This is a genomic window from Mesorhizobium montanum, from assembly GCF_033977145.1.
GTDB lineage: Bacteria > Pseudomonadota > Alphaproteobacteria > Rhizobiales > Rhizobiaceae > Mesorhizobium > Mesorhizobium montanum.
In genome coordinates this window covers 1-191,888 of sequence record NZ_JAVIJF010000015.1, presented here as the reverse complement: position 1 = coordinate 191,888, position 191,888 = coordinate 1, and the positions used below count along the sequence as shown (strand labels likewise).

Annotated in this window: 200 protein-coding genes, 2 tRNA genes, 5 pseudogenes and 1 riboswitch; of the genes and pseudogenes, 95 read left to right on the top strand and 112 right to left on the bottom strand. The window is 61.6% G+C overall.

Annotation, left to right across the window (positions count from 1 at the left end):
- Positions 1-80: 80 nt before the first annotated feature.
- The 9 genes and pseudogenes from RFM68_RS21285 to RFM68_RS21240 form a co-directional block, all read right to left on the bottom strand.
- Positions 81-922 (bottom strand): annotated as a pseudogene (locus tag RFM68_RS21285) (integrase core domain-containing protein).
- Positions 923-967: 45 nt separating this feature from the next.
- Positions 968-2,550, bottom strand: a pseudogene (gene tnpC / locus RFM68_RS21275) (IS66 family transposase).
- 67 nt (positions 2,551-2,617) lie between these two features.
- Entirely contained in the window at positions 2,618-2,971 is a 354-nt protein-coding gene (gene tnpB / locus RFM68_RS21270; protein WP_320234962.1) for an IS66 family insertion sequence element accessory protein TnpB, read from the bottom strand.
- The gene (gene tnpA / locus RFM68_RS21265; RefSeq protein WP_320234961.1) at positions 2,968-3,393 is read right to left on the bottom strand and encodes an IS66-like element accessory protein TnpA; all 426 of its coding nucleotides are present in this window, start codon (positions 3,391-3,393) and stop codon (positions 2,968-2,970) included. Before tnpA ends, tnpB begins: the two co-directional genes overlap by 4 nt.
- Before the next feature lie 512 nt (positions 3,394-3,905).
- Positions 3,906-5,111, bottom strand: a complete 1,206-nt coding sequence (locus tag RFM68_RS21260) for a pilus assembly protein TadG-related protein (protein WP_320234960.1) — start codon at positions 5,109-5,111, stop codon at positions 3,906-3,908.
- Between the two features lie 55 nt (positions 5,112-5,166).
- A complete protein-coding gene (locus tag RFM68_RS21255; RefSeq protein WP_320234959.1) occupies positions 5,167-6,048 on the bottom strand; it encodes an alpha/beta hydrolase family protein in 882 nt (293 codons plus the stop codon).
- A gap of 203 nt (positions 6,049-6,251) precedes the next feature.
- Complete coding sequence (locus RFM68_RS21250; RefSeq protein WP_320234958.1) at positions 6,252-7,313, bottom strand: hypothetical protein; 1,062 nt, start codon at positions 7,311-7,313, stop codon at positions 6,252-6,254.
- A 553-nt stretch (positions 7,314-7,866) separates the two neighbouring features.
- Entirely contained in the window at positions 7,867-8,331 is a 465-nt protein-coding gene (locus RFM68_RS21245; protein ID WP_320234957.1) for a hypothetical protein, read from the bottom strand.
- A gap of 32 nt (positions 8,332-8,363) precedes the next feature.
- The gene (locus RFM68_RS21240; protein ID WP_320234956.1) at positions 8,364-10,547 is read right to left on the bottom strand and encodes an acetate--CoA ligase family protein; all 2,184 of its coding nucleotides are present in this window, start codon (positions 10,545-10,547) and stop codon (positions 8,364-8,366) included.
- 382 nt (positions 10,548-10,929) lie between these two features.
- On the opposite strand from RFM68_RS21240, the gene RFM68_RS21235 reads away from it, so the two are divergent.
- The 5 genes and pseudogenes from RFM68_RS21235 to RFM68_RS21215 all read left to right on the top strand — a co-directional run.
- Positions 10,930-12,552, top strand: coding sequence for a hypothetical protein (locus RFM68_RS21235; RefSeq protein WP_320234955.1), 1,623 nt, complete (start codon positions 10,930-10,932; stop codon positions 12,550-12,552).
- Between the two features lie 91 nt (positions 12,553-12,643).
- Positions 12,644-14,251 carry an ATP-binding cassette domain-containing protein gene (locus RFM68_RS21230; protein ID WP_320234954.1) on the top strand — a complete coding sequence of 536 codons (1,608 nt, stop codon included), beginning with the start codon at positions 12,644-12,646 and terminating at the stop codon, positions 14,249-14,251.
- On the top strand, positions 14,248-15,579 hold the full coding sequence (locus RFM68_RS21225) for an HlyD family type I secretion periplasmic adaptor subunit (protein WP_320234953.1): 1,332 nt from the start codon (positions 14,248-14,250) through the stop codon (positions 15,577-15,579). Before RFM68_RS21230 ends, RFM68_RS21225 begins: the two co-directional genes overlap by 4 nt.
- A gap of 302 nt (positions 15,580-15,881) precedes the next feature.
- Complete coding sequence (locus RFM68_RS21220; RefSeq protein ID WP_320234952.1) at positions 15,882-16,130, top strand: DUF6894 family protein; 249 nt, start codon at positions 15,882-15,884, stop codon at positions 16,128-16,130.
- A gap of 184 nt (positions 16,131-16,314) precedes the next feature.
- Positions 16,315-16,509: pseudogene (locus tag RFM68_RS21215) on the top strand (diguanylate cyclase domain-containing protein); the annotation flags it as partial.
- A 195-nt stretch (positions 16,510-16,704) separates the two neighbouring features.
- Here RFM68_RS21215 and RFM68_RS33655 read toward each other — a convergent pair.
- Positions 16,705-16,803: pseudogene (locus RFM68_RS33655) on the bottom strand (IS481 family transposase); the annotation flags it as partial.
- A gap of 331 nt (positions 16,804-17,134) precedes the next feature.
- Between RFM68_RS33655 and RFM68_RS21205 the strand changes: the two are divergent.
- The 5 genes from RFM68_RS21205 to RFM68_RS21185 all read left to right on the top strand — a co-directional run bounded on the left by RFM68_RS21205 (position 17,135) and on the right by RFM68_RS21185 (position 20,901).
- Entirely contained in the window at positions 17,135-17,557 is a 423-nt protein-coding gene (locus RFM68_RS21205; RefSeq protein WP_320234951.1) for a hypothetical protein, read from the top strand.
- A 2-nt stretch (positions 17,558-17,559) separates the two neighbouring features.
- Complete coding sequence (locus RFM68_RS21200) at positions 17,560-18,066, top strand: hypothetical protein (RefSeq protein WP_320234950.1); 507 nt, start codon at positions 17,560-17,562, stop codon at positions 18,064-18,066.
- 398 nt (positions 18,067-18,464) lie between these two features.
- Positions 18,465-18,677 carry a hypothetical protein gene (locus tag RFM68_RS21195; protein WP_320234949.1) on the top strand — a complete coding sequence of 71 codons (213 nt, stop codon included), beginning with the start codon at positions 18,465-18,467 and terminating at the stop codon, positions 18,675-18,677.
- A complete protein-coding gene (locus tag RFM68_RS21190) occupies positions 18,677-20,560 on the top strand; it encodes an ATP-binding protein (RefSeq protein ID WP_320234948.1) in 1,884 nt (627 codons plus the stop codon). The genes RFM68_RS21195 and RFM68_RS21190 overlap by 1 nt, the downstream gene beginning before the upstream one ends.
- Positions 20,560-20,901, top strand: a complete 342-nt coding sequence (locus RFM68_RS21185) for a DUF6634 family protein (protein ID WP_320234947.1) — start codon at positions 20,560-20,562, stop codon at positions 20,899-20,901. Before RFM68_RS21190 ends, RFM68_RS21185 begins: the two co-directional genes overlap by 1 nt.
- Positions 20,902-21,037: 136 nt before the next feature.
- Here the strand turns inward: RFM68_RS21185 and RFM68_RS21180 are convergent, their stop codons facing one another.
- The gene (locus RFM68_RS21180) at positions 21,038-21,259 is read right to left on the bottom strand and encodes a hypothetical protein (protein ID WP_320234946.1); all 222 of its coding nucleotides are present in this window, start codon (positions 21,257-21,259) and stop codon (positions 21,038-21,040) included.
- Between RFM68_RS21180 and RFM68_RS21175 the strand changes: the two genes are divergently transcribed.
- A complete protein-coding gene (locus RFM68_RS21175; RefSeq protein WP_320234945.1) occupies positions 21,236-21,784 on the top strand; it encodes an FtsH/Yme1/Tma family ATP-dependent metallopeptidase in 549 nt (182 codons plus the stop codon). The two genes, RFM68_RS21180 and RFM68_RS21175, sit on opposite strands and share 24 nt — an antisense overlap.
- A 2,004-nt stretch (positions 21,785-23,788) precedes the next feature.
- On the top strand, positions 23,789-24,853 hold the full coding sequence (locus RFM68_RS21170; protein WP_320234944.1) for a tyrosine-type recombinase/integrase: 1,065 nt from the start codon (positions 23,789-23,791) through the stop codon (positions 24,851-24,853).
- An 81-nt stretch (positions 24,854-24,934) separates the two neighbouring features.
- Here the strand turns inward: RFM68_RS21170 and RFM68_RS21165 are convergent.
- Positions 24,935-25,011, bottom strand: a tRNA-Arg gene (locus tag RFM68_RS21165).
- Positions 25,012-25,065: 54 nt separating this feature from the next.
- Positions 25,066-25,371: an ETC complex I subunit gene (locus tag RFM68_RS21160; RefSeq protein WP_320234943.1), complete on the bottom strand. Its 306-nt coding sequence runs from the start codon at positions 25,369-25,371 to the stop codon at positions 25,066-25,068.
- Between the two features lie 242 nt (positions 25,372-25,613).
- On the opposite strand from RFM68_RS21160, the gene RFM68_RS21155 reads away from it, so the two are divergent.
- Entirely contained in the window at positions 25,614-26,582 is a 969-nt protein-coding gene (locus RFM68_RS21155) for an NAD(P)H-dependent oxidoreductase (protein ID WP_320234942.1), read from the top strand.
- A 134-nt stretch (positions 26,583-26,716) separates the two neighbouring features.
- Positions 26,717-27,892, top strand: a complete 1,176-nt coding sequence (locus RFM68_RS21150) for a flavin-containing monooxygenase (protein ID WP_320234973.1) — start codon at positions 26,717-26,719, stop codon at positions 27,890-27,892.
- Between the two features lie 259 nt (positions 27,893-28,151).
- Here RFM68_RS21150 and RFM68_RS21145 read toward each other — a convergent pair whose 3' ends face one another.
- Positions 28,152-29,264 (bottom strand): tyrosine-type recombinase/integrase, encoded by a 1,113-nt coding sequence (locus RFM68_RS21145; protein WP_320234941.1) that lies wholly within the window; start codon positions 29,262-29,264, stop codon positions 28,152-28,154.
- On the bottom strand, positions 29,147-29,533 hold the full coding sequence (locus RFM68_RS33650) for a helix-turn-helix domain-containing protein (RefSeq protein ID WP_430694899.1): 387 nt from the start codon (positions 29,531-29,533) through the stop codon (positions 29,147-29,149). Before RFM68_RS33650 ends, RFM68_RS21145 begins: the two co-directional genes overlap by 118 nt.
- A gap of 761 nt (positions 29,534-30,294) precedes the next feature.
- Here RFM68_RS33650 and RFM68_RS21140 point away from each other — a divergent pair.
- Positions 30,295-33,225, top strand: coding sequence for a PAS domain-containing protein (locus tag RFM68_RS21140; RefSeq protein ID WP_320234940.1), 2,931 nt, complete (start codon positions 30,295-30,297; stop codon positions 33,223-33,225).
- Complete coding sequence (locus tag RFM68_RS21135) at positions 33,222-34,982, top strand: CHAT domain-containing protein (protein ID WP_320234939.1); 1,761 nt, start codon at positions 33,222-33,224, stop codon at positions 34,980-34,982. The genes RFM68_RS21140 and RFM68_RS21135 overlap by 4 nt, the downstream gene beginning before the upstream one ends.
- Positions 34,983-35,070: 88 nt before the next feature.
- On the opposite strand, the gene RFM68_RS21130 is transcribed toward RFM68_RS21135, so the two are convergent.
- Both RFM68_RS21130 and RFM68_RS21125 read right to left on the bottom strand, forming a co-directional pair.
- The gene (locus RFM68_RS21130; protein ID WP_320234938.1) at positions 35,071-36,177 is read right to left on the bottom strand and encodes an MBL fold metallo-hydrolase; all 1,107 of its coding nucleotides are present in this window, start codon (positions 36,175-36,177) and stop codon (positions 35,071-35,073) included.
- A 7-nt stretch (positions 36,178-36,184) separates the two neighbouring features.
- Complete coding sequence (locus RFM68_RS21125; RefSeq protein WP_320234937.1) at positions 36,185-38,548, bottom strand: S8 family serine peptidase; 2,364 nt, start codon at positions 38,546-38,548, stop codon at positions 36,185-36,187.
- Between the two features lie 672 nt (positions 38,549-39,220).
- On the opposite strand from RFM68_RS21125, the gene RFM68_RS21120 reads away from it, so the two are divergent.
- From RFM68_RS21120 to RFM68_RS21085, 8 genes are all read left to right on the top strand, one after another.
- Positions 39,221-41,197 carry a UvrD-helicase domain-containing protein gene (locus RFM68_RS21120; RefSeq protein WP_320234936.1) on the top strand — a complete coding sequence of 659 codons (1,977 nt, stop codon included), beginning with the start codon at positions 39,221-39,223 and terminating at the stop codon, positions 41,195-41,197.
- A 43-nt stretch (positions 41,198-41,240) separates the two neighbouring features.
- Positions 41,241-44,441, top strand: a complete 3,201-nt coding sequence (locus RFM68_RS21115) for a helicase-related protein (protein WP_320234935.1) — start codon at positions 41,241-41,243, stop codon at positions 44,439-44,441.
- On the top strand, positions 44,442-46,337 hold the full coding sequence (gene drmB / locus RFM68_RS21110) for a DrmB family protein (protein ID WP_320234934.1): 1,896 nt from the start codon (positions 44,442-44,444) through the stop codon (positions 46,335-46,337).
- A complete protein-coding gene (locus RFM68_RS21105) occupies positions 46,325-48,064 on the top strand; it encodes a nuclease-related domain-containing DEAD/DEAH box helicase (RefSeq protein WP_320234933.1) in 1,740 nt (579 codons plus the stop codon). Before drmB ends, RFM68_RS21105 begins: the two co-directional genes overlap by 13 nt.
- A gap of 306 nt (positions 48,065-48,370) precedes the next feature.
- Entirely contained in the window at positions 48,371-49,873 is a 1,503-nt protein-coding gene (locus RFM68_RS21100) for a DNA cytosine methyltransferase (protein ID WP_320234932.1), read from the top strand.
- A gap of 14 nt (positions 49,874-49,887) precedes the next feature.
- Entirely contained in the window at positions 49,888-50,451 is a 564-nt protein-coding gene (locus RFM68_RS21095) for a hypothetical protein (protein WP_320234931.1), read from the top strand.
- A complete protein-coding gene (locus tag RFM68_RS21090) occupies positions 50,411-50,923 on the top strand; it encodes a very short patch repair endonuclease (protein WP_320234930.1) in 513 nt (170 codons plus the stop codon). Before RFM68_RS21095 ends, RFM68_RS21090 begins: the two co-directional genes overlap by 41 nt.
- The gene (locus tag RFM68_RS21085; RefSeq protein ID WP_320234929.1) at positions 50,924-51,418 is read left to right on the top strand and encodes a hypothetical protein; all 495 of its coding nucleotides are present in this window, start codon (positions 50,924-50,926) and stop codon (positions 51,416-51,418) included.
- A gap of 128 nt (positions 51,419-51,546) precedes the next feature.
- Here RFM68_RS21085 and RFM68_RS21080 read toward each other — a convergent pair whose 3' ends face one another.
- The 4 genes from RFM68_RS21080 to RFM68_RS21065 all read right to left on the bottom strand — a co-directional run bounded on the left by RFM68_RS21080 (position 51,547) and on the right by RFM68_RS21065 (position 54,916).
- On the bottom strand, positions 51,547-52,275 hold the full coding sequence (locus RFM68_RS21080) for a hypothetical protein (protein ID WP_320234928.1): 729 nt from the start codon (positions 52,273-52,275) through the stop codon (positions 51,547-51,549).
- Positions 52,276-52,796: 521 nt separating this feature from the next.
- Positions 52,797-54,017 carry a hypothetical protein gene (locus RFM68_RS21075; RefSeq protein WP_320234927.1) on the bottom strand — a complete coding sequence of 407 codons (1,221 nt, stop codon included), beginning with the start codon at positions 54,015-54,017 and terminating at the stop codon, positions 52,797-52,799.
- Between the two features lie 136 nt (positions 54,018-54,153).
- Positions 54,154-54,501, bottom strand: coding sequence for a DUF2293 domain-containing protein (locus RFM68_RS21070; protein ID WP_320234926.1), 348 nt, complete (start codon positions 54,499-54,501; stop codon positions 54,154-54,156).
- A gap of 4 nt (positions 54,502-54,505) precedes the next feature.
- Positions 54,506-54,916 carry a hypothetical protein gene (locus RFM68_RS21065; protein ID WP_320234925.1) on the bottom strand — a complete coding sequence of 137 codons (411 nt, stop codon included), beginning with the start codon at positions 54,914-54,916 and terminating at the stop codon, positions 54,506-54,508.
- A 917-nt stretch (positions 54,917-55,833) separates the two neighbouring features.
- Between RFM68_RS21065 and RFM68_RS21060 the strand changes: the two genes are divergently transcribed.
- Positions 55,834-59,223 carry an adenylate/guanylate cyclase domain-containing protein gene (locus RFM68_RS21060; protein WP_320234924.1) on the top strand — a complete coding sequence of 1,130 codons (3,390 nt, stop codon included), beginning with the start codon at positions 55,834-55,836 and terminating at the stop codon, positions 59,221-59,223.
- A gap of 538 nt (positions 59,224-59,761) precedes the next feature.
- Here RFM68_RS21060 and RFM68_RS21055 read toward each other — a convergent pair.
- On the bottom strand, positions 59,762-60,139 hold the full coding sequence (locus RFM68_RS21055) for an XRE family transcriptional regulator (protein WP_320234923.1): 378 nt from the start codon (positions 60,137-60,139) through the stop codon (positions 59,762-59,764).
- 568 nt (positions 60,140-60,707) lie between these two features.
- On the opposite strand from RFM68_RS21055, the gene RFM68_RS21050 reads away from it, so the two are divergent.
- Positions 60,708-61,136, top strand: coding sequence for a Ros/MucR family transcriptional regulator (locus RFM68_RS21050; protein WP_320234972.1), 429 nt, complete (start codon positions 60,708-60,710; stop codon positions 61,134-61,136).
- Positions 61,137-61,394: 258 nt separating this feature from the next.
- Positions 61,395-61,688 (top strand): hypothetical protein, encoded by a 294-nt coding sequence (locus tag RFM68_RS21045; RefSeq protein ID WP_320234922.1) that lies wholly within the window; start codon positions 61,395-61,397, stop codon positions 61,686-61,688.
- A gap of 157 nt (positions 61,689-61,845) precedes the next feature.
- On the opposite strand, the gene RFM68_RS21040 is transcribed toward RFM68_RS21045, so the two are convergent.
- Positions 61,846-62,115, bottom strand: coding sequence for a hypothetical protein (locus RFM68_RS21040; protein ID WP_320234921.1), 270 nt, complete (start codon positions 62,113-62,115; stop codon positions 61,846-61,848).
- A gap of 141 nt (positions 62,116-62,256) precedes the next feature.
- Between RFM68_RS21040 and RFM68_RS21035 the strand changes: the two genes are divergently transcribed.
- Genes RFM68_RS21035 through RFM68_RS21010 form a run of 6 tightly spaced genes read left to right on the top strand, consistent with a single transcriptional unit; the run spans position 62,257 to position 64,271 of the window.
- On the top strand, positions 62,257-62,535 hold the full coding sequence (locus RFM68_RS21035) for a hypothetical protein (protein WP_320234920.1): 279 nt from the start codon (positions 62,257-62,259) through the stop codon (positions 62,533-62,535).
- A gap of 50 nt (positions 62,536-62,585) precedes the next feature.
- A complete protein-coding gene (locus RFM68_RS21030; protein WP_320234919.1) occupies positions 62,586-62,915 on the top strand; it encodes a hypothetical protein in 330 nt (109 codons plus the stop codon).
- 3 nt (positions 62,916-62,918) lie between these two features.
- Positions 62,919-63,623 (top strand): SOS response-associated peptidase, encoded by a 705-nt coding sequence (locus tag RFM68_RS21025; protein ID WP_320234918.1) that lies wholly within the window; start codon positions 62,919-62,921, stop codon positions 63,621-63,623.
- 11 nt (positions 63,624-63,634) lie between these two features.
- A complete protein-coding gene (locus RFM68_RS21020) occupies positions 63,635-63,820 on the top strand; it encodes a hypothetical protein (protein WP_320234917.1) in 186 nt (61 codons plus the stop codon).
- A complete protein-coding gene (locus tag RFM68_RS21015; protein ID WP_320234916.1) occupies positions 63,817-63,996 on the top strand; it encodes a hypothetical protein in 180 nt (59 codons plus the stop codon). The genes RFM68_RS21020 and RFM68_RS21015 overlap by 4 nt, the downstream gene beginning before the upstream one ends.
- Complete coding sequence (locus tag RFM68_RS21010; protein WP_320234915.1) at positions 63,993-64,271, top strand: hypothetical protein; 279 nt, start codon at positions 63,993-63,995, stop codon at positions 64,269-64,271. The genes RFM68_RS21015 and RFM68_RS21010 overlap by 4 nt, the downstream gene beginning before the upstream one ends.
- A gap of 17 nt (positions 64,272-64,288) precedes the next feature.
- Here RFM68_RS21010 and RFM68_RS21005 read toward each other — a convergent pair whose 3' ends face one another.
- The 3 genes from RFM68_RS21005 to RFM68_RS20995 all read right to left on the bottom strand — a co-directional run bounded on the left by RFM68_RS21005 (position 64,289) and on the right by RFM68_RS20995 (position 66,863).
- The gene (locus tag RFM68_RS21005; RefSeq protein ID WP_320234914.1) at positions 64,289-64,480 is read right to left on the bottom strand and encodes a hypothetical protein; all 192 of its coding nucleotides are present in this window, start codon (positions 64,478-64,480) and stop codon (positions 64,289-64,291) included.
- A 613-nt stretch (positions 64,481-65,093) separates the two neighbouring features.
- Positions 65,094-65,912: a non-homologous end joining protein Ku gene (gene ku / locus RFM68_RS21000; RefSeq protein WP_320234913.1), complete on the bottom strand. Its 819-nt coding sequence runs from the start codon at positions 65,910-65,912 to the stop codon at positions 65,094-65,096.
- Between the two features lie 72 nt (positions 65,913-65,984).
- Positions 65,985-66,863, bottom strand: coding sequence for an ATP-dependent DNA ligase (locus RFM68_RS20995; RefSeq protein WP_320234912.1), 879 nt, complete (start codon positions 66,861-66,863; stop codon positions 65,985-65,987).
- 131 nt (positions 66,864-66,994) lie between these two features.
- Between RFM68_RS20995 and RFM68_RS20990 the strand changes: the two genes are divergently transcribed.
- The 3 genes and pseudogenes from RFM68_RS20990 to RFM68_RS20985 form a co-directional block, all read left to right on the top strand.
- Complete coding sequence (locus RFM68_RS20990) at positions 66,995-67,180, top strand: DUF3606 domain-containing protein (RefSeq protein ID WP_320234911.1); 186 nt, start codon at positions 66,995-66,997, stop codon at positions 67,178-67,180.
- A 441-nt stretch (positions 67,181-67,621) separates the two neighbouring features.
- Entirely contained in the window at positions 67,622-67,915 is a 294-nt protein-coding gene (locus RFM68_RS33645) for a hypothetical protein (protein ID WP_430694898.1), read from the top strand.
- Positions 67,916-68,070: 155 nt separating this feature from the next.
- Positions 68,071-68,399: pseudogene (locus tag RFM68_RS20985) on the top strand (phytanoyl-CoA dioxygenase family protein); the annotation flags it as partial.
- Positions 68,400-68,483: 84 nt separating this feature from the next.
- Here RFM68_RS20985 and RFM68_RS20980 read toward each other — a convergent pair.
- Positions 68,484-68,867 carry a hypothetical protein gene (locus RFM68_RS20980; protein WP_320234910.1) on the bottom strand — a complete coding sequence of 128 codons (384 nt, stop codon included), beginning with the start codon at positions 68,865-68,867 and terminating at the stop codon, positions 68,484-68,486.
- A gap of 434 nt (positions 68,868-69,301) precedes the next feature.
- Between RFM68_RS20980 and RFM68_RS20975 the strand changes: the two genes are divergently transcribed.
- Positions 69,302-69,378, top strand: a tRNA-Pro gene (locus RFM68_RS20975).
- Between the two features lie 272 nt (positions 69,379-69,650).
- On the opposite strand, the gene RFM68_RS20970 is transcribed toward RFM68_RS20975, so the two are convergent.
- From RFM68_RS20970 to RFM68_RS20950, 5 genes are all read right to left on the bottom strand, one after another.
- Complete coding sequence (locus RFM68_RS20970; RefSeq protein WP_320234909.1) at positions 69,651-70,073, bottom strand: type II toxin-antitoxin system VapC family toxin; 423 nt, start codon at positions 70,071-70,073, stop codon at positions 69,651-69,653.
- Positions 70,070-70,324 carry a FitA-like ribbon-helix-helix domain-containing protein gene (locus tag RFM68_RS20965; protein WP_320234908.1) on the bottom strand — a complete coding sequence of 85 codons (255 nt, stop codon included), beginning with the start codon at positions 70,322-70,324 and terminating at the stop codon, positions 70,070-70,072. The genes RFM68_RS20970 and RFM68_RS20965 overlap by 4 nt, the downstream gene beginning before the upstream one ends.
- Before the next feature lie 457 nt (positions 70,325-70,781).
- Complete coding sequence (gene hdaA / locus RFM68_RS20960) at positions 70,782-71,486, bottom strand: DnaA regulatory inactivator HdaA (protein WP_320234907.1); 705 nt, start codon at positions 71,484-71,486, stop codon at positions 70,782-70,784.
- Position 71,487: 1 nt separating this feature from the next.
- On the bottom strand, positions 71,488-72,750 hold the full coding sequence (locus tag RFM68_RS20955; protein WP_430694896.1) for an AI-2E family transporter: 1,263 nt from the start codon (positions 72,748-72,750) through the stop codon (positions 71,488-71,490).
- Entirely contained in the window at positions 72,647-73,279 is a 633-nt protein-coding gene (locus tag RFM68_RS20950; protein ID WP_320234905.1) for a CDP-alcohol phosphatidyltransferase family protein, read from the bottom strand. The genes RFM68_RS20955 and RFM68_RS20950 overlap by 104 nt, the downstream gene beginning before the upstream one ends.
- Positions 73,280-73,645: 366 nt before the next feature.
- Here RFM68_RS20950 and purM point away from each other — a divergent pair, with 366 nt between their 5' ends.
- From purM to RFM68_RS20930, 4 genes are read left to right on the top strand one after another with little or no spacing between them, the layout of a single operon-like run.
- Positions 73,646-74,725, top strand: coding sequence for a phosphoribosylformylglycinamidine cyclo-ligase (gene purM, locus RFM68_RS20945; protein ID WP_320234904.1), 1,080 nt, complete (start codon positions 73,646-73,648; stop codon positions 74,723-74,725).
- A complete protein-coding gene (gene purN, locus RFM68_RS20940) occupies positions 74,722-75,429 on the top strand; it encodes a phosphoribosylglycinamide formyltransferase (protein WP_320234903.1) in 708 nt (235 codons plus the stop codon). Before purM ends, purN begins: the two co-directional genes overlap by 4 nt.
- Positions 75,430-75,456: 27 nt before the next feature.
- Positions 75,457-75,789 (top strand): hypothetical protein, encoded by a 333-nt coding sequence (locus tag RFM68_RS20935; RefSeq protein WP_320234902.1) that lies wholly within the window; start codon positions 75,457-75,459, stop codon positions 75,787-75,789.
- Positions 75,790-75,798: 9 nt separating this feature from the next.
- Positions 75,799-76,308, top strand: a complete 510-nt coding sequence (locus tag RFM68_RS20930) for a SixA phosphatase family protein (RefSeq protein ID WP_320234901.1) — start codon at positions 75,799-75,801, stop codon at positions 76,306-76,308.
- Positions 76,309-76,380: 72 nt separating this feature from the next.
- Here the strand turns inward: RFM68_RS20930 and RFM68_RS20925 are convergent, their stop codons facing one another.
- The 4 genes from RFM68_RS20925 to RFM68_RS20910 all read right to left on the bottom strand — a co-directional run bounded on the left by RFM68_RS20925 (position 76,381) and on the right by RFM68_RS20910 (position 77,657).
- Complete coding sequence (locus tag RFM68_RS20925) at positions 76,381-76,623, bottom strand: DUF680 domain-containing protein (RefSeq protein ID WP_320234900.1); 243 nt, start codon at positions 76,621-76,623, stop codon at positions 76,381-76,383.
- A gap of 283 nt (positions 76,624-76,906) precedes the next feature.
- A complete protein-coding gene (locus tag RFM68_RS20920; protein ID WP_320234899.1) occupies positions 76,907-77,113 on the bottom strand; it encodes a DUF680 domain-containing protein in 207 nt (68 codons plus the stop codon).
- Between the two features lie 52 nt (positions 77,114-77,165).
- On the bottom strand, positions 77,166-77,372 hold the full coding sequence (locus RFM68_RS20915; protein WP_320234898.1) for a DUF680 domain-containing protein: 207 nt from the start codon (positions 77,370-77,372) through the stop codon (positions 77,166-77,168).
- A gap of 51 nt (positions 77,373-77,423) precedes the next feature.
- Positions 77,424-77,657 (bottom strand): DUF680 domain-containing protein, encoded by a 234-nt coding sequence (locus RFM68_RS20910; RefSeq protein WP_320234897.1) that lies wholly within the window; start codon positions 77,655-77,657, stop codon positions 77,424-77,426.
- A gap of 483 nt (positions 77,658-78,140) precedes the next feature.
- Between RFM68_RS20910 and RFM68_RS20905 the strand changes: the two genes are divergently transcribed.
- Together RFM68_RS20905 and RFM68_RS20900 are read left to right on the top strand one after the other, a co-directional pair.
- A complete protein-coding gene (locus RFM68_RS20905) occupies positions 78,141-78,818 on the top strand; it encodes a response regulator (protein WP_320234896.1) in 678 nt (225 codons plus the stop codon).
- Positions 78,815-80,188, top strand: coding sequence for a sensor histidine kinase (locus tag RFM68_RS20900; RefSeq protein ID WP_320234895.1), 1,374 nt, complete (start codon positions 78,815-78,817; stop codon positions 80,186-80,188). The genes RFM68_RS20905 and RFM68_RS20900 overlap by 4 nt, the downstream gene beginning before the upstream one ends.
- Positions 80,189-80,215: 27 nt before the next feature.
- Here the strand turns inward: RFM68_RS20900 and RFM68_RS20895 are convergent, their stop codons facing one another.
- From RFM68_RS20895 to RFM68_RS20850, 10 genes are all read right to left on the bottom strand, one after another.
- Entirely contained in the window at positions 80,216-81,094 is an 879-nt protein-coding gene (locus tag RFM68_RS20895) for an ABC transporter permease (RefSeq protein ID WP_320234894.1), read from the bottom strand.
- Positions 81,095-81,104: 10 nt separating this feature from the next.
- Positions 81,105-81,914: an ABC transporter ATP-binding protein gene (locus tag RFM68_RS20890; protein WP_320234893.1), complete on the bottom strand. Its 810-nt coding sequence runs from the start codon at positions 81,912-81,914 to the stop codon at positions 81,105-81,107.
- A 104-nt stretch (positions 81,915-82,018) separates the two neighbouring features.
- Positions 82,019-82,978 (bottom strand): ABC transporter substrate-binding protein, encoded by a 960-nt coding sequence (locus tag RFM68_RS20885; protein WP_320234971.1) that lies wholly within the window; start codon positions 82,976-82,978, stop codon positions 82,019-82,021.
- Positions 82,979-83,211: 233 nt separating this feature from the next.
- The gene (gene dapB / locus RFM68_RS20880) at positions 83,212-83,973 is read right to left on the bottom strand and encodes a 4-hydroxy-tetrahydrodipicolinate reductase (protein WP_320234892.1); all 762 of its coding nucleotides are present in this window, start codon (positions 83,971-83,973) and stop codon (positions 83,212-83,214) included.
- A gap of 2 nt (positions 83,974-83,975) precedes the next feature.
- Positions 83,976-84,305, bottom strand: a complete 330-nt coding sequence (locus RFM68_RS20875) for a hypothetical protein (RefSeq protein ID WP_320234891.1) — start codon at positions 84,303-84,305, stop codon at positions 83,976-83,978.
- A gap of 2 nt (positions 84,306-84,307) precedes the next feature.
- A complete protein-coding gene (locus RFM68_RS20870; protein ID WP_320234890.1) occupies positions 84,308-84,661 on the bottom strand; it encodes an arginase family protein in 354 nt (117 codons plus the stop codon).
- An 11-nt stretch (positions 84,662-84,672) separates the two neighbouring features.
- Entirely contained in the window at positions 84,673-85,107 is a 435-nt protein-coding gene (locus tag RFM68_RS20865) for an arginase family protein (RefSeq protein WP_320234889.1), read from the bottom strand.
- Positions 85,108-85,250: 143 nt separating this feature from the next.
- Entirely contained in the window at positions 85,251-87,356 is a 2,106-nt protein-coding gene (locus RFM68_RS20860) for a molybdopterin-containing oxidoreductase family protein (protein ID WP_320234888.1), read from the bottom strand.
- Entirely contained in the window at positions 87,307-87,927 is a 621-nt protein-coding gene (locus RFM68_RS20855) for a DoxX family protein (protein WP_320234887.1), read from the bottom strand. The genes RFM68_RS20860 and RFM68_RS20855 overlap by 50 nt, the downstream gene beginning before the upstream one ends.
- Positions 87,928-88,072: 145 nt before the next feature.
- Complete coding sequence (locus RFM68_RS20850; RefSeq protein ID WP_320234886.1) at positions 88,073-89,950, bottom strand: ABC-F family ATP-binding cassette domain-containing protein; 1,878 nt, start codon at positions 89,948-89,950, stop codon at positions 88,073-88,075.
- Between the two features lie 124 nt (positions 89,951-90,074).
- Between RFM68_RS20850 and RFM68_RS20845 the strand changes: the two genes are divergently transcribed.
- The 3 genes from RFM68_RS20845 (at position 90,075) to RFM68_RS20835 (ending at position 91,181) form a co-directional block, all read left to right on the top strand.
- Positions 90,075-90,332, top strand: a complete 258-nt coding sequence (locus RFM68_RS20845; RefSeq protein ID WP_320234885.1) for a hypothetical protein — start codon at positions 90,075-90,077, stop codon at positions 90,330-90,332.
- Between the two features lie 372 nt (positions 90,333-90,704).
- Positions 90,705-90,905, top strand: coding sequence for a hypothetical protein (locus RFM68_RS20840; protein ID WP_320234884.1), 201 nt, complete (start codon positions 90,705-90,707; stop codon positions 90,903-90,905).
- Positions 90,906-90,926: 21 nt separating this feature from the next.
- Positions 90,927-91,181 (top strand): hypothetical protein, encoded by a 255-nt coding sequence (locus RFM68_RS20835; RefSeq protein WP_320234883.1) that lies wholly within the window; start codon positions 90,927-90,929, stop codon positions 91,179-91,181.
- A 56-nt stretch (positions 91,182-91,237) separates the two neighbouring features.
- On the opposite strand, the gene RFM68_RS20830 is transcribed toward RFM68_RS20835, so the two are convergent.
- The 4 genes from RFM68_RS20830 to RFM68_RS20815 all read right to left on the bottom strand — a co-directional run bounded on the left by RFM68_RS20830 (position 91,238) and on the right by RFM68_RS20815 (position 94,199).
- Complete coding sequence (locus RFM68_RS20830) at positions 91,238-91,681, bottom strand: Ros/MucR family transcriptional regulator (RefSeq protein WP_320234970.1); 444 nt, start codon at positions 91,679-91,681, stop codon at positions 91,238-91,240.
- Between the two features lie 355 nt (positions 91,682-92,036).
- On the bottom strand, positions 92,037-92,261 hold the full coding sequence (locus RFM68_RS20825) for a hypothetical protein (RefSeq protein ID WP_320234882.1): 225 nt from the start codon (positions 92,259-92,261) through the stop codon (positions 92,037-92,039).
- Positions 92,239-93,366 carry a DMT family transporter gene (locus RFM68_RS20820; protein ID WP_320234881.1) on the bottom strand — a complete coding sequence of 376 codons (1,128 nt, stop codon included), beginning with the start codon at positions 93,364-93,366 and terminating at the stop codon, positions 92,239-92,241. Before RFM68_RS20820 ends, RFM68_RS20825 begins: the two co-directional genes overlap by 23 nt.
- Positions 93,366-94,199: a hypothetical protein gene (locus tag RFM68_RS20815; protein ID WP_320234880.1), complete on the bottom strand. Its 834-nt coding sequence runs from the start codon at positions 94,197-94,199 to the stop codon at positions 93,366-93,368. Before RFM68_RS20815 ends, RFM68_RS20820 begins: the two co-directional genes overlap by 1 nt.
- A 113-nt stretch (positions 94,200-94,312) precedes the next feature.
- Here RFM68_RS20815 and RFM68_RS20810 point away from each other — a divergent pair, with 113 nt between their 5' ends.
- Positions 94,313-95,284, top strand: coding sequence for a LysR substrate-binding domain-containing protein (locus RFM68_RS20810; protein WP_320234879.1), 972 nt, complete (start codon positions 94,313-94,315; stop codon positions 95,282-95,284).
- A gap of 3 nt (positions 95,285-95,287) precedes the next feature.
- Here RFM68_RS20810 and RFM68_RS20805 read toward each other — a convergent pair whose 3' ends face one another.
- The 5 genes from RFM68_RS20805 to RFM68_RS20785 form a co-directional block, all read right to left on the bottom strand.
- Positions 95,288-95,440, bottom strand: a complete 153-nt coding sequence (locus RFM68_RS20805; RefSeq protein ID WP_320234878.1) for a hypothetical protein — start codon at positions 95,438-95,440, stop codon at positions 95,288-95,290.
- Between the two features lie 171 nt (positions 95,441-95,611).
- A complete protein-coding gene (locus RFM68_RS20800) occupies positions 95,612-95,791 on the bottom strand; it encodes a hypothetical protein (protein WP_320234877.1) in 180 nt (59 codons plus the stop codon).
- Positions 95,788-96,054: a hypothetical protein gene (locus RFM68_RS20795; RefSeq protein WP_320234876.1), complete on the bottom strand. Its 267-nt coding sequence runs from the start codon at positions 96,052-96,054 to the stop codon at positions 95,788-95,790. Before RFM68_RS20795 ends, RFM68_RS20800 begins: the two co-directional genes overlap by 4 nt.
- 24 nt (positions 96,055-96,078) lie before the next feature.
- Positions 96,079-96,540, bottom strand: coding sequence for a hypothetical protein (locus RFM68_RS20790; protein WP_320234875.1), 462 nt, complete (start codon positions 96,538-96,540; stop codon positions 96,079-96,081).
- 772 nt (positions 96,541-97,312) lie between these two features.
- Positions 97,313-97,486 carry a hypothetical protein gene (locus RFM68_RS20785; RefSeq protein ID WP_320234874.1) on the bottom strand — a complete coding sequence of 58 codons (174 nt, stop codon included), beginning with the start codon at positions 97,484-97,486 and terminating at the stop codon, positions 97,313-97,315.
- A gap of 143 nt (positions 97,487-97,629) precedes the next feature.
- Between RFM68_RS20785 and RFM68_RS20780 the strand changes: the two genes are divergently transcribed.
- The 5 genes from RFM68_RS20780 (at position 97,630) to RFM68_RS20760 (ending at position 101,173) form a co-directional block, all read left to right on the top strand.
- Positions 97,630-97,797: a hypothetical protein gene (locus RFM68_RS20780; RefSeq protein ID WP_320234873.1), complete on the top strand. Its 168-nt coding sequence runs from the start codon at positions 97,630-97,632 to the stop codon at positions 97,795-97,797.
- Positions 97,798-97,974: 177 nt separating this feature from the next.
- On the top strand, positions 97,975-100,056 hold the full coding sequence (locus RFM68_RS20775) for an ATP-dependent helicase (RefSeq protein WP_320234872.1): 2,082 nt from the start codon (positions 97,975-97,977) through the stop codon (positions 100,054-100,056).
- A 98-nt stretch (positions 100,057-100,154) separates the two neighbouring features.
- Positions 100,155-100,466: a hypothetical protein gene (locus tag RFM68_RS20770; protein WP_320234871.1), complete on the top strand. Its 312-nt coding sequence runs from the start codon at positions 100,155-100,157 to the stop codon at positions 100,464-100,466.
- Between the two features lie 60 nt (positions 100,467-100,526).
- A complete protein-coding gene (locus tag RFM68_RS20765; protein ID WP_320234870.1) occupies positions 100,527-100,715 on the top strand; it encodes a hypothetical protein in 189 nt (62 codons plus the stop codon).
- A gap of 155 nt (positions 100,716-100,870) precedes the next feature.
- On the top strand, positions 100,871-101,173 hold the full coding sequence (locus RFM68_RS20760; RefSeq protein ID WP_320234869.1) for a DUF982 domain-containing protein: 303 nt from the start codon (positions 100,871-100,873) through the stop codon (positions 101,171-101,173).
- Between the two features lie 80 nt (positions 101,174-101,253).
- Here RFM68_RS20760 and RFM68_RS20755 read toward each other — a convergent pair whose 3' ends face one another.
- Positions 101,254-102,060 (bottom strand): sterol desaturase family protein, encoded by an 807-nt coding sequence (locus tag RFM68_RS20755; RefSeq protein ID WP_320234868.1) that lies wholly within the window; start codon positions 102,058-102,060, stop codon positions 101,254-101,256.
- 186 nt (positions 102,061-102,246) lie between these two features.
- Here RFM68_RS20755 and RFM68_RS20750 point away from each other — a divergent pair, with 186 nt between their 5' ends.
- Positions 102,247-102,666: a hypothetical protein gene (locus tag RFM68_RS20750; RefSeq protein ID WP_320234867.1), complete on the top strand. Its 420-nt coding sequence runs from the start codon at positions 102,247-102,249 to the stop codon at positions 102,664-102,666.
- Between the two features lie 43 nt (positions 102,667-102,709).
- Here the strand turns inward: RFM68_RS20750 and RFM68_RS20745 are convergent, their stop codons facing one another.
- The 3 genes from RFM68_RS20745 to RFM68_RS20735 all read right to left on the bottom strand — a co-directional run bounded on the left by RFM68_RS20745 (position 102,710) and on the right by RFM68_RS20735 (position 105,296).
- Positions 102,710-103,495, bottom strand: a complete 786-nt coding sequence (locus RFM68_RS20745; protein ID WP_320234866.1) for a GGDEF domain-containing protein — start codon at positions 103,493-103,495, stop codon at positions 102,710-102,712.
- 303 nt (positions 103,496-103,798) lie between these two features.
- A complete protein-coding gene (locus tag RFM68_RS20740) occupies positions 103,799-104,560 on the bottom strand; it encodes a hypothetical protein (protein WP_320234865.1) in 762 nt (253 codons plus the stop codon).
- A 223-nt stretch (positions 104,561-104,783) separates the two neighbouring features.
- On the bottom strand, positions 104,784-105,296 hold the full coding sequence (locus RFM68_RS20735; protein WP_320234864.1) for a DinB family protein: 513 nt from the start codon (positions 105,294-105,296) through the stop codon (positions 104,784-104,786).
- A gap of 60 nt (positions 105,297-105,356) precedes the next feature.
- On the opposite strand from RFM68_RS20735, the gene RFM68_RS20730 reads away from it, so the two are divergent.
- Both RFM68_RS20730 and RFM68_RS20725 read left to right on the top strand, forming a co-directional pair.
- Entirely contained in the window at positions 105,357-106,049 is a 693-nt protein-coding gene (locus RFM68_RS20730) for a glutathione S-transferase family protein (RefSeq protein ID WP_320234863.1), read from the top strand.
- Positions 106,050-106,066: 17 nt separating this feature from the next.
- Positions 106,067-106,363, top strand: coding sequence for a DUF1905 domain-containing protein (locus tag RFM68_RS20725; RefSeq protein ID WP_320234862.1), 297 nt, complete (start codon positions 106,067-106,069; stop codon positions 106,361-106,363).
- Between the two features lie 3 nt (positions 106,364-106,366).
- On the opposite strand, the gene RFM68_RS20720 is transcribed toward RFM68_RS20725, so the two are convergent.
- Entirely contained in the window at positions 106,367-106,600 is a 234-nt protein-coding gene (locus RFM68_RS20720; protein ID WP_320234861.1) for a hypothetical protein, read from the bottom strand.
- Positions 106,601-106,769: 169 nt separating this feature from the next.
- Here RFM68_RS20720 and ndk point away from each other — a divergent pair, with 169 nt between their 5' ends.
- Together ndk and RFM68_RS20710 are read left to right on the top strand one after the other, a co-directional pair.
- Positions 106,770-107,192, top strand: coding sequence for a nucleoside-diphosphate kinase (ndk, locus tag RFM68_RS20715; RefSeq protein WP_320234860.1), 423 nt, complete (start codon positions 106,770-106,772; stop codon positions 107,190-107,192).
- Positions 107,193-107,352: 160 nt separating this feature from the next.
- Entirely contained in the window at positions 107,353-107,559 is a 207-nt protein-coding gene (locus tag RFM68_RS20710; protein ID WP_320234859.1) for a hypothetical protein, read from the top strand.
- Positions 107,560-107,578: 19 nt separating this feature from the next.
- Here the strand turns inward: RFM68_RS20710 and RFM68_RS20705 are convergent, their stop codons facing one another.
- From RFM68_RS20705 to RFM68_RS20685, 5 genes are all read right to left on the bottom strand, one after another.
- The gene (locus tag RFM68_RS20705) at positions 107,579-107,923 is read right to left on the bottom strand and encodes a DUF190 domain-containing protein (RefSeq protein ID WP_320234858.1); all 345 of its coding nucleotides are present in this window, start codon (positions 107,921-107,923) and stop codon (positions 107,579-107,581) included.
- 13 nt (positions 107,924-107,936) lie between these two features.
- Positions 107,937-108,371, bottom strand: coding sequence for a fluoride efflux transporter CrcB (gene crcB, locus RFM68_RS20700; RefSeq protein ID WP_320234857.1), 435 nt, complete (start codon positions 108,369-108,371; stop codon positions 107,937-107,939).
- Positions 108,372-108,394: 23 nt separating this feature from the next.
- Positions 108,395-108,829 carry a fluoride efflux transporter CrcB gene (gene crcB / locus RFM68_RS20695; protein ID WP_320234856.1) on the bottom strand — a complete coding sequence of 145 codons (435 nt, stop codon included), beginning with the start codon at positions 108,827-108,829 and terminating at the stop codon, positions 108,395-108,397.
- Positions 108,830-108,926: 97 nt separating this feature from the next.
- Positions 108,927-108,989, bottom strand: a riboswitch (Fluoride riboswitch).
- Between the two features lie 122 nt (positions 108,990-109,111).
- A complete protein-coding gene (locus RFM68_RS20690; protein WP_320234855.1) occupies positions 109,112-109,381 on the bottom strand; it encodes a hypothetical protein in 270 nt (89 codons plus the stop codon).
- Between the two features lie 166 nt (positions 109,382-109,547).
- Positions 109,548-109,964: a MarR family winged helix-turn-helix transcriptional regulator gene (locus tag RFM68_RS20685; RefSeq protein WP_320234854.1), complete on the bottom strand. Its 417-nt coding sequence runs from the start codon at positions 109,962-109,964 to the stop codon at positions 109,548-109,550.
- Positions 109,965-110,067: 103 nt separating this feature from the next.
- Here RFM68_RS20685 and RFM68_RS20680 point away from each other — a divergent pair, with 103 nt between their 5' ends.
- Positions 110,068-110,544, top strand: a complete 477-nt coding sequence (locus RFM68_RS20680) for a cupin domain-containing protein (RefSeq protein ID WP_320234853.1) — start codon at positions 110,068-110,070, stop codon at positions 110,542-110,544.
- A gap of 37 nt (positions 110,545-110,581) precedes the next feature.
- Here RFM68_RS20680 and RFM68_RS20675 read toward each other — a convergent pair whose 3' ends face one another.
- The 6 genes from RFM68_RS20675 to RFM68_RS20650 all read right to left on the bottom strand — a co-directional run bounded on the left by RFM68_RS20675 (position 110,582) and on the right by RFM68_RS20650 (position 115,768).
- Positions 110,582-110,998, bottom strand: a complete 417-nt coding sequence (locus RFM68_RS20675; protein ID WP_320234852.1) for a YbaY family lipoprotein — start codon at positions 110,996-110,998, stop codon at positions 110,582-110,584.
- Positions 110,999-111,077: 79 nt separating this feature from the next.
- The gene (locus RFM68_RS20670; RefSeq protein WP_320234851.1) at positions 111,078-111,557 is read right to left on the bottom strand and encodes a molybdenum cofactor biosynthesis protein MoaE; all 480 of its coding nucleotides are present in this window, start codon (positions 111,555-111,557) and stop codon (positions 111,078-111,080) included.
- A 1-nt stretch (position 111,558) separates the two neighbouring features.
- Complete coding sequence (gene moaD, locus RFM68_RS20665; RefSeq protein WP_320234850.1) at positions 111,559-111,810, bottom strand: molybdopterin converting factor subunit 1; 252 nt, start codon at positions 111,808-111,810, stop codon at positions 111,559-111,561.
- Between the two features lies 1 nt (position 111,811).
- The gene (gene pgsA / locus RFM68_RS20660; RefSeq protein ID WP_112101115.1) at positions 111,812-112,408 is read right to left on the bottom strand and encodes a CDP-diacylglycerol--glycerol-3-phosphate 3-phosphatidyltransferase; all 597 of its coding nucleotides are present in this window, start codon (positions 112,406-112,408) and stop codon (positions 111,812-111,814) included.
- A 493-nt stretch (positions 112,409-112,901) separates the two neighbouring features.
- Positions 112,902-115,007 (bottom strand): excinuclease ABC subunit UvrC, encoded by a 2,106-nt coding sequence (uvrC, locus tag RFM68_RS20655; RefSeq protein WP_320234849.1) that lies wholly within the window; start codon positions 115,005-115,007, stop codon positions 112,902-112,904.
- Positions 115,004-115,768, bottom strand: a complete 765-nt coding sequence (locus tag RFM68_RS20650; RefSeq protein WP_320234848.1) for an SDR family oxidoreductase — start codon at positions 115,766-115,768, stop codon at positions 115,004-115,006. Before RFM68_RS20650 ends, uvrC begins: the two co-directional genes overlap by 4 nt.
- 413 nt (positions 115,769-116,181) lie before the next feature.
- Between RFM68_RS20650 and RFM68_RS20645 the strand changes: the two genes are divergently transcribed.
- On the top strand, positions 116,182-116,826 hold the full coding sequence (locus tag RFM68_RS20645; RefSeq protein ID WP_320234847.1) for an outer membrane protein: 645 nt from the start codon (positions 116,182-116,184) through the stop codon (positions 116,824-116,826).
- Between the two features lie 147 nt (positions 116,827-116,973).
- Here the strand turns inward: RFM68_RS20645 and RFM68_RS20640 are convergent, their stop codons facing one another.
- The 4 genes from RFM68_RS20640 to RFM68_RS20625 form a co-directional block, all read right to left on the bottom strand.
- Complete coding sequence (locus RFM68_RS20640) at positions 116,974-117,354, bottom strand: TfoX/Sxy family protein (protein ID WP_320234846.1); 381 nt, start codon at positions 117,352-117,354, stop codon at positions 116,974-116,976.
- A gap of 106 nt (positions 117,355-117,460) precedes the next feature.
- Positions 117,461-118,057: a glutathione S-transferase family protein gene (locus RFM68_RS20635; RefSeq protein WP_320234845.1), complete on the bottom strand. Its 597-nt coding sequence runs from the start codon at positions 118,055-118,057 to the stop codon at positions 117,461-117,463.
- 268 nt (positions 118,058-118,325) lie between these two features.
- Positions 118,326-118,715, bottom strand: a complete 390-nt coding sequence (locus tag RFM68_RS20630) for a hypothetical protein (RefSeq protein WP_320234844.1) — start codon at positions 118,713-118,715, stop codon at positions 118,326-118,328.
- Between the two features lie 411 nt (positions 118,716-119,126).
- Positions 119,127-119,657 (bottom strand): DinB family protein, encoded by a 531-nt coding sequence (locus RFM68_RS20625; RefSeq protein WP_320234843.1) that lies wholly within the window; start codon positions 119,655-119,657, stop codon positions 119,127-119,129.
- A gap of 103 nt (positions 119,658-119,760) precedes the next feature.
- On the opposite strand from RFM68_RS20625, the gene RFM68_RS20620 reads away from it, so the two are divergent.
- Together RFM68_RS20620 and RFM68_RS20615 are read left to right on the top strand one after the other, a co-directional pair.
- Positions 119,761-120,351 carry a TetR/AcrR family transcriptional regulator gene (locus RFM68_RS20620; RefSeq protein WP_320234969.1) on the top strand — a complete coding sequence of 197 codons (591 nt, stop codon included), beginning with the start codon at positions 119,761-119,763 and terminating at the stop codon, positions 120,349-120,351.
- Between the two features lie 154 nt (positions 120,352-120,505).
- Positions 120,506-120,910, top strand: a complete 405-nt coding sequence (locus RFM68_RS20615; RefSeq protein ID WP_320234842.1) for a YciI family protein — start codon at positions 120,506-120,508, stop codon at positions 120,908-120,910.
- Positions 120,911-121,007: 97 nt separating this feature from the next.
- On the opposite strand, the gene RFM68_RS20610 is transcribed toward RFM68_RS20615, so the two are convergent.
- The 3 genes from RFM68_RS20610 to RFM68_RS20600 form a co-directional block, all read right to left on the bottom strand.
- Positions 121,008-121,460 carry a hypothetical protein gene (locus tag RFM68_RS20610; protein ID WP_320234841.1) on the bottom strand — a complete coding sequence of 151 codons (453 nt, stop codon included), beginning with the start codon at positions 121,458-121,460 and terminating at the stop codon, positions 121,008-121,010.
- A 291-nt stretch (positions 121,461-121,751) separates the two neighbouring features.
- Positions 121,752-122,102 (bottom strand): DoxX family protein, encoded by a 351-nt coding sequence (locus RFM68_RS20605; protein ID WP_320234840.1) that lies wholly within the window; start codon positions 122,100-122,102, stop codon positions 121,752-121,754.
- Positions 122,103-122,135: 33 nt separating this feature from the next.
- The gene (locus RFM68_RS20600) at positions 122,136-122,558 is read right to left on the bottom strand and encodes a VOC family protein (RefSeq protein WP_320234839.1); all 423 of its coding nucleotides are present in this window, start codon (positions 122,556-122,558) and stop codon (positions 122,136-122,138) included.
- A gap of 164 nt (positions 122,559-122,722) precedes the next feature.
- Here RFM68_RS20600 and RFM68_RS20595 point away from each other — a divergent pair, with 164 nt between their 5' ends.
- Positions 122,723-123,478: a helix-turn-helix domain-containing protein gene (locus tag RFM68_RS20595; RefSeq protein ID WP_320234838.1), complete on the top strand. Its 756-nt coding sequence runs from the start codon at positions 122,723-122,725 to the stop codon at positions 123,476-123,478.
- 15 nt (positions 123,479-123,493) lie between these two features.
- On the opposite strand, the gene RFM68_RS20590 is transcribed toward RFM68_RS20595, so the two are convergent.
- From RFM68_RS20590 to RFM68_RS20580, 3 genes are read right to left on the bottom strand one after another with little or no spacing between them, the layout of a single operon-like run.
- A complete protein-coding gene (locus RFM68_RS20590) occupies positions 123,494-124,342 on the bottom strand; it encodes a 23S rRNA (adenine(2030)-N(6))-methyltransferase RlmJ (RefSeq protein ID WP_320234837.1) in 849 nt (282 codons plus the stop codon).
- Positions 124,343-124,400: 58 nt separating this feature from the next.
- Entirely contained in the window at positions 124,401-125,030 is a 630-nt protein-coding gene (locus RFM68_RS20585) for a hypothetical protein (protein ID WP_320234836.1), read from the bottom strand.
- Between the two features lie 32 nt (positions 125,031-125,062).
- Positions 125,063-125,671, bottom strand: coding sequence for a TetR/AcrR family transcriptional regulator (locus tag RFM68_RS20580; RefSeq protein ID WP_320234835.1), 609 nt, complete (start codon positions 125,669-125,671; stop codon positions 125,063-125,065).
- Positions 125,672-125,806: 135 nt separating this feature from the next.
- On the opposite strand from RFM68_RS20580, the gene RFM68_RS20575 reads away from it, so the two are divergent.
- The 4 genes from RFM68_RS20575 (at position 125,807) to RFM68_RS20560 (ending at position 129,800) form a co-directional block, all read left to right on the top strand.
- A complete protein-coding gene (locus tag RFM68_RS20575; protein ID WP_320234834.1) occupies positions 125,807-126,280 on the top strand; it encodes a carboxymuconolactone decarboxylase family protein in 474 nt (157 codons plus the stop codon).
- A 240-nt stretch (positions 126,281-126,520) separates the two neighbouring features.
- Positions 126,521-127,438, top strand: a complete 918-nt coding sequence (locus RFM68_RS20570) for a lysylphosphatidylglycerol synthase domain-containing protein (protein WP_320234833.1) — start codon at positions 126,521-126,523, stop codon at positions 127,436-127,438.
- Positions 127,439-127,443: 5 nt separating this feature from the next.
- Positions 127,444-128,550, top strand: a complete 1,107-nt coding sequence (locus tag RFM68_RS20565) for a glycosyltransferase family 2 protein (protein ID WP_320234832.1) — start codon at positions 127,444-127,446, stop codon at positions 128,548-128,550.
- A 92-nt stretch (positions 128,551-128,642) separates the two neighbouring features.
- A complete protein-coding gene (locus tag RFM68_RS20560) occupies positions 128,643-129,800 on the top strand; it encodes an ATP-grasp domain-containing protein (protein WP_320234831.1) in 1,158 nt (385 codons plus the stop codon).
- Between the two features lie 251 nt (positions 129,801-130,051).
- On the opposite strand, the gene RFM68_RS20555 is transcribed toward RFM68_RS20560, so the two are convergent.
- The 9 genes from RFM68_RS20555 to RFM68_RS20515 form a co-directional block, all read right to left on the bottom strand.
- The gene (locus RFM68_RS20555; RefSeq protein ID WP_320234830.1) at positions 130,052-130,342 is read right to left on the bottom strand and encodes an addiction module antidote protein; all 291 of its coding nucleotides are present in this window, start codon (positions 130,340-130,342) and stop codon (positions 130,052-130,054) included.
- A 30-nt stretch (positions 130,343-130,372) separates the two neighbouring features.
- Entirely contained in the window at positions 130,373-131,368 is a 996-nt protein-coding gene (locus RFM68_RS20550; RefSeq protein ID WP_320234829.1) for a Rieske 2Fe-2S domain-containing protein, read from the bottom strand.
- Positions 131,365-132,513: a GNAT family N-acetyltransferase gene (locus RFM68_RS20545; RefSeq protein WP_320234828.1), complete on the bottom strand. Its 1,149-nt coding sequence runs from the start codon at positions 132,511-132,513 to the stop codon at positions 131,365-131,367. Before RFM68_RS20545 ends, RFM68_RS20550 begins: the two co-directional genes overlap by 4 nt.
- Positions 132,510-133,766 (bottom strand): F390 synthetase-related protein, encoded by a 1,257-nt coding sequence (locus RFM68_RS20540; protein ID WP_320234827.1) that lies wholly within the window; start codon positions 133,764-133,766, stop codon positions 132,510-132,512. Before RFM68_RS20540 ends, RFM68_RS20545 begins: the two co-directional genes overlap by 4 nt.
- Entirely contained in the window at positions 133,763-134,587 is an 825-nt protein-coding gene (locus tag RFM68_RS20535; RefSeq protein ID WP_320234826.1) for an MBL fold metallo-hydrolase, read from the bottom strand. Before RFM68_RS20535 ends, RFM68_RS20540 begins: the two co-directional genes overlap by 4 nt.
- Positions 134,584-135,567: an NAD-dependent epimerase/dehydratase family protein gene (locus tag RFM68_RS20530; protein WP_320234825.1), complete on the bottom strand. Its 984-nt coding sequence runs from the start codon at positions 135,565-135,567 to the stop codon at positions 134,584-134,586. Before RFM68_RS20530 ends, RFM68_RS20535 begins: the two co-directional genes overlap by 4 nt.
- A 3-nt stretch (positions 135,568-135,570) precedes the next feature.
- Positions 135,571-136,560: a 3-oxoacyl-ACP synthase III family protein gene (locus RFM68_RS20525; protein ID WP_320234824.1), complete on the bottom strand. Its 990-nt coding sequence runs from the start codon at positions 136,558-136,560 to the stop codon at positions 135,571-135,573.
- Between the two features lie 384 nt (positions 136,561-136,944).
- On the bottom strand, positions 136,945-137,394 hold the full coding sequence (locus tag RFM68_RS20520) for a DNA polymerase III subunit chi (protein WP_320234823.1): 450 nt from the start codon (positions 137,392-137,394) through the stop codon (positions 136,945-136,947).
- Positions 137,395-137,397: 3 nt separating this feature from the next.
- Positions 137,398-138,900 (bottom strand): leucyl aminopeptidase, encoded by a 1,503-nt coding sequence (locus RFM68_RS20515; RefSeq protein WP_320234822.1) that lies wholly within the window; start codon positions 138,898-138,900, stop codon positions 137,398-137,400.
- 378 nt (positions 138,901-139,278) lie between these two features.
- On the opposite strand from RFM68_RS20515, the gene lptF reads away from it, so the two are divergent.
- From lptF to RFM68_RS20475, 8 genes are all read left to right on the top strand, one after another.
- Positions 139,279-140,475 (top strand): LPS export ABC transporter permease LptF, encoded by a 1,197-nt coding sequence (gene lptF / locus RFM68_RS20510; protein ID WP_320234821.1) that lies wholly within the window; start codon positions 139,279-139,281, stop codon positions 140,473-140,475.
- 2 nt (positions 140,476-140,477) lie between these two features.
- Positions 140,478-141,560 carry an LPS export ABC transporter permease LptG gene (gene lptG / locus RFM68_RS20505; protein WP_320234820.1) on the top strand — a complete coding sequence of 361 codons (1,083 nt, stop codon included), beginning with the start codon at positions 140,478-140,480 and terminating at the stop codon, positions 141,558-141,560.
- A complete protein-coding gene (locus RFM68_RS20500; protein WP_320234819.1) occupies positions 141,560-143,971 on the top strand; it encodes an LPS-assembly protein LptD in 2,412 nt (803 codons plus the stop codon). Before lptG ends, RFM68_RS20500 begins: the two co-directional genes overlap by 1 nt.
- 213 nt (positions 143,972-144,184) lie before the next feature.
- Complete coding sequence (locus RFM68_RS20495; protein WP_320234818.1) at positions 144,185-145,108, top strand: peptidylprolyl isomerase; 924 nt, start codon at positions 144,185-144,187, stop codon at positions 145,106-145,108.
- Between the two features lie 126 nt (positions 145,109-145,234).
- Positions 145,235-146,266, top strand: a complete 1,032-nt coding sequence (pdxA, locus tag RFM68_RS20490; RefSeq protein ID WP_320234817.1) for a 4-hydroxythreonine-4-phosphate dehydrogenase PdxA — start codon at positions 145,235-145,237, stop codon at positions 146,264-146,266.
- Between the two features lie 7 nt (positions 146,267-146,273).
- Positions 146,274-147,119: a 16S rRNA (adenine(1518)-N(6)/adenine(1519)-N(6))-dimethyltransferase RsmA gene (gene rsmA, locus RFM68_RS20485; RefSeq protein ID WP_320234816.1), complete on the top strand. Its 846-nt coding sequence runs from the start codon at positions 146,274-146,276 to the stop codon at positions 147,117-147,119.
- Positions 147,120-147,237: 118 nt separating this feature from the next.
- Positions 147,238-147,543 (top strand): type II toxin-antitoxin system RelB/DinJ family antitoxin, encoded by a 306-nt coding sequence (locus tag RFM68_RS20480; RefSeq protein WP_320234815.1) that lies wholly within the window; start codon positions 147,238-147,240, stop codon positions 147,541-147,543.
- Positions 147,540-147,833 carry a type II toxin-antitoxin system RelE/ParE family toxin gene (locus RFM68_RS20475; protein ID WP_320234814.1) on the top strand — a complete coding sequence of 98 codons (294 nt, stop codon included), beginning with the start codon at positions 147,540-147,542 and terminating at the stop codon, positions 147,831-147,833. The genes RFM68_RS20480 and RFM68_RS20475 overlap by 4 nt, the downstream gene beginning before the upstream one ends.
- 39 nt (positions 147,834-147,872) lie before the next feature.
- On the opposite strand, the gene gmk is transcribed toward RFM68_RS20475, so the two are convergent.
- From gmk to fabD, 9 genes are all read right to left on the bottom strand, one after another.
- Positions 147,873-148,547, bottom strand: a complete 675-nt coding sequence (gene gmk, locus RFM68_RS20470) for a guanylate kinase (protein ID WP_027165544.1) — start codon at positions 148,545-148,547, stop codon at positions 147,873-147,875.
- Between the two features lie 5 nt (positions 148,548-148,552).
- Positions 148,553-149,443, bottom strand: coding sequence for a YicC/YloC family endoribonuclease (locus RFM68_RS20465; protein WP_320234813.1), 891 nt, complete (start codon positions 149,441-149,443; stop codon positions 148,553-148,555).
- A 357-nt stretch (positions 149,444-149,800) separates the two neighbouring features.
- Positions 149,801-151,000: an endolytic transglycosylase MltG gene (gene mltG, locus RFM68_RS20460; RefSeq protein WP_320234812.1), complete on the bottom strand. Its 1,200-nt coding sequence runs from the start codon at positions 150,998-151,000 to the stop codon at positions 149,801-149,803.
- A 250-nt stretch (positions 151,001-151,250) separates the two neighbouring features.
- Positions 151,251-152,513, bottom strand: a complete 1,263-nt coding sequence (gene fabF / locus RFM68_RS20455; protein ID WP_320234811.1) for a beta-ketoacyl-ACP synthase II — start codon at positions 152,511-152,513, stop codon at positions 151,251-151,253.
- A 34-nt stretch (positions 152,514-152,547) separates the two neighbouring features.
- Complete coding sequence (locus RFM68_RS20450; RefSeq protein WP_006203723.1) at positions 152,548-152,784, bottom strand: acyl carrier protein; 237 nt, start codon at positions 152,782-152,784, stop codon at positions 152,548-152,550.
- Positions 152,785-152,987: 203 nt separating this feature from the next.
- On the bottom strand, positions 152,988-153,725 hold the full coding sequence (fabG, locus tag RFM68_RS20445) for a 3-oxoacyl-[acyl-carrier-protein] reductase (protein WP_320234810.1): 738 nt from the start codon (positions 153,723-153,725) through the stop codon (positions 152,988-152,990).
- A gap of 37 nt (positions 153,726-153,762) precedes the next feature.
- Positions 153,763-154,029, bottom strand: coding sequence for a type II toxin-antitoxin system RelE family toxin (locus tag RFM68_RS20440; RefSeq protein WP_320234809.1), 267 nt, complete (start codon positions 154,027-154,029; stop codon positions 153,763-153,765).
- On the bottom strand, positions 154,013-154,234 hold the full coding sequence (relB, locus tag RFM68_RS20435; RefSeq protein ID WP_320234808.1) for a type II toxin-antitoxin system RelB family antitoxin: 222 nt from the start codon (positions 154,232-154,234) through the stop codon (positions 154,013-154,015). The genes RFM68_RS20440 and relB overlap by 17 nt, the downstream gene beginning before the upstream one ends.
- A 51-nt stretch (positions 154,235-154,285) precedes the next feature.
- Positions 154,286-155,230 carry an ACP S-malonyltransferase gene (fabD, locus tag RFM68_RS20430; protein WP_320234807.1) on the bottom strand — a complete coding sequence of 315 codons (945 nt, stop codon included), beginning with the start codon at positions 155,228-155,230 and terminating at the stop codon, positions 154,286-154,288.
- A gap of 274 nt (positions 155,231-155,504) precedes the next feature.
- On the opposite strand from fabD, the gene RFM68_RS20425 reads away from it, so the two are divergent.
- Complete coding sequence (locus tag RFM68_RS20425) at positions 155,505-157,430, top strand: LTA synthase family protein (protein WP_320234806.1); 1,926 nt, start codon at positions 155,505-155,507, stop codon at positions 157,428-157,430.
- A gap of 230 nt (positions 157,431-157,660) precedes the next feature.
- Here the strand turns inward: RFM68_RS20425 and RFM68_RS20420 are convergent, their stop codons facing one another.
- Positions 157,661-159,427, bottom strand: a complete 1,767-nt coding sequence (locus RFM68_RS20420; RefSeq protein WP_320234805.1) for an adenylate/guanylate cyclase domain-containing protein — start codon at positions 159,425-159,427, stop codon at positions 157,661-157,663.
- A gap of 284 nt (positions 159,428-159,711) precedes the next feature.
- Here RFM68_RS20420 and RFM68_RS20415 point away from each other — a divergent pair, with 284 nt between their 5' ends.
- Positions 159,712-161,457 carry an adenylate/guanylate cyclase domain-containing protein gene (locus RFM68_RS20415; protein ID WP_320234804.1) on the top strand — a complete coding sequence of 582 codons (1,746 nt, stop codon included), beginning with the start codon at positions 159,712-159,714 and terminating at the stop codon, positions 161,455-161,457.
- A gap of 495 nt (positions 161,458-161,952) precedes the next feature.
- On the opposite strand, the gene RFM68_RS20410 is transcribed toward RFM68_RS20415, so the two are convergent.
- Both RFM68_RS20410 and RFM68_RS20405 read right to left on the bottom strand, forming a co-directional pair.
- Entirely contained in the window at positions 161,953-162,297 is a 345-nt protein-coding gene (locus tag RFM68_RS20410; RefSeq protein WP_320234803.1) for a hypothetical protein, read from the bottom strand.
- Entirely contained in the window at positions 162,194-163,534 is a 1,341-nt protein-coding gene (locus RFM68_RS20405; RefSeq protein WP_320234968.1) for a pilus assembly protein TadG-related protein, read from the bottom strand. Before RFM68_RS20405 ends, RFM68_RS20410 begins: the two co-directional genes overlap by 104 nt.
- 516 nt (positions 163,535-164,050) lie before the next feature.
- Between RFM68_RS20405 and rpsF the strand changes: the two genes are divergently transcribed.
- From rpsF to RFM68_RS20345, 12 genes are all read left to right on the top strand, one after another.
- On the top strand, positions 164,051-164,551 hold the full coding sequence (gene rpsF, locus RFM68_RS20400) for a 30S ribosomal protein S6 (RefSeq protein WP_320234802.1): 501 nt from the start codon (positions 164,051-164,053) through the stop codon (positions 164,549-164,551).
- A complete protein-coding gene (gene rpsR / locus RFM68_RS20395; RefSeq protein WP_127403739.1) occupies positions 164,551-164,799 on the top strand; it encodes a 30S ribosomal protein S18 in 249 nt (82 codons plus the stop codon). The genes rpsF and rpsR overlap by 1 nt, the downstream gene beginning before the upstream one ends.
- Positions 164,800-165,071: 272 nt before the next feature.
- Positions 165,072-165,656 carry a 50S ribosomal protein L9 gene (rplI, locus tag RFM68_RS20390; protein ID WP_320234801.1) on the top strand — a complete coding sequence of 195 codons (585 nt, stop codon included), beginning with the start codon at positions 165,072-165,074 and terminating at the stop codon, positions 165,654-165,656.
- A 231-nt stretch (positions 165,657-165,887) separates the two neighbouring features.
- Positions 165,888-167,174, top strand: a complete 1,287-nt coding sequence (locus tag RFM68_RS20385; RefSeq protein ID WP_320234800.1) for a cyclopropane fatty acid synthase — start codon at positions 165,888-165,890, stop codon at positions 167,172-167,174.
- A 71-nt stretch (positions 167,175-167,245) separates the two neighbouring features.
- Positions 167,246-167,566 carry a YnfA family protein gene (locus RFM68_RS20380; RefSeq protein WP_320234799.1) on the top strand — a complete coding sequence of 107 codons (321 nt, stop codon included), beginning with the start codon at positions 167,246-167,248 and terminating at the stop codon, positions 167,564-167,566.
- A gap of 71 nt (positions 167,567-167,637) precedes the next feature.
- Positions 167,638-168,603: a small ribosomal subunit Rsm22 family protein gene (locus RFM68_RS20375; RefSeq protein WP_320234798.1), complete on the top strand. Its 966-nt coding sequence runs from the start codon at positions 167,638-167,640 to the stop codon at positions 168,601-168,603.
- A 599-nt stretch (positions 168,604-169,202) separates the two neighbouring features.
- The gene (locus RFM68_RS20370; RefSeq protein WP_320234797.1) at positions 169,203-170,693 is read left to right on the top strand and encodes a replicative DNA helicase; all 1,491 of its coding nucleotides are present in this window, start codon (positions 169,203-169,205) and stop codon (positions 170,691-170,693) included.
- A gap of 231 nt (positions 170,694-170,924) precedes the next feature.
- Positions 170,925-172,328, top strand: coding sequence for a DNA repair protein RadA (gene radA, locus RFM68_RS20365; RefSeq protein ID WP_320234796.1), 1,404 nt, complete (start codon positions 170,925-170,927; stop codon positions 172,326-172,328).
- Positions 172,329-172,370: 42 nt separating this feature from the next.
- Positions 172,371-173,048 carry a CvpA family protein gene (locus RFM68_RS20360; RefSeq protein ID WP_320234795.1) on the top strand — a complete coding sequence of 226 codons (678 nt, stop codon included), beginning with the start codon at positions 172,371-172,373 and terminating at the stop codon, positions 173,046-173,048.
- Positions 173,049-173,149: 101 nt separating this feature from the next.
- Positions 173,150-174,631 (top strand): amidophosphoribosyltransferase, encoded by a 1,482-nt coding sequence (purF, locus tag RFM68_RS20355; RefSeq protein WP_320234794.1) that lies wholly within the window; start codon positions 173,150-173,152, stop codon positions 174,629-174,631.
- A gap of 23 nt (positions 174,632-174,654) precedes the next feature.
- Positions 174,655-175,398, top strand: a complete 744-nt coding sequence (locus RFM68_RS20350) for an SDR family NAD(P)-dependent oxidoreductase (RefSeq protein ID WP_320234793.1) — start codon at positions 174,655-174,657, stop codon at positions 175,396-175,398.
- A gap of 119 nt (positions 175,399-175,517) precedes the next feature.
- Positions 175,518-175,742: a hypothetical protein gene (locus tag RFM68_RS20345; protein ID WP_027165524.1), complete on the top strand. Its 225-nt coding sequence runs from the start codon at positions 175,518-175,520 to the stop codon at positions 175,740-175,742.
- Between the two features lie 143 nt (positions 175,743-175,885).
- Here RFM68_RS20345 and RFM68_RS20340 read toward each other — a convergent pair whose 3' ends face one another.
- On the bottom strand, positions 175,886-176,392 hold the full coding sequence (locus RFM68_RS20340) for an OsmC family protein (RefSeq protein WP_320234792.1): 507 nt from the start codon (positions 176,390-176,392) through the stop codon (positions 175,886-175,888).
- A gap of 203 nt (positions 176,393-176,595) precedes the next feature.
- Between RFM68_RS20340 and RFM68_RS20335 the strand changes: the two genes are divergently transcribed.
- The gene (locus tag RFM68_RS20335) at positions 176,596-178,098 is read left to right on the top strand and encodes a S10 family peptidase (protein ID WP_320234791.1); all 1,503 of its coding nucleotides are present in this window, start codon (positions 176,596-176,598) and stop codon (positions 178,096-178,098) included.
- 28 nt (positions 178,099-178,126) lie between these two features.
- Here RFM68_RS20335 and RFM68_RS20330 read toward each other — a convergent pair whose 3' ends face one another.
- Positions 178,127-179,107: a hypothetical protein gene (locus tag RFM68_RS20330; protein WP_320234790.1), complete on the bottom strand. Its 981-nt coding sequence runs from the start codon at positions 179,105-179,107 to the stop codon at positions 178,127-178,129.
- A gap of 171 nt (positions 179,108-179,278) precedes the next feature.
- On the opposite strand from RFM68_RS20330, the gene RFM68_RS20325 reads away from it, so the two are divergent.
- Both RFM68_RS20325 and RFM68_RS20320 read left to right on the top strand, forming a co-directional pair.
- Positions 179,279-180,175 (top strand): DMT family transporter, encoded by an 897-nt coding sequence (locus tag RFM68_RS20325; RefSeq protein WP_320234789.1) that lies wholly within the window; start codon positions 179,279-179,281, stop codon positions 180,173-180,175.
- 55 nt (positions 180,176-180,230) lie between these two features.
- On the top strand, positions 180,231-181,133 hold the full coding sequence (locus RFM68_RS20320; protein ID WP_320234967.1) for a DMT family transporter: 903 nt from the start codon (positions 180,231-180,233) through the stop codon (positions 181,131-181,133).
- Positions 181,134-181,312: 179 nt separating this feature from the next.
- Here RFM68_RS20320 and RFM68_RS20315 read toward each other — a convergent pair whose 3' ends face one another.
- Entirely contained in the window at positions 181,313-182,167 is an 855-nt protein-coding gene (locus RFM68_RS20315; protein WP_320234788.1) for a LysR substrate-binding domain-containing protein, read from the bottom strand.
- Positions 182,168-182,278: 111 nt separating this feature from the next.
- Between RFM68_RS20315 and RFM68_RS20310 the strand changes: the two genes are divergently transcribed.
- Entirely contained in the window at positions 182,279-182,686 is a 408-nt protein-coding gene (locus RFM68_RS20310; protein ID WP_320234787.1) for a tautomerase family protein, read from the top strand.
- Positions 182,687-182,724: 38 nt separating this feature from the next.
- Here the strand turns inward: RFM68_RS20310 and RFM68_RS20305 are convergent, their stop codons facing one another.
- Entirely contained in the window at positions 182,725-183,228 is a 504-nt protein-coding gene (locus tag RFM68_RS20305; RefSeq protein ID WP_320234786.1) for an RES family NAD+ phosphorylase, read from the bottom strand.
- Positions 183,225-183,713, bottom strand: coding sequence for an Xre family toxin-antitoxin system antitoxin (locus RFM68_RS20300; protein ID WP_320234785.1), 489 nt, complete (start codon positions 183,711-183,713; stop codon positions 183,225-183,227). The genes RFM68_RS20305 and RFM68_RS20300 overlap by 4 nt, the downstream gene beginning before the upstream one ends.
- 215 nt (positions 183,714-183,928) lie before the next feature.
- Between RFM68_RS20300 and RFM68_RS20295 the strand changes: the two genes are divergently transcribed.
- The 3 genes from RFM68_RS20295 to RFM68_RS20285 all read left to right on the top strand — a co-directional run bounded on the left by RFM68_RS20295 (position 183,929) and on the right by RFM68_RS20285 (position 187,801).
- Positions 183,929-186,151 (top strand): AMP-binding protein, encoded by a 2,223-nt coding sequence (locus RFM68_RS20295; protein ID WP_320234784.1) that lies wholly within the window; start codon positions 183,929-183,931, stop codon positions 186,149-186,151.
- A 138-nt stretch (positions 186,152-186,289) separates the two neighbouring features.
- Entirely contained in the window at positions 186,290-187,102 is an 813-nt protein-coding gene (locus RFM68_RS20290; protein ID WP_320234783.1) for an SDR family oxidoreductase, read from the top strand.
- A 105-nt stretch (positions 187,103-187,207) separates the two neighbouring features.
- Positions 187,208-187,801: a TetR/AcrR family transcriptional regulator gene (locus RFM68_RS20285; RefSeq protein ID WP_320234782.1), complete on the top strand. Its 594-nt coding sequence runs from the start codon at positions 187,208-187,210 to the stop codon at positions 187,799-187,801.
- Here the strand turns inward: RFM68_RS20285 and RFM68_RS20280 are convergent.
- The 5 genes from RFM68_RS20280 to RFM68_RS20260 all read right to left on the bottom strand — a co-directional run bounded on the left by RFM68_RS20280 (position 187,798) and on the right by RFM68_RS20260 (position 191,518).
- Positions 187,798-188,613, bottom strand: coding sequence for a CDP-alcohol phosphatidyltransferase family protein (locus RFM68_RS20280; protein WP_430694895.1), 816 nt, complete (start codon positions 188,611-188,613; stop codon positions 187,798-187,800). The genes RFM68_RS20285 and RFM68_RS20280 overlap by 4 nt on opposite strands.
- Positions 188,614-188,616: 3 nt before the next feature.
- Positions 188,617-189,324, bottom strand: coding sequence for a phosphatidylserine decarboxylase (locus tag RFM68_RS20275; RefSeq protein WP_320234965.1), 708 nt, complete (start codon positions 189,322-189,324; stop codon positions 188,617-188,619).
- Positions 189,325-189,539: 215 nt separating this feature from the next.
- A complete protein-coding gene (locus tag RFM68_RS20270) occupies positions 189,540-189,977 on the bottom strand; it encodes a hypothetical protein (protein ID WP_320234781.1) in 438 nt (145 codons plus the stop codon).
- Complete coding sequence (locus tag RFM68_RS20265; protein WP_320234780.1) at positions 189,946-190,659, bottom strand: DMP19 family protein; 714 nt, start codon at positions 190,657-190,659, stop codon at positions 189,946-189,948. The genes RFM68_RS20270 and RFM68_RS20265 overlap by 32 nt, the downstream gene beginning before the upstream one ends.
- Before the next feature lie 517 nt (positions 190,660-191,176).
- The gene (locus RFM68_RS20260; RefSeq protein ID WP_320234779.1) at positions 191,177-191,518 is read right to left on the bottom strand and encodes an antibiotic biosynthesis monooxygenase family protein; all 342 of its coding nucleotides are present in this window, start codon (positions 191,516-191,518) and stop codon (positions 191,177-191,179) included.
- Positions 191,519-191,888: the final 370 nt, after the last annotated feature.

Here is a 191,888-nt window from a genome sequence, read left to right as displayed (position 1 = left end):
AGCGCGCTGGATGGATCCGCAGGCAGCCCGGCGTCGCGCGCAGCATTGAACTGCTCCTCGACCCCGACAGCCTGCCCAGGCTACAACCCATCGAAACCGTCAAATCCCCTGTGCACAGGTACTAGGTGTGGAGCCAGGTTGTGCTTGGTTAGCCCGAGGCGGCTGATAGGTGGTCTTGATTTAAGCTGCCGTGTGGCCTTTGCCAATTGTAGCGATGAAGCCATCGTGGCAGTTCTGCGGTGCGTTCATGAGAAGTGTTGTAGGCTCGAGCATAAGCCCATTCGCGCAGGCTCGTCTGGATGAAGCGCTCCGCCTTGCCGTTGGTCTTGGGCGTGTATGGTCTGGTGAAGATCTGACGCAGGCCGAGGTGTTTGCAGGCTGCCCGGAACGCTCTTGACCGGTAGCACGAGCCGTTGTCAGTCATCACGCGCTGCACCTTGACGATTGACCGCGCCAGGATGTCGCCCGGTGATGCGGTGCCCCACAGAACCGATCCGGCCGAGCTTCTTGATGTCGAGATGGATGAGCTCGCCGGGGTGCTCGCGCTCATATCGGCGCACCGGTTCGGCCGGCTCCAAGTCTTTCAATCGCGCCAGGCCGACGCGTGCCAGCACCCGGCTCACCGTCGCTTCGGACACGCACTGGCAATGTGCTTGCCGGTCAGGCGCTGCCGGCGCAGCGCCACGATCGCATCCGCCACCGCGACTTCGTTTCGCCTCGGGCTTGTCTTGGGCCGCGAGGAATGGTCGAGCATGCCGGCGCTTCCCTCGATCCGGAAGCGCTCCACCCAGCGCGCCACCACCTTCGCCGTTACCCCATATGCCCGCGCCGCATCGGCTTTGGAAAGACGGCCTTCAACAACGTCGCGGGCCATCTCCTCTCGACGCAGCGGCGTCAGACGGGCATTCTTTTGGATGTTCATTCGTTCCTCCGAGCATCACTGAAGCGTAAGCGCCTCGCCGATCGCCTATGGATTTGGGCTTGACGTTTTCCGGAATCGCCAGGGCATGAGTTCCTCGATCTGGCTCTGTGGATGGCCGTTGATGATGGCGTCAAGAGTTTCGGCGAGGTAGGCAACGGGATTGACGTCGTTGAGCCTGCAGGTGGCCACGACGGATGAGAGCAGCGCCCAGTTTTCGGCCCCGACCTCATGGCCAGCAAACAGAGCATTTTTTCTGGTCAAGCATATTGGCCGGATGGCGTTTTCGACTGGGTTAGTGTCGAGCTCGAACCGGCCGTCGCCGAGGAAGCGAGTGAGCCCTTCCCAATGGGCAAGACCATAGCGGATGTCTTCGGCCAGCTTTGAGCCCGAGGAGATCATCGACAATTGCTTTTCAAACCACGGCTTCAAGGCGGCGATGATCGCGGTGGAGTACTGCTGTCGCGCGGCGAGCCGAGCTTGTGGCGTCATGCCGCGCACCGTCGCCTCGACGGCGTAGAGCGTGGCGATCTGGCGCACGGCGGCTTCGGCGATCGGGGACTTGGTATTGCGCGCCAGCTTCACAAAACGTCGGCGCAGATGGCTCCAGCAATGGACGAGCACGGTCCTTGCGGCCGTTCCAGGCGTGTCAGCCGGTCATAGCCCTCATAGGCGTCGACCTGCAGGAACTGTCCGCCGAAGCCTTGAAGGAAGCGTTCGGCATGCTCGCCGCCGCGCCCCGGCGCATAGTGGAACAGCACAATGGGCGGGCCTTGGCCCCCATGGCCGCGGTCATCGGAAGCGATCGCCCAGAAGAAGCCCTTCTTGACCTTGCCGCGTCCGGGATCGAGCACCGGCGCGGTGGTCTCGTCCATGAACAGGCGATCCGCGCCAGCCAGATGCCTGCGCATGTGCTCGGCTATTGGCTTGAGATGGAAGCAGGCCCGGCCTGCCCAACTGCCTAGTGTGGCGCGATCCAGTTGGATGCCCTGGCGAGCGTAGATCTCGGCCTGCCGGTAGAACGGCAAGTGATCGCCGAACTTGGCGACGATAACCTGGGCGATCAATGCCTCGGTCGGCAGGCCGCCAGGCACTACATGCTCGGGGGCATGGGCCTGCACGACCGCGCCCGAGCAGCGGCGGCAAGCGTATTTCGGGCGGCGCGTGACCAGAACGCGCAACTGCGCCGGGATCGCGTCGAGCCGCTCGCTGACATCCTCGCCGATCCTGGCCATCTCGCCGCAGCCGCAGGGGCACAGCGTGCTCTTGGGCTCGATGATCCGTTCCACTCGCGGCAGATGGGCAGGCAAATGACCGCGGTTGCGCAGGCGTGAACCGGAGGCGCCGTCCGAACGACCCTGGATGACCCGCTGGGCCCTTTCCTGCGCGGCATCGAGCACGCCCTGCGCGATCTCCACGTCTTCGAGCGGCAGGTGGTATTGATCCGGATGCAGTTTCTCGGACTTGGCGCCGAACTTCTCGTGATTGAGTTGCCCGACGATGGTCTCCAGGCGACGCCGCGCCTCTTCGGATGCAGCCAAGGCAGCCTGGTGCTCGGCCAGGGTCGCTTGCGTCTGGGCCAGGAGCGCCTTCAAACGCTCGTTCTCTTCCTGGAGAACCGTCAGATTCATGCGCTAAATCAAGCACATGAACACCGATTACACCACCGGAGACAACGCCTGAGTCACTGTGCCACACTCATCCGGCCAACTGCGGACGCCGTGCCCGCTCGGGGCGAACCAGTCTCCAGTCTAGCCCTTCGAACAAGGCAGCGAACATCACCGGCGACATGCGCATCACCCCGTCGCGAACCTGCGGCCAGACGAACTTCGAGCCCTCGAGCCGCTTGTGAACGAGCACAAGGCCGGTGCGATCCCAGACCAAAATCTTGATCCTGTCAGCCCTTTTGGCCCGGAAGACGAAGGCTGCCCCACAGTATGGGTCGAGGCCGAGCATCTCCTGCACAGCCAATGCCAATCCGTCCATACCGCGCCGGAAGTCAACCGGCCGGGTCGCCACGTAGATTTTCAGATCGGCCCCCGGTGCAATCATCGCGAGGCCCGCACCGCTCGGATCACCTGCGACAGCTGATCGAGGTCAACCGCCGTTCGGATCACCATGTCGTCGATCACGATTTCCACCTTCGCCGGCGTCGATTTCGATGCCCTCCGCTGAGGCGCCGATGAGCCGTCCACCATGAGCGGCGCGAACATCGGCGCCATGCTTTCTGGCAGTGCCAGTTGTCCCTGACGAAGGCGACGCCGCCAATCGTAGATCTGCCAGCGGGTCGCGCCATGCTTGCGGGCGACCGCCGCAACCTGCACCCCTGGCATCAGGCTCTCGGCCGCAATCCGGGCTCTGTCGGCCTCCGAGCGAACCCGCCGTCCCGTTGGACCTTCCAGAACCTCCAGCCGGCCTGCGTAGCCAGCTGTTGGGACGTCCAAATGGACGTCCATTTTGCCGTCTGCTCCCATGTAGCCCCTCCGTCTTTCGCGATCGGGGGATTCTTGCCACATTCACCTCATGCGCCGCACGAGGGGAGCGGCGTGGCGCTTACACTGAAGCTTCGACAACCTCAGCTTTCTCGGTCGGGGCCGAATGGACAACCTCCTGAAGGCTCACACCTAGCACCTAGCTAGGACGAGAGCGCCCTGTTTATCATCTGGTGCCATTTCTTATGGAGAAAGAATGCGACGGGTGTCTCACCCGTACGGCGCGCATCTGTTCTTCCCGTGGGATATCGATCCAGTCGCCGCTGAGATTCCAGGAGTCCTTGTATTCCGGATAGTGGTTCCTGATCACCCACGGGAACAACTCGATTCCGCACACGATCAGGACATCTGGCTTGTGCGTACGGATGACCTGTATCCGGGATTTCGGACCGTTTTGAGCTGGAATTCCCACTGAGATCGCACTTTCGTGAGGCGCAATACAATCGCATTGGCGGGAGCGGAGAGCGATCGCGGTTCACCGTTGACGGGCTCTCCTATCGAAGCAACACCACCTCCGGATTTTGGAGCCCTTTTGCCGAGAACGCTCCGTCAGCACCTATGCTCACAGTGGAGTCGCCGCTATAGAGTATTTGCCACGCGACAACCCAACCAGATTTAACGATCGCCTTAAGGTCATGGGTTCCTTTCATCCGAAGGCGGTGGTGCGGAAGGTAAATAGCGCCATTCACCAAATAGTTCTTATTACCTATGAATGAAAGAGTAGCGACTGCGTCCGACGCCCTCCGAGATCCGAATATCGCAATCCCGGAGTAAATCCCATCCGTGGGAGCGGAAAGGCGGACTGAGCCATTTCCTGGCGATTGAATGATACTGGATCCGCGGTCCAGAAAAATCGTAACTCCATCTCCGCTCAAACCCGCGTTGCTGCCGATGCTCACCACCGCGTTGTGCAAGTAGTGAATTCCTGGAGAAAGGGTCACGTCTCCGTCAAAGCTGATACTCCCACAGAAGGTGCGGCCGGCCGGAATTTGAATGTCGGCAAGCACCTCATTGTTGTAGGCACAACCGCTCGGAAGAACAGGTTCAGGTGTGTCGGCAAGCGGGTCCACTAGCTGGGGCTGGTTCGTTTTCGGCGTCACGCTGAAGCCCCCGCCTTGGTAGGCGCCCACCACCGAGATTTTGCTCGCGGTAATTCGCCCGTTTCCAACGTGTTTGAGCGCGCGCTCGCTGGAAGAGTTCACCTGAATTCCACAATCAGGGGCCGAAACGCCACCCGATCCGGTGACAGTCAGCGCTCCACTGGAGTTTGGGTCAAGAGCATACAAGCAGTAATCCGGCGCCGTTTTCCGCGCTGTCGCTTTGGCATGCAGGTCTATCGTCTGAATTCCAGCGAGACTCACGAAGAAGGTCGGCATTCGGGCGGAGATCTTGACGACAGCCTCCCTTTGACCATTGTCAGGCTTGGTGATGTCGGCATCGACCACAATGTCGGTCCAGGAGCCACTATTGGCTATCGCCCAGTCTTTCGCCGCCTGGACGGCCTCCTCGTTTCCGGCCTCGCTTTCGACGCCAACAAGCGCCGCCGCATCGGCGATCTCTTGCAACCTAGACCTCGAGAAAAAGGTGTTGGTAAGGTCGATGCTCAGTCCCAGAGCGAGACCCAGCGGTACGGCCATCAGGGCAGCCGCCACGGCAAAATTTCCGCATTTGTTACGCAGCAGTTCTTCAAGCCTGCGCATCGAGATCGCTTTCTCGGACAACAATTTAGGACGATATATAGCCTAGATATTAGGGCTACCTTAGACCGAATGCTTGGTCGACCTGGTCCGACTGCATCATATCGATTGAGGAATGTCCGATACCAGGCAGGATCAGCAATCGCCAGTTCAACGGCCAGCCATTGGCAGTCGCGACAGCTTGCGCAAGCTCGAACGTGAACTCCCCCCGCTCAAAACGCGTGGCGCCCTGACGCAACGCGGCCGCGCTTACACCTAGGTCGGTTTCGCCTGTGTCTTCTTCTCCGAGATAAATTGTAAGGGGGAGCGCCAGATAGGCTTTCAGTTCCTGTGTGGCCTGATCCGTACTGTATACGCAGCCAGAGCGAACGCATCCCAGGCCATATGCGACGGCCTCCGACAGCGAAGGCAAAACATAAGTGGATGGATTCGCGACGACTATTCTCTTGGCGTCCGCCAAGGCGAATGCCGCAACACGCGACATAAATTGAGCACCAGCCGAGTGTCCGAACAGATAGTATTGCGCAGTCGGCAACCCTTCACGCTTCCGCGCCCAGTCTACCAAACCTCTCACATACCAAACGGTCCATCGATCCCGAGACTGAATTATACCGTCGTGAACAATGCCTCCCAGCTGATAGCTCCACGTGGGAAACCTTGCCTCATCAAATAACGGCGCCATCACGATCATGCAATTTCGGTCAGCCAATGGCTTGGCGTAGTCTCGATATGATGAGGCTGTCCTATTAACACCATGAAAAACAAACAGTAAGGATGGATTGCTGCAGTATTTTGGATGATACGTATATATCGTTAACTTTGCTCCACCAACAGTTGCCGATGTCGTACCATCGCCGACCTTCCAGGCAAATACCGATTGTGAATATACCAAGCTACAAGCCAACATGACTGCAGCTATCAGGCGGACTGGAAAACGCACGGGCCGCTCCCCTTTAAGCTATCCGAAAACGGTATAAAACATTAGCACGCGCTAAACAAATTAAATCCGGTAGGGAGGTAAAGAGTTCGTTTCGGCAGATCTGTTCTACGGCACTCCGATTTGCGCCTAGGGATCGGCGTCGAACCATCCATGCACATTAGGCACCGGTCCCCGATCCGAACGTCGAGCAGTTCGACATTCGGTCAGACCACGGCGCCTGTTCCGTTCGATCGTTGATGGGCCTTGCCAATGGGGCCCGCATCGAAACCCATCCGCCTGGCGCAACTCTCGGCGATAAGCTTGCATACATTCACGGATCGACCATACATCGGGAAGAGATGCAGCCCGAGATCAGGGAGGGTATTGGCCTCGATCACAATGTAGTTTTCTGGATCTGCTTTGCTCGTGTGATCTCTAGCAAGTATATCAACGCCTCCAACGTGAAGGCCAGGGATAGCTCGGGCAACTCGCTCCGCGATACGTTTCATGCTGGGGTGGACGAGGTCGGTGATGCCCCTCGTTTCGCCTCCGGTAGACGCATTACTCTTCCAGTCAACTACAACGGCCTGGCCTTTTGGTGGGATAGAATCTAGGTTAAACCCTTGGGAAGCAAGTATTAACTTCCTGTAGTCATCCACAAAAATGGGCCGCTTCCCCAGGTGCGGGTTATTCGTTCGAAGCTCATTCTTGGCCTCGATAAGCTGACCGACGGTGCTCTTTCCATCGCCGAGCAGAGTGGGAGGAACACGCATTGCGACAGCAACGCACTCCGAATCGATAACTAAATATCGCGCTTCGTCTCCTCCTGAAAAATATCTCTCTACAAGGATACGCCGTCCAGTTCGGCGCAAGGCCGCGCCCCATGCCGCTTCAAAGGTTGCTGGAGTTACGTTAACAGAAACACCGTTCCCCTTTCTGCCGTCGAACGGCTTTAAAACTGCATTTCCGAATTCTGCGACCTTTTCGCGTGCGGCCTCTTTATTGGCTATTCGAAAGGTTTTGCCTTCGGCGAAACTCACTCCCGCGTGCTTGAATGCCGCTCGCGACAATCTCTTGTCCTTTAGCATGTGATAAGCCGTAACAGCGGTGAAGCTGGTATCCCCCTCACGAAGGAGGCATTTCGCACCATTCGCGGATGCGATGAGCAGCGGGCCGAGCGTCTTTGTGCGAAATCCAAGCTTCAGAAATTCCGAAGACATTAGCCGCTTCGCATCAGCTTCGTCGGCATTTTCGTATTTATTGAGGACTTCTGCAGTATCGGCCATCGGATCATCCTCCTACAGAATGATTTCGTTCGTTGTCTCGCCTGCTGCGTTACCACCGGTCGTAACGATCTCAGTCCTCGTAACTATTCGCCGGAGTTGCTTCCATCTCGCGCCGACGCGCAGCCATCGTTGGTGGCAGCTCCGTCTCATCGAACCAACCGCATCTTTTAGCTAAGTATAAAATCGCCATGGCAGGCGGAGTGACGTGCCCAATCGCGCCCACGTAGCGTCCTCGAAGCGCTCCGGACCTTCCAGCGTCGCGTGGAAGCGGCGGCAGTTCAACCCTGCTCAAATGTACCCTGTCGCCGGGGAAGTCTGAATCGCAGGGCTCCCACTCGTAAACCGACCCAATCGCCATGTCTCCCCCGGATATTTCTGCTTATTCTAATCTGGGTCTGTGTTCGCGCAGCTCATTTTGGGGGCCACCCAGCAGCGCCCCCAAAATTTGAACCTACAGCCAACGTTTCGAGCTTCCAGCCAAGAGCCGTCTGTGTCCGATACGGCCGACTGCTACTGAGCGCGAATAAAGGGCCGAGGTACCCTTAGCATTATCCTATTTGCCGCTCGCCGATGCAGCTGCTTTCTCTCGTCTTCGGGGCGCTGCCCCATTGGAGTTGTTGGGCGAAGCCACAATATCGCGTGAACCTTTGAGTTCTTGTCGAGCACTTTCAAGCGCCTCCGCTGAAAATCCTTCCTCAACCCGCTTAAGTTCTTCTGCAATCCTATCCGATTTTGCAAGACGCCAGTCGGACAACGAGGCAGCACTGACGAAGCCATAGGCGGATGGCATGCGGACCATGAGCCATCCTAGCTTCATCAATTCGTCGGTAAATCCTGTAACAAAGCTCGCGCCGCCGATGCGTCGACCTGTTAGACGTCTAAATGTCTTGTAGGTCATTCTTATGCGAGCTCGGGGCTGTCCCGCCTTATTCGTGACGCGTTTCAGGGCCAAAGCAACAATTGTAGCCGCATCGCCTGCTGTCAGTTTTGTTGTACCAGTGGTCGAAATCGTAGCCATAGTCTTACTCCCCTTTACACTTACCGAATTCCTCAAAAGCATCTTACAGCTGTCGAGGGGTCTCTCATCTCGCTCAGACCGGCAGCCTTAACTGGCGGCAATACCAAGTCATTGAACCAGCCATCTTTCTTGGCCAAATACCCAACCGCCATTGCATCCATCTCAGCCCTGATCAGTGGCGGGCGCGACAGGGACGCAGACGGAATGGATTCCGCCGCCAGTTCCTCCGATGCCGACGCAAGAATCATCTTTGCTCCTGATCCATCGGAGCTCCATCTCATGAATAGCGCCAGTCCACCGCTCTGAAGATGTCTGCGCAGATCAGGATCGAGGTCGGTCCTGGCGCTGACCAATATCAGCTTTGGAGGCGGCAGGGCCGACAGGGCTCGACGAGATACAATGTCTTCCCTATCAACAATGAAATATCCCCGGCTGACGCGTTGCAGTACCTTGCCAAAGAGATCGTCAAGAATTTCGCTGTTCTCGTCGCTCGACGGCATTACGGAGACCACATGGCAAGCGCCCAGCCCAAGACCTTTCGTCCAAATCCGTTCTGGGGAGGCGGCGTAGATCAGAGCGTCCAAGAACGGATCCCTGGTCAGCATCGGCGGTGTGGGCCGCTGACCGAGTTCTTGGGGAACACTGTCGATGTATGCGCCTCGCTTCGAGAGGAGACCTGTTCTTCGCCCTTCAGCTTGCAGCCGTCGGTCGATTGCTTTCGCCATCATGCTTGTGTGACGATCGCCGAGAACGAGCAGCGTTGCGACTGCCGATAATTCCGGAGCCTCATACAAGTTTGCAAGGATCAGCTCGCTAACGTCTCTCGAGGCGCCTCCTCGTGGAGAAAGATGAAATTCGATGCCCGGGCGTGCATTTACCTCGAGCACGGAGCATCCAACTTGCTTATGCGAAATCGCAATGTCCGGCATGATTAGGTCGATCCCTGCGATGCTCAGGCCAAACGCCTTGGCAATGCGCTCACACAGCTGCTGGTTTTCCGGGTGAACCTGGCCTGTAACATCCATCGGCACGCCTCCACGAGCCAGGTGACCGGTGGGACGCAGGATGACATGCTTTCCGGCAACGGGGACGGACTCCAATGAAAGCCGGTGCTGTCGGATATGCCGCAGCAGCTCATCGTCTATCTCCACGCGAGACAGTTGTCGGCCGTCACGGTCGGGTTCCCTGTTCAACTCTTCTATGAGGTCGCGTAAGGTTTTTTCGCCGTCGCCAATTACTTCCGGCGAGCTGCATAAGACCGCCGCGACAAGGCGGTAATCGACGACGGTCGCACGATACTCGGACCCCGCCACGTATTGCTCTACCAGCACACCGCTGTTTTCGGAGTGCTTTCTATTTCGCAGCGCGTATGCCCTCTCAAACGCCTCTTCGACCGCATGATGTCCCCGCAGCTTGACCGACACGCCTCGCCCTTGATTTGCCTGGATCGGCTTCACCACCACGCTCTTGCCCAGTTGCTTGGCCGCGGAAACGGCTTCGGCCTTTGTGCGCACGGTGATCTGACGGGGAACTGTCATCCCGGCCTGCGCCAGCAGTCTGTTGCCCAGCCTCTTGTCCAAAGCCGTCTTCGCGGAAGCGAACGACGTCGAACCGGAGATCGTCGAGAACAATTGCTTCTGGTGCTTGCCTTGCCCAAGACGAAGATGATTGGGGGCGACAAACTCAAACGGAATGTGCTTCCTCTTGGCTGTGGCCACCAAAACGGCGGTCGAATTCGAAAGCCGCCGTTTCTTTGCCTTCTCCACGTTCACATCGCGAGCTCGGGTATACTTTTCAGTAGGATCCCCTCGCCGTGCAGCCTCGTCGACCGCCTCGACGACAGCCAGGGCAGCCGCGCGCGACATTTGGGAGTCATCTGACTCCCAAACGACCGAAAATTTGTCCTGGACTCCATCACCCACAAACGCGACCGTTGGCGACGAATGGAAATTCATCTCCCGGCATAATTCGCGGTCGGCAAATTGGATCGCATCGGCAATGTACTGCGAAACCGAAACGTTCAGCGCGCATTCCGGAAACAGCCGGGAGAGTGCTGAACGAGCTCGGGGAGTAAAATCGGAAACACTCGCCTTCACCGACGGCGCGATCTCCAGAACCAGCTTAATTACTGTGTTTACACTGTAGATGTTTGTCCCAGACAACGTCCTGAGCTCGACAATCGCGATCGAGCCCGATTTTTCAAGCTGAGATACCATGACGCTTTGCCCCAACACCAATTGCCCCAACGCTAACCTGCCCTATTGCGGCTGATCTCCCCCATTGCCCGCCCATCGGCAATGCAAATCCAGCTGCCAGAAAGGCAGAGAAGACTTCCATCACGGCTATTTCTTACTTCGGTTTATAGGCTCAGTCCTTGAGCTAGGTTAAGAAGACACCGACCGAACCAGCAAATGTGGGACTAAAGTCCGTATCTAAAGTACCCAACTAGGCCCCATTGCACGCAACAGCCGGTTATATTATGGTTATCTAATGGTAAAAGCACAAAATGCGAGGGATGTCAAAGGGGACCGAAAATCTAAATTAAAATAAAAGCCCAGTAAAAACGGAGTAACCTCGAGTTTGGTTGGGGGAATTGTCATGTCTGTTTCAAGAATACAGCGCGGGCGCATGAAAAAAGCAAAACGCGCATTCGCCACGCGCAGGGTCGCTGCTTCGCACATGCGAACGCTGATCACCGGACCGATACAGCCAGTGGCAGGCGATCTCGTGCTGGCGCGTGTAGATGAGCTCGGTAATCACAGCAGATTGGAGCTCATCGGCGGAAGAAAGGCCATCATGTTTCCCGGCGACGAGATCATTGTCTGCTATGGCAACAGATATGCCCCCGACCAGTTCGAAGCAGTTATTGGTCCGGATTTGGGTCCGTGCGACCTGGTAGCCGGAGGGGGAATCGCCGCGCAAGAGCTTTCGAGGCATGATCGAATGGCGGCGCCGACAAAGATTACGCCGCTGGGGTTGGTCGGGGATAAATTTGGCCGCCGGCTGAATGTCTGGGATTACAAGGTCAGCTCAGACGATCTTCGTCCTTCGCTGCCGATTGTTCTGTCGCTTGGCACATCGATGAACGCCGGCAAAACTCTTACGGCGACGTCGTTGGTCAGAGGATTCAAGAAAGCGGGACTGAAGGTTGCGGCGTTGAAGATTACCGGAACGGGATCGGGCGGCGACATGTGGATCGTCCGTGACGCCGGGGCGGACATGGTTCTGGATTTCACCGATGCGGGTTTTGCAACGACCTACCTGGCGTCAGTGGAGTTGATCGAGAAAGGCGCCTTCCGCCTGTTGAACCACGCTGCCGAAAACGGATGTGATGTTGCAGTCATCGAGATCGCCGACGGATTGCAGCAAAAGGAGACGTCGGAGCTCATCTGGGCCGAGTCGCTGCGGAGCATGGCCCTTGGCACAATCTTCGCCTCGTATGATGCCATGGGAGCAAAATATGGCGTCGACAGCCTTCACGCCGCGGGTCACAACGTGCTTGCTATAAGCGGACGAATTGGTCGATCCCCGCTCGCCGTGAGAGAAGCGGAGGAAGCCACCGGGTTGCACGTCTACTCTCCGTGGGAGTTGCAGGAAGGAGCACTGAACCCTGTCATGAGGGCTCGCGCTTCTGCGAAACTCGCCAATGGCCAGAGCAGCAATCCCTATTTCCGGCGCATCGCAGAATCTGCGGAGGGAATGGCTGGTGACGGTCACAGTGCGCAGGAGTCGCAATTGCGCGTTGAGTTTTTGGGAACAGTTGCACAGAGCCTCGTTGTGGCGGAGTTTGGGAAACCCGTCCAGATACCTCCCGGCGGCGCTACGTTGGCGTCATGGCCAACTCCTTATGGAAACATCACCGTAACGTTACCTAAGCTATCGTCGCGAGTTGGAATTCCCGCCTTCCTATCTGCTTGCGCGCCTGCCGAGATGATAGAATCCGCAGTGCTGGCTAAGACACGGAATGCGTTGAAATCCTCCTTGTTCAACCTTGTCCAAGCCCTCGGATCCCCTTCCCTGGCCGACGAACAAATGCTGGAACTTGTGAACGATATTTGGTCGATGCTGGAGACGGATCGAAGACGCGAAGCCGGAAATCAGTCGAACGTTTTGAGGCAACCGACATTGGTGATGGCTCATGATGACCCGGACGCCACAATCATGAACTTCTCAGGAGCTTTCAGCGATACTGAACACCGCAACCTAATCGGGCGAGCATGACCAGCGGTGATCAATGAGCATGCGAGGTAAGAGATTCAGTCCTCCTCTGAGCGAAATGTGGCGACGGTCAAGGCCCGGCCTGGCCGCTGTCGTGATTTTCGGAATCTTTATCAATCTCCTCCGCTTCTCAGGTCCCCTGTATCTCATACAGATCTTCGATCGGGTCATCTCGAGCCGCAGCATCGAAACCCTTGTTGCCCTCACTGCCGCGGCTTTGATCGCGCTTGTCGCGAGTGCTGCGCTTGAAACCGTTCGCCGACGAATGCTTTCGCGATGGAGTGTATGGATCGAGCATCAGCTTACCACAGAGTCCGTGAGAGCCGGATTGACCGCAGGTGTCGCCAACCCACCGGTTCTGGCCAACATCGAGAAAGTGTCCGGTTTTGTGGAGCGCGGACTTGCGCCATGGATGGATGTGGTCTGGGCTCCGATTTTCCTGCTGTGTGTATACTTCATCCATCCGGTTCTCTGCATGATCGCTTCGGCCGGCATTGCCTTGCTCATAGGTCTGAGCGTGCTCAAGGACAAGCTCACGCGAGAGCCCCGCCAGGCGGAACGCGACGCTGCCAAACAGGCCAAAGAAGTGCTGGTCTCAGCAGACAGGCACAAGGACGTGGTGGGCGCCTTTGCGATGGCGGACGCAATCGCCGGTCGCTGGGGCAAAAGCAAGATAGACGGCTTTCTGCAGCGGGATCGGCTCAACGCCAGGGGGGTGAGCATCGACTCGGCTATCCGGGCCTTGGGCCGCGGCTTTTACATCGTCCTCCTGGCATCCGGCATCTGGTTGTTTCTAAACAACCATGCCACGCTCGGGGGGTTATTCGCAGGCCGCCTTATTGCCAACTTCGCCTACAAGATGGTCGACAAGGCGGTTCGGGAGTTCAGAAGCCTTCGAGAGGCGCGCGAGGGCTACTCGAAAATCAAGGCGGAGCTTGCCAGACCGGCGAGCGAAGAACCGAACTTATTGCCTGGGACACCGAATGGCGCTTTGAATCTCGACGAAGTCTCGTTCAAACACGGCGGAGCGCGCGGAGACTTGTTCCGGAAACTGTCACTCTCCCTGGTGCCAGGAGAGTTGCTGTTGGTGATGGGGCGAGCCGCAACCGGGAAGACGACGCTTTCCCGTCTTTTGATTGGGCTGCTCAAGCCGCGGACTGGACAAATCCGGTTGGGCGACATGAACGTCACACGACTTCCGGATTACATCAGGGCCGAGGTCATCGGCTATCTGCCGCAGCATATCGAGCTTTTCGAAGGAACCGTCGCGCAGAACATTGCCCGCTTTCAGCAGAGCGGTATGGATGACGTGGTTTCAGCGGCGAAGATAGCGGGAATTCACGACTCCATTATCCGGTTAAGCCAGGGTTATGACACCCTTCTTGATGACTCCGTCGGCCTGTCCGGCAGCGAGCGGAAGCGAATAGCCTTAGCAAGAGCTCTCTTTCGTTCGCCGAGATTGATCGTCCTTGATGAGCCTTTCGCAAATTTAGACAGTTCATCGAGGAGGACACTCGAAGCGGCCGTCAAACTCATGAAGGACTCTGGATGCTCGGTAGTCGTCACCATGTCCGGGCGTTCCAAGCGATTTCTCGGAATGGTCGACAAATCACTGATCCTGGGCGGCCAGAAACCGGAGTTTACGGATCACATCGAAGTTCCCGTGCAACCCAGCAGGCCTGAACTGCGGAGCGTCAAGTGATAGCCTCGCTGGCCCTCCGCAACAAAAGTCCGGGCGCTCCCCAAGCGGAAAAACCCGCGCCGTTCGGCAAAAGCTTGGTGATCTCGGGTTTCGCGATAATCGCAGCCTTCTCCGCTGTTGCAGGCACATGGCTGGTTGCCGCGCCAATCCAAGGGGCAGTCTTGGCACCCGGTGTGGTGGATGTCGCGTCGAACGTGAAGACTATTCAGCATCTTGAGGGCGGGATCATTTCCGAAATCCTGGTTAAGGAGGGAGACCGCGTGTCGGTCGGCCAGGCTTTGATAAGATTGCAAGGCACCGCTTCGACGGCAGCAGCAAACGAAATCAGCGCACAGTGGTGTGAGGCAAAAGCAACAGAAGCGCGCTTGGTCGCGGAAAGAGATGGAAAAGACACCATCGAAATTCCGCCAGAACTAACGCAAGCCGGCAAACAGGCAATGGATGCCATTGCCGGGCAGGAGAGTATTTTTCGCTCGCGACAGGCCCTTTTGCGCGAGAGTCTCTCCGTGCTGCAGCAGATGATCGCGAGTCTGCATAAGGAAATCGAGGGTTATGAAGGGCAAGTGGCTGCGGCGACCCGAAAGCTCAAAGTCATCGAGGACCAGCTTAGCGATGTTCGCGCATTGTATGAAAAGAAGCTGGTCATACGGACGCGCCTTACAGATTTGGAAACAGAAGAGGCGGATACAAGCGGAGACCTGAGCGGTTATGTTGCGTCGATCGGCGTCGCCAAGCAGAAGATGGAGGAGACAAAATTTAAGATCGCTGAACTTAAAGCGTCTACAGCAACCGACATCGTTGAACAACTCGGGCTGACCCGAGCCAAGATATATGAATCGGCTCAAAAAATGGCCGCTGCTAATGACGTGCTGGCCCGGATCGAAATCCGAGCACCTATTGGTGGGACGGTGGTGGGACTGAAGGTGCATACCATCGGTGGGGTGATAGCGGCAGGAGATCCACTGATGGATATCGTACCCTTGGATGACAGCTTTGTTGTGCTGGCAAACGTGGATCCCCTGGACGTCGACCAGGTGAGAGCGGGTTTGCACGCGACGATTTGGCTTAGCGCAATAAGCAAGCGCTATCAGCAGCCGTTGAGCGGCGATATCCAAACCCTCTCAGCCGACCGGCTGATAGATTCCCGGACGGGGCAAGCTTACTATTCGGCTCGAATTGTACTGACACCAGAGTCCTTAAAGGCAATGCCGGTGGCGTTGCAAGCCGGGATGAACACACAGGTAATGATCGAGACCGGCACAAGATCAGCCTGGGAGTACCTTAGTGCTCCCGTCTACGCTGCGATGGGTCGTGCTCTTCGTGAATGACGAAAAACACGGAGCGAGTAGAAAAGCGAGTTGAGCTTAGACAGAAAGAGTCACCATATCCTCATTTAGTGCTCAGCGATGTCAGCGCGATCACGGCGACGTATCAGCATGGCAGCCTTGGACCGTTTGCTTTTCGACCCTAGCGTGAACACCCACGTGTCCGAGTAAGCCTAATAAATATGAAGCGAACCATTGAATGAATTCCAGCTTCCAACTGTAGGCGGCAGGTCCCTTATGAAGAGCGAGCCAAATTTATAAATTCAATTAGGTGAAGCTTTACACCTTTGCGGTTATAAAGCGCCATGCCTAGATTCTTCTTCGACCTTTCCGATACTGGAGATGTCTATCACGATGCGCGCGGAGCCCTCCTGCCGGGCATTGAGTCGGCCAAGGAACGGGCACTCGAAATGGTTCGCAAACTAGTGGCCGGGCCACCCGCCACTAAATACCGCGATCTGGTGTGCACAGTCCGCGACTTTAACGGCGGTCAGATCATGCAGATCAGAATTGAATTCGGAACGCCGGTTGGTATTTACGAAATTTCAAATTGACCCACTACCTGGATGCGCTAACGCTTGGCCCTCTACATGGTCCTGTTTCCGAGGGCAATCGTGGTATCGAAGCTCCGGCCTGGAGCGGCATCCCGCCCGTCGTAATCGCGGTCGTTCTCACGTGGTGAAAGCCGCACCCTCTCTGGCTGCATCCCATGACGCTTCTCGCTCACAAGATTCTCTTGTTCGAAGACTTGCCGAGTTGGCGGCAGCGAACGATCAACTGAAGCTTCGGGCCAGAACCGAACTTCTGACTGCCTTGGCCAACCGCCACTGGATGACGGAAACGCTCGATTTGTTATGGAACGATGGCAGCAAAGCCCGTGCTGCTATGCTCATGTGTGACATCGATGACTTGAAGAGGCTGAACGATCGCCTGACGCTGCCTTCCCAGAACAGCCGGAATTGACTTGAAGATCCTTTCCCATCAATGGCTCCGCGGCGCTGTTGATGCTCAGAACTTCGCCATGCTGATCCAGCATCACAGCCGCAGTTGCGCGCGCGCTGAACGCATCCAGGGCCCCTTCAGCCCGCGCAAAGCCGAGCGCCCGAGCGATGGCGGCCACTGGACCCAGGTGTTTAGTCCCGGCATTTCATGGACCGGATCGAGTCGGAACCGTTCGGGCTCTTTTTTCCAGATTTTGCAGATGAACTCATAAGGCGTGAGGCCTTTTGCACCGAACGGAGGCCTGACCCGCAACCTGCATTGAGGTCCTGGGCTATGTCGATCGATAGCGTTTTCGTTCCCTGTGGGGAAGTTTTTTACGGTCATTCCTTGATGCGGCCACCGAACGGGCGCCATCGCTCTGCGGTGCCGAATGCGCTGCGGCCTTCCCGGGCCGTCACCCAGCACCTCGCCGATCTCGCCGGCTAAAACACTGACAGGCTGTGCTCGAAGCCGTGGGTTTGTTTCCTCGGCGGTCGATGTTGCCCACGCAAGCCTCATCGGCATCCCGCAATAACACCTGTCGCGTTGCTCATATCCTGAAGAAGGACCTCCTTTTATGAAACCTTCCCGCCAACGGCCGGCCGAGAGGCGCCTGCATCCCAACCAAGCGTCCATCGCCGAGCTGGGACCACAATTCGAATCCATGATCGACAGGGCGATCCGGGCGATCGTGTCGTGCGATCCGAAGCCGGACGCAATCTTCGGCGGCTACTCCGAGTTCGTCTCGGTGGCACGGTCGGTCGCCTTCCACGAGGGCAAGCTGCTCGAATGGGGCATCGCGGCCATCGCCAGATGCAATCCCGATCTTCTCGTGCTGCCTGCGGACAGGCCGATGCCCGTCGTGCCGGCGGCACTCGAACTTCTGAAGCGCAATGAATGGACCGATATCCAGGGGATCCGGCTGCCCTCGGAAGTGCATACGACAAAGACCTATACCCAGACCTGTTCATTGCCGATCGACAACGTCATGCGGGATTGATCGTGGACGTGAAGCGGGCGGTCTCCTCCTATGGCGAGAACAGGCTAGAGGCGCTGCGCTTGCGAATGATGGCGGTCGCCGCGATCGCGTCGAGCTGGCTCGGCGAGCGCCAAGGCCCGGTGCTGGTTGAAGTGGGCACCGCCATCATCGACGGCGCCGACGAAATCAGTGCCCCCGACAAGGGCGTGTTCGCTCTTTCCGAGATCGGCGACCTGCTCGAGGTGGAAGGCGCGGACGAGGCCATGAAGCATCTGCGGGCAATGTTTGCCCGGCGCGTGCAGGCGGAACTCGAATCCCAGTGCCGGAAGGCTCTTCGTGCGGGTCCCGGGTCTCAGCATGAAGCACTCCAGGACTCTGATCAGAGCGACATGGATGTCGATGAGCGCCAGGACAATGGCGAGGAGTCCTTCAGGCCTCACGTGGGCCCGGAGCGCGGGCGCGTGCTGCGAATACCCTCCCTGCAGACCAATGTCCGGGTGGGATTCGCCCGCTCCCGCGCCAGCCCCTGATCCGGTCGGCTGCGGTCTTTATTCCATCCCCTTTGCAGAAGTCACCGCCGCGGCCTGGCCGCGGAACGGAGGAGCCTTGTCTCATGAAGAAGCCGCACCCGTGGGCCGAGCCCATTCAGTTCACCGTCGAGCCGCCGAACGTTCGGGCAAGACGCGCAGCGAATCCTTCCGGCACCGATGTAGCCCCGGCTGCCGCGAGCAGCCGCCCGCGAGCGCCAGCCGCAAAGCACGAGCCCGTAGCGCCGTCCTCTCAGCCCGCCCGGTCGTCGGCACCCAACGTGCCGCGGAGGTCGATAAATGCTTCGCAAGGCCTGCTGGAACTGATTGGTCACAGCCCGGATTGCGCGCGGCTCAGTCGGGCAGGACTCATCGCGTCATGCGACTGCACGGTGAAGCCCATGGAAGACCCGGCTGTGGCGGTCGGGCTTGCCATTCACTTCGCCAGGATCAGCCTGGCGCAAAGGATCCCGCTTCCCGCCGTCATCATCGAGCTGCTGGCCCGGCGCGTCGAGGAGGGCGATGCCGCCTGCCGCATGGTGGCGGAGTGGCTGGATGACTGCGGACTGCTCGATCTGAAGCCGCTGCCGACGCGGAACCGGAGGGCTCGCTGATGGACGCGCGTCTGGCAAAGCACTTCCTGAAACGCCTCCGGCATCGGGCGGAGGCCGACGCCATTGACTACGCGGTCGAGAAAGGAATCCTTGCAGTTGATATCCGCACCGTGGACGGCAAGGACGTGTTTCACTTTGCGCCGGGTCCCGCGGTAGCGGGCAAATCGGAGCGGGAGATCCTCCGCCTGCTGCAGCGTAGCGCCGGTAGCAGAAGCCAGCAGCGCACGGCCGATGCGGAAGAATTCCCGTTCGCTGTGGAGACGGAAAAGACGACCGCGCAGGATAGGAGGCAAGGATTCGCGTCCGGTTCTGATGATACCTCTCGTGAGGCAGGCCGTCTACCGAACGCGAAATGGCTGCTGCGCGCCGTGCGGCAATCGGCCGAGCCGCTGAAAGCCGTCGAAGTTGCGGCGCTGCTCCTCGTGGCGAAGGCAGTCAGCGAGAGCAAGGTAACGCTCGGCAAGGTGCTCGCCGCACTGAGGACTGCCAGTCCGATCGTCACCATCACCGTTCCCGTTGCAGGATTCGACGATGCCTTTCTCGATCTTCTGGTCAAGGGGCTGGTCCTTCCGGGAAAGGTCGGCATCTGCAGCGGTTACGATCTGGTCCGCAACAACGGGTTCCGGTTCTCTCGCGCGAATGACCCGCTATGGCAGGTCATTGTTTTCGAAGGCGGCCGGGCCGACGGCGCCTTCGAGGAAAAGATCGAGCGGCAGCTCGGAATCGCCGCCCAGAGCTCATACCCAATCATCGGCGTCGCCGATGCCAAGGCCGCGCTTCCGGAGCACCTCACACAGGCAGCGGAACTCAATCTCGCCTGCGGTCCGATCGACATGGAGATCATCCGCGAGACCATGCGGGCGGTGCTTGGTGAAGTGTCGGAGGGCGGCGGCATTGCCTATCATCATAGCTCGGTCCTGACCTTCTCGGACCTGGCGCTGGCCATCCGGCCGGAGATGTCCGTCGGAAGGGTTGTGGACCTGCTGGAAAACCTCGCCCGCATGCGGCTGAAGTTCGCCGGCCAGTACAGGGAGGGAAGCGGCTCCTCGGACAAAGGATCCGACCGCAGGACGTCGAGCTCGACCACGGCGACAAGGACGACGCGCGGCAATCCCGGCAGCGGCAGTGAGATCATCCAGCCGGCGGCGCTGACCGGGACGGATCTGGACCGGTTCGTCCTCCGCGTCGAAACCTTGACCGGCTATGGCGAGGCAAAGGATTGGGCTCTGGCGTTGCGGGACGATTTGGCGCTTTGGCGGGACGGTAATCTTGCCTGGGAGGATATGAGCGTGAAACTGCTGCTCAGCGGTCCGCCCGGCACCGGCAAGACCAGCTTCGCCAAGGCATTGTGCAACAGCCTTCAGGTTCCCATGATCGCCAGTTCGGTGGCGGCGTGGCTGGAGCCTGGCTACCTCGGCGATGTGCTGAAGCGCATGAGCGCGACCTTCTCGGAGGCCCAGGCCGCCAGCCCCTCCATCCTGTTCATCGACGAGTTCGACGGGATTGGTCGGCGCGGTTCGGGACGCGAGTGGGATACGTACTGGAACAGCATCATCAATCGGCTTCTGGAACTCCTGGACGGGGCGGCCAAGAGCTCCGGCGTGGTCGTGATCGGCGCCACCAACAGGCCGGCGATGATTGACGCGGCGCTGGTGCGTTCGGGTCGCCTTGAAAAACACATCATCATCCCGCGGCCGAACACCGACGCGCTGATCGGCATCCTGCGCCACCATCTCAGGGGCGATCTCGATGCCGTTGTTGCCAGCGCGCCACCGGAGCTGGGCGCCGACCCTGACCCCTCGAACGAGATCGAGGCTGCCAATGGAGTGTCAACGGCTCTTCCCGATGTCTCGCCGAGCAACGTCGAAGGAGGCTCACGCTGATGGTGACGTTCGATCCGCGCGGGGGACAGCAGAATCTCGCCTTCGAATTCGAACTGGCGCGCCTTTCCGCGCTGGTAGTCGACATGGAAAAGATACGCCAGGGCACACGGCCCGGCCGGCTGACAGAGGATGCACCAATCCTCGACCGATGGGTTGTCGGCCACAGGCAGATACCGTGCCTGATCGGGCTCTCGACAGGCCATCCCCGGCTGAAGGGCGAGGACCGCCCGATCGTCACCTCCGATCTGTGGCTGATGTCCGAGGACCGCGGCTGGGCACGGACATTGTCTCGCTGGTACCAACTCGGCCGTCCCGCCGCAAATGCCTCCTTTGACGCGTGAGGCAACGAAAATAGACCGAAACATTCAAAGACGACATCATCTCCAAAGCGGCGGGTCATGAAGGATCAGTTCTCTTACAGCCGCACGACATCACCATTCGAAGGCGGGAGGCATCACAATGTCTGAACGGAACGCATCAACCGAAACTGCCGAGCACGCCGTCTTGCGCTCCCTGGCGCTGAAGGCTGCCGGTCTGAGCGGGGCCGACGTCGAGAGGCTCGTTCGGGAAGCACGCCAGCGGGCGCGCCGGGAACGCCGCGGCCTCGGCTTCTCCGATCTTCATGCCGGACTTGCCCTGCTGAAACCAGACCGCCCCGAGGCTCTCCGCCGCCGCATGGCGATCCACGAGGCTGGTCACGCCGTCGCTCACCTGCACTTCGGGCTCAGCTCGATCACCGCGATCACCATCGATGGTCCGTCGGGCGGCTACATCGAAGGTGAAACCGATCATATCGACATCCTGACCGAGGACAGGGTCGCAGCCGTGCTCGTCATAAAGTTGGCCGGCCGCGCCGCCGAGGAGGAGTTCCTTGGCTCGGTCTCGGCTGGTTCAGGCGGGTCTTCGGAAAGCGATCTTGCAAAGTCGACCGAGCTGGCGTTGGCGATGGAGACGGCTCTGGGCTTTTCCACGGAGACACCTTTGCTTTATCGCCACACCGAGGAACGCACCGCGCTTCTCACCCATCACTCCCGGCTGGCCGATCGTGTCAATGCCCGGCTCGAGAACGCCTATAGGCAGGCGCGCGATCTAGTCCGAAGCAATCGCGATGCGGTCCAGCTCATCGTCGAGGCCTTGCTTCGGTACGGGACGCTGGAGGGGCAGCAGCTTGAGCCTGTCTTGGCTACGGTGAGGGACCAGATACCAGCGGGGTGTCCCCGATGACGATACTCGTATTGTCTCAACATTGGGTGCCCCACGCGGGGGCAGTATGCGCGCTTTTCAGTTTCCTCCGCCTCCTCGGTCATGCGGGAGGCCGCCTGACCGAGGCTCGGCATCACTGGGACCGAGGCGGCCCCCACCATCCTACTGGCGAGCACTCAACCTATGCGTGCTAAGGATTCGAGTATCTCAACGGCCATGAGACTGCCTCCTGTTTCTTTTTGGTGAGGCCACCCTCAATGAAAGGACTTAATTCTTCGACAAAAGGACCCATCGGAAGAAAATCGTCTATATGGGCGCATTGTCAACAATTACCGAAAGGATTCGATTTCGATATATGCCTCGCAATTGGCAAGTCTGTAGTGAGATAATTCTCAAAAATATTGTCAACATTATTCATCCGCTGGTTGTCTGTGAAATTTAGACTCGACTCTTTTTACGTCTCAGCTAGAGTCTCGATCCGCAGTGAATGGAGAGGATCGCAACCGCATAGGAGGAAAGCCATGCGTGAGCGCGGCCAAAATGGAACCGGAAAGCCTTTGGTGAAGCAGGGCCGTCACCGCAAAGGGGGCCGAACGACGGAACTGAATCTTGTCGTGACACTGCAGCAGGCCTGCGACGCATTTGCAGAATCGAACTCCCATCCAACGATAAAGCTCTACCATTCCCGGCTGCTAAATAAGTACGTCATGCCGGCGGTCGGAGATTCGGTTGTTGGCGACCTGACCGATTCCGATCTCCGGGTGCTCGTGTCCAAAATGGCGACACGGGGCGCTTCGGAGGAAGTTATACATAGAACGCTGACTGCTCTCGCGGCGGTGCTATCCTACGCCGAGCGCCGGGGACTAATAGCGCTTGGAAAGAGTAACACTTGCCGGTTGATTGCTCGCCAGCATCGGCAACCCCTCCAAATTCCACGTGTTAATGTTCCGACGTATGCTGACCTTCGTAGGATCGTTGACTCTGCCGCTGATATGTGGCCTGCCCTAATACGAACTGCCGCTTTAGCTGGATTGAGGTCAAATGAGCTTCGTACGCTGACGTGGGATGTTGTCGATCTCGATGGCTGTAGCCTCTGGATGTCGAGAAAGTCGGGCGAGTTAACCCATAATCGCTACATCAAAATGCGTTGCGTCCCTCTGCCGCCGGGCCTCGTGCAAGTGCTCAAGGAACGGAAGGCCGCCATCAGTCGTCCGTCTGGATGCAATCTGGTCTTCCCAGGTCCTTCAGGCGGAATGATCTCACCCAACGCGTTGCGAATCGGATTCGCACGCGTTCAGAAGGCCGCCGGTATCGGCATGGAGAATGTCGGGGCCCACGTTGATTCGGCCACATGTCGATACTCACTGCTGTCACTGCGCCACTTCTTCTCGATCTGGTGCATAGACGAGGTGGGTCTTTCATGGAAACAGACTTGTCGACTACTCGGTCGCTCCGACCTTCCTTTCGCGATGTGGCCTCCCGGACATGATTGCGAGCGATGGGGATCCGAGCCGCTTGGAAGCGGCCGAGCGCGCTGCTTTCCCCGATGATCGATGACAATCTTGCTCGAATTCGCAACAGACCACCGACGAGGCTCCACAGAACAGCCTGTCGACAACCATACAGCGACGCGGCGGATGCCCCTCTGCCTGATGTCGCTCATTTGAACATGGAACGATTGTAAGAGGGTTGAGCGATGGCTACCTCGATCAGACCGCAAACCGGTCCCCAACGCGTCGGCAGAAGTGGACGCAGAAACGTCATCGACTCTGCTCAACTGCAATCAGGTCGGCCTCAGTCGTTGCGGTCAATTTCGATACCTCGATTTGCCCTACGGCGGCCGGAAGCCGCCGCCTCCCTGGGGATTTCGGAAGGCCTCTTCGACAATTGGGTGAAGGAAGGAAGAATGCCCAAGGGGCGAAAGATCGATGGCGTCGTTCTGTGGGACACTAGGCAGGTTGCAGCAGCATGGGACTCATTGATCGACGAGGGTGTACGTGCCAACCCCTTTGATAGGGTTGTGGTATGACCAGGAGCCGACTCAAGTTCCTGTCAACTGATCATGATCGCCACGGCAATGTTCGGTGCTACGTAAGACAGCCAGGCAAGCTCAAGGTCCGAATCAAGGAGCAGTTTGAAGACGAGAACGGGTGCATCACCGAGTCCTTCATGGCGGCATATCGGCTGGCGGTGAGTGGAAAGGCGCCCGATACACCGAAGCCAAGAAAGAAGATCGAACGCAGTTTCAATTGGCTTGTTGATAGATACTACAAGTCGAGTGACTGGTCTTCGTTCGCGCCTGAGACACAGAAGTTGAAGAAGGGCATCCTCGACAAGTTTCTGAAGACTGCCGGCGAACTCCCATTCGAATCGTATCGGCAGGAAGATCTGATTAGGAGTCGCGACAAGCGCAAAGAAACGCCCGCTGCTGCTGATAACTTCGTGAAGGTAATCCGGAGACTCTTCAACTGGGCCATTGAGCAAAAGATCACGACCGTCGCCAACCCTGCCTACAAGGTGTCGAAAATCCATAAGTCTGAGGGACATCATACCTGGACTCCGTCGGAAGCAGAAAAATATCGCCGCCGTCACCCGATAAGAACCAAAGCTCGCCTTGCATTCGAAATGTTGCACGGCCTCGGCGTTAGACGATCAGACGTTGTTCGATTGGGCGCCCAGCATGAGGATCGAGGGTTGCTCATTTTCACAGCATGGAAGAACCGAAACCGTTTTCCAGTGGAAGTGATCGTTACGATCCCTAATGAGATGCGGGAGGCAATGAATGCCACGATACTCGGCGAGACAACTTATCTGGTCAACGACGAGGGCAAGCCCTACACAGTCGCCGGCTTCGGGAACCAGTTCAAGAAATGGTGCATTGAAGCGGGGTTGCCGCATTGCTCCTCTCACGGAGTGCGAAAGGCCGCCGCAGTGGACCTTGCCGAGAAGGGCGGGTCCAGTGAAGAGCTAAAGGCTACATTTGGTTGGTCGAAATCTGAAACGGCCGAGGAGTATACGCGCAAGGCACAGAAAAGGATTCTTGCCAAGAACGCGGCACGACGCAGAGGGTCGCCTGGCGACGCAGTCTGATGTCCCACTTTTTGGCCAACAGGTGTTAGTGTGGGGCAATTGACACAAAAAGGCTATGCTTTTCAGTACATAAAAATGAACTGGCGATCCCGGCAGGATTCGAACCTGCGACCATCGGCTTAGAAGGCCGGTGCTCTATCCAGCTGAGCTACGGGACCGTCGGCCGGCCGGGCCGGCTGGTCTTTCATGCCGCGTGGCGCACGATTCGAAAGTCAGTGCGTCCAGGGCGTCCTGCGGTCATAGCGGAAATTGTCCGAATAGGAAATCTGCCGGCGCTTGGCTTCCTTCGGCTCTTCGAGCCGATAGGCGATCTTTTCCTTTTCGGCATAAGCCATCGCCTCTTCCTTCGTGTCGAAGGTGAGCTTCACCTGGCTCAGCATGTCGCCCGAGGTGGTGTAGCCCATCAGCGGGTCGATCTTCTTGCGCTGGGCGGGATCGAACTCCAGCACCCAATGTCCGGTCTTGGCCTTGCCAGACTGCATCGCGGTTTTGGCTGGACTGAAAATGCGCGCGGACATGACCACCTCTTTGCCGCCCGAAAACCGGGCACCTTTTCCGGCGCCGTCTCCGAGCACCCACAGGGAGCCTGAAATCTCGCGCCAACCCGTCATTACTGTGCAATCGCCGCGGCGGCAAGACCGCAAGCGGCGCCCTGCCCGCCATGGCGCAGGGAACCTCGCTGCGCCGACGACATTATCGAAACGTCGGCAGGCCCGGGCCGGCCTTGCCCGTGAGCCACCACCAAAACGGACGTTTCGCCATGACCAATGCAACCGAACACGCCGTCCTGCAGCTTGCCGTGCTTGTCGGCAGCCTGCGCGCCCAGTCCTTCAGCCGCAAGATCGCCAAGGCGCTCGCCGCCCGCGCGCCGGATTCGCTGCGCTGCCGCTTCATCGAGATCGGTGAGCTGCCGCTTTACAACGAGGATCTGGACGGCGACCATCCGCCAGCGGCGTGGTCGGCCTTCCGCACGGCGATACGCGAATGCGACGCGGTGCTGTTCGTCACCCCGGAATACAACCGCTCGATCCCGGGTTGCCTGAAAAACGCGCTCGATGTCGGCTCGCGCCCGCCGGGCAAGAGCGTGTTCAAGGGGCTGCCGGCCGGTGTGGTCAGCGTCAGCCCGAGCAAGATCGGCGCCTTCGGCTCCAACCAGGCGCTCAGGCAGACCTTCGTCTTCCTCGACATGCCGGCGATGCAGCAGCCTGAAGCTTATATCGGCAATGTCGCCGAATTGCTGGACGACAAAGGCGCCGTGACCAACAGCGACACCGCCGCCTTCCTCGAGAATTTTATGGCCAGCCTGGAAACTTGGATCAGGACGGTGCATCCGGGCGGCTCGTCCTTCGATGCCTTCATGAAGCAGCGCGAGAAGATCGCCGAGGACTATGTCAATGGCGATGCGGCCTCGCTGAAGGCAATCGTCACCCATGCCGGGCCGGCGACGTTCTTTTCGCCGCGCGGCGATCATCTCGAAGGCGCCCAGGCGGTTGCCGGCCGCTACGAACGCGACGCGGCGAGCTTCCACAAGGGCGGCAGCACCGACCTTGAGGTGCTGCAGGCGTCGGCCAGCGGCGATCTGGCCTTCTGGACCGGGCTGCAGCATGCCAAGGCGCGCATGGGCAAGGCCGGCGATGCAACCGAGATGACCTTGCGGGTGACCGAGGTGTTCCGACTGGAGGACGGCGCGTTCAAGCTGGTGCACCGCCACGCCGACCCTGTCCATTAGCCGGCCCTTTAAAATCCGCGACACAATGCCGAAAGCTTTTGCAACGCCCGCCTATTCCTTTTGGCCCGCAGGCGGCATATGTCAGATACATGGTCGTGCCACTTGAAGGCATGATGACGACGATAAAGACAAGAATGGGCGCGGAAGCGAAAGTCTTGCCGTCGGGGGTCGGCGAGCCAGCGATACTGGACGGTGCGATTGTCATCGGCGCGGGCGCCGCGGGGCTTGCCGCCGCGCATGCGCTGGCCAAGGCCGGCGTGACGACGCAAATCCTGGAACGCGAGCAGCGGCTGGCCGAGCCCTGGCATCGCCGTCACGACAATCTGCATCTCAACACGCATCGCGACCTGTCTTCGCTGCCGGGCGTTTCCTATCCGGCAGGAACACCCGCCTTCCCACACCGCAGCACCGTCATCCGCCATCTCAACGACTTCGCCGAGACGCACCAGCTGCCGATCAGCCTTGGTGTCAGGGTCGATGGGATCGAATTTCGCGGCGATCACTGGCTGCTACGGACAAGCGAGGGCTTGAAGGCAGCGCGACATGTGGTGATCGCCACCGGACGCGACCGGCAACCCTTCATCCCGACCTGGAAAGGCATGAAGGATTTTTCGGGCAAGATCATCCATTCGGCCGATTTCGGCAGGGCGAGCGACTATGGCGGCAAGAAGGTGCTGGTGGTCGGCGCCGGCAATTCTGGCTTCGATGCGCTCAACCATCTTTCCGGCGCCGAGACGGGCCAGATGTGGCTTTCGGTGCGCAACGGGCCTTCGCTGCTGCCCAAGCGCATCGGCAAGATCGCGGTGCACCGTATGTCGCCGGTCATGGCGAGCCTGCCCACATGGCTCGCGGATAGGATCATGGCGGCGACGCAGCGCCTGGTGTTCGGGGATCTCACGAAATACGGCCTGCCCCCTGCTCCATCGGGCGGCGCCAGCCGGCTCGGCTCCGACTATACGGCGATCGCCGCGGACGATGGCGCGGTCGACGCCATCAAGGCCGGGCGCGTCATCGTCGTGCCGCAGCTGCGCGAATTCAGGCGCGACGACATCGTGCTCGACAATGGCCAGCGAATTGCGCCCGACATCGTCATTGCCGCCACCGGCTACCGCACGGGGCTGGAGACGATGCTGGGGCGGCTCGGCGTGCTCGACGCCAAGGGCGTGCCGTTGTTCAACGGCGCCGCGAACGACCCGAAGCTGCCGGGGCTCTGGTTCACCGGCATGCGGCCGAGCATTCGCGGTTGCTTTGCCAATGCAAGGATCCAGGCCGCGGCGATCGCCAGGAAGATCGCCAGCCAGAAACGCTGAACCCAACGGTCACGTCGGCATAAAAGCCGCGAAGGTATCGGCCGAGGCAGCGAAGTCTTCAAGCACCGCTTGCAGCCAAGCCTTTGTTACGCCGCCGGCCAGGTCGGCGCGTTAGTCGCGCTCCTCAACACTGATGCATCGGCCAGGATCAGGTGGCGTCGGATTTTATGTTGCCTTCCGGGCGTCCGCCCCCTATACGCCGCGGGACGTCGGAGTGTAGCGCAGCCTGGTAGCGCACCTGATTTGGGATCAGGGTTGCTCAGGCCGATTTCTTCCTATTTTTCAACGCCATAGCATCTCCATCTTCGGCTCCGGTGTGACTCCCGGTGTGATTTGCAGCCTCCATGGCAAGACGCATGTCCTCGATCATCGCGTGGGCGTATTTCGCAGTTGTAGCGATATCCTCGTGGCCCAGCATCCTTTGGACAATCTTCATGTTGCCAGTTCGAAGAGTCCTCGTCGCGGCAGTGTGGCGTGTGTCGTGAAACCGGAAGTTCTCCACCCCGGATTTGTCGCGGTAGCGTCGCCAGGCCGTCTTGAAACCTTCCATTGTTATCGGGTAACGCGTGCCTCTCACGAGTTTCAAATGAGTCCGGGTTCTCCGGGCGACATAAGTGAACACTGCTGTCGGATGACCGCCCTTAAGGGTCCAAAGGAGTTCGCGCACCACTTCGGTCATTGGCAAGATCCGAACCTTATCGCCCTTCCCCCTGATGGTGATCGTCCTCCCAGAAAAGTCGACCCGCGACCACTTGAGGTCTACGATCTCCATTCGCCGGCACCCCGTTAGCAGGGCAAACCGAACAGCTGGCGCATAGTCATCACGCATAGCATCCAGGAGGCGCTTTTCTTCGTCTTGGCTGGCCTCGCGGACCCGCTCCCTGGGCTCCTTGAGTAGATGTCTCCTCCATTCAACGTCAAACGCTGGAACTTTCCAGGTTTTTTTCGCGCGGATCATGATACCGCGGAGGGGAACGGTGCTGGTGCGATTGACAGTCGCATTGCTGACGCCATCAGTCCGGCGTCGGGCAACCATTGCAGCTATCATCGAGTCCGAAATTCGGTCGAGGGTGACGTGTTTCCCAAAATGGCTGAGCAGCCAACCAATGGCGCGATAGCAGTCATCTGCATTTGCCAGATGCTGTCCTATCTCGAGCCAATAACGAGAGGCGGCGATTTCAAGCGTCATCGGCCCTTCAGCTGTGAAGCTGGCAGCCTTCTTGAGATTGCTTAGGGTCTCCTGCCGCTTCTTCTCTAGGATCCGTTCCGCCTGGCGCTTATTGCTCGTGCCGGTGGGGCCGAAAAATCGATGACCGCGAAGCTTGAAGTCATAGGTGTATTCTGGTTTGCCGTGTTTTCTGTATACCGGCATGCCCTTTGACTCCGCTTTTCAATGAACTCAGAGAGATCTTCTCGTTTGTATCGACGCGTGGGGCGCTTGCCGTCGAGCCCAATGTTCACCCAACGCAAGGCGCCCTCGTTCGTCAGCTCAAGCAGATGCTTGGTGGTGACGGCGAGGATAGCAGCGGCCTGAGCGGGTGAGAGTAGTGTCGACACCTTTTCGATATAGCGGTCAGCCAGCCGTTCCGCTTCACGAATTGTAACTCCCCGTGACACCTCGTATGGCGGCGGTCCTCGCATCCCGAGGCAGGCGCGAGAGGAGCCAGCGACAGCACCAGGCCGACGTCGGGTATGAAGCCAATTAATCGCGACATGCTTTAGTTCGAAAGGGCCTCCGCAGCATGCCGCCCGATCGCTAAACCGACAAAAGACGCATGACGGCGCGCGATAGAGCAGTTCATGCGAAAATTCGCCGACGCCACATACTATCCTGCCGTTGCAGTCAGGATGCGGGCAAGTTCTGACATTGAAGCTGGGTTTCGACGCGCCAGCGCATTCCGGATGCTCGCCAAAGCTCGGATCATCTCCATTTCACCTCGTTCCAGAGCGCGACTTCGTTCGAGTTGCCAAAGCTAACGAGCCTAATTCCACCTCCTCCGGGCTCCCAGGGCGTAGTGAACGTCGTATCAATTTCAATATTCTCGTGTAGTTCGGCCCACCCAAGGTCCTTGGAGTAGACTTGGACTGGCACTTGAAGGCCGGTCTCCCTTTGCGCGTTCAAGTAAGTGCGCGCCGCGTAGAGGTCGACCATTGTCTCGAGGGTGAACGTTCGCTAAAACGCACAGCGCCGACCAGAATTTTCCCATGCCTGTTTTAGTGATATTGCATAATACGACAGAACGCGGCACAATACATTTTCAGATTCTGGGGGAGGTGCGCGGGCGTGCGTCTGCGACTTCTTTTGCTGCCGCGATAATTCAGGCGGCATTTGCGGCCATTTCCAAGTCATGCAAATTAAGTGAAGTGGCTTGCTGCGCGCGGCATCTAATGGAGGGGCTGCAATGCAAAAGCGACAGGTGGATTCCAGCGAAGGCGGAACCAAATCGGATAGCCCTGAAGCGCAGCTCCTAAGAAGGATAGTCAGTGCTGAAAGTCAGGACGGGGGCGTTGAGGAACTGATTTCAAAGCTGCGGGGTGCCGAATACACGCTCGCAGACCTTTTTCGCGATGCTGCCAGTCTGAAACGGAGCATCGCTGCGCTCAAAGGTCCATGGAGCCTAGTGTTCGATCGCTGGACGAGGCTTGACCGCATGGTCAGCGAATGCGTGGTCCGCACTTCGGCGGCACATGAAAGTTTCATGGACAGAACTGCCCACGCCTTCTGCGAGATCGATCGCCAGGGAGTCATCGTTACCGCAAACGCTGCAATGCGCAAATTCGACCCTGACTCTATCGGGAAGCCTTTGGCGAGCTACTTCGGTGACGATGCAGAGTCCGTGCGCAATTCAATTGAAAATTCGTCACGCCAGCTTTTCCAACTGACGTTCAATGGTGTTCAAAAGTATCCTGTGCTGGCCGAATTCGGCAGGTTCGAGACTGGGGGCCGCAGCAGCGGCTACGCCCTGCTCGTTGACATGACGGACCTTTTCAACGCCGATCGCAAGACGTTGGAGGCCGCACCGACCGGCATGGTCAAATTGGATATCCGGCAGCGCATCATACACGCCAACGCTGCGGCGCTAAGATTGCTTGAGGTCACCGAGAATGAAGCAATTGGACGCGATGCGCGGACGTTCATCACGGATGCGAAAAGCAGACGGACAGTCGACCGCCAGACCGCTATACGCCGAAAGGGTCGAGGCGGTGTGTATGAGGCTTTGTTCAGGACAGCCAAAAGCGGCAAGGAGGTGAAGCTGAGATTAACCAGCACGCCAATGTTCGACTCGACCGGTGTCTTCTCCGGTTCCCTTATTTCCCTCCAGCCAATCGACTACGAGCTCGCACAGGAGGACATCGCCAGGCTTCTCGGCACGGAAACCGATGTGCAGAAGCTCTTCTCTGGACTAATCGAAATTGTCCGGCGCTTCGTCGAATTTGAATGGGCCGATCTCGTGACATTCACGCCAAATCGCGACTATTCACACTCCTTCTGCCAGTATCCGGCAGCAGGCCGCCCTGCTTACCATTCTCGCTGGTTTCCGATCCCGATGGAGTATCGCAGTTGGGTTGAAATGCCAAAGTCGTGGATACGTGACTACGAGAAATTCCTTTTATCTTCTGAATCCGGCAGGTTACTCCTAGGAACAAATCGTGACGTTCAGGACGCAATCGCAGCAGGCCTGAAGGCAATCATTACTGTCCCAGTCCTCTCCGGTGGTCAAGTTTTGGGTGTTCTTTCTTTGCAATCTAATCAGATCGGAAAATATGATGCGGTGACCAAAAGAACGCTCCGCCGTCTCGGCTTAGACCAGGCTCTCCAGGCGATTTTTCGCGAACGAGAACGCACGGAGGAGCGCTTCTATTCCAGTTTTTTGAAAAAGATTTGGGCGTCTACATCTCACTCTGAGCTGGCGCAGACTATAGTTGACGGAATTGCCGAGCATTACAATTTTCAAACCGTATCGATCTTCCGAGTCAACGCTATTCGCCAGCATTTCGAGCCCCTTGCGGAAGCAAGCCGCGGGCCGCAACGCCGCACCAGCCCACCTGATTACAAGCAGCCTCTCAACATGGGTTTGAAAGGCCTCGCTTATCAGCGCAAAAATGGCGCAATATTGCAGGATCCGGGCGATGGCAGTGAAGAAGCAAGCGCATTTGTGACCGCGCGGAAAGCTTTGGGCGTGACCGACGCAACAAAATCAGAGCTCTGCATGCCGATCCGGGCCCGAGGGCGCGCTTTGTGGATGCTCAGCATTGCAGATGACAGGACCCATGCCTTCACTGACTCTGATTACACAGCGATCAACAAGCTTATCGAGCAGATCGAACCTGCAATCGAGTGCCTCTTTCAGGATCTGGTGCGCCGACAATTGGTTGATGCTTTCCCCGAGGCTGTAGTCGTGGCAACCATCGAGGGCAATATCCTACGTTGCAACGAAAAAGCAGCACGAATGTTCGAGCGTGAGTCGCTGGAAGGCGGTGCCCTCTCCGAATTCTTGCTCGATGCGGAAGGCCGGGCCGCGTTCAAGGAGAGGAGATCAGCCCCTACATTGACCACTATTGTTGGGGCTCGCCAGAAGACCACAACGGTTTGGATGTCCGTTTTTACCTTGCCCGAAGAATTCGATCACATCGTCGTCCGTCTGCAGGATATGACGAAGCTCCAATGGGAGACCGACCTCGAACGACTGAAGGCCGCCTTGGCAGAGGCGACCAGCCAGGTGCGAGTGCCTCTTTCTCTGGTATCAAGCTTCGTCCAGCAACTCGAACAGAGGGCGACTGACAGTAGTCTCGTTGACCTCGCGAGGAAGTCGGTCCGCCAACTTGGACGGATCGAGCTCACCTACGATCGAGTGATGGCCTCCTATGGCAACAAACTGCCAGGAAAGTCTGGTAAGGCCGAGGTCAGCCGCATCCTCAGTTACCTCATCGGTCAACTTCCTGAACTGAGCCGCAAAGACATCAAACTTTCTGGCTCTAAACGAGAACGCTGGGTTTCGGCAGACGAATACCGTTTAGCGTTCGCACTTGAATCCATGCTGGCCTATCTGCTGCGCGCGCACTGCGGATCAAACCTGATAACAATCACTGTTAGTGATGTCGGCGACTCGGTGCAGGTTGCGATGTCTGGCTCAGTCCAGCGGGTCGAGGCAAATGGCGAACTTGCTATTCTGGTCGAGGCGGCCCGAACAGATATCGCTTTAGGGGACGATGCACTTAACCGGATCGCCGCCGACTATAAAGGCGCATTCACCCGCAGCCGTCGGCCGCAAGATCGTGAAGAGCTGTCGATCCGGCTCCCATCAGCCTCCACTGAAAGATTTTCACTATGACATGGACTATCATCGTAGCAACCGGGGATACGGATCAGTTAAGCCAGCTCGTCGTTTGTGCAAAGAAAATCAAGGCGCTCATGAGACCGGCCGATCGCGGTTCTATATACAGGGCAAGGTCGCTTGAAGAAGTCGAGGAACTGCACCAGCGAATTGCAACGCCGGAGAAGGAGCTGATTATTGTTGAAGCCGATCTTCCTTCGGCCCGGCCTCGGCCACATGGGGGCGCCCAATCCGGGCTGGCTTTGCTGAAAGAAATTCAGCGAGAGGAAATCCCGCCCGCATCGATTCTGGTTACAAACCATGGCGAGCATTTGCTGGATGTCCAGCGCATGAAGCGTTCACAAATGCTTTTGGTCGACTCCGGGACGGAATACATCAGCCTATCCGTTGCGCTTGCTCGCAGTCTAGGCGTTGTGAGTGCACAATCGGCGCGTTTATCTTCGACCCCCGTGACCGAAACAACATCGAATTCCGCACCATCCGGAGCATTGTCGGAGCGCTATGCGCTGATTGAGGTTGACGTTCTAGAGGATGTAGAGCATTCGATGGTGCGTCTTCATATAAATGATCCTTTACGTCCGCAGGATGATCGCCCTATAGCTTCGCTCTATCTCGATGAAAATGAGGTTGCGGAATTTCTGAAGGAATCTCGTCGTTTTAGAAATAACTTTTCCACCCATAAGAATTGGCATTCGCGCTATGCTTCTTTAGGTGAGCGAGTTCGCGAGATGCTTTGGAAAACTAAGTTTCGCGATTATTATCTCCTCGCCGAGGGAGCCGCAGAATCGAATATTCGCTTGCGGTTCAATCTCGAGCCCGCTGTGTTTGATGGCCTTTGGGAATCAATAACCACTGGCGATGGTGACGATTTCATGATGCTCAGAAATAGCGTAACGCGCAGGGCGCGGCGCTACGACAACTTTCAAATGTCCTTTGAAGGCGAGAAGGGGAACCTGAGCATTTTGGGCGTGGAATCCAAAGTCTCTGTCAATTCAGAGCCCGTCGGTCCACAGGATGACACCTGGAACACCTATTGGAACAGATCAGGTGGTCCACTTGAACGCCTTGATCACGTAGAAACAGAAATGCGGATGTTGGAAGGGCTGCGCAGCAAGGGCAGGCGTTCAGGAAAGGGGGAAAATGCGCGCAGAAGCTCCGGTGTCAACGTTAAGATTCTACGAGCGGTGGCAGACACGGACTCTTGGTCTCTCGCTGACACACTGGAGGAGGAACTCAAGAAGAATCCGCGACGCTACGACGTATTGCACTTTGCTGGCCACGCAATCTTCGCGTCGGACGCAAGGGGGGACCAAAGAGGCTATCTCATATTCTCGGGCTCTCCTAAGCCGCGCGCCGTGCCGATTGCAAAGGTCGCAGGTTGGCTGGCGGGGTCCAGCGTGCAACTCGTATATCTCAGTTGCTGCCGAAGCAGCGCAGCGAAAGCCGCCATCGAAATCGCCAGCAACAAGGTTCCCATGACCATCGGCTTCGAATGGAACCTTGAGGACGAAAAGGCAGTCGAATTTGCCGAGGCTTTCTACAAGTCGCTATTGGCATCGGATTTCAGAGTTTGCCACTCCGTCCGCCGGGCACGATCCGAGCTCAAGCAGCACTATGATAGTGCCGATTCCATTTGGGCATCGCCGGTGCTTGTTGCTCAACCAAGCAATTGGATGCAGGTCGAGGGGGTCCTTCGACCGCCTGCTCGCACGCGCCCACGCGATGCACGCCAGCCACTGAAGCCTATCGGCTGAGTTCGCTCACCACCCTTCGCAGGCAAACCTGCTTTCGACCGCCTTGCTGGCATGAAATTTGGATGTCCTCCGCGCACGAGCTGCGCTTCTACGGGCTTAGAACTATCTCCAAACTGTGTTTGCCACTTTGTAAAACCCGCACCGTGTAACCGAAGACAGAAGGCTTTAGCTCGCGGCAAAGCTTCTCGGAGCTCTCGGTTTCATTGGTCAACACGAGCGTAATAGGACGGTCTGCATCATGCGCGCCCTCCACAATCCACTTCAGCGTTGAGAAGTCCGGGTTTCCATACTTCCCGTTCGCTGAGATCACGTAGGTATCGGCGGTGATGGTATCGAAGAAATCCCTCGTAGTGTTCCGATCGCTTCCGTGGTGCTGGACCTTTAGAACGTTGACATGAAGCCGACCGTCTCGAGTGAGCTTCGCTGCCTTCAGTCCTTGGCATATGTGATCCCCGCGCGCGTCGCCGGTCAGTAGCAGAGTTTTCCCATCGCACTCAGCCAGCACCACGATGCTGCTGAGATTTGGCACACTCTTGTCAGCCATCGCGGCAAACTTCGGATTGGCGGCGACCCTATCGGTCGTTTCCTCGAGCCATTTTAACCATTCAGTGCGTAGCGCCTCGAGATTGGCATTGGTCGGGCCGGCTATCGTTACCTTTAGACGCCCCAGCTTAATTGCCTCGGCTACGGTATTGACTAAGATGAGGTCGTCCTTGAAACCCTTGTTTACCGCGATCTCCAACTTTTGCGCCATCAGTCGCAGCCGGTGTCCTTCCCTCAATCCGAAAAACGCATTGGCGAATAGTGGCATGGCAACGTTCATTGCGCCGGCAGCCGCCATTAGCGACTGGAGTGTCTGTGCGATCACGCCGGAGGGATCAATGGTTTTCGCAAAAGAGTTGTGCCACAAGCCGCCGACGCGCACACGCGGCGGCCGGCCGCTGACGGAATCATCCTCCATGGCGGCTAAGAGGTCGAGCAGACCGATCACATGGTCATTGTCGATGTGACTGAGCACAATAAGATCAACCTTCTCACCTTTTCCTATAATGCCGTCGAGCGCCGCATCGAGGTCGGTGGCGAAGTTACCCGGCGGGCCCCCATCTACGAGCAAATAGCGCGGTTTTGCCGGGGTGCCGAATTCCAGGATCATGCTGTCGCCGAATTGCGCTTGGACGACGTGCAACTTGAACATGTTGGCCTCAGAGCTTGGAGACGGGCGAAGAGCGCGATTTCAGATCGCCTGTCACTACCAGCGCAAAGCTTTGCGGCGGCTCCAGGAGGGTATCGGCCGACACAACGATCGTGTGGCGGCCGGGCTTTGGCTTGTCGATGCGCACGATCTGGACGTTGTTGTCCCGATTGCGTTTCATTCCGGCGATTTTGAGCACGGTCGCGGCGTTGCTGTTGCCCACGAATTTCTCACCGGCTGTATTATCTGCCAGCAATATCAAGTTGTTTTGAAGGCCACGCGCTGGGGGGTCCGTCCAGGCGAGGCATATCCGCAACGGCAACCGGTCGCCCACGGCAATCTCGTAGTGAAAGCTCTGACCGGTTCGCTGGAACATCTGAGCTGGCGTCTTCCAGGAGTCGACGAAGGCAAGCGATAATCCGGGGGCAGCCGGGCCGGGAATGCTTGCAGCCATATCAATCCTTCCGAAGCCCTGATGGAAGTTCGGTTCCCCTTCCAGCGGCGCGACAGCGCATGCCCCGGTGATCCGCCTTGTTCCGTTGATCAAAGCGGCCTTCAGCAGAGCTGCGCTCGGCTCTGCCCATTTGCCCTCTTTCTGAAAGCATTCCCTCACCAGCGCCGCGCACCCTGCGACGTAAGGCGCGGCCATGCTGGTGCCTCCCATGAAGGCGTAGAGCGGATTATTGGGGTAGGCGCCCCAGAACTTGTAGAGCGCTGCCTGCCTCGACTTCGCTGACGCGATGTCGGTCCCGGGAGCGACGATGTCGGGCTTGATCCTCTGGTCGTCGGAAGGCCCGCGGCTGCTGAAAGCGGCTATGCGCTCCGGATCGCCCGAAACTTTCTGGCTGGCGACAGGACGTTTTGGGTAATTCTCCCGCCACGCCTCGCCCCAAGTAAGCATCGCATAGCCGCCGCTTGTGCGGCTGTTGCAGCTTGCTCCAACCGTAAGGCCATTCTTAGCCGTCGCTGGCGCGGCGACAGAGGGCCAGTCAACAAAGCCAGAGCGTGCATTCATCTCTGCTGTTGGCTCGCGAGGCACCGCAATGCCATCGTTGCCCGCCGCGATGACGATGAGCATGTCCGGGTGCGCCGCCACGAACCGGTCTACATCCAGCGACATCTCAGAGTATCGCGCGTAGGCGAATGCGCCCCAGCTGTTGTTGTGAATGCGGACGCCCTTCTCATAGGCCTCAGCGAAAAGCATTTTGAGATTATGTGGAAGCCCGCCGAGTCCGCCATTGGCGTCGAGAATCGACTGAAAGAAGAGCCTTGCCTTTGGCGCAGCTCCGCACACATCGCCGCTCGACTCAACGCCGTTGCCGAGCGCGCACCCTGCTACGTGAGTTCCATGTCCTTCAGGATCGCTGTGGTCACCGGGCCGACCCAAGGTGCTAATTCCAACCACGCGACCTTTGAAATCTGGATGGGAATCATCAATACCCGTGTCGGCCACGCCGATAATCTGGCCTTCCCCCTCGTATCTATGCTGCGGCTTGCTGGATCGTTCGATCCCCAAAATCTCGCGCGCATTCCGATCGAGCAGCCGCGGCGGCTGCAACTCCTCCACAACCGCGACCTCCGGTAACCGAGCAAGCGCGATCAGGTCGTCGCTATCCTGCCTCAGTGACACGCGTAATGCGTCGGTATGGGTAACTACCGGTTTGAAACCTCGATCCGTCAACCATCTCTCTACCCGCGGCAAGTCTTCGGCGCGATGCACGCGAACCGCATGCGGCAACGTGAATCGCGGCACCTCCGATACCGTTCCTTGGCCGCGGAACGCGCGCTCTGCGGAGGTCGCCCTCCCACCTCGATCGGCGTCAACGACGCGCAATGTATCCGCCTCGGAGTATAGCTGGATACTGTCAACGAAGGGCAGTGCCGCGCAGACGCGCACTTCTTCCGCTTTGAGGTGACACGTATACCTGTTACTGCTCAGCCGCTCAATCAGCTGGATATCGTTCAGCTCGCTTCGCCGCTTCTCGGTAAGCGGACCGTTTAGCCGAATGATGTAGAACTGTGGGCGATGGGCATCCTCCGACAGGATCTTCTCGTCCGCGCTCTTCCCGGCGATCGTGCTGGCCAAGCCTCGCACTCTCGTAAGACTAGGTGCAGCGCCAGCCTGTCCGCCACCCCGAACACGCGTCGGCTGAATTCCGATCGGCCCCGAGTCCGACCTGGGTTCGATTATCTCGACCGGCTTTACTATGAGGCCATCTCGGGCGAGCCGATTGACGTCCTTCGAATCGATCACGCCTATGACATAACCTTCGGTCCATTCCGCCTCTGTGAGTCTCGCTTCGTCTTCCGCAGCACGGGCGGCGGCTTCTTCTGTCTCGTGCATGAAAAACACCTTGACCCGATACTTGGCCATGGCCATTCCTCCAGCAACCCCAGTCTGCGAGACACGTATATCCCGCATAAGGTTCCAATCATATCCTAAAATAGATGACCATCAATTCCATCTCGGTCACCGACCTTCCTTCCGGTCACTGACGCTTTTGCCTCAGGTCAAGATGCACCGAAGTCTTTTTGTCCTCAGGAGAGCCTGGAAGCGGCTGAGGAGCTCCCCGGCACCCACAGGTCACCTTCAGGTCCCGCTCGCTAAAGCGTCTGGCATGCCTATCTCGAAGATGTTCTGAAGCAGCCCAGCTTCTTGATTTTGTTCCCTCTGGGTGATCAGCGCTAGCCGCCTTGTTTTGCGGTAACGGATAAATGGGGGCTGCCATGCAATAGCTCACCGCGCGGCGCTCGATCTGTGTTGATACGATTACGAACCAAGCGCTAATACAGCTGCTTACCAGCAAGATCGAGACCATCGAGCCAGGCTGCGGATGTGCCACTTGTGAGCCACAGTAGCGCTCCTGGCTCGTCGAGGGCACTACCACTGCGTGGATTAACGAGGTTATTAATGCCGGGTTTACGCAAAATGTAACTGTCACCTGACGGGGTGCAACCGGGTAATAAATACAAATATTCGCTCGAGCAAATTGTTTTTCAGTTGCCTTTCTAAATCCGATGCCTAACCTTCATCAGGGGGGTGGGGATGACTATCTGCGATTCCGCGGCTACATCGGCAGACGCCGACAAGCGTCCTGATCAGTGTGAAGACGATGCTTCGGATAGGATGCGGGCGCTGACCGCACCTGCGACCGCGCGTATGCTCGTCGAGGCCGGCCCTGGAACCGGGAAGACAGAGATAGCTGCACTGCGGCTTGCGGGACTGGTAACGACCAACCTGTCGCCCGCACAGATACTCGTCTTGAGCTTCTCGCGTAACGCGGTCCGGACGCTGACGAGGCGGATGGTCTCAGTCGCCGGCACCGATGAACACATAGTCGAGGAACTGAGGCACATCTCGGTGCGCACATTTGATTCGTGGGCGTTCCGCATTCTCAGACTGGTCGGCAGAACACCAGAGGAACTGCTACGTCGATCATATGATTCGAACATCTCCGCCGTCACAGATATGATTGTCGGCCAGGGCCGCGACGCGGTATTGGAAGCGATCGGTGATCGCCGTCACTTAATCGTAGACGAGTTTCAGGACCTGCCCGGGGCTCGTGGCGAACTGGTCCTCGCATTACTCGATCTCCTCGCGCCACCGGATCGGACGGGCATCGGCTTTACGGTGCTTGGCGATCCGGCACAGGCGATATTTAGCTTCTCGGCAAAATCCCAGGGCAGCACCAGCTACCCCAGACCGACCGAATACTGGCGGCGAATTGTCGACGTCTATGGGTCACAGCTAGATTTGGTCCGCCTCACTCGGAATTACCGCTCAACCCCACCGATCGCTGAGATATCCGCGCGGCTTCGCGCCGTGCTACTGGGAGATTATTCTGAGAGCCAGAAGCTGGAGGCTGTGAAACGGGCGTTGGCAGCGCTGCCTGAGACCTCCGAGCTATCGGTCAGCGCCTTCCAAGGGCACGGGAGCACAGCGATCCTCACGCGCACCAACGGCGAAGCGCTGCGGGTGCTGACTAAGCTAATGGGTCAGGGTCCCAATTCGCCGGGCGTCCCCATCCGCATGCGCGCAGCCAGTTACGCGACGCTCCCTCCGGCGTGGATAGCGGCGCTGCTGCGTCCTGTCCGCTCCGGCGCAGTTACTAAGTCGCAATTCGATCGGATCTATCAGCACCTCACCGGCGTCTGGAACGACGCCGTTCGCCGCCAACTTGGATTGCCTGACGTTGATACGGCATGGTCCCGCCTCGCCCAAGCAGCTGGTGCTACCTCCGACGCTGTGTCGTTCGAACTAGCCGCATTGAGGACCCGCATGGGCTGGCCCGACGCCTTTCCAGACGATCAGCCCCTTGCCGACGATGGATTAATTATCACGACGGTGCACCAGTCGAAGGGCAGCGAGTTTGACGTCGTCACAATCCTGGAAAGCGCAACGGACTTCCGCGGGAAAGACGATGGTGACACATCCCCAGAGGAAGAAGCGAACGTCTCCTATGTAGCAATGACCAGGGCTGCCAAGACACTGCACCGTTCGCCTTCCACGGCGATCTACACTCCGCCGACAAATTGGACCTTCCGAAACGACCGAACTAGGCTTTGCAACTGGTGGGGTGGCTGGATCAATCTAGAAATGGGACAGAAGGGCGACGTCGATCCATTCGGCTTCGTCGATCCCAATATCCACGGCCAAGGGGGCGTCGAGAAGCTTCAATCGTTCCTTCTCACAAACGCACATGCACTCGAGGGCCGCAAAGTAGTCTTGTGTAGGCGAAACGAGGATGGCAAGGCCACTTGGCTAATCCACTTGCAAGAGGATGGTGGGCGACTTGGACTACTTCTCGGTGTTACGAGCAACGAGCTGACATTTGACCTGCTGCACATCCTTCATCCGAAGGGATATGGACTTCCCTGGCGCATATACAACCTTCGCATTTCCGGCGTGGGCACCATTACGTCGGAAATCGACCGCCAACTTGACCCGCCCGAGACCAGCAGCCGACTTTGGCTTGGCGTAAGCCTCTTTGGCACCGGTGACTTCCAGCCCAAAAGCCGATGAAAGGAAGCCTGTGACCACGACGTCCCGCCCACGCGTAAGAGCCTTGGATCAGGAAGCCGTGCGAAGCGGCTTACTCGAGACAACCCGCGCCCTCCTACTTGGCCCACTCAATACCGCCGAGATCATTAACTCTGCTCCTGCGGACACTTACCTCACGGGTATCCTTTGGCCCGAGGGCGAAGGACTAGCGGCCATAGAGGACGACGAAAGCGATGGCGCTTTTATCTTAGCCGACGGCGAAGAGGACGCTGGCGTTCCCGGCTACCGCGCATTCAAGCCGTGTTCGATCGGCCTCACCTTCGCTGCTGACGCAAGCGCGACGCTACGGATTGGGCTGGGAAAGACCGCAAGATACCGCGCTGTGGAGATCCCTCCTGCCGACCAGGGAGGACGACCGAGGCGTGCATGGTCGAGAATGGAGCTAGGCTACGAATTCTCGGTCGCGCCAGGTGCGGCCGGCGCGTGGAATGTAAGCGAATTTGAAAATAGCGACGGTGCAGCCGTCAACGACTGCGAGCTGCGAATGCACATTAGGCGCCGGCTCGATGGCGATCAGCAGGTGCTCACCGTCACCATGATTAATGCTTCTCGCCAGGCAGACGATCGCCATCGCGATGAACTCTGCCTTTTCCAAACCGAGATAGTCGTTCAATCAGTTGCGGGGGCGCGCAGCATCCTTCCGCGCCAGATCCCCATGCTCGTTAGCGCAGACGACGATGCAAGATCAGCCGCCCTATTATACCGAAACGTGCTCGAATTCGCCGTCGGGCATGGCGTTTCAGCCGATTGGTCCGGTGTCGAAAGCAGGCGCGCCCTCTCGGCCAGGACAGCATGGATGGCTCGCTCAAATATAAAGGGCATGAGCGCTGAAGGGCATTCCACTTTGGACACCTTCCGGCGCGCATACCCACGCGCATTTGACGCTGCATGGCTTGCCCGCGAGGAATGCCGTGCAGAGATCACGGATGCCCTGAACGAATTCGTTTCGGTTTATGATCGTTGGATAGACCGCTCGTTGCAGGCGCGTCTGAGCGAATTCGAGGGAAGCCTCCGACAAGCCGCGGAGCGGAACTTTGCACTCTGTCATTCGGCCGCACGACGGATGCGTCTAGGCGCGCAATTGCTATCATCCGACGATCAGGCCTGGGCGGCTTTTGTGCTGGCCAACGCGGCGATGGACCGACAGGCTAACTATCCGGTGAAGCGTGAGAGGCGAGGAGCGCTGCGATGGCGCCCGTTCCAGCTTGCCTACTTTCTCCTCGTGCTACCCGGCCTGGTCGACAGCGATAACGACGATGCAGAGCGCGATTGCATGGATCTGCTCTGGTTTCCTACTGGCGGTGGCAAGACTGAAGCCTATCTGGCCCTGACGGCCTTCGAGATCATGCTGCGCCGACTGAAGGATAGCGGCCGCCGTGACACTGGGGGCGTCGACGTTTTGATGCGCTATACGCTCCGTTTGCTTACGGTGCAGCAGTTCCAGCGAGCTGCCTCGCTGATCTGTGCGTGCGAAGCACTTCGACGCGAAAGAGGCGACCTCGGGGCGGCGCATATCTCGCTTGGGCTCTACGTGGGTGACGAAGCGACTCCCAACCGAGGTGAAAAGGCGAGAGCCGCGCTCGAAGAAGAACGTGACGGGCTGGCGCCGCGATCGACACCCCGGCAGTTGCTAGAGTGCCCGGTGTGTGGCAGCAGTCTTACCGTCTCATGCTACTCGATGGCTCGGGACGGCACATGCGTCGAGATTCGCTGTGCTAACCCGTCTTGCGAAACAGCAGGGCACACGATCCCCGTGATCACCGTCGATGAATTCATCTACCGCACCCCCCCGTCCCTGCTTATCGGCACGATAGATAAGTTCGCCCAACTCCCAAGACGCAAGGACATTCGATCACTATTCGCACTCGATGGGGGGCTGCCCCCAGGCCTGATTATTCAGGACGAGCTCCATCTGATCTCGGGACCGCTCGGCTCGATGGCTGGACTTTACGAAACCATCGTTGACTTACTGTGCACCCGGGGCAGTGTCAGGCCCAAAGTCATTGGCTCCACGGCGACGATCGGCCAGGCCGAACGGCAGGTGCATGCACTATTCGATCGGACCGTGCTCCAGTTTCCGCCAGCCGGGTTTGACGCGGGTGATTCATTTTTTGCGGTAACAGACGATCAAGGCCCAGATCGTATCTATTGCGGTGTGAGCTCCGCCGGGCGAAGCCCCAAGTTCGCGCTCCAGGCTCTGGCAGCCGCGCTGCTGCAAGCGGCCGAGGCCCAGCGCACCGGCGGCGCGCCGGCCCTTGCGTTGGATCCTTATTGGACATGCGTCCTTTACTTCAACAGTCTACGGGAGTTGGGCGGCGCCTACGTCCTGATGCAGGACGACGTCCCCCGCCAGATGACCTTCATTTCCGGTCGCCTCGGCACCGGACCTGCAAGATTATTGGAGCACGAGCCGGTTGAGCTCAGCAGCCGGGTTCCGTCACGCGAACTGCCGGAGAAACTGGCGAGACTCGCCGTGGATGCATGGCAGGTCGTAGAGGATCCCTTCGCACCCTCGCCCGAGGACACGGTGTTGGCTTCCAACATGATCTCAGTCGGGGTCGACATTCCGAGGCTCGGCCTAATGCTCATGAATGGACAACCGAAGTCGACAGCAGAATATATACAGGCGAGCAGCCGCGTTGGGCGTGGGTTGCCTGGCCTCGTGTTGACGCTCTACAACTTTGGCAGGCCGCGCGATGTATCACACTTCGAGCACTTCAACGCTTATCATGCCGCACTCTACCGTAACGTCGAGGCTACCAGTGTTACACCCTGGGCGCCGCGGGCCAGGGATAAGGCGCTGCACGCCGTGCTTGCTGCAGCCGTTCGGCATCTCGTCGCCGACATGGACGATGACGATGATGCACTCGATTTCGATGTCTCTAACAACGAGGTCCAACGCCTAATTGAAGCAATCCTGCAGAGGGCGAACAGCTCTTCAGCAGGCATCGAGTTTGCTGATACGGCCAGCGAACTCCGAGCGCTGGTGCGGGAATGGGCGCAGCGCAGCAGTGATGCGCGCGCCGGCGGCCGAAAATTACTCTACTGGGAACGGAAAGCACCGTTCGGAGCTATACTGCCGCATCTAATGAACTCGGCGGAAGACGGTGCCCGTCACACTGGCTTGGCTTGGCCTACGCCCAACTCTCTCCGAGAAGTCGAGCCTTCAACGGCCTTTAGCCTCAAGACGTTTGGAGGACGATAGTTGGCAAGAAAGGTCACCACAGGCGGAAGCACGATCTCGGATCCCATTGAGCCGGTCGGCACCGTGCGCCGTTCGCAGCTGATCTCAACCTATGGGATAGGTGCAATCGTCGACCTGGAGAAAGGATCTTTCATGCCGATGGGCCTGGAAGATTGGGAATATTCCACCCGGCTTCCGTCCCTGACAATCGGCGAGCCGCGTCTCGAGGCCATGCTCGGGGTCACGCAGTTCCGCCTCGGCCCGGTGGCCAAACAGGTGCCGAACAGTCGAATGGTGAGCGCGCGCTCAACTGCGCCGGCCGCTCGGTTCCCCGAGTGGCATGAGTGCCCCAAGTGCCATCGGATTGGACAGGCGGGCGCACCATTCGAACTCGCGGACGATGGAAGCCGATTGACCTGCCTCGCTCATTCGGGGTCACGGGTCTACACTACTCCCGTCCGTTTCGTGGTCGCGTGCTCACACGGGCACCTTAGCGACTTCCCCTGGGAATGGTGGGCGCATCGCTCGAGGGAGGCGGGCGTCTGCGACAATCCCAGCCTCTATCTACGTTCGCATGGACGATCTGCTTCACTCGCCGATCTCTTCGTCGTATGCAACTCCTGTCGAACTGGGGAACGCCCGACGTCGGAATCGCTCGGCAGTGCGTTCAGCAGAGGGGCAACGCAAGGTTACGTCTGCACCGGCTTCAGACCTTGGCTGCGGGACCGCGAGGCTGGCTGCGACGAGGACGTGCGTGTGCTTCAACGCGGCGCGTCTAACGTCCACTTCCCAGTCGTCTGCTCGTCACTGTCGATTCCACCCGCCTCCGAGGCGGCAATGCAAATCGTGCAGGAAATGCGCTCGACACTGGACGCGGTGCCAGCCTCGACTATTCCCGACGTTCTTAGCGGCATCGCCAGGCAGTTCGGCATTCCGGCCGAGCCGTTGCTATCTGCTTGGCGGACGTTACGTGCACTCGAGACGGGACACGACCACCTTACCGAGAAGATCGCGCGAGCTGAGGAGTATGCCGCCCTCTGCGAAGACCGCGACGACCCTGTGATCGCGGGCGTGGTTCCGCAGTTTATGAACCAAGTCCTGGAGCCGCCGTCCGGGCTCGCTCCTTGGTTCGATCTCGTGGGCGCCGTATCGCGCCTCCGCGAGGTGCGGGCGATCGCGGGCTTCTCCCGCATCGAGCCGCATCCTGTCACTGCCGAGAATGTCGCGGAGGCTATTCGTCAGGGTAATGTCTCACCGCTCTCCCGCGGACCGAAGAACTGGTTGCCAGCCGCGGAGATTCGAGGCGAAGGTATCTTCCTCCGTTTCAATGGCGTCGCGATCGACGGATGGATCGAACAAAATCCTGTCCTTGAGGAAAGAGCTGTTCAACTCGACGCTCAGAGCGCGGCAATCGCAGCTAGGCGCGGCTATGCGCGTGACTATCGGATCACGCCTCGCCTTCTGTTGGTCCACAGCTTTTCGCACGCCCTGATCCGCCAGATCTCCATCGAGTGCGGCTACTCATCGGCGGCGCTTCGGGAACGGCTTTACGTCGCTGAGGAGACGGACGAGGCACAAGCGATGCACGGTGTTCTCATATATACGGGTTCGCCGGATTCCGAGGGAAGCCTCGGCGGTCTCGTCCGTCTCGCTAGCCCCGAGTTGCTGGAACCTATTGTCCTCAGGACGCTCGAAGGAGCTGGATGGTGTGGCAGCGACCCGGTCTGTCTGGAAACCGAACCCACACAAGCAGGCGAGCGCGTCAGCGGAGCGGCGTGCCATTGCTGTCTGCTCCTGCCTGAGACGGCGTGTGAAAAATTCAACCGCGAACTCGACCGCACAATGCTCGTAGGCGACACAATGGGCACCTATGACGGATTTTTCGGCGAGCGGGAGGGCAGATCATGGCGGTTCTGATTCCCGACGTCCCAAAGGACTGCCCGAACGGCGAGCGGCTCGTATATGAGAAGCTTGGTAGGGAACTTCCGGCCGACTGGGTCGTGCTGCATTCGCTCGGCCTGCCGCGACACGAAACTAAGATTTGGGGCGAAGCGGACATTGTAGTCTTATCCAGCCAAGGCGTGTATTCGCTGGAAGTGAAGGGCGGCACAGTCTCTTGCAGCGACGGCGTGTGGCTCTTCGCGGGTCCCGGATTTAAGAGCTACACCAAACGGGAGGATCCTTGGACGCAGTCCAAATCGGCGTTGATGGCCGTCCGCAAGTCGCTCTGCGATGCCAATTCGGCATTCAAGGAAGTAGTGTTCGGTTTCGGCGTTGTCATGCCGTTTACTCGGTTCGACGTCGCTGGAACCGAATTCCTGCCAGAGGTCCTACTCGACAAGCGCAGCTATCGCGAGGGCATGGACCAATATATTGAACGCTTACATCGCTTCTGGGAGGCAGACTACGCCTCCAGGGAGGGCAAGACACGTCGGGGACTTACCCCGCACCAAATAAGGCAGGCACGCCAGATCCTTCGTCCGGACCTGGAAACCGCACTAAGCATCGGTGGGTATCTGACCGGCGTTGAATCTAAGATTATCCAGCTCACGAACGAGCAGATACGAGTCTCGCGGCGCCTCACGGCGAACCCTCGGTCGGTAGTGCGCGGTGCAGCAGGCACCGGGAAATCCGTGCTTGCGATGGATCGCGCGAAACACTTGGCGGGCTCCGGTCGTCGCGTGTTGTTCTTGTGTTTTAACCGCCTTCTCGCCAGCCACGTCCGGCGCTCGGTCGCACAAGAGGGTATTTCCGGACTCGACGTCTGGCACGCCCATGGCCTCTATCGCGAGATCATTCGCCGCGGCGGCAAGGAGGCAGAGCTGGCAGCGCTCGACGAGAGCCATCCCGAGTTCTTCGCACGGAGATTTCCCGAGGTAGCGGCAGATGCACTTCTCTCTAACGGCGGCGAGCCATGGGACGTTCTTATCATAGACGAGACGCAAGACCTCCTCACCACATCCCATTTTGACGTTTTCGATCTACTCGTCGTTGGTGGCTTGAACCATGGCACGTGGCATCTCTTCTTGGACCCGCTGCAGAACATCTATGGGTCAGACGCTGAGCATGCAGTCGAGACGCGGCTTGCCACCGCCTACCCAGTCCTCGACGAGCTTGAAGACAACTGTCGGAACACTCGGCAAGTTGCCGCACAGGCGTCGATCATCTCCGGAATCGACCTTGCGATGAACAATGCCCCGGACGGGCTCGAATGTGAGAACGTCTTTTATGGCAGCCGCCCAGACGCACTTCAGAAGATCCAAGACCTTGTAGAAAAGCTGCTCAGCTCGGATGTTCGTCTTTGTGACCTCGTCATCCTTTCCACCAGACAACGTTCAAACTCGCTGATTGCCGGTCTCGAGCGACTCGCGGGCCGTCCGGTGTGCGATCTCGGAAACGAGGAAGAGTATGCTGATGGAGCTGTTGCATTCTCTACGATGCACGCCTTCAAGGGGCTCGAGCGGATGGTGGTAGTCGCTATCGACATGCAAGACATCGGGGCATCTCAATGGGCAATGCTCCATTACGCAGGTCTGTCACGTGCGCGCTGCCTGCTTCATGCTTTCGTCCCCAACGGGTCGACCCATCGTTACAGGCGTCAAGCGACGGCCTTCGGCGAGCGGGCAAGAATTCGATCGAAATGACGAAAAGTGGAAACTTTTATTGATCGGTCGCATCGCCTGTCGCCAGATCTAACGATCAGCCTGCCATACACAAGAGTGATGCAATCTGACGCGATTCGGTGTAGAGTTGTTCGAGAGAATTTTCATGTCATCATCCACTGAGTTCGTCTTCGTCACATTCATGCCGCCAAAGCACGTCAACCGAAAGATACCGGCGCTTATAGCCGTAGCTGAACTATTGACGGCCGGAATCAGCCCGCGGGTGGCAGTGCAGCATTGGTCCGACCGGAATGGTCAGGCCGAACTTCCTCGGAGATCGGGCCGTCCGTGACTGACCTGAAGGCTGTGAATCAGAAGTTGCAGCGGCTTCGTGCAGGTGGGCGTCCTCGTGTTCTCGACCTCTTCTCTGGTTGCGGAGGGCTCTCGCTTGGCTTCAAAGCAGCCGGATTCGAGATCGCCGGCGCGGTCGAATTCGATGCTGACGCAGCGCGGTCACACGGGACCAATTTCCACAGTGGCGACGAACGGCACTGTAAAGCCCGCGACATCACTACGACCTCGCCAGCCGATCTGGCGGTTGCATTCGGGCTTGGCGAGGTGTCTGCTGCCTTCGATGTCCTAGTCGGCGGACCTCCGTGCCAAGCCTTTGCCCGGGTTGGGCGGTCGAAACTGCGCGAGGTGGCTGAACATCCGGAGGCGTTCCGTCATGATCCTCGGGCGCGTCTTTACATCGAATACCTCAATTATGTGGAAGCCTGCGCTCCTCTTGCAGTTGTTATCGAGAACGTGCCAGACATGCTTAATCACGGCGGCCACAACATTGCGGAGGAGATTGTCGACATCCTCGCGAGGAAGGGTTACGTCGCGCGCTACACGCTGCTGAATGCTGCATTCTACGGCGTGCCACAGATGCGCGAACGCATGATCCTCATAGCGATCCGTTCCGAAGTAGTAGTCGATGACGTCGCGTTTCCAGAGCCATCTCACTGGATCGATCTACCGTCCGGTTACACGGGCTCACGCGCGGTCGCACTGAAATTGACGCTCGCCCCGGAGGGAGCCTCGTCGGGATACAAGCCATCGCCCGTCGCCAGGGACGATCTGCCCCGGGCGGTCACGACCGAACAGGCGATCGGCGACCTGCCAGTGATCCTCGCGCGCGAAATGCTGGCCTCCGGCGAGCTACGCCGCGGGTCCCGCAAGCTCGACGTTGCCATTCCCTATGCCGGACACAACCGACAGAATGACTACGTGCGAAAGATGCGGAACTGGATAGGCTACGAGGGAACGGCTTCGATACGGGACCAAGTCATTCGCTATCTGCCACGAGATTACCGGATATTCGCTGGCCTTAAGCCTGGCGACCAGTATCCGGAGGCGAGCCAGTATGCTCGCAAGCTTTTCGACCAGGAGCTGACGCGCCTAGAGGAACTTGACAAGCGTCCAGTGGATGGGTCGCAAGAGTGGAAGGAACTCAAAGCGCGGTTCGTGCCACCGTATGATGACGCAAAATTCCCCAACAAGTGGCGGAAGATGGAAGCGTCCACACCCGCACGCACCCTTTTGGCGCACCTTGGTAAGGACGGCTACAGCCACATTCATTACGACAGCGGGCAGGCTAGGCCAATCTCGGTGCGAGAGGCGGCGCGACTGCAGTCCTTCCCTGACGGCTTCCGGTTCGCTGGCACCATGAACCCTGCATTCCGACAGATCGGAAACGCTGTGCCGCCGCTTCTAGCAAAGGCGGTCGCGGAGTCTCTGCTGCGTCAGCTCCGCAGCGAGGACGACTTCGAGGAGATGCCGCTTTTCGCATCGGGCGCCAGACCGTGAGCGCCCGAGGCGAGGTGATCATCGTGCGCTCGATGACCGAGTCAGATCTGGGAATCTTTTCTGCCCACCGCGTCCACGCGACCAGCAAACAGCGCGCCATCGCCCTAACCGCACCGGCTGTGCGTGTCCTATTGAGTTCTCGGCTGTATGCCGAGCAAGTATCCAGCATGGATGTCATTTGCGTCTACGGACAGAGCGGCACCAGGGAGCTGCGCCACATCGGCAAGGTTGGCAAGAATTGGCGGCTTGGTGGCAGGAAGATTGAAGCCGGGGCATGCGCGTTTCTAGACAGTAAGGACTTCGTGCTGATCCGCACGGTAGCGCGAAACGATGGCAATCTTCCATTGCTGATGACATTTGTGGGGCGCCAGCGCGAGCGCCTCCTGCACGCCGGTATTGTGGCCAGCCTAGCAGGACGCTTTACCGACAGCACTGCTATCCTCGAACAGGGGACCGATACATTCGAGGCTTTGGCAGGTGCATTCCCGTCAATCGAGCCCAGTCTGGCCGTGGGCTTGGCCGGCGACACTGAAATGGATGACACGCCTACGTGGGCGACCGGCAGCGATGGCCGATAGACTGACGGTCGAGCAGCGTCGGCACAACATGAGCCGCGTGCGATCCAGGGGAACTGCGCCTGAATTGACCGTAAGGCGCCTCTTGCACTCGCTTGGGTTCCGCTTCCGGCTGCACAGGGGCGATCTGCCGGGCACGCCAGACATCGTCCTCCCCCGCCACCGATCGGCCATTTTCGTCCATGGATGCTTCTGGCATGGACATCGATGCCCGCTCTTCCGCGTCCCAGCGACCAGGACAGAGTTCTGGATATCAAAGATTACGGCAAATTGCAGTCGCGATGCCGCCGCCCGGGAGAGCTTGCTTTCCCTCGGATGGCGGCCCCTCTCCGTATGGGAGTGCGCGATCCGAGGGAAAGGTCGTCTTGCAGAGAGAGACCTGGCAATGGCCATAACCGACTTCCTGGAGGGGGACCAGGCAGTGGGGGATATCACCGGCAAAATGAGTCACGCCAAAACCGCGTCGGAGGAGTGAATGCCTGTCGGCAACGTAACGCTCGCCTTGTCGGACTTGGCTCTAATTGATGATTTTCAGCTGTTACGCGCGCGTTCAGCCGTCGCGGCCGAGTTAAAGCGGCGCGGGCTAGCGTCCAATGTCGGCCATATGGCGGAACTCCTGGCGATAGCGCACTACAATGGGACGCCGGGCTTGCCCAATCTGCAGCCCGCGCCAACTGGGACCCAAAACATCGACGCGCTTTCGCGAAAGGGGGACCGCTACTCGATCAAGGGTATCATGGACGCCAGGAAGACCGGCACGATCTATCCGGACCGGGACGATCCCAACAAGCAGTTGTTCGAGTATCTGCTGATTGTGATCATAGACCAGGAGTGGCAACCCCTTGCAATCTATGAGTTCGACTGGAAGACATTCTGCGAGGTGCGTAGTTGGGACCGGCGTATGAACGCATGGTATATTGGCCTATCGAGGCGCGCGCTGGAGCGCGCGAAGAAATGCATGGGAACCTGACCGTGAGCAGTCTACTGGTATTTGCTCCGCGCCGATCGCTAGGTTGCCGTAACCTCTTGTTGGCCCCTCAAACCATCGTTTGGACCAGATAGATCTCCAAGGCCGCGACCACCGAATCCTTGTCGTCGTCACGGCGCATAGCCGATACGAGCCATAAGGTCCTTCGCGGTGTTGTGCGTCCAGTGCCCACCTCGAGCAGAAGGAACGCCAGCAGCGTTCAGGGCCGCGGCCAAGGCTGATGGAGAGAGCTTCTGACCAGCCGGCAGCTTGCCGATCTCATTCAGGACGAAATCCCGATGGCGACGCGCACGCTGATCAGCGCTACGACGGTTGGCGAGGTTGCCGAGACGGTGGTTCGCTTTTGGAGGCGCCCCTTTTTTTGCGCCGGAAAGCGAAAGTCCGTCTTTCACCGCCTTTGACCGCGATGCCATCGTCCGCGCCGCACCAGTGATGAGAGTGCGCCGCTCGTCCTCCGTCATAGACTGCCAACTGCGATGCAAGGATGCATCCCAGACTTCGACGTCGAGAGCGTTGAGGATGCCGAAGCACCTAACTATCTGGTCCCTTCCCGTGTGTTCGATGAGCTCGCGAATGTCAGCCAAAAGGAGGTCGGCACCAGCCTTACGCGCGATCGTGATCGCTTGATGGAACTTCTGACGCGCAACAAATGGCGCCCTGCGGTAAGTGCTCCAGTCTGGTAAATTCTCCAGAATGCGTCTGCCGCTTCGTTTCTCGAAAATCAGCTGGGCTGCGCGCTGCCGCTTGAGTGCTGCGTTGGCATTCAGATCGTTTAACGAGTGGATCTGCCGTCTCACATACGCAAAGCTGTAAGCAATAAGCAGGCGAGCTTCATTCATTGCGTTTTCTAAACCCTGTTAGTGTTCTCAATCGGGATGAACGGCAAAATCCATTCTTGCTAGGGGCAGTCACTGGCTGGTTCCCCGCGCTCGATGCATCATTGATGCTTCGGGAGAGTCCACCAGCGCCCCTGAGCGCCCCTGTGACAAGGGCACGTATCTGGAACGAACAGCAATGTCACCTGTCGTTTCACTCCCAGCGACAATGCGAAAATGCCTCCTGGGTTCTGCCGGAGGGAGCTAGCGCCTTTGCTGGCGTCCGCACCTTCGGCGCTCCTACGAGGATCGCGACCGAGTGCCCAGCCATCGCGATCTCCCCGAGCTGCCCCGCAGAGCCTTTTGCAGCTTTTCTCCACTGAGTTATGCGTCTGCCAACCGTGTGCGCAGCGCTTGAACTGCTTGCCGGCGTTGATACCGGCTTCACGGCCCGTCAATCAGCTCTAATAACTTGCTCTACTGCTTCTGCGCACTATGAACGATCATCTTCGCTAGCGCACGCATCTAGAGAGGCTTTGACGACGCTATGTATCGCTGGCGCCGAAACTCGGGGATGAATCTTTAAGCTGCATCCGGTCATCGACATGTCGGAGTGCTGGTATCACCTTTCTTGTTAGCTCGTTGTAGTCCTTCAACGTGCTGGAGCTTCCGGTCGTGATGGATGTCAGCGGCAAAGGTAGGCCGCTTTTAAGGGTCTCCTTTCTCGTCCGCTTCTTCTTCCTTCGCCAGGCCTCGTCCCAGGCTTCCAGTCCGACGACACCCGCGTTCAGGAACCGCTGCAGCCGCTCCTTTCGAAGGAGCTCCAAGAGCGGTCTCCGCTTCTCTCCCGGCTCATAAGCAAGCTCCGGAAAGGTTGGGACACCGAAATTGAAGTATCGACCCTGGAAGCGCTGAAACTTATGGCCTGCTAGATCCTTGATTGTCCGGATGCCCATATCGCGAAGTTCACTCTCGTCCACCGTCACCTCAAGACGAACCCTTTGCTCCTTCTCCGGTAGGACTTTCCTGGTTCCGGTGGCGATGTTCTGCTTGTCGAGCACCTTGACCATTGTTCGCCAAGAACATCGCGATGCTTCGGCACCGGCGTAGTAAGTGGAGTCGATCGTCGCCGGTCGGTCCTTTGAGGGATCGAGAAGGAACGTGTCGCTGCGGTCCGGATGCCGTTGATCATATCCGAGCACATAGCTGCTCGCGTCATTGCCCCTACCCCATGCGAACCGCGGTCTATCGAGGGGCTCATCTATGATATTCCGGCTGGGCAGGTGGCTACGCACCAGGACGCCGAACATGAGCGCGAGCGCTTCCTCTGATGGTTTGCGGGGCTTGAAATCGACGCTGACTTCGAGTCCGACGATCTCGGCTTGCTCCTGCAGATCCCATTTCGCCCTGACGACGTCCTCGGCAAGCAGAAGGTCCCTCGTAACGGGCTCCTGAATGCGCACGACGAATTCTCGGTGTTTTCCGTCGTCGTCGAGCTTTCCTTTCTCGACCCAGGTCCGTTCACCGATGGCTTTGTCGATGTGATGCTTGATCCACTTCCACTGGGTGTGTCCGACCGTCCGGAACCGAATGTCCGCCCAGTCGACGACCGCCCGGCACGTATAGGACGTCAGGTCGATCTGCGGCTGCAGGACAACCCGGTTGTGAAATCGCTTCTGCTTCTGGCCGACCTGCTGTTCTGTGTAAGTAAGGCTGAAGGCCGAGGGAGATTTGGCGGCCGTCAAGATGACGGAATGCGAGGTCATGCGCTCTGCCGTTTGGTCGTCCAAGGGGGAGATGGACAGCGGCCTTACCACGGCCATCCGATCGGAGTCGACAGAGGGAATTTGCCCGGGCGTAGGCTAAGCGATCGCCTTAGACACCGTCATGCGTCCTCCGCCTTCACCCTGCCGGTCGCGCAACCCGAAGCTTCAGTCCAGGCTTGCGCCACCTACAGAGAACTTCTTGGATCTGCGGCGCAACAAAGGACCGCGCTTCATCGCGCGCCATCATCTTGGTCCGGAGCAACTCGTCGTAGTCAGTGAGAGAATGCCGGATATGTTTTTGCAGTTCGATGCCAACTGCAGCGCCCAGTTTCAGTCTGCGCCAGGTTCTCGCGCTGACGCGGCTAGCTATGGTGTGACAAGTCTCCTTGGGACAACCAGGATGATGGATGCGCATATGTCGCATCACCACATCGAAGGAAAATCGGATCGAGGAGTCGCGCGTCGAGGCGTCGCTGCCTGACATGATGTCACTGGCGATCAGAAGGACCGACGACGGCGTTCACATCGTTGTCCGGCTCCGCTTTTGTTCTGACAGCATCATTGCCCAGAGGGCGCCTGATCTCCTTGGTAATCATTATCTCCTCGCCAGGCTCTAAGCGCACCGCGACCCGGACGATCTCATCCATCCTGGCCTGGAGTTCGGCTATGCGCTCATCACGCTCCTCCAGATCGCAGATGGCGCGCTCGTAACGCGCCTTTATCTCTGCGCGGTCAGAAATTGGCGCCGCGTTGCGAGCAATCTCTGTAGCAAGGTCACGCTCAAGTGCCCTGATATAGGGCCTAATTTCGAACGTCAGTTGCCAGCTCCTACCAAAGCACCCCTCTAGTGAATGGTCTGGTGGCTTAAGGGCGTCAGATTCCAGTGCAGGTTTTTTCATAACGATACAATACAGCACAGATGCAAGCTTGTGTTCGAATGTAAGTAATCGCTTACTTCCTCTTAACAACCTTATTTTAATCGACTGGATATCTGAGCGGGCAGCTTCTATGTCGGCAGGTGGGCCAAGGCTAGCCTCCAACGCTCGAGCGTTGGAGCATTCGAAGAACCGAACCAGCGTAGGCTGTCCTAGGAATGGCTGCCTGACATTCTTCTGAACTTATAGAGGACGAAATAGGCAAGAGAGCTTTCCTTGTCTCCAAGCCAGGGCAAATTGAATAATAGGACACTGAAATCGCGATCACTTTCGCTCTCGACGCTGGTCGCTTCAGCCCTGTTGAGGCGTCTATTTCGTTATGTGTTTCCAAGAGCTTGAGACCTCCTGGCCGCCTTAAATCGTCCTCGTTGCGGAATAGTTTCCGGGGATCATTTTACTCCCTAGAATTCGGGCGCATTTAGCCTCTCGCCACCAAGTGACCGTCGGATGGTAGCAAGGGCGACCTAACGGACGCGGAAGTTGACAGTTTGCAAAAACGCGGATTTCCGCCCGAATTGTCAACTTGATGTAAACTTAGCGTAAAGCGCGTTCTTACTGGAGTAAGAAAACGCACGTTTTCTGGTTGACAGATGGCGAGTGGATCGCTGCCATCCAGGCAGCCAAGTTGACAATGTCAACTTCGAAACTGGCTGGTTAGGTGCGTATCCTTCCCGGGTAAGGATGTGCAACCCCGATTGCGGACTTTCAACCTCCAAGGTCCGATGTCGTGAGCCGACCTCTCGGGACCTTCACCTGGAGTCGACATCGGGAAGTCGTGACCCAAACGAACTTTGCAAAATGAACTCGCCACAGCGCTTGCAGCCGACTTGAGGTATAATCCCTGCTCTGCTTGCATTGCGACTGGCCGGGAGAAAAAGGGCGTGGATGTAGTTGCATGGCTGGTAAGCTTAGGACTGAGCGAATACGCTCAAGCTTTCCGCGACAACGACATCGACGCCGAATTACTTCCCAGCCTGACGGGCGATGACCTGGCAGCCCTCGGGGTCAAGTCTGTAGGGCATCGGCGCAAGCTGCTCGGCGCCATTGCTTCGCTCGTCGAAAAGAAGGGCTCGGCGGCACCGGCTGCATCGCTTACCAAACCGACCGTGCCGGAGCCGATCGAAGAAGCTGCGGCGCGGCGCGTCGAACGGCGGCAGCTGACAGTTATGTTCGTCGATCTCGTGGGCTCGACCGAGCTGTCGCAGCAGCTCGATCCTGAAGATACGCGCGAGGTGATCCTGGCCTACCAACAGGCGGTGTCGCGAGAGATCACCCGCTACGAAGGAAGCGTTGCCAAGCTGATGGGCGACGGCGTGCTCGCCTATTTCGGCTGGCCGCGGGCGCATGAGCACGATGCAGAACGCGCGGTGCTCGCCGGTCTGGCCGCCGCGTCCGCAACCGCTGGTCTAAGAGCGCCCAGCGGCAAGCCGCTTGCCGCGCGTATCGGCATCGCCACGGGGTTGGTAGTCGTCGGCGATCTCATCGGCGAAGGGGCAGCTCAGGAGGAGGCAGTCGTCGGCGATACGCCGAACCTCGCCGCGCGTCTACAAGGGCTTGCCCAGCCGGGATGTGTGGTGGTGTCAGAAAGCACGAGAAAGCTGCTCGGGGGAGTATTCGCGGTTGAGAAGCTGAGTTCCATCGAACTTAAGGGAATTTCAGGGCCGGTGTCGCCATTTCTGGTGGTTGGTGAGCGGGCCGTCGAGACGCGCTACGACGCGCGCGCCTCCAGCGCTCCTCAAATCATGATTGGAAGAGACCTCGAACTCGGACTTGCTCTTGAGCGTTGGGGGCAAGCGAAGAGAGGCGAAGGCCAGCTCGTTCTGCTCAGCGGCGAGGCGGGCATCGGCAAATCACGGATCACCCGGGCCTTAATAGACGCAGTTTCGCAGGGGGAACACGCGCGCGTCGTCTATCAGTGCTCGCCCTACTACTCGGGCACGCCGCTCTATCCGGCAATCCAGCAGCTCCGCCATGCTATAGGGATTACGGAAGCTGACGGCGACGGCGAGAAGCTAAGAGCTCTCGAGCGCGCGAAAGGTCCAGAGTGCCGATCGCTGCCGTTTCTTGCTTCTCTGCTCGATCTCCCAAACGCCCAAAGCGATGCTCTTAAGGGCCTAAGCCCACAGCAGCTGCGAGCGTGCACGCTTGAGGCCTTGGCAGACGACATCCTTGATGCTGCTGCCCTGCAGCCTTTGTTGTTCGTGATCGAGGACATTCATTGGATCGACGCGACTACGCTCGAATTTTTGGATCAATGCGTCGACCGGATTCAGAACGCTCGGGTCATGATGATGGTGACCACGAGACCGACCTTCGAACATGGGTTTGGCGGACACCCCATTGTCACGAAGCTGGCGCTTAACCGCCTGGGTCGTGAACAGACCACCTCTTTCATCGAGAAGCTTGCTGGCGAAAAGCGACTGCCTCCCGTTCTTATAGACAAGATAATCGCCACCACGGATGGTGTGCCGCTCTTCATTGAAGAGCTGACAAAGAGCGTTCTCGAAATCTACGATTTCGATCGCGCCACCGTATTCGATGATCAGGTAAAACTTGCAGATCTCGACATTCCGCTGACGCTGCACGATTCGCTGATGGCTCGCCTCGACCGGTTGCAGCCGGTCAAGGAAGTCGCGCAAACGGCCGCCTGCATCGGCCGCGACTTCCGCTACGAGCTCCTACGGTCGGTGACACGGCTCAGCGCCGCTGCCTTGGAAGATGCCCTCGATAAGCTAGTCGATGCCGAGCTCGTCTTCCGCCGCGGCAGAGGCTCGGACGCACGATATACTTTCAAGCACGCGCTCGTTCGCGATGCCGCCTACCATAGTATGTTGAAGACGGTGCGCCAGGACATGCACAGCAGGCTGGCCGACCAACTCACTTCGGAGTTGAACGTCGAATCGGAATTGGTTGCACATCATCTCATGGCTGCAAGGCGATATCGCGAAGCAGCTGAATGCTTTCGTCAAGCCGGGCGCGTGGCCGCGGCACGATACGCCAATCCAGAGGCAGTCGCGCATTTCGCCTGTGCGCTCGAGGCCCTCCGAGCAGCAACCAAAACGGGCGACGCAGATGAGCTTGAGCTCGACGTCCGGGTTGAAATGGGTGTCCCACTCAACGCATCGGCCGGATATGCGTCCGAGAAGGTTGAAGCAAACTTTCTTCGCGCCGAGGAGCTTTGTAGATCAACGGGCCGCATCTCCAACCTTTTTTTCGTCCGGCGTTCGCTTTGGAATTTCTATCTTGACCGGCCTGACTTGCAGCGGAGCCGACAGTTAGCCCAGCAACTCCTTGTCGACGCCTCAGTCAGTGAAAATCTCGAGGAAACGACGTTGGCGCATCGTGCGCTCGCCACGTCTTATCTATATCTCGGCGCGATTGAGGACGCCGCACGGGAAGCCCAGGCTGGCATCGATACCTGGGCGACCTCTGATAAGGATTTTGATGTCGCGAAATTCGGAGAGGACGCCTTTTCGATCTGTCGCACTTACCTTGGCTTGGCGCAGGTGCTCGCGGCGAAGGTCGAGACCGGGCTTGCGAATTGTCTCGCAGCAGTTGCAACTGCGGAGCGGCTCGATCATCCGCTTAATCTGGCGTTCACTCTGATGAACCTCGGCGTTGCCAGACGCTTTCGCAATGAGCCGGCCGAATGCCGTCAGATCGCTGAGCGGATGCTGCTCTTGGCTGATGAGCGCAAACTGGCGTCCTGGTCAGGGGGCGCGCGCGCTCTCCTCGGGTGGGCCATTGGTGGCGACGCGCCCGACGAAGGGCTGAAAATGCTGCGCGAAGGCGTAAGGCGATGGCGCTCCACCGGCTCTGAACTTCACTTGCCGCACTTCTTTTCATCGGTGGCGGACATTTGTCTCCGGCATGGACGGATCGAGGAGGGACTCGTAGCGATCGCGAATGCCACGGAGGTAATGGACAACACGAACGAGAGATGGGCGCAAGCCGAGGTGGAGCGCATTCAGGGTTGTTTAGTTGCTAAGGCCGATGTGAATCGAGGGATGGAGTTCCTTGCAAACGCCTGTCATACCGCAATAAGACAGCGCGCTCGCTGGTTGGCAGTTCGTGCGGCAACCGAGCTGGCAAAGGTCTCGGCAAGCTCGGGCCAAGGGGCCCGACCTGAACATCGGAATCTGCTTCAGATCGGGGACGTCGCTGAAGGCCTAGAAACTGCGGTCATCAGAGAGGCTGCTAGAATTCTAGGTAGCACGTTGACACTGGATTCTAACCAGCCGACCGAAGAATCCAAGGAGCAGGCCGATTGAGCCGCCACCCAAAACGCAAACTCAGTTTTTCTGCGCCCAACTAGATCTGCATAAAGGAGGTTGGGAAAGGCTGCCTCGCATTGTCCGGTATGAGGCGCCAAGCTGCCTGTCGCCAGCGCATTAACGATTTCCGCTTTTGGTGAATGGACGGGACCGCAGGATTGACTGTGATAAGGCGACTGCCATTCGCACCATGGGAGATGTCGCATTTGGTCAAATGGCGATCTCAGCCGTGGACGACCAATGGTGCACTCGGCCCATCTGCCCTCCCGCTCAATGCGGAGCATTGACGAAATTTTCTCTGCCGCAAAAGAAGGCGTCCCCTACGCTAACCACGGCACCCCTAGGACTTCCATCTATCTGGGGCATCCCCTCTCACGAACAATCTCGATTGGTTCCTAAAAACCTCAGACCACACCCCAGTTCGAGCGCAGGTTCGCTCGCATTCGCCAAGGTCGACAACTACCTCACACGGATCGAACGTGGACAGACATACCCACGCTCAGACTTCGATAGCCGTTTCCACATGTCACAGCTGCTAGCCGGGTTGTCGCCGGATCTTCCCGAAAATCGCACGAATGATCATTGCACGCTTGGTCGACAATGGAGGATCAGCGTTGTCTGACGCGCTGCGAAGCGCCTCTATCCAGGCGACCTCGTTCTGGCTCATGCTGGGTCCTATGATCTGTTTGATGGTCACCAACGCGTCCTCGTCGAGATATTGCCCGAGCGCGAGGAGGAATAGCGTCCGAGGGTTGCATTCAAGCGCTCGAGCAAGTCCAGGGACGCGGTCGAGAGGAACCTTGATCATGCCCTCTCTGATATTTGAAAGGAGACTGACGGTCGCGAACCCGATCTCTTCAGCGATGTCTTCTAGGCTCTTTCTCTCCTCTAACTGATTGATACGATCGTCCACGAACTCAGATATTTCGGACCTTGAACGTGTCGCCACATGGGGTTTTCGCATGCCTTTTCTCACTTTCTCTATAGTAGTCGTCAACAACTAAGATATAGCGAGAATAGAATGGGTGTTTTTCGGGCTTTATTCAGCATGTCGCTGCGACTTTATTACGAGGCGCGATTGCGCATTCATTCCGCCCTTGGGTCCCGAACGATGGTCGATAGCAACGCCCATGGATTTCTGGCGTGCGCTTTGACGCGGCACAGCGATGTTAGGCACTGTCGGCATCGCGGCGGCCGGCCTCGGAGCACCGATGGGCGGTTGGCTCTTTCTTGTCCCAAGACCAGATCACTCGTCCCGCCAGATGACACTTGGTTCCAGCGGATATGCGCAAAGAACCAGGTCGACCTGACCCGATGCCAAGGTGATTGACGAGGATGGGCTGGCACTTGTCTTGACCGAGTCGGTTTGCGCGTTGGCTAAGTTTCCGGTGCCGTCTTGGCGTTTCTTTCCGAAGCCGGTAAGGATCGCCAAGTGGATCTAGACGCAGGAGAATAGAGTGCCGGACGAGACACAGCAGCCAATGCCCCTTTTGATTGAGCTCACCGCCGACATCGTGTCGGCCTATGTCAGCAACAACCCGGTGCCGGTTGCATCTCTTTCGGATCTGATCGCAAGCGTGAATTCGTCGCTGGCAAAGATTGGATCGCAGGCCGAGCCCGAGACGCCGGCTCAGGCACCGGCTGTGAATCCAAAGCGGTCAGTGTTTCCCGACTACATCATCTGCCTCGAGGACGGGAAGAAGTTCAAATCTCTGAAGCGCCATCTTGGCGTGCACTACGGCCTGGCGCCCGATGAGTATCGCGAGAAATGGGGTTTGAAGCAGGATTATCCGATGGTGGCGCCGAACTATGCAGCGCAGCGATCGGCGCTGGCAAAGTCCAGTGGGCTCGGCCGCAAGCCTGGGGCTAAGCCGCCCAAGGGCAATGGCAAAAAGCGCTCTCCGCGATGAATGCGGAACCTTGCCCGTTTTGCACGAGCAACGACGCAAGGCCTTATGTGGCAGCCGAGGGGCGAGTCGTGGTGCGGTGCGATGACTGCGGCGCATCCGGGCCGGTCTGCATCGACGAACTAAATGCCGTTAGAAGCTGGAATCGCCGCCCCGCTACGCCTGATCAGGACTGGGACTGAAAGGGTCGAGTATCCAGCCTCATCTTCGCCAAGGTCACAGAATACCCGATCGCCGGGGCTTCGATTGGAGAGTTTTGTGATGATCCGAATTCTTGTCGCGGCCGGCGCCATCGCGCTTGTTGGCTCATTCGCTGCGCCTGCAAATGCGCAAGAGACGTTCCACGGCTACGATTGCACGGATGACTGCTCGGGCCATGAGGCCGGCTACGATTGGGCGGCGAGGCACGACATCTCCGATGAGCGGGATTGTGACGGCGATAGCCGATCTTTCAACGAGGGTTGCCAGGCATACGTCGAAGAGCAAGCGGACGACGCAAATCGAAACAGCCAATCGGACGATGAAAACGACAACGAGGACAGCGAGGAACAATAGCCCGCTGCCGAGGTGATAGAGGCGACAGCGGGCCATCGGTCCGACGGAAGTGCTGTCCTGCCGAGCAGGAGACACTGCTCACGATGATCTAAGCCCGCTAAGCCAGTGTCTGCGACTCACGGATTCGTAAGCTTCGGCTCCGCTTCAGTCATTGCAATCATTCGTCTCGCCAGACGACGCGCCGCTCCCAGCGAATTTCCTTCAGCCGCCGGAAGCGGATCCTAACCAGTTCTTGCCCATAGGCGTGAATCAACTCCGCCTGCATGAACTCCTTCTTCCCGCAGGCTTGGCAGCGCGCGTGCTTCCGCACCTCGTCGATTGACACATTACCGATTACCTCGCGCAACTCAGCCGGCTTGTAGTAGCGCTTGATGTTGCAATGGCCGCATGAGATGCGCGCGATCTGGCCAGCGTCATGGGCGTGCATCAACGTCCAGGTCGCACCTCTCGGCCATTTCTCGGGTTGCTCCGGCATGCCTTGAAATGAGGAACATATTCATGCGCGGTCAAGAGGCTCTTGACTCTGGTGTTCTCATTTTGTTCACTGGGGGCAATTAGGAGACACGCTATGAAGCCGATCCTCGCCACCGAGGCCCAGCAGCCCGAGATATATGCTACCGTAAAACGCGAGCGGCAGGCAATTCACCGTGCTGTCAACAAAATGGCGAAGCAAATGCGCGGCCTTTCCGATGTGAGCCAAAAGCAAGCCATTGCCGAATTGACGGCGACATGGATCCTGGCAGTCTACCCGCAAAGCCTGGAACTGGCGCTATCGCTGTCGGACGCGATGCGCGACCAGACCGATATCTATCTGAAGGAAAGCAAGCTGGCCGGCCGCGCGCATTAATGGTCGGGCGGAGCCGTGGCATTCCGCGGCCATCGGTCATTGATCGAGACATGCCGCACCAGGTCGCCCTGCCCGACGACCTTTGCACCGACCGCAACTACACCCTCATCATGCGCTTTCTGCGGGAGCGCGCCCTGACATGCCGGACCAGAGCGGTGATTGCGATTTGGGAATGCGGAAAACAGGAGCAATGGCGGCTGCACTGCTTCGCTGATCGAACGGCCGCGGCGTCGTTCCTTGACCACTTCGGCGGCATCATGTTCGATCCGAAGCGCGACCGGGAGAATGGGCGGGCTCGCGGCGTTTGGCACCGCAAAGGGGCCTATGAACGAATTCTGGAATTGGGGCCGCTCAGCGTGCCCGATGCCCTGCGGAGCTAAGGAATGTGCAACCTATACAACATCACGACCAGCCAGGAGGCGATCCGCCAGTGGACGAAGGCGATGCGCGACATATTGGGCAACCTGGAGCCGTCGCTGGACGTCTATCCGAACATGCCTGGCGCTGTCGTCCGCAATGCCCCCGACGGCCAGCGTGAGCTTGCAAGCTTGCTCTGGGGCATGCCGACACCGGCTGAGCGCGTGAAGGGCAAGGCAGATTACGGCACGACGAACATTCGCAACCCGCAATATGGGCATTGGCAGCAATATGTCGGCATCGAGAACCGTTGCGTGGTGCCTGTGACCAGCTTCGCCGAGCCATCGCCGACGCCAAACGACAAAGATCCTGAAACCGGCATCCAACGGAACTACTGGTTCGCCCGCGGCGTGGACCGGCCGCTTTTCTTCTTCGCTGGCCTGTGGACCCGTTGGCAGGGCGTGCGGCGCGTGAAAGATGGTCCCGGCGACTTCGAACTCTATGGGTTCATGACCACGAAGCCGAATGCCCTCATCGCACCGATCCATGAGAAGGCTATGCCCGTCATTCTGACCACTCAGGAAGAGATCGGTATCTGGATGACGGCGCCGTGGTCGGAAGCCAAGACGCTTCAGCGAACCGCGCCGGACGATGCGCTGATCATCGTCGACAAGCCGGCAACACAGATCAAATTTCCCGCTTTGCCGCCAGCGCAGGCATCCTTGTTCTGATGAGGACCGCCATGCACCAGATCGTCACACTGGACAGCCGCCAGGAGGCGGCATTGCAGCAAGTCGCTGACCAGTTTGTTGCTCTTCACCAAGGCGACACCATGAAAGCGCTGAAGGAAATGATCATGCTCAATGGCCATCTTCAGGATGAGCTCGACACATTGAAAGGCCGGCAGCGCGGAAGGCGCTTCGGATGAGCGACGGACCGGCAAGCCCAGGCCACGTCATCCAGTTGTGCGAGCGCGGCTTGCTCGGCCATATTTGCGATCACACTGATTGCAGCAAGGACGCTGGTTGGGGCTTCGCGCGGCCCAAGCAGGCGGCGCACTGGTTCTGCTTCGAGCATCGCGACCAGGGAGAGAAGTTTCTATGATCAGCCGACCACGCCGCAGCGAGGATTACGCCGATCGCGAGGTCGATTGCCAGGAAGCAATGGAGCCCGGCTTTCAGGCGATCGTCGACTGCATGCAGGAAGCCGGGTGGGCGCGTGGTGAGGTGATACGTTCGATCCGCCGTCTGATCGCTGCCGACAACATGACCCAAAAGGAAAACGCCAAGTTGGAGACGGAATTGGTCATCGCCAGGGCGATGTCGGGTGCCGGCAAGGCGCACTGTTCATCAGGAAAACCTCGCAGACCGGGCCAGTAAGGCTAGAGTTGCCCTGTCTAGCCAGCGCTTTCAAGTTCCGCTGATAGCTGGTCAGGATCGATCGTGCCGCGCCCGAGAAGGCACAAGATTTTGCGCCCGATCCGTTCGCGCTCTTCGTTACACTTGATCCGATGTTTTGCGCAGTAGTCGTTCAAAGCTTTCGCGAGGACGGCGAGTTCGGCGGAATCCGCCACGCCATAAGCCGACATGCCTGCCTCCCTAGTCGGGGCGAAAGCATGATAGCCGCTCCCAACAGCCCGCTTGCCTCTACTTCGCTGCGGACGATTTTGAAGATGACACACCCCGATGTCAGAAACGAGACAATTGGCTCGGACCGAGGACAGCAAATGAACCTACCCCGTCTATGAAAGCAGAAGGCCGGCGACGAGCACTGTCAGGAGAAGCGACGCGGGCACGGCGAGAAGCCAACGAGCTTCGAGAACGCTGTTCCGATAGTCTTCCATATCCTTCGCTCCGACCTAGCCAACAGCTCCCAGCCTAACCTCCCGCCAGCACTGAAACCTCTGTTTGGCTCAACCCCCGTAGCGGGAGCTTCCGGCATTTGGTCAATGGAGGATCTGAACGTTCGTCCGAACGCAGGTATCCAGTCGGCTATCTGGTCCGACTGAAGTCGCACCTCAGAGGTGCATAGGTCCCAAGGATGAAACATATAGCCCGCTATTTCATTGGCATTCCCGACTGGCGCTTGTGAGTCCCTTTAGCTCCAGTCGATGTTGCCCATATTCACACCCGCCGTATCGAAAATCGGCGGGTGTCTTTTTCGGGCGGTGTGCCACATATAATGGCCGTTCCAAGCCGTGCTCAAGCCGACTTGCGCGCGGGCTTCGGACGCGATCTGATACCCTCTTTAGCAAGGCTCTTCTTCAAAATCGATGCGAGGTTGACGACATTCTCCTTCGGCGGCGGCGCAGCCTTCGGCGGCTTCTTGCCCTTGCGCTTCGCATCGATCATCGCGATCAGCGCGTCCTCATAGGTATCCTCGAACTTCGACGGATCGAACTTCGTCACCTTCTTGTCGATCAGCAATCCGGCGATCTCCAACAGGTCCTTGTGGTATTTCGGGACCTTCAGATCGTCGAAGACGCTGCTTTCCGACACCATCTCATTGTGGGTGCGCAGCTCGGTCAGCAGCATCCCCTTGCCGTATGGCTGTATCACGACCTCCCGCCCGCGCTGGTAAAGCACGACGCAAGATCGGGCCGCGACCCGCTTCGTGGCCATGGCCTCCCGAAGGACGGTGAAGGCCTCGAGAGCAGCTCCGTCGGCTGGAATGAGGTAATAGGGCTTTTCGAGATAGCGCGTGTCGATGTCATCTATCGCCACGAAGCCCTCAACTTCAAGAGTGTGTTGCGAGGTGAGTTTCAGTTTCTTGATTTCCTCGGGCTCGATTTCCAGGAAATCGCCCTTGTCCGCCTCGTAGCCTTTGATCTGATCCTCAGAAGGGACGACGTCGCCAGTTTGCTCGTCGATGTAGGCGCTTTTGACTGGCAAGCCGTCCTCTCTGTTCAGGATCTTGAAATGGACCTTGCCCGCCTCGCTGGTCGCACCAACCAGTTTGACCGCACAGGCGACCGATCCAACTTTCAGAAAGCCCTTCCACACTGCCCGCGGCGCAGCCATGTTCATCTCCCTTTCGGCGGATCGTCCTTGAGATGATGGTCAACCCGCCCGCCCTTCGGAGGTTCCAGACGGTTAGCCATCCTCGCGGAAATCCTGCAACGACGCGTGGCGCAGATGTTCTTCGCCGCGCATATGCTTCACGCGGCCGACCAAGCCAGGCTTGACCCATTGTGTCGCGGGCCGCTTTATGCCCTCCGGCGCCGGCCCGGAATGCTCCAGCACCCGCTGCCAGAGCCGTTCGCGCATTTCCCGGTTCAAGGTGATGAACGCCGCTCCAACATAGCGCCCTGTCCCGCGCTCAGCCATCAGAGCGAACGCCGGCTTGCCGGGCTCGCGCTCGACGCCGAGCAGATCGTATTCGTCGATGGTGTAAGATTTGGTCTTCAACCAGGCGGTCGAATTGCCGCTCCGATAGACGCTGTCCTTGCGCTTCGAGACTATGCCCTCGAGACCGGCTTGATCGATCAGATGAAAGATCGACTTTGCGTCACCGGGTAACGCTTCGCTGAATTGGATATGCTGGTTCGCTGGTATGAGTGCCTCCAGTATATCGCGCCTATCGACCAGCGTCATGTCACGCAGATCATGGCCGTTCAAATGCAGCAGATCGAAGGCCACGAAATACAGGTCGTGCGGGCGGCGCGAGATCGCCTTGCGAAGCTCCCGGAAGTCGGAATGCCCTGCTGCATTCAGCACGACGATTTCGCCGTCGATAATGGCGCTCTCGACGTTCAGCTCCTCGGCTACTTTCGCCAGTTCTCGGTATTTTGCTGTCCAGTCGAGCCCGCTCCGGGTGAAGATGCGCGCGCCTTGGTCATCGATGACGATTTGAGAGCGATAGCCGTCAAATTTCAGCTCGTGGACCCACGCTGCGCCACCCGGTGGCTTGTCGACAAGGGTCGGCAACAGAGGTGGAATAAAGGACAGCCGAAGGCCGCCACGCACACGCATCAGATCCCCAACGCATCACTCGAATTCGATTCAATAGCACATGGTCGTTTCAGTTCCATTAGGGATTGCTGAAAAACCAATTTGGAACATTCCCGCGAAGCCGCTGTTCTCACTGACCAGGAGGAACGGCCATGGCAGACGACAAAGCCAAGCGAGATTTTCGGGATCGCGACCGCGTGTCGGCGGATGAGGATTTCGAGGTCCGCTACTTCGCGAAGCAGCACCGCATCACGCCCGAGCAGGTAAGGCATCTCATCAGCAAGCACGGCAACGAGAGGAAAACTCTCCAGCGCGAGGCAAGAAAGTTGAGGGGGTGACCAAGCTCTTCGATCTCGGGCCGCCTGTTATCGGCAAACCCCATCCAGAGCTCGGCGCTGTGCCCAACTCACCAGCGTATCGGTGCCAGATATGCGGGCAGATCGTCGAAAAAGCCGACTTGCGGCAGGTTATGTGGCATGAGCAGCCCGAACACGAGCCGTTGGAGTTAGACACCTGAAGCCCAAGACTCGACCGCCACTAACCAGCCCAGAACCAAATGGAGGCGCCGCTGCGGGTGGATCCGAGGAGAATTTCGACCGAGCAGCCATTGCCTCTATAGTTGAGCGTTCTCCTCGATCTCGTTCAAAAATTGGGACAGTCAGTTTGGAAAGCGCGACTTCTGGGTGCTAGCCGCAGTGGGCTATTTTGTGCCGAGCCCTAACCTGAAGTTAGTATCATGACATCAAATCCCACTTGGATCCTCACGTTTTCCCACGGGAATGCCGGTTCCTGACGACTTCATGCTCGTAGATCGTCCTGTGCCAGTTCCTCAGCACGGAGAGTTGCTGGTGAGGACGCTTTGGCTGTCAGTCGATCCCTATATGCGAGCCAGACTGAGCCCCGCTAAAAACTATGCTGCTGGCCTGAAGGTCGGCGACAGCATGCAAGGGGAGGTGTCGGCGAGGTCATTACGTCGGAATCGCCGCTCTTTAAGGTCGGTGACGTCATCCCAGCAGACGATTTCAGTTGGCAGCCGTTCACGATTGTTGCAGCCAAAACCGCGTTGCTTCTAGATCAGGCGGCGGCGGCTCCCGTGGAAACATCGCTTGGTTGCTTGGGCATGCCGGGCCTGAGCGCATATTTCTCATTGGTGGAGGTCGGCCGACCGAAAGCAGGCGAAACGGTTTTGATATCGGCCGCGTAAGGAGCAGTAGGCCAGATTGCAGGCGCCGGCAACAATCGCTCAGCCGATATCCGCCGTATGGCCAACTGCTGCAGGTATCGTCGGGCTATGGCCGCGCGATGGAAATCGTCGACCGAACCAGCGTGAGCCGCGCGCTCTATCCCGCGATCCAGAAGATGCTGGCAGCCGGCTCGATTTCGAAAGCGGCGGCCACAAACGCGATAGCTTCGACCGCCGAAGGCTATTCCTTCCCGACCAATCTCGATCGCGATCCGCCGATCGGCGGGCTGGCGCCTGAAACGCAACAAGCGCTGTTCCACCGCGCGCTCGAGGCCGGCTGGACGCCCTTGGCGAACAGGCCACCAAGAAGCTGACGTGAGATCGACGGACGCCGTCCCGGGCTTACGGCAGGGTGAGTAACGCATACGGCGTTGTGGTCGATCTCGGGGCGCCAGTGTTCAGTCCAGCAATATCTCGCGGAGCCGCGTCGACCGCTCAAAGGTCAAATCAGGGTCAGCATGCCCCGACACTGTCCGTAGAGCGTTGAGCCACGCTTGCTCGTTGGGCGAATGGCCATGCTCCTGAATCGCTCGGAAAATCTGGGGGCTGGGGTATTGCTGCAGCGCAAGGGTCCACAGCTCATTGCCGTCGCACTGCAGCGCTTCCGCCAAAGCGGGGACGCAGTCTAGAGGCACTCGGCGTTCCCCTCTCATGAACATGTAAATCATGTCAGCTGTCGTAAAGCCAGCCACGAGGGCGATGTCTCTATAGCTATACGGTGAGGCATTTGCCCATTTTTCGATGAAGTTGGCTATTGTTCTGTTCTGCTTTTCCTTCGACATTCCAATCGACCTCAGTAGGTTTAATCATGACTCGATCTAAGGCCAATATAATGATTCTGCATTGCAACACAAGTGCAATATTTTCGATCAATCTGTCTGATTTCTGTAATTAGCTAATTAGCTTATTCGTCATTTACCTATTAAACCTTCTAACCTCTCCCGTAAAACGTTCTGTTACTCCACATCCCTAAAATTTCCTGAGCCCGCGGAGCCGACTGGACTACTACGTTGGATTGCGCCACACGATCGGACCCGAGAGAGGCCCGGCGGAGGGCGCCAACCGAGGGAACATACAGAGAACCATCGGTGTGTTTTTCGGTGTGCTTTTTGGTCAAGAAAGGCACACCAGGACACCGTTTGTTCCAATTCCCTCGATTTTGTTCCGGCAAGACGCTTGCGCTAAACTGCCTGAGAATATAGGGCTTCGCGCGGTCCGGAGTGTAGCGCAGCCTGGTAGCGCACCTGATTTGGGATCAGGGGGTCGCAGGTTCGAATCCTGCCACTCCGACCATCGCTTCCTTGTACGGCCCGGAGACATAGGTGACAGCTTGTACCTAAGACACGGGTGACAGCCTCGTGCCGAATGGGTTCTCTATGGTCTGCAGGGTCCTCTGTTCCAAGTCGATGTATCCTCGGAGGAACGGTAAACCCGCCGGGCGAGACCCCAACACCTCGAGCCCGGCGAGCCTACAACCCGATCTGGAACGCGACCGGGGCCGGGATCAACCGGCAGGGCCGGCCTTGCAAGAGAGATGCCTGAAAGACTGTTCCGAAATGGGACGACTACGCCGCATGCTCCCACGGATTGATGACGGAAACGCCTGCCGCCCGAAATGGCGCCGTGTCTCGCGACGCAACCTGAAAGCCCTTTGCGGCGGCGATAGCTGCGATGTATCCATCGGGCACGGGAAATCCCTTTCCCCCGGTCCTAGCCTTTACGGCAAGACCGGCATAGCGACGTGCCGCCTCAGCATCGAAGACCAGGATGCGTTGATCGAAGATTGCGCATATCCCGGCAAAGGTTTCGGCCAGCATATTTTTGCGGCGGCCTGCTGGCATGGCCTCGATGCCGAACAGCACTTCAGCGAGTGTAATGCTAGACAGGTAGAGTGTTTCACCGGCCTGAGCATCCAGCCAAGCCAGAACCGCAGGATGCGGCTCTGCTCTCATCACCTCCGAAACAACATTGGTGTCCAGGAGGATCATTCGAATTTCAGGGGCTTAGCAGGGTTCTTCTGGAGAGCCTGCTCCAGGGCATCGACGTCCTCATCTTTCACACCGGCCCGGCGAGCGATGCTTGCAAGCAAGGCGCCCATTTTGACACGCCCCTCCGGCCGGACGGCATCCTCAAGGATGGCGCGGATTTCCGCTTCCGTGCTGCGGCCATTGACGGCTGCTCGCACGCGCAAGGCGCGATGTGTCTCCTCCGGAAGATTTCTGATCGTGACAGCTGTCATTGATATCAATCCGATCTCACTGACATCACAGATATCACACCATCAATTCGATGTCACGTGTTAGCCGCCGACTCGGCTATCGTAAGGCTTTGGCTTGCAAACTAGTTTGTGTCCGAGCACGGCTCGAATAATCTCCGATCTAGGCTTTGGACAAAACGGGGGATTTTCGATGCCTGCTCTCGAGGCGTTGCTGTCGCTGATTGGCCCGGCCTACTGGCCTATTACGGCTTTGCGATTCCGGTCATGGTCGTCTGGGCAATTCTCTGCGCTGCCCTGTGGGTTTGGAACAACCGGCCGAGCAAGAGGCGGGACGGCGGCGTCGCCCGATCGCGGTCCGCCAGCCTGATGTTCTTCGTCCTTGTCGCCGCCTGTTACGTGGCGGCACATACGGGAGTCTATCTGCTGGCCCGGCATCTGGCCGGGCTATGGGCACAACAACGGAGCCGCCTCTCGATACCTAAATATCGAACTCGCCCTGTCCTTCGTCCATGGCGCTGACGGTTTCGGCGGCGATCGCGCGGGTGATCGGCGTCTTGCGCTCGAGGGCTGCGCGGTCCACGCGTTCGACGACGCGCATGGCGGTGCCGAGCGAGCGCTCGATGCGGCGCACCAGATATTGCACGACATGCGGCTCGACCTCGACCTGGCGGTCGGCGAAGAGTTTTGTGATGACGCCGGCAAGCAAAAGATCGTCGGGCTCGTGGATCTCGACCGTCGCGGCCGCCTTCAGCCGCGAGACGAGGTCCGGGAGCGCGACGCGCCAGGCCGAGGGGAAACGCCTTGCCGTCAAAAGCAGCGTCAAGCCCGCGCCGCGCACGGCGTTGATCAGGTGGAACAGGCCCGGCTCGTCGATCGCCGCCTTGTCGATATCGTCGATGAGCGCCGGCTTGGTGCCGAGCCCGGCAATATGCTCGCCTATGCGCGCCGGATCGATGGCGACGGCATGCGCCCGCTCCTGCCATATCCGGGAGAGATGCGTCTTGCCGGAGCCGGGCGGCCCGGCCAGCACCACCACCGGCGACGGCCAGTCCGGCCAGCGGTCGACCAGCGATGCCGCTTGCGCATTGGTGCCCGAGACGACGAGCTCGTCGCGCGAATAGCCGGTGCCATGGCCGAGATCGAGCGGCAGCTGGCGCGGCGGATCTGCTGGCTGAGCAGCCATTTCAGCCCCGCGTCGGGCGATGGCCGCCACCGCGATCGGCAGGCAGCGGCGACACGGACTCGGCGGCGTGGCCCTTGTAGAGCGGCGATTCGAGATAGCGGCCGATCGCGAAGCGCACCAGCACGGCAATCGCCGCCGAAGCCGGCACGGCGATCAAAAGGCCGACGAAACCGAACAGCGCGCCGAAGGCGAACAGCGCGAACATCAGCCAGACCGGGTGCAGGCCGACGCTCTTTCCAACCAGCCTGGGCTGGAGGATGTTGCCCTCGATGAACTGGCCGACGAAGAACACGCAGGCCACCGCCACGATCATCGTCCAATCCGGCCAGAACTGGACGAAGGCGACCCCGACGGCGAGCACCAGGCCGGTCAGCGAGCCGACATAGGGGATGAAGGAGATCAGCCCGGCGAAGAAGCCTATCAGGATGGCGAAGTTCAATCCAGTCAGCGTCAGCCCGGTGGCATACATGGCGCCGAGCACCAGGCAGAGCGTGCCCTGCCCGCGCACGAAACCGGCGGTGGCGGTGTTGATGTCGCGGGCAAGCGCGCGCACCGTCTCGACATAGTCGCGCGGCACCCAGCTGTCGACCACGGCCACCATGCGGTCCCAGTCGAGCAGCATGTAGAAGGCGACGACCGGGGTGACGACGAAGAGGCTGACCACAGAAACCAGCGCCACGCCGGAACTCCAGATCGACGTGAAGACGGTGGTGAGCAGGCTGAAGCCGGAGGTCAGCAGCGAGTTCAGGCCGTCGCGCAGCCCGGCGGCGTTGACGCCAAAACGCTGCTCCAGCCATTTCGGGTCGAAGCTGGTGATCAGCGACTGCAGGCGGGTGAGATATTCCGGCAGCTTGCGGGCGAAATCGGCCATCTGGGTCGCCAGCACCGGCACCAGGATGACGAAGGCCAGCACCACCACGACGATGAAGGCGATGAGGATCACCACCGTCGCCATCAGGCGCGAGAGCCCGAGCCGCTGCAGCCAGTCGGCGACCGGATCGAGGAAATAGGCGAGCACCATGCCCGCCACGAAGGGTAGCAAAATGCCGGAGAAGACATAGAGGAAGAGCGCGAGCAGGACGGCCGTTGCCAGCCAGAAGAAGATCTGGCGGCGGAGCGCGCCCGAGCCGTCGTCGGCGACGATCACCGCGGCATCGTGGTCAGGTGCCCGCGTTGGAGCCGCCCGACTTGATGCTGCCCGACTTGGTGTTGCCGGTTTGGGAGTTGCCGGGCTGGGAGTTGCTTGTCTGGGAGCCTTCGCCATAGCCGCTCATATGCCTTAGCCAAGCCACGAGATAGGCCGCGGCCGAAGCCACGGTCAAGACCCCGGTCAGCAATATGAACGCGGTCCGCAGAGGGCCGAGATGCACCGAGAAGGCCAGCTCGCCCAGCACTAGCGCCGCCAGCACGATCTGCGCGGCGGTGTTGGCCTTGGAAATAAAGAGCGGCTTCACCTCGACAGGATGGCTCATCACGGTGGACAAAAGCACCGCGCAGACGATCAGCCCGTCACGCGAGACCATGGTCACCACCAGCCACAGCGGCAGTTCGCCGGCAAAGCCCATGACGACGAAAACCGAGACCAGCAAAAGCTTGTCGGCGACCGGATCGAGATAGGCGCCGAGGCGGGACGACTGGTTCCAGCCGCGTGCGATGAAGCCGTCGACGCCATCGGAGATGCCGGCGACCAGGAAGCCGACAAATGCCCAGTCCCAACGCGCATTGAGCATGGCCAGCACCACGGCCGGCACCAGCAGCAAGCGCAGGATGGTGATCAGGTTGGGGATGGTCACCCGCATGTCCCGTGGTGGTTTTGTTGGGGAATAGATGATGGAGAAGGGGGATGTGCGCAAGGGAGGAGCGATTAAGGTCTGCGCGAGGCACCCCCCTCTGGCCTGCCGGCCATCTCCCCCTCAAGGGGTGAGATTGGCTATATCGGCGCCGCCGCTCTTCCTGCCACCTTGGCGATTGGCGAAAGCGCCCGCGACATCCGATCTCCACCCTTGAGGGGGAGATGGCCGGCAGGCCAGAGGGGGGTGCAGTCCCGCCGACATTTCCGCTTTTTCCCTGGGGCAAGGCGCCCCTCACCCGCGCGTCATCCTTGCTCCTCGAAACCATTCATGCGAAGAGCCCGCAATGGAAACAGGGACGAGCCGACGATGAGCAAGGGCGATACTGCCAAGCGCAAGAACGGGCTCACCTATGCCGAAGCGGGCGTCGATATCGATGCCGGCAACCTGATGGTCGAGAAGATCAAGCCCTTGGTGCGCGCGACGCGCCGGCCCGGCGCCGATGGCGAAATCGGCGGCTTCGGCGGGCTGTTCGACCTCAAGGCGGCCGGCTTCACCGATCCGGTGCTGGTCGCCGCCAATGACGGCGTCGGCACCAAGCTCAAGATCGCCATCGATGCCGGCAAGCACGACACGATCGGCATCGACCTCGTCGCCATGTGCGTCAACGACATCGTCGTGCAGGGCGCCGAGCCGCTGTTCTTCCTCGACTATTTCGCCACCGGCAAGCTCGATCCGGACCAGGGCGCTTCGATCGTCGGCGGCATCGCGCAGGGCTGCCGGCAGGCCGGCTGCGCGCTGATTGGCGGCGAGACGGCGGAAATGCCCGGCATGTATCACGACAAGGATTACGACCTTGCCGGCTTTGCCGTTGGCGCGGCCGAACGCGGCCAGCTGTTGCCGACCGACGACATCGTCGAGGGCGACGTGCTGCTCGGCCTCGCCTCCTCGGGCCTGCATTCCAACGGCTTTTCGCTGGTGCGCCGCATCGTCGCCGCGAGCGGCCTCGGCTGGAGCGATCCGGCGCCGTTCAATGAGGAGGCGAGCCTCGCCGAGGCGCTGCTCGAGCCGACGCGCATCTATGTGAAGTCGATCCTGAAAGCGATCCGCAACACGCATGGCATCAAGGCGCTCGCCCATATCACCGGCGGCGGTTTTCCGGAAAACATTCCGCGCGTGCTGCCCAAGGATTTTTCGGCCGAGCTCGACCTCGAGGCGATCGACGTGCCGCCGGTGTTCTCGTGGCTGGCAAAAACCGGCGGCGTGGCGCCGGAAGAGATGATGCGCACGTTCAACTGCGGCATCGGCATGATCCTCGCCGTCGCTTCCGGCCAGGCGGCGCAAGTCGCGGCGGTGCTTCAGGAAGCCGGCGAGACGGTGACGCCGATCGGGCGCATCGTGCCGCGTCGTGACGCCGGCGTCATCTATCGGGGCTCGATCGGCCTATGAGCAGGAAACGCACGGTCGTCCTGATCTCGGGGCGCGGCTCCAACATGACGGCGCTGATCGCGGCGGCCGTCGACCCGACCTATCCGGCGGAAATCGTCGGCGTCATCTCCGACCGCGCCAACGCCGCCGGTCTCGGCATCGCCCAGTCGCGCGGCATCGCCACCAAAATCATCCAGCGCGCCGACCATCCGAGCAAGGATGCCTATGACGCCGCGATCGATGCCGCGCTCACCGGCTTCGGCGCTGACATCGTGGCCTTGGCCGGCTATATGCGGATCCTCGGCCGTGGCCTCGTCGAGAAATGGCAGGGGCGCATGGTCAACATCCACCCTGCCCTGCTGCCGGCGTTCAAGGGGCTCGATACGCATGCTCGCGCGATCCGCGCCGGCGTACGCATCCATGGCTGCTCGGTGCATTTCGTCACGCCCGAGATGGACGACGGCCCGATCATCGCACAGGCCGCCGTGCCGGTGATGGTCGGCGACAATGAGGACAGTTTAGCCGCGCGGGTGCTGAAGGCGGAGCACCGGCTCTATCCGCTGGCGCTTGGTCTGGTCGCCGAAGGCAAGGCGCGCATGGAAAAGGGCCACACCGTGCTTGCCCATTTCGCCGACGATGCCGACAACGCCACCTCCGTGGTTATGGCGCCGGATCCGCTGCGCGAGGAAACCGACCTCGAACAGCTGGCGCGGATCACACCGTAGTTCGGGGCGCCGGTCAGGATTGAAGCTTTGGATATCTTCGACAGCGCGATCCGCACCAAAGGCGATCTGGCGGGCGTCTTCGAGTACGAAGAGATCGACGAGGCGAAAAGCGCTACGGCGTATTTCTACCTACACCGGGTCGAAGGCGAGACGGCTGGCTCGGTTCTGGGTGCTATCCCTGTCCGATCGGGCCAGTGGGCAATCACCGAAGCGGATGTTGCAGTTAGGTGGGACAGTAATGAACAGCGTGTCGGCCTGTTTGTCTTCGGCACGTTGGTGGCAGCCTTCGATGCTATCACAGGCGTGAAATATGGCGGCCGATATGGCAAGGATTTCAACGCAGAGATTCCCTGGTCCTGATCCATGTCCATGAAACAGTTGCTCATCCTGCGCCACGCCAAGTCGAGCTGGGACGATTCCGCACTTGCCGATTTCGACCGGCCGCTGGCCCCGCGCGGCTTGAAGACGGCGCCGCTGATGGGGCGCGAGCTTTCGCGGCGTGGCTGGCTGCCGGATCTGGCGCTGGTCTCGCCGGCGCTGCGCACCCGCGAGACCTGGCGGCTGGTCGCCCAGGAACTGCCGAAGAGCGTGCCGGCGCAATTTGCCGAGGAACTCTACGAGGCGGCGGCCGGCGCCATCCTGGCGCGCGTGCGCCAGGCCAAGGCGACGAGCCTGCTGGTGATCGGCCACAATCCCGGCCTGCAGCATTTTGTGTTGCGAATGGCCGGCGCAGGATCGGATGAGAGCGTGTTCAAGAAGATCGAAGCGAAGTTCCCGACAGCGGCGCTTGCGCGGTTTACGCTGGACGAGGATTGGGCGGATCTCGATTTCGGCGGCGCGCGGCTGACGCATTGCGTGAGGCCGAAAGACCTGGGGTAGCGCGCCTTCATGCGCCAAAGGCGGCGGAGCAAGCCCGCCGCCCTTTGGAAATCCTGAAACGTGAAACCTACCTCAGTTGCCCCAGATGCCCTGGCCCGGATCCGGCCAGGCCTTGGAACCGGGGGCGCCGGTCGTCATCGAGGCATCGACATTGGCCGGCTTGGCGACAGGGTGCTTGCCGACCGAGGCCGTGTAGGCGCTGTCGACGCCGACGGTCGACTGGTTGGCATTGTTGTCGCCATAGTGGTCGCTGCCGGCGAAGGCAGAACCCATGGCGAGAAGCATTGCGGCAGCGGTGAGAGCGATCCTGGTCATTTCAATCTTCCTTGTTCCGTGTCGTTTCATCGGCGGTGGCCTTGGGAGGATGGCCCCGCTGCCGAGAAGACCCGCGGCGGCCGGGATTTATTCCCGGCGCGTTCGCTTTTTCAGCGGCCACAGCAGCATCGGCTTCGACTCCGCTCGGAAAAAGGCAAACGATTACAAATGCTTGTGATACAAATACTTGTGAAGTGACTTTCATATTGCCGGTAGCCGGCTGCATAAAAACAGAGCGGCGGGACAAGCCCGCCGCTTTGAGGTCCGTCGAAGACAGAACCGTTTAGTGGTTGCCGAACAGGTCGTGGTTGGCACCCTGGGTCACCGGCTTCTGGACATTCACGTCCGACTTCTTGATCGAAGCGGTGAACGAGGTGTCGACCGAAGCGGCCGGCTGGTTGGCGTTGGCCGAGCCATAGTTGTCCGAGCCGGCGAAAGCAGCACCGGTGGCAACGAGAAGGGCGGCAGCGGTAAGAGCGATCTTGGTCATTTGAGTTACTCCAGATTCGAGTTGACGGTTGAAGGTTCGCCTGGCGAACCGATTAGTGGTTGCCGAACAGGTCGTGGTTGGCGCCCTGGACGACCGGCTTCTGAGCATCCGCATCCGACTTCTTGATCGAAGCGGTGAACGAGGTGTCGACCGAAGCGGCCGGCTGATTGGCGTTGGCCGAGCCATAGTTGTCCGAGCCGGCGAAAGCGGCACCGGTGGCAACGAGAAGGGCGGCGGCGGTAAGAGCGATCTTGGTCATTTGAGTTACTCCAGATTCGAGATTGACGGATTTGGTCGGTGCTGGGACTGGTTAGTGGTTGCCCCAGTTGCCCTGGCCGGATTCAGGCTGGTTCTGATCGGGCGTGATATGCAGGTCACGCTTTTCAAAGTTGCTGATCGAGCCGGTGATGCTGTTGTCGACATTGCTCGCGGGAGCGGTCACGGCCGGCTGGTTGACGTTGTCGGAGCCGTAGTGGTCGCTGCCGGCGAAGGCGCCGCTCGTGGCGACGAGGAGAGCGGCGGCGGTAAGAGCAATCTTGGTCATTTTAAGTACTCCAGATTTTCAAAGTCTTGTCCGTCTAGTGGCGTGCCTTGATGGAAATTCGCGTCGCTCGGACCACCCCGAGATGGGTCTGCCCTGCTGCCGGTTCCAATCACGAAAATGTGCGAACCGAACCGTTCGGTTCGATCTTGAAATTACGTGAACGACGCGGCTGCCGTATTCTTATTGTTTAATATCAAGTGGTTACGGTGACAGCTGGGCGATACGGTCCCTGGTTCGGCGCGCCAGCGTTCACCATTGTTACACGAACCGTCAACATAAATTGAACCGAACGGTTCGGTTTTATTACTTGCTCGGCCGATCAGGCGGCCCGACAGGCGCCGGGCCGCGGTGGTGACCGCACCGGGGCCGGCGTTTGCGTTGCGGGCGGATCGATACTATCGGTTGGCCCCAAGAACCAATCCGGACGTTTGCCCGCCGCGTTTGGCGAAGGCCGACGCCGTTAGGAGGAAACAGCGACAACCGATGCGACTGCTGCTTGTCGAGGACAATCGCGAGCTGGCCGATTGGCTGAGCAAGACGCTGCGCCAGGCGAGCTATGTCGTCGACGTCGTCCATGACGGCGAGGATGTCGAGCATGCGCTTGCCGCCGGCGATCATGCTTTGATCATCCTCGACCTCGCCTTGCCCCGCATGGGCGGCATGGAGGTGCTGAAAAGGCTGCGGACGCGCGGCAACCCGGTGCCGGTCATCGTGCTCACCGCCAATGCCAGCCTCGATGGCCGCGTCAAGGGGCTCAACGAAGGCGCCGATGACTATCTGGCGAAACCCTTCCAGATCGAGGAGCTGGAAGCGCGCATCCGCGTGCAGCTGCGCCGCGCCAACGACCGCACCGCCCCGGTCATTTCCTGCGGCGATCTCGTCTTCGACACCAACACCCGCCTGTTCGCGCTCGCCGGCGTGACGCTGTCGCTGACGCCGCGCGAGCACGCGGTGCTGGAACAGCTGGTGGTCAAGGCCGGGCGCACTGTGAGCAAGGCAGCACTGTCGGCGGCGATCTACGACTTCGAGACCGACGCCGACCCCAGCGCCATCGAGATCTACGTGCATCGCCTGCGCAAGAAGCTGGAAGGATCGCGCGTCCAGATCGCCACCTTGCGCGGCCTCGGCTACCTCTTGCGCCACGACGAGCCGGCGCCATGAGAATCGTCAGGCTTCGGATCAGCAGCCTTCGCCTGCAATTGCTGGCCTGGGTGGTGCTGCCGCTGGCCGGGCTCGCCGCCATCAATTTGTGGACCAGCCATGGCAATGCGCTGGCGACTGCTGATCTGGTTACAGACCGTATGCTGATGGCGTCGGCGCGCGCTATCGCCGAGCAGGTCGCGGTAAAAGACGGCGTGCTCGACGCCACCATTCCGCCGGCGGCGATCGAAATGTTCGATACCGGCGATCGCGACAGAGTCTACTACCATGTCGAGACCGCGGGCGGACACCTGCTTAACGGCTATCCCGACCTGCCCAAGGCGACACAGCGCGGCAGTATCGAGGCCGGCTTTCGGGATCACAGTCTGCGGCTCGCAACGCTCAGCCATGCGGTAATCGGCGCAGGGGCGGATTCGCCGATTACGGTCACTGTCGGAGTAACGCTTACCGGGCATGACGCGATGGTGTGGCGTCTGTGGTTAAGTGCCTTCGCCCAGCAATTGGCGCTGGTGGCGATCGCCGGCGTGTTCGTGCTGCTTGGCCTGCGCCGTGGGCTGGCGCCGCTGATCAGGCTGCGCGACGCCGTGCGCTCGCCGGAACGCAGCGAACTCGACCCCGTCGAAGTGCCCGGGGCGCAGAGTGAGATCAGGCCGCTGATCGACGCGCTCAATGCCTATATGGAGCGCGTGCGGGCGCAGATGGCAGCGCAGCGCCGCTTCATCGCCAATGCCGCGCACCAGCTCCGCACGCCCTTGGCGCTGCTGTCGACGCAGGCAAGCTATGCGCTGCGCGAAAGTGCCGCCGACCAGCGCCAGGAAGCGCTGGTGGCGCTGCAGGCGAGCTCTGGCAAGCTGGCGCGGCTGGCCGAACAGCTGCTCACTCTGTCACGTGCCGAGCCCGGCAGCCGGCGGCCGCGCGCCGACCGCATCGACCTCACCGAGGCCGCCCGCCAAGTGCTGGAAGCGCATGCGCCGAAAGCGATCGAACGCAACATCGACCTCGGGCTCGAGGAGACCGGCCCTGTGCCGGTCATCGGCGACGGCACCATGCTGCGCGAGATGATCGTCAATCTTGTCGACAACGCGCTGCGTTACACCCCGGCCGGCGGCAGCGTCACGGTGAAGCTGGCCGCCATTGGCGACGAGGCTGAGCTCACGGTCACCGACGCTGGACCCGGCATTCCAGTGGAAGAGAGGGAGCACGTCTTCGAGCGCTTCTACCGCATAGCCGGTTCGGCCGAGGAAGGCAGCGGGCTCGGGCTCGCCATTGTCCACGAGGTGGTGGAGAATGCAGGCGGCAGCGTCGCACTGGGCGATGCCGCCGCCGGTGGGCTCAGGGTCGAGGTACGGCTGCCTCTGGCGGGCGACTAAAGCTTAGCCGCTCGCAGGCCAGCGCATTCACTGCGTCTCATGCAGCGGTTGAGGACGCCATTTCGCCAGCCTGTTCTCGACCATCGTCATCAGGTACTCGGCGCCGAGCGCCACGACCATGACGATGACGATCGCGGCATACATGCCGGCCGCGTCGAACGATCCTTTGGCGATATTGATCAGCAGGCCGATGCCGAAGCGCGAGCCGACGAACTCGCCGACTATGGCGCCGATGATGGCGAAGCCGAAGCTGACATGCAGGCTGGCGAAGATCCAGCTCATCGCCGACGGCACGATGACCGAGCGCGTCAGCTGCCAGTCGGAGGCGCCAAGGATGCGGGCGTTGGCGATCATCGCGCGGTCGGCCTCGCGCACGCCCTGGAAGGCGTTGTGGAAGACGACGAAGAAAACCATCACGAAGGCCAGCGCCACTTTCGAGGCAAGGCCAAGGCCGAGGATCATGATGAAGATCGGCGCCAGCACGACGCGCGGGATCGAGTTGATCAGTTTGATGTAGATCGAAAAGATGTCGGCGGCCATGCGATTGCGGCCCAACGCGACGCCGATGATGATGCCGGCGACCGAACCGGTGACAAAGCCCAGCACCGATTCCTCCATGGTGACATAGAGGTGGTACCAGAGCGGTCCTTCGGACGTGCCCTCGGTGATCCATTCATAGAGCCGCCCGGCGATCGTGCTCGGCATGGCGTAGAAGAAGGGATCGATCCAAGCCATGCGGCCCGCGATCTCCCAGGCGCCCATGAAAATAATGAGGATGGCGAGTCGCCAGAAGGTGACGGTGTGGCGGCGATGCGCGGCGGCCTTGGCGGCGGCCGCCTCGATCTCCGCGTCCGAAGTTCCAGGCCTGAAATTTGCGGTGGAAATGTTGATGGTGGCGTCAGTCATTTCAGCCTCCTCATGCCGCCGCGCGGGCGTAGCTGGTCTCGACCTCTTCCTTGAGGTCGGCCCAGATGGTGCGCGAATAATCGATGAAGCTCTGCTCGTAGCGGATGTCGGCGACGACACGCGGGCGCGGCAGGTCGATCGTATAGACGGATTTCACCGTCGCCGGCCCGGCGGTCAGCACATAGACCTTGTCGGCCAGTGCGATCGCCTCCTCCAGGTCGTGGGTGACGAACACCACCGACGCCTTCGCCTCCGACCACAGCCGCAGCAATTCCTCATGCATGAGCACGCGCGTCTGCACGTCGAGCGCCGAGAACGGCTCGTCCATCAACAGGATCTCGGGGCCGTTGATGAAGGTCTGGGCAAGCGCCACGCGCTTGCGCATGCCGCCGGAAAGCTGGTGCGGATAGTGTTGCTCGAAACGCGCCAGGCCGACACGCGCCAGCCAGTCGCGCGCCGAAGCCTGTGCCTGCGCCTTCGGCTTGCCGCGAAACAGCGGGCCGGCCATGACGTTCTCGATCACCGTGCGCCAGGGAAACAGCGCGTCGGTCTGGAACACGAAGCCGATGCGCGGATCGATGCCCTTGACCGGCGCGCCCATGACGCGAACCTCGCCGGCACTCGGGCTGGCAAGCCCGGTGACGAGGTTGAGCGTCGTCGACTTGCCGCAGCCGGTCGGACCGACGACGGCGACGAACTCGCCGCGCTCGACGGTCATGGTGAAATCGCGGATCGCCGTCAGCGATTTGCCGGTAGGGGAAAGGAAGCGGCGGCTGACATTGATCAGCTCGATCGCCGGGGCGGTCTTTTCAACAGCCATAACAGAGCAAACTCCAATAGCAGGCGACCGCCGCGAGGGATCGCCTGGCGCAGAGAGACAGGGCGGATACCGGCGCCAGAGAAACCCGGCGCCGGCCTTGTCCGCTACTTCACGTTCTTGACGAATTCCGAAGTGTAGGTCTTGGAAAGGTCGATCTGCTTGCCCTGCAGTTCCTTCTTGAAGGCCGACAGCACGGTGAGCACCGTTTCGGGGCCGCCCTGAGGCATCACGCCGTCGGCGGTGAACATCGCCTTGCCGGCATCGAGCGCCTTCACGTAGCCCTCCTTGTCGCCGACATAGTAGTCCTTGGGCATCTTGTCGGCGATTTCGGCGCCGCTGTGGGTGTTGATGAACTGCAGCGTCTTGACGAAGGCGTTGGCGAGCTTCTGAACGGTATCCTTGTGGGCGTCGACCCATTCGGTCTGCATATACAGCGAGGCGGCCGGGTAGGTGCCGCCGAGAGCCGCCTTGGTGCCTTCGATCGTGCGCATGTCGATCAAGACCTTGGCCTCGCCGGTCTTGAGCAGCCGGGTGATCGTCGGCTCGGTCGTCATGCCGGCCTGGATCTTGTCCTGCTGCATGGCGGCGATGAAAGTATTGCCGGCGCCGACCGGCACCGAGGTGAACTCGCCGAGCTTCAGGCCGCTCTTGACCGCCAGATACTCAGTCAGAAAGTTGGTCGAGGAGCCGAGGCCGGTGACGCCGAGGCTCATGCCCTTGAAGTCGGCGGGCGACTTGATCTCGGGGTGCTTGGACGAAACAAGCTCGACCTCGCCTGGCGCCTGGCTGAACTGGACGACGGATTCGACGAACTTGCCCTTGGCCTGCAGGTCGATGCTGTGGTCGTAGAAGCCCACCACGCCCTGCACGGCGCCCGCCAGCATCTCGTTTTCGGCATCGACGCCCGCCGGCTCATTGAGCAGCTCGACGTCGAGGCCTTCATCCTTGAAATAGCCGAGCGCCTCGGCGAGCTTCGCAGGCAGGTAGATCTGTTTTTCGTAGCCGCCCACCATGATCGAGATCTTGTCGGCGGCCGATGCCGTCGTCGCGCTCGCGGCAATCATGGCAAGCGTCAGCACCGCGGAACGCAGGGCGTATTTAGAGATGAAACCGGTCACGTAACTTCCTCCACCTGGGCGACGCGCCATCCGAGCTGCGCCGCATTTCCTCCTTTGCCGGCCACTCCCAGACCGGTCACGCGGCGAACACCGCAAAACTGTCATGGCACGGCCAAGCTTTCAGCTGGCTTTCAGCCCTTTTAGCGACCGTTGAATCGGAATCCGGCTAAAATTGCCGATCACCCAGCGCCAAAACCAAGCACGTCGCGCATGTCGTATTCGCCGGGCGGCCGTCCGGCGAGCCAGAGCGCTGCCGCTATGGCACCGCGGGCGAACATCGAACGGTCGCCGGCGGCATGCGAGAGCGTGAGCGTCTCGCCTTCGGTGAGGAAGCTCACGCTGTGCTCGCCGACGATGCCGCCGCCGCGCAGGACGGCGAAGCCGATCTCGCCCGCGGGCCGAGGACCGGTGACGCCATCGCGAGCGCGCTTCGCCACGCCGCGCCCACGCGCGGCCGCTTCGCCGAGCATCAGCGCCGTGCCCGACGGCGCATCGACCTTGAAGCGGTGATGCGCTTCGAGGATCTCGATGTCGCAGTCGTCGGGCCCAAGTGCCCTCGCCGCCTCTTCGACCAAGCCGGTCAGCATGTTGAGCCCCAGCGAGTAGCTGCCGGAACGGACGATGGGAATCTTCTTTGCAGCTTCGATTATTGCCGCCAACTCAGCCGCGCTGAATCCGGTCGAGCCGATGACCAGCGCCGGGCCGCCGCGTGCGGCGCACGCCTCTGCCAATTCGGCGGACGCCGCGGACGTGGTGAAATCGATGACCGCATCGGCGAGCGCCAGCGCCTCGTCGCGCTCAACCAGCCCCTCCCCCGCGCTGCCGGGCCGATGGAAGCGCGCGACGAGCTCCAGCCGCGGATCGGCCGCGACGGCTTCCGCCATCTGCCGGCCCATGCGTCCGAGCGCGCCGGCGATGGCGATCTTGAGCGGTTGCGGCATGGCTAATTGAGAAACTCGACTGGAAATTCCACCGCGGGCCATTTCTCGCCATAGACATGGCCTTCGAGTGTGAAAGTCATGTCGGAGGCAACAAAGAGCAGAAAACCGACAAGTTCGCCGCCTTCAAAGACTCGCGCATTTGGGATGTTTTCGTAAGTCCCCTCGGCAACGCGATACTGGTCTGCGCAACCCGCCGCCCATTCAAACTCGGTGAAGAATCCAACCTCGCTGCGGGAGCGCTTGCGCACAACCATATCGCCGCGCGCAGGTATCGATTCCCGCAGCCGGAAGAACTTCGTCAGCACCTCGAATTCCAGGTCCGTGGGCAGCATTGCTAGTTCGACCCCGTCTTCAGCATCATGCCAGCGATCTCCTTGACCAGCTTGGCGGCGACGAGCGCCGTCATGTTGGAGAGGTCCTGGCGCGGATTGTATTCGACGACGTCGGCGGCGACGATAGGCTGGTCGATCGATTGAATGAGACTGATTACCTGGCGGGTCGAGAACCCTCCCGGCTCGCGGTGCGAGACGCCGGGCGCGAAGGCCGGATCGAGCCCGTCGAGATCGACCGAGAGATAAACGGGCGTCTTGAGGTCGAGCGGCAGACCTTCCTTGAAATGCCGCATCTCCACCACCTCGACGCCGAAGCGCTCGAACTGGCCGCGAAGCTGGTCGTTGAGGGTGCGCAACCCGATCTGGATCAGCCGGTCGGCGAGCCGCTCTCCATGATCCGCGCGAAGGACGAGGTGTGCGAGCGCGGGTTGCCCTGATAGGCGTCATACATGTCCGGATGCGCGTCGATCTGCACGATCGTGAGGCTTGGGTGCCGCCGCCGCACCGCGCGCAGCACCGGCCAGGCGATCGCATGGTCGCCGCCGAGCGAGATCAGCGGATGGCCGGCGTCAAGCGCGCGGCCGACCTCGTTTTCGATGCGCTCCCACTGATCGCCGGCTTGCGTGAAGTCGATATCGCCATGATCGACCAGGCGATCGGCCACGTCGAAGCCGGTTTCCGACCATGAGCTGTGGGCGTCGCTCGCGAGTTCGCGCCGGATCAGCGGCGGCGCCTCGGCCGGCCCGCGCAGGTAGGACGAGTTCCCGTCATGCGGAATGCCCAGAAGCGAGACCTTGTCCACGACATCCTTCCCATGTGGTTGAGACAGAACGCCTCTATAACGACGGGAGCTGGCAGGTGCGACGAGAGGCGCTTGGGCCAGATCGCCGGACAGCGGGCGAGATCACGACGCTGGACGCCCGGCCCGCGAAGTAGCTGAAATCGTCAGAGCGCCTTGAGCCACACCTTGTTGTCGTGGAAGGCCGCGCCGCCATACGGTGCCGGGGCGTCGGCGCCGGTCAAGACGTTGATGCCCTCGCCGCGTTCATGAGCGCTGTTCGGCCAGATGCCTTCGGCTATCACCACGCCGCGCTTCACGCCGTCGAAGACCCTGGCGTGCAGCACCACGTCGCCGCGCCGGTTGCCGACCTCGACGCGGCCGCCATCTTCGATCCCGAGCGCCGCCGCATCTTGGGGATGGATGAGCAGTTCCGGCCTGCCTTCCTTGGCCTTCGACACCGGCGTTTCGGCAAAGGTCGAGTTCAAAAAATTGCGCGCCGGCGAGGTCGCCAGCCGGAACGGGTGCTCCTCATCCGCGGCCTCGATCAGTTCGACATGGTCAGGAAACTCCGGCAGCCGCCCGACCGGTCCGAACAGACCCATGCTCTTCGGCGGCCGGTTGGGCGCCGACTGCCCGGTCCAGTTGGGCCGGAAGTGGAATTTCTTGTCGGCATGGCCGAAGCCGTTGATGAAATGCGCGTCGTCGAAACCCGGCTGCAGGTCGACCCACTTCTGTTCCTTGAGGCTGTCGAAGCTGCCTATCCCGCGCTTGCCAAGGATGATGTCGATATGCTCGCGCTCGGTCAGGCCGAAGCCCGGCCGGTCGCCGACGCCCAACCGCTTGCCGAGCTCTTCATTGACATAGTGGTTGGTGCGCGGCCCTTCCGGCGGCTCGATCAGCTTGGGGCCGAGCGTGATGTGCTGGTTGCCGCCGCCCTTGTAGACGTCGTCATGCTCCAGAAACATCGTCGCCGGCAGCACGACGTCGGCGAGCCTGGCCGTATCGGTCATGAACTGCTCGTGCACGCAGGTGAACAGGTCCTCGCGCATAAAACCCTGTTTCACCAGCCGCTGCTCGGGCGCGACATTGGCCGGATTGGTGTTCTGGATCAGCATCGCCGTCACCGGCGGGCCGCCATAGAGCGCGTCCGCCGCACCCGTCAGCACCGGGCCTATGCGCGAATGGTCGAGATAGCGGATGTTCGGGTCGCGCATCGCGGTGCCTTCAAGCACATCCTGGTTCAGCTTGAAGATGCCGGAATTGGAGTGAAAGGCGCCGCCACCCTCATGTTGCCAGGCGCCGGTGACGGCGGCGATGCAGGAGGCCGCATGTATGTTGACCGAGCCGTTGCGCTGGCGGGCGAAGCCGTAGCCGAGGCGAAAGTATGTTTTCTTGGTCGTGCCGACGAGCTGCGCGAAAGCCTCGATCTCGGCGATGCTCAAGCCCGTAATGGCGGCCGCCCATTCGGGCGTGCGGGTGCGCAGATGCTCTTCCAGCCCGCGCGGGTCGTCGGTGTATTTTTCGAGATAGGCGCGGTCGGCCATGCCATCGCGGAACAGGACATGCATGACCGCGCAGGCGAGCGCGCCATCGGTGCCGGGCTTCAGCACCAGGCCGAGATCGGCCTGCTTCATCGTGGCGTTGTCGTAGATGTCGATGACGACGATTTTCGCGCCACGTTCCTTGCGCGCCTTGATGGCGTGGGTCATGACGTTGACCTGCGTGACCACGGCATTGGTGCCCCAGATCACCACGCAGTCAGCCTTCGCCATTTCGCGCGGATCGGGCCCGCGCAGGGCGCCCGCCCCCATCATCCAGCCGGTCCAGGCCAGATTGGTGCAGATCGAGCCGAAGAAGCCCGAATACTTTTTCGCGTGCCGCAGCCGCTCGATGCCGTCGCGCTGCACCAGCCCCATCGTGCCGGCATAGTAATAGGGCCAGACCGTCTCCGAGCCGTATTTCGCTTCCGCCGCGATGAATTTTTCCGCGACGAGGTCGAGGGCTACCTCCCAGCTTGCTTCTTTCCAGGCGCCCTCGCCCTTGGCGCCAGCGCGGACCAGCGGCTTCAGCAGACGGTCGGGGTGATGCACGCGGTCGGCATAGCGCGCGACCTTGGCGCAGACGACGCCCGCCGTATAACTGTTCGCCTTGGCGCCATGCACGCGGCCGATGCGGTTGTCATCGAGCAGCTCGACTTCGAGCGCGCAGGTGGATGGACAGTCATGCGGACAGGCCGAATGGCCGATCCGGAGCTTGGCGTGTTGGTTCATGGGGCCTGTCTAGCCGTTTTCGGCGGCGGCGTGTAGGGCCAGGAGGCCAGCCCCTTCCTTCTCGTTGCGGGGCAAGGCGCAGTAGCCCCTTTAGTTCGATCGACCAGGTGTCGAACGAAAGCCGGCCCGGCCCGCCAATGACAAGCATCAGGAGACCTGCGAGGTAGAGTAGGACGATTTCGTAGCCGACGCTGCCAAATTTGATGCCGTTAGCATTCACTTCCACGAACTTCACCGAGAAGAACCCGTATCGGGCGTGCACGGTGAACAGTGCCGCCAGAAGCACGATTGCCATAGGCACGCTGACCAATGGGATGAACGCGCCCGCCAGCACGGCGGCTCCGCCGACAAGCTCGACCAGCGTCGTCAGCCAAGCGAGAAGCTGTGGCAAGGGAACGCCCAACGTGTCCAGCACGACACCGAACGTTTCGGGACCTCTGCTCACCTTGGCATAGCCATGCGCCACGAAACCAAAACCGACGATCAGCCGGATCGGGAGAGGCGCCCAATCGGCCAGGGCTCGCGGGGCGGAAAGAAAGGTGACCTTCGAAAGGAGTCCGGAACGTTGCATGCCTGGAGACTTTCCATCACGAGGGGTATGGCCAAGGAGGCAGCACGATTGACGAGACCTACCGACCGGGAGACAGCCTCGTATTCGTGCTCGAGCTGCCGAGCGTTACTGCCTCACGGCAACGTGACCGCAGACGGAGGAGAAGCTACTCCGCGATCCCTTCCTCATACTCGGCCGACATGGTCAGCCACTTGTCCTCGTTGAGCGCCAGCGTGTGCGCAAGCTGCGAGCGCTCCTTGGCGAGGCGTGTCGCGGTCGAGGGGTCCTTCTCGTAGATCGCCGGGTTGGCTAGCTCGTCCTCGATCAGGTCCATGCGCTTGCGGATACGGTCCATCAGCGCCTCGGTGGCGCGGATTTCCTTGGCTAAAGGTTCCAATGCGGCGCGGCGCTGGGCGGCCTCGCGACGGCGGTCGGCCTTGGACGCCTTGTCGGCTTCCTTCTGCTCGCGGCGGTTGGAGGAGACGCCGGTGACCAGCGTCTTATAATCCTCCAGGTCGCCGTCATAGGGATGGACCGCGCCGTCCTTGACCAGCCACAGCCGGTCGGCCGTGGCCTCCAGCAGATGCCGGTCGTGCGAGATCAGGATCACCGCGCCGGGGAAATCGTTGAGCGCATGGATCAGCGATTCACGGCTGTCGATATCGAGATGGTTGGTCGGCTCGTCGAGGATGAAGAGGTTCGGACCCTCGAAGGCGGATAGGCCCATAAGCAACCGCGCCTTCTCGCCGCCGGACAGATCCTTCGCGGCCGTGTTCATCTTCTCGGTCGACAGGCCGAACCGGGCGACGCGGGCGCGCACCTTGGCTTCCGGCGCATCCGGCATCAGCCGGCGCACATGCTCATAGGCGTTTTCCTCCGGGCGCAGATCGTCGAGCTGGTGCTGGGCAAAGATCGCCACCTTCAATCCCGGCGCGATCGTCATCGAGCCGGCCTCGGCCTTGAGGCGCCCGGCGAGCAGCTTGGCGAAGGTCGACTTGCCGTTGCCGTTGGCGCCGAGCAGCGCGATGCGGTCATCGGCGTCGATGCGCAGCGTCATCTTCTTCAGCACCGGGCTGCCCTCGGCGTAGCCGACATTGACGCTGTTCAGCGCCACGATCGGCGAGGCGACCGTCTTCACCGGCTCGGGGAACGAGAACGGGCGCACCGTGTCGTTCACGATCGCGGCGATCGGCTTCATCTTTTCAAGAGCCTTGATGCGCGACTGTGCTTGTCTCGCCTTGGAGGCCTTGGCGCGGAAGCGCTCGACGAAGGACTCCATGTGCCTGCGCGCAGCTTCCTGCTTGACCCGGCCCTTTTCCTGCAATTCGCGCTGCTCGGTGAGCTGGCGCTCGAACTGGTCGTAGCCGCCGCGCCAGAAAGTCAGCTTCTTCTGGTCGAGATGGACGATGGAGTTGACGGCGCGGTTGAGCAGGTCGCGGTCGTGCGAGATCAGCAACACCGTGTGCGGATATTTGGAAACGTAATTCTCCAGCCAGAGCGTGCCTTCGAGATCGAGATAGTTGGTCGGCTCGTCGAGCAGCAGCAGGTCCGGCTCGGAAAACAGCACGGCGGCCAAAGCCACGCGCATGCGCCACCCGCCGGAGAAGGACGAGGCCGGTCGCTTCTGCGCGGCATCGTCGAAGCCGAGGCCGGCCAGGATGGTGGCGGCGCGGGATTCGGCGGAATGCGCGTCGATGTCGGCCAACCGGATGTGGATCTCGGCGATGCGGTGCGCATCGGTGGCGGTCTTTTCCTCTTCGAGCAAAGCCTGGCGCTCGACATCGGCCTTGAGCACGATCTCGATCAGCGGCTCTTCCGTGCCCGGCGCTTCCTGCGCCACCTGGCCGATACGGGTGCTCTTCGGCAGGCTGATCGAGCCGGTTTCGGACGGAAAATCGCCGATGATCGCCCTGAACAGCGTCGTCTTGCCGGTACCGTTGCGGCCGACGAGACCTGCCTTCGTGCCGGCCGGCAAGGTCAGCGAGGCATGATCGAGAAGCAGCCGCCCCGCCATGCGCAGCGTAAGATCGTTGATGATAAGCATAAGCGGGCTTTTGCACGGGACGTCGGCGCTTCGCAAGGGCCAGGCCTTGAATGGGGCTCGATGCATGCGGATCAAAAAGCCCGATGGGCTGGAACCAGTTGCCTGCCGGAGCGTTTTGGAGCCCGTGATCCGCTATCTCGCCCTCGCCTTCATCTTCTTCCAGGTCGCCACGACAACCGCGCTGGCGACGCAGGTGGTTCTGTTCGAGGACCGAACGGCTGATGTGCTCTCCTTGACTGGACCGGCAAGCGCGGCGCTGACCCCGCCAATCTCTCCCTTCGTGCGCGAGACTGGCGCCAAGCCGGACAAGCCATCGCCAGAGCACCTGCTGATCCAGATTTATGCCGGAAAGCCATCTCAGGCGCCGTCCCTGAACGATTGAGACAGCGCCAGTCACCATGCACTTGCCATGCCCGTCCTCTGCGGCCGCTGCGGATGGGTGGCCGGCCGTCAATGGCGCGCCTTGCAACGACAGGACGGCACTGCTCGCGCCGCGATCAACATTCCCATGCGGAAGATCAACCCGGTGCGGCAAGACAACCGTAAGTTCGTCTTATCTCAATATTGGCGCGACAGAGACGACGCCACCAAAAAAGGACAGTTAAATCTTCTGGGTCAAGCATGATGCTTATCAAAAATTGAGTTCAATTTTTGTCGTAAACCTGCGACCTTGCAGGCGCGCCGTGAGTCGTGAGTGGGCGCCAACGATAACCTGGTCCAAGTAACTTGGCCTTTGGCCTATCAGGAGCTCACGATGGACGGGGCGGCCAACGATCCGCGCACGCTGAAATACGTCGCGGAGATCACGCGCAAGCTAGCGAAAATGCTCGCGCGCACGCGCTACCAGATGCTTGTCTATCTTCTCGAAATGACAGCGGTCGAGGCGGAGAGCCTCGCGGACGAACAGGACCCCAAGCGCGCCCGGCCGGCCAAGCCCCCTCAGTTGCGCGGCTGACAGTTCGGCGCGGCTGACTGCTTGCCGCAAGACGGTCCGGAACGGCGAGGCAATTCAGCCTGCGCGTCTCATAACCGGCGAATCGTCGCATTCGACGATGGCGCGCTCGAACCGGTCGAGCGCGTCCAGCGCCGCAAGCAGGTCGCCGGACGACTTGCCAGCGAAATGCGGCGCGCGCCAGAGCGTTTCACGGAAACGGTGAAACGCTCTATCTCTTTGTTTTTACGCAATTCCGGACGGAAAACCGTTTCACACTTTTTCCTGGAATTGCTCTAACGGCCTTGGCCGCGCCACGGTAATGGCGCGACATCATCCGCCGCGGGCAGGATGCCTCAGGCCTTGGCCTTGCGCTTGCCCTTGCCCGCGTCGCCGGCGGCTGGCTTGCGGCCAAGACCGGACGATTTGGCCAGCGCCGAGCGGGTGGCCGAATAGCTCGGCGCCACCATTGGATAGTCGGCAGGCAGGCCCCATTTGGCGCGGTATTCATCCGGCGTCAGACCATGGTCGGTCGCAAGGTGGCGCTTCAACGACTTGAACTTCTTTCCATCCTCCAGACAGACGATGTGGTCGGGGAAGACCGAGCGCTTCGGGTTGACGGCCGGCGTCAGCGCCACCGCCTCCTTGATGACGCTGCCGCCGGCGAGCTTGCGCACCGATGCGCTGACGCTGGCGATCAGATCAGGCAGGCCCGAGGCGGGAAGCGGATTGTTGCCGACATAGGCCGAGACAATGTCGGCGGTCAGCTCGATTGCAGTCTTGTCGTCGATGTTGGACAATTTTTTCACCTTCTGCTGGTCCTCAAATCGCCAGCTGTTTTTTAAGACTTTCGTCGGTGTATCGAATTGGACCTGTCCCCCAACGGACCGCCCAGTGTCAGTAAAGCTGCCAGACTCAATACAGGGTGAATGTTTCTACGCGGACTGCAAACGCGCAAGTTAGGAATTCTAATAGCTATAGCAGACGTTTTATAGCGCAGGCGGTCCGCCTGGACGCGTAAAAGGCGCTATAGCACTTCGATTTATCGCGGAGGTTGCTGAAAAATCGAAGTTCAGGCCAAGTTCCGGCACGGCAACGATAATCCGCCGGCCGGAAGTCGACCATGCGCGATTCGGCAGTCCCATGGCAAATCGCTCATTTGGCGGCGGCACTGCGCCTGAGATCCGCCGGCGGCTCGTCGGCGAGGATTTCCAGCACGCGCTTCCAGCGCGCGCAGCGGCCGAAATCCTTCTGCTCGATGGCCTTTTCCGCCTTCATGGCCGCATAGAGCGGCGCCTCCGCGCCAAACTCCCTGACCAGCAAGTGCGCCTCCTGCCTGGCGCGCCGCTCGTTCTCGTCAACGACTGGTTTGTGCATCATCCAGGGTCTCCGTACCTTCGATGCCGACCGAAAGGCAGCTGCCGATGACGAGCACGGCGCCGGCAACCGCCGTCATCGACAGGCTTTCGCCCGACAGGGTCAGCAGAAACGTGGAAGCGATCGGCGTCAGATAGGCGACGACCGCTATCCTGCCGCCGTGATCGAGCTTTGCCGCCCGCGACCAGAAATAGTAGCCGAGCCCCATCGGGCCGGCGCCGAGATAGAGGCCAAGCAGAAGGTGCGCGCCGGTCGGGCGCACGATGCCATCATGCAGGCACCAGGCAAAGGTGAGCGCGACGCCGATCAGCGCCGAGGGCAAAAGCAGACGCTCCGGCGACACGGCAAGGCGGCCAACGGTGAGCGAGTAAAAGGCCATGCAGAGCGCCGAGCCGAAAGCGGCGAGGTAGCCGATGAGGCTGCCGCCGGCGAACCAGATGTGCGTGCGGCCGCCGGAGATGACCAGCGCCACGCCGACGAAGCCGACCGCCGCGGCCAGCCCGAGCAGCAGCGGACGCCGTGGCCGGCCAAGCAGGATGATCGCCGCGGCGGTCATCAGCGGCCAGGTGTAGGCGACGAGGTTCGCCTCGATGACCGGCATCGAGGCGAAACCGATATATTGCAGCACCATGGTGCCGACCAGGCCCAGGAAGCCTACGACGTAGGCGAACGCAGCATTCCCCTTCTCCCCTTGTGGGAGAAGGTGGCCTCGCGCAGCGAGGTCGGATGAGGGGTGTTCCAGGGAACGCCAACGTCTCACCTCGCTGGAACCATCCGTCTCGGCGCTGCGCGCCGATCCACCGCCCGGGGGCGAGCCGCGGGTCTCGCCCCGTCCTTCGGACCCCACAAGGGGAGAAGGGAAGAGCCGGATCAGCGCGAAGACCAGGGCCGCGCCGCAAAATTGCAGGAACTGCACTTGCGACACCGGATAGCTGGCAAGCAGCGTTTTGCCGACCAGTGCGTTGGTCGCCCACAGCGCCACGGCGCCGAGGGCGAAGGCCAGCGCCGCCCCGAGGGCGGCACTGGTGCGGCTTTGATTTTCCGGCACGACCGGGCCGAGGCTCAGCGACACTGAAGGCGGCTGGTTCTCGACCGGATCATGGCTCATTACCACGACTCCCTCGCCCCGCCGGCAACCGCCTCGGCGGCCGGCTGCGGCACGGGATGCTCCTCGACATGGCGGCGATAGGCGGGCAGCTGGTTGGTCCAGACGTCCTCGGCCAGCTCGTTCACCCAGGCACGGTCATGGTCGTTGTCGGCGGCGAGGTAGAACATGCGGTTGTCGTCGACATAAGGCTTGGTCGCCGAGCGCTGGTTGAGCACCAGGGTGACGCGCTCGCCGAGCTGGATCGGCGCGGTGCGATGCAGCACGCCCAGGAACTGGCCGAGCGTGGCGTAGTTCATCTTGTGGTCGATGCGCATGATCTTGTTGCGCGGCAGGTCGCGGCCGGATTCCAGGATCGAGCGGCCGGTCTCGGAATCGTCGCAATAGATTTCAAGATGGCCGCCGATCAGCGGATCGCTGATCGAAAGCGGAATGAGCTCCGTCACCGGAACGCCATCGCAATGCCATTCGACGGCGCCGTCCCTGGGATTCATGAAGGTGACGGTCGAGCCGACGATCGACAGCGGATACGGCTCAAGCTTGGTGCCCATCATGTCGGACAGCTTTTCCAGGCGCAACTTGTCGTTGAGCAATTCCTTGATCTCCGGAATATAGCGGTCGGCGCCGGTGATAAAAGTGAGGTCAAGATGCTTGTGCACGGCATGGCTGGCCTTCAACTTCAGGGCGGCCTCCTCGATGGCGGCAAGCAGAGCGGGGTCGTAACCGTGGCGATACTGGGCGACGCCGAAAGTCGACACTTTCCAGGCGGTCTCATGACCAATTATGGCCTCGCGGCTCATTGCACAGCGCAGGTCCGGGATTGTATGGGCGTTCATTCTACTTTCTCCAAAAGTGGGGGCAAAACTTGGTTAACAGTCATTTAAACACCCACCCCTGTAAATTTAGGAATGCTGGTGGTAGCGTAAGCCCAGCTTAAGGTCGAAACCCGGTGCGTCTGCTCAGTCAGGTCAACCTCAACTCGCTGAAAATCGTGGAGAGCGCCGCGAGGCACAAGAATTTCACGCGCGCCGGCGAAGAGCAGTTTATCACTGCTTCCGCGGTCAGCCAGCGGGTGAAGAGCCTGGAGGACCAGCTGCGCTTCAAGATCTTCGAGCGCGGCGGCAATGCGGTATCGCTGACGCCGGAGGGCGAGACCTATGTGGCGCGCGTGCGCGAGGCGCTGGAGCGGATCGTGGCGGCCAGCATGGAGGCTACCGGCCAGTCGCAGGCGCATGTGCTTCGGATCTGCGTTTTGCCGACCTTCGCGGCGCGCTGGCTGTTTCCGCGGATGTCGTCCTTCCAGCGGCACTATCCCGACATCGAGATGCGGGTGTCGACTTCCTACGCCACGCACGAATTCTCGAGCTCGGAATACGATCTCGAGATCCGCTATGGCGACGGCAATTTCCCCGGCCTCACGTCGGAACTGCTGTTCAAGGAAGATCTGACGCCGGTATGCAGCCGCAAGCTGTTTTACGACGTGCTGGGCGACAAACCGCTGTCGAAAGTGTCGCCGGAGGACCTGCGCTACTTCACGCTGCTCCACTCCGACACCTGCACCCAGAACTGGCAGTCGTGGCTGGGCTTTGCCGGCGCGAGCTTCGTGCTCGGCGAGACCAGGAGCGTCTATTTCGATTCCTGCATGATGTCCTACGAAGCGGCCAATGCCGGCATGGGCTTTGCCGTCGCCAACCGCGCCTATATGGCGAGCGACATCCGCGCCGAACGGCTGGTGGCCCCTTTCGCGGTCCACCACCCCAACACGGCGGGCTGGTATTTCGTCAGCCCCATCAAGGCGCTCGGCGCCCGCAAGGTGGAGTTGTTCAAGCAGTGGATCGTGACCGAAGCGGCGCTGACGCAGCGCGAACTGGACCAAGAGATCGCTGCTGGCGTGCCGGTTCGGCTCGTGGCGATGGCGTGAGGGTTATTCCTCCACGAATGCCCGGTGGAACGAGTCCAGGATCGGCAGCACGAGATATTCGGCATAGAGCTTCTCGATAGCGTTCGTGATGCCACCCTGCTGACTCTGGTACAAATCGGAGAAAACGGCATTTGAGAGACCGTCATCTACAGACATTGCACATCTCTCTCACATTATATTTTGGCATTAGGTTTAATACCGTTACTATTATTGAGGATCGTCCGTATTGGATTTTTCCTATATTTAGTTCATCCAAGTAAATATTAAATGAGCTTATCGTATACATACAAAATCTGCTCTTATAATTACCGAATATTTCGATATCAGTCAAGCAATAGAAATACCCTGGCTGAATTTCTTCTGCGTTTTGAGGTATACGATAAGGGCCATTGGATTTTTATTGACGTCTTCGCCAAGTGTTTCCGCTTGCAGGGCGGTCAAGAGCATGCCGTGAAACAGAGCAGACAGACTCACTGCCAAGGCTCTTCTCTTCATCGTTCTCTTCACGGATGGCTCCCCAAGCCACTCTGGATGCACGAGGCCCGAAACATAACCTGAACGAGTCGGTTCGGGCCTAACGCCGTTCCGCCAACGGCCCCCGAGAAGGTAGAAATCTGCGTTTGCAGCAATGCCTCACTACTGTCAAACATGGCGTTATACGCCATGTAAAAAGCACCGCGATCATGCACACTAAGCAACCGATCGAGAACATCGATCTCCTGATCAGTCAGAGCAGCTTCTCCGTTCGGAGCAACGCCAGTACCGTTCATGGTTCTCCATGGGAGTATTGGTTTTCAGTTTTCGTTTACGTAGTCCGCTTTCGTCGTATACTTCTTCAACATCTCCGATGCGGAGTAACAGGCGCACTGATAATTGTCAAAATATACTTTTTTCGGCATCTCTAGCCGCACACACCACCCTTCATCGCTCATATACGCCATACATCTTTGCTCGAAAGAGGAATTAGCTTTGAAAAAGTTAACTGATAATTTTGACGTCCCGAAGAATTCATCGATCTCGTCTTGGCGAATACAGTGGGGTGATCGCGCTAACTTCTCGCCGACAGGTCCATTGCCCAAAAAGAAGAAGAAGCCATGTGCAGATCTTTCGCTCGCGGTGGAAAGAATGGCCGGTGAGAAATCTCCGGTGGCGGGGTTGAGCGTTGCCGATATTGTTACGCTGTGACTTTGGTGCTGGCGCCCCCCACCGACGCTACTATCGTCACCAAGCTCGGACGAAACAAATGCCCGCGGCATGCTTAAACGCCATTCACTTGGAGCCCTCTGCGTCGTGGAACTGCTGTCTTCTTGCGAACTTGAAGCGTCAAACCTGAAGACGAACGCGTAGGGCTCCATACTCATCGAGGGAGATGCTGCCGAACCTGGCAAGATCGAATGCCATAACCTAACGGACGCCATGACTGCATACCCGAGGCCGAGCAAGGCCAACAGTCCCAGCACCATTGCAGCAGAAACGAATGATCTTGCCATCGCAGATGTATGCCCCGCCTGCCTGGATAGCGAATTTCCTTACGAATGGCTTGCCCAAGCCCCCCAGACGAAACCATAGCGAAGCCGTCTAATTTTGGAGAATGCCTCCAAAGCACAAGCTCTTACCACACAAATACTAGAGACTACTTATTATTCTACACTTGACTGTAGTTAGAATGACCACTGTTTACTGCGAAAGGCAACAGGCACTTTTAGCTTCACAATGAAACATTCGATAACCGGGTCGATCCATTTTTAAGCTTGGGTAGGAACACGGCGTGACAGCTCATAATCAATCATTTCGCTCATCTCGGGTGACGCAGCGGGACCAAGCCAGTTCCGCGCTGCTGGTGATTTCTCCGAGGCTCCATAGCCGGCTAGGGCGATCGCATCATGACGTTACGGAAAGACTCAGCTATGTTGGATCGTGCGGCGGGCCTGATTTTCCCGCTTGGCCGGCGCTATCGAGCTTCCTCCCAAGCAGCGCCGGCCTTCTTCGTTTCAGCCCAATGAAAACGCCGGCCGGACCTGCCGTGACCTATTGCTTGGGCGGGGTGCCTGGCTGGTCGCCGCCGGTGGTCGATTTCGGCACCGGATTCTTGTCGACCTGCGGGTTCTGATCGGCGGGCGCCTTGGTGGGCGGTATGCTGTTGTCGCAGGCGGCGAGCACGAGCCCTGCCGCAAGAGCCAGCAGTACAGGAAGCTTCTTCATGACGACCTCCTCTCGTTCGCTCCTTGGTCTTCAGGGCAAACGAAGCGTGGGCGGTTTGGTTGCTTGGCGAATTGGCTGCGCGGACTGGGGAACCAACCGGCTCGCGTCCGGTTGAAACCACCGAACCGTACGAGGAGACGATCATGATACGCCTGCTGCTTGCCGGCCTGTTCGCCTACGCCGCCTATCGCGTCGCCGTGAGGATCATCGACGAGATACCCGGCGATGTCGCGCCGCTGGACATGCCCGGCGACGAGAGGCGCACGCTGCGACGCCAGTCAGCGGCGATGGGAGTAGAGCCGAAGCGGTAGTTCAGCCAATCTTCCCCCTTATTGGCCATATGTCGGCGGGACAGCGCCCCCCTCTGCCCTGCCGGGCATCTCCCCCTCAAGGGGGGAGATCAGCTGTCTCCCCGGCTTTCGCCAATCACAAAGGCCAGGCGAGATCAGCTGTATTGCGAACAAAGCGGAAACGATGCTTGATGGGCGATGAACATCGCCGCTCGTGATTCGTCCTTCGAGGCGCCCGCTTATCTTGCCCGGCTGAACGACGAGCAGCGGCTGGCGGTGGTGCATGGCGACGGCAAGGTGGCGGCGCCCCTGCTGGTGATCGCCGGCGCCGGCTCGGGCAAGACCAACACGCTGGCGCACCGCGTCGCCCATCTCATCGTCAAGGGCGCCGACCCGCGCCGCATCCTGTTGATGACCTTCTCGCGCCGCGCGGCGTCGGAAATGGCCAAACGCGTCGAACGCATCGCCGGCGAGGTGCTGGGACGCGACGCGGCAATCATCGCCGACGCGCTCGCGTGGGCCGGCACGTTTCACGGCATCGGCGCAAGGCTGCTGCGCGACTATGCCGAGCAGATCGGCCTCGATCCGGCCTTCACCATCCATGATCGCGAGGATTCGGCCGACCTGATGAACCTTGCCCGGCACGAGCTGGGATTCTCGAAGACCGAAAGCCGCTTTCCGACCAAAAGCACCTGCCTGCAGATCTATTCGCGGGCGGTGAACGCGCAGGCGCCGCTGGGCGAAGTGCTGGGCTCGGCCTTCCCCTGGTGCGCAGGATGGGCGGAACAGCTGAAGGAGCTGTTCGCAGCTTATGTCGAAGCCAAGCAGGCGCAGAACGTCCTCGATTACGACGACCTGCTGCTCTACTGGGCGCAGATGGCGGCCGAGCCTCAGATCGCGGCGCATCTCGGTGGCCGCTTCGACCACGTGCTGGTCGACGAATACCAGGACACCAACCGGCTGCAGGCTTCGATCCTTCTGGCGCTGAAGCCGGACGGCGCCGGCTTGACCGTGGTGGGCGACGACGCGCAGTCGATCTATTCCTTCCGCGCCGCGGAAGTGCGCAACATCCTCGACTTCCCAAAACAGTTCGCGCAGGGCGCCGAGATCGTCATGCTGGAGCGCAACTACCGCTCGACCGAGACGATCCTGGCCGCCGCCAACAAGGTCATCGGCGAGGCCAGCGAGCGTTTCACCAAGAACCTGTGGACCGAGCGCCGGTCTTCGCACAGGCCGCAGCTGGTCAGCGTGCGCGACGAGGCCGAGCAGGCCAATTATGTCTGCCAGGCGATCCTTGCCGAACGCGAGACCGGCACGGCGCTGAAGGCGCAGGCGGTGCTGTTCCGCACCTCGAGCCACAGCGGGCCGCTGGAAGTGGAGCTCACGCGCCGCAACATCCCCTTCGTCAAATTCGGCGGCCTGAAATTCCTCGATGCCGCGCATGTCAAGGACATGCTGGCGATGCTGCGCTTTGCCGAGAACCCACGCGACCGCGTCGCCGGTTTTCGCGTGCTGCAGCTGATGCCCGGCATCGGGCCGTCCGCCGCCTCGCAGATCGTGGACGCCATGGCGACGTCGCTGGACGAGACGCTGGGCCTTGCCCGCTTCCGGCCGCCGCAGCGCGCCGCGCAGGACTGGCCGGTGTTCCTCGACATCTATAGCGGACTGCGTGCCGGCGCCAAATGGCCGGCCGACCTCGAGCGGATCAGGCTCTGGTACGAGCCGCATCTGGAGCGCATCCACGAGGACGCGATCACGCGCCGCGCCGATCTCATCCAGCTCGAGCAGATCGCGTCGGGCTATCCCTCACGGGAGCGTTTCCTGACCGAGCTGACGCTCGATCCGCCCGACGCCACCAGCGACCAGGCCGGGCCGCCGCATCGCGACGAGGATTACCTGATCCTGTCGACCATCCATTCGGCCAAGGGCCAGGAGTGGAAGAACGTCTTCGTGCTCAACACCGTCGACGGCTGCATTCCCGCCGATCTCGGCGTCGGCACCAAGGAAGACGTCGACGAGGAGCGCCGGCTGCTCTACGTGGCGATGACCAGGGCCAAGGACAGCCTGCATCTCGTCGTGCCGCAGCGCTTTTATCCGCACAACCAGCCGGCGCGCGGCGATCGTCACGTCTATGCCTCGCGCACCCGCTTCATCCCGGCCTCGATGCTTGCGGCCTTCGAGCAGTCGTCCTGGGCGAGTTCATCCCTCAAGGACGACCCGCGCCAGCGGCCGGGCGTCAAGGTCGATCTCGGCGCCCGCATGCGCGGCATGTGGAAATAGTGTTCGCCCAGAAGCATCGCTGGCCCGCGGCCTTCGTCATGGAACTTTTCACCCAACAATAGGTTTTTGTTAGTAAAATCTAATGCAAGGAGGCCGTGATGAAGAAACTCATTCTCGCCGCCATGTTGGGCGTGGCTGCCTTGGCACCGGTAACGGTTCCGGCACAGGCGACAAGCCTTACGATCACCACCGATGACGGCATGGGCAGATACAATGACGGTTACTACTGGCGCCGCCACCACATGCGCGGCGACGACTGGCGCTACAGGGGCCGATACGAGATGCGCGGCGAGTTCTACGGGCATCATCGTCGCAACTGCATGGTCAGGGTACACAGGCGCTGGCATCATCACCACTGGGTCGTGAATAGGGTCTGGAGCTGCGGCCTCCACAGAGGCTGGTACCGGTAAGGCAGGGCGCGGTCGGCGAAGCGTGACGGGCCGGTAGCGGCCTTGTGAAGCAGGTGGAAAATGCGCTTGATTCCGTCGGCGATGAGTTGGCGGCAACGGCTTGGTGAACTGGCCGGCCAGTGGTTCGTCAACATCGTCGCGATGGTGTTCGCAGGGATCGCGATCCTTCTGCTGGTGCTGTCGGCGTATTATCACGTTGCGCAGCCCCCAGCAGAAGAAGTGACAATCACAGCCGATCCCGGCCCCTAGCGGCGCGCCCCGTACCGTGTCGCAGTCTCTTTGGGCACGTTGCGCGAAAGGATCCCAAACCTGGAACCTCGCGCCGCAAGCCGCGTTGTGTGGCGTCCTACCCCAGATACGGAGGCGGCAGCCCGCCGCATCCGCAGCCAATCGACGAGGTCCGAATGCACGACAGGACGTTCTTCACCCCGGTCGCCCTCAGCGTCGGCGCCGGCCACAAGCGCATGATCGCCTCGCTGTTCGAGATGCATCAATTCCTGACCGAGTTCCCGCCGTCGCGCCGGCGGCTCAGCTACGGCGCCGCGGCGAAGGCCTGCGAGGCCGCGCGGAGCGGAGAAATCCCGGCCGAAGCCGCGCGCGATGCGCTGATCAGCTTCGCGGTGACCGCCGGCGTCCTGTGGCCTTCGGAGCAGCCGGACATTTCGGTCAAGCCCGTGGCGCACGGCTATGGCGGCTTCGCCGCCTGAGCGGCGCGCTTCCGCTCCACCCGGAAACGATTGCCGCGGCAAGTACCTGGCGGAGAAGGCCTCTCCCGCGGGTTATATCTTCAATCCGGCTTGACGGCGGCTGGCGAGGCTTCAGCGGCCGGCTCGGTCACGGCAACGAAGGGATAGACAAGTTGCTGGTGATAGAGCTGCGGCACCGGTTCGTCGACGCCGTATTTTTCCGGCATCCGCTCCGGCATCAGCAAGGTACCGCCGATCAGGTCGAGAAAGGGCAGCTGACCGGCGAAGTTCTTGTCATAGGCCTGGCGTTCGTTGGCGTGGTGCCAGTGATGGAACTGCGGCGAGGCAATCAGCCACTTCAGCGGGCCGAACTTGATGCGCGTGTTGGAGTGGATGAACACCGACTGCCATTGATAGATCAGCACGTAGATGAGAACCGCTTCGCCGGAAAAGCCCAAGGCGAAGAGCGGCAGGAACGAAGCCGACTTGGTGAGGATCTGGTCCACCGGGTGCACGCGGTGGGCGGCCAGCCAGTCCATCTCCTCGATCGAGTGGTGGATGGCATGAAAGCGCCACAGGAACGGCACCGCGTGGAAGGCGCGATGGGCAAGGTAAAAGCCGATGTCGGCGACGAGCAGAGCCTCGCTCGCCTGCAGCCATAAAGGTTGCGACTGAACGGCGGCGGTGAGCGCTTCGGGAACGAAACGCTGCGCCACAAGCATCGCCGCGCCGATCACCAGCAACATGCCGAACTTGATGACGATGCCGTTGAAAAGCAGGTAGAAAACGTCGTTCAGCCAATGCCGGCGCGTCGCCGACTGCGCGCCATGCAGCGGCAGGAGCTGCTCCAGCGGAATGAAGATGAGGGCGATGACCAGCACCGCCTTGAAATCGATAAGATCGAACACGGTCGCTCGCGGATCGGCTGAGGTCAGCCGCCGACACTAGCCGCCAAAGGATGAACGGACCGTTGATGGCGCCTCGGGGCTTGGCTTCGGCGAAAATCCCCTGAAACTTTTTCGACCGCTGCGTGAAACAGCGCACGGAACATCGGTGTTGCTCATGCCAGTTGCGGACCGCAGCAAGGAGGGCGGATGTTTCTCGATCGCGAGCGTTTCAAGCCGGCAGCCGAAATGCGGCTAAGCCGGGACAAATCGTCGATCCGGGTGACGATAACCGACCCCAAGGTGTGCGAATTCGGCGAAGCCGTCTATGTCTGGATCACCGCCGAGGGCAAGGCGGTGAGGATCGGCACTTGCGGCGCCTCAGCGGGCAAGCGGCTGCTTTCCTATCCAGGCTATATCAACCGCAGCCTTGCCGGCCGCGGCGGCGCGACGCCGAAATGGGAAGCGCTGAAATGGCTCAGCCTGCTCACCGAGCTCGGCACGCTGACGGCGGTTGTGCATCAGCCGGAGCCGACGCCGACGGCTGCGGGCCTGATCAGGCCCTATCTCGACGTCGAGCGCCAATTGATCCGCCAGCACAGGCCGCTGCTCAACCGCAGCCATCGTTGACCGTCGTGCGCCGGCAGGCGTTTAAAACGCGTGGCGAAGCGGATTAGTGCATGGTGCCGGCGGTTTCGCCGGCGAGCACGCTGCGCGGGCTCTCGAAGCTCACCTGGTCGCGGCCGTTGGACTTGGCCTTGTAAAGATGGCGGTCGGCGACCTGGAACATATCGTGATAGGTGGTCGGGCCGTTGAAGGCGATACCGCCGATGCTGACCGAAAGCGGACAGGGTCGCCCGTCGGGTGCAAACTCGGCCTCGCGGATGCGGCGCCGGATGGATTCGGCAACCAGGAAGGAGCGCGCCGCGTCGGCGCCGGGCAGGAAAACCGCGAATTCCTCGCCACCGATGCGTCCGACAATGTCGGCGCCGTGCAGTTGTCCCTTGATCGTCGCGGCGATCAACCGGAGCGCCTGGTCACCGCAATCGTGCCCGAGGCGATCATTGATCGACTTGAAATGGTCGGCATCGACGATCAGCAGCGCGCCGGTTTCGGCGACGACCTGGCTTCGGACCTGGTCGAGATAGGCTTCGACCAGCATCGAGAAGGCGCCGCGGTTGAAGACCGCTGTGAGGCTGTCGGTCGCGGCAATGACGCTGAGTTCCTTCTGCGTGATCGCCAGCTGGCGCATCTTCCACATCAGGAAGAACAGGAAGGAGCCGCCAAGGATAAGCGGCAGGAAAAGATCCGTGAGCTGTGCCCAAAGCAGCGCCTGCGGCGACAGCGAGGGAAAATTGAAGGAATCGACGAAGAAGGCGGCGGCAATAAAAAAGGCGGTGCCGGCGGCGGTGACCACCACGACCCTGCCCCAACTTGTAGGGGACAAATCGATGCGCATGCCATTGCTCCCGCTGCAACTGGCCTATTTATGCAGCGCGAGCACAAACGAAGTCCTAATACATTAGCTTCAATGCAAGCTTGGTTAACCGGCAGTCAGGCGACGGTGATGGCGGGCGCTCATAAAAGCCCGCCACCTATGAACTGACCCCCAGGGTCAGTTCACTTAACGGCGGGCTTCCGGCACCGAACCCTACGGCTCGCGGATGGTGCCGAAGCGCTTCCGCTTTGATGGAATCGCTCCGGCCGTTTGTTTTTCACGCGATTCCGGGACCGGAAGCCGCCGGGACTTTCCCGATTTGCTTTAGCGGCCTGTCGTGGCGCCCGAGCCGCCCAAGGTACCGCCGCCGCTGAGGCCACCGGTTCCACCGAACATGCCGGTACCAGTGGTGGTACCCACCGAGCCGCTCGCGGTGCCAGCGCCGCCGATGCCACCCGTTGCACCGAACGAGGTGCCGGTGGTTGTGCCCGTGGTGCCGCCGATCGAGGTACCAGTGGCGAGGCCGGCAGAGCCGCCGACGGTGCCAGTCCCGCCGATGCCGCCCGTTGCACCCAACGAGGTGCCGGTGGTTGTGCCCGTGGTGCCGCCGATCGAGGTACCAGTGCCGGTGTTGAGGCCAGCAGAGCCGCCGACGGTGCCAGTGCCGCCGATGCCGCCCGTTGCACCGAACGAGGTGCCGGTGGTTGTGCCCGTGGTGCCACCGATCGAGGTGCCAGTGCCGGTGTCGAGGCCGGCAGAGCCGCCGACGGTGCCAGTGCCGCCGATGCTACCCGTTGCACCCAACGAGGTGCCGGTTGTGCCCGTGGTGCCGCCGATCGAGGTCCCCGCTCCAGCGTTCAAGCCGCCCGTGCTGCCCACGCCGACGCCGCCGATATTGCTGCCAAAGCCACTGCCGAGACCGGTTGAACCGCCGATCGATGACCCCGCGCCGGAGTTCAAGCCGCCCGGGCTACCGACGCCGCTGTTGTCGATGCCAAAGCCGATGTCGAGACCAGCAGCATTTGCCGGCACGGCGAAAATGGCCCCGACCAATGCACCGGCGATTTTCTCTATCATACCATTCATGGCGTTCTCCTTCGTTGCCACATTTGTTCCGCACCGCATCGCCGGAGCGCCGTGTCCGTGCGCATGCCTGTGCGGGAGGGAACAAGGGGAATACGAATGGCTTCCGTCAGGGTTCCATTTTTTCGGGGAAAAATCCGTTGTTCTGAAATGCTATACGAGTTTTCCTTGATGTTTGAATTTGATCGACAATCGGCGACCGGAAAACCGTCCACGATGCTGCGTCTCAGGCGTAAGCGCGGCCTTCCTCGGAGCGCTGGAACAGCACCAGGTCGAGCGGCACCGAGGGTCGGCCGAGCACGGTAAGGCACATATGCGCCTGGCCGCGATGGTGGGTCTGGTGGTTGAAGAAATGGCTGAGTGCCGGCGCCACCCGTTGCGAGACGGTGCGCATGTCGGTCAGTGTCATGTAGGAGAAACGGCCGGCGAGCGTATTCTCGCTCATGTCGCCGACCCAATCGACAATCCTCTTGTCCTCTGCCTCGCGCGCCAGCCGCAGGCCGGACAAGACACGGTAGAGAATGGCGGCGGTGTTCGAAGGCGCGTCGCCCTCGCCGGTGAAGCGCTTCATCCAGACGCGGTCGACGGCGAGCAGATGGTTGAGCGTGCCGAGCATCGAGCCGAAGACGGCGCCGACATCACGACCGAGCTCCTCCTCGCCAAGATCTGCGGCGGCATCGTAGAGGCGGCCATTGGCCCATTGATTATAGGCCGCAAACATCATGAAATGCTGCTTCATTCTTCCCACCCGGCTCAAACGAATCCGAGCCCTTCGTAACCCGCAGCAACGGACCCGCCAATGACCATTCTTCTCTACGACCTCGTCGGCCACGACGCCGCCCGTCCGTTCAGCCCGCATTGCTGGAAGACGAAGATGGCATTGGCGCATAAGGGGCTCAGCGCAACCAAGGTGCCGACACGCTTCCTGGAGGTGCCTGAAGTCGAGGGCGGCGTGTCGAAGACGGTGCCGGTGATCCGCGACGGCGAGCGCGTAGTGACCGATTCCTTCGCCATCGCGCTCTATCTCGACGAAGCCTATCCGGAACGGCCGACGCTGTTCGGCGGCGAAGGCGGCAAGGCGACGGCGCGCTTCATCGAGCGCTGGTCGCAGTTCACTATCCACCCTTACGTGGCAACGGTGGCACTCACCGACCTTCACGACATGCAGGATGGGACGAACGCCGCCTATTTCCGCGAGAGTCGCGAGCAGAGCTACGGCAAGCGGCTGGAAGACGTGGTGGCCGGCCGCGATGCGGGACTCGCCAGCTTCCGCGCCTCGCTCAAGCCGCTGCGCTCGATGCTCACCTACCAGCCCTTCATCGGCGGCGAGACGCCGCTGTTTGCCGATTACATAGTCTTCGGCGCGCTGCAATGGGCGCGGATCGCCTCGCCCTACCGGCTGCTCGAGGATAGCGACAGCGTGGCCCAGTGGTTCGAGCGCTGCCTCGACCTGCATGGCGGGATCGGCCGGCAGGTCGCGGCGGCGGCGTGACGGCCGCGAGCGTCGGGATGTTGCGCTATGAGATGCAGGCCGAGATCTGGGTCTATCCCGGCAAGGGCGGCTGGCATTTCATGACGCTGCCAACGGACTTCGCGGCGCTGATCAAGGCCGCGATGACGGGACTGGTGCGCCCTTGGGGATCGCTCGGCGTCACGGCGAAGATCGGCAAGACCAGGTGGCAGACATCACTCTTTCCCGACAAGGCGTCCGGCAGCCTGCTGTTGCCGGTCAAGACCTCGGTGCGCCAGCGCGAAGGTCTCAAGGCCGGCGACGCGCCGACACTGATCATTGAGGTCGAGCTTTAGCGTCTACTTCGACGCGCCCTTGTCACGCGCGTCCCCGTTCGGCGCATCCTTATCGACCAGCCTGACACAGATCGGATCGCCCTGCTCCATGCGCACGCATTGCCATTCCGGGCCGAAGCCGAAATTCTGCTCCGCGCGCTGTGGGAAGAAAAGCAGGGCAAGGACGACAGCGGCGAAAAATACGGCCACGAAAAGAAGGCCAGCCATGTCGCCGCGTGTGAGATAGGGCCAGTTCATCGCCTCAGGCTCCGCTGCCGCGGGCTTCCATGCGAAGCGCGTTCGCAGCCGTCTAATTATCCCGCAAAGGGCTCGCCTTGGCCAGAAGCCACCTCCCCTTGGCAAGCCGCCAAGCGGCTTGTATAGAGCCCGCCACTCCAATTTCCATTCCCAGAACAAGGACGACCCTATGGCGATCGAACGCACCTTCTCCATGATCAAGCCGGACGCGACCAGGCGCAACCTGACGGGCGCCATCACCAAGATGCTCGAAGACGCCGGCCTGCGCGTCATTGCATCGCGCCGTGTGTGGATGAGCCGCCGCGAGGCCGAGGGTTTCTACGCCGTCCACAAGGATCGCCCGTTCTTCGGCGAGCTGGTGGAATTCATGTCGTCGGCTCCGACCATCGTGCAGGTGCTGGAAGGCGAGAACGCCATCGCCAAGAACCGCGAAGTGATGGGCGCCACCAATCCGGCCAATGCCGCCGAAGGCACCATCCGCAAGGTGCATGCGCTGTCGATCGGGGAGAATTCGGTGCATGGCTCGGACGCTGCGGAAACGGCCGCGCAGGAGATCAAGTACTGGTTTTCCGACACCGAGATCGTCGGCTGACTTAGCCAAATCTGCCAGGAAATAGAGGCGGCTCCGGGCCGCCTTTAACATGGGTAAATGCGGGGCTGGCCGAGCAACCTATGGTGGCCAGCCTAGCGATAGAAGTCTCCCCGCCCCCGCGAGCTTCTGTCGCGCTTCCGTCCCGACAACGGAGGATGCGATGATAGGTCCCCATGTTTCCAAGAGCGGCGTTGCATATCCGGACGATCTCGTCCTGCTGAAGCGCATCTATGACCAGGTCTGCGTGGAGCGGGGCATTGCCCGCGGCAGTTCCGAGGCTTCCGACCTGGCGATCGAAGCCATGAAGCTTTTTTCCGCCGGCATTTTCGACGAAGATACCATCTGCCGCCAACTTCGCCACCGCTGATCGGGCGATTGGCGAGGGTTCAGTCCCCGTCACCGTAGCGGATGACTTCTACCTTCTCGCGGGTGATCAGGCAGCTCTTCGTCTTCGTCAGCGCCTTGATCTCAGGGATCAGCGCGTCGATCTTCTCCGGCGCGTCGACGATCTCGACGACGATAGGCAGATCCTGCGACAGGCGCAGGATCTTGGCGGTGTGCAGCACGCTGGAGCGGCCGAAGCCGAGCGGACCTCTCAGCACCGTGGCGCCGGCCATGCCGGTCTGGCGCGCCTTGATGACGATCGCCTCGTGCAGCGGCTTGCCGTCGGCCGCCATGTCGTCCTCACCGAAGAAGATCCTGAGCAGCGCGCATTGTGCGGGAAGTTCCATGTTCTCCTCCTGACTACCTGTTCGCCTGATTAGCTTTTGGCAAGCGGTTGAACCTGGACGCCATGAGATAGCCCATCCATGCGGCGACGAGCGACAGCCCGACCACACTGATGAAATAGGTCACGGCCAGCGGCCAGTCGCCCTCGAACAGCAGGATAAATGTATCGAGGCTCATCGCCGAGAAAGTGGTGAGGCCGCCGCAAAAGCCCGCCATGACGAAATTGCGGCTGACAGGACCGACCATCAGGCGCCCGTCCGGGCGGGTCAGCGTGGCGAAGGCCATGATGATCCAGGAGCCGACGATATTGACCAAGGCGGTCGAACAAAGCGGGTTCAGGCCGAGCAGCGAAACGATGACATAGCCCGACAGGAAGCGGGCCAGCGAGCCGATCGCCGCGCCGCAGCCTACCGCCAGGTAAAGCCGCCTCTCCATCTGTCTGTCCGCCATCGCTCGGCCCGCCATCCCGATGGCTAACCAGCCGTCCAGGTGGCTAAATAAGCCATCCAGGTGGCTGACGCAGCCACCCAGATGGCCGCCCAGAAGCCGATGGCGACGAACAAAACGCACAGAACCGACGAAGCGACGACGTTGAAGGCGGCGAGCCGGCTCTCGCCGTCGAGCGCCAGGTTGAGTGTCTGCAGGCAGAAGGACGACACCGTAGTGTAGCCGCCGAACAGGCCGACGACGATCAGGTCGCGGACGAGATCGCTGGCGAAGACACCGCCGACCGCCCGCGCCGCGCCGGCGAAGGCGCCGATGGCAAGAGCGCCGGAAACGTTGACCAGCAGCGTGCCCCAGGGAAAGGTCTCGCCAAATCCGCGGCCGACCACGCCGGAGAGGAAAAAGCGGGAAATGCCGCCGAAGAAACCGCCGATCAGAACCAGGGCGCAAGCCGCAACGGTCATCGCTTCAAAGCCTTTCCATACGCGATCCCAACGGAATCACCTCATGAAGACAGGCATGATACGAGCAGAAAAAAATAAATCCTGCCGCGCGAGAGCACGCCTGGCAGGAGTCATCAGCCCATAAGGGCGGTTTCGGGGGAACCCCATCCCCATTTTCGAGGGAGCCTAGGCGGTTGCGGCGGCGCGGTCAACTTGCGACGGCGCCGACGTGCCAACGCAGAAACCCATTGCCAAGCTGCTTGCTTCAAGCCGAAACCCGCCGCCCTCCCGGCGGGCAAGGGGTCATTTGGCTTGACGATCTTTCACATTTGCGTGGTCGTTCGCCGCCGTCGTGTCGGTGGCCGGCGTCTTGGTCTCCTCGCCGGCGAACGGACTGCCCTGTCCAGGCGCAAGGTCGCCGCTATGGCCGGCCTTGTTGGTCTGGAAAGGCTGGCTGTCGGGACTGAGCCCATGCTGCTCGGCGTTGAACAGATGATCGTCCGCCCTGGTGAAGCCGGCGAAGGCAATCAGCGATACGCCGGTGGCTGCCAGGATGATCGCGTGCTTTTTCATATCTGGTCTCCTTGAGTGCCAGATCGATCCGCGCCATCGGTCTGGCGGTTTCAACGAAGGGACGTTTTCGGGAAACATCCCTTTTTGCCTGCCCGCCATGTTGGAAGGAACGCTTCGCGGACCCGGATTATTCCCGGCAATGGTGGTCGGCCCGAGGGCAACCGCCTCAGCGAATAAGCGGCGTGTCCCACAATTCGCCGAGCAGCCTCTTCAGCTCGTGGAAGCGCTTTTCGCCGAGCTCCTCGGCCCATTCGCGCTCGATGTCCAACAGGATGTCTGCCATCTTCTGATAAGCCGCGCGGCCGCGGTCGGTGAAGTTGACGACCGTCCCGCCGGCGGCGTCAGACGCCACCGAACGCGTGATGTAGCCCATGCCCTCCAGCGTCTTCAGCAGCTGGTTCATGGCCTGCTTGCTCATGGCCGCGCGCTCGGCAAGCGCGCTCGGGCGCATCCCGTCCGGACCCGGATACTGGATCACCGCAATATGCGGCGGGCTGAGGTCCTCGAACCCGGAAGCCCTGAGCTCCCGTATCAGCTTGCGGTGGATGGCCGTGGCCGGCACGCGCAGCAGCGCGCCGATCAAGGGAGGCTTGCTTGGCGGGTCATCCGTGAGTTGGGCCATTGACAGTCCGGTAAATTGAGTTTACCTACATTGGTAAATTCGATTTACCACATGGGAGGATTCAATGCTAGAGAAAGCCAGCCAGATCCGCGTCAATCCGGCGGACGAAACAATCGGCGATGGCAGGCTTGCCGTGCGCTTCCTTCTCACCGGCGAGCAGTCGAACGGCAGTATCGCCGCCTTCGAGCTGACGGTGCCCGGCTCCCAGCGCCTACTCGCCCCGGCACATAGCCACGACCACTATGAAGAGACCATGTATGGGATCGAGGGCGTACTCTCGCTTACCGTCGATGGCCAGCAGCACAACATCGAGCCGGGACAGGCGCTGTGCATACCGCGCGGCGCGGTCCATCGCTTCGACAACGACACAGCCGAAACCGCCAAGGTGCTCTGTGTGGTGACGCCGGCGGCGATCGGGCCGGAGTATTTCCGCGAGGCCTTCGCCATCTTCAGCACCGGCGGTCCGCCCGACCATGCGAGGCTCATGGACCTGATGCGCCGCTTCGGCCTAACGCCAGCGCCGCAGCCGCCACAGGGCTGATCTTTTGCGAATGCCTCGGCCCGCGCTTGGTGAAGCGTCAAGACGTCGCCATTTTTAGCACGACGGTCCGCGGCTTGCCGGCCAGCGGATCGACGTGATGGCTTGTATCGGTGATGAACAGTACCCGCTCGCCGACGGTGATGCGCGCCTGCAGCGTATAGGTCCGGCCCTTCTGGATCGTCTTGGGATCGAAGCCGATCTCGAACCTGATCGGCACCTGGCCGGCGGGCGCTATCCTGCGCTTGGCGATTACCGCTGCCGGCGCATCGGCCAGCGAGACGTCGGCGAGCTCGACCACGAGCACGGCGTCGGGCGGCAGGGCGATGCGCTCGCGATAGATCACCTCGCCCGCTATGGTCCTTTCGCCGGCATCGATCACTTCAGGCACGGCAAGCACGCCGACGACCAACGGCACCAGCCCGAAGATGAAGAATTCCGTGATACGATCCAGCATGAGATTGCTCCGCCAAGCAAATCAAACCGATTGGCAAGCTTGGCAGGGATTGCGGTCGTTCGATGGCCGAACGCGATTTTTATTGGTCCGGTTTCGTCCAGCGGCCCGCCGCGTGATCGTCGGCTTCCTTGGCCTCGACCCAGCCGCCCTGGGAGCCGTCGGCGAGATGTTCCTTCTTCCAGAAGGGCGCGCGCGACTTCAGATAATCCATGAGGAAATTCGCCGCCTCGAAGGCCGCCTGGCGGTGCGGCGAGGCCGCCACTACCAGAACGATGTTTTCGCCCGGCGCTATCTTTCCATGGCGATGGATGACGGTGAGCCCCTGCAGCGGCCAGCGCTCGGCGGCGTCCGCGGCGATGCGGCCGATCTCGGCCTCCGCCATGCCGGGATAGTGTTCGAGCTCGAGCGCCGACAGCGCGCCCTGCTCATCACGGCAAAGGCCGGAAAAAGTGACCACGGCGCCGATATCGGCGCGGCCCTTGGTCAGGCCGGCGATCTCAGCGGCGACGTCGAAATCCTCGCGCTGGATGCGGATGGCGGGAACGACGGCGCCGGCCATCTCAGCCCCCGGTCATCGGCGGAAACAGCGCGATCTCGCGCGCGCCTTCTATCTTCTCGCGGTGGCCGACATGTTCCTGATTGATGGCGACGCGAATGACGTCCGGGTACTGCAGCGCGTTCTCGTATTCCTCGCCGCGCGTCTTGAGCCAGCGAAGCAAATCGGCCACGGTTTCGATGCCGGAAGGCAGCTCGACATCCTCTTCCGGCTTGCCGATCCGCTCGCGTACCCAGGCGAAATAGATGAGGCGCATCTCACTCGTCCATGATGTGCTTGAGGCCGGCGCGGAAATAGTCGTAGCCGGTGTAGAGCGTGACGAGTGCCGCGACCCACAGCAGCACCAGGCCGATCTGGGTGGTCAGCGGAAAAATCTTATCGCCGGCCGGCCCGACCAGCAGAAAGGCGATGGCGACCATCTGGATGGTGGTCTTCCATTTGGCGAGCTGGGTCACCGGCACCGAAACTTTCAAGGCGGCCAGGTATTCGCGCAGGCCCGAAACCAGGATCTCGCGGCACAAGATGATGATCGCCGCCCAGAGCGACCAGCCGGCAATGCCCGCGTGGCGGTCTGTGTCGGCGGCAAGCAAAAGCAGGCAGGTGGCGACCAGCAATTTGTCGGCGATCGGGTCCAGCATCTTGCCGATGTTGGAGGTCTGCTGCCAGGCGCGCGCAAAATAGCCGTCGAAGTAATCGGTGATCGAGGCGAGCAGGAAAATGACCAGCGCCGACCAGCGGGCGAAGTCGGACGACTTCAGATGCCCCTCGAGAAAGAAGCACAGCACGACCAGCGGCACCGCGATGATGCGGGCGTAGGTGAGGATGTTCGGCAGGTTGAACGCGCGCTGTGCCATGTCGTCTCGGGAAATCTTCTCCGCCAGAAGTACTCAAATCAGAAGCCAATGTAGGGGGTCAACAGCCGAGATTCGATTGACCAGGGAAAATCGACGTGAAGGCGGGCGTGAAGCACACCCTCTGTGCCCCAGGCATCTCCCTTTTGAGAGCGGACCTGGCGGCCTCGGCGCCGGCTCTTCTTGCAACGTCGGGGGCGAAGCCCAGGCAACTTCGTCATCCACGGGCGGAGCGGGAGCGAAGCGGACGCGCAGACCCGAGGATCCATTCCGTGACCTCGCGCGAACGGCGCAACGGAGCAGAACAGAGGTTTTTCTGAGCCGCTGCAACGCGTAGAGGTAACGGAATGGATTCTAGGGTCTGCGCCGCGTCGCTGCGATCCTTGCTCCGCCCTAGAATGACGACGGGACAAGCGTCTCGGCTAATCGCCAAGGTACAACATCTCTCGACTTGCCGACACCATCGTCAAACTTTCGTGCCTGAAAGCGGCCACCCTCAGCTCTCGTGGAAGTGATTGTAGACCAGCTTCGCCACATGCTCGGAAATACCGTCGACCTTGACCAGGTCCTCGACCGCGGCGCGGCTCACCGCCTTGGCGGTGCCGAAGGCGAGCAGCAGCGCGCGCTTGCGGCCGGGGCCGATGCCGGCGATCTCGTCGAGCGGGCTTTTGACCATCTCCTTCTTGCGGCGGGCACGGTGCGAGCCGATGGCGAAGCGGTGCACCTCGTCACGCAGGCGCTGGACGAAATAGAGTACCGGATCGCGCACCGGCAGCGTGAAGGAGTCCCTGCCCTTGACGAAGAAGCGCTCGCGGCCGGCGTCGCGGTCCGGCCCCTTGGCGATGCCGATGGCGACAACCCGGTCCTCGATGCCGAGGTCGGCAAGAATCTGGCGCACCGCCGTCATCTGGCCCTGACCGCCGTCGATCAGGATGACGTCGGGCCAGGCCGGGAAGCCGCCATTGCCGGCGACCAGATCCTCCTCGCCGGCATCGCCGTCCGCGGCCGGGCCTTCCGACACCGACGATTTCTGCTCGTCGCCATGCTCCTTGAGCAACCGCGAAAAGCGCCGCTGCATCACTTCGCGCATCATGCCGAAATCGTCGCCCGGCGTGATCTCGGTCGAGCGGATGTTGAACTTGCGGTACTGGTTCTTCACGAAACCTTCCGGCCCGGCGACGACCATGGCGCCGACCGCATTGGTGCCCATGATGTGCGAGTTGTCGTAGACCTCGATGCGCACCGGCGACTTTGCCAGGCCGAAGGTCTCGGCAAAGCCCGCGAGAAGCCGCGCCTGGGTCGAAGTCTCGGCCAGCCTGCGTCCGAGCGCCTCGCGCGCATTCTGCAGCGCGTGATCGGTCAGGTCCTTCTTCTCGCCGCGCTGCGGCACCGAGATCGCTATCTTGCGGCCGGCATGGGTGGAGAGCGCCTGTGCGAGCAGTTCCTGTTCCTGCGCGGTCCGCGACAGAAGCAGCGCGCGCGCCGGCAATTTGTCGTCATAGAACTGCGCCAGGAACGAGCCCAGCACCTCGGCCGGCTCCAGCGCCGGATCGGCCTTGGGGAAATAGGCGCGGTTGCCCCAATTCTGGCCGGTGCGGAAGAAGAACACCTGGATGCAGGTCTGGCCGCCTTCCTGGTGGATGGCGAAGACGTCGGCCTCCTCCACCGTCTGCGGGTTGATGCCCTGATGCGCCTGCACATGCGACAGCGCCGCCAGCCGGTCGCGATAGATGGCGGCGCGCTCGAAATCGAGTTCTTCCGAGGCCTGCTGCATGGCGGCCGAAATCTCGGTCTTCACCTTCTGGCTGCGGCCGGAGAGGAAATCCTTGGCCTCGGCGACCAGTTCGGCATAGCCCTGATGCGATATCTCGCCGGTGCAGGGACCGGCGCAGCGCTTGATCTGGTAAAGCAGGCACGGCCTTGTGCGGTTCTCGTAGAAGGAGTTGGTGCAGCTTCGAAGCAGGAAGGCGCGCTGCAGCGAATTGATGGTGCGGCCGACCGCGCCGGCCGACGCGAAGGGGCCGAAATAGTCGCCCTTGCGCGAGCGCGCGCCGCGATGCTTGTAGATGCCGGGCGAGACATGGTCGCCGGTGAGCAGAATGTAGGGGAACGACTTGTCGTCCCGCATCAGGACGTTGAAGCGGGGCCGCAGCCGCTTGATGAGGTTGGCCTCGAGCAGCAGCGCCTCGATCTCGGTGCGGGTGACGACGAACTCCATCGTCGACGTCTCGCGCACCATGCGGCCGATGCGGGCGGTGTGGAACCTCCCTTGAGCGTAATTGGTGACGCGCTTCTTCAGGCTGCGCGCCTTGCCGACATAGAGCACGTCGCCGGCGGCATTCATCATGCGATAGACGCCGGGCTGATTGGGCAGCCGCTTGACCAAGGTCTGGATCACCTCGGCGCCGACCATGCCGTCGGCATCGCCCGCATGCGGCGTCCAGTCGATGGCCGTGAAGGCGACATCGGGTCCGGACGGCAAGGCCTCGGGCTCGACGATCTCCTCGGCCGCCTCGTCCTCGATGTCGACATCGGGGTTGACATCGGGCGGCAGATCGTCGGCGGCGCCGTTTCGTCTATGCTTGTGGTCCGTGGGACTCATTCCACCATGCCTGTCACATCGGGCGTCTGCCACGCAAGATGCTGGCCGCCGTCGAGCGCGATCATCTGGCCGGTCACCGAGCGCGCCTGCCAGAGATAGCGGATCGTGGCACCGAATTCGGGCAATTGCGGGCCGCGCTTCAGGATCAGGCCCTCGACCTGGCTTTCGAAATCATCGTCATCCTGGCGCTTATTCTTCAGCGTCGGGCCAGGGCCGATGGCGTTGACGCGGATGCGCGGCCCGAGCGCCTGCGCCAGCATTTGCGTTTGCGTCCACAGCGCCGACTTCGACAGGGCATAGGAGAAATAGCGCGGCGTCGGCCGCCAGACGCGCTGGTCTATGATGTTGACGATCAGCCCCTCCTCGCCTTCGGGCATGGCGCGAGCAAAGTTCTGCGCCAGCAGCGCCGGCGTCTTCACATGGATGGCGAAATGACGGTCCCAGGCCTGCCAGTCGAAATCTTCCACCCGATCGTCGACGAACAAGGAAGCATTGTTGATCAGCAGCGTGACGGGCCCGAGCGCCGCTTGCGCGCGGCCGACAAGGTCGCCCACGGCATTCATGTCGGTCAAGTCGCCGGCGACCACGGCGGCGTGGCCGCCCGTGCCCGCGATCTTCTCGGCCAGCGCCTTGGCCTCGTCGCCGGAGCGGTTGGCGTGGATGGCGACGGCGAAGCCATTGGCCGCTAGGTCCTCGACGATTGCCTTGCCGATCCGTCTGGCTCCACCCGTCACCAGCGCGACGGCCGTGGCTTGTCTCATGTTGTCAATCCTCAATCGGCTTCACGATTCCGGGAAGCCGGCACAATGTGACGGGCCAAGCGTTAAATGCCATTTCCACCTGGGGCAGGAATGTGGCGAAGCGGCCCGGACGCGCGTCCGCCCCATCGGATTCGGGGCACCGTATGACCCAATATATGTCGCCGGACCCCTTGAACCAAGCGGTGTGCAGCGCAACATAATTAGCCTGCTGACATTCGCTGTTGCGAAGATGCAACGTCAAGTTTCGGCCTCATTCGCGCCGGGGAATGACCCAAGTTCAGGTTCGCTTCAGCCGCATTTCAGCATGACATTTGGAACCGTTGGACGCCAAGCCCGTTTATCCCCCCGGACGGGCCGGGGCGTTTCATGAACAAACAAGCCTACGCGTCTTGTGGCTTAAGGAGAGTATAACAATGACCAATCTCAAATTCGCGTCGCTCGCCGCTGCGCTCGGGCTGTTCGCCTTCGGTGGCACCGCCTTCGCCGCGGACGTCGTTTCCGAAGAGCCGCCGGCTCCGGCCCCGGTTGCCGAGCTTCCGGTTGCTTCCTGGGCCGGCCCCTATGCCGGTATCAACCTCGGCTACGGCTTCAGCGGCCATGTGAAGGCCCCGGGCGTTGACGCCAAGACCAAGGGCTTCATCGGCGGCGTCTTCGGCGGCTACAACTGGCAGCAGGAGAACTTCGTTTACGGTGCTGAAGCCGACCTCGGCTACAACGGCACCAAGGGTTCGAACAACGGCCTTTCCGCCAAGTCGGGCGTCGAAGGTTCGCTGCGCGCCCGCCTCGGCTATGCCGTGACCCCGGAAATCCTGCTCTATGGTACGGGCGGTCTCGCTGCCAAGAACCAGAAGATCGATGATAGCGTCACCGGCGTAAACGACAGCAAGGGCATGCTCGGCTGGACCGCTGGCGCAGGTACCGACATCAAGATCACGGACAACGTGTTCGGCCGCGTCGAATATCGCTACACCGACTACGGCAGCAAGAACTTCGGCGCCACTGGCAAGGTCAAGTCTTCGGACAACCGCGTCACCTTCGGCGTCGGTATGAAGTTCTAAGTCGTTAGAAGCCACGACACGGAAAAGCCGGGCCCTGCGCCCGGCTTTTTTTGTGCCTGTGGAAACCGCTGCCGGCGCCTCCCGATCCCTCAAGGAAGATTGGCCGCCTTCGCCAATCGGTACGGCTGCGAGCCTCTCGGGCAGGTCTCATTTCGACACCTTCGACGGCTTGGCCTTCAGCTTGGGTGGAAGCGTCTCGACGAAAGCCAATGCGCGGTCGAGCCAGCCAGCGAGATCCGCATCGGTTGCCGTGCCTTCCGGTACGACACGGATGTAGCCTTCCATCGAACGCCCGCCCATTTCCATCGGGCTCGCATGGGGGCGAGCAGCCGCCGTCGCATGCGCGTCCTTGCCGACGCGCACCAGAAGCCCGCGCTTCGAGGTGCCGATCAGCATGTTGCCGTTGAGCATGAAGCAGGTGCCGCCGAACATCTTCTGCTCGGTGAAGGGGCGCTTGCCAAGTGCGGCGCGCAGGCGCTCGACCATGGGGTCGGGCGCGACGCCGGTTTTGGTGACTGACTTTGCCATGCTCACCTCAGCGATTTGGACGGCGTCAGGCAAGCATGGAAGCGGGTGGAGATTCAAGGTGGGGCGCGCGAACTGCCAATCTCCCCCGCGGGGAGATGGGCAGTTGTCACCCCGGTACACATCCTTTCAGTTCCGGAAACTTCTCGTCAAAGCGCGCGGCCCAGCGGACCAGGCGGCTGCGGCCCTTCTCCCACTGGCCGGAAAAGCGCAGCGCCAGATAGCCGAGGCAGGCACGCAGCGCCATGTGGCCGGCAGTGATCTTCTTCGGCAGCTTCGGCGGGTTGGCGTTGATGACGTCGAGCGCGGTGGTGATCTTCGTCCACTGACGGTCGAGCCAGGGCTGGTAGACAAAAGTCTCGGGCCGCGTGCGCCGCTCATAGACCATCGACAGCGCGCAGTCGCAGATGCCGTCGGCCAGCGCCTCGAGAACCTCCGCCTCGAGCCGCCTGTCGGGATTGCGCGGGAACAGCGCGTTCTTCGACAGCCGGTTGAGATGCTGGGTGATGGCGCGGCTGTCGTGGATCGTGCGGCCGTCCTCCAGCACCAGCACCGGGATCTTGCCGAGCGGATTGGCCGAGATCAGCTCGGCGGGCTTGTCCTCCGTCTTGACCGGCACGAGATCGACGGCGACGCCGGCATAGATGGCCGCCATGCGGACCTTCGAACTGTAGGGAGACGTGGACGCGTAGAGCAGTTTCGGCATGATCGGGTTTCCAGTTGTTTGCGCCACTGTTGACCGAACGAGGTCTCCAGGGCAACGGCCCAGCAAAGCCAATCCAGATTAGCCAACGCATTCTGCCAGCGTAGGCGCCCAACAAGAAAGCTCCCGGAAGTTTTGCCATGACGCAAAATTTCCGAGAGCTTTAGGAGGAGCGTCCGCTCCGACTCCGCCGCTGTGACACCGAACTGGCGAGAGGGATGCCTCGACGGCATCCACCCTCACCTGTAGGGCCGCGCGCGAAGCTACGCGATTACTTCTTGCCGGCCGGCTTCTTTGCCGGAGCAGCCTTCTTCACGGCTGCCGGCGCCTTGGCGGCGGCTGCCTTCATCGGAGCCTTGGCGGCGGGCTTGGCCGCTGCCTTCGCTGCCGGCTTCTTGGCTGCAGGCTTCGCCGCTGCCTTGGCCATTGGCTTGGCTGCTGCCTTGGCCGCAGGCTTCGCCGCTGCCTTCGCTACCGGCTTCTTGGCCGCAGGCTTCGCCGCTGCCTTGGCCATTGGCTTGGCTGCTGCCTTGGCCGGAGCCTTGGCGGCTGCCTTCGGCGCCGCTCCCTTCTTCACTGCTGCAGGTTTCGCGGCAGCCTTAGCTGCCGGCTTCTTTGCCGGCGCTTTCGCCGCCGGCGCCTTGGTTGTCGTCTTTGCCATGCGATGCCCCTTGCGTTTTGCCGATGGTCGTGAGTGACCCGGCGTGTCTATGCATATCTGACTCGCGACTGTCTAGCCAGCGAAGCAACACAATGATTTTCAGTTATTGAATTTTGGTTACTCGAAACGTGAGAAGATGCATCTCATCGAAAAATTGTGAGCGAATCTATCACTTTCGAAGTGACGGCACGCCATGCAGATTTTCGCGCGGCTTCTATCGCCCGATCATCCATCCATCCATGGCATAACCCTAGACAAGGATGTGAGCATAGTGCTCACAATAGAGAAGAAGCCGTCGAACACCTGTCTCATCTTGTCCAGCACAAACATCTACAGATGAATCGCCGTGCGCCGCGATCAAAGCTTGCGTGCCGGAAAGTGAGCTTTTAACTCATATTCAGGCGCTGCCCCTCAAACCTCCACCGGTTCGCGCTCGCGCTGCAGGCGACGCGTCGGTTCGGCCCGATGCAGGTGGACGGCATAAGTGTCCCAGGGCGGCGAGACCGCGATCCGCGCCAGCATGCGGCCGATCTCGCCGCGATGGTAGCTGCCATGCAGGACGACATGCGTCAGCATCTCCTGCCTCGTCATGCAGCCATTGTCGCTGTCGGTGAAGGTGAAGGCGACCGGTTCGGCAAGCTCCTGTTCCGAAACGGTTTCGAGATAATCGAGATACCAGCGGTCAGCCTCAGCCGACGCGGCGCGCAACTCAGCCGGCTGCGGAGTTTGCTCGGTGTTGTCGCTCGCATAGCCATGGGCAACGCCCTTCAGATGCGCGGCGAAAATCCGTGAGATGACAAGGATGTGGTTCATCAGCCGAATCGCGGCATGGCGCTCTCCGGCGCCGCGAGCCGGATCCACTCCGGCAAGCTTTTCCGCGAGCTCATCGTTTGCCCAGGCCTGATAGACAAGCAGGCTCTTCAGCAGGGTCTTGGCGCTCATCGTCCGGCTCCATTTGCGTTGGTGAAATGAATGTGAGTATCCTGTTTATATTCTCGGGAGACGGGCCAGGATGTCTACTCGCATTGCAAAGCCGGCCGCGCGCATGCGTAAGCAGCCGCGCCAGGCGCGTTCGATCGCCACGGTCGAGGCGATCATCGAAGCCGGTGCTCACGTTCTGAGCGAGCTCGGCTGGGCCGGCTTTTCCACCAACAAGGTGGCGGAGGCGGCGGGCGTCAGCATCGGCTCGCTCTATCAATATTTCCCGGACAAGCTCGCTCTGGTCGAAGCAATCCGGCGTCGTCACTTCGACCATGTGCTATCGGTGATCAGCGAAGCGGCGGCGGACGAGAAGCCGTTGAGGCAGTTCGCACGCGAACTGGTACGCGGCATGATCGGCGCGCACAGCATTCATCCGACGCTGCACCAGGTGCTGCTCGACGAGGCGCCGGGCGACCGCGGCTCGCGCGCCGCGCATGCCTCGTTCCAGACGCGCTATCTCGAACATTACGCGGCTGCCGTTGCGCAGTACCGCAAACGCCGCAAGGATACCGAGACGATGGCTCGCGTGCTCTCCTCGGCGGTCGAAGGCGTGATCCACAACGCGGCGCGCCGCAACATGCTCGACGCGCCGGAACTGCAGAAGCAGCTCGTCGAGCTGATCTCGGCTTACGTGTCGGGCAGCAAGGCAGCCTGACGCAGCGACAGCAAAGGAGACTTGCGCGGCCGCGCGTGCCGTCACGCCTCTTCGCTCGGCGATCGGCATCGCAAACTTTTTTCGCATCGCCTGTCGATTCCGCCGGACGTCGTTCGTCGTATCATCGCAACCAACCAACCGAAGGAATGCCAAGATGCGTTTCATGATGCTGATGATCCCCGGCGGCTACGCAACCGCGGCTCCAGACGCCAGGCCCGAAGCCGAGGCCGTGGCGACGATGATGAAGTACAATGAAGAGCTGAAGCGCGCCGGCGTCCTGCTCACGCTCGACGGGCTGCATCCGCCGTCGACGGGCGCACGGGTCTCCTTCAAGGGCGGCAAGCCGGCCGTCACCGACGGCCCGTTTGCGGACGTGAAGGAAGTGCTCGGCGGCTACTGGATGATCGACGTGCGCTCCCGCGAGGAAGCCATCGAATGGGCGCGGCGCTGTCCCGCAGGGGAAAACGACACCATCGAGGTGCGGCGCGTCCTGGAGATGAGCGATTTTCCCGAAGACGTCCAGAAGGCGGCCGAAGGTTTCGGCGCACTGAAAGGTTGACCGCCACGCAAAGCTTGAGGGATAGCAACCCCTCTGCCCTGCCGGGCATCTTCCCCCCAAGGAAGAAAATGGCAGCCTCGGCGGCTGCGCGTCACCTTTATCTGAGCACGCGGCAGCGGCCGTTATAGACCATCCAGCGGTCGAAGCCCGAGACGCAGAACTCGACATTGTCGCCGATCGAGGCAAAACCCTGGCCTTCCTCGATCAGGTAGAAGATCGAGCGGTCGCGGCCGTCCGACAGGTTGACGGTGGCGCGGCAGTAATGGCGGCCGATCGGCCATTCGTCACTCGCCGGCTCATAGCGATGCTGGCGGATGTTGCGGAAATCGGTGATCGCGACGTCCGGCAGATGCGGCACGTGATGCACCTGATAGGAGAAACGGTCGGTGATCTTGCTCAGCACCCAACTTTTGCCGCAGACGCTGCCATCGTCCCCGCTGTACACGGAAAGGTCGGCGGCATGCGCCGCCTGGCTGAAACCCAGCGAGGTGGCCATCGGAGTGCATAGCGAAATCAGCGCGGCAAGGGCGGAATGGGCGAAGCGAGTCATGACAGCCTCTCAAGGTCGATTGCACGCACTGTGCGGATTCGCTTGGCGGCGGTCAAGCGGGTGCGAAAACAATGGTTTCCGCAAAATTTCGTTCCGCGCCTCACCGGCTAATTGGGTTGTATTGATATTCAGGTCAGGCGGAGCCGAAAATGGTGGCTCCAGAGAACCGGCCTACGCCGGCCGTAGCCTTAATTTAGCTGCCGCGCCACTCGTGAGTGCTTCGGCCGGCGAAGGCCGGAAGCACAGGAAGCCGCCATTTGCAGGCGGGCATCACCTGAATATCAATACAACCTAAAGCGTGCCGGCAAGCAGCAGCCCGCCGATGACGGCGATGTTGATCAGGAACGCATTGCGCAGAACCTGGCGCTCCGGCTCCTCACAGGCCCAGAAACGCAGCAGCATTAGGTTCGTCGCCAGCGTGAAGATGATCAGCGCGCAGGCGGCGAAGGGCCGGGCTATGCCGGCAGCAAGCAGGAAACCCGCAATGATCTCGACCACCGAACCGGCGGCCAGCATCAAGGCCGGAGCCGGAAATTTCTGGGCGGCCAGATGGTCGCGCATCGCCCCGAATTTCAGGAAATGCTCGATGCCGGCGAAGACGAACACGCCGCCGATGAGAAGAGCGCCAAGCGCCTGGATCATGGCGGCCTCCTCTCGACGAGTGCTTTGCTCCGCTCAGTCCTCAGGGACGAAGGCAGGGTTGTAGACGACCTCCCACAAATGATCGTCGGGATCCTGGAAGTAGCCGGCATAGCCGCCCCAGAAGGTCTTTTGCGCCGGCTTGACCACGCGCGCGCCGGCCTTGACGGCCTCGGCCATCACGGCGTCGACCTCGGCCTCGCTGCCGACATTGTGGCCGATGGTCAACTCGGTCGGGCTGCGGCCGCTCTGCGGCACTGTCGCGTCGTGGGCGATGCTGGAGCGCTCGAAGATCGCGAATTTCAGGCCGCCGGCGAGATCGAAGAAGACGACCGCGCCATGCTCGAATTCGCGGCCGATGATGCCTTCGGTCGGCAGGCCGAGGCCGTCGCGATAGAATTTGAGCGACGCTTCCAGATCGTCGACGCCGAGCGTCACTACGGTGATGCGAGCTTTCATTTCTCTCACTCCTTTCTATATTCGCGACCACAGTCGCAAACGGATGCGATCCGATGCGGGCGCGTGAAGCACCGTGAAACTCCATCCGTTTTGCCATGGGTGGCGTGGCCAGCCTTGAAGATTTCGGCCAAAATGACCGTCGCGCCGATCATATAGGAGAAGAGATGGAACCGGTCCTGGCGCAGACAACCGGCTACTTTCGGGAGCGGCCCGCCCCTCGGGGCTTGTCCGATGCCTTCTCCGCGGTCTGGGTCCACCGCATGGACGAGCGCGCCGTTCCGCCCATCGTCATCACGCCTGACGCCACGATCGACTTGCAATGGATCGACGGCCGCTTCCGCGTGGCCGGGCCGGACAAGGAGCCGCAGATCGAGACGCTGGCCGCCGGCGCGGTGATCATCGGCTTCCGCTTCCGTCCGGGCGCGGCCGCCGGCTGGCTCGGCGTGCCGGCCGGCGAAATCCTGGGCGGGCGGCTGGACCTCGGCGAAGTCTGGGACACGCGCGCCCGCGCGCTGACCGACCGCGTCAATGCGGCGCCCGATCTTGTCGACCTGATGCGGCAACTGGAAGAGACGGTCGGCATGCATACGCAGGGGCGCGATGCGCTCGACCCGCAGATGGGCCGGGCCTTCGACGTCATCCACGAGGGACTGTCGCCGGAAACGCCGCTGGTTCCATTCCTGCAGCGTCACCTGCATATGAGCGAGCGCACGCTGCGCCGGCGCTTCGACGACACTTTCGGATATGGTCCGAAGACGCTCGACCGCATCCTGCGCTTCCACCGTTTCCGCCGCCTGCAACGACAGCAGGGCGAAGCCTCAACCGCGCTGCTGGCCATCGAAGCCGGCTATGCCGACCAGGCACACCTGATCCGCGAAAGCCGGCGGCTGACCGGTGTGACGCCCTCGGCACTGGCATAAAAAAATACCGGCGCCCTACTCGCCCGCCAGCCACTCAACCATCCAGCGCGACGGCTGCCGGACGACAAGCGCTTTGTGCAGAGCCGGTAACAGGACCTTCAATTCACCTTCCAGCGTGTAGGGCGGATTGACCACGACCAGCCCGCTGCCGTCGAGGTTTGGCTCGTCCGAGGCAGGCCGTATCTCGAAGGCAATGTCGAGCAGCTTCGGAATGCCGGTTTCCTTCAGCGCGGCGCGGAAGGCGGTGACCGCCTTGCGGTCCTTGATCGGGTACCAGAGCGCATAGATGCCGCCCGGCCAGCGCCCGTGCGCCTTCTGCAGGCCTTCGACGAGCCGCGAGAACTCGCCCTCTTCCTCGAAAGGCGGATCGATGAGGACCAGGCCGCGCTTTTCCTTCGGCGGCAGTTGCGCGCCAAGCGCCAGCCAGCCGTCGAGCTCGATCACCCTTGCCTGGAAATCGCCGGCGAAAACCGATTTCAGCCGCGCGGCATCCCGGGGATGCAGCTCGATCGCCGTCAGCCGGTCCTGGTTGCGCAGGAGATGGCGCACGATCAGCGGCGAGCCGGGATAATGCTTGAGGCCGCCGGCGGGATTTTGCACGTGCACCGCGTCCATATAGGGCTGAAGCAGCGCCGCCGCTTGCGGATCGAGCGTGGCCTCGAACAGCCGGCCGATGCCGCCCTGCCACTCGCGGGTCTTGCCGGCCTCGAGCGAAGCAACATCATAGCGGCCGATGCCGGCATGGGTGTCGATGACGCGGAAGGCCTTGTCCTTCTGCTTGAGATATTCGACGAGGCGCGCGAGCACGGCATGCTTGACGACATCGGCGAAATTGCCCGCGTGGTAGGCGTGGCGATAGTTCATGCGCGCCTCACTCCAAAGAGCATGATGTCGACCGAAAACCGCTTCACACTTTTCGGCATCATGCTCGTGGCGAACCGTTGCGGCCCCAGCGCGGCGGTGGCGGCTGCGAATTGGGATTCTGCGGATGGCCTCCGCCGCGACGACCGAAGACCAGCGACAGCATCAGTCCGGCAAGGCCGATGCCCATCAGGGTATAGCCGGCCGGCTGCGCGCGTCCGTCGATCGAGCCGGTGCCGGCGCGCAGGATGAGATCGACTGCGCGCATATCGATGCCGTCGGCATCTCCGGGGCCGACGGTGAAGACGTAAGGACCGGGCGTGACCGCCTCGATGACGCCGGCCTCGTCGCGAAAGATCTTGTCGGGCAGTTGCGGGCTGACCTGGCGCGGATTGTCGGTGTGGTCGAAGGAAAGCGTCGAAGCCATCACCGTGCGGCCGCCGCTCGCCGCGGTCAGCGTCAGCACCGTGCGCTGCTGCCCGGCGACGCGCTCGGCCCGCGCGGTAAGGTCGACCAGCACCCTCACCGGCGCATCGCCAGCGGCGAGTTGCACGGTGACCGGCCGGAAGCGGCCGCCCTCATAGACGCGGTAGGTGCCGATGGCATGGCCGGAAAAATTGCTCATCGCCCAGGGATAGAAGATGCCGATGGCGGCGCCGGCAATGAGGAGAAGGACGGAGAGGAAACGCATTCAGAACCTTGGTTTTTCGGGGCGAGATGCCGCTATTTTTTGACAGTCTCGCTTCGGACCCGCTCCATCTCGTCCAGCAGCATTTCCAGGCCGAGATCGAAGGTCTTATCGAATTCGGTCATCCGAAAATAGCGACCGGCGGCGGCGACATTGGGAAAGTCGCGCACCAACTCCTCTTCGCTGACCGTGGTGACAGCCGACGGTCCCTTGGCATAGCCGGCGGTCTCGTCGAGCACCGCGCCCCCCAGATAATACCCGATGGCGCGGAACAGCCTTGCCGCCATCTCCTGGTCGAAGCCGCCGTCGTTGAACAGGCCGATGATGCCATTGAGGTAGGCAAGGCAGGTGGGCGAATTCATCCGGTAGCTGAGGAGATAGATCGCGAAGGCCGGGTGCTCGCGGCCGAGGCGGCGATAGTCGAGCACGGCCATGCGCATTCTTTCACGCCACGGCAAATCCGGATCCGGCATCTTTATCGAGCCGATCAGCCGGTCGACCAGCGCCTCATAGAGATGCGTCTGCGAGGGAAAGTGGTGGTAGATGCTCATCGCCTCGCAACCGAGCCTGGCGGCGAGCTTGCGCATCGAAAAGCCGGAAAGCCCTTCCCGCTCGATCACCTCGAAGGCGGCGCCCTCGATCATCTCGCGGGAGAGTTTTCCGCGGGTCCGCTTTTTTTTGCTCGATGCATCCATGGCCGCGCTTGACAACTTACACTGTAAGGTTCATTTTCGACACACCTTACATCGTAAGGCTAACAAAAACCAGAGGAGAACATCATGTCAGTCATTCGCATAGTCTCTACCGTGCATTCCTGCCTTCGTTCCGCCTCGCTCACCGCCGCGGCGGGCGTGTTTGCCGCCGTGCTGGCTTCCGCGCCTGCCCGGGCCGATGATTATGACGCCGCCCTCAAGGACATCCAGTCGACGATGGGCGGCGTGCCGAGCTTCGTGAAACAGTTCCCGAAAGCCGGTCTGCCCGGCGCGTGGGCCGAGGTCAAGGCCATCGAGCTCAGCGACAAGACGGCGCTGCCGCCGAAGGTCAAATCGCTGATCTCGCTGGCGGTCGCGGCGCAGATCCCGTGCAGTTACTGCATCTGGTCCGACACCCAGGACGCCAAGCGCGCCGGCGCCACCGACGAGGAGATCCAGGAGGCCGTCGCGATGTCCGCGCTGACCCGCCACTGGAGCACGATCTTCAACGGCATGCAGGTCGATTTCGACCAGTTCAAGAAAGAGATGGGCGGGGAGTAAGGCTTATCTCGGCAAAACGGGCGGACGGGGACATCCCGCCGCTTTCACCGTACTGACATCGGGGCTCCAACCAAGCTTGTGGATTCGCCGCAGCCGCTGCTCTATAGGAACAGCGCCTGAAAAAGCCGGCACGGATCCGATGTCGACCCGGCGCCGGCCGGGCCGACATCCGAGAATTGCCCGTTCGCAGGCCCTCGGATAGCGCTTCCGCCTTGACCGGGCGGCTCATTGGAGACCCGATTGAAGCGAGCGATATCGATAATCGTCACTTTGGCGCTGCTGGCATGGCTTGCCAGCGAGCAGCGCTGGAAGATGGTCGGCGATGCCTTTGTCAGCATCACGCCCGGCGCTTTCGCGGCGGTGGCGGCGGCGCTGTTCGTCACCTATGTGCTGCGGGCATTGCGTGTCTGCGACGAGTTCCGCGACGATGTGAACGGCCGCTTCGGCGCTACGCTTCGCGTCATCCTGATCCACAATGCCATGATCAACATCGTGCCGTTCCGTGGCGGCGAGACGGCCTTCCCGATCCTGTTGCGCCAGGTGTTCGGCGTGTCGATCGTGCGCGCCAGCGCTTCGCTCCTGTGGTTCAGGCTGCAGGACGCTTTCGTCGTCGGCGTGCTTGCCTGCCTCGTCTGGCCGGGCCTGCATCCGGCGCTCAGGGCCGCCGGCATCGCGGCGCTGATCACCGCCGCATGGTATCTGCCGCGCTGGGCTCGCGCGCCGCACAACTGGGCGGCGGGCGGCAGGATCGTCTCGAAATTCGGCAAATTGCGCGACATCTTCACCGAAGCGACGGGGCGCTCGCGCTACGGCTGGTGGTGGACGATCGCCAACTGGGCGCTGAAGCTCGGCGTGCAGGGCTGGCTGCTCGCCATGCTGCTCGGCACCTCGTTCCAGGGCGCCTTTCCCGGCGCGGTCGGCGCGGAAGCCGCCGCCATCCTGCCGGTGCAGGGTGTCGCCGGCTTCGGCACCTATGAGGCGGGTGCCGCCGCGGCGCTGCTCTATTCCGGTATCGCCATGAAGGACGGCCTGCAGGCGGCACTCGCGCTGCATCTCTTCATCCTCTGCTCGGCGGTCGCAACCGGTGCGATCGCCTGGCTGTTCCCCTCGAAATCGACGCTGCCGGAAACCCCGGCGGCGGGACCGGCAAGGAAATGACCGCCATGAACGTGCTTCCCATCCCCGCTTCGGGATTGCCCGAGGGCGCCGTCATGCCCGAGCACAAGCTCTCCATCGTCGTCCCGATGTATAACGAGGCCGACAATGTCGAGCCGCTGCTTGTCCGCATCCATCAGGCGATGGAAAACTACAGCCAGCCCTGGGAAGTGGTGCTTGTGGATGACGGCAGCACCGATGCCACGCCCGCCGAGATTCGCCGTCTGGCGGCTCAATACGGGCCGCATGTGCATGGCGTGGAGCTGGTGCGCAACTTCAAGCAGACCGCGGCCATGCAGGCCGGCCTCGATGCCGCCCGCGGCGACGTCATCGCGACGCTCGACGGTGACCTGCAGAACGACCCGTTCGACATTCCGCGCATGGTCTATCGCCTGCTGACCGAGGATCTCGACCTCGTCGCCGGCTGGCGCAAGAATCGCCAGGAAGGGTTCTGGATGCGCCGCCTGCCCTCGCGCATCGCCAACAGGCTGATCGCGCGCGTCACCGGCGTGCAGCTCAAGGACTATGGCTGCAGCCTGAAGGTGTTCCGCGGCAGCGTCATCCGCAGCGTCAGGCTCTATGGCGAGATGCACCGCTTCATCCCGGCCTGGCTGGCGACGGTGACGACGCCGCGCCGCATAGCCCAGGAAGTGGTGACGCACCACGCCCGCATCCACGGCCAGTCGAAATACGGCATCTCGCGCACCTTCCGGGTGGTGCTGGACCTCGTTTTCATGTTCTTCTTCATGCGCTACCGCACGCGGCCCGGCCATTTCTTCGGCGGCATCGGCATCGTGCTGGGCGTGCTCGGCTCGCTGATCCTTGCCTATCTGTTTGCGGTGAAAGTGTTCCTGGGACAGGACATCGGCACGCGGCCGATGCTCATCACCGGCTTCTTCCTGGTGATCGCCGGGCTGCAGGCGATAACGTCGGGCGTGCTGGCCGAGATGCTGTCGCGCGTCTATCTCGAGGCCAACGGCGCGCTCGCCTATGTGGCGCGGCCGCAGCCAGCTCATGGCGAGGACGACGGCTGGCATTGGCCGATCAATCCGGGGCCGAGCAAGCTGGGGCCGAGCAAGCCGGCGACCGGGAAGGCAAAACCGCGCCGGAAATGATCCGGCAGGCCCAGCATCGATAGCAGCCCACATTGCCAACCACACCGATTTCGCGCAACGGTTTTCGCGACGGGAACGACCGCGAATGAGCGATGCCGGGGGCCGAAGGAACCATCCTTATTACCGGAGCGCGCGCGCCGGTGGCGCTGCATCTGGCGCGCCTTCTCCATGGCGCCGGGCACAGGGTGGTCCTGGCCGACACGCCGGCGCGGCCGATCGCGGCAACGAGCAAGGCCGCGGCGCGTTACCACCGGACGCCGCCGCCGCGCTTCGAACCGCGGGCCTATGCCGAAGCAGTTGAGGCGCTGATCCGGACTGAAGGCATCGGCCTCGTCATCCCGACCTGCGAGGAAGTCTTTCACCTGGCGCTGGCCTGGCGCGGCAGGACCATGCCGGCAAAAGTGTTCGCACCCGCCATCGAGACGTTGGCCGAGGTTCACAACAAGCACAGCTTCATCCGGCTCGCTGAACGGCTCGGGGTGGAGGTGCCGGAAACGACGCTGCTCAGATCGCGCGACGATATCGAAGCCATGCGCGACCGTTCGCGAGCCCTCGTGTTCAAGCCCGTCTGGTCGCGCTTTGCCAGGCATGTGCTGTTGCGCCCGCCGCCGCAAGCGCTCGACGCCTTTGCGCCCTCGCCTGCCATGCCCTGGGTGGCGCAGCGTTTTGTCGAAGGCGAGGAGATCAGCGCCTATGCGGTGGCGCGAGAAGGCAGGCTCAAGGCGCTGGCGCTCTACCGCTCGCTCTATCGCGCCGGCAAGGGCGCCGGCATCTTCTTCGAGCGCGTCGAGGACGAGGCGGCGCGCGAGCTGGTCGTGCGCATCGTCGCCGGCACCTCGTGGACCGGGCAGATCTCCTTCGACCTGATGCGCGAACCGAGCGGCCGCGTGCTGCCGCTCGAATGCAATCCGCGCGCCGTGAGCGGACTGCATTTCCTGCGCGATCCGGCGCGGTTCGCGGATGCCGTGCTCGACGACGGTCCGGAAGTCACGCCCGACGTCACGGCGCCGCAAACGGTGCGGCTTGCGATGTGGATTTATGGGTTGCCGGCGGCGTTGCGTTCGGGCGGGCTCGGCCGCTTTCGCCAGGCGATGCGCGAGGGCCAGGAGTTGCTCGATTGGCCCGGCGATCCCGCGCCCGTGAGGGCGCAATGGCCGGCGCTGGCCGAGATCGCTGGCGTGGCCTTGCGTCAGCGGATCAGCCTGCAGGCGGCTTCGACGCGGGATATCGAGTGGAACGGGCCGGGTTGAGGCGGAGCCGCCTACATTCCAACGCTGGCGGGACAGCGCCCCCCTCTGTCCTGCCGGACATCTCCCCCACTTGGGGGGAGATCAGCAGTTTCGGCGCCTCGCTCATCTTGTAACGTCGGTGGTTGGCGAAAGCCGGCGTGACAGCCAATCTCCCCCACGTGGGGGAGATGTCCGGCAGGACAGAGGGGGCGCGAAGGAATGCGACCTCGCCATCCTTAGCCTCTGGGGCGAAGCAGAAGCTATCCGCTCAGCTATTGCTGATCTATCCGCTTCACCAAAAGCTGTAGGTCTAATGCCTTGAGCACAGCCAGCAGCATACTCAGCGGCGGATCCCCTTCGCTTAATGCCTCAATAAATGTGCCCAAAGTCATCCCGGCTTTCTTCGCTACAACATTCATGCCGATAGACTGCGCGACGCTGCTGATAGTGCGAGCGATAATCATGGCCTCACCATCTTCAAATGCGGCCTCGATAAAGGCTAACCGGTCCTCAGGGGTTTTAAGATAATCAAGAACGTCGAAACGCGTCGTATTAAGAGGCATCGCTCTAACTCCTTGAATTCGAGCTTATACCTAAAGCTCAATCTCATACACCCTCGGCTCACCGACAGCCGCCGGCGTCTTCCCTTCCATGATGGCCGCAATATCGCGGCGCAGGAAGTCGAGCGGCCCAATCACCGGCAGGGCTTGCGGCGGTAGCCGAGCATTGTCGCTGGCCGACTTCAGCACGCGGCGGTCCTGGTGCAGCGCGATGGTGAAGAGCGGCTTGAAGGCAAGCGCCTTCAGCTTGCCGAGCAGGCCCTGGCGCCGGCCGATCAGCCAGCCGACACCCTCGACGGTGCGCTCGTCGGCCTGGCGCAGATGGAAGGTGGTGGCAAGCACCAATCCGTCCTTGCCCCAATATTCAAGCTCGGCGATGCCGGGATGGCGGAAGCGGCCGATGGTTCTCGCGCGCTCGCCTTCCAGCAGCCGGCTGATCAGGCCCTGCTGGCGGTCCTCGCCGGTGTAGCTCGCCTCGACCCAACCCTCGCCGCCGGTCACCTCGACCCGCACCAGATGGCGCTTGGAAGTGAGCCCGCGCAGCAGGCCCTTATGGGTGAAATGGGTGTGGGTGGCATCGAGAATGTTTTCCGCCGCATCGATGACCGTCGACGTCGTCGACGAGCGCACCCGCCGCACGATGACGTCCTTGCCCTGCATGCAGTGCAGGTAGGGTTCGCCCTGCGGCGTGCCGGACGAGATGAAGACGACGCCGTCGCGCTCGATCGCGGCGTAGCGGCGGACCCGGTAATGCGGCATGGCGCCGACATGGCCGGGAATGGCGGTGCAGCGACCCTCGCCGTCATAGCGCCAGCCATGATAAGGGCATTCGATCTCGCCGCCGACGATCTTGCCGGTCGACAGCTCGACCAGCCGATGCGGACAGCGGTCGAACAACGCGGCAATGCCTTGCGCCGAGCGGAACAGCACCACAGGCTCGCCGTCGTACAGGATGCGCTTCGGCCGCTTGCCGATGTCGGCGGACAGGGCCACCGCCTGCCAGTGGTCTTCCCCGAGGCGCTCGCTCACAGTTCGAACCTCCTGAGCAGGGGAATGCCGACCCGCGCCAGCACCGTTTCCATGACGCGGATCGCCATGCGCCGACGGCGTGGAAGATGCCCGGCATAGACGGCGTTGTACTCGATCGCGGCGACCGCGCCGCGCCGGCGTTTGAAACCGGCAGCACCCGCGCTCATGTTGAAAAACAGGCCGCGTGCCGTGGCGTGGTCCTGCGCCATCGCCATCACCATGCGATAAAGCCCGTCGGCGACCGGCAGGCCGGTGTCGTAGCCGACGATCGGCTGGGTCAGCGTGCCGCCGTTTTCGAACAGGCCGGTGACGGCAACCAGTTCGCCGCCCGGCCGGCGCAGCCCCGTCAGGCTGATGATGCCGCGCCGGTGCATTTCGGCGATGTAGCGGGCGCTGTAGTGCGGGTTGAGCGGCGTGTACTTGTCGAGATAGAGCATGGTGTAGAGCATCTCGGCGCGGGCATAATCGGCCTCGGTGAAATCGCCATTGCCGAGCCGCTCGAAAGGTGTTGCGCGCAGGCGGGCGCGATCGCGCTTCATGTCGCGCGTCATCGCGGGTGCGGCGCTGCGATCGGCGAAGATGTAGATCTGGCGTGCCGCCAGCATGCGGAACCCCTCGGCCTTCAAGGCGGCAATGGTCGCCGGATCGGCGATATCGTTCAACGAGCGGATGACGATGGCGCGATCGGGGAAACGCGCGGTCAGGGCCGAGCGCAGCGACGCGACCGTCGGCCGGTCGAGCAGCGGCACCGGATTGGTCGAATAGAGCCAGTTGTTGAGCTGTGCCTGATGATCGAGGCCGCTCGCCCTGGCCAGCGGCGCGCAGGCGCCGATCAGCGCCTTTAACGCGCGCCGCAGCAGCGGGTGGGCGGCGAAGTTGCGCATCTCGTCCATCGCATAGTCGATATAAGCGCTGGTCGGACAACAGATGTAACAGTTGGGCGCCTCATCCGCATCGTTCAGCGTCAGCGGAAAAATGCGCCCGGCGACTTCGAATGTCTCGACTTTCGTGTTCAGGTTGGCGATAAGATCGCACACCGGCATCTCGTTGAAAAGGCTCGCAAAAGTCTCGACCTTTGCCGGCTTGTTTTCGACCCGGTCGGCTTGCCGCCCGGGCCTTCTTGCAGTCGCCGCAGCGCCGCTCATTGCGCCTGCTCGAGACGGCATTCGACGCGGCGCAGTTTGCGGCTTGTCTGCAGTGGCAGCGGCGCGCGAATGAGCGCGACGGTAGCGACCGCCTTTCGCGCATCCAGCAACGCCTGCACCGCATGGTGGGCGGCAGCAGCCGCATCGTCCGCGAGCGTCGGCGGAAGGCTGAGCTCGATGCTTTCCGGTCCGGTCTGTATGAGGCGAAAATCGTCGATGCGGCGGTCGGCCTTGAGCACGGCGTTGCGCAGCACATCCGGCGTGACCAGGATCGGGCCGTTCGCCGAGAAAAGCCGGAAGACATCGTCCATGCGGCCGACGATCTCGTCGACGCAGCGCAGCGACGAACCGCAGCGGCAAGGTTCTTTGGACAAGCGCAACAGGTCGTTCATCCGGTAGCGCGCCATGATCTGCGTCTGACGGCGAAAAGCCGTCACCAGCGGGGTTACCAGCCCCTCACCCGCCGGCTCGAATTCGAAGAAGACGGAGTCTTCCGCAAGATGCAGTCCGCCCTGCCGGCAGGTCACCGCGAACAGGCCTTCGGTCGCCATGTAGATCTGGCCGAGCGGCAGCCGGAAGAAATCCTCGGTAGCCGGACGGTCAACCGGATCGAGCGTTTCCGCCACGGAGAAGACACGCTTCGGCTGGAGCCGAAAGCTTTCGGCCGCGAAATGCCGCAGCATCTTTGGCGGCGCGATGATGACCGTCGGATCGAAGGCTTCGAGCGCGCCACGCCAGTTCTCCGGCTCCGATGTCAGGTCGAAGAAGGCGAGCTTGATCAGGTGCGATTTGCTGGCGCTGTCGTAAAGCCCGGTATTCTGCGGCAGGATGATCGCGACGCGCATGCCGCGCCAGAGAAGATCGGGCGCCGCCTTGGCGAGGATTGCGCCCAGCCAGCGGTATTTTTCGGCCTCGGAAATCACGAACAGGCCGCGATTGCCCGATGTGCCGGTACTGGCGCCGACCGTCAGCGCGCCGGCCCGGCCGTCACGCGCCAGGGCCGCCCAGGCTTCCGTGGCGGTAAAGCCGTGGATGTTGAAGTCTTCAAAGCGCGCCATCAGCAGCGCCTTCTCGGTCACCGGCAGGTCAGCAAGCCTGGCCGGCGCGTGGCGATAGAAAGGTGCGCGCGGCAGATCGCGGTCGAGGAAGCGCCGCAAGGCGGCCGCCTGCCAGCGCTCGAAATCCGCGCGGCTCTTGCGCGACACCCAGCGCGTCAGGGCGAAGGAACCCGCCGCTTCCGCCAGCCCGTTCATGCGGCCTCCGGCGCGAGGTCATGGGATGTCGGCGCAGGATCGTGACAGAGCATCACCTCGCCGCCGGAGGCGAGGAAGCGGCGCAGCATGGCGCTGGTCGGCTCGATCGCCGCGGCATCCTCGGCGATCAATGTGGCCGGAAAGCCCGGCGTGCGGTTTTGGGTCAAGGCTGTGAGCAGCCATTGAACATCGACGGCGTAGAGCAGCGGCCGGTCAAGCCCGGTAAACAGCAGGCCGAACTGGCCATCGGCATGTCCGGGAAGATCGACCGCGATCACGCTGCCGTCGCCGAAAAGATCGACGCCTCCAGGAAGGCCATCTTGCGCCGCTATCTGTTGCTTGGTGGAGAGCCCGTCGAGCCGCGCTTCGAAATCGGCGGGGAAGAGTTCACTGAAGACGCCATGGCGCAGATTCTGCCCGGCCGTGCGCGCCTTGACCCGCGCCCAGGCGGCATCGCTGGCTATGAAGCGCGCGTTGCGAAACAGCGACAGGCCGGAAATGTGGTCGGCATGGAAATGGGTGACGATGACGGTGCGGATGTCATCGAGCGACAGGTTGAAACGCCGCAGCACCGGCAGAACCTGTTCGGCAGCGTTGAGCTGAGGTTTGAGCAGTGCGCCGTAGAGCCGCAGCATCCGGCCGCGCCGCTCACCGCTCAGCGCTTCCGGCGTGTAGCCGGTGTCGACAAGCGCCGGCCCGGCAGCCGGATGAAAGATCAGCCCGTAGCGGACGCGCAGCTTGACACGTTGCCAGCCGCCGCCGCGCAGGATCAATCGCTCGGCGGCGCTCACCCAGGCGCTGTTGGCGAAGACGATTCTCATGACCGCACGCCACCGGCAAAAGTGCGATCAAGCCCTTGTTCGAACGAGATTTTCGGCGTCCAGCCGAGCACCCGTTTCGCCCTGGATAAATCGAGGCTTTGCGCATAGGCAAAGAGGCCGAGCCCATAGCGCGTGACCGGCGGCTCGGGGCGGCCGGGCAGCCGAAGCGCCACCGCTTCCATCAGTCCCGCCGCCAGCATAGCCGGCATGAGCGGCATCGGCCGCCAGCGCGCGTGCAAGCCGGCGCGGATGCAGGCTTCGTCGGCGATGCGGCGGACCGGCAGCACCTCGCCGCCGGAAATGTTGAAGACCTGGCGCTCGGCCTCCCCGGGTGCCGCGAGCGCCGCCACCACCGCGTCGACCGCATCGTCGACATGGGTGAGGTCGATGGCCGCGCGGCCATCGCGAAACAGCGGCAGCGGCCGGCTTTTTGCCGCCTTGATCAGGCGCGGCAGCAGCGCCCGATCGCCGGCGCCATAGATGCCGCGCGGCCTCAACACCAGCGGATGGATGCCGGGCTGGCCAAGCACGATCTTCTCCGACATGCACTTGGTGCGGGCATAGTGATTGACAGGTTCCGGCAAAGCCGCGTCCTCACTGAGATCAAGCTGGTCACGAAATGCAAAAGAGACCGACGGGCTGGAGATGTGGACGAAGCGGCTCACGCCCTGCCGTTTTGCGAAATCGACGAGGTTGCGCGTCGCCACCACATTAGCCACCACGAAATCCGCGAGGCGGCCGAAGGGCGAAGAGAGCGCGGCGCAATGGATGATCCGTTCGACCCTGCCGAGCCTGGGGTCGAGCGCGCCATCGAGCGGCTGCGCGAGATCGTGGCGGATGATGCGATGGCCGCCGGCTTCGAGCGCGGCGCAGCGTGCTCCATCGCGACCGAGGCCGAGCGCCAGCGTGCCGGATGCGGCCAGTCGCTCGAGCACATGGGAGCCGAGGAAGCCGCTGGCGCCGGTGACGAGCACGGCCATCCCTCAGACCTCCAGCGCCATGCCGCCGAAGGAGACGCCGGCCGACGTGCCGAGGAGGAGCAGCTTCATGCCCGGCGTCACGCGGCCCTCGCGGCGCGCGACGTCCAGCGCGAACGGAATGGAGGCCGCGATCTGGTTGCCGAAGCGGGCCGAGATGTCGACCAGCTTTTCCGGCGAAAAGCCGGTCTGGCGCGCCATGTGGGCAAGCGCGAAAGGGCTCGCCTGATGCGGCACGACGAGATCGACGTCCTCCCGCTGCCAGCCGGCGCGCTCGAGCAGAGTTGCAACGAAGCCGTTGAAATGGCGCGAGGTGAGCCGGAACAATTCCCTGCCGTCCATGTGGAACAGGCTGTGCGCGGCGAACGCTTCCCGCTGCTTGCGGAAATCGAAGCGCGTGCCGCCCGAACCGATGCCGCAGGCTTCCCAGCCGGAGGGATAGGTGCGCATCAGGCTCGCCGCCACCTTGCCCTCACCGGGCTCGGCCCGGCGCAGCACCGCTGCAGCGGCGCCGTCGCCGAAGAGCGCGGCGATCTCGGGCGCGTCCTGCCACGGCAGAGCGCGCGAGGCGACTTCGGACGAAAAGACCAGCGCCGTCTCGCATTGCCCCGCCTCGATCATGCGGCCGGCGGTCTCGAAGGCGGTGAGGAAGCCAAGACAGGTGCTGTTGACGTCGAAGGCGGCGGCCGAGCCGTCCGTCAATCCGAGGCGCTGCATGACCAGAGGCGCGGTCGCCGGCAGCGGCTGGTATGGCACGCCGCAGCCGCCGACGATCAGGTCGACGGCGCCGGGCTCGAGGCCGGCATCGCCAAGCGCAAGTGTCGCTGCGGCGCAGGCGAGATCGATCTGCGATTCGGCCTTGCAGACATAGCGCTCGGCGATGCCGGTGACGGCCTCAAGCGCGCCCTCGCCGAGGCCAAGTCTCTCCTCCAGTGCGCGCGTGGCGACCCGCTCGGCCGGTACGGCCCTGCCGGTTCCGACGATCCTGATCCGCATTCTCCCCCGCCGCGTGAGTTGCTCTTCTTACAACTCATAGATCGATGCTAATAGTTCATGGCGACATTCCGTCAACTTATCATCGGTGTCGGTGTTCCAGGCGGTAACGAGGGTTCGACGCGTGCAGAACTCGATCAGTTTTGCGTTGGTTTTGGTGCTTTGCGGATGCACATTCTGCTTTGCAAGCAGCGATTTTCTAAGAGTCTCGGTCGACGTTTCGTGCCTTTGAGGATCGCGCCAACGAGTTACTCCGGCTTTTCTGCCAGGCCGAGCCAGCGGCAAGGCAGCGATGTCTCGATCTGCTGCAGGCAAATCGGGCATTGATCCATAAGCAGCAAGACCCTTAACAAGCGCGCTCGAACGGACTCCTCTTCGCAGCCGGCCTCACGCCTTGCGCTCCCACCGCCGATCAGGCGTCTGCTGCCAGTAGGTCACGGGGTGGCCGGCTTCCTTCATCGTCTTCCAATGGCCGCGGGCGGCTTCGAGCTGTGCTGCGTCATGGCCGTCGAACAGGAAGACGGCGCGCTCGTAGCCGGAAAGCTCGGGCGGCGCCGCGCCATCGACCAGGAAGCGGATCTGGGCGGCATTCTGATTGCCCCCGCCCGTGGTGAGCAGTATCGGCTGCTCGGCCGGATAGGCCTCGCGGTCGGTGGCATGTGCAAGGAAGGCATCGTCGCGGAAGGTCCACAGGTGCTGGTCGAGCGCGTCGCGGCGCTCTTCCGTGCCCGTCTGCACCACCGCGCGCCAGCCGCGCTCGACGCTGCGCTCGAGCAGGCCGGGCAGCGCTTCCTCGAGCGTCGATTCAGTCAGGTGATAGAACAGGATATCGGCCATCCGCTACCCTTCGTAGTGATCTCGCACCAGCCTGTCGAGCAGCCTGACGCCGAAGCCCGAGCCCCAGGACTGGTTGATCTCGCTCGACGGCGCGCCCATGGCGGTGCCGGCGATGTCGAGATGCGCCCACGGCGTGTCCTTGACGAAACGCTGCAGGAACTGCGCGGCGATGATGGCGCCGCCATAGCGACCGCCGATGTTCTTCATATCGGCGTTCTTGGAATCGATCAGTTTGTCGTATTCGGGGCCGAGCGGCATTCGCCAGAGCCGCTCCTGGCTGGCCTGGCCGGCGCCGAAAAGCCTGCCGGCAAGCTCGTCATTGTTGGAGAAGAGGCCGGCATAGTGCTGGCCGAGCGCCACCATGACGGCGCCGGTCAAGGTCGCCAGGTTGATCATGAATTTCGGCTTGAAACGGTCGTTGGCGTACCAGAGCGCATCGGCCAGAACGAGGCGGCCTTCGGCGTCGGTGTTCAAGACTTCGATCGTCTGGCCCGACATCGAGGTGACGATGTCGCCGGGTCGCTGGGCATGGCCGTCGACGGCATTCTCGACCAGGCCGATGACGCCGACCACATTGGCCTTCGCCTTGCGCGCCGCCAGCGCATGCATCAGACCGGTGACGGCGGCCGCGCCGCCCATGTCGCCCTTCATGTCTTCCATGCCCGAGGCCGGCTTCATCGAATTGCCGCCGGTGTCGAAGGTGACGCCCTTGCCGATGAAGGCGAGCGGCACGTCCTTTGCTTTGCCGCCGTTCCAGCGCATCACCGCAAGGCGCGCGCCGCGCGGCGAGCCTTGGGCGACGCCGAGCAGCGAGCCCATGCCGAGCTTCTTCATTTCCTTTTCCGTCAGGATCTCGACCTCGACGCCGAGCTGCTCCAGCGCCTTGACGCGCTCGGCGAATTCGATGGGCCCCAGCGCATTGGCCGGCTCGTTGACGAGGTCGCGCGCAAGCAGCACGCCGTCGACCACCGCTTCCTCGCCGGCGAAAGCCTTCTTCGCGGCAGCTGGATCGGCGCAGTGGATCGTGACCTTGGCGGGCTTCGCCGCTTTTGGGTTAGGCTGGCTGTCTTCCTTGTCTTTCCTGGTCTTGTATTTGTCGAAGGCATAGCTGCGCAGCAGGATGCCGGCGGCAAGGCTCGCCGCCTGGCGGCCATCAGGCTGCAGTTCCGGGAGATCGAGGATGACAGCCACCTCGGTCGCCTTGCGCAGCGAAGCGGCAACAGTGCCGCCGAGTTTCAGCCAGGCATTGTCGTCCAGGTTCGAGACCTTGCCGGCGCCCACCGCCACCAGCCGGTCGACCGACGTTCCTTCCGGCGCCAGCACCTCGGCCGAGCTCGCGAACTTGCCGGAGAAATCGGCGACCGGAAGCGCGCGAGCCAATGCACCAGCAGGATCGCAGGCCTTGGCCGCCTCGCCGAGGCCGCCGCCGTCGGCCGCGAACACGAAGACGCTGCCTTTTTTCGGCGCGGCGAATTTGGCGAAAGAAATGGATGGTCTCGACGTCATCAGGTCCTGCTTTCGGGGATGGCCGTAAGGTGCGGGCAAAGGTAATTTTTAGCGAGCAAGAGGTTTGGCAAGCGTGCGCGACATTTGGTCGTTTTCAGCCATTTGGCAAGACTTTGGCCGAAATCGCAGTCTATATCGGCGCCACCATAGACAAAGGATTCGCCTCGGCACAACCTTGGCTTGCTGCCGCAACCTGCTGTTAACCATCAATGTTTTGCATTTCTTATCCATTGGCGCGGAGACTCCGCCACGCCGGGGCATGTGGCGTGGGGCGACAAACCGGAGCGCGCCGCCTATGACGCAGTTGTGCGGGCGCCGCCGGATGACTACCTTGTCTGCGGGCATGATGCCGTTCGGCAAAATCGAGAAAAAGCCTTCATGAAGGTCGTTGAACGCTACATCATGCGCCGCGCGCTGACGATGTTCCTCGCGGCGCTGGTCTGGACGCTGGCGATCGTGTGGACGACGCAGGTGTTGGCCAAGATCGACCTCGTCACCGACAACGGCCAGTCGGCGCTGACCTTTTTCGAAGTCGCGGCGCTCATCATCCCCTCAATCATCCCGATCGTGGTGCCGTTCGCGCTGGTGGTGGCGGTGGCGCAGACGCTGAGCGTCATGAACACCGATTCGGAGCTGGCCGTGCTCAGCGCCGCCGGCGCCTCGCGCTGGACGATCGCGCGGCCGATCCTGTTGCTCGCAATCGCGGCTTGCGCCTTTTCCTTCATCGTCGACAACGCTATCGACCCCTATGCAAGGCAGAAGAATCGGCAGCTGGTGGCGGCTTCGCGCGCCGATCTTCTGTCGCTGATCATCCAGGAAGGCACGTTCCGCAAGATCGACGAGGGCCTGTTCCTGCAGGTCGGCGAACGGCTTCCCGGCAATAGGCTCGGCGGCATCTTCGTCGCCGATTCGCGCGAGGAAGGCGCCAGCCTCACCTATTACGCCAAGACCGGCAGCATCGTCGAAAAAGGCGACGAGAAGGTGCTGATGATGAATGACGGCGTCATCAACCGCAAATCGGTGACCGGCGACCTCTCCGTCATCCGCTTCACCTCCTATGCTTTCGACATGTCGGCCTTCATGTCGGCGGCGAACGACATCACGCTTTTGCCCAAGGACCGCACGACACAATATCTGCTCAACCCTGATCCCAACGACAAGATGTTCCAGCGCGAACCGGGCAGCTACCGGGCGGAGCTCAACCAGCGCTTCGCCGAATGGTCCTATTCGCTGGTGTTCGCGCTGATCGCGCTTGCCGTAGCGGGCGATGCGCGCTCGCACCGAGAGGCGCGCGTCAATCCGCTGATCACGGCAATCGCGATAGCGCTGTTCGTGCGATGGCTGGGCTTCTTCGCCGCCGGCAAAGCCGACAAGGTCTGGTATTATGTCTATCTGCTCTACGGCATACCGCTCATCGCCTCCGCGGTTTCGATCTGGTTCATCGTTTCGTCGCGCAGCATGGAATTGCCTGTCGCCTGGGCCGACTGGCTGACGAACCTCGCCAATCGTGCCGGCGACAACTGGATAGCGTTCAAGCTCTGGCTTGCCCGGCGCGCTTCCGGCCAGGGAGCCTGACCATGGGCTGGACGCTGGGCCGCTATTTCTTCTTCCGTTACGTCTCGATCACCTTCTGGTTCTTCCTGGGCCTGCTGGCGCTGGTGTTCCTGATCGATTTCACCGAGTTGTCCGGCCGCACGACCGGGCTGCCGGGTTTCACCTACGGCACGGCGTTCGCCATCTCGGCGCTCAGGATGCCAATGATCATGCTGCAGACGGTGCCGTTCGTCGGACTGTTCTCGGCGATGGCGACGCTGGTGTCGCTCAACCGCCGCTATGAGCTGGTCATCGCGCGCTCCGCCGGGGTTTCGGCCTGGCAGTTCCTGTTCCCTTGCTGCGTCGGCGCGCTGATGTTCGGGGTGCTGTCGGTCGGAGTGATCAACCCGATCGCAGCACACGGCTTCTCCTGGTCCGAGCAGATGGAGAACGACCTGCGGGCCGGCAAGTCGAACGCCGTCACCACCAACGTCACGCCCTGGCTCAGGCAGAAAACCGAATCCGGCGACACCATCATCGGCGCCCGCGCCATCCTCAATCAGGGGCTGGAGATGGCGGACGCGGTGTTTTTCATCCTCGACCCGCAGGGCAACATCGCCGAGCGCAAGGATGCCGCAAAGGCCTTCCTGCGCGACGGATACTGGGAATTGCAGGACGTCAAGGTTTTCAAGAACGGCAATATCCAGGCGCTGGCGTCCGACAAGGTGCCGACCAATCTCAAGCCGGAATTCGTGCAGGAACGCCTGGCGCGCCCGGAAACCATTCCGTTCTACGAGCTGCCGCGCAAGATCGAGGTTGCCCGCTCGTTCGGGCTCAAGGCAAATGCCTTCGCCATGCAGTTCGATTCGCTGGTGGCGCTGCCGTTCCTTCTCGTCGCCATGACGCTGATTGCTGCAACGGTTTCAATGCGATTTGCGCGAATGGGGCAGTCGGCAACGATGATTCTGGGTGGCGTCGTGGCCGGCTTTCTGCTTTATGTCGTTTCGGTACTGGTCAAGGCATTCGGTGTCGCCGGATTCGTGCCTACTGTGGTGGCTGCATGGGTTCCGGTTGTCGTGGCTATGTTCTTTGGGGTGACCTTTCTGCTATACAAGGAAGACGGCTAGTGAGGGAGGCTGGATTGCGCAGCCATAGGCAGGCCGGTTTGGCACGCCTCTATGGGGCGGCCGCCTTGGCATGTCTGTTCGCTTGCGCCGTGCCGACTGCACCTGCGCTGGCACAGACCATTGCCGCCAAGTCCGTCCCATCCGGCACGCAAATGCTGCTGGCTGCCGATACGCTTGTCTATGACAACGACAAGCACACGGTCACGGCCGTCGGCGGCGTGCAGATCGACTATGGCGGCAACAAGCTGGTCGCCCAGCGCGTGGTGTATAATCGCGACACCAAGCGCCTCGTCGCCAGCGGCGCCGTCGAGCTGATCAACAGCGACGGCACCAAGATCAATTCCGAGCATATCGACATTACCGACGACTTCGCCGACGGCTTCCTCAATGCGCTGCGCGTCGAGACGGTCGACAAGGCCTATTTCGCCGCCGAGAGCGCCGAACGCATGGGTGGCGTGCTCACCACCTTCCACAACGGCGTCTACACCGCCTGCGAACCTTGCGAGGACAAGCCGGACAAAGCGCCGACCTGGCGCGTCAAGGCGCGAAAAATCATCTGGAACGGCGAGAAGAAGACAGTCCGCTTCGAAAACTCGAATTTCGAGTTTTTCGGCTTCCCGCTTGCCTATCTGCCTGCTTTCGAGATCGCCGACCCGACGGTAAAGCGCAAGAGTGGCTTCCTGATCCCGGGCATCGTCTACAACAACCATCTCGGCGTCGGCGTCAAAGTCCCCTATTATTTCGCGCTGTCTCCGACCTATGACCTGACCGTCACCGGCAGCGGCTACACCAAGCAGGGTTTCCTCGGCGAGGCGGAGTGGCGCCAGCGCTTCAACAACGGCCAGTATACGCTGAAGATCGCCGGCATCCAGCAGCAGGATCCCGACGCGTTCATCGATTCCAGCGGCCACAATGTGAATTCGGGGCCGGCCAACGATCCGAACAAGTTTCGCGGCATGATGGGCACCAAGGGCCAGTTCGCCATCAACGAGCGCTGGAATTTCGGCTGGGACGTGCTGCTCCAGACCGACAAGGACTTCTCGCGCACCTACAACATCGACGGCTACAGCGACCTCGTCCACCAGTCGTCGATCTATCTGACGGGCTTGAGCGGCCGCAACTATTTCGACGTTCGCGCCATGCGCTTCGAGGTGCAGGAAGATACGCTCTCCAGCGATCCGACGGCGCGCGCCTCCAAGCAGCCCTGGGTCCTGCCGTCGTTCGACTACGCCTACATTCCCGACACATCGGTCGCCGGCGGCCAGTTGTCGTTCAACGTCAATGCACGCGTGATCAGCCGCAATCGTCTGGACGCCGTGCTGGCAGATATCAACAATTCGAACTCCGTCAACAATGTGCGCGGCATCGAAGGCGAATCGAGCCGGCTGACGGCGGAAGCCGAGTGGAAGCGCACCTTCACCACCGATGACGGCCTGCAACTGACGCCATTGCTCGCCTTCCGCGGCGACGCCGGCTATGTCAACGCCAATTCGGCTTCGCTCGCCGCCGTCAACCAGATGGGGACGAATCTGGGCGAAGACGTCGACATGCGCTCCTCGCTTGCCCGTTACATGGCCACTCTCGGTCTCGAGGCGCGTTGGCCGCTGTTGTTCTCCATGCCCAACTCCAGCCATATCCTGGAGCCGACAGCACAGGTCTTCGTGCGCCCGAACGAGCAATATGTCGGCGGATTGGCTGTTCCCAATGAAGATGCGCAGAGCTTCGTCTTCGACGCCACCACGCTGTTCGAGCGCGATAAATTCTCCGGCTACGACCGCATAGAAGGCGGCACGCGCGCCAATGTCGGCTTCCGGTATTCAGGTGCCTATGACAATGGCTGGGCCACGAATGCCATTTTCGGCCAGTCCTATCAACTCGCGGGCGAGAACTCTTTCGCCGCACCCGATCTCGTCAATGCCGGGGCCGAATCCGGCCTCGACAAGCCGACGTCGGATTATGTCGGCCTTGTCGGCTTCAACAGCCCGAGCGGTTTCTCCGGGTCGGTGAGCGGACGTTTCGACGAGCAGACTTTCGAGGTCAGGCGCGCCGAAGTGAAGGCTGCCTATTCCGGCCTGCCGATATCGCTCAGCGCCAAATATGCCTTCATCGAAGCACAGCCGCTCTATGGCTTCACCACCGACCGCCACGAGGTCACGCTCGGCGCCTCGACGCATCTGGCGCAGAACTGGCGGCTGTTCGGCACCGGCACCTACGACATCGAGCAGAATGTGCTGGTCAAGGACGGTGTCGGCTTCGCCTACAACGATTCCTGTTTCACCTACATCATGACGTATTCGCAGACGCGTGATTCCATCACCAAGGAAGTGTCGGAGAACATCGGCTTCAACCTGTCGTTCCGCACGCTCGGCGATTTCGGCTCGTCAACAAGCGCGATCGATACCATCCAGTGAGATGGGCGGGCGCACGGCCTCCGAGCCGTGCGCCGTTTCGGGCGCTGATGGTGCTTTGGTCTTGATTTGGAGCGTGATTCCTCGAAAATGCACCTGATTCTCAGGGTCATGCGCTGGCGACATCGTTTCGCCGCATAGGATGGGCAAGGGGTCTGCTGCATTGCGCAGGCGTTCAGAGGACGCGCGTCGTGGCGGGAAAATTGGGAAGGTAAGATGAGGAAATACCTGTTTTCGGCAGGATTGGCACTTCTGGTGGCGGCGACTTCGGTTTCCGTCACGGCTGTTGTGCAGCCTGCTTTCGCCGCCGAGATCAAGTATGTCGTCAACAACATACCAATCACCACCGGCGACATCGCGCATCGGGCCGCCTTCTTCAAGCTGCAGCATAAGAAAGGCGACGCCGCGCAGGAGATGATCGACCAGACGCTGCGGCTGGCCGAGGCCAGGCGGCTCGGCATCCGCATCTCCGATCAGCAGGTCGACGCCGCGTACCAGCGCTTTGCCACGGGCAACAAGATGCCGCTGGCGAAACTCGACGCAATCATGAACCAGTCGGGCGTCAGCAAGGAACACTTCAAGGAATTCATCCGCGCCCAGATGGCCTGGAACCAGGCGCTCAGCGCGCGCTACCGCTCCGGCGAAGGCGGCTCGGTGACCGAGCAGGACGCCGTGCGGCGCATGCTCGACAAGGGCGGCTCCAAGCCGACCGCCATGGAATACATGCTGCAGCAGGTGATCTTCGTGGTCCCGGCATCGGAGCGCGCCGCCACGCTCGCCAAACGCAAGCGCGAGGCCGACGCCATGCGCGTCCGCTTCAACAGCTGCAACACCACGCGCGACTTCGCCAAGGGCCTGCTCGACGTCACCGTGCGCGATCTCGGCCGGGTGCTGGCGCCGCAATTGCCGCCCGACTGGGCCGAGCAGATCAAGTCGACCAAGGTCGGCGCCGCCACGCCGACGCGCGAGACCGACCGCGGCATCGAGTTCATCGGCATCTGCTCCTCGCGTGAGGTTTCCGACGACAAGGCCGCGCAGATGGTGTTCCAGGCCGAGGGCAGCAGCGACAAGGACGCCGACGAACTCAGCAAGAAATATGTCGCCGAGCTGCGCCAGAAGGCCAAGATCGTCGAACGCTAGGGCCGGATGACGCGGTTTTCCGCCCGGAACTGCTAAAGGGATAGGCGACAGGGTTCGACGCGTGCCTCGATACCGCAGAAAATCCCGCTTCCGTCGAGGCATGAACAGCCTGATCCGTGGCTTTGCATGAGCGCGCAGAACGCCGATGCGCCGCTGGCGCTCAGTGTCGGCGATCCCTCGGGCATCGGGCCCGAGATCGCCATCGCTGCCTGGCAGGCGGGCGACAGCGCCGGCGTGCCGCCCTTCTATCTGCTCGCCGACCCCGCCCTGATCGAAGCCCGCGCCCGCCTCGTCGGTGCCAATGTGACAATTGCCGAGACGTTGCCGGGACAGGCAACGCATCATTTTGCCCGCGTGCTTCCCGTCGTGCCGCTGCATGCACGCCATGTCGACAGCCCGGGAGAGCCGGACCCGGTCAATGCCGCCGGCACCATCGAAGCCATCGACCGCGCCGTCGCCGACTGTCTCGCCGGCCGCGCCGCCGCGGTGGTCACCTGCCCGATCGCCAAGAAGCCGCTCTACGATGCGGGATTTGGCTTTCCCGGCCACACCGAGTATCTGGCGCATCTGGCCTCGCGCCACACCGGCAGGGAGGTGACGCCGGTGATGCTGCTGGCCGGACCCGATCTGCGCACCGTTCCGGTGACCATTCACATGCCTCTGGCCGAAGTGCCGAAAGTGCTGACGACGGAGCTGATCGTCGCCACGGCGCGCATCACCGTCGCCGATCTCAAGAGCCGCTTCGGCATCGCGCGCCCGAGGCTTGCGATCGCCGGGCTCAACCCGCATGCCGGCGAAGGCGGCGCCATGGGGACTGAGGATGCCGCAATCGTCGCCCCGGCCGTCGAGACGCTGAAGGCGGAAGGCATTGACGCGGTCGGACCGCTGCCGGCCGACACGATGTTTCACCCGCGCGCACGCGCCTCCTATGACGCGGCGCTCTGCATGTATCACGACCAAGCCCTGATCCCGGCCAAGACTTTAGCCTTCGACGAGGCGGTCAATGTGACGCTGGGCCTGCCCTTCATCCGCACCTCGCCCGACCACGGCACCGCTTTCGACATCGCCGGCAAAGGCATAGCGCACGCCGACAGCCTGATCGCCGCGCTGAGGCTGGCGCGCCGGCTGGCCGACAGCGGCCGGCAGGCCGCCGCATGAGGATCAATTGAACGCGCGCAGCACAATCGACGGGTTGCCGCCGCTGCGCGACGTGATCGAGCGACACGGTCTGCAGGCCAAGAAAGCGCTCGGGCAGAATTTTCTGCTCGACCTCAACCTGACAAGCAAGATCGCCCGCGCAGCCGGCGACCTCGGCGAGGCGACGGTGATCGAGGTCGGTCCCGGCCCGGGCGGATTGACGCGGGCGCTGCTGTTCAACGGCGCGCGGCGCGTGATCGCCATCGAGCGCGACGAACGCTGCCTTGAAGCGCTGGCCGAGGTTTCCAGCCATTATCCGGGTCGCCTCGAGGTCATTCCCGGCGATGCGCTGAGGACGGATTTTGCCGCGCTCGCCGGCACGGCGAATGGTGGGCCGGTGAAGATCGTCGCCAACCTGCCCTACAATATCGGCACCGAGCTTCTGATCCGCTGGCTGACGGTGCCCGACTGGCCGCCCTTCTACCAGTCGATGACGCTGATGTTCCAGCGCGAGGTAGCGGAGCGCGTCACCGCGGTTCCGGGCAGCGACGGCTATGGCCGGCTCGGCGTTCTGGCCGGCTGGCGCACCGAGGCCAGGATCGCTTTCGACGTGCCGCCGCAGGCGTTCACGCCGCCGCCGAAGGTCACCTCCTCCGTGGTGCATCTGGTGCCGCGCCCGTCTCCCCTGCCCGTGGACGGCAGAAAGCTCGGCCGCGTCACCGAGGCCGCCTTCGGCCAGCGCCGCAAGATGCTGAGGCAAAGCGTGAAGAGCCTGGGCGGCGAGGCGTTGCTGACGCAAGCCGGCATCGACCCGACCCGGCGGGCCGAAACGCTCAGCGTGGAAGAGTTCGTCAGGTTGACGAATACGATTTAGCCGCTAGCGCCCCTAAGTCCCTACCTAGAGCTTCAGGTCCCTCATTCACCGCGGGAAGGATGACAGGGCTGGCATTTGTCATTCAAACGCATTACGTTAATGGCTAAGGAGACTGCCAATGCCAGCGAACGCACTTGTCCAGACGCGTATCGATGCCGATATCCGGGATCGGGCTTCCGCAGTGCTTGAAAGCATGGGACTCACGGTTTCGGATGCGGTCCGGATACTTCTCACTCGTACCGCCAATGAGGGCACCTTGCCAATCGACCTGGTCACAAACAGCGAAGTGCATGATGCGTGGTTTCGCGCCAAGGTGCGCGAAGCACTCGAAGAGACCAGACCCGACATTTCGGACGGGCAAGTCGAGGCGCATTTTGCCAAGCGACGTGCGGCGGCGCGTAAGGCCGGCGAAGCTAAATCTTGAAGATCGTCTGGTCAGTTCTGGCGCTTTCGGATCGCGACGGGATATTCACGCATATAGAGGCCGACAATCCCGTGGCGGCAATCGCGATGGATGAGCGGATTGCCGCCGCGATCGGCCGCCTTCAGGACTTTCCCGAGAGCGGCCGGCCCGGCAGGCTTGCGCCGACCCGAGAGCTCGTCATCGTCGGGACACCATATGTCGTAGCCTATCAATTGACCGAAAATGCCGTTCGAATTCTGCGCGTGCTTCACGGCGCACAACGTTGGCCAGACGATCTGCCAGACAACTGACGCGGCTTGTTTAGTCCAAGGCGCGGAGAAGCGGCTCGCCTACCCCGTCTTCTCGTCCAGCAATCCGGAAATGAAATCGAACAGGCCAGGCCGCCTGTCGCGCCGAAGCCGCTCCGCCGCGACGATGGCGCGGACCTCGGCGAAGGCGCGGTCGAGATCGTCGTTGACGATGACGAAGTCGTATTCCTTCCAATGCTCGATCTCGAGGCGGGCGTTCTTCAGCCTGGTTTCGATGACGGATTCCTGGTCCTCGGCGCGACGCTTCAGGCGCGCCTTCAGTTCCTTCATCGACGGCGGCAGGATGAAGATCGAGACGATGTCGGCGCGCATCTTCTCCTTGAGCTGCTGGGCGCCCTGCCAGTCGATGTCGAACAGCATGTCGCGGCCTTCGGCCAACGCGATTTCCGCCGGCTCGCGCGGCGTCGCGTAGCAATTGCCATGCACTTCGGCCCATTCGAGCAGCGCGTCGGAATCGCGCAGCCGCTCGAACTCGCGCATGGTGCGGAAGTGATAGTGGACGCCTTCGATTTCCGAGCCGCGGCGCGGCCTCGTGGTGACGGAGACCGAAAGCTCAAGACTTGAATCGCTTTCGAGAAGGTTGCGCGCGATCGTAGATTTGCCGGCGCCAGACGGCGACGACAGCACCAGCATCAACCCGCGGCGGCGGATGCGGGATCCCAGATCCCTGGCAGCCGTCGGCTCCTTGGCAACCATCCCCGTCACTCCATATTCTGGACCTGTTCGCGAAACTGGTCGACCACCGCCTTGAGCTCCAGCCCGATCGCGGTGACCGCGGCGGCGTTCGATTTGGAGCATAGGGTATTCGATTCGCGGTTAAATTCCTGCGCCAGAAAATCGAGCTTGCGGCCAACGGCGCCACCGCCGCCAAGCAGCGCACGCGCGGAAGCGACATGCGTCTTCAGCCGGTCGATCTCCTCGCGGATGTCGGCCTTGGTGGCGAGGAAGGCTGCTTCCTGGTGCAGCCGGACAGCGTCGAGATTGGCCGAGGCATCCATCAGGAGACGCACCTGCTCGGCGATGCGCTCGCGGATTGCCGCGGGCTCCCGCGAAGGATCGGCCTCCGCCTTCAGCGCCAGCGCCTCGATGGTGTCGATATGGCCCGCGAGCAGCATGCCCAGCGCCGCGCCCTCGCCGCGGCGCGCCTGCTCCAGCCCGGCAAGCGCGGCCTCGAGCGCCGTCAGGATCGCGGCATCAAGGGCGGCCCGCTCCTCTTCGGTCTCGACGGCCTCGGGAACGTCGAGCACACCGCGCAGGGAGAGCAGGCCGTCGGCGGTGGCGGGCTCGACGCCGAACTGCTCCTGCAAGCGCTTCGCCAACCCCGCCAGATCCTTGAGGAACGCCTCGTTGACCACCGGCTGAGTTTGCCTGGCGGCGGCTCGGCCGACGGTCAACGTCGCCTGGAAATTGCCGCGTGCGAAGAGCCTCTGAACGGTCTGGCGGACGGCGGTCTCCAACCGGTCGAAACCCTGCGGCAGCCTCAGCCTCACCTCAGCGCTCTTGCCGTTCACCGATTTCACCTCCCAGGCAATCGAGGTGCCATCGCTTTCGCCGGCGGACCGCGCGAAACCGGTCATGCTTTGCAGGTTCATCGCCGCTGTCGTCCCCTGTCGCAGGCAAAGGCACGCAAGGCCCAGCGCTGCGCGCCCCAAAATCGCCGGACGATCGGCCGGCGCCCCCTCAAAACATGAATATGGCTTCGCGTCAAAGGACGCGTGCGGCAAGCTTAAAGCGCATCGCGCCAAAACGGATTCAGGCGACGCGCTTCAAGTCTCTGTTTGATGCATGTCGTGTTCCCAAGACCGCTACGCACGTTTGGGCGACATGCATTGAGTTTGATGCATGTCGTCTTCCCAAAACCGCTACGCACTTTTGGGCGACATGCATTGAGTTTGATGCATGTCGTCTTCCCAAAACCGCTACGCACTTTTGGGCGACATGCATTGAGCCTACTGCGCGGCATCGCCACCGGCGTCGCCGTTCTCGCCGCTGTCACCATTGTCCCCGGCGTCATTGCCGCCGGTGTTGCCATCGGGAGCCGCCGGCGCCGTCGTCTGGCCGGAAGCCTTGGCGGCGGCATCCGCCTGCTTCTTCTGCAGCGCCCGGTAGCGGGCGACGTTCTGGTTGTGCTCTTCCAGCGTCGCGGCGAAGACGTGGCCGCCATTGCCGTCGGCGACGAAATAGAGATCGTCGGTCTGCGACGGATTGGCGACCGCTTCGAGCGCGGCGCGCCCCGGATTGGCGATCGGCGTCGGCGGCAGGCCCTTGATCAAGTAGGTGTTGTAAGGCGTCTGCTTGTCGAGGTCCGACTGGTAGATCGGCCGGTCGGCGGGCTTTCCCTTGCCGCCAAACAGGCCGTAGATGATGGTCGGATCGGACTGCAGCCGCATGCCCTTGGCCAGCCGGTTGAGGAAGACGGCGGCAACGCGCGAGCGCTCGTCGCTCCTGCCCGTTTCCTTCTCGACGATCGAGGCGAGCGTGACGAAATCATCGATGTTGGCGATCGGCAGGTCGGGCGCGCGATGCGACCAGACGTCGTCGACAAGCTTCTTCTGGTCGGCCACCAGCTTGTCGACCATCTGCTGTCTTGTGGCGCCGCGGGTGAAGCGCAGCGTGTCGGTGGCAATGCTGCCCTCCGGCGGCAGGGCCGGCGGCATGTCGCCGGTGAGCGCCTCCTGATCGGCGACGCGCTGCAGCGCCTGCTCGACCGTCAGCCCTTCGGGAATGGTGATCGAATACATCACCGACTTGCCGCTCTTGAAGAGATCCATGATGTCGCGCATCGAGGCGCGCGGCTTGATGGCGTATTCGCCGGCCTTCAGCGCCGATTCATTGCCGGTGGCGCGCACGCCGAGCCGGAAGATGCGGGCATCGCTGATCAGATTGCGGCGTTCGAGCTGGTCGGCGATCTCCTGCACGCCGGTGTTCGGCTTGATCATGAAGGTGTCGCCATTGGCGGAAGGCCCGGCTTCGACAAAAGCCTGCATGCCGAAATAGAGCGCGGCACCCGATGCGAGCACCACAAGGATCACCACGGAGAGGAAGAAATTCAGGAACACCACGAGCTGGCTGCGCGAGGCGCGCGAGCGCTTCGACGGCGGCGGCGTGCCGGCTTCCGGGCGCAATGCCTCGGCCGCCGTCTTCGGCATGATCGGACCCTTTGTGCCTTGCCGTCCGAAATCCCCGCCGTCACCCGGATTTGTGCTCCCCGGATTTGTGCTCCCCGAATTTGTGCTCATGGGCGCGCCCTACCGTCTGATCTTGCAACGAATCCCTTGGCAACACGCTAGGGGAGAATTTGGCAAAAATGACGGCAGGTGGCGGGACTGCCGGCTGGTCGTCTGTTTGTGAGCAATCCCGGGCGGAAAACCGCTGCGTCCAGGGATCGCTCCGGGCCTTTCAGCCATTGTAACGCTGGAACACGAGCGAGGCGTTGGTGCCGCCGAAGCCGAAGGAATTCGACAGCGCGACATCGATCTGGCGCTGGCGCGGCTTGTTCGGCACGAGATCGATCGCCGTCTCGCGTTCCGGACTGTCGAGATTGATCGTCGCCGGCGCTACGTTGTCGCGGATGGCGAGGATCGAGAAGATCGCTTCCGCGGCACCCGCGGCGCCCAGCAGATGACCGATCGACGACTTGGTCGACGACATCGAAATCTTCGAGGCTGCATTGCCGACCAGCCGCTCGACCGCGCCGAGCTCGATCGTGTCTGCCATGGTCGAGGTGCCGTGCGCGTTGATGTAGTCGACGTCGGCCGGCGAGAGTTTCGCCCGGTTCAGCGCCGCCGTCATGCAGCGAAAGGCGCCATCGCCATCTTCGGCCGGCGCGGTGATGTGATGGGCATCACCCGTCAGGCCATAGCCGGTGACCTCAGCATAGATCCTGGCGCCGCGCGCCTTGGCGTGCTCCAGCTCCTCCAGGACGACGACGCCCGCGCCCTCGCCCATGACAAAGCCGTCGCGGTCGCGGTCATAGGGCCGCGAAGCGGTCTCGGGCGTGTCGTTGCGCTCGGTAGAGAGCGCGCGGCAGGCGGCGAAGCCGGCAATCGACAGCCGGGTGATCGGCGCCTCGGTGCCGCCCGCCAGCATCACATCGGCATCGCCCCACATGATCAGCCGGGCCGCGTCGCCGATGGCATGCGCGCCGGTCGAGCATGCAGTGACCACCGCATGGTTGGGGCCTTTGAGGCCGTGGCGGATGGAAACCTGGCCCGAGACCAGGTTGATGATCTGCCCGGGAATGAAGAAGGGGCTGATCCGGCGCGGGCCGCGCTCCTTGAGGATCATCGCGTTTTCGGCGATGCCGTCGATGCCGCCGATGCCGGAGCCGATCAGCACGCCGGTGGCGCACTGATCTTCATGTGTCTCGGGCTCCCAGCCAGAATCAGCCAGCGCCTCGTCGGCGGCCGCGATGCCGTAAAGGATGAAGTCGCCGATCTTGCGCAGTTCCTTCGGCTCGAGCACGGCCTCCGGATTGAAGGTACCGTTGGAGCCGTCGCCGCGCGGAATGACGTGGGCGATCTTGCAGGCAAGATCGTCCACCTCGAATTCGGTGACGCGCCGGCAGGCGCTACGGCCGGAGAGCAGTTCCCTCCAGCTATGCTCGACACCCATGCCAAACGGCGAAAGCAGGCCAAGGCCCGTGACGACGACACGCCTCATCGCAGGTCCTCCCCGGTGATGCCTGCGGAAAGCCTCAGGCCGAAGCCTTGTCGATATACTTCACGGCATCGCCGACGGTGAGGATGGTTTCGGCGGCGTCATCCGGAATCTCGACGCCGAATTCTTCTTCGAACGCCATGACGAGTTCGACCGTGTCGAGGCTGTCCGCGCCCAGGTCGTCGATGAAGCTCGCCTGTTCCGTCACCTTGTCGGCGTCGACGCCGAGATGCTCGATGACGATCTTCTTGACGCGCTCTGCGGTGTCACTCATTTGGGGCAATCCTCGTCTTAGGTTGTCTATCTTCGTTAGCGGGCGGAATGCCGCTAATCAAGCTGAAAGATGGTCATGCGGGAAACGCAACGCCACAGGACCGGTTTTTGCCCGAACCGCCGGGTTGCGGGCCGCATTACACGAAAAATGACGGGCGTCCAAGCCGAAATGGCTGTTTTCACAGGCGTCCGGCCGACCTCCTCTCAGATCATCGCCATGCCGCCATTCACGTGAATGGTCTGGCCGGTAACGTAAGCCGCCTCATTGGAGGCAAGGTAGGCGACCGCGGATGCGACCTCGATGCTGGTGCCCATGCGCCGGCTCGGGATCGCGGCCATGATCGCCTCTTTCTGCTTGTCGTTGAGCTTGTCGGTCATGGCCGATTCAATGAAGCCCGGGGCGACGCAATTGACGGTAATGTTACGGGTGGCGATCTCCTGCGCCAGCGACTTGGAAAAGCCGATCATGCCGGCCTTGGAGGCGCAGTAATTGGTCTGGCCTGGATTGCCGGTGACGCCGACCACCGAGGTGATGTTGATGATGCGGCCGTGGCGGCGGCGCATCATCGGATGGGTCAGTTCGCGGGTCAGCCGGAATACGGCGGTGAGGTTGACTTCGATCACGGAATCCCAGTCGGCGTCCGACATGCGCACGAACAGGCCGTCCTTGGTGATGCCGGCATTGTTGACTAGGATGTCGACGCCCTCGAGCTCGGCTTCCGCCTTCTGGCCAAGCGCCTTGACCGCGTCGCGGTTCGTCAGGTCCGCCGGAAAGAGCTTTACACGATCGCCGAGCTCACCTGCGAGCGCCTCGAGCTTCTCAACGCGGGTGCCGTGCAGGCCGACGATGGCGCCCTGGCTATGCAACACCCTGGCGATCGCTTCGCCGATGCCTCCCGATGCGCCGGTGACAAGCGCCTTGCGGCCGGTCAATTCGAACATTTTATTTCCTTTCAAATCGGACAGGTCAGGTGCCGGGCTATCTGTAGACGTCGCCTCGATGGCCAATCGTCACGACAAGAATGACCAGCCGCGTGTCTTGCGCATCGCAGATAATCCGGTAGTCCCCAACTCGGTACCTCCAGAATGTCGCCAACGGGCCCTTAAGTGGTTTGCCTAGCTCACGTGGATGGTCGAGTCCGGCAAGTCGGTTTTCGATGAAGTCACGGATGCGGTTGCGTGTGTGCGGATCTAGTTTTTCGACAAGCTTGCGAGCCGAGCGAGCATACTCAAGCGTCCAGGCCACGCCAGAAATCCTCGCTCTTTACGACATCCTCCTCACCTCGCCTGATCCGCTCAAGCACATCGGCAGCGAGATAATAGTCCTCCACGTCTTCGAGCCCACGTTCAATGAGTTCACGCAGATAATAGGCTTTACTGCGGCCGGTCTTGGCGGCGAGAAAGTCCAAGCGTTCTTCAATCTCAGGCGCCAGGCGGATGGATGTCGGCATGAGGACCTCCGGTGGATACATGTATTCATGTATCGCCTTGGAGCTGAAAGTTCAAGCTTTGAACGCCGCCAGCGCCGCCTCGACTTCCGCCGCCGTGCCGATGGCGCCGGTGGCGATGTCGCGGTTGATGCGGCGCGCCAGGCCCGACAGCACCTTGCCGGCGCCGACCTCGTAAAGCGTCGCGACACCATTGGCGCCGAACCATTCCACCGTCTCGCGCCAGCGCACGCGGGAAACCACCTGCTCGACCAGCCGGCGGGCGATCTCGTCCGGGTCGTTGGTCGGGGTCACCGTGACGTTGGAGACGATGGGGATCACGGGCGCGGATTTCGCGACGCCCGCCAGCGCCTCGCGCATGATGTCGGCGGCCGGCGCCATCAGCACCGAATGGAAAGGCGCCGACACCTGCAGCATCAGCGCCCGCTTGGCGCCCTTTTCGGTGCACAGCTTCGCCGCCATCTCGACCGCCGCCTTGGCGCCGGAAATCACCAGCTGGCCGCCGCCATTGTCGTTGGCGACCTGGCAGACGGATCCTTTGGCAGCCTCGGCGCAAGCGGCTTCGACATCGGCCTGCTCCAACCCGATGATCGCCGCCATGGCGCCCTCGCCGGCCGGCACCGCCGCCTGCATGGCGTTGCCGCGGGTTCGAAGCAGCTTCGCCGCGTCGCCGATAGAAACGAAGCCGGCCGCGGCAAGCGCCGAATATTCGCCCAGCGAATGACCGGCCACATAGGCCACCTTGTCCTTCAGCGAGAAACCGCGCGCTTCAAGCGCCCGCATCGCCGCCAGCGACACCGCCATCAGCGCCGGCTGCGCGTTGGCGGTCAGCGTCAGCGTCTCTTCCGGGCCTTCCCAGATCAGCTTCGACAGTTTTTCGCCGAGCGCGGCATCGACTTCCTCGAAGACGCGGCGCGCCTCGGGGAAGGCATCGGCCAGGTCCTTGCCCATGCCGACGGCCTGGCTGCCCTGTCCCGGAAAGGTGAATGCGACGGCCATTTTGGTCTCTCCAGAGGCTGGTTTTCCCTGCCTCTGGCGCAAGGCGGACGGCCAAGTCAAGCCCGCACGCGTCTGTTCGACCGGCGTTTCCGCCTGAAAGCTGCGCTGAACCCCTGTTCCAGAAGGCTTTTTGGCGATCACACCTGATGAAAACCGCTCACGTTTAGTTTGCTGGCTCTTCTTATTTCCGCCACAGGCGCTAGCTTTGCGTGACATTTCGATGACAAGAACGTGACACGCGTGGAAGGCGGGTTACGTGGCCGGGGGAAGCAGAGTGGCAAGGATCAGAAAAGGCGCGGCCAAGCCCGTGCCTCAATTTTTGGAAGACGATCCGTCCACCGGCTACCTGCCGGGACGAACCTGGCCGACTGTACGCTACGGCCTGACGACAGTTCTTGCCGCCGCCCTGCTTGTATTCGCGGTCGAATGGATCGTGCGCGGCGATTTCTTCGGCACGGTCGATTTCTTCCTGCAGCCCTTCAAGCCGGGCTGGACCACCATCATCGTCTTCGCTCTGGTCATGGTCGGACTCGACGCCGTGCTCGGCCGCAGCCACCAGAGCCTGATGATCGTGGCGCCGCTGACGCTGGCGCTGGCCTTTGTCGGTCATCAGAAATCGCATTATCTCGGCGACCCGCTCTATCCGACGGATTTCCTGTTTGCCCGCCAGATCATGGCTTTGATGCCGCTTCTGGTGCGCGAGCGCCCATGGACCGCCATCATGCTGGCTGCCGGCCTCGTCGGCGGCCTGGCACTGCTCGTCTATGGCTGGCGGACCTGGCGCCGGCGGGTGCCGATCCTCAGCCGCAAGGGCCGCCTGGCGCGGCTGGCGCTTGCCGTGCCGCTGCTCGCCTTCTTCGTCTCGATCATGGACTACGCCACCTTCTCGTGGACGCGCGACCGGCTGCAGATCATACCGATCATGTGGGACCAGAAGGAAAACTACGCCTCGAACGGTTTTGCGCTGGCCTTCGCGATGAACGTGCCGATGGCGCATGTCCCGGCGCCGCCCGGCTACTCGCAAAAGACGATAGATGCGATCCAGCGCCCCGACGTCGCCGCTTCGGTGCCGGGCGTGAAGCCGGACATCATCGTGGTGATGAGCGAATCCTTCTGGGATCCGACGAAGCTGCCCGGCGTCAGCATCAAGCCCGACCCGATCCCGACAGTGCGCGCCTTGCGCTCCGGCTCGATGTTCTCGCCCGAATTCGGCGGCATGACCGCCAATATCGAATTCGAGGCGCTGACCGGCTTCTCCAACGCCTTCCTGCCGGCCGGCTCGATCCCCTACCAGCAATATGTGCGCACCCCGACGCCGTCGCTGGCAACCTTCCTGAAGAGCGAGGGCTACCGGGCGCGCGCCATACATCCCGGCACCAACTGGTTCTGGAACCGCGGCGCCGTCTATGCCGATTTCGGCTTCAACGACTTCCGCTCGGAAGAGACGCTGCCGCCGATGGAAAAGCGCGGGCCCCTGGCGTCAGACGCGGCGATGACCGACGAGATCATCCGCGAGGCCGACGCCAGCGACGATCCGGTTTTCCTGTTCGCCGTCAGCCTGCAGAACCACGGCCCTTACGAGCCCTATCGCTACTACAACCCGACGCATTCGGTCGACGCGCCGATCAGTTCCTGGGCGCGGGAATCGCTGCTCTCCTATGCCGAAGGCTCGGCCGACGCCGACCACGGCCTGCAGCGGCTTATCGACTGGGCGAAGAAGCGTGAGCGCCCGACCATCATCGCCTTCTTCGGCGATCATCTGCCGCCACTGGGACCCGTCTATGTCGAGACCGGCTTCCTCAAGGACAATGTCGCGCCGCGCAAGGAGCCGGCGGACGCCGCGCTGGAACACCACGACACGCCTTTGGTCATCTGGTCGAACCGCTCCGGTCCGGTGGAAAATCTCGGCGCGGTGAGCCCGGCCTTCCTGCCCTACCATATCCTGACCACGGCCGGCATCACGCACCCCTATTACACCGGCTTCCTCGGCGCGCTGCGCGAACGCTACCGGGTGGTCGACCGCAACCTGCTTCTGTCGCCCGCGGGCGAAGCGACGCCGGACTGGGCGAGGCAGAAGCAGATCGACCCGAAGATCAACGATTTCCGCCTCATCCAGTACGACATGATGTTCGGCAAACGCCACGCGGCGCCCGACTTCTTCCCCGAGACGGTGGACAAGCTGGTCGCGCATACGAGTTGAGCCGGCGGCGATTTAGGCCGGTGGGTTAGTTGGGTTGATCAATCGACGAAGGCAACCGGTCCGCAAGCGCATTAAGCATTACTGCATCGATCTTCGCCATCAGCGATCATCGTCGAGGCAGTGATCGAACGGTGTTTGCAGGGCCGAAGCCGGAATGGCAGCTTGCGGGATAGACCGCCAATAGCACCACTTCGCAGGCTCGGGCATTATTTGCGGCCGCCGAAATGCGCCTACTCCGGCGAGCCCGCCAGACGCCAGCCATCAACAAATGGCTGCGCATCACTCGGGCTCTTGAAAGGTGAGTTCGCCAGCAAATCACCGACCCTCCAATTTGGATTGCCCGCAAGAAATAGGCGGGCTTCCTCTTGTGCCTCAGGAACGCGACCGGCAAGCGCAAGCGCGGGAACCAGGTGCTCCCTTGAACCCGTCCCGTACGTTTCTTCCCGGCTCAAGGACGCAACAGCTTCTTCGTAGTGACCGGAAGAAATCTGCGCCATTCCCATGATCCAGAAATACCAACCGGGTGGACGAGGATTTATACGGAGCGCCGCGCCACAATCTATCAGCGCCGCTTGCGGATCGCCTAAGTAGATTTGAAGCTCACCCATCCATACAACCGCATCTGCATTGTTTGGATTAAGCCGAACGGCAGCATCGAATTGGGATTTTGCTTCATCCCAATTGCGCTCATAAAGCTGAACGCAGCCCAGGATCCTGCGAGCGTGGGAATCGTCGGGATCGATTTCCACGGCCCGTTGCGCGTGTATCAGAGCCTTTGCGCGGCCGGGCTCCTGTGGCTCTCCCCAGACAATCCAGCCAAATAGCAGTGAGATGGCAAGATTGCTGTGTCCCTCGCAGTAGTTTGGATCGATCTGAACGGCACGTTCCAAGTCAGCACACGCCTCACTGTTGTCCGATCTGGAATTGTTGCACTTGCCTCGCGACCTGACACAAAGATCATAGGCTTCGAGATTTGACGGTCGGGAACGGGCAACAAGTTTCTTTTCACCAATCTTGCCAGAAATCGCTTCAACAACGCGTCGCGTGACCTCGTCCTGAACGTCGAAGATGTCGGCGATTTCGCGGTCGAAGCGCTCGGCCCACACGTGATTGCCGCCTTCTGCCGCATTGATAAGCTGCACATTGACGCGCAACCGCTTGTTGGATCGCCGGGCGCTGCCCTCGAGAACATATCTGACGCCCAGATCGCGAGCGATCTGACGGACGTCGGTCGGCTTGCCTTTATAGGCAAAGGTGGAGTTTCGGGCGATGACGAAGAAGCTGGACACATTCGACAGATCGGTGATGATGTCCTCCGTCAGCCCGTCGGTGAAAAATTCCTGTTCGGAATCGCCACTCATGTTGATGAAGGGCAGCACAGCAATCGAAGGCTTGTCGGGCGGTGCGAGCGGCTGCGAAAGCTTCTCTAGAATAAGGGGGGCAGTTGGTGCCGCGGGCTTTGCCTTGGATGGAACGCCGACCTGTAGCGAATAAACCCGGACTGGATCGGTGATGTTCTTGAGCTGAACCTCACCGCGATCGTTGATCGCGATATCGAGCCGTGACTTTACCTGCCAATAGGCTTGCTCGGAAAGACAGATATTGCCAGGTTCGCAGATGCCTTCTAGGCGCGCGGCGATATTGACGCCATCGCCCATCAAGTCGCCATCGCGTTCTTGCACGACGTCGCCCAAGTGAATGCCGATCCGGAACTCGATGCGGCGATCATCCGGCACCCCGGCATTGCGCTCAAGCATGGCGGTCTGCACTTCGATCGCGCATCGCACTGCTTCTACCACGCTGCTGAACTCGACGAGGCTCCCGTCGCCTGTGCGCTTGACGACGCGACCACGATGAACTGCGATGGTGGGATCGATGAGATCGCTGCGCAGCGCCCGCAGCCGCGCCAAGATGCGATCTTCATCTGCGCCGGCTAACCGGCTGTAGCCAACTACATCCGAGACCAGGATCGCTGCTATTTTGCGGGCCTCACTCATGTCGTGCTTCACGATGCAGCCTGACACCATTGCCGACCAGCATAGCGGCTAGCTTGCGATTCTCGCTCATCGCGCAACCTCCTTCGCGACTAGGATAGCAGGAAGACTAAGAGCACGAGGGAAACTTTTGCGGTGACGTCGGCGGTCCGACGATTTGTGTTCGGAGGTCGGGTCCCGCGAGAGTTAGCTGACCACCCATTTGCCCAGACTGCAGGCACTGCTATCCTCTGACGGGCTTTGCCAATAGCGTAGAACCTGGCAACCTGAGGACCAGTAGGCAGAAAGTGAATCAAGCATCTGCGCATCGCCGCCTTGCCGCGATTCTTGTTGCCGACGTCGTCGGCTACTCGCGCCTCATGGAGGCCAACGAAACAGGGACTCTTTCGGCGCTCAGAGAACGTAGGAAGGGAATCATCGAGCCCCTCGTCCGCGAGCATGACGGACGAATCGTGAAGTTCATCGGCGATGGTGTGCTTGTGGAGTTCGCTAGCGCGGTCAATGCCTTAAAGTGCGCTCTCGACGTTCAGAACCGGATGGCCGAGTCCAACGAAAATCTGGCTGATCGCAAACGGATCTTATTGCGCATCGGGCTAAATCTCGGAGACGTCGTTGGCGAGGGGTCAGACATTTTTGGCGATGGCGTGAACATCGCCGCTCGCCTTGAAGGTCTCTCGGAACCGGGTGGTATCTGCATTTCTGGCAAGATAAACGATGAAATTCGCGGCAAAGTCGACGTCTCGGCCATGGACTTGGGCGAGGTGACGCTCAAGAACATTACCCGGCCGGTAAGGGCTTTCCGCATCATGTCGGGTATCACCCCAACACCGCAGGGCGTGTCGCGGGAACCTGTCGATAGCAGACCGTCGATTGGCGTTCTGCCGTTCACTAACATGAGTGGCGATCAAGAGCAGGAGTACTTCGCCGACGGCATCACAGAGGACATCATCACCGAACTGGCGCGCAATCGCGGCCTGTTCGTGATCGCACGGAACTCATCCTTCACGTTCAAGGGAACCGCCGTCGACATCGCAGAAGCAGGGCGAAAGCTTGGCGTACGCTACTTGGTGGAGGGCAGCGTTCGCAGGGTCGGCAAGCGAGTGCGCATCACGGCCCAGTTGATCGAGGCAGCGACCGGTAGTCACGTCTGGGCCGAACGCTATGATCGTGAGCTGGAGGACATCTTCGCAGTTCAGGACGAGGTGACTCGAAGCATCGTCGCCGCCGTTCCAGGATATGTTGAATCCGACGTCGTGAAGGCATCGCGGCGTAAACCGACCGAGAGCTTGGGCGCCTACGACCACTACTTGCGCGGTATGGAGATCGTCAACCGCTGGCGCAACGACGATATCCCGCAAGCCATGGCGGAATTCGAAAGTGCGGTGACGCTTGATCCAAATTTTGCCCGTGCTCATGCGGCGGTAGGACATATGCACGTTCGCGTCTATTGGCAAACGCTTGCCCCACAGGCGTTGGAAAAAGCAGACACAGAAACCGAACTCGCCGTGCGGCTCGACGGCGAGGACAGCAGGTGCTTGGCTATTCGTGGGATGTGCCTTATGCTCGACAAGAACTTCGACGCGGCGGCGGAATCCTTCCAGCGTGCCCTCCAGTTGACACCTGACAACGCCGATCTCAATGACATGATGGCGTACTACCTCCTTTGCACAGGTCAGGCGAGCGAGGCTATCGAGAGATCACTCAAAACTATCCGCGCCAGCCCGCTGTTCCTTCCGGCCTCTCTCAGCGAGACCATGGGCATGGCGTTCATGATGACGCGACAGTACGAGGAGGCGATAAAGTCTTTTGCCGCTATAAGCAGCCCCTACTACTATATCCACGTTTATGCGGCTGGATGCCTGGCGAAGCTCGGGCGTCTTGAAGACGCGCGAAGGCAAGGCCGTTTGGCAAACAAAATCAAACCAGATTGGCCTAGCGTGGATTGGGGCTATCAGTACACAAAAGAAGAATATAGGGAGCACGAGCGCGAACTGGCCCTCTTGGCGGTCAGGGCACTAGAGGACGGTCGTTGATGACATTCTAGCGCAATGTCCCGACGGCGAGGCTAGGAAGCAGGCGTTAGTTTGACGATGGCGCCGAGTGCCCCCGGTCTTGATCTTCCGCTGTACTGTGCGCTCGATAACGTTCCACATGTTGGCGATATTTGGCACTTCGAGTTGGATGGGCAAACTCATCAGATCGTCCGTGGAAGACGCAGCCTATCTGGCCACTTGCGATGCTGGTTGACAGTGTCGGAACTGGCGCAAACGCGCGGCCTCGGGCGTCACTCGAATGACTGCTTTTGCGATGCGGGTAGAGTCTGCTCAAACGACCGACATTAAGGCGCAAAGCAGACATTTCTTATGCCCGCACTTATGCCCGCGAAACTTTGGCTGCAGATCAAATCGGACGTATAACCGACGGGCATATCCGCCACGGCCGCGCAGAAGCGGGCGAACGGTTGATGGCAGCGACCGTGGCGGCATCATTCCGCCGCGGCCGTTCTCATGCCGCAGCGCCAACCCTCGTCAGTTGGTGAGCTGCAGCCTGGAGAACTTGTTGGCGATCGACTGGAAGACGTTGGGCAGCTTGGCCGGGTCCTCGACGGCGTAGTAGTCGCTCGGGTCGGAGGCGCAGGCGCTGTAGAGCGCGCGGTTGGCCGGCGTATCGGCCTGCAGCACCATGGTGTAGATCTGGACGCCCTGGTTCTTCAGCTGGGTGCAGACATCCTTGGTCCAGCCGTCGACGTTGCGCGCCGCCGCCGCCTGATTACTCGAACCGAAGCGGCCGCTGGCGAGATAGCCATAGGATGTGTAGTCCGATTTCTGCGGCGTGTTGCTGGCGCCGTAGACGACGTTCTCGCCATCGGTCAACAGCATCACCACCTTGGTGACGCCCGGTGTCTTGTAAGGGGAAGCGTCGGTGTAGGGCGGCTGCGGCGACAACACCCGCTGGCCCCAGGTCGAGCCCCTCCGAGACATTGGTGCCGGAGCCGTTCCATTCGGTCATTTGAGCGGCAGCCTGGCGCAGCCTGTCGAAATCGTCGGTCAGCGGAATGATCGGCGTCGGACAGGCGCGGTTCGGGCCGATGGTGACCGGATTGCCGGCCTCGGTGATCATCTTGGTGGTCGAGGCGACATATTTTCCGATGATCTTCAGATCGGCGCTCAGCAGTGCGTTGAGCAGGCCGGTAACGAGGCCGCTGAGATCGATGCCCAGGACATTCTGGTTCAGCTTGCTGTTGTCGATTGTGTCGTCGAGATAGGAATTGTTGTAGCCGGTGGCCGAATTGCCGTAGGAGGACGATGGCTTCCTGGCGACATCGGGGTCATCCGGCGCGAAATAGGGCACGAACAGCGTATCGGGCTTCGACGGGTCCGGCGGCGTATCGGAGATGTTCAAGGTGCCCGGCCGTGCCTCGACGCAGCCTTTCCAGCCCGTATTGTTCCACCCGCCCTTCTGGCCGAGCTGCCTGAACAGCGCCATGTGGTTCGGCCGCTTGCCGTCGACGATCGGGAAGTTGACGCCGTTGGCGGAGGACTTGCCGTCCATGTCGATCCATGACGGATCGAAATCCGGGCCGTCGACATTGACGGCGGTGACGAAAGGCACCAGCGAGGCGCGCACGGGCCGGGTCGGCGACTTGACCGCTTCGAGATAGTCGAGCAGGGATTTGGACGCCTGCCTGAGCGCGGTGATGCGCGCGCCGGCCATCGAGCCGGTGTTGTCCAGCACCAGCACCACTTCGAGCTGGTTGTTGGATTCGACCGCCCCGGCATCGACGCTGATATGCTTGTCGTCGCCGAACATGAACGCGAAGTTCAAACTGACGTCGGCGCTGGCGACGGCCTTGGTCTTGACGTAGTTGACGCCCCTGTCGACGGTGAGCATGGCCCTTGCGTTGGACAGTTCGCCATGATTGGCGACATTGGCCTGGAAATAGCTGTTGAACGCATCGCTGCGCGTCACCTCGGCGTCGCCAAGATGCGAGGAGGCGAGGTTCGCGGCGTCCAGCGCGTTCTGCAAGTCGCTTTTCGCCCGCATCAGCGTCGAGACGTCGGTGGCAAACGCCACCGCGGTCAGGATCGCCGGCACGCCCAGCGCCAGCATCAACGCGAAATTGCCACTCCTTGAGCGCCAAAACTGCCTGAGAAGCATTTCCTACCCCCGGAAATTGCCCGATTTTCCGCCGCAATGCGGCCCGCGGGTTTCCATGCGCCCTTCATGATAAACAGGCAGTTACAACCAGATACAACCTTATGTGGTGGTTAAAGCGCGATTACCGGAAAATCGATAAGATCGACAGTTGGCCCGCGTTGGCGCATTTCCCGCGCTGTGACGCCATGGAGCCGTGCGGTCGGGCAAATCACTCCGCCTGTCCCCTTGCCTTCCGGCAGATTTGCTATATAGACGCGCACAATCTGCCGGTCCTTGCTGGGGGCTGAACGGAGGGCCGTGGTTTTTTCGGAAGCCGCGCATGAAGCCGCAAGCGCTTCGGTCTCCCGTGTCTCCGCTCTCGACCGTCTCGTGATTGCTCCTTTCTTCCCCGTTCCATCGGGTCAGACAAGTTGCAGAGGCTTAGCCGCGAGGGCCGGTAAGAGAAACGAAGAAAGGCACTTAAACATAATGGCTCTTTACGAACATGTGTTTCTTGCCCGGCAGGACCTGTCGCAGCAGCAGGTTGACGCGCTTGTCGAACAGTACAAGGGCGTCATCACCGCGAATGGCGGCTCGATCGGCCGGATCGAGAACTGGGGGCTGAAGTCCCTCACCTACCGGGTCAAGAAGAACCGGAAGGCTTACTACACGCTGATGGACATCACCTGCCCGCCGGCCGCGCTCAACGAAATGGAGCGCCAGATGGGTCTGTCCGAGGACGTGCTGCGCTTCCTGACCATCAAGGTCGAGGCGCATGAGGAAGGCGTTTCGGCGATGATGCAGAAGCGCGAAGAGCGCTCCGAGCGCGGCGGCTTCGGCGATCGCGACCGTGGCGATCGTGGCCCGCGCTCCTTCGGCGACCGCGACCGCGGCGATCGCCCGCCGCGGAGCTTCGGTGGCGACCGCGATGGCGGTGGCGATCGTGGCCCGCGCCGTCCGCGTGAAGGCTTTGAAGGGGGTGCAGAATAATGGTCGACATCAACCAGATCCCGACCCGGCGCCCGTTCCATCGCCGCCGCAAGACCTGCCCGTTCTCCGGCGCCAACGCTCCGAGGATCGACTACAAGGACGTGCGTCTCCTGCAGCGCTACATTTCCGAGCGCGGCAAGATCGTGCCCTCGCGCATCACCGCCGTCAGCCAGAAGAAGCAGCGCGAGCTCGCCAAGGCGATCAAGCGCGCCCGCTTCCTCGGCCTGCTGCCCTACGTGGTCCGCTAGGCCTTTCAAATTGACCATGATCTTGTCCGAAAGCCGGTATCCAGTTTTCGGGATCATGGTCTAGCAAGCGGGCGGTTCGCCGCCCGCTCTTTTCACCGGCGCGACGGGCGCGTCGGGTTGAGCATCAAATCCCGAGTTGGGGCCAATTGCCTCTAACTGCCCAGACAGGCAGGACAGCGACAAGAGCGGCGACGCCGCACCAAGCTTCCTGACCTGTTCCGATTCATTCAGCGCCGATCCAACGGTCGGCTCACAGACGAAGGAACGAAGCCATGGAAGTCATTCTCCTCGAGCGCATTTCCCGCCTCGGCCAGATGGGCGAAACCGTCAAGGTCAAGGACGGGTTCGCCCGCAATTTCCTTTTGCCGCAGGGCAAGGCGCTGCGCGCCAACGAAGCCAACAAGAAGAAGTTCGAGGGCCAGCGTTCCCAGCTCGAAGCCCGCAACCTCGAGCGCAAGTCGGAAGCCACGCAGATCGCCGAGAAGCTCGACGGCAAGAGCTTCATCGTGGTGCGCTCGGCCGGCGAAACCGGCCAGCTCTACGGCTCGGTGTCGACCCGCGACATCGCCGACCTGCTCATCGCCGAAGGCTTCACCGTCAACCGCAACCAGATCGAGCTCAACCAGCCGATCAAGACCATCGGTCTTTCCAACGTGGCGATCGCGCTGCATCCGGAAGTCGAGGTCACCGTGACGCTCAACGTCGCCCGTTCGGCCGACGAAGCCGAGCGCCAGTCCAAGGGCGAGATGCTGACCACCGCCGAAGCCATCTATGGCGACGACATCAACGACAACGCCCGGCCGGAGAATTTCTTCGATCCGAATACCGAGTTCGAAGGCGGCGAAGAAAACGCCTGATCGACAGCGCGACCGAAGCATCGCTTCGGTTTACAGGCTTCCAGAATTTCTGGACCAACGCCCGGGTCTCCGACCCGGGCTTTTTTGTGCCAAATGGAACTTTTCGAGTCCCCATATCTTGTGCAGATTACAGCGTGGCGCGTCGATTGGACGCGGGCGATGCGCTGTGGCACTTTTGATTTGGCATACCGATCCGGCTGCCGGGTGGTCCGTCTGAGGGGACATTTGGTCATGAATATCTTGTTGAAACACGTTCTCGAGCGCCTGGTGCGGGTCGGCAGCCTCAAGGTGACCGGCCCCAAGGGCACGACGCACAAGTTCGGCGACGGCAGCGGCGAGCCGGTGCATATCCACATCAAGACCATGCATGCCGAGCGCGCCATCAGCTTCGATCCGATGCTGGCGGTGCCTGAGGCTTATATGGACGGCGAGTTGGACGTCATCGAGGGCGGCGTTCTCGGGCTGATGCGCATCGCCTTCCAGAACATGGGCTCGAGCGGCATCGACGTGACCTGGTCGAAGGCGATCGAGGGCCTGCGTCACGCCTTCCGCCGGCTGCAGCAGGTCAACACCGCCGCGCGCTCGCGCCGCAACGTGCAGCGCCATTACGACCTGTCCGGCGAGCTCTACAAGCTCTTCCTCGACGAGGACATGCAGTATTCCTGCGCCTATTTCGAACAGCCCGACATGACGCTTGATGAAGCGCAGCTCGCCAAGAAGCGCCACATCGCCGCCAAGCTCCGGCTCAAGGCAGGCCAGACGGTGCTCGACATCGGCTCCGGCTGGGGTGGACTTGGCCTCTATCTCGCCAAGGCCTTCGACGTCGACGTGCAGGGCGTGACGCTGTCGACCGAGCAGCACGGCGTCTCAACCGATCGGGCGCATGCCATGGGCCTGCAGGATCGCGTGCATTTCGACATCAAGGACTACCGCGCCCTCAATGAGCGCTTCGACCGCATCGTCTCCGTCGGCATGTTCGAGCATGTCGGCGTCAACCACTACCGCACCTTCTTCGACAAGGCGGCGACGCTGCTCAAGCCGGACGGCGTGATGCTGCTCCACACCATCGGCCGCTCCGGCGTGCCGTGGGCGACCAGCGCCTTCATCCGCAAATACATCTTCCCCGGCGGCTACGTTCCGGCTCTTTCCGAAGTGATGCCGGCGATAGAGAAGTCGGGTCTCGTCGTCACCGACATCGAAATTCTGCGGCTGCATTACGCCGACACGCTCAAGCATTGGGGCGAGCGCTTCGCCGCCAACCGCGACAAGGCCAAGGCGATCTATGACGAGCGCTTCTGCAGGATGTGGGAATTCTATCTCGCCGCCTCGGAGGCCGCCTTCCGCTGGCAGGACCTGGTGATCTTCCAGTTCCAGATCGCCAAGAAGAACGACACACTGCCGACGACGCGGGACTATATTGCCAAATGCGAGAAGGCGCTGGAGCTGCGCGATATAGGCCACCGGGAGCCGGCGGCGCCGGCCCGCGCCAAGCCGACCCGCCGCAAGAAGGTGGAATAGAATCGGCGTCGATTGCCGCTTGCCATTACGGCCCGGCGCCACGAAAAAGGTCTCGTTCGCGAGACCTTTTCATGACCTACCTCATCTATATCGCAGCCGCCCTTGCCGAGATCGCCGGCTGTTTCTCGTTCTGGGCATGGTGGCGGCTGGAGAAGTCGCCGCTCTGGCTTGTGCCCGGTCTCGCCTCGCTGGCGCTGTTTGCCTTCCTGCTGTCGCTGGTCGACACGAATGCGGCGGGCCGCGCCTACGCCGCTTACGGCGGCATCTACATCGCCGCCTCGCTCGGCTGGCTGTGGCTGGTTGAAGGCGTGCGGCCCGACCGCTGGGATCTGGCAGGGGCTGCGCTCTGCATCATCGGTGCCTCCGTCATCCTGCTTGCGCCCAGAGGATGATGCCGAAAAGTGTGAAGCGGCTTTCGGACGACATCATGCTCTACCTCTTTGATTCTAAGGGAACCTGACCGATGGAACTCCCCGCACAATTGCGGCGCGGCGTCGAAAGCCTGCTGGAAAAGGTGCCGCTACCGGCCCTGAAACAGGCCGCGAAGACGCTTTCCGAACGCTACCGCGCCGAGCTGCGCGACGGCCGGCTGCATATGGGCGAGGAGATGGCGGTCAAGGCCTATCTGGCGACGAGGCTGCCCGCCACCTATGCCGCCGTGCGCGCCAGCCTCGAGGCGTTGACCGAGGCCCGCTCCGATTTCCGGCCGGCGAGCCTGCTCGATATCGGCGCCGGACCCGGCACCATGCTTTGGGCCGCGACTGACGCCTGGCCCGAGCTCGAGCGCGCGGTTCTGGTCGAGGCAAGCGCTGCCGTGCGCAAGGCCGGGCAGTCGCTGGCGGAAGGCGCCACCGCGGCGCGCACCGACTGGGTGGCCGGCGACGCGACCATCGATCTTGGCGGCATCGAGCCCGCAGACCTGGTCAGCGCCGCCTATGTGCTGGACGAGATCGTGCCGGCATCGCTGCCGAAACTCATCGACCGCCTCTGGCGGCTTACGGCCGACACGCTCATCATCGTCGAGCCCGGCAAGCCCGCCGGCTGGCAGCGCATCCTTGCCGCGCGGCGGCAACTGATCGGGGCCGGCGCGCATGTTCTGGCGCCCTGCCCGCACGCGGCGCCCTGCCCGCTCACGCCGCCCGACTGGTGCCATTTCGCGCGCCGCGTCGCCCGTTCGCGCCTGCATCGTCTGGTCAAGGAGGCAGAGGTGCCATGGGAGGACGAGAAGTTCATCTACCTCGCCGCTTCCCGGCAGCCGGCGCCGGCGCGCCCGGCACGGGTGATCGCGCCGCCGAAGGGCGGTTCCGGCAAGGTGGTGCTGAAACTCTGCCGGCCGGACGGCAGCGCCGGCGAGGAACTGTTCAGCAAGCGCGACGGCGATGTCTTCAAGGCAGCCCGGCGGGCGGACTGGGGCGATGCGCTGGGATAGGCCGCCGCATGTCACGACGACGTCAGCGTCGAGAAAGGTCGCGGCGTCGGCAGCTCGCTTGCCTTGGAGATTAGCCGAAGCGCCCGAAACTTCGTCATACACGGGCGGAGCGGGAGCGAAGCGGAGGCGCAGACCCGAGGATCCATTCCGTGACGTTGAGCGAGGGGTAAGGCGGTGCAGAACGGAGCTCGTTCTGAACCGCTGCAACGCTCATAGGTAACGGCATGGATTCTATGGTCTGCGCTCGTCGCTTCGCTCCTTGCTCCGCCATAGAATGACGACATGACGAGCGTTTTCGGCCAATCGCAAAGGTCAGCGACGGCTAACGCGAAACGAATTACTGGCCGCCCGGTAGGAGCGCCTCCCATACCATCTTGCCGCCAAAATTGTTCTTGCTTTGTTCCAGGCTTGCGCATAAGAATCGCCCCTTGCTGAGTCAACCGGAATCGGGCCACCGGAATACTGTCCTGTGGACGGTTTGCCGTTCCTGTGAACAACCTGAATCACAGGTCGGTTGGCCGCACAGTGATGCAGAAAGGTCAGCACCCGATCCGTCTCGTTCTGATATCGAGGAAGGCGGGATCGAAATCGGGGACATCATGGCAGAGGCGGCACGAAAATTCGGCGCGGCGGAAACGCCGCTTTATCGCGAGGCACCGAACAACATCGAGGCCGAGCAGGCGTTGCTCGGCGCCATCCTCGTCAACAATGACGCCTTCTACCGTGTCTCGGACTTTTTGAAGCCGGCGCATTTCCACGAGCCGCTGCATCGCCGCATCTTCGAGGTCGCGGCAGAGCTCATCCGCATGGGCAAGATCGCGACGCCGATCACGCTGAAGACCTTCCTGCCGGCCGACGAGAAGGTCGGCGAGATGACGGTGGCGCAATATGTCGTGCGGCTGGCGGTCGAGGCTGTCACCGTCGTCAACGCCACCGACTATGGGCGAGCGATCTACGACCTCGCCACGCGCCGCGCGCTGATCACCGTCGGCGAGGACATGGTCAACATCGCCTATGACGCGCCGGTCGACATGTCGCCTTCCGACCAGATCGAGGACGCCGAGCGGCGGCTGTTCGAGCTGGCCGAAACCGGCCGCTATGATGGCGGTTTCGAAAGCTTCAACGATGCGGTGAAGACCGCCGTCGACATGGCCAATGCCGCCTATATGCGCGACGGCCATCTGTCCGGCATCGCCACCGGCCTGCGCGACCTCGACCGCCGCATGGGCGGCCTGCAGCCATCCGACCTGATCGTGCTTGCCGGGCGCCCGGGCATGGGCAAGACTTCCCTGGCCACCAACATCGCGTTCAACATCGCCGAAGCCTATCGACCGGCGCAGCAGGCCGATGGTTCGTTCAAGGCCGCCAATGGCGGTGTCGTCGGTTTCTTCTCGCTCGAAATGTCGTCGGAGCAGCTCGCCACCCGCATCATTTCCGAGCAGACCGAAATTTCATCCTCGAAGATCCGCCGCGGCGAGATCACCGAGATGGATTTCGAAAAACTCGTCGCCTGCTCTCAGACGATGCAGAAGATCCCGCTATTCATCGACCAGACCGGCGGCATCTCGATTGCCCAGCTCTCGGCCCGAGCGAGGCGGCTGAAGCGGCAGCGCGGCCTCGATCTCATCGTCATCGACTATATCCAGCTGATGCAGGGCTCGAGCGCGCGCGCCTCGCAGAACCGCGTGCAGGAAATCACCGAGATCACCACGGGCTTGAAAGCTTTAGCCAAGGAGCTCGCGGTGCCGATCATCGCGCTGTCGCAGCTGTCGCGCCAGGTCGAAAGCCGGGACGACAAGCGCCCGCAGCTTTCCGACCTGCGCGAATCCGGCTCCATCGAGCAGGACGCCGACGTGGTGCTGTTCGTCTATCGCGAGGAATACTACCTCAAGAACCGCGAGCCGAAGCTCGGCACCGACGAATACATCAAATGGGAAAACGAGATGAACGAGGCGCGCGGCAAGGCCGAGTGCATCGTGGCCAAGCAGCGCCACGGACCGACCGGCTCGGTCAGCCTCGCCTTCCACGGCGAGTTCACGCGCTTCTCGGATCTGGCGGAAGAGCATCATTTGCCGGAGAGGTTTGAGTAGCTTTTTGGCCGACCTTAGCGCTCCGTCACACCCCCCTCTGGCCTGCCGGCCATCTCCCCCGCAAGGGGGGAGATCAGCAATTTCACCGACGGCGCTCTTCCTGCAGCGTTGGCGATTGGCGAAGGCCGCGATGACAGCCAATCTCACCCCTTGCGGGGGAGATGTCCGGCAGGACAGAGGGGGGTGGGCGGGAACGCAGGCCTTCGAAAATTCGCGATTGGCGCAACGCTAATGGCCAAATCGCGCGTTCAGTTCATCTGCCAGAATTGCGGGTCGGTGCATCAGCGCTGGGCCGGCAAATGCGACGCCTGCGGCGAGTGGAATACGCTGGTCGAGGAAGGCACGTCCGGCGGCATCGGCTCGGGGCCGGCCAACACGCGAAACGCCCGCAAGGGCCGCGCCGTGGTGCTCACCAGCCTGTCGGGCGACATCGAGGATGCGCCGCGCATCGTGTCGGGCATCGGCGAGCTCGACCGCGCCACCGGCGGCGGCTTCGTGCGCGGCTCCGCACTTCTGGTCGGCGGCGATCCCGGCATCGGCAAGTCGACGCTGCTGACACAGGCGGCGGCGGCACTTGCCTCGAAAGGCCATCGCATCGTCTATGTCTCGGGTGAGGAAGCGGTGGCGCAGATCAGGCTGAGGGCGCAGCGCCTCGGCGTCGCCGGGACGCCGGTGGAGCTCGCCGCCGAGACCAATGTCGAGGACATCCTCGCAACCATCGCCGACGGCAAGCGGCCGGACCTCGTCATCCTCGATTCCATCCAGACGCTGTGGACCGACCTTGCCGATTCGGCGCCAGGCACCGTCACCCAGGTGCGCGCCGCCGCCCAGGCGATGATCCGCTACGCGAAATCCACAGGTGCCGCGATCGTGCTTGTCGGTCATGTCACCAAGGAGGGCCAGATCGCTGGACCGCGCGTGGTCGAGCACATGGTCGACGGCGTGCTCTACTTCGAAGGCGAAGGCAATCATCACTTCCGCATCCTGCGCACGGTGAAGAACCGTTTCGGGCCGACCGATGAGATCGGCGTCTTCGAAATGTCGGACAAGGGCCTGCGGGAGGTCTCCAATCCGTCCGAGCTGTTCCTCGGCGAACGCCACGCGAAATCGCCGGGCGCCGCGGTTTTTGCCGGCATGGAAGGCACCAGGCCGGTGCTGGTCGAGATCCAGGCGCTGGTCGCGCCTTCCTCGCTCGGCACGCCGCGCCGCGCCGTGGTCGGCTGGGACGGCGCGCGGCTGTCGATGGTGCTCGCCGTGCTGGAAGCACATTGCGGCGTGCGCTTCGGCCAGCACGACGTCTATCTCAATGTCGCCGGCGGCTACCGGATCTCTGAACCGGCGGCCGATCTCGCGGTCGCCGCCGCGCTGGTTTCCTCGCTCACCGGTCTTGCCCTTCCCGCCGATTGCGTCTATTTCGGCGAAATCAGCCTATCGGGCGCGGTGAGGCCGGTTGCGCATGCGCAGCAGCGCCTCAAAGAAGCCGAAAAGCTGGGTTTTGGAAGCGCGGTGCTGCCGCTCGGCAGCGAGGAAGTTGCCGGGGGGATCGGGGCCGGCGCGTTCCAGCCCACCGAGCTTGCCGACCTTGTGGCGCGCATAGCCGGCTCACGGCGCGGGCGCGCCGACGACGGGGAGTGACGCGGCTCGTCGGGCCGTAAGACAGGAAGTGGGGCGAGAACCATGCCGATTACGCTGCTTGACGGAATCCTCGTCGGCTTCACCCTGGTCTCAGCAATGCTCGCCATGGTGCGCGGCTTCTCCCGCGAAGTGCTGTCGGTGGTTTCCTGGGCAGCGGCGGCGGCAGCGGCGTTCTTCTTCTACAAACCGGTCCTGCCTTACGTTCAGCCCTATGTCGACAACGACAAGATCGCGATGGCGGCTTCCGCGGGCGTCGTCTTCCTCATCGCGCTGATCGTGGTCTCCGTCATCACCATGAAGCTCGCCGACTGGATCATCGATTCGCGCATCGGCGCGCTCGACCGCACGCTCGGCTTCCTCTACGGCGCGGCGCGCGGCATTCTGGTGGTCGCGGTGGCACTTATGTTCTTCAACTGGCTGGCCGGCGCCAAGGCGCCTGCCTGGATCGCCAACGCCAAGTCGCGGCCGCTGCTCGAGACGATCGGCGCCAAGCTCGAAAGCGTGCTGCCGGAAAACACCGAGGAACTGGTCAACAAATATACGCACAAGGGCACACCGCAGGCCGGCGCGCCGGCCACGACCGACCAGCCCGCGGCCGAGCCGCCGGCAGGCGACGACAATGCGCCGGCGCCCGACGACAGCGAGGGCGGTGCCCCGGCCGACAACGAGCCGGCTCCAGCGACTCCTGCGCCCGCTCCTGCTCCAGCGCCGGCAAACTGATTGCGGGCAGGCCTGGTGCCGGTTGTGAATGCAAGAAAGCGCGCGTTGCGTTCGGCGAGCGATCGCCTTATATGGCAACTTTAGCGGAGCTTGAGCACCAGATGGCAGACTCAACGGCAGACGCAGGCGAAGTCCTTTCCGCCGAGGCCGACGATCACTTCCACGACGAATGCGGCGTGTTCGGCATCTTCGGCCGGCAGGACGCCGCGGCCATCGTCACACTCGGCCTGCACGCACTTCAGCATCGCGGCCAGGAAGCGGCCGGCATCGTCTCCTATGACGGCACCCAGTTCCATGTCGAGCGCCATGTCGGCCTGATCGGCGACACCTTCACCAAGCAGCGCGTCATCGACAGCCTGCAGGGCAATCGCGCCATCGGCCACACGCGCTACGCCACCACAGGCGGCGCCGGCATTCGCAACATCCAGCCTTTCTTCGCCGAACTCGCCGATGGCGGCTTTGCCGTCGCCCACAACGGCAACCTGACCAACGCCATGACAGTGCAGCGGGCGCTGCAGAAGCAGGGCGCGATCTTCTCCTCGACCTCCGACACCGAAACGCTGCTGCACCTGGTCGCGACCAGCAAGGAGCGCGATCTGAATTCGCGCTTCATCGACGCGGTGCGCCAGGTCGAGGGTGCCTTCTCGCTGGTGGCGATGACGGCAAAGAAGATGATCGGCTGCCGCGACCCGCTCGGCATCCGTCCGCTGGTGCTCGGCGACCTCGACGGCGCCTGGATCCTCGCTTCCGAAACCTGTGCGCTCGACATCATCGGCGCCCGCTTCGTGCGCGACCTGAAACCCGGCGAAATGGTCGTGGTCACGGCCAAGGGCATCGAGAGCCTGTTCCCGTTCGAACCGCAGAAGACCCGCTTCTGCATCTTCGAATATGTGTACTTCGCGCGGCCGGATTCCTCGGTCGAAGGCCGCAACGTCTACGAAGTGCGCAAGCGTATCGGCGCGGAGCTCGCGCAGGAAAGCCCGGTCGAGGCCGACATCGTGGTGCCGGTTCCGGATTCCGGCACGCCGGCCGCGATCGGCTTTTCCCAGGCCGCCGGCATTCCCTTCGAGCTCGGCATCATCCGCAACCATTATGTCGGGCGCACCTTCATCCAGCCGGGCGATTCCATCCGCCACATGGGCGTCAAGCTCAAGCACAATGCCAACCGCCGCATGATCGAGGGCAAGCGCGTGGTGCTGGTCGACGATTCGATCGTGCGCGGCACCACCAGCCAGAAGATCGTGCAGATGGTGCGCGACGCCGGCGCCAGGGAAGTGCATATGCGCATCGCCTCGCCGCCGACCAGCGCGTCGTGCTTCTACGGCGTCGACACGCCTGAGAAGTCGAAGCTTCTGGCATCGCGCATGTCGGTCGAGGAAATGGCCGAATTCATCCGCGTCGATTCGCTCGGCTTCCTGTCGATCGACGGGCTCTACCGCGCCGTCGGCGAAGCGGGCCGCGACAACGACCAGCCGCAATTCTGCGATGCCTGCTTCACCGGCCAATACCCCACCCGCCTGCTCGACTTCGAAGGCCACGACAATGTGCGCACACTGTCGCTGCTGGCGAGCGGCGGGGCATAAGGCGCACTTCACGGAAATCCAGCATGACCCTCGACCTTTCCGGCCGCGTGGCGGTCGTTACCGGCGCCTCGCGCGGCATCGGCTATTTCATCGCCAGGGAGCTGGCGGCGGCCGGCGCGCATGTGGTGGCGGTGGCGCGCACCGTCGGCGGACTTGAAGAACTGGACGACCAGATCAAGGCCGATGGCCGTGGACAAGCGACGCTGGTGCCGCTCGATCTTGCCGACATGGCCGGCATCGACCGGCTGGGCGGCGCCATCCACGAGCGCTGGGGCAAGCTCGATATCCTGGTTGCCAATGCCGGCGTGCTCGGCGTGATCTCGCCGATCGGCCATGTCGAGGCCAAGACCTTCGAGAAGGTGATGACCATCAACGTCACCTCGACCTGGCGCCTGATACGTTCGGTCGACCCGCTGCTCAGGCTCTCCGACGCCGGCCGCGCCATCATCCTGTCGTCCAACGCGGCGCACTCGGCGCGCGCCTTCTGGGCGCCCTATGCCGCTTCGAAGGCCGCTGTCGAGACGATGATGCGCTCCTGGGCGCATGAGACCGAGACCCTGGCGCTGAGGGTCAATGCCGCCGATCCCGGTGCCACCCGCACGGCGATGCGCGCGCAGGCCATGCCCGGCGAGGATCCGGAGACGCTGCCGCACCCGTCCGAGATCGCCAGGCGCATCGTGCCCCTGGCAAGCCCGGAATTGAAGGAGACGGGCCTGATCTTCCAGGCCAAGCACAACCGCTTCGTCGCCTACCGGCAGCCCGAATAATCGTTCACGGGTCTGTGAACGGCGCCGCGGAAGCGTGTCCCATTGCCCTGCTTTCGCCGGCTGACGGGAGTTGCTAGGATCGATCCGACTCCGACATTTGAGCAAAGCGAGGAACTCCCATGGCTGCTACTCCCAGCGTAGCGTTGGTCTGGTATCTGGTGATTGCCGGCCCGCAGGGCGGCATGGTGGTGCTGCCCAGTACCTTCGACACCCGCGAACAGTGCACCAACGCCGTCACCGAATATCAAAAGCAGCCGACCCCACAGGGCTGGGCCGTGCAATGCGTGCCGAGCGCCTCGCCCTTTACCGACGAAGGGGACGCCGAGACGCCCTCGGCGCAGTAGGTAACACTCCCCCTCACCCAGCCTCCGCTTCGCTCGGCTGACCTCTCCCCAGCTGGGGAGAGGATGCTGTCAGCGCCGACGCCAACCTCTTCTCCCCACCGGGGAGGTGGCCGCGTAGCGGCCGGATGAGGGGGCGTCGCGCTTCAGCGCTGCGCGCTCACCGACAGCGCCGGCTTGTTGCTGATCGTCTGGAACACAACGCAGTAGCGCTCGGTGAGCTTGATGAGCGAATCGATGCGCTCCTGCGGCTCGTCGGTGTCGAGGCCGAATTTCAGCCTTATTTCGCGGAAACCGACCGGCGCATCCCGGGCGACGCCGAGCGTGCCGCGAAAATCGAGGTCGCCCTCGGCCTCGACCGTGGCGTTGCCCAGCTTGAACTCCAGCGCCGTCGCCACCGCTTTCAGCGTGACGCCGGCGCAAGCGACCAGCGCCTCCAGCAGCATATCGCCGGAGCACAGCTCGAGGCCCGAGCCGCCCGTGGCCGGATGAAGGCCGGCGACCGCAAGCGCCCTGCCGGTTTCCACCTTGCAGGCGATGGACTGGTCGTCGAGCGTTCCGCAGGCTCTCAGCGTGATCAGCGCCCGCGCGGCATCGTCGCGATAAGCGTCCTTCAGCGGTGCCTGCATCGCCTTCAGTGCGGTCGCGTCCATGGTCTTGATCCTTTCGATCGGTCTCTGGTGGTTGATAGCATATTATTCCAGCTCGGGTTCCTCGCCCCGCGACAGTGGGAGAGGTCACTTCGCGGCCACCTCTCCCCCGCCTTTGGCGGGGGCGAGGAAACCTAAGTCCAGAAGTCCTTTGACTTCGGCCGCTCCGGCCATACCTTTGCGGAGGTCGTTCCAGCGGAGGCATCATGCGGTCCAAGTTGAAGCTAGTCCCTCTCCTCCTCCTGGCGCTCGCCGCCTTCACGCAGCCGGCCTTCGCCGAAACACCGGAACGGCCGCCGCCGGCCGGCGGCGTGCTGTCGCTGTTGCCGCCGCCGCAGGTGACCGAGCATTCCATCACGCTTGGCGGGCGCAAGCTGGATTACCAGGCCAAGGCCGGCACGCTGTCGCTTCTGTCCGGCAAGGGCGAGGTAACGGCCGAGATTTTTTATGTCGCCTACACGCAGCAGTCGCCCGCCCCGGCGAAGGAGCGTCCGATCACCTTCGTCTTCAACGGCGGGCCAGGGGCGGCGTCGGCTTACCTGCATCTCGGCGCGATCGGGCCGCGCATCGTCGAGACCGCCGCCGACGGCGAGTTCCTGCGGCCGCCGCAAAAGCTCATCGACAATCCCGACAGCTGGCTCGACATGAGCGATCTCGTCTTCGTCGATCCGGTCGGCACCGGCTACAGCCGCGAAGCGCCGGGGCATGAACCCAAGGAATTCTGGAGCGTGGACGCGGACGCCAGTTCGGTCGGCGCCTTCATCCGGCTCTATCTGGCGCAGAACGGCCGCACCGGATCGCCGCTGTTCCTCGCCGGCGAGAGCTATGGCGGGTTTCGCGCGGCGCTGCTTGCCCGAACGCTGCAGGAGGATGTCGGCCTGAGCCCCAGCGGCATCGTGCTGATCTCGCCGGCGCTGGAGTTCATGCTGGTGCGGCCCGACCAGTTCGACCAGCTGCACTGGGCGCTCGAGCTGCCTTCCCTGGCGGCGACGAGGCTGAAGGGCGACGGCGTGACCGGTGACGCGCTGCGCGACAGGCTGGCCGAGGTCGAGCATTACGCGCTCGGCGACTACCTGACGGCGTTGAACACCGGGCTCGATCAAGGCGGCAAGCTGGCCAGCGGGCGCGTTTCGGAGATCACCGGCCTGCCGCTCGAGCTCGTTCAACGCAATTTCGCCCGCATCCCCATCGGGCTTTTCGCCAAGGAATTCCAGCGCGCCAAGGGCAAGGTGCTCAGCCCTTATGACGCCATGATCGGCACCGCCGACATCGCGCCGCAAAGCGCGCATGACGCCGGTCCCGATCCGGTGCTCGACCGCAGCGTTCCGGTTCTCACCTCCGCCTTCGTCGCCTATGCCCGTGACGAATTGAACTACCGCACCGATGTCAGCTACCGGCTGCTCAATGGCGAGATCAGCCGCAACTGGGATTACGGCACCTCGGGCCAGGGCTATGCCGGCGTGATGAACGACCTGCAGCGGGCGCGCTCGCTCAACCCTGCCCTCGGCGTCGTCATCGTCAACGGCTACACCGACCTCGTCACGCCCTATCTGGCCTCGCGCTATCTGGTGAACCAGGTTCCCGCGCTATCCGACGCCAAGCCGATCCGGCTCGACGTCGTCGACGGAGGCCATATGATGTATCTGCGGCCGGACGGACGGCGCGCGCTGAAGGACGCGGCATCGGAGCTCTACCAGGCGACGCAATAGGCCCGATGATCTGCATTGCGCAGCTACGTTAGATATCAAACTTGCCAAAATGCAGGCTTGCAACTTTCGGCACCTTGACACCCTCTTGCTCTAATACCTTTAGAATAACCCTGCCGCATAGCGTTACAGCATCTACAGCCAATTTACTGATCCTATGATCGTCTATTGCGAGCGTACCATGAAACAGTCCACTACGAATACCGTATAGATAGTCCCATTCTTTCTTCAATTCATCTAATTTTGTTCGTGTTAAAACGCGCACGACCCCTTGTCGTAGCCCGATCCGATGAAGACTTCGGCGCAACGCATCAGCCACCTCCAAGCTCTCTAAATCATTTTCACTTGCGTCTTTTTCTGTTTGTTCAGCAAGCTTCTCGATCAAAGCTGTCTGCGCCTTTGTCCAAGTCTCATCTTGGCCAAGTGCTTCAACTGCAGAAAAGGCTAGAACGATCTGAGCGAGAGGTTGAGAGCTCATTAGTGCGAGATTTAGCACTCGCACTCCTTGAGTGACTGCCGTGATGGTCGTCGGGAGTGTTTCTGCAAGCTCCCTCAGTGCGCCAAGCAAATGGGCCGGATCGGCCGTGACCTGGGCCTTCATTTCCATGGTTGGGATACGGGTCTTATCATCGTCGGGTATGATCAAAAGACCATGAATGTCTGGTGCGAGTCGTTCATCCGGCTGAAGTAAGCCTATCGACCGGGCAAACTCCTCATTTACCCAAGAAGTAGGGAAGTCCGCTCCTACATCTGTCCCCAAGCGAGAACTGAGGGCCGCTATCTCCACGAGCAATCTTAGCCGAGCGCCAAAATTTTTGGCCTCCTCTTCTGTTGCGAATCCGCTGGCGGACAAAACAATCCACGTCGCTTGTGACAACGGCTGATCTTTTTGTTGAGATCTAATCGTTACTTCTTGCCCTGAGAGCGCAACTGATCGACTGAGCTCATCAGTTGTGAGAGGCTTTCCGATCCGCACACGAAGTCGAACACGAAATCCGATAGGTTTGTTCATAATCGTAATTCTTACTGCAGCGTGCGTTCCCTGCAATGAGTGTTTGTTCTTGCTGAGCTGCCCCAACGCAAGCGTTCGGCTGGAGTAGCACCAAGCAGGCATTCGCCCGTATAGCTGAAGAGCGTATCCGATTGGGCCCGGATCGCCTTTCACACAAGCCGAGCTGATACCATGGCCGATGTCGTCGTCCTTGAAAGCCGCGAAAGGGTGCTGGCCGGCATCCTGTTCACGGCCGCCGCCTATTTCCTGTTTTCAGCGCAGGATGCCTCGATCAAACTTTTGGTCGCCGGCATGACCGTCTGGCAGATTATGTTCGTCCGCTCGATCACCGTGCTCGCCGCCTGCGGCGCGATCGGCGGTCAAAGGCTTTTTGCCGATACGATTGACTCGCCGATCGTGCGGCCGATGCTGGCGCGCAGCGCCTTCACGCTCGCCGCTTGGCTTTGCTACTACAACGCCGCCCGCTCGCTGCAGCTGGCCGAACTCACCACCATCTATTACGCCGCGCCGATCATCGTCACCGTGCTTTCGGTGCTGATGCTGGGCGAGAAAGTGCCGCTCTTACGCTGGATTGCCGTGTTCATCGGCTTCGTCGGCGTCTTCATCGCCTGCGATCCGGCGCGCCTCGGCCTCTCGCTGCCGGTGCTGCTGGTGCTGGCCGCCGCGGTGCTCTGGGGCATTGCCGTGGTGCTGCTGCGCAAGACCGCCATGCAGGAGCGCACGATGATCCAGCTGGTGCTCAACAATTTCTATTTCCTGCTTTTCTCGGCAGTGCCGGCGGTGATCTGGTGGCATATGCCCGACGGGTTGCAGCTGCTGCTGCTCATCAGCGTCGGCGCGCTCGGCGGCGTGGCGCAATACATGCTGTTCGAAGGCATGAAGCGCGCACCGGTGTCGATCGTGGCGCCGTTCGAATACACCTCGCTGATCTGGGCCTTCGCGCTGGGCTTCGCCATCTGGGGCGACGTGCCGCGCAGCGAGGTGTTCGTGGGCGCGGCGCTGATCATCGGCGCCGGCCTGCTCATTGTCGGGAACGAGCATTTCCGCGCGCGGGACCAGGCCTCATGACAGAAGGCTGTCAGGAGCAACCCAATAGGCTGGCGCCATGACGAATACGCTCGACATGCCCGAAAAGCTTGCGCCTGCCGCCGCCGCGGACGTGGCTGCCGAGCGCACGCTCGGCATTATCCTCGTGTCGGCATCGGCAATCGCCTTCGCGCTGACCGGCGTGCTGACCAAGTCGATCCACGCCGATCCGCTGACCATCACCTGCTGGCGAGGCTTCTTCGGGTCGATCCTGATTACCTTCTACGTGCTGTGGCGTCGGCGCCGTTCGGGCAGGAGCGAGAGCCTCAGGCTCGGCTGGCGCGGCTGGCTGCTTGCGGTCGAGGGCGCGGCCGCCAGCATCGCCTTCATCTCGGCCTTCAAATTCACCTATGTCGCCAATGTCGCGGTCATCTACGCGACGTCGCCCTTCATCGCGGCGCTGCTCGCCTTCCTTTTGGTGCGGGAAAAATTCCGGCTGCAGACGATGGTTGCGGCCGCCGTTTCGCTTTGCGGCGTCGCCATCTTGGTGAGCGCCGGCCTCGGCAACGGCCATCTGTTCGGCGACGGGCTGGCGCTGCTGATGACCACCGGCAGCGCGCTCTACATGATCATGGTTCGTGCTTTCCGCGATTCGCCTGTCGTCTGGGCCGGCGCGGTCTCGGCCTTCCTGCTCTTCGTGCTCGGCTGGTTCGTCACTGATCCGCTGGCCGTCTCGGCCCGCGACGTGGCGCTGCTTGCCGCATTCGGCTGCTCCTTCGCCATGGCCTCGATCCTGTGGACGGAGGGCTCGAGGCTCATTCCTTCAGCCGAGGCCGGCCTGCTCGGTTCAGCCGAAGTGCCCTTCGCCATCCTGTTTGCCCTGCTGTTCCTCGGCGAAGTCCCGCCAATGGCCAGCGTTCTCGGCGGCGCCATCGTGCTTTGTGCGGTGTTTGCCCATGCCGGGCGCGACTGGCTGAAGGCCAAATCGGCGCGTTCGTAAAATTATTTTTGCTGAGTCACGGAACCATCGTTCGCGTGATACATTATTGGATCGACGGGTCACCCCCCAAGTCCCCCCAAACCCCTCGACCCGTCCGACTAGAAGCCGACCCGCAAAAGGTCGGCTTTTTCTTTGGGATTCCATGTTCGGGGAATTCTTGAGGGCGCCGCGGTTTCCGTTCAGGACGGCAATGCCAGGCCAGCGCCGAGCAATTCCGCCAGATCCCGCGCCGGGCGGGCGGCCTCCCGGCTGATCCGAATGGCGAAATCGGCCACCGGCAGTGACGGCAGGTCGAAATCGGGAGACGCTTCCACGATGCCGGAATGGGCGAAACGCCGGGTGCGCGGCGTCAGTGCGATGCCGGCATTGACCGCGGTGCGCAGGCCGGCAAGGCTGGCGCTGCCGGCGGCGATGCGATAGCGGCGGCCGGCGGCGTCGAGCACATCGAGCGCGGCCTCCCTGAAACCGCAATAGGGGTCGAGCAGCGCCAGCGGCACCGCTTCCTGCCGCGTCGCCAACCCTTTTTCCGAGCAGAGCCACAGCATCGGCTCGCTGATCAGGGCCGCTTCATCCGGCGATGCGGCATGACGCATGGTGATCGCGAGGTCGAGTTGGCCTGCCTGCAACGCCGACCCGAGTTCCAGCGAGCGGCCGACGCGCAGTTCGATCCTGACACGCGGATGACTGATGGCGAAGGCGCGCAACAGGTCGGGCAGGCCGCGATCGGCAAAGTCCTGCGTCGTGCCGATGGCGACGCGCCCGCCGGCGCGCGCGCCTTTCAGCGCCAGCCAGGCCTCGGTGTGGACGGCAAGGATGCGCCGCGCATGGCCGACAAGGTCCTCGCCGGCCGGCGTCAGCCCGCGGCCCCTGCCCTGCGGCGTGAGCAAGGGCTCGCCAACGATCTCCTCCAGCCGCTGCATCTGCGCGGTCACCGCCGACGGCGTGCGGCCAACGGTGGATGCAGCCTTGGCGAGCGAGCCACCGTCGACGAAGGCGAGGAAAGTCTTCAGGAGATCAGGATCTAGCGTTTCCATACTTCGATAGTATTGAAGTAATTATCAAAAACAATTCGATTTTTTTGATATTATGACGGTGGCACGGTCCTCGCATCGAAGGCGCAAGACGCCAAACCGAAGGAGAGAAAAATGCCGATCATCACTATCAGTGTCACCGGCAAGCCCGATGCCAAGCTGGCCGCCGCGATCGCCAAGGACATCACCGAGATCACCGCCGCGCAGTTACGCAAGGATCCGACCATCACCGCGGTCGTGGTCAACTACATCGATCCGCAGCACTGGTTCGCCGGCGGCAAGTCGCTTGCCGAGCACGGGGCCAACACGTTCTGGCTGGACATCAAGGTCGTCGACGGCACCAACACCAAGCTCGAGCTGGAGGCCTATCTCAAGGCTATCTTCGAGGCATTCGGCCGGCTGCTCAACGGCGTGCATGAGGAGAGTTATGCCTTGGTGCATGAAGTGCCGGCCGCGGCCTATGGCTATGGCGGCAAGTCGCAGGAGTTCCGGTTCATCAGCGGCAGGCTGAAGGCGGCGTAGGGCATCTTACTCCTTCGCCCGCTACGACCCGACGGCCATCACGCTGGAGGATGAAGCCTTGTATCGAGCGCGAAATCCTCCTGGAGGTGCAGCCTGCAAAGGCTGCTCGCTCGGCCAGGATCGAACACGAGGTTCCAGCTATGCTGGGATACCGCGCTGGGAATTAGAAAGAACGGATGCTTGGCAAGTACACTGTCGCCAAATTGCTGTTGTCCCGCACCGGGAATGCCCGGACGCAGCCAGTTGGCGTTCGGAACATCACCAACTCCTACCACATGAAGCTTTGACGGATCGGTGATTTCGAATGCCGTCAGCACGTGAGGAACAGTATCAAGCGTGCGAAATCCCTTGTGGACCGCCACCTCGAGAATGGCGGTCGATGGGTCAATGGACGCGTACACGGCCCTGAAACCTTTGCTGTTCCACCTTCCCCCGAGTTTGAAGGCTCCCTCACCGCTGTCCCACGTTGCCTGGAAACGTTTGTGGTCAAGTCTCCAGCCGACGACGTCTCCCGTTCCAAGAGAACCAGGCAGGGGCGTCACGCGTAGACACCATAGTCGAGCCGCTCAAGAAACTCTTGGACAAGTATTGTACCCGCCGCCGTGGCCAGCAGATCGATCGGCCGCCGGTTGTCCAAGCCCATCGCGGGCTCAATCATCCATTTCTCAGCCTCCTCCTGGGTTCCAAGAACCGACGTGGCCTTCGTGAGAATCCTGGCGAAATTCCAGGTTCTGGAGCCTTGCTCCCTATTGAGGGTCCGGGAGTGATCCGATTTATGCCGCTGGAATGTCCGCTCGCTCATTCCGAGGGCCGTCTCGAACGCATCGGCAGGATCAATGATGGTCAGGTGCCTGACAAGGCTTTCCAAGGCCTGGCCTGGAATTCCATGCAGAATCATTTCATGGGCCTCGAGCGGACTGGACACGGAAAATCCAAGAACTTTCGGCCCGCCGAACAGGTCGACCAGTCGTTCGAACTCCGGCTCCATGCGTGGTGCTTCAGCAAACCCTGTTGGGAAATTAGCCATGCCCATTTCTCCGTCATGTGTCACTTTATTTACGACACGTGTCGCAATCTTTCAAGTCATGGCACCGATCTTTTGGGCTCATCGCTGCGCTAGCGTAAAATCGAAGCGCCAATCGGTCGTGCACCCCCGCATTGACCTTCCCCCGACTTCCGCTACCCTCTGCCACCGAAGCGGCCGCTCTAGAGCCGCGCTGGAGGAGACTGGGAGAGAGCGGCATGATCCTGACCCTGGCGCTGCTGGCGGGCCTTGTCTTTGCCTGGCTTCTGATCGCAACGATCGAACGATTCCGGCTCGACCTGCGTTTCACCCAGGCACTGCTCTACGTGCCGTTCAAGCTCGCCTACCGCATCGCCGACAACCGCATCCGCATTGCCCGAAGCGCCAAGACGCCGGTCATCTATGTGGTCTCGCACCAGTCGCGCATCGAGCCGGCGCTGATGCTGTCGCTGCTTCCCGACGATACCCTGCACATTCTGGACGACGCTTCGGCGCGCTCGCCCTGGCTGGAGCCGTGGCGCGAACTCGCCCGCACCATCGCCTTCAATGCCGAGCACGTCTTCGTCAGCCGCCGGCTGGTGCGCGTGCTGAAGGGCAAGGGACGGCTCGCCGTCTATCTGCCCGACAATGTCGAGCCGGATGTCAAATCGTTCCGGCTGTTTCGCGCCATCACCCGCATCGCCATGCAGGCCGACGCGCGCATTGTGCCGATCTTCGTTGCAGGCTCGCGCGACCTGCCGGTGTCGCTGACGCCGGCCGACAAGGCGCCGCGCCACTGGTTCCCACGCCTGTCGGTGAGCGTCCTGGAGCCGATGACCATTGCCGAGCTGGTTGCGCGCAACCCCGACATGGCCTCCAACACCAACGCGCTGTTCGACCGTTTCGCCGAGGCGCGGCTCTACGGCACCAATCTCGACCGCGGCCTGTTCCTCGCCATGCGCGATGCGGCTGATCGTGTCGGCCCCTCGCATCCGATCATCGAGGATGTGATTTCGGGTTCGCTCTCCTACCGCAAGCTGTTCATCGGCGCGCGCGTGCTCGGCCGCCATTTCGAGACAGTGACGGCGCCGGGCGAAGCGGTCGGCGTGCTTTTGCCCAACGCCAATGGCGTGGTGCTGTCCTTCGTCGGCCTGATCTCCGCGGGGCGCGTGGCAGCGATGGTCAACTACACCGCCGGCCCGGCCAGCGTGACCGCGGCGATCCGCACCGCCGTCATCAGGACGGTTGTTTCATCCCGCGCCTTCATCGAAAAGGCGGGCATCGACGACATTGTCGCCGCGGTCGAGGCTGGTGGCGGCAAGATGCTGTGGCTGGAGGACGTGCGCGCCAGCGTGACGACCCTGGACAAGGTCGCCGCCGCGCTCTTGTGGCGCTTTCCGCTGCAGCGGCAGCAGGCGGGCAAACCGGCGGTGATCCTGTTCACCTCCGGCTCGGAAGGCACGCCGAAGGCGGTTGTCCTGTCGAACCGCAACCTGCTTGCCAATGTCATGCAGGCCGAGGCGCGCGTCTCGGTCTCGCCGGCCGACATCCTGCTCAACGTGCTGCCGGTGTTCCATTCCTTCGGCCTGACCGGCGGCACCATCCTGCCGCTGGTACTAGGTATAAAGTTGTTCCTCTACCCCTCGCCGCTGCACTACAAGATCATCCCGGAGATCGCCCGCAAGGTGAAGCCGACCGTGATGTTCGGCACCGACACGTTCCTTGCCAACTACGCCCGCACCGCCAAGGACGGCGACTTCTCCAGCCTGCGCTTCGTCGTGGCCGGCGCCGAAGCTGTGAAGCCTGAGACGCGGCGCACCTATCGCGACCGCTTCCAGGCCTCGATCGTCGAGGGCTTCGGCCTGACAGAGGCGGCACCCGTGGTGGCGGTGAACACCGCCATCCACAACCGCGACGGCACCGTCGGCCGGCCGCTGCCGGCGATCCGCATGAAGCTGGAACCGGTCGAAGGAATCGCCGAGGGCGGCCGGCTGTGGCTCGACGGGCCGAACATGATGATGGGCTACATAACCGCCGACCGCCCGGGCGAATTGCAGTCGCTGGAAGGCTGGCACGATACCGGCGACATCGTCTCGATCGATCGCGAGGGCTTCATCACCATCCGCGGCCGGGCAAAACGCTTCGCCAAGATCGCCGGCGAGATGGTGTCGCTGGGCGCCGTCGAGATGCTGGTGCAGTCGCTGTGGCCGGAAGAGCGCCACGCGGCGGTGGCGGTGCCGGACAAGAGGCGCGGCGAGCGCATCGTGCTGGTCACCACCGCCGGCGACGCCAATCCGGAGGAGCTGCGCCAGTTCGGCAAGAAGGCCGGCGCGGCCGAATTGATGGTGCCCAACGACATCGTCAAGGTCGACGAGATCCCGGTGCTGGGCTCCGGCAAGACGGATTATATCTCGGCGCGCAAGCTGGCGATCGACAAGTTGGGGCTGAGCGTGGCGGCATAATCCGCCGCTTGCTGATCTTCGATCCGCCTTAACCGGCACGGCCCTTGCCGTGCGCTCATGCCGCATGCCGGCGCGATAGACAATCGTGGGTGAGTGATTATTTACTCACCCACGCGAACGGAACGTGAGGAAGAGGCTGTGGCAAAAATCCTCGTCACCGGTGGCACAGGACACCTCGGGCGCGATCTCGTGCCGGCCCTGACGGTTTCAGGCTACGATGTCAGGCTGCTGGCGAGGAAGGGCCAAGCAGACAGGTCCGTTGAGTGGGTGATTGGAGATCTGGTAAGCGGGGTCGGTCTGGAGAACGCACTCCGTGGCGTCGACACGGTCATCCACGCAGCGACGCTGTCACCGATCGCCAGGCGTGGCATGAGGATCGTCGATTTCTTTTCCAGCCCATCCGCTGTCGATGTCGAAGGCACGAAGCATCTTCTCGCCGCATCGCAGCGCGCCGGCATCTCGCACTTTATTTTCGTGTCGATCGTCGGCCTCGCCCATAGCACCCTGCCCTACAGCCGCGTGAAACTGGCCGGTGAACGGCTGGTGCAGGAGTCGCCGCTTTCATGGTCGGTCATTCGCGCGACGCCTTTCTATTATCTCCTGGGCCAGATGCTGGCCGGCTTAAGATGGCTGCCGGTTTGGCCGCTGCCGACCTCGCCCTCAAATCCTGTCGATACGCGCGATGTCGCAAGCTACCTGGCCGAGGCGGTCAGCGACGGGGAACGCGGCATGCGCCCGGAGATCGGTGGGCCCGAGGTGCTGCCCTTCCCGACCCTGGCGCGGCAATATCGCGATGCGCTCGGCCTCAAGCGTCTCATCCTGCCGCTGCCCGTCAGCCGCAAGATGAGCTTGGCCCTCGGTCTGGTCGAAACCGGCGAGCGGCTTGGCGAAAGGACCTGGAGGGCGTGGCTATCTGAGCAAGGTGAGCCTTTCGCGAGGGTTCTGTCCTGATCGTGTTCGCCACCTCGTCGCTGGGAACGATCTTCGATTTGGCGCGGGAATGTTATTGTCGGTCGCGAATCCGGGCCGGCCAAGATCACATGATACAGGAACTGCATGAAACCGCCATCAACCGGACGTGAGCGCATTCTGCGCGAGGCGATCCGCCTGTTCGCCGAGCGCGGCTACGACCGCACGAGCGTTCCCGACATTCAGGAAGCCGCCGGGCTGTCGCGCGGTTCAGGTGCGCTCTATAAGCATTTCCCCTCGAAGGAAGCGCTGCTTGCCGCGGCGATCGACCAGTTCGTCGGCACGGCACGGGAAGGGCGGGCCGAGCTTGGCGAGACGACGCTTCCAATCGACCAGGAGACGCGGCGGCTGGTGGAGAGCATGCTGGAAAAGCTCGGCATCAACCGCGACGTGCTCAGGATCTTGTGGCGCGACCTTGAGCACTTCCCGGAACTGAAGGCTTCGGCGCGCAGCGAGGTCATGCAACGCACCTATCTCGCCGTCGCCGAATGGCTGCGGGATCACCAGCGGCGCGGCGAACTGCGCGCGCACGACAGCGAGGCTGTCGCAGCTGTCATCGTTGGCAGCGTCGCGATGTTTCGAGTCTTCGAAGCTATCTGGGGTGAGCGCGCGATCGACATCAGCGACGAACGGTTCGAGTCGGCCTGGAGCGATTTGCTGCTGCGCGGACTTCGACCTTAGCCGATATCCGAAGGCGGCACCTTCTCCCCTTCCAGCCGGGCGCGCTTGGAATAGGCGCGCACGCTGAACGGCAGGAAGAGCAGATAGCCGGCGACCGAGGCGGTCAGCGTGTACCAGGGGTAGGTCATCAACAAGAGGATGTAGAGCACCACGCCGAGGATGACCGGTAGCACCCTGTCGCCCGGCACCTTGACGCTTTTGCCCGAATAGACCGGCAGACGGCTGACCAGAAGGAAAGCGATGAGCACGGTGAAGCCGGTGGCGACGAAGGCGGCCGGCCTGGTGGGCTCCAGCCCGAGCCGCAGGAAATAGAGATAGAGCGGCAGCATGACCAGCACCGCGCCGGCCGGGGCCGGCACGCCGACGAAATATTCGGTCTGCCATGCGGGCTGGTCGGTGTCGTCGGCCAGCACGTTGAAGCGGGCAAGCCGCATGCCGCAGGCGATGGTGAACAGAAGTGCCGCGATCCAGCCGGGCGAGCCGGCGCGGTCGAGCAGGAAGGCGTAGAGCACCAGGGCCGGCGCCACGCCGAAATTGACGATGTCGGCCAGAGAATCCATCTGCGCGCCGAATTTCGAGGTGGCCTTCAGCATGCGCGCCAGCCGCCCGTCGATGCCGTCGAGGAAGGCGGCAAGCAGCACCATGACCACCGCGATCTCGAAGCGGCTCTCGAAGGCGAAGCGGATGCCCGAAAGGCCGGCGCAGATGGCAAGCACGGTGACCAGATTGGGCAGCACCATGCGCATCGGGATCTCGCGGATGCGCGGACCGCCGCTGGCATGGGCCTCGAATTTTTTGAACGGCGCGCCCAACGCTCAGGAAATCCTGACCAATGGCGTGACCGCCGTGCCGCCGAATTCGGCAAGCACGGTCTCGCCGCCGACCGCCGTCTGGCCGACCGCGACGCGCGGCACGGCGTTCGACGGCAGGAAGACGTCGACGCGCGAGCCGAAGCGGATCAGGCCGAAGCGTTCGCCGATGGCGATCGAACCGCCGGCCTCGGCCCAGCAGACGATGCGCCGCGCCACCAGCCCGGCGATCTGCACGGCGGCAATCGTGCCGTTGGGGCTGTCGATGACGAGGCCGTTGCGCTCGTTCTCGGCGCTTGCCTTGTCGAGCTCTGCATTGAGGAATTTTCCTGGCTTATGCTCGATGCGCGTGATCCGGCCGCGCACCGGGGCGCGGTTGATGTGGCAGGAAAACACGTTCATGAACACCGAAATGCGGGTCATCTCGTCCGAGCCGAGACCAAGCTCGCTCGGCGGCACGGCAGGGCCGACCGCCGAAATCACGCCATCGGCCGGGCTCACCACCAGCCGGTCGTCGACCGGAGTGACACGCTCGGGATCGCGGTAGAAATAGATGCACCATGCGGTGAGGATCAGGCCGATCCAGAACAGGATCGATGAGAAATAGCCGAGAAACAGCGTTGCCGCGGCGAAGGCGGCGATGAAGGGATAGCCTTCGCGATGGATCGGAACGAACGTATTCTTGACCGAGTCGAGAAGCGTCATAGGGCTCAAGGGCTGTTTCACGTTGCGCCTCAATAGCGGAAAGCCCCCCTCGCCGCAACGCAACAATAGGGAGAGGCTTAACCCGCCGCAGCGTAGCGATAAAAATACTCGGCGGGTTCAGGCATCATGGCTTCAGCGAGCCCTTCATCGTCTTTGCCACGCAATGGCACACTGCCGCTCGACGGGGAAAAGTAGCGCGGCACAATCGAGACGACCAGCCCAGATTAGTTGGCACCATCGGCTTCGGCGCGTGTAAAATGTTCTTCGATCTCAAGCCTATGGGCGTCCGCCAGCGGATCTTCGGCCGAACTTAAGAGCATGCTTCCGTTGGGGGCGGATACCAAAAACAGTAGTCTACCGCCAGCAGCAACTGTCCAACTGACGACCGATCCTCCCTCTCTCGGAATCAGCATCGATGGCGCGGCAACTGCTCCTGCCGTATCTATTTCGGCCCTACGCAAAAGGAGGTCCAGGGCTGCCGGTGCCTGATAGACTTCAGCCAATTTGATGACGGTCGCTATTGAATCAGCGCCGACATGAGACAGCTTCAGGCCGACACGAGGAGCACCTTCGCCAAGTAACTCATCGATACTGTCGATCGGTCCAAGGTCGAGTTGCGGCTCCGTGCCATCAGCAGCAAGATACTGGGTACGCAGCCGCATGCGTTGGCGTGACTACGCACAAGAGCACGCTGCCGGCATTGGTTACCACAGGGAATGCCATCTGCTTCTCGCCGTCTATGTCCAACATCCTTCCTTCGCCGACCCCGAGTTTCACCTCGGGCTGCCGCAAGCCTGCACAGGCAAGACCGATACCCACTTGAAGTCGACTCGTCATCACTGCCTTCAGATGGAACACCGATCGGTGACGCAACAGAGGCTCTCGTCTAGGGTTAGCCATTACAACGTCGAGAATGGCCTCTTGGCATTCGCCATCGTCGACAATCTCCAGTTCAGGCCACGAGGCGATCCAACCCACAGCGCGCGCAAGCAGCGGGACGCTGTCTTCCTCCTCGTGAAAAAGATCGTCAAGTCTATCAAGGAAACTAGCACGGCCACCGTCAAATCCAGTTTGTTCCTCCGCTTCTTTGGGATGTTCGCTGACCCAAGCAACCATTTGCTCTAAAACAGCCAAATGATTTGTTGCTCGCATTCCAGCAAGAGCCAAACGTGCATCAGAGGTAATTTTGTCGAACCCACCACGGTAGTTGCGGATAAACTGGCTATGGCCGCCATTAGTTACTTCCAAGCCGTATAGGTATGTGTGAAAAAATTGCCTCGCCGATGCCGGTATTTCGTGATCTTCGTAGAGGCCCTGATCAAGCATCGTGTTTACGAAATCCATGACCGCGGTCACGAGACCAGCAACGTAGTTCTCCTTAGCAGCGCGTTCGACTGCCGAAAACGGGACAATAACTGAAGACACGTACGGGCGGGTCGTAGGCTGTTCGGAGCGGTCCGCCGAAACCGCTGTCGACTGCTGTAGCCTATTCCTCCGCGTAAAAATTCCGAACATTCCAGAGGCTTTCTTGTCAACATCAAAGCAATACCGAATGACCAGATTATATCGGGCAGAATATCATGTACAAGAGCGAATAAGAGGCACCGTGAAACCTATTTCACCATGTCTGACTTATGGATAATTTGGTGACCATTCCAAAAAAAGCCAATCGAGGCTTCTTGAGGAATTCAGCGTAGCGACGCAAAGCTGAAATTGCCATGCGGAGCCTGTCGGCGCGCTGAGCGAAAGATGCTGTTCATCATCGCAACGGAGTGGCGCGGTTTCGAGCATATGATGCATGAGGTCCGCAGCGGCCAGGTGCTCGGCATCGAGGCGCGTCGGCACCTGGCGTCGGTTTCCCTTACAGTTCGGCCAAACGCTGGTAGTTGGCGATATCGGCCTTGACGCCGAGGCGCGCTATCGTTTCCTGCGCGCTGAAGGCGATGCGCTCATGCGCAGCTTTGACGATCGGCACCACCTTGTCGACGGCGGCCTGGCTTTCCCACTCGACCATGGTCACGATGTTGAACTCGCCCGGGCCGGAGACCTGCTCGAGCAGGAAATCCTGCGCGAAGCCTTCCTGCTGGCGCAACAGTTCATGCGTCATCCTGGCCTTGCCTAGGATTTCGTCGCGCGCTGCCGCGGGCACCACGAATTTGTCGACCCGGAACACGCTGCCGTTGCGCTGATTTTTGGTGCTCATTTCCGTCTCCATTTTTTTGTTTGGCAGGAGGCTCAGAGACGGTTTGCAAGCTCAACATAGGTTGAGGTCAAGAGGGATTTTCACCCTCTCCTTCTCCCCTTGTGGGAGAAGGTGGACACGGCGCGCAGCGCCGAGACGGATGAGGGGTGCGTGACGGAGCGGGGCGCCGGAAATCTGCCGCAGGCGCCAAGCTGGAACACCCCTCATCCGGCCGAGCTTCGCTCGGCCACCTTCTCCCACAAGGGGCTAGCGTGCGCACACATTTGCTTCGTGTTTGATGTCAAGGGGATGTCGCGTTGGCTGTGTTGGGGGTTGAAGGGCTGGAATCGTATGTGATTCTGTAGTTGCCATTGTTGATTCGGGAGGTTTC

Coding starts and splice junctions, on each gene's coding strand:
- RFM68_RS20745 (WP_320234866.1), bottom strand. CDS start 103,495: ATGCGCATCGATTTGTCCCCTACAAGTTGGGGCAGGGTCGTGGTGGTC.
- RFM68_RS20705 (WP_320234858.1), bottom strand. CDS start 107,923: ATGGAACTTCCCGCACAATGCGCGCTGCTCAGGATCTTCTTCGGTGAG.
- RFM68_RS20610 (WP_320234841.1), bottom strand. CDS start 121,460: ATGACTCGCTTCGCCCATTCCGCCCTTGCCGCGCTGATTTCGCTATGC.
- RFM68_RS20335 (WP_320234791.1), top strand. CDS start 176,596: ATGCGGTCCAAGTTGAAGCTAGTCCCTCTCCTCCTCCTGGCGCTCGCC.
- radA (WP_320234796.1), top strand. CDS start 170,925: ATGGCCAAATCGCGCGTTCAGTTCATCTGCCAGAATTGCGGGTCGGTG.
- RFM68_RS20600 (WP_320234839.1), bottom strand. CDS start 122,558: ATGAAAGCTCGCATCACCGTAGTGACGCTCGGCGTCGACGATCTGGAA.
- RFM68_RS21090 (WP_320234930.1), top strand. CDS start 50,411: ATGACACGCCTACGTGGGCGACCGGCAGCGATGGCCGATAGACTGACG.
- RFM68_RS20690 (WP_320234855.1), bottom strand. CDS start 109,381: ATGAAAAAGCACGCGATCATCCTGGCAGCCACCGGCGTATCGCTGATT.
- pgsA (WP_112101115.1), bottom strand. CDS start 112,408: ATGGCACAGCGCGCGTTCAACCTGCCGAACATCCTCACCTACGCCCGC.
- RFM68_RS20260 (WP_320234779.1), bottom strand. CDS start 191,518: ATGAGCACCAAAAATCAGCGCAACGGCAGCGTGTTCCGGGTCGACAAA.
- RFM68_RS20350 (WP_320234793.1), top strand. CDS start 174,655: ATGACCCTCGACCTTTCCGGCCGCGTGGCGGTCGTTACCGGCGCCTCG.
- RFM68_RS20640 (WP_320234846.1), bottom strand. CDS start 117,354: ATGGCAAAGTCAGTCACCAAAACCGGCGTCGCGCCCGACCCCATGGTC.
- purF (WP_320234794.1), top strand. CDS start 173,150: ATGGCAGACTCAACGGCAGACGCAGGCGAAGTCCTTTCCGCCGAGGCC.
- RFM68_RS21150 (WP_320234973.1), top strand. CDS start 26,717: ATGGGCGCGGAAGCGAAAGTCTTGCCGTCGGGGGTCGGCGAGCCAGCG.
- RFM68_RS21010 (WP_320234915.1), top strand. CDS start 63,993: ATGATCAGCCGACCACGCCGCAGCGAGGATTACGCCGATCGCGAGGTC.
- RFM68_RS21245 (WP_320234957.1), bottom strand. CDS start 8,331: ATGGCTACGATTTCGACCACTGGTACAACAAAACTGACAGCAGGCGAT.
- RFM68_RS21035 (WP_320234920.1), top strand. CDS start 62,257: ATGAAGCCGATCCTCGCCACCGAGGCCCAGCAGCCCGAGATATATGCT.
- fabG (WP_320234810.1), bottom strand. CDS start 153,725: ATGTTCGAATTGACCGGCCGCAAGGCGCTTGTCACCGGCGCATCGGGA.
- RFM68_RS20650 (WP_320234848.1), bottom strand. CDS start 115,768: ATGAGACAAGCCACGGCCGTCGCGCTGGTGACGGGTGGAGCCAGACGG.
- RFM68_RS20270 (WP_320234781.1), bottom strand. CDS start 189,977: ATGCGGCTGCGTACCCAGTATCTTGCTGCTGATGGCACGGAGCCGCAA.
- fabF (WP_320234811.1), bottom strand. CDS start 152,513: ATGAGGCGTGTCGTCGTCACGGGCCTTGGCCTGCTTTCGCCGTTTGGC.
- RFM68_RS21120 (WP_320234936.1), top strand. CDS start 39,221: ATGACTATCTGCGATTCCGCGGCTACATCGGCAGACGCCGACAAGCGT.
- RFM68_RS20905 (WP_320234896.1), top strand. CDS start 78,141: ATGCGACTGCTGCTTGTCGAGGACAATCGCGAGCTGGCCGATTGGCTG.
- RFM68_RS21130 (WP_320234938.1), bottom strand. CDS start 36,177: ATGTTCAAGTTGCACGTCGTCCAAGCGCAATTCGGCGACAGCATGATC.
- RFM68_RS20855 (WP_320234887.1), bottom strand. CDS start 87,927: ATGCAACGTTCCGGACTCCTTTCGAAGGTCACCTTTCTTTCCGCCCCG.
- RFM68_RS20730 (WP_320234863.1), top strand. CDS start 105,357: ATGACCATTCTTCTCTACGACCTCGTCGGCCACGACGCCGCCCGTCCG.
- RFM68_RS20555 (WP_320234830.1), bottom strand. CDS start 130,342: ATGCCTCTTAATACGACGCGTTTCGACGTTCTTGATTATCTTAAAACC.
- RFM68_RS20925 (WP_320234900.1), bottom strand. CDS start 76,623: ATGACCAGGATCGCTCTCACCGCTGCCGCAATGCTTCTCGCCATGGGT.
- RFM68_RS20585 (WP_320234836.1), bottom strand. CDS start 125,030: ATGCGTTTCCTCTCCGTCCTTCTCCTCATTGCCGGCGCCGCCATCGGC.
- RFM68_RS20620 (WP_320234969.1), top strand. CDS start 119,761: ATGCGTAAGCAGCCGCGCCAGGCGCGTTCGATCGCCACGGTCGAGGCG.
- RFM68_RS20330 (WP_320234790.1), bottom strand. CDS start 179,107: ATGAACAAACCTATCGGATTTCGTGTTCGACTTCGTGTGCGGATCGGA.
- RFM68_RS21105 (WP_320234933.1), top strand. CDS start 46,325: ATGGCGGTTCTGATTCCCGACGTCCCAAAGGACTGCCCGAACGGCGAG.
- RFM68_RS21070 (WP_320234926.1), bottom strand. CDS start 54,501: ATGTCAGGCAGCGACGCCTCGACGCGCGACTCCTCGATCCGATTTTCC.
- RFM68_RS20725 (WP_320234862.1), top strand. CDS start 106,067: ATGTTGCGCTATGAGATGCAGGCCGAGATCTGGGTCTATCCCGGCAAG.
- RFM68_RS21190 (WP_320234948.1), top strand. CDS start 18,677: ATGGACGCGCGTCTGGCAAAGCACTTCCTGAAACGCCTCCGGCATCGG.
- RFM68_RS21075 (WP_320234927.1), bottom strand. CDS start 54,017: ATGACCTCGCATTCCGTCATCTTGACGGCCGCCAAATCTCCCTCGGCC.
- RFM68_RS20465 (WP_320234813.1), bottom strand. CDS start 149,443: ATGAACCTGCAAAGCATGACCGGTTTCGCGCGGTCCGCCGGCGAAAGC.
- RFM68_RS20630 (WP_320234844.1), bottom strand. CDS start 118,715: ATGGCAAAGACGACAACCAAGGCGCCGGCGGCGAAAGCGCCGGCAAAG.
- relB (WP_320234808.1), bottom strand. CDS start 154,234: ATGCCGACATCCATCCGCCTGGCGCCTGAGATTGAAGAACGCTTGGAC.
- RFM68_RS20325 (WP_320234789.1), top strand. CDS start 179,279: ATGGCCGATGTCGTCGTCCTTGAAAGCCGCGAAAGGGTGCTGGCCGGC.
- lptG (WP_320234820.1), top strand. CDS start 140,478: ATGGGCTGGACGCTGGGCCGCTATTTCTTCTTCCGTTACGTCTCGATC.
- RFM68_RS20495 (WP_320234818.1), top strand. CDS start 144,185: ATGAGGAAATACCTGTTTTCGGCAGGATTGGCACTTCTGGTGGCGGCG.
- RFM68_RS20450 (WP_006203723.1), bottom strand. CDS start 152,784: ATGAGTGACACCGCAGAGCGCGTCAAGAAGATCGTCATCGAGCATCTC.
- RFM68_RS20955 (WP_430694896.1), bottom strand. CDS start 72,750: ATGGCGAAGGCTCCCAGACAAGCAACTCCCAGCCCGGCAACTCCCAAA.
- RFM68_RS20340 (WP_320234792.1), bottom strand. CDS start 176,392: ATGGACGCGACCGCACTGAAGGCGATGCAGGCACCGCTGAAGGACGCT.
- RFM68_RS20875 (WP_320234891.1), bottom strand. CDS start 84,305: ATGCTGCCCACGGACCTGGAATTCGAGGTGCTGACGAAGTTCTTCCGG.
- RFM68_RS20480 (WP_320234815.1), top strand. CDS start 147,238: ATGCCAGCGAACGCACTTGTCCAGACGCGTATCGATGCCGATATCCGG.
- RFM68_RS20540 (WP_320234827.1), bottom strand. CDS start 133,766: ATGAACGGGCTGGCGGAAGCGGCGGGTTCCTTCGCCCTGACGCGCTGG.
- RFM68_RS20520 (WP_320234823.1), bottom strand. CDS start 137,394: ATGGCCGATATCCTGTTCTATCACCTGACTGAATCGACGCTCGAGGAA.
- RFM68_RS20920 (WP_320234899.1), bottom strand. CDS start 77,113: ATGACCAAGATCGCTCTTACCGCTGCCGCCCTTCTCGTTGCCACCGGT.
- RFM68_RS20525 (WP_320234824.1), bottom strand. CDS start 136,560: ATGCGGATCAGGATCGTCGGAACCGGCAGGGCCGTACCGGCCGAGCGG.
- RFM68_RS20515 (WP_320234822.1), bottom strand. CDS start 138,900: ATGACGTCGAGACCATCCATTTCTTTCGCCAAATTCGCCGCGCCGAAA.
- RFM68_RS21085 (WP_320234929.1), top strand. CDS start 50,924: ATGCCTGTCGGCAACGTAACGCTCGCCTTGTCGGACTTGGCTCTAATT.
- RFM68_RS20820 (WP_320234881.1), bottom strand. CDS start 93,366: ATGAGCCATGATCCGGTCGAGAACCAGCCGCCTTCAGTGTCGCTGAGC.
- RFM68_RS20320 (WP_320234967.1), top strand. CDS start 180,231: ATGCCCGAAAAGCTTGCGCCTGCCGCCGCCGCGGACGTGGCTGCCGAG.
- purN (WP_320234903.1), top strand. CDS start 74,722: ATGAGCAGGAAACGCACGGTCGTCCTGATCTCGGGGCGCGGCTCCAAC.
- RFM68_RS20265 (WP_320234780.1), bottom strand. CDS start 190,659: ATGGATTTCGTAAACACGATGCTTGATCAGGGCCTCTACGAAGATCAC.
- RFM68_RS21140 (WP_320234940.1), top strand. CDS start 30,295: ATGCAAAAGCGACAGGTGGATTCCAGCGAAGGCGGAACCAAATCGGAT.
- RFM68_RS20995 (WP_320234912.1), bottom strand. CDS start 66,863: ATGCGTGTGCGTGGCGGCCTTCGGCTGTCCTTTATTCCACCTCTGTTG.
- RFM68_RS21065 (WP_320234925.1), bottom strand. CDS start 54,916: ATGAAAAAACCTGCACTGGAATCTGACGCCCTTAAGCCACCAGACCAT.
- RFM68_RS21145 (WP_320234941.1), bottom strand. CDS start 29,264: ATGCCGGTATACAGAAAACACGGCAAACCAGAATACACCTATGACTTC.
- RFM68_RS21135 (WP_320234939.1), top strand. CDS start 33,222: ATGACATGGACTATCATCGTAGCAACCGGGGATACGGATCAGTTAAGC.
- RFM68_RS20635 (WP_320234845.1), bottom strand. CDS start 118,057: ATGCCGAAACTGCTCTACGCGTCCACGTCTCCCTACAGTTCGAAGGTC.
- RFM68_RS20910 (WP_320234897.1), bottom strand. CDS start 77,657: ATGACCAAGATTGCTCTTACCGCCGCCGCTCTCCTCGTCGCCACGAGC.
- RFM68_RS33645 (WP_430694898.1), top strand. CDS start 67,622: ATGCCGGTTCCTGACGACTTCATGCTCGTAGATCGTCCTGTGCCAGTT.
- RFM68_RS21205 (WP_320234951.1), top strand. CDS start 17,135: ATGAAACCTTCCCGCCAACGGCCGGCCGAGAGGCGCCTGCATCCCAAC.
- RFM68_RS20970 (WP_320234909.1), bottom strand. CDS start 70,073: ATGATCCTCCTGGACACCAATGTTGTTTCGGAGGTGATGAGAGCAGAG.
- tnpB (WP_320234962.1), bottom strand. CDS start 2,971: ATGATTGCACCGGGGGCCGATCTGAAAATCTACGTGGCGACCCGGCCG.
- crcB (WP_320234856.1), bottom strand. CDS start 108,829: ATGACCGTTGCGGCTTGCGCCCTGGTTCTGATCGGCGGTTTCTTCGGC.
- RFM68_RS33650 (WP_430694899.1), bottom strand. CDS start 29,533: ATGCGAGGACCGCCGCCATACGAGGTGTCACGGGGAGTTACAATTCGT.
- RFM68_RS20645 (WP_320234847.1), top strand. CDS start 116,182: ATGACCAATCTCAAATTCGCGTCGCTCGCCGCTGCGCTCGGGCTGTTC.
- crcB (WP_320234857.1), bottom strand. CDS start 108,371: ATGGCGGACAGACAGATGGAGAGGCGGCTTTACCTGGCGGTAGGCTGC.
- RFM68_RS20530 (WP_320234825.1), bottom strand. CDS start 135,567: ATGGCCGTGCTCGTCACCGGCGCCAGCGGCTTCCTCGGCTCCCATGTG.
- rpsF (WP_320234802.1), top strand. CDS start 164,051: ATGGCTCTTTACGAACATGTGTTTCTTGCCCGGCAGGACCTGTCGCAG.
- RFM68_RS20375 (WP_320234798.1), top strand. CDS start 167,638: ATGGAACTCCCCGCACAATTGCGGCGCGGCGTCGAAAGCCTGCTGGAA.
- RFM68_RS20795 (WP_320234876.1), bottom strand. CDS start 96,054: ATGAACGGTACTGGCGTTGCTCCGAACGGAGAAGCTGCTCTGACTGAT.
- RFM68_RS21005 (WP_320234914.1), bottom strand. CDS start 64,480: ATGTCGGCTTATGGCGTGGCGGATTCCGCCGAACTCGCCGTCCTCGCG.
- RFM68_RS20405 (WP_320234968.1), bottom strand. CDS start 163,534: ATGCTGGCGCTGGGCGTGCCGGCGATCCTGACCGCGGTGGCGTTTGCC.
- rpsR (WP_127403739.1), top strand. CDS start 164,551: ATGGTCGACATCAACCAGATCCCGACCCGGCGCCCGTTCCATCGCCGC.
- RFM68_RS21185 (WP_320234947.1), top strand. CDS start 20,560: ATGGTGACGTTCGATCCGCGCGGGGGACAGCAGAATCTCGCCTTCGAA.
- RFM68_RS20565 (WP_320234832.1), top strand. CDS start 127,444: ATGAACGTGCTTCCCATCCCCGCTTCGGGATTGCCCGAGGGCGCCGTC.
- RFM68_RS21015 (WP_320234916.1), top strand. CDS start 63,817: ATGAGCGACGGACCGGCAAGCCCAGGCCACGTCATCCAGTTGTGCGAG.
- RFM68_RS21160 (WP_320234943.1), bottom strand. CDS start 25,371: ATGTCCGCGCGCATTTTCAGTCCAGCCAAAACCGCGATGCAGTCTGGC.
- RFM68_RS21040 (WP_320234921.1), bottom strand. CDS start 62,115: ATGCACGCCCATGACGCTGGCCAGATCGCGCGCATCTCATGCGGCCAT.
- RFM68_RS20895 (WP_320234894.1), bottom strand. CDS start 81,094: ATGACTGACGCCACCATCAACATTTCCACCGCAAATTTCAGGCCTGGA.
- RFM68_RS20535 (WP_320234826.1), bottom strand. CDS start 134,587: ATGAGAATCGTCTTCGCCAACAGCGCCTGGGTGAGCGCCGCCGAGCGA.
- RFM68_RS20675 (WP_320234852.1), bottom strand. CDS start 110,998: ATGCTGGATCGTATCACGGAATTCTTCATCTTCGGGCTGGTGCCGTTG.
- RFM68_RS20590 (WP_320234837.1), bottom strand. CDS start 124,342: ATGAACTATCGCCACGCCTACCACGCGGGCAATTTCGCCGATGTCGTC.
- dapB (WP_320234892.1), bottom strand. CDS start 83,973: ATGCCGCAACCGCTCAAGATCGCCATCGCCGGCGCGCTCGGACGCATG.
- RFM68_RS20670 (WP_320234851.1), bottom strand. CDS start 111,557: ATGGCCGGCGCCGTCGTTCCCGCCATCCGCATCCAGCGCGAGGATTTC.
- RFM68_RS20850 (WP_320234886.1), bottom strand. CDS start 89,950: ATGCTTATCATCAACGATCTTACGCTGCGCATGGCGGGGCGGCTGCTT.
- RFM68_RS20765 (WP_320234870.1), top strand. CDS start 100,527: ATGCGCTTGATTCCGTCGGCGATGAGTTGGCGGCAACGGCTTGGTGAA.
- RFM68_RS21250 (WP_320234958.1), bottom strand. CDS start 7,313: ATGGCCGATACTGCAGAAGTCCTCAATAAATACGAAAATGCCGACGAA.
- RFM68_RS20370 (WP_320234797.1), top strand. CDS start 169,203: ATGGCAGAGGCGGCACGAAAATTCGGCGCGGCGGAAACGCCGCTTTAT.
- RFM68_RS20980 (WP_320234910.1), bottom strand. CDS start 68,867: ATGTCGAAGGAAAAGCAGAACAGAACAATAGCCAACTTCATCGAAAAA.
- RFM68_RS20575 (WP_320234834.1), top strand. CDS start 125,807: ATGTCAGTCATTCGCATAGTCTCTACCGTGCATTCCTGCCTTCGTTCC.
- RFM68_RS21155 (WP_320234942.1), top strand. CDS start 25,614: ATGACCAATGCAACCGAACACGCCGTCCTGCAGCTTGCCGTGCTTGTC.
- RFM68_RS20990 (WP_320234911.1), top strand. CDS start 66,995: ATGGCAGACGACAAAGCCAAGCGAGATTTTCGGGATCGCGACCGCGTG.
- RFM68_RS20295 (WP_320234784.1), top strand. CDS start 183,929: ATGATCCTGACCCTGGCGCTGCTGGCGGGCCTTGTCTTTGCCTGGCTT.
- RFM68_RS20890 (WP_320234893.1), bottom strand. CDS start 81,914: ATGGCTGTTGAAAAGACCGCCCCGGCGATCGAGCTGATCAATGTCAGC.
- RFM68_RS20720 (WP_320234861.1), bottom strand. CDS start 106,600: ATGAACTGGCCCTATCTCACACGCGGCGACATGGCTGGCCTTCTTTTC.
- moaD (WP_320234850.1), bottom strand. CDS start 111,810: ATGCGCCTCATCTATTTCGCCTGGGTACGCGAGCGGATCGGCAAGCCG.
- RFM68_RS20285 (WP_320234782.1), top strand. CDS start 187,208: ATGAAACCGCCATCAACCGGACGTGAGCGCATTCTGCGCGAGGCGATC.
- RFM68_RS20580 (WP_320234835.1), bottom strand. CDS start 125,671: ATGATCGAGGGCGCCGCCTTCGAGGTGATCGAGCGGGAAGGGCTTTCC.
- RFM68_RS20805 (WP_320234878.1), bottom strand. CDS start 95,440: ATGTCTGTAGATGACGGTCTCTCAAATGCCGTTTTCTCCGATTTGTAC.
- RFM68_RS21240 (WP_320234956.1), bottom strand. CDS start 10,547: ATGGTATCTCAGCTTGAAAAATCGGGCTCGATCGCGATTGTCGAGCTC.
- RFM68_RS21030 (WP_320234919.1), top strand. CDS start 62,586: ATGCCGCACCAGGTCGCCCTGCCCGACGACCTTTGCACCGACCGCAAC.
- RFM68_RS20345 (WP_027165524.1), top strand. CDS start 175,518: ATGGCTGCTACTCCCAGCGTAGCGTTGGTCTGGTATCTGGTGATTGCC.
- RFM68_RS20380 (WP_320234799.1), top strand. CDS start 167,246: ATGACCTACCTCATCTATATCGCAGCCGCCCTTGCCGAGATCGCCGGC.
- RFM68_RS20385 (WP_320234800.1), top strand. CDS start 165,888: ATGAATATCTTGTTGAAACACGTTCTCGAGCGCCTGGTGCGGGTCGGC.
- RFM68_RS20790 (WP_320234875.1), bottom strand. CDS start 96,540: ATGCCGCGGGCATTTGTTTCGTCCGAGCTTGGTGACGATAGTAGCGTC.
- RFM68_RS20760 (WP_320234869.1), top strand. CDS start 100,871: ATGCACGACAGGACGTTCTTCACCCCGGTCGCCCTCAGCGTCGGCGCC.
- fabD (WP_320234807.1), bottom strand. CDS start 155,230: ATGGCCGTCGCATTCACCTTTCCGGGACAGGGCAGCCAGGCCGTCGGC.
- purM (WP_320234904.1), top strand. CDS start 73,646: ATGAGCAAGGGCGATACTGCCAAGCGCAAGAACGGGCTCACCTATGCC.
- RFM68_RS20930 (WP_320234901.1), top strand. CDS start 75,799: ATGAAACAGTTGCTCATCCTGCGCCACGCCAAGTCGAGCTGGGACGAT.
- RFM68_RS20900 (WP_320234895.1), top strand. CDS start 78,815: ATGAGAATCGTCAGGCTTCGGATCAGCAGCCTTCGCCTGCAATTGCTG.
- RFM68_RS20625 (WP_320234843.1), bottom strand. CDS start 119,657: ATGAGCGCCAAGACCCTGCTGAAGAGCCTGCTTGTCTATCAGGCCTGG.
- RFM68_RS20750 (WP_320234867.1), top strand. CDS start 102,247: ATGTTTCTCGATCGCGAGCGTTTCAAGCCGGCAGCCGAAATGCGGCTA.
- RFM68_RS20780 (WP_320234873.1), top strand. CDS start 97,630: ATGATACGCCTGCTGCTTGCCGGCCTGTTCGCCTACGCCGCCTATCGC.
- RFM68_RS20615 (WP_320234842.1), top strand. CDS start 120,506: ATGCGTTTCATGATGCTGATGATCCCCGGCGGCTACGCAACCGCGGCT.
- RFM68_RS20915 (WP_320234898.1), bottom strand. CDS start 77,372: ATGACCAAGATCGCTCTTACCGCCGCCGCCCTTCTCGTTGCCACCGGT.
- RFM68_RS21260 (WP_320234960.1), bottom strand. CDS start 5,111: ATGCGCAGGCTTGAAGAACTGCTGCGTAACAAATGCGGAAATTTTGCC.
- gmk (WP_027165544.1), bottom strand. CDS start 148,547: ATGGTTGCCAAGGAGCCGACGGCTGCCAGGGATCTGGGATCCCGCATC.
- RFM68_RS20310 (WP_320234787.1), top strand. CDS start 182,279: ATGCCGATCATCACTATCAGTGTCACCGGCAAGCCCGATGCCAAGCTG.
- RFM68_RS20545 (WP_320234828.1), bottom strand. CDS start 132,513: ATGAGCGGCGCTGCGGCGACTGCAAGAAGGCCCGGGCGGCAAGCCGAC.
- RFM68_RS20420 (WP_320234805.1), bottom strand. CDS start 159,427: ATGAGTGAGGCCCGCAAAATAGCAGCGATCCTGGTCTCGGATGTAGTT.
- RFM68_RS21045 (WP_320234922.1), top strand. CDS start 61,395: ATGATCCGAATTCTTGTCGCGGCCGGCGCCATCGCGCTTGTTGGCTCA.
- ku (WP_320234913.1), bottom strand. CDS start 65,912: ATGGCTGCGCCGCGGGCAGTGTGGAAGGGCTTTCTGAAAGTTGGATCG.
- RFM68_RS20840 (WP_320234884.1), top strand. CDS start 90,705: ATGGACGGGGCGGCCAACGATCCGCGCACGCTGAAATACGTCGCGGAG.
- rplI (WP_320234801.1), top strand. CDS start 165,072: ATGGAAGTCATTCTCCTCGAGCGCATTTCCCGCCTCGGCCAGATGGGC.
- RFM68_RS20785 (WP_320234874.1), bottom strand. CDS start 97,486: ATGAAGAAGCTTCCTGTACTGCTGGCTCTTGCGGCAGGGCTCGTGCTC.
- RFM68_RS20740 (WP_320234865.1), bottom strand. CDS start 104,560: ATGAATGGTATGATAGAGAAAATCGCCGGTGCATTGGTCGGGGCCATT.
- RFM68_RS20815 (WP_320234880.1), bottom strand. CDS start 94,199: ATGAACGCCCATACAATCCCGGACCTGCGCTGTGCAATGAGCCGCGAG.
- pdxA (WP_320234817.1), top strand. CDS start 145,235: ATGAGCGCGCAGAACGCCGATGCGCCGCTGGCGCTCAGTGTCGGCGAT.
- RFM68_RS21170 (WP_320234944.1), top strand. CDS start 23,789: ATGACCAGGAGCCGACTCAAGTTCCTGTCAACTGATCATGATCGCCAC.
- RFM68_RS20775 (WP_320234872.1), top strand. CDS start 97,975: ATGAACATCGCCGCTCGTGATTCGTCCTTCGAGGCGCCCGCTTATCTT.
- RFM68_RS20360 (WP_320234795.1), top strand. CDS start 172,371: ATGCCGATTACGCTGCTTGACGGAATCCTCGTCGGCTTCACCCTGGTC.
- RFM68_RS20825 (WP_320234882.1), bottom strand. CDS start 92,261: ATGATGCACAAACCAGTCGTTGACGAGAACGAGCGGCGCGCCAGGCAG.
- RFM68_RS21025 (WP_320234918.1), top strand. CDS start 62,919: ATGTGCAACCTATACAACATCACGACCAGCCAGGAGGCGATCCGCCAG.
- RFM68_RS21125 (WP_320234937.1), bottom strand. CDS start 38,548: ATGGCCAAGTATCGGGTCAAGGTGTTTTTCATGCACGAGACAGAAGAA.
- hdaA (WP_320234907.1), bottom strand. CDS start 71,486: ATGGCTGCTCAGCCAGCAGATCCGCCGCGCCAGCTGCCGCTCGATCTC.
- uvrC (WP_320234849.1), bottom strand. CDS start 115,007: ATGAGTCCCACGGACCACAAGCATAGACGAAACGGCGCCGCCGACGAT.
- RFM68_RS20605 (WP_320234840.1), bottom strand. CDS start 122,102: ATGATCCAGGCGCTTGGCGCTCTTCTCATCGGCGGCGTGTTCGTCTTC.
- RFM68_RS20735 (WP_320234864.1), bottom strand. CDS start 105,296: ATGAAGCAGCATTTCATGATGTTTGCGGCCTATAATCAATGGGCCAAT.
- RFM68_RS20560 (WP_320234831.1), top strand. CDS start 128,643: ATGCCGGGGGCCGAAGGAACCATCCTTATTACCGGAGCGCGCGCGCCG.
- RFM68_RS21175 (WP_320234945.1), top strand. CDS start 21,236: ATGGCGATCCACGAGGCTGGTCACGCCGTCGCTCACCTGCACTTCGGG.
- RFM68_RS20860 (WP_320234888.1), bottom strand. CDS start 87,356: ATGAACCAACACGCCAAGCTCCGGATCGGCCATTCGGCCTGTCCGCAT.
- RFM68_RS20300 (WP_320234785.1), bottom strand. CDS start 183,713: ATGGCTAATTTCCCAACAGGGTTTGCTGAAGCACCACGCATGGAGCCG.
- RFM68_RS20710 (WP_320234859.1), top strand. CDS start 107,353: ATGATAGGTCCCCATGTTTCCAAGAGCGGCGTTGCATATCCGGACGAT.
- RFM68_RS21220 (WP_320234952.1), top strand. CDS start 15,882: ATGCCTAGATTCTTCTTCGACCTTTCCGATACTGGAGATGTCTATCAC.
- ndk (WP_320234860.1), top strand. CDS start 106,770: ATGGCGATCGAACGCACCTTCTCCATGATCAAGCCGGACGCGACCAGG.
- RFM68_RS20680 (WP_320234853.1), top strand. CDS start 110,068: ATGCTAGAGAAAGCCAGCCAGATCCGCGTCAATCCGGCGGACGAAACA.
- RFM68_RS21020 (WP_320234917.1), top strand. CDS start 63,635: ATGCACCAGATCGTCACACTGGACAGCCGCCAGGAGGCGGCATTGCAG.
- lptF (WP_320234821.1), top strand. CDS start 139,279: ATGAAGGTCGTTGAACGCTACATCATGCGCCGCGCGCTGACGATGTTC.
- RFM68_RS20770 (WP_320234871.1), top strand. CDS start 100,155: ATGAAGAAACTCATTCTCGCCGCCATGTTGGGCGTGGCTGCCTTGGCA.
- RFM68_RS20595 (WP_320234838.1), top strand. CDS start 122,723: ATGGAACCGGTCCTGGCGCAGACAACCGGCTACTTTCGGGAGCGGCCC.
- RFM68_RS21080 (WP_320234928.1), bottom strand. CDS start 52,275: ATGAATGAAGCTCGCCTGCTTATTGCTTACAGCTTTGCGTATGTGAGA.
- RFM68_RS20965 (WP_320234908.1), bottom strand. CDS start 70,324: ATGACAGCTGTCACGATCAGAAATCTTCCGGAGGAGACACATCGCGCC.
- RFM68_RS20885 (WP_320234971.1), bottom strand. CDS start 82,978: ATGATTGCCGCGAGCGCGACGACGGCATCGGCCGCCGACAAGATCTCG.
- mltG (WP_320234812.1), bottom strand. CDS start 151,000: ATGCCGAAGACGGCGGCCGAGGCATTGCGCCCGGAAGCCGGCACGCCG.
- tnpA (WP_320234961.1), bottom strand. CDS start 3,393: ATGGGAGCAGACGGCAAAATGGACGTCCATTTGGACGTCCCAACAGCT.
- RFM68_RS21235 (WP_320234955.1), top strand. CDS start 10,930: ATGTCTGTTTCAAGAATACAGCGCGGGCGCATGAAAAAAGCAAAACGC.
- RFM68_RS20315 (WP_320234788.1), bottom strand. CDS start 182,167: ATGGAAACGCTAGATCCTGATCTCCTGAAGACTTTCCTCGCCTTCGTC.
- RFM68_RS21050 (WP_320234972.1), top strand. CDS start 60,708: ATGCCCCTTTTGATTGAGCTCACCGCCGACATCGTGTCGGCCTATGTC.
- RFM68_RS21195 (WP_320234949.1), top strand. CDS start 18,465: ATGGAAGACCCGGCTGTGGCGGTCGGGCTTGCCATTCACTTCGCCAGG.